At 69.6% G+C, this 175,179-nt stretch carries 183 protein-coding genes, 4 tRNA genes and 2 pseudogenes (1 of these 189 cut by a window edge); 94 read left to right on the top strand and 95 right to left on the bottom strand.

The features are described 5' to 3' along the window. On the top strand, window positions 1-1,428 hold the 3' portion of the coding sequence (gene cydC / locus AC1RTC_RS08340) for a thiol reductant ABC exporter subunit CydC (protein WP_493155052.1). Its footprint begins 1,860 nt before the window's first position; only the last 1,428 of its 3,288 coding nucleotides appear in the window; its start codon lies off the left edge, out of view; the stop codon is at window positions 1,426-1,428. Window positions 1,429-1,677: 249 nt separating this feature from the next. Here the strand turns inward: cydC and AC1RTC_RS08345 are convergent. Further along, window positions 1,678-1,860 (bottom strand): annotated as a pseudogene (locus AC1RTC_RS08345) (helix-turn-helix domain-containing protein); the annotation flags it as partial. Between the two features lie 54 nt (window positions 1,861-1,914). Here AC1RTC_RS08345 and AC1RTC_RS08350 point away from each other — a divergent pair. Further along, window positions 1,915-2,271, top strand: a complete 357-nt coding sequence (locus AC1RTC_RS08350) for a hypothetical protein (RefSeq protein ID WP_493155053.1) — start codon at window positions 1,915-1,917, stop codon at window positions 2,269-2,271. A gap of 7 nt (window positions 2,272-2,278) precedes the next feature. Here the strand turns inward: AC1RTC_RS08350 and AC1RTC_RS08355 are convergent, their stop codons facing one another. The 9 genes from AC1RTC_RS08355 to AC1RTC_RS08395 form a co-directional block, all read right to left on the bottom strand. Then, complete coding sequence (locus AC1RTC_RS08355) at window positions 2,279-3,370, bottom strand: acyl-CoA dehydrogenase family protein (RefSeq protein ID WP_493155054.1); 1,092 nt, start codon at window positions 3,368-3,370, stop codon at window positions 2,279-2,281. Continuing rightward, window positions 3,367-4,539 carry a low temperature requirement protein A gene (locus AC1RTC_RS08360; RefSeq protein ID WP_493155055.1) on the bottom strand — a complete coding sequence of 391 codons (1,173 nt, stop codon included), beginning with the start codon at window positions 4,537-4,539 and terminating at the stop codon, window positions 3,367-3,369. Before AC1RTC_RS08360 ends, AC1RTC_RS08355 begins: the two co-directional genes overlap by 4 nt. Before the next feature lie 85 nt (window positions 4,540-4,624). After that, entirely contained in the window at window positions 4,625-5,812 is a 1,188-nt protein-coding gene (locus AC1RTC_RS08365; protein WP_493155056.1) for a kynureninase, read from the bottom strand. Beyond that, window positions 5,809-6,825 carry a Gfo/Idh/MocA family protein gene (locus tag AC1RTC_RS08370; protein ID WP_493155057.1) on the bottom strand — a complete coding sequence of 339 codons (1,017 nt, stop codon included), beginning with the start codon at window positions 6,823-6,825 and terminating at the stop codon, window positions 5,809-5,811. The genes AC1RTC_RS08365 and AC1RTC_RS08370 overlap by 4 nt, the downstream gene beginning before the upstream one ends. Before the next feature lie 10 nt (window positions 6,826-6,835). After that, complete coding sequence (locus AC1RTC_RS08375) at window positions 6,836-8,554, bottom strand: glycoside hydrolase family 13 protein (protein WP_493155058.1); 1,719 nt, start codon at window positions 8,552-8,554, stop codon at window positions 6,836-6,838. After that, window positions 8,551-10,143, bottom strand: coding sequence for a glycoside hydrolase family 66 protein (locus AC1RTC_RS08380; protein WP_493155059.1), 1,593 nt, complete (start codon window positions 10,141-10,143; stop codon window positions 8,551-8,553). Before AC1RTC_RS08380 ends, AC1RTC_RS08375 begins: the two co-directional genes overlap by 4 nt. Further along, complete coding sequence (locus AC1RTC_RS08385; protein ID WP_493155060.1) at window positions 10,140-10,988, bottom strand: carbohydrate ABC transporter permease; 849 nt, start codon at window positions 10,986-10,988, stop codon at window positions 10,140-10,142. Before AC1RTC_RS08385 ends, AC1RTC_RS08380 begins: the two co-directional genes overlap by 4 nt. Next, window positions 10,985-11,968 (bottom strand): carbohydrate ABC transporter permease, encoded by a 984-nt coding sequence (locus tag AC1RTC_RS08390; RefSeq protein WP_493155062.1) that lies wholly within the window; start codon window positions 11,966-11,968, stop codon window positions 10,985-10,987. Before AC1RTC_RS08390 ends, AC1RTC_RS08385 begins: the two co-directional genes overlap by 4 nt. 4 nt (window positions 11,969-11,972) lie before the next feature. Then, a complete protein-coding gene (locus AC1RTC_RS08395) occupies window positions 11,973-13,250 on the bottom strand; it encodes an extracellular solute-binding protein (RefSeq protein WP_493155063.1) in 1,278 nt (425 codons plus the stop codon). Between the two features lie 178 nt (window positions 13,251-13,428). Between AC1RTC_RS08395 and AC1RTC_RS08400 the strand changes: the two genes are divergently transcribed. Beyond that, entirely contained in the window at window positions 13,429-14,571 is a 1,143-nt protein-coding gene (locus AC1RTC_RS08400) for an ROK family protein (protein ID WP_493155064.1), read from the top strand. Window positions 14,572-14,575: 4 nt separating this feature from the next. Here AC1RTC_RS08400 and rocD read toward each other — a convergent pair whose 3' ends face one another. Both rocD and ddaH read right to left on the bottom strand, forming a co-directional pair. Next, window positions 14,576-15,760, bottom strand: coding sequence for an ornithine--oxo-acid transaminase (rocD, locus tag AC1RTC_RS08405; RefSeq protein ID WP_493155065.1), 1,185 nt, complete (start codon window positions 15,758-15,760; stop codon window positions 14,576-14,578). Continuing rightward, window positions 15,757-16,605 (bottom strand): dimethylargininase, encoded by an 849-nt coding sequence (gene ddaH / locus AC1RTC_RS08410; RefSeq protein ID WP_493155066.1) that lies wholly within the window; start codon window positions 16,603-16,605, stop codon window positions 15,757-15,759. The genes rocD and ddaH overlap by 4 nt, the downstream gene beginning before the upstream one ends. A 103-nt stretch (window positions 16,606-16,708) precedes the next feature. On the opposite strand from ddaH, the gene AC1RTC_RS08415 reads away from it, so the two are divergent. Together AC1RTC_RS08415 and AC1RTC_RS08420 are read left to right on the top strand one after the other, a co-directional pair. Next, window positions 16,709-17,146 carry an Lrp/AsnC family transcriptional regulator gene (locus AC1RTC_RS08415; RefSeq protein WP_493155068.1) on the top strand — a complete coding sequence of 146 codons (438 nt, stop codon included), beginning with the start codon at window positions 16,709-16,711 and terminating at the stop codon, window positions 17,144-17,146. Then, a complete protein-coding gene (locus AC1RTC_RS08420; RefSeq protein WP_493155069.1) occupies window positions 17,146-17,508 on the top strand; it encodes a GntR family transcriptional regulator in 363 nt (120 codons plus the stop codon). The genes AC1RTC_RS08415 and AC1RTC_RS08420 overlap by 1 nt, the downstream gene beginning before the upstream one ends. A 175-nt stretch (window positions 17,509-17,683) precedes the next feature. Here the strand turns inward: AC1RTC_RS08420 and AC1RTC_RS08425 are convergent, their stop codons facing one another. Both AC1RTC_RS08425 and AC1RTC_RS08430 read right to left on the bottom strand, forming a co-directional pair. Beyond that, window positions 17,684-21,124 (bottom strand): proline dehydrogenase family protein, encoded by a 3,441-nt coding sequence (locus AC1RTC_RS08425; RefSeq protein ID WP_493155071.1) that lies wholly within the window; start codon window positions 21,122-21,124, stop codon window positions 17,684-17,686. Window positions 21,125-21,420: 296 nt separating this feature from the next. Continuing rightward, window positions 21,421-21,990 carry an NADPH-dependent FMN reductase gene (locus tag AC1RTC_RS08430; protein ID WP_493155072.1) on the bottom strand — a complete coding sequence of 190 codons (570 nt, stop codon included), beginning with the start codon at window positions 21,988-21,990 and terminating at the stop codon, window positions 21,421-21,423. Window positions 21,991-22,068: 78 nt separating this feature from the next. On the opposite strand from AC1RTC_RS08430, the gene AC1RTC_RS08435 reads away from it, so the two are divergent. From AC1RTC_RS08435 to AC1RTC_RS08450, 4 genes are read left to right on the top strand one after another with little or no spacing between them, the layout of a single operon-like run. Beyond that, window positions 22,069-22,548 carry a MarR family winged helix-turn-helix transcriptional regulator gene (locus AC1RTC_RS08435; RefSeq protein ID WP_493155073.1) on the top strand — a complete coding sequence of 160 codons (480 nt, stop codon included), beginning with the start codon at window positions 22,069-22,071 and terminating at the stop codon, window positions 22,546-22,548. A 13-nt stretch (window positions 22,549-22,561) separates the two neighbouring features. Next, a complete protein-coding gene (locus AC1RTC_RS08440; protein ID WP_493155074.1) occupies window positions 22,562-24,064 on the top strand; it encodes a phytoene desaturase family protein in 1,503 nt (500 codons plus the stop codon). A gap of 43 nt (window positions 24,065-24,107) precedes the next feature. Beyond that, window positions 24,108-25,460 (top strand): FAD-binding oxidoreductase, encoded by a 1,353-nt coding sequence (locus tag AC1RTC_RS08445; protein WP_493155076.1) that lies wholly within the window; start codon window positions 24,108-24,110, stop codon window positions 25,458-25,460. A 9-nt stretch (window positions 25,461-25,469) separates the two neighbouring features. Continuing rightward, a complete protein-coding gene (locus tag AC1RTC_RS08450; RefSeq protein WP_493155078.1) occupies window positions 25,470-25,907 on the top strand; it encodes an SRPBCC family protein in 438 nt (145 codons plus the stop codon). A 28-nt stretch (window positions 25,908-25,935) separates the two neighbouring features. Here AC1RTC_RS08450 and AC1RTC_RS08455 read toward each other — a convergent pair whose 3' ends face one another. Then, window positions 25,936-26,451: an acyl-CoA thioesterase gene (locus tag AC1RTC_RS08455; protein WP_493155079.1), complete on the bottom strand. Its 516-nt coding sequence runs from the start codon at window positions 26,449-26,451 to the stop codon at window positions 25,936-25,938. Window positions 26,452-26,498: 47 nt separating this feature from the next. Here AC1RTC_RS08455 and AC1RTC_RS08460 point away from each other — a divergent pair, with 47 nt between their 5' ends. Further along, entirely contained in the window at window positions 26,499-26,882 is a 384-nt protein-coding gene (locus AC1RTC_RS08460; protein ID WP_493155080.1) for a RidA family protein, read from the top strand. Between the two features lie 164 nt (window positions 26,883-27,046). On the opposite strand, the gene AC1RTC_RS08465 is transcribed toward AC1RTC_RS08460, so the two are convergent. Continuing rightward, window positions 27,047-27,967: a DNA-3-methyladenine glycosylase family protein gene (locus tag AC1RTC_RS08465; protein WP_493155240.1), complete on the bottom strand. Its 921-nt coding sequence runs from the start codon at window positions 27,965-27,967 to the stop codon at window positions 27,047-27,049. 51 nt (window positions 27,968-28,018) lie between these two features. On the opposite strand from AC1RTC_RS08465, the gene trhO reads away from it, so the two are divergent. Further along, window positions 28,019-28,876 carry an oxygen-dependent tRNA uridine(34) hydroxylase TrhO gene (gene trhO, locus AC1RTC_RS08470; protein ID WP_493155081.1) on the top strand — a complete coding sequence of 286 codons (858 nt, stop codon included), beginning with the start codon at window positions 28,019-28,021 and terminating at the stop codon, window positions 28,874-28,876. A 123-nt stretch (window positions 28,877-28,999) separates the two neighbouring features. Here trhO and AC1RTC_RS08475 read toward each other — a convergent pair whose 3' ends face one another. Beyond that, on the bottom strand, window positions 29,000-29,329 hold the full coding sequence (locus AC1RTC_RS08475) for a DUF4190 domain-containing protein (protein WP_493155082.1): 330 nt from the start codon (window positions 29,327-29,329) through the stop codon (window positions 29,000-29,002). Between the two features lie 135 nt (window positions 29,330-29,464). Here AC1RTC_RS08475 and AC1RTC_RS08480 point away from each other — a divergent pair, with 135 nt between their 5' ends. Together AC1RTC_RS08480 and AC1RTC_RS08485 are read left to right on the top strand one after the other, a co-directional pair. Further along, window positions 29,465-30,490 (top strand): 6-phosphofructokinase, encoded by a 1,026-nt coding sequence (locus AC1RTC_RS08480; protein WP_493155083.1) that lies wholly within the window; start codon window positions 29,465-29,467, stop codon window positions 30,488-30,490. Window positions 30,491-30,517: 27 nt separating this feature from the next. Next, window positions 30,518-30,922, top strand: coding sequence for a DUF1304 domain-containing protein (locus AC1RTC_RS08485; protein ID WP_493155084.1), 405 nt, complete (start codon window positions 30,518-30,520; stop codon window positions 30,920-30,922). Window positions 30,923-31,047: 125 nt separating this feature from the next. Here the strand turns inward: AC1RTC_RS08485 and AC1RTC_RS08490 are convergent, their stop codons facing one another. The 11 genes from AC1RTC_RS08490 to hemE form a co-directional block, all read right to left on the bottom strand. Then, window positions 31,048-31,815: a uroporphyrinogen-III synthase gene (locus AC1RTC_RS08490; protein WP_493155085.1), complete on the bottom strand. Its 768-nt coding sequence runs from the start codon at window positions 31,813-31,815 to the stop codon at window positions 31,048-31,050. Between the two features lie 50 nt (window positions 31,816-31,865). Continuing rightward, the gene (locus AC1RTC_RS08495) at window positions 31,866-32,093 is read right to left on the bottom strand and encodes a DUF3618 domain-containing protein (RefSeq protein ID WP_493155086.1); all 228 of its coding nucleotides are present in this window, start codon (window positions 32,091-32,093) and stop codon (window positions 31,866-31,868) included. Beyond that, window positions 32,090-32,506 carry a phage holin family protein gene (locus tag AC1RTC_RS08500; RefSeq protein ID WP_493155087.1) on the bottom strand — a complete coding sequence of 139 codons (417 nt, stop codon included), beginning with the start codon at window positions 32,504-32,506 and terminating at the stop codon, window positions 32,090-32,092. The genes AC1RTC_RS08495 and AC1RTC_RS08500 overlap by 4 nt, the downstream gene beginning before the upstream one ends. 7 nt (window positions 32,507-32,513) lie before the next feature. Next, complete coding sequence (locus AC1RTC_RS08505) at window positions 32,514-32,810, bottom strand: YtxH domain-containing protein (protein ID WP_493155088.1); 297 nt, start codon at window positions 32,808-32,810, stop codon at window positions 32,514-32,516. A 209-nt stretch (window positions 32,811-33,019) separates the two neighbouring features. Further along, window positions 33,020-34,306, bottom strand: coding sequence for a glutamate-1-semialdehyde 2,1-aminomutase (gene hemL, locus AC1RTC_RS08510; protein WP_493155089.1), 1,287 nt, complete (start codon window positions 34,304-34,306; stop codon window positions 33,020-33,022). Window positions 34,307-34,385: 79 nt separating this feature from the next. Next, entirely contained in the window at window positions 34,386-35,348 is a 963-nt protein-coding gene (gene hemB / locus AC1RTC_RS08515; RefSeq protein WP_493155090.1) for a porphobilinogen synthase, read from the bottom strand. Then, the gene (hemC, locus tag AC1RTC_RS08520; RefSeq protein ID WP_493155091.1) at window positions 35,348-36,247 is read right to left on the bottom strand and encodes a hydroxymethylbilane synthase; all 900 of its coding nucleotides are present in this window, start codon (window positions 36,245-36,247) and stop codon (window positions 35,348-35,350) included. The genes hemB and hemC overlap by 1 nt, the downstream gene beginning before the upstream one ends. After that, window positions 36,244-37,380 (bottom strand): ferrochelatase, encoded by a 1,137-nt coding sequence (locus AC1RTC_RS08525; RefSeq protein WP_493155241.1) that lies wholly within the window; start codon window positions 37,378-37,380, stop codon window positions 36,244-36,246. Before AC1RTC_RS08525 ends, hemC begins: the two co-directional genes overlap by 4 nt. A gap of 2 nt (window positions 37,381-37,382) precedes the next feature. Next, entirely contained in the window at window positions 37,383-38,042 is a 660-nt protein-coding gene (gene hemQ, locus AC1RTC_RS08530; protein ID WP_493155092.1) for a hydrogen peroxide-dependent heme synthase, read from the bottom strand. 253 nt (window positions 38,043-38,295) lie between these two features. After that, entirely contained in the window at window positions 38,296-39,483 is a 1,188-nt protein-coding gene (locus tag AC1RTC_RS08535) for a protoporphyrinogen/coproporphyrinogen oxidase (RefSeq protein WP_493155093.1), read from the bottom strand. Further along, window positions 39,473-40,528, bottom strand: a complete 1,056-nt coding sequence (gene hemE / locus AC1RTC_RS08540) for a uroporphyrinogen decarboxylase (protein ID WP_493155094.1) — start codon at window positions 40,526-40,528, stop codon at window positions 39,473-39,475. Before hemE ends, AC1RTC_RS08535 begins: the two co-directional genes overlap by 11 nt. 17 nt (window positions 40,529-40,545) lie before the next feature. On the opposite strand from hemE, the gene AC1RTC_RS08545 reads away from it, so the two are divergent. Beyond that, window positions 40,546-41,757 carry a glutamyl-tRNA reductase gene (locus AC1RTC_RS08545; RefSeq protein ID WP_493155095.1) on the top strand — a complete coding sequence of 404 codons (1,212 nt, stop codon included), beginning with the start codon at window positions 40,546-40,548 and terminating at the stop codon, window positions 41,755-41,757. Further along, window positions 41,754-42,317 carry a GNAT family N-acetyltransferase gene (locus AC1RTC_RS08550; protein ID WP_493155096.1) on the top strand — a complete coding sequence of 188 codons (564 nt, stop codon included), beginning with the start codon at window positions 41,754-41,756 and terminating at the stop codon, window positions 42,315-42,317. The genes AC1RTC_RS08545 and AC1RTC_RS08550 overlap by 4 nt, the downstream gene beginning before the upstream one ends. A gap of 400 nt (window positions 42,318-42,717) precedes the next feature. Here the strand turns inward: AC1RTC_RS08550 and AC1RTC_RS08555 are convergent, their stop codons facing one another. The 9 genes from AC1RTC_RS08555 to AC1RTC_RS08595 form a co-directional block, all read right to left on the bottom strand. Continuing rightward, window positions 42,718-44,937 carry a glycoside hydrolase family 3 C-terminal domain-containing protein gene (locus AC1RTC_RS08555; protein ID WP_493155097.1) on the bottom strand — a complete coding sequence of 740 codons (2,220 nt, stop codon included), beginning with the start codon at window positions 44,935-44,937 and terminating at the stop codon, window positions 42,718-42,720. Between the two features lie 4 nt (window positions 44,938-44,941). Beyond that, window positions 44,942-46,183, bottom strand: a complete 1,242-nt coding sequence (locus AC1RTC_RS08560) for an MFS transporter (protein ID WP_493155098.1) — start codon at window positions 46,181-46,183, stop codon at window positions 44,942-44,944. 85 nt (window positions 46,184-46,268) lie between these two features. After that, window positions 46,269-48,065, bottom strand: coding sequence for a hypothetical protein (locus AC1RTC_RS08565; RefSeq protein WP_493155099.1), 1,797 nt, complete (start codon window positions 48,063-48,065; stop codon window positions 46,269-46,271). 217 nt (window positions 48,066-48,282) lie between these two features. Beyond that, window positions 48,283-49,152: a serine hydrolase gene (locus AC1RTC_RS08570; RefSeq protein WP_493155100.1), complete on the bottom strand. Its 870-nt coding sequence runs from the start codon at window positions 49,150-49,152 to the stop codon at window positions 48,283-48,285. A gap of 32 nt (window positions 49,153-49,184) precedes the next feature. Further along, the gene (locus AC1RTC_RS08575) at window positions 49,185-51,152 is read right to left on the bottom strand and encodes a M13 family metallopeptidase (protein ID WP_493155101.1); all 1,968 of its coding nucleotides are present in this window, start codon (window positions 51,150-51,152) and stop codon (window positions 49,185-49,187) included. Between the two features lie 18 nt (window positions 51,153-51,170). Beyond that, window positions 51,171-51,635, bottom strand: a complete 465-nt coding sequence (locus AC1RTC_RS08580) for a GbsR/MarR family transcriptional regulator (RefSeq protein ID WP_493155102.1) — start codon at window positions 51,633-51,635, stop codon at window positions 51,171-51,173. Beyond that, entirely contained in the window at window positions 51,632-53,236 is a 1,605-nt protein-coding gene (locus AC1RTC_RS08585) for an ABC transporter permease (RefSeq protein ID WP_493155103.1), read from the bottom strand. Before AC1RTC_RS08585 ends, AC1RTC_RS08580 begins: the two co-directional genes overlap by 4 nt. Next, on the bottom strand, window positions 53,236-54,123 hold the full coding sequence (locus tag AC1RTC_RS08590) for an ABC transporter ATP-binding protein (protein ID WP_493155104.1): 888 nt from the start codon (window positions 54,121-54,123) through the stop codon (window positions 53,236-53,238). Before AC1RTC_RS08590 ends, AC1RTC_RS08585 begins: the two co-directional genes overlap by 1 nt. Before the next feature lie 57 nt (window positions 54,124-54,180). Further along, entirely contained in the window at window positions 54,181-55,242 is a 1,062-nt protein-coding gene (locus tag AC1RTC_RS08595; protein WP_493155105.1) for a LacI family DNA-binding transcriptional regulator, read from the bottom strand. A 63-nt stretch (window positions 55,243-55,305) separates the two neighbouring features. On the opposite strand from AC1RTC_RS08595, the gene AC1RTC_RS08600 reads away from it, so the two are divergent. Together AC1RTC_RS08600 and nucS are read left to right on the top strand one after the other, a co-directional pair. Next, on the top strand, window positions 55,306-56,559 hold the full coding sequence (locus AC1RTC_RS08600) for an MFS transporter (RefSeq protein WP_493155106.1): 1,254 nt from the start codon (window positions 55,306-55,308) through the stop codon (window positions 56,557-56,559). Window positions 56,560-56,665: 106 nt separating this feature from the next. Further along, on the top strand, window positions 56,666-57,361 hold the full coding sequence (gene nucS, locus AC1RTC_RS08605) for an endonuclease NucS (RefSeq protein ID WP_493155107.1): 696 nt from the start codon (window positions 56,666-56,668) through the stop codon (window positions 57,359-57,361). Window positions 57,362-57,527: 166 nt separating this feature from the next. On the opposite strand, the gene AC1RTC_RS08610 is transcribed toward nucS, so the two are convergent. After that, on the bottom strand, window positions 57,528-57,917 hold the full coding sequence (locus tag AC1RTC_RS08610) for a hypothetical protein (RefSeq protein ID WP_493155108.1): 390 nt from the start codon (window positions 57,915-57,917) through the stop codon (window positions 57,528-57,530). 46 nt (window positions 57,918-57,963) lie between these two features. On the opposite strand from AC1RTC_RS08610, the gene AC1RTC_RS08615 reads away from it, so the two are divergent. Next, entirely contained in the window at window positions 57,964-58,617 is a 654-nt protein-coding gene (locus tag AC1RTC_RS08615; protein WP_493155109.1) for an HAD hydrolase-like protein, read from the top strand. A gap of 28 nt (window positions 58,618-58,645) precedes the next feature. Here the strand turns inward: AC1RTC_RS08615 and AC1RTC_RS08620 are convergent, their stop codons facing one another. After that, the gene (locus AC1RTC_RS08620; RefSeq protein ID WP_493155110.1) at window positions 58,646-58,849 is read right to left on the bottom strand and encodes an RING finger protein; all 204 of its coding nucleotides are present in this window, start codon (window positions 58,847-58,849) and stop codon (window positions 58,646-58,648) included. Between the two features lie 22 nt (window positions 58,850-58,871). Here AC1RTC_RS08620 and AC1RTC_RS08625 point away from each other — a divergent pair, with 22 nt between their 5' ends. Beyond that, a complete protein-coding gene (locus tag AC1RTC_RS08625; RefSeq protein ID WP_493155111.1) occupies window positions 58,872-59,315 on the top strand; it encodes a MarR family winged helix-turn-helix transcriptional regulator in 444 nt (147 codons plus the stop codon). 27 nt (window positions 59,316-59,342) lie between these two features. After that, window positions 59,343-60,218, top strand: a complete 876-nt coding sequence (locus AC1RTC_RS08630) for a bile acid:sodium symporter family protein (protein ID WP_493155112.1) — start codon at window positions 59,343-59,345, stop codon at window positions 60,216-60,218. Here the strand turns inward: AC1RTC_RS08630 and AC1RTC_RS08635 are convergent. From AC1RTC_RS08635 to AC1RTC_RS08660, 6 genes are all read right to left on the bottom strand, one after another. Next, window positions 60,207-61,226, bottom strand: coding sequence for an NAD(P)/FAD-dependent oxidoreductase (locus tag AC1RTC_RS08635; protein WP_493155113.1), 1,020 nt, complete (start codon window positions 61,224-61,226; stop codon window positions 60,207-60,209). The genes AC1RTC_RS08630 and AC1RTC_RS08635 overlap by 12 nt on opposite strands. Further along, window positions 61,223-61,744 (bottom strand): isoprenylcysteine carboxyl methyltransferase family protein, encoded by a 522-nt coding sequence (locus tag AC1RTC_RS08640; protein WP_493155114.1) that lies wholly within the window; start codon window positions 61,742-61,744, stop codon window positions 61,223-61,225. Before AC1RTC_RS08640 ends, AC1RTC_RS08635 begins: the two co-directional genes overlap by 4 nt. Next, entirely contained in the window at window positions 61,741-62,787 is a 1,047-nt protein-coding gene (locus tag AC1RTC_RS08645) for a type III polyketide synthase (protein ID WP_493155115.1), read from the bottom strand. Before AC1RTC_RS08645 ends, AC1RTC_RS08640 begins: the two co-directional genes overlap by 4 nt. Window positions 62,788-62,830: 43 nt before the next feature. Then, entirely contained in the window at window positions 62,831-63,214 is a 384-nt protein-coding gene (locus tag AC1RTC_RS08650) for a hypothetical protein (protein ID WP_493155116.1), read from the bottom strand. Between the two features lie 158 nt (window positions 63,215-63,372). After that, window positions 63,373-63,456, bottom strand: a tRNA-Leu gene (locus AC1RTC_RS08655). A 38-nt stretch (window positions 63,457-63,494) separates the two neighbouring features. Beyond that, complete coding sequence (locus tag AC1RTC_RS08660; RefSeq protein ID WP_493155117.1) at window positions 63,495-64,202, bottom strand: MOSC domain-containing protein; 708 nt, start codon at window positions 64,200-64,202, stop codon at window positions 63,495-63,497. 76 nt (window positions 64,203-64,278) lie between these two features. Here AC1RTC_RS08660 and AC1RTC_RS08665 point away from each other — a divergent pair, with 76 nt between their 5' ends. Genes AC1RTC_RS08665 through pknB form a run of 7 tightly spaced genes read left to right on the top strand, consistent with a single transcriptional unit; the run spans window position 64,279 to window position 73,016 of the window. Next, the gene (locus tag AC1RTC_RS08665) at window positions 64,279-64,950 is read left to right on the top strand and encodes an FHA domain-containing protein (protein WP_493155118.1); all 672 of its coding nucleotides are present in this window, start codon (window positions 64,279-64,281) and stop codon (window positions 64,948-64,950) included. Then, a complete protein-coding gene (locus AC1RTC_RS08670) occupies window positions 64,951-65,466 on the top strand; it encodes an FHA domain-containing protein FhaB/FipA (RefSeq protein ID WP_493155119.1) in 516 nt (171 codons plus the stop codon). It abuts the gene before it with no gap. 4 nt (window positions 65,467-65,470) lie between these two features. Next, window positions 65,471-66,715 (top strand): PP2C family protein-serine/threonine phosphatase, encoded by a 1,245-nt coding sequence (locus AC1RTC_RS08675; RefSeq protein WP_493155120.1) that lies wholly within the window; start codon window positions 65,471-65,473, stop codon window positions 66,713-66,715. After that, a complete protein-coding gene (locus tag AC1RTC_RS08680) occupies window positions 66,699-68,141 on the top strand; it encodes an FtsW/RodA/SpoVE family cell cycle protein (protein ID WP_493155121.1) in 1,443 nt (480 codons plus the stop codon). Before AC1RTC_RS08675 ends, AC1RTC_RS08680 begins: the two co-directional genes overlap by 17 nt. Next, window positions 68,138-69,592 carry a peptidoglycan D,D-transpeptidase FtsI family protein gene (locus tag AC1RTC_RS08685; RefSeq protein WP_493155122.1) on the top strand — a complete coding sequence of 485 codons (1,455 nt, stop codon included), beginning with the start codon at window positions 68,138-68,140 and terminating at the stop codon, window positions 69,590-69,592. Before AC1RTC_RS08680 ends, AC1RTC_RS08685 begins: the two co-directional genes overlap by 4 nt. Further along, on the top strand, window positions 69,589-71,247 hold the full coding sequence (locus AC1RTC_RS08690) for a protein kinase domain-containing protein (protein WP_493155123.1): 1,659 nt from the start codon (window positions 69,589-69,591) through the stop codon (window positions 71,245-71,247). Before AC1RTC_RS08685 ends, AC1RTC_RS08690 begins: the two co-directional genes overlap by 4 nt. A gap of 59 nt (window positions 71,248-71,306) precedes the next feature. Then, window positions 71,307-73,016: a Stk1 family PASTA domain-containing Ser/Thr kinase gene (gene pknB / locus AC1RTC_RS08695; protein ID WP_493155124.1), complete on the top strand. Its 1,710-nt coding sequence runs from the start codon at window positions 71,307-71,309 to the stop codon at window positions 73,014-73,016. Between the two features lie 27 nt (window positions 73,017-73,043). Here pknB and AC1RTC_RS08700 read toward each other — a convergent pair whose 3' ends face one another. Genes AC1RTC_RS08700 through AC1RTC_RS08710 form a run of 3 tightly spaced genes read right to left on the bottom strand, consistent with a single transcriptional unit; the run spans window position 73,044 to window position 74,601 of the window. Continuing rightward, window positions 73,044-73,679 carry an anthranilate synthase component II gene (locus AC1RTC_RS08700; RefSeq protein WP_493155125.1) on the bottom strand — a complete coding sequence of 212 codons (636 nt, stop codon included), beginning with the start codon at window positions 73,677-73,679 and terminating at the stop codon, window positions 73,044-73,046. Next, the gene (locus AC1RTC_RS08705) at window positions 73,676-73,837 is read right to left on the bottom strand and encodes a hypothetical protein (protein ID WP_493155126.1); all 162 of its coding nucleotides are present in this window, start codon (window positions 73,835-73,837) and stop codon (window positions 73,676-73,678) included. The genes AC1RTC_RS08700 and AC1RTC_RS08705 overlap by 4 nt, the downstream gene beginning before the upstream one ends. Beyond that, window positions 73,837-74,601: a class E sortase gene (locus AC1RTC_RS08710; protein WP_493155127.1), complete on the bottom strand. Its 765-nt coding sequence runs from the start codon at window positions 74,599-74,601 to the stop codon at window positions 73,837-73,839. The genes AC1RTC_RS08705 and AC1RTC_RS08710 overlap by 1 nt, the downstream gene beginning before the upstream one ends. 104 nt (window positions 74,602-74,705) lie before the next feature. Here AC1RTC_RS08710 and AC1RTC_RS08715 point away from each other — a divergent pair, with 104 nt between their 5' ends. Beyond that, on the top strand, window positions 74,706-74,951 hold the full coding sequence (locus AC1RTC_RS08715) for a cell division protein CrgA (protein WP_493155128.1): 246 nt from the start codon (window positions 74,706-74,708) through the stop codon (window positions 74,949-74,951). A 65-nt stretch (window positions 74,952-75,016) separates the two neighbouring features. Here AC1RTC_RS08715 and AC1RTC_RS08720 read toward each other — a convergent pair whose 3' ends face one another. Then, window positions 75,017-75,694, bottom strand: coding sequence for a rhomboid family intramembrane serine protease (locus tag AC1RTC_RS08720; protein ID WP_493155129.1), 678 nt, complete (start codon window positions 75,692-75,694; stop codon window positions 75,017-75,019). A 171-nt stretch (window positions 75,695-75,865) separates the two neighbouring features. Next, complete coding sequence (locus tag AC1RTC_RS08725; RefSeq protein ID WP_493155130.1) at window positions 75,866-76,399, bottom strand: peptidylprolyl isomerase; 534 nt, start codon at window positions 76,397-76,399, stop codon at window positions 75,866-75,868. Between the two features lie 136 nt (window positions 76,400-76,535). Here AC1RTC_RS08725 and AC1RTC_RS08730 point away from each other — a divergent pair, with 136 nt between their 5' ends. Then, on the top strand, window positions 76,536-77,090 hold the full coding sequence (locus AC1RTC_RS08730) for a hypothetical protein (protein ID WP_493155131.1): 555 nt from the start codon (window positions 76,536-76,538) through the stop codon (window positions 77,088-77,090). A 145-nt stretch (window positions 77,091-77,235) separates the two neighbouring features. Here the strand turns inward: AC1RTC_RS08730 and AC1RTC_RS08735 are convergent, their stop codons facing one another. From AC1RTC_RS08735 to dnaA, 11 genes are all read right to left on the bottom strand, one after another. Continuing rightward, the gene (locus AC1RTC_RS08735; protein ID WP_493155132.1) at window positions 77,236-77,445 is read right to left on the bottom strand and encodes a hypothetical protein; all 210 of its coding nucleotides are present in this window, start codon (window positions 77,443-77,445) and stop codon (window positions 77,236-77,238) included. A gap of 106 nt (window positions 77,446-77,551) precedes the next feature. Then, window positions 77,552-77,624: transfer RNA gene (locus tag AC1RTC_RS08740), tRNA-Ala, on the bottom strand. 77 nt (window positions 77,625-77,701) lie between these two features. Further along, window positions 77,702-77,775, bottom strand: a tRNA-Ile gene (locus AC1RTC_RS08745). Window positions 77,776-77,823: 48 nt separating this feature from the next. Continuing rightward, window positions 77,824-78,231, bottom strand: coding sequence for a DUF3566 domain-containing protein (locus tag AC1RTC_RS08750; protein ID WP_493155133.1), 408 nt, complete (start codon window positions 78,229-78,231; stop codon window positions 77,824-77,826). Then, window positions 78,224-80,800, bottom strand: a complete 2,577-nt coding sequence (gene gyrA / locus AC1RTC_RS08755) for a DNA gyrase subunit A (RefSeq protein WP_493155134.1) — start codon at window positions 80,798-80,800, stop codon at window positions 78,224-78,226. The genes AC1RTC_RS08750 and gyrA overlap by 8 nt, the downstream gene beginning before the upstream one ends. Before the next feature lie 63 nt (window positions 80,801-80,863). Beyond that, window positions 80,864-82,903 (bottom strand): DNA topoisomerase (ATP-hydrolyzing) subunit B, encoded by a 2,040-nt coding sequence (gene gyrB / locus AC1RTC_RS08760; RefSeq protein ID WP_493155135.1) that lies wholly within the window; start codon window positions 82,901-82,903, stop codon window positions 80,864-80,866. Window positions 82,904-83,070: 167 nt separating this feature from the next. Then, window positions 83,071-83,589 carry a DciA family protein gene (locus tag AC1RTC_RS08765; RefSeq protein ID WP_493155136.1) on the bottom strand — a complete coding sequence of 173 codons (519 nt, stop codon included), beginning with the start codon at window positions 83,587-83,589 and terminating at the stop codon, window positions 83,071-83,073. Beyond that, window positions 83,582-84,736 (bottom strand): DNA replication/repair protein RecF, encoded by a 1,155-nt coding sequence (gene recF / locus AC1RTC_RS08770; RefSeq protein WP_493155137.1) that lies wholly within the window; start codon window positions 84,734-84,736, stop codon window positions 83,582-83,584. Before recF ends, AC1RTC_RS08765 begins: the two co-directional genes overlap by 8 nt. Window positions 84,737-84,748: 12 nt before the next feature. Next, window positions 84,749-85,633, bottom strand: a complete 885-nt coding sequence (gene gnd, locus AC1RTC_RS08775; protein WP_493155138.1) for a phosphogluconate dehydrogenase (NAD(+)-dependent, decarboxylating) — start codon at window positions 85,631-85,633, stop codon at window positions 84,749-84,751. Window positions 85,634-85,652: 19 nt separating this feature from the next. Next, a complete protein-coding gene (gene dnaN / locus AC1RTC_RS08780; RefSeq protein ID WP_493155242.1) occupies window positions 85,653-86,798 on the bottom strand; it encodes a DNA polymerase III subunit beta in 1,146 nt (381 codons plus the stop codon). 343 nt (window positions 86,799-87,141) lie between these two features. Continuing rightward, complete coding sequence (dnaA, locus tag AC1RTC_RS08785; RefSeq protein ID WP_493155139.1) at window positions 87,142-88,554, bottom strand: chromosomal replication initiator protein DnaA; 1,413 nt, start codon at window positions 88,552-88,554, stop codon at window positions 87,142-87,144. A gap of 273 nt (window positions 88,555-88,827) precedes the next feature. Here dnaA and rpmH point away from each other — a divergent pair, with 273 nt between their 5' ends. The 8 genes from rpmH to AC1RTC_RS08825 are packed head-to-tail and all read left to right on the top strand — an operon-like array spanning window position 88,828 to window position 93,804. After that, window positions 88,828-88,965: a 50S ribosomal protein L34 gene (gene rpmH / locus AC1RTC_RS08790; RefSeq protein ID WP_010204566.1), complete on the top strand. Its 138-nt coding sequence runs from the start codon at window positions 88,828-88,830 to the stop codon at window positions 88,963-88,965. Window positions 88,966-88,974: 9 nt separating this feature from the next. Continuing rightward, a complete protein-coding gene (gene rnpA, locus AC1RTC_RS08795; RefSeq protein WP_493155140.1) occupies window positions 88,975-89,361 on the top strand; it encodes a ribonuclease P protein component in 387 nt (128 codons plus the stop codon). Then, a complete protein-coding gene (gene yidD / locus AC1RTC_RS08800; protein ID WP_493155141.1) occupies window positions 89,358-89,684 on the top strand; it encodes a membrane protein insertion efficiency factor YidD in 327 nt (108 codons plus the stop codon). Before rnpA ends, yidD begins: the two co-directional genes overlap by 4 nt. Window positions 89,685-89,692: 8 nt before the next feature. Continuing rightward, window positions 89,693-90,670: a membrane protein insertase YidC gene (gene yidC / locus AC1RTC_RS08805; RefSeq protein WP_493155142.1), complete on the top strand. Its 978-nt coding sequence runs from the start codon at window positions 89,693-89,695 to the stop codon at window positions 90,668-90,670. Beyond that, window positions 90,667-91,203 carry a Jag family protein gene (locus tag AC1RTC_RS08810; protein WP_493155143.1) on the top strand — a complete coding sequence of 179 codons (537 nt, stop codon included), beginning with the start codon at window positions 90,667-90,669 and terminating at the stop codon, window positions 91,201-91,203. Before yidC ends, AC1RTC_RS08810 begins: the two co-directional genes overlap by 4 nt. A 50-nt stretch (window positions 91,204-91,253) precedes the next feature. Further along, window positions 91,254-91,886 carry a 16S rRNA (guanine(527)-N(7))-methyltransferase RsmG gene (gene rsmG, locus AC1RTC_RS08815; protein WP_493155144.1) on the top strand — a complete coding sequence of 211 codons (633 nt, stop codon included), beginning with the start codon at window positions 91,254-91,256 and terminating at the stop codon, window positions 91,884-91,886. Window positions 91,887-91,936: 50 nt separating this feature from the next. Beyond that, complete coding sequence (locus AC1RTC_RS08820; protein WP_493155145.1) at window positions 91,937-92,854, top strand: ParA family protein; 918 nt, start codon at window positions 91,937-91,939, stop codon at window positions 92,852-92,854. Next, window positions 92,854-93,804, top strand: coding sequence for a ParB/RepB/Spo0J family partition protein (locus tag AC1RTC_RS08825; RefSeq protein WP_493155146.1), 951 nt, complete (start codon window positions 92,854-92,856; stop codon window positions 93,802-93,804). The genes AC1RTC_RS08820 and AC1RTC_RS08825 overlap by 1 nt, the downstream gene beginning before the upstream one ends. Before the next feature lie 234 nt (window positions 93,805-94,038). Here the strand turns inward: AC1RTC_RS08825 and AC1RTC_RS08830 are convergent, their stop codons facing one another. The 6 genes from AC1RTC_RS08830 to AC1RTC_RS08855 form a co-directional block, all read right to left on the bottom strand. After that, the gene (locus AC1RTC_RS08830) at window positions 94,039-94,992 is read right to left on the bottom strand and encodes a D-alanine--D-alanine ligase family protein (RefSeq protein WP_493155147.1); all 954 of its coding nucleotides are present in this window, start codon (window positions 94,990-94,992) and stop codon (window positions 94,039-94,041) included. Then, complete coding sequence (locus tag AC1RTC_RS08835; protein WP_493155148.1) at window positions 94,992-96,293, bottom strand: aminotransferase-like domain-containing protein; 1,302 nt, start codon at window positions 96,291-96,293, stop codon at window positions 94,992-94,994. The genes AC1RTC_RS08830 and AC1RTC_RS08835 overlap by 1 nt, the downstream gene beginning before the upstream one ends. A 97-nt stretch (window positions 96,294-96,390) precedes the next feature. After that, complete coding sequence (gene trxA / locus AC1RTC_RS08840) at window positions 96,391-96,717, bottom strand: thioredoxin (protein ID WP_493155149.1); 327 nt, start codon at window positions 96,715-96,717, stop codon at window positions 96,391-96,393. Between the two features lie 18 nt (window positions 96,718-96,735). Beyond that, window positions 96,736-97,701 carry a thioredoxin-disulfide reductase gene (gene trxB / locus AC1RTC_RS08845; protein ID WP_493155150.1) on the bottom strand — a complete coding sequence of 322 codons (966 nt, stop codon included), beginning with the start codon at window positions 97,699-97,701 and terminating at the stop codon, window positions 96,736-96,738. A 73-nt stretch (window positions 97,702-97,774) separates the two neighbouring features. Further along, window positions 97,775-99,451 (bottom strand): murein biosynthesis integral membrane protein MurJ, encoded by a 1,677-nt coding sequence (gene murJ, locus AC1RTC_RS08850; protein ID WP_493155151.1) that lies wholly within the window; start codon window positions 99,449-99,451, stop codon window positions 97,775-97,777. Then, the gene (locus tag AC1RTC_RS08855; protein WP_493155152.1) at window positions 99,444-101,072 is read right to left on the bottom strand and encodes a DUF6049 family protein; all 1,629 of its coding nucleotides are present in this window, start codon (window positions 101,070-101,072) and stop codon (window positions 99,444-99,446) included. The genes murJ and AC1RTC_RS08855 overlap by 8 nt, the downstream gene beginning before the upstream one ends. Window positions 101,073-101,160: 88 nt before the next feature. Between AC1RTC_RS08855 and AC1RTC_RS08860 the strand changes: the two genes are divergently transcribed. After that, window positions 101,161-102,576 (top strand): CCA tRNA nucleotidyltransferase, encoded by a 1,416-nt coding sequence (locus AC1RTC_RS08860; protein WP_493155153.1) that lies wholly within the window; start codon window positions 101,161-101,163, stop codon window positions 102,574-102,576. An 8-nt stretch (window positions 102,577-102,584) separates the two neighbouring features. Here AC1RTC_RS08860 and AC1RTC_RS08865 read toward each other — a convergent pair whose 3' ends face one another. After that, window positions 102,585-103,658 carry an inositol-3-phosphate synthase gene (locus AC1RTC_RS08865; RefSeq protein WP_493155154.1) on the bottom strand — a complete coding sequence of 358 codons (1,074 nt, stop codon included), beginning with the start codon at window positions 103,656-103,658 and terminating at the stop codon, window positions 102,585-102,587. Window positions 103,659-103,808: 150 nt separating this feature from the next. Between AC1RTC_RS08865 and rpsF the strand changes: the two are divergent. From rpsF to AC1RTC_RS08900, 7 genes and pseudogenes are all read left to right on the top strand, one after another. Further along, window positions 103,809-104,159: pseudogene (gene rpsF, locus AC1RTC_RS08870) on the top strand (30S ribosomal protein S6); the annotation flags it as partial. Between the two features lie 117 nt (window positions 104,160-104,276). After that, on the top strand, window positions 104,277-104,798 hold the full coding sequence (locus AC1RTC_RS08875; protein ID WP_493155155.1) for a single-stranded DNA-binding protein: 522 nt from the start codon (window positions 104,277-104,279) through the stop codon (window positions 104,796-104,798). Window positions 104,799-104,831: 33 nt separating this feature from the next. After that, on the top strand, window positions 104,832-105,095 hold the full coding sequence (rpsR, locus tag AC1RTC_RS08880) for a 30S ribosomal protein S18 (protein ID WP_097061567.1): 264 nt from the start codon (window positions 104,832-104,834) through the stop codon (window positions 105,093-105,095). A gap of 12 nt (window positions 105,096-105,107) precedes the next feature. Beyond that, window positions 105,108-105,560 carry a 50S ribosomal protein L9 gene (gene rplI, locus AC1RTC_RS08885; RefSeq protein ID WP_493155156.1) on the top strand — a complete coding sequence of 151 codons (453 nt, stop codon included), beginning with the start codon at window positions 105,108-105,110 and terminating at the stop codon, window positions 105,558-105,560. Between the two features lie 440 nt (window positions 105,561-106,000). Next, entirely contained in the window at window positions 106,001-107,389 is a 1,389-nt protein-coding gene (dnaB, locus tag AC1RTC_RS08890) for a replicative DNA helicase (protein WP_493155157.1), read from the top strand. A gap of 9 nt (window positions 107,390-107,398) precedes the next feature. Next, on the top strand, window positions 107,399-108,001 hold the full coding sequence (locus AC1RTC_RS08895; RefSeq protein WP_493155158.1) for a DUF308 domain-containing protein: 603 nt from the start codon (window positions 107,399-107,401) through the stop codon (window positions 107,999-108,001). Continuing rightward, window positions 108,001-108,261, top strand: coding sequence for a hypothetical protein (locus AC1RTC_RS08900; RefSeq protein ID WP_493155159.1), 261 nt, complete (start codon window positions 108,001-108,003; stop codon window positions 108,259-108,261). The genes AC1RTC_RS08895 and AC1RTC_RS08900 overlap by 1 nt, the downstream gene beginning before the upstream one ends. 144 nt (window positions 108,262-108,405) lie before the next feature. On the opposite strand, the gene purB is transcribed toward AC1RTC_RS08900, so the two are convergent. Both purB and AC1RTC_RS08910 read right to left on the bottom strand, forming a co-directional pair. Further along, window positions 108,406-109,791: an adenylosuccinate lyase gene (gene purB / locus AC1RTC_RS08905; protein WP_493155160.1), complete on the bottom strand. Its 1,386-nt coding sequence runs from the start codon at window positions 109,789-109,791 to the stop codon at window positions 108,406-108,408. Further along, complete coding sequence (locus tag AC1RTC_RS08910; protein WP_493155161.1) at window positions 109,788-110,312, bottom strand: low molecular weight protein-tyrosine-phosphatase; 525 nt, start codon at window positions 110,310-110,312, stop codon at window positions 109,788-109,790. Before AC1RTC_RS08910 ends, purB begins: the two co-directional genes overlap by 4 nt. A 112-nt stretch (window positions 110,313-110,424) precedes the next feature. On the opposite strand from AC1RTC_RS08910, the gene AC1RTC_RS08915 reads away from it, so the two are divergent. Next, window positions 110,425-110,682, top strand: a complete 258-nt coding sequence (locus tag AC1RTC_RS08915; protein WP_493155162.1) for a hypothetical protein — start codon at window positions 110,425-110,427, stop codon at window positions 110,680-110,682. Beyond that, on the top strand, window positions 110,675-112,093 hold the full coding sequence (locus AC1RTC_RS08920; RefSeq protein ID WP_493155163.1) for a hypothetical protein: 1,419 nt from the start codon (window positions 110,675-110,677) through the stop codon (window positions 112,091-112,093). Before AC1RTC_RS08915 ends, AC1RTC_RS08920 begins: the two co-directional genes overlap by 8 nt. On the opposite strand, the gene AC1RTC_RS08925 is transcribed toward AC1RTC_RS08920, so the two are convergent. Then, a complete protein-coding gene (locus AC1RTC_RS08925) occupies window positions 112,090-112,494 on the bottom strand; it encodes a phage holin family protein (protein WP_493155164.1) in 405 nt (134 codons plus the stop codon). The two genes, AC1RTC_RS08920 and AC1RTC_RS08925, sit on opposite strands and share 4 nt — an antisense overlap. Before the next feature lie 71 nt (window positions 112,495-112,565). On the opposite strand from AC1RTC_RS08925, the gene AC1RTC_RS08930 reads away from it, so the two are divergent. The 13 genes from AC1RTC_RS08930 to AC1RTC_RS08990 all read left to right on the top strand — a co-directional run bounded on the left by AC1RTC_RS08930 (window position 112,566) and on the right by AC1RTC_RS08990 (window position 123,640). Next, entirely contained in the window at window positions 112,566-113,657 is a 1,092-nt protein-coding gene (locus AC1RTC_RS08930; RefSeq protein ID WP_493155165.1) for a histidinol-phosphate transaminase, read from the top strand. 4 nt (window positions 113,658-113,661) lie between these two features. Next, window positions 113,662-114,780 carry a thiamine pyrophosphate-dependent dehydrogenase E1 component subunit alpha gene (locus tag AC1RTC_RS08935; RefSeq protein WP_493155166.1) on the top strand — a complete coding sequence of 373 codons (1,119 nt, stop codon included), beginning with the start codon at window positions 113,662-113,664 and terminating at the stop codon, window positions 114,778-114,780. Further along, window positions 114,777-115,757: an alpha-ketoacid dehydrogenase subunit beta gene (locus AC1RTC_RS08940; RefSeq protein WP_493155167.1), complete on the top strand. Its 981-nt coding sequence runs from the start codon at window positions 114,777-114,779 to the stop codon at window positions 115,755-115,757. Before AC1RTC_RS08935 ends, AC1RTC_RS08940 begins: the two co-directional genes overlap by 4 nt. A 9-nt stretch (window positions 115,758-115,766) precedes the next feature. Continuing rightward, a complete protein-coding gene (locus tag AC1RTC_RS08945) occupies window positions 115,767-117,086 on the top strand; it encodes a dihydrolipoamide acetyltransferase family protein (RefSeq protein WP_493155168.1) in 1,320 nt (439 codons plus the stop codon). Window positions 117,087-117,395: 309 nt separating this feature from the next. Further along, window positions 117,396-118,256, top strand: coding sequence for a metal ABC transporter substrate-binding protein (locus AC1RTC_RS08950; protein WP_493155169.1), 861 nt, complete (start codon window positions 117,396-117,398; stop codon window positions 118,254-118,256). Then, entirely contained in the window at window positions 118,256-119,056 is an 801-nt protein-coding gene (locus tag AC1RTC_RS08955) for a metal ABC transporter ATP-binding protein (RefSeq protein WP_493155243.1), read from the top strand. Before AC1RTC_RS08950 ends, AC1RTC_RS08955 begins: the two co-directional genes overlap by 1 nt. Further along, on the top strand, window positions 119,053-119,931 hold the full coding sequence (locus tag AC1RTC_RS08960; protein ID WP_493155170.1) for a metal ABC transporter permease: 879 nt from the start codon (window positions 119,053-119,055) through the stop codon (window positions 119,929-119,931). The genes AC1RTC_RS08955 and AC1RTC_RS08960 overlap by 4 nt, the downstream gene beginning before the upstream one ends. Next, window positions 119,928-120,311, top strand: coding sequence for a Fur family transcriptional regulator (locus tag AC1RTC_RS08965; protein WP_493155171.1), 384 nt, complete (start codon window positions 119,928-119,930; stop codon window positions 120,309-120,311). Before AC1RTC_RS08960 ends, AC1RTC_RS08965 begins: the two co-directional genes overlap by 4 nt. 127 nt (window positions 120,312-120,438) lie before the next feature. Next, window positions 120,439-120,675 carry a 50S ribosomal protein L28 gene (rpmB, locus tag AC1RTC_RS08970; protein ID WP_493155172.1) on the top strand — a complete coding sequence of 79 codons (237 nt, stop codon included), beginning with the start codon at window positions 120,439-120,441 and terminating at the stop codon, window positions 120,673-120,675. Further along, entirely contained in the window at window positions 120,675-120,842 is a 168-nt protein-coding gene (gene rpmG, locus AC1RTC_RS08975; RefSeq protein ID WP_305003542.1) for a 50S ribosomal protein L33, read from the top strand. Before rpmB ends, rpmG begins: the two co-directional genes overlap by 1 nt. A 2-nt stretch (window positions 120,843-120,844) precedes the next feature. Beyond that, window positions 120,845-121,150, top strand: coding sequence for a 30S ribosomal protein S14 (rpsN, locus tag AC1RTC_RS08980; RefSeq protein ID WP_493155173.1), 306 nt, complete (start codon window positions 120,845-120,847; stop codon window positions 121,148-121,150). Between the two features lie 81 nt (window positions 121,151-121,231). Continuing rightward, window positions 121,232-121,522 carry an HU family DNA-binding protein gene (locus AC1RTC_RS08985; RefSeq protein WP_493155174.1) on the top strand — a complete coding sequence of 97 codons (291 nt, stop codon included), beginning with the start codon at window positions 121,232-121,234 and terminating at the stop codon, window positions 121,520-121,522. Between the two features lie 150 nt (window positions 121,523-121,672). Then, window positions 121,673-123,640, top strand: coding sequence for a bifunctional copper resistance protein CopD/cytochrome c oxidase assembly protein (locus AC1RTC_RS08990; protein ID WP_493155175.1), 1,968 nt, complete (start codon window positions 121,673-121,675; stop codon window positions 123,638-123,640). Here the strand turns inward: AC1RTC_RS08990 and AC1RTC_RS08995 are convergent, their stop codons facing one another. Next, window positions 123,641-124,603, bottom strand: coding sequence for a zinc ribbon domain-containing protein (locus tag AC1RTC_RS08995; RefSeq protein ID WP_493155176.1), 963 nt, complete (start codon window positions 124,601-124,603; stop codon window positions 123,641-123,643). 73 nt (window positions 124,604-124,676) lie between these two features. Between AC1RTC_RS08995 and AC1RTC_RS09000 the strand changes: the two genes are divergently transcribed. Continuing rightward, entirely contained in the window at window positions 124,677-125,972 is a 1,296-nt protein-coding gene (locus tag AC1RTC_RS09000; RefSeq protein ID WP_493155177.1) for an ATP-dependent DNA helicase, read from the top strand. Between the two features lie 42 nt (window positions 125,973-126,014). Here the strand turns inward: AC1RTC_RS09000 and AC1RTC_RS09005 are convergent, their stop codons facing one another. From AC1RTC_RS09005 to AC1RTC_RS09020, 4 genes are all read right to left on the bottom strand, one after another. Beyond that, on the bottom strand, window positions 126,015-126,662 hold the full coding sequence (locus AC1RTC_RS09005) for a biliverdin-producing heme oxygenase (protein WP_493155178.1): 648 nt from the start codon (window positions 126,660-126,662) through the stop codon (window positions 126,015-126,017). A gap of 104 nt (window positions 126,663-126,766) precedes the next feature. After that, a complete protein-coding gene (locus tag AC1RTC_RS09010) occupies window positions 126,767-127,303 on the bottom strand; it encodes a hypothetical protein (RefSeq protein WP_493155179.1) in 537 nt (178 codons plus the stop codon). A 1-nt stretch (window position 127,304) separates the two neighbouring features. Beyond that, complete coding sequence (locus AC1RTC_RS09015) at window positions 127,305-127,712, bottom strand: DUF4383 domain-containing protein (protein ID WP_493155180.1); 408 nt, start codon at window positions 127,710-127,712, stop codon at window positions 127,305-127,307. A gap of 74 nt (window positions 127,713-127,786) precedes the next feature. Next, on the bottom strand, window positions 127,787-128,098 hold the full coding sequence (locus tag AC1RTC_RS09020; protein ID WP_493155181.1) for a DUF2470 domain-containing protein: 312 nt from the start codon (window positions 128,096-128,098) through the stop codon (window positions 127,787-127,789). 44 nt (window positions 128,099-128,142) lie between these two features. On the opposite strand from AC1RTC_RS09020, the gene AC1RTC_RS09025 reads away from it, so the two are divergent. Further along, the gene (locus AC1RTC_RS09025; RefSeq protein ID WP_493155182.1) at window positions 128,143-128,658 is read left to right on the top strand and encodes a DinB family protein; all 516 of its coding nucleotides are present in this window, start codon (window positions 128,143-128,145) and stop codon (window positions 128,656-128,658) included. Here AC1RTC_RS09025 and AC1RTC_RS09030 read toward each other — a convergent pair. Continuing rightward, window positions 128,655-129,302, bottom strand: a complete 648-nt coding sequence (locus AC1RTC_RS09030; protein ID WP_493155183.1) for a dienelactone hydrolase family protein — start codon at window positions 129,300-129,302, stop codon at window positions 128,655-128,657. The two genes, AC1RTC_RS09025 and AC1RTC_RS09030, sit on opposite strands and share 4 nt — an antisense overlap. 35 nt (window positions 129,303-129,337) lie before the next feature. On the opposite strand from AC1RTC_RS09030, the gene AC1RTC_RS09035 reads away from it, so the two are divergent. The 3 genes from AC1RTC_RS09035 to AC1RTC_RS09045 all read left to right on the top strand — a co-directional run bounded on the left by AC1RTC_RS09035 (window position 129,338) and on the right by AC1RTC_RS09045 (window position 131,304). Beyond that, window positions 129,338-129,553 carry a YkvA family protein gene (locus tag AC1RTC_RS09035; RefSeq protein WP_493155184.1) on the top strand — a complete coding sequence of 72 codons (216 nt, stop codon included), beginning with the start codon at window positions 129,338-129,340 and terminating at the stop codon, window positions 129,551-129,553. A gap of 126 nt (window positions 129,554-129,679) precedes the next feature. Beyond that, on the top strand, window positions 129,680-130,009 hold the full coding sequence (locus AC1RTC_RS09040) for a helix-turn-helix transcriptional regulator (RefSeq protein WP_493155185.1): 330 nt from the start codon (window positions 129,680-129,682) through the stop codon (window positions 130,007-130,009). After that, a complete protein-coding gene (locus AC1RTC_RS09045) occupies window positions 130,006-131,304 on the top strand; it encodes a type II toxin-antitoxin system HipA family toxin (RefSeq protein ID WP_493155186.1) in 1,299 nt (432 codons plus the stop codon). Before AC1RTC_RS09040 ends, AC1RTC_RS09045 begins: the two co-directional genes overlap by 4 nt. Window positions 131,305-131,386: 82 nt before the next feature. Here AC1RTC_RS09045 and AC1RTC_RS09050 read toward each other — a convergent pair. Further along, window positions 131,387-131,460, bottom strand: a tRNA-Gly gene (locus tag AC1RTC_RS09050). 86 nt (window positions 131,461-131,546) lie between these two features. On the opposite strand from AC1RTC_RS09050, the gene AC1RTC_RS09055 reads away from it, so the two are divergent. Then, window positions 131,547-132,167: a hypothetical protein gene (locus AC1RTC_RS09055; RefSeq protein ID WP_493155187.1), complete on the top strand. Its 621-nt coding sequence runs from the start codon at window positions 131,547-131,549 to the stop codon at window positions 132,165-132,167. Here AC1RTC_RS09055 and AC1RTC_RS09060 read toward each other — a convergent pair whose 3' ends face one another. Continuing rightward, window positions 132,168-133,559, bottom strand: coding sequence for an HNH endonuclease signature motif containing protein (locus AC1RTC_RS09060; RefSeq protein ID WP_493155188.1), 1,392 nt, complete (start codon window positions 133,557-133,559; stop codon window positions 132,168-132,170). 131 nt (window positions 133,560-133,690) lie between these two features. Here AC1RTC_RS09060 and dcd point away from each other — a divergent pair, with 131 nt between their 5' ends. Continuing rightward, window positions 133,691-134,296 (top strand): dCTP deaminase, encoded by a 606-nt coding sequence (gene dcd, locus AC1RTC_RS09065; RefSeq protein ID WP_493155189.1) that lies wholly within the window; start codon window positions 133,691-133,693, stop codon window positions 134,294-134,296. Here dcd and idi read toward each other — a convergent pair. Further along, window positions 134,293-134,808: an isopentenyl-diphosphate Delta-isomerase gene (gene idi, locus AC1RTC_RS09070; RefSeq protein ID WP_493155190.1), complete on the bottom strand. Its 516-nt coding sequence runs from the start codon at window positions 134,806-134,808 to the stop codon at window positions 134,293-134,295. The genes dcd and idi overlap by 4 nt on opposite strands. A gap of 14 nt (window positions 134,809-134,822) precedes the next feature. Here idi and AC1RTC_RS09075 point away from each other — a divergent pair, with 14 nt between their 5' ends. From AC1RTC_RS09075 to AC1RTC_RS09100, 6 genes are read left to right on the top strand one after another with little or no spacing between them, the layout of a single operon-like run. Beyond that, on the top strand, window positions 134,823-135,893 hold the full coding sequence (locus AC1RTC_RS09075; RefSeq protein ID WP_493155191.1) for a polyprenyl synthetase family protein: 1,071 nt from the start codon (window positions 134,823-134,825) through the stop codon (window positions 135,891-135,893). 13 nt (window positions 135,894-135,906) lie between these two features. Beyond that, the gene (locus tag AC1RTC_RS09080; RefSeq protein ID WP_493155192.1) at window positions 135,907-136,743 is read left to right on the top strand and encodes a phytoene/squalene synthase family protein; all 837 of its coding nucleotides are present in this window, start codon (window positions 135,907-135,909) and stop codon (window positions 136,741-136,743) included. Then, window positions 136,740-138,311: a phytoene desaturase family protein gene (crtI, locus tag AC1RTC_RS09085; RefSeq protein WP_493155193.1), complete on the top strand. Its 1,572-nt coding sequence runs from the start codon at window positions 136,740-136,742 to the stop codon at window positions 138,309-138,311. Before AC1RTC_RS09080 ends, crtI begins: the two co-directional genes overlap by 4 nt. After that, window positions 138,308-138,631, top strand: a complete 324-nt coding sequence (locus tag AC1RTC_RS09090) for a lycopene cyclase domain-containing protein (protein WP_493155194.1) — start codon at window positions 138,308-138,310, stop codon at window positions 138,629-138,631. Before crtI ends, AC1RTC_RS09090 begins: the two co-directional genes overlap by 4 nt. Beyond that, window positions 138,628-138,921: a lycopene cyclase domain-containing protein gene (locus AC1RTC_RS09095; RefSeq protein ID WP_493155195.1), complete on the top strand. Its 294-nt coding sequence runs from the start codon at window positions 138,628-138,630 to the stop codon at window positions 138,919-138,921. Before AC1RTC_RS09090 ends, AC1RTC_RS09095 begins: the two co-directional genes overlap by 4 nt. Beyond that, window positions 138,914-139,774, top strand: a complete 861-nt coding sequence (locus AC1RTC_RS09100) for a prenyltransferase (protein ID WP_493155196.1) — start codon at window positions 138,914-138,916, stop codon at window positions 139,772-139,774. The genes AC1RTC_RS09095 and AC1RTC_RS09100 overlap by 8 nt, the downstream gene beginning before the upstream one ends. Before the next feature lie 39 nt (window positions 139,775-139,813). Here AC1RTC_RS09100 and AC1RTC_RS09105 read toward each other — a convergent pair whose 3' ends face one another. Then, window positions 139,814-140,650 (bottom strand): alpha/beta hydrolase, encoded by an 837-nt coding sequence (locus AC1RTC_RS09105; protein WP_493155197.1) that lies wholly within the window; start codon window positions 140,648-140,650, stop codon window positions 139,814-139,816. Window positions 140,651-140,704: 54 nt separating this feature from the next. Here AC1RTC_RS09105 and AC1RTC_RS09110 point away from each other — a divergent pair, with 54 nt between their 5' ends. Beyond that, window positions 140,705-141,313 (top strand): TetR/AcrR family transcriptional regulator, encoded by a 609-nt coding sequence (locus AC1RTC_RS09110; protein ID WP_493155198.1) that lies wholly within the window; start codon window positions 140,705-140,707, stop codon window positions 141,311-141,313. Here the strand turns inward: AC1RTC_RS09110 and AC1RTC_RS09115 are convergent. Next, the gene (locus tag AC1RTC_RS09115; RefSeq protein ID WP_493155199.1) at window positions 141,310-141,726 is read right to left on the bottom strand and encodes a MarR family winged helix-turn-helix transcriptional regulator; all 417 of its coding nucleotides are present in this window, start codon (window positions 141,724-141,726) and stop codon (window positions 141,310-141,312) included. The genes AC1RTC_RS09110 and AC1RTC_RS09115 overlap by 4 nt on opposite strands. Window positions 141,727-141,732: 6 nt before the next feature. Further along, complete coding sequence (locus AC1RTC_RS09120; protein ID WP_493155200.1) at window positions 141,733-142,065, bottom strand: hypothetical protein; 333 nt, start codon at window positions 142,063-142,065, stop codon at window positions 141,733-141,735. A gap of 60 nt (window positions 142,066-142,125) precedes the next feature. Here AC1RTC_RS09120 and AC1RTC_RS09125 point away from each other — a divergent pair, with 60 nt between their 5' ends. Then, a complete protein-coding gene (locus AC1RTC_RS09125) occupies window positions 142,126-142,686 on the top strand; it encodes a MarR family winged helix-turn-helix transcriptional regulator (RefSeq protein ID WP_493155201.1) in 561 nt (186 codons plus the stop codon). On the opposite strand, the gene AC1RTC_RS09130 is transcribed toward AC1RTC_RS09125, so the two are convergent. The 3 genes from AC1RTC_RS09130 to AC1RTC_RS09140 all read right to left on the bottom strand — a co-directional run bounded on the left by AC1RTC_RS09130 (window position 142,683) and on the right by AC1RTC_RS09140 (window position 146,769). Further along, the gene (locus tag AC1RTC_RS09130) at window positions 142,683-143,528 is read right to left on the bottom strand and encodes an isocitrate lyase/PEP mutase family protein (RefSeq protein WP_493155202.1); all 846 of its coding nucleotides are present in this window, start codon (window positions 143,526-143,528) and stop codon (window positions 142,683-142,685) included. The two genes, AC1RTC_RS09125 and AC1RTC_RS09130, sit on opposite strands and share 4 nt — an antisense overlap. 191 nt (window positions 143,529-143,719) lie before the next feature. Continuing rightward, window positions 143,720-145,165, bottom strand: a complete 1,446-nt coding sequence (locus AC1RTC_RS09135) for an MFS transporter (RefSeq protein ID WP_493155203.1) — start codon at window positions 145,163-145,165, stop codon at window positions 143,720-143,722. Window positions 145,166-145,167: 2 nt separating this feature from the next. Continuing rightward, window positions 145,168-146,769, bottom strand: coding sequence for an ABC-F family ATP-binding cassette domain-containing protein (locus tag AC1RTC_RS09140; protein WP_493155204.1), 1,602 nt, complete (start codon window positions 146,767-146,769; stop codon window positions 145,168-145,170). A gap of 319 nt (window positions 146,770-147,088) precedes the next feature. Here AC1RTC_RS09140 and dnaK point away from each other — a divergent pair, with 319 nt between their 5' ends. The 5 genes from dnaK to AC1RTC_RS09165 are packed head-to-tail and all read left to right on the top strand — an operon-like array spanning window position 147,089 to window position 152,034. Then, a complete protein-coding gene (gene dnaK, locus AC1RTC_RS09145; RefSeq protein ID WP_493155205.1) occupies window positions 147,089-148,948 on the top strand; it encodes a molecular chaperone DnaK in 1,860 nt (619 codons plus the stop codon). After that, window positions 148,948-149,568, top strand: coding sequence for a nucleotide exchange factor GrpE (locus AC1RTC_RS09150; RefSeq protein WP_493155206.1), 621 nt, complete (start codon window positions 148,948-148,950; stop codon window positions 149,566-149,568). Before dnaK ends, AC1RTC_RS09150 begins: the two co-directional genes overlap by 1 nt. Window positions 149,569-149,576: 8 nt before the next feature. After that, a complete protein-coding gene (locus AC1RTC_RS09155; RefSeq protein WP_493155207.1) occupies window positions 149,577-150,551 on the top strand; it encodes a DnaJ C-terminal domain-containing protein in 975 nt (324 codons plus the stop codon). After that, complete coding sequence (locus AC1RTC_RS09160; RefSeq protein ID WP_493155208.1) at window positions 150,551-150,964, top strand: heat shock protein transcriptional repressor HspR; 414 nt, start codon at window positions 150,551-150,553, stop codon at window positions 150,962-150,964. Before AC1RTC_RS09155 ends, AC1RTC_RS09160 begins: the two co-directional genes overlap by 1 nt. After that, the gene (locus AC1RTC_RS09165; RefSeq protein ID WP_493155209.1) at window positions 150,961-152,034 is read left to right on the top strand and encodes a class I SAM-dependent methyltransferase; all 1,074 of its coding nucleotides are present in this window, start codon (window positions 150,961-150,963) and stop codon (window positions 152,032-152,034) included. The genes AC1RTC_RS09160 and AC1RTC_RS09165 overlap by 4 nt, the downstream gene beginning before the upstream one ends. 7 nt (window positions 152,035-152,041) lie before the next feature. Here the strand turns inward: AC1RTC_RS09165 and AC1RTC_RS09170 are convergent, their stop codons facing one another. Further along, window positions 152,042-152,281, bottom strand: coding sequence for a hypothetical protein (locus tag AC1RTC_RS09170; protein WP_493155210.1), 240 nt, complete (start codon window positions 152,279-152,281; stop codon window positions 152,042-152,044). Window positions 152,282-152,463: 182 nt separating this feature from the next. On the opposite strand from AC1RTC_RS09170, the gene AC1RTC_RS09175 reads away from it, so the two are divergent. Beyond that, the gene (locus AC1RTC_RS09175; RefSeq protein ID WP_493155211.1) at window positions 152,464-154,614 is read left to right on the top strand and encodes an ATP-dependent Clp protease ATP-binding subunit; all 2,151 of its coding nucleotides are present in this window, start codon (window positions 152,464-152,466) and stop codon (window positions 154,612-154,614) included. Between the two features lie 43 nt (window positions 154,615-154,657). Beyond that, a complete protein-coding gene (locus AC1RTC_RS09180) occupies window positions 154,658-155,707 on the top strand; it encodes a zinc-dependent alcohol dehydrogenase family protein (RefSeq protein WP_493155212.1) in 1,050 nt (349 codons plus the stop codon). 3 nt (window positions 155,708-155,710) lie between these two features. Here AC1RTC_RS09180 and AC1RTC_RS09185 read toward each other — a convergent pair whose 3' ends face one another. Beyond that, complete coding sequence (locus tag AC1RTC_RS09185; RefSeq protein ID WP_493155213.1) at window positions 155,711-156,076, bottom strand: hypothetical protein; 366 nt, start codon at window positions 156,074-156,076, stop codon at window positions 155,711-155,713. Next, on the bottom strand, window positions 156,073-156,717 hold the full coding sequence (locus tag AC1RTC_RS09190) for a GntR family transcriptional regulator (protein ID WP_493155214.1): 645 nt from the start codon (window positions 156,715-156,717) through the stop codon (window positions 156,073-156,075). Before AC1RTC_RS09190 ends, AC1RTC_RS09185 begins: the two co-directional genes overlap by 4 nt. A gap of 35 nt (window positions 156,718-156,752) precedes the next feature. On the opposite strand from AC1RTC_RS09190, the gene AC1RTC_RS09195 reads away from it, so the two are divergent. Continuing rightward, entirely contained in the window at window positions 156,753-157,676 is a 924-nt protein-coding gene (locus AC1RTC_RS09195; protein WP_493155244.1) for an AEC family transporter, read from the top strand. Window positions 157,677-157,797: 121 nt separating this feature from the next. Here AC1RTC_RS09195 and AC1RTC_RS09200 read toward each other — a convergent pair whose 3' ends face one another. After that, window positions 157,798-158,634, bottom strand: a complete 837-nt coding sequence (locus AC1RTC_RS09200; protein ID WP_493155215.1) for an exodeoxyribonuclease III — start codon at window positions 158,632-158,634, stop codon at window positions 157,798-157,800. A 114-nt stretch (window positions 158,635-158,748) separates the two neighbouring features. On the opposite strand from AC1RTC_RS09200, the gene AC1RTC_RS09205 reads away from it, so the two are divergent. Genes AC1RTC_RS09205 through AC1RTC_RS09215 form a run of 3 tightly spaced genes read left to right on the top strand, consistent with a single transcriptional unit; the run spans window position 158,749 to window position 161,062 of the window. Beyond that, complete coding sequence (locus AC1RTC_RS09205) at window positions 158,749-158,892, top strand: hypothetical protein (RefSeq protein ID WP_493155216.1); 144 nt, start codon at window positions 158,749-158,751, stop codon at window positions 158,890-158,892. 32 nt (window positions 158,893-158,924) lie between these two features. Beyond that, window positions 158,925-159,473, top strand: a complete 549-nt coding sequence (pyrE, locus tag AC1RTC_RS09210) for an orotate phosphoribosyltransferase (protein WP_493155217.1) — start codon at window positions 158,925-158,927, stop codon at window positions 159,471-159,473. Further along, window positions 159,473-161,062 carry a septum formation family protein gene (locus AC1RTC_RS09215; protein ID WP_493155218.1) on the top strand — a complete coding sequence of 530 codons (1,590 nt, stop codon included), beginning with the start codon at window positions 159,473-159,475 and terminating at the stop codon, window positions 161,060-161,062. Before pyrE ends, AC1RTC_RS09215 begins: the two co-directional genes overlap by 1 nt. Here the strand turns inward: AC1RTC_RS09215 and AC1RTC_RS09220 are convergent. Then, entirely contained in the window at window positions 161,059-161,856 is a 798-nt protein-coding gene (locus AC1RTC_RS09220) for an HAD-IIA family hydrolase (protein WP_493155219.1), read from the bottom strand. The two genes, AC1RTC_RS09215 and AC1RTC_RS09220, sit on opposite strands and share 4 nt — an antisense overlap. 217 nt (window positions 161,857-162,073) lie before the next feature. Then, window positions 162,074-162,916 carry a DNA-methyltransferase gene (locus AC1RTC_RS09225; protein ID WP_493155220.1) on the bottom strand — a complete coding sequence of 281 codons (843 nt, stop codon included), beginning with the start codon at window positions 162,914-162,916 and terminating at the stop codon, window positions 162,074-162,076. Window positions 162,917-162,957: 41 nt separating this feature from the next. Between AC1RTC_RS09225 and AC1RTC_RS09230 the strand changes: the two genes are divergently transcribed. Both AC1RTC_RS09230 and AC1RTC_RS09235 read left to right on the top strand, forming a co-directional pair. After that, entirely contained in the window at window positions 162,958-163,290 is a 333-nt protein-coding gene (locus tag AC1RTC_RS09230; protein ID WP_493155221.1) for a hypothetical protein, read from the top strand. Next, window positions 163,287-163,931, top strand: coding sequence for a TrmH family RNA methyltransferase (locus tag AC1RTC_RS09235; protein ID WP_493155222.1), 645 nt, complete (start codon window positions 163,287-163,289; stop codon window positions 163,929-163,931). The genes AC1RTC_RS09230 and AC1RTC_RS09235 overlap by 4 nt, the downstream gene beginning before the upstream one ends. 95 nt (window positions 163,932-164,026) lie before the next feature. Here AC1RTC_RS09235 and AC1RTC_RS09240 read toward each other — a convergent pair whose 3' ends face one another. The 3 genes from AC1RTC_RS09240 to AC1RTC_RS09250 are packed head-to-tail and all read right to left on the bottom strand — an operon-like array spanning window position 164,027 to window position 166,970. Beyond that, window positions 164,027-165,814, bottom strand: a complete 1,788-nt coding sequence (locus AC1RTC_RS09240) for a YhgE/Pip family protein (protein ID WP_493155223.1) — start codon at window positions 165,812-165,814, stop codon at window positions 164,027-164,029. Then, on the bottom strand, window positions 165,811-166,371 hold the full coding sequence (locus AC1RTC_RS09245) for a hypothetical protein (RefSeq protein ID WP_493155224.1): 561 nt from the start codon (window positions 166,369-166,371) through the stop codon (window positions 165,811-165,813). Before AC1RTC_RS09245 ends, AC1RTC_RS09240 begins: the two co-directional genes overlap by 4 nt. Then, window positions 166,371-166,970 (bottom strand): TetR/AcrR family transcriptional regulator, encoded by a 600-nt coding sequence (locus tag AC1RTC_RS09250; protein ID WP_493155225.1) that lies wholly within the window; start codon window positions 166,968-166,970, stop codon window positions 166,371-166,373. The genes AC1RTC_RS09245 and AC1RTC_RS09250 overlap by 1 nt, the downstream gene beginning before the upstream one ends. 87 nt (window positions 166,971-167,057) lie before the next feature. Here AC1RTC_RS09250 and AC1RTC_RS09255 point away from each other — a divergent pair, with 87 nt between their 5' ends. From AC1RTC_RS09255 to AC1RTC_RS09280, 6 genes are all read left to right on the top strand, one after another. Then, entirely contained in the window at window positions 167,058-168,347 is a 1,290-nt protein-coding gene (locus tag AC1RTC_RS09255; RefSeq protein ID WP_493155226.1) for an adenylosuccinate synthase, read from the top strand. Between the two features lie 285 nt (window positions 168,348-168,632). After that, on the top strand, window positions 168,633-170,129 hold the full coding sequence (locus AC1RTC_RS09260) for a sugar transferase (protein WP_493155227.1): 1,497 nt from the start codon (window positions 168,633-168,635) through the stop codon (window positions 170,127-170,129). A gap of 1 nt (window position 170,130) precedes the next feature. Then, entirely contained in the window at window positions 170,131-172,233 is a 2,103-nt protein-coding gene (locus AC1RTC_RS09265; protein WP_493155228.1) for a glycosyltransferase, read from the top strand. Next, the gene (locus AC1RTC_RS09270; protein ID WP_493155229.1) at window positions 172,230-173,372 is read left to right on the top strand and encodes a glycosyltransferase; all 1,143 of its coding nucleotides are present in this window, start codon (window positions 172,230-172,232) and stop codon (window positions 173,370-173,372) included. The genes AC1RTC_RS09265 and AC1RTC_RS09270 overlap by 4 nt, the downstream gene beginning before the upstream one ends. Next, window positions 173,369-173,812, top strand: a complete 444-nt coding sequence (locus tag AC1RTC_RS09275; RefSeq protein WP_493155230.1) for an LbetaH domain-containing protein — start codon at window positions 173,369-173,371, stop codon at window positions 173,810-173,812. Before AC1RTC_RS09270 ends, AC1RTC_RS09275 begins: the two co-directional genes overlap by 4 nt. Beyond that, window positions 173,809-175,167, top strand: coding sequence for a hypothetical protein (locus AC1RTC_RS09280; RefSeq protein WP_493155231.1), 1,359 nt, complete (start codon window positions 173,809-173,811; stop codon window positions 175,165-175,167). Before AC1RTC_RS09275 ends, AC1RTC_RS09280 begins: the two co-directional genes overlap by 4 nt. Window positions 175,168-175,179: the final 12 nt, after the last annotated feature.

A 175,179-nucleotide genomic window follows, 5' to 3' on the forward strand; every position in this document is an offset into this window, starting at 1 on the left:
CTGCGGCTCTGGGCCGGCCTCGCCCAGCGCGGGGTCGCGTCCCGCTCCCTCGCCACGGGGGCGCTCGCGCTCGACTACCTCGTCTCCGCGGCCGATCGGGTGCGCGACCTCGTGCCGCGCGTGGTGATCCCCCCGGTCGCCGCCGCGCTCACCGCCGCCGCCAGCCTCCTCGCGGTCGCCGCGCTGCAGCCGGGCGCGCTGCCCGTCCTCGGGGCGGTTCTCGCGGTCGGGCTCGTCGGCGCACCCGCGGTGGCACTGGTGGCCGACCGCTCGGCGAGCAGGCGCACCGCGGCCGCGCGCTCGCGGCTGCTGCGCGCCTTCGCCTCCGTCGTGGCCGCTGCCGACGACCTCCGGGCCAACGGCATCGGCGACCGGATGCTCGCGCGCCTCGACGCGCTCGACGCCGCCGCGGGTGCCGAATCCCGCCGAGCCGCCGGCGCCCTCGGGCTGGGCCACGCCCTCGTCGTCCTCGCCGGGACCGCCGGCACCGCGCTCATGCTCACCGTCGGCCCGACGCCCGGCCCCGTGCTCGCGATCCTCGTCCTCCTGCCGATCGCGCTCATCGACCCCATGCTCGCCACGGTCGACGCCGTGCAGCAGTGGCCCGCCCTCCGCGCCGCGCTCGCCAAGGTCGGAGCGGTCACTGCTGCACCGGCAGCCGCCCTCCCGCTCGGGCCTCGGGTGACCTCGCTCGCCCTCGACGGCGCGAGCGTGGCGTGGCCGGGCGCTGAGCCGTTCGGGCCGCTCACGGCGTCGGCGCGCCGCGGGGACTGGATCGTGGTGGAGGGGCCCTCCGGCTCCGGCAAGTCGACGCTGCTCGCGACGCTGCTGGGCTTCTTGCCCGTGGCATCCGGGAACCTGCTCGTCAACGGCGTGGCCGGCGGCGGCGACCGCACCCGCATGGCGTGGTGCCCGCAGGAAGGCCACCTCTTCGACTCGACGGTCCGCGGCAACCTGCTGCTCGCCCGCGCGCGGGACGACCGGCCGACCGACGCGGAGCTCCGCCACGCCCTCGACGTGGCCGCGCTGCACCTCGACCTCGACACGAAGGTGGGCCCGGGGGGCGGCTTCCTCTCGGGCGGCGAGCGCCAGCGGCTCGCGGTCGCCCGCACGGTGCTCGCCCGCGCGGACGTCGTGCTGCTCGACGAGCCCACCGCGCACCTCGACGCGGCGAACGCAGAGCTGCTCATGGCGAACCTGCGCGACGAGCTGGCCGACCGGATCGTGGTGCTCGTGACCCACCACCCCTCGGAGCGGCGGGTCGGCGACGCCCGGCTGGCGCTAGGCGGAGCCGACTCCGCGCAGCACGAGCGCGACCGCGGCAGCGGTGACCGCCGCCGGATCGGCACCGGCCTCGATCTGCCGGGTGGCGGAGTCGACGACGCCCTGGACGAGCTGTACCCGCACGCCGGGCTCGTCGAGGCCTAGCTCGTCGACGGCCCGGCTCACCGGACTCAGCAGGGCGACGTGCAGCACGGCGAACTCGGCGCGCTTCGCCTCGGGCAGGGGCGCGCCCGCCCGGGCTCCGGCCAGGGCGTGCTTGCCCTCCGCCACCATGCGCAGGGTGATGCGGATGTAGTCCTCGAGCCGAGCCGCTCCCGGCCCCGACTGCTCGAGGGCGGCCTCGAGCTCGTCCGCCCACTCGTGCAGGGCGGCGACGGCCAGCTCGGCGAGGATCTCCGGCGCCGAGGAGAAGTACTCGTAGACGCTGCTGCGCGCCAGGCCGGCGCGCTTGCCCACCGCCGCGGGGGTGACCGCGGCAGGGCCGTTGAGCAGCAGCTCCTCCCGCGCCGCGGCGATCAGCGCCGAGCGCTGGCGGGAGCGGTGCTCCGCGACCGTCGGTGCGCTGATGCGGGGCATCCTCCGATTATGGTCGACGGATGTTACCGACAGCGTGTCGGTTAGTATGGCCGCATGGAAATTCTCAGGCAGGTTCTCTTCGTCCTCCACCTCGTCGGCCTCGCATCGCTGCTCGGCGGGGTGCTCGTGCAGATCACCGCGATCAGGTCGCAGACAGCCCGCGTCCTCCCCGCGATCATGCACGGAGCGTGGCTGCAGCTCATCAGCGGCATCGCGCTCGTCGGGGTCATCGCGGCCGGAACCGATGACCACGTCAACAACGTCAAGATCGCGGTGAAGCTCGCCGTGCTCATCGCCATCACGGTGATCGCCTTCGTCAACCGCAAGAAGGCCACCGCGCCGGTCTGGGTCGTGCCGACGATCGGCGTGCTCACGCTCGCGAACGTCGTGATCGCGGTGTTCTGGCGCTAGCCCGTACCTATCCGAGCGGCCCGAGGAGGTTCGCAGCGACCGTGCTGTGGATCGACTCGGTGTCGCTCGGGTGGTAGATGCCGGCCAGGACGTCCCGCTGCAGGCGCGCCAGCTCTGAGGCGGAGCGGTACCCGCCGCCGCCCGCGCACCGCATCGCCTGGTCGACGACGTAGCGCGCCGTCTCTGTCGCGCGGTGCTTCGCGCCCGTGAGGTAGCGGAACCAGTTCGCGCCGTGGTCCGCGAGCCCGTCGACGTCCGCCGCGAGCGACTCGAGCTGCGGCGCGAGGGCGTCGAGCGCGAGAGCGGCGTCGGCGATGCGCCAGCGGAAGTCCGGATCCTGGTCGTAGGTCTTCCCCGTCTTGAGCGAGGTCCGGCGGGTGACCGCCTCGACGGCGAGCTCGAGCGCTCGGTCCGCGATGCCGGCGTACACCGAGCCGATGAGCAGCAGGAAGTTTGAGAAGATGCCGAACACGAACGGGTCGGCGCTGGGCCCGACGGGCAGCACGCGCGCGACCCGCTCGGTCTGCACCACGGCCCCCTCGAGCACCGTGGTGTGCGACTGGGTGGCGCGCATCCCGAGGGTGTCCCAGTCGTCGAGCGAGCGCCAGCCGGGGGTGTCGCGGGTGATGAAGCCGTGCACGAGCTTGTCTTCGTGCTTGCCGAAGACCCCGAGGCGCGTCCAGGCCGGTGAGAGCGACGTGAAGATCTTGGTGCCGGTGAACGCCCAGCCCTCGGGCACCGGCTCGGCCGTGGTGAGCGAGTCCCACAGCACGAGGTCGTTGCCCTGCTCGCTGTTGCCGAAGGCGAAGAGCTCGCCCGCGGCTGCCTCCTCGAGGATCCAGTCCAGAGAGGTGTCGCCGCGGTCGTGCAGCACACGCGCCACCCCAACCCAGACCAGGTGCATGTTGACGGCGAGCGCCGTGGCGGGGGCGTGCGCGGCGAGCTGGCGCTGGTCGCGGGCGGTCTCGGCGAGCGAGCGCGGCGCGAGGTGGCCCGCCTCGCGAAGCTCGGCGAGGTCCTCGAACGGGAACGCGTTCTCGCGGTCGTAGCCCGCCGCGCGCGAGCGGATGCGGTCGAGCAGGGCGTGGTCGAGCGTCATGACTGCAGCCTAGGACGGTGCGCCGCAACGAGGGCGACCACGAGCAGCGCGACCGTGATCGCTGTCATGAGGACGGTCGAGCCCAGGAGCCCGATGCCGGCGGCGGTGAGCGGCGCGACGAGGATCGCGACCGCCGCGACGATCGTGGCGACGGGCGGGATCGACACGGGTCCCAGGGGCGCGTGCAGCAGCCAGAGCAGGAGCAGGAAGATCGCCAGCGGCACGGCGAGCGCGTAGCCCGCGGCGACCTCCCCGACCTCCGCGTGGTGCGTGACCACCTTCACCCCCGCCTCGAGGCCAGCGCCGATCGCCGCGAGCGACGCGTACACGGCGTAGTGGCCGTACCCCCAGATGTACGACCGGTCGCGGCGCTTCACGAGGCCCTCCGCCGCGGGCTCGGAGAAGTACAGCCACCAGAGCGTGAACAGGAGCACGAGCCCCGCGACCGCGACGATCACGAGCGGAGCGTTGACGCCGTCGGCGAGGCTCTCCTGCACCGCCACCGTCACGGCCAGCACGCTCTCGCCGAGCAGGATGATCGCGAACAGCCCGTACCGCTCGGCGATGTGGTGCGGGTGCCACTGCAGGTGCCCCGCGCGGTCGGCCCAGGGCGAGACGAGCAGCTCGAGCACGGCGAGCACGATGAACGCCGGGACCACGTACTCGACCGGCACGAAGAACAGGCGCAGCAGCCAGCCCACCTGCACGAGCGAGATGCCGATGACGTAGCGCTGCGCGTTGGGGCGCGACCCGGGGTCGTCGATGAGCGTGCGCAGCAGCATCGCGAGCAGCCCGAGCCGCATGATGAGGTAGCCGATCGTGATGGCGGTGAAGTCCTGCGACGCGAAGGCGCCCGGCACGCCCGCCGCGAGCACGAGCACGCCGCCCATCTGCACCATGGTGAGCACGCGGTACGGCACGTCGTCGTTGTCGTACGCGCTCGCGAGCCAGGTGAACTGGTTCCACGCCCACCAGATCGCGAAGAAGACCATGAGGAACGGGCCGATCGCGGAGGCCGTCTCGCCCTCGGCGATCTTGTGCGCGAGCTGCGCCACGAGCGAGCTGACCGCGACGACGAACGTCAGGTCGAACAGAAGCTCGAGCGGGCTCGACACCCGGTGGTTCTCGGTGATGTCCCGCGCCCTCACGCGCGTGCGGATCGCCTTCATGCGAGCAACGCTAGCGCGGGTTGAGTGGGCCGCTCGGGGCCGGCGGTGTCGATACGGCCGCGGGCGGCCTCCTCAACCCGCCTCCTCAGCCCGCGAGGAGCTCGGCTATCGTCCGTACCGCCAGCTCGACCTCGGCGAACGAGGTGGAGAGCGGCGACATCCCGAGCCTGATGCCGTTGGGCCGGCGGAAGTCCGGGATCACGCCGCGCTCCCACAGCACCGGCATGAGCTCGGCGAAGCGGGGGTGGTCGATCGTCACGTGGCCGCCGCGCCGCGCGGAGTCCCGCGGGCTCGCGAGCCGCGCCTCGGGCAGCAGCTCGTCGCAGAGCGCGATCGCGTAGTCCGTGAGCTCCACCGACTTCGCGCGCACCGCGTCGAGGCCGACCGAGTCGATGAGCGCGATCATGTCCTGCATGGCGAGCATGCCGACGATCGGCGGGGTGCCGCTGAGCATGCCCCGGATGCCCGCCGCCGGCGTGTACCCCTGGCCCATCTCAAAGGGCGCTCGACTGCCCAGCCACCCCTGTATCGGCTGGCGCACGGACTCCTGCAGCTCCCGCCGCACGTACAGGAACGCCGGGGCGCCCGGCCCGCCGTTCAGGTACTTGTACCCGCAGCCCACCGCGAGGTCGACTCCCCAGCCGTCCAGGTCGGTGGGCACCGCCCCGGCGGAGTGCGACAGGTCCCACAGGGCGAGGGCGCCGGCGGCGTGGGCGATACCCGTGATGCGCTCCACGTCGGCGATGAAGCCGGAGCGGTACGCCACCGAGCTGAACAGGGTGAGCGCCGTGCTCGGCCCGACGCGCATGGCGACAAGATCCGGGGTGACACCGGCCGAGGCATCCGTGTCGATCCAGCGGATGCTGAGCCCGCGGTCGGCGGCGATGCCCTCGACGACGTACCGGTCAGTGGGGAAGTTGTCGCGGTCGATGACGATCTCGGTGCGCCCCGGTCGCGCGTCGAGCGCCGCGCGCACGAGCTTGTAGAGCAGCACGGTCGTGGAGTCCCCGATGGCCACCTGCCCGGGGGCGGCGCCGAGGGCGACGCGACCCAGTTCGTCGCCGATGGTGAGCGGGAGGTCGAGCCATCCCTCGTCCCACCCGCGGATGAGGCGGCCGCCCCACTCGTCCCGCAGGAAGGCGCCGACCCGCTCGACCGATGCCGTGAGCGGCCGGCCGAGCGAGTTGCCGTCGAGGTAGGCGCCCACCCCGGGCGCCTCGACGAAGAGCGCCCGGTACTGCGCGAGCGGGTCGGAGGCGTCGCGCGGGTTCACAGGGCCCCGAGCTGCGTCCGCGCCGACTCGAGCACCGCCATGATGTCGAGGGTGTCGTCGAGGGAGTGCAGAGGCGACTCGGTGAGGCCGTCGGCGATGTGCTGCGCCACGGCCACCGCCTGGTAGCAGAGGCCCTGGCCCCAGCGGAAGCCGGTGGGCTCCACCCACTCGGTGCGCTCCTCGCCCACCGTGAGGGTGAACGAGCTCGGGCCGATGAACTCGGTGGGGAACTCGATGCGGCCGAGGGTGCCCGTGATCGTCGCCGCGACCGGCGCCTGCACGATCATGCTCGTCGTGATGACGGACTGCGCCGCGGACGCGTAGTCGAGGATGAGGGCGGACTGGGCGTCCACGCCCGTCATCGCCAGGCTGCCGGTCGCGGTGACCGACCGCGGGGCGCCCAGCACGAAGTGCGCGAACCACACGGGATACACGCCGAGGTCGAGCAGCGCACCACCGCCCAGCGCCGGATCGAACGCGCGGCTCGTGGGGTCGACGTCGAACTTCACGCTGAAGTCGCCCGTCACGCGCAGCACCTCGCCCAGGTCGCCGCGGGCGAGCAGCTGCTCGACGACCGAGGTCTGCGGCAGGAAGCGCGTCCACATCGCCTCCATCGCGAAGACGCCGGCCGCGCGGGCGGCGATCACGATCTCCTCCGCCTCGGCCACGTTCACGGCGATCGGCTTCTCGATGAGCACGTGCTTGCCCGCGGCGATCGCCAGCAGCGCGAGGGCGCGGTGCTCGCTGTGCGGAGCGGCGATGTAGACAGCCTCGACCGCGGGGTCGTCGACGAGCTGCTCGTAGCTGCCGTAGGCGCGCGGGACTCCCTGCGCCGCCGCGAACTCCTCGGCACGGGCGAGCGTGCGGGATGCCACGGCCACGACCCGCTGGTCGGTGTTGGCGTGCAGCGTGCCGACCCACTCCGTCGCGATGCGCCCGGGGGCGAGGACCCCCCAGCGCAGCACGGGCCCGCCGCGGAGGGGGACGTTCATGGGTTCCGGGAGCGTCGTCATGCTTCAGAATCTACTGCCGCCGGAGGACCCGCACCTCCCAGGGCCGCAGCGGCGCGCGGACGTCCACGGGGTCGAGGTTGCCGAGCACGAGGTCGGAGTCGCGCCAGTCGGCGAGGTCGACCTCCTCGGCGACGCCCAGCGCGGAGCCGCCCATGTTCGCGAGCACGAGCATCCGGTCATCGCCGTCGGCCCGCTCGAACGCGAACAGCCGCGGGTGCTCGGGCACGAGCATGACGAACGAGCCCCTCGTGACGAGCGGGTCGCTGTGGCGCAGCTCGATGAGCCGGCGGTAGAAGGCGAGGACGGATGCCCCGTCCCCGGTCTGCGCGGCGACGTTGACGCTCACGTGGTTCGGGTTCACGGGGATCCACGGCGCGCCCGTCGTGAACCCGCCGTGGGGCGTGGCATCCCACTGCATGGGCGTGCGGGCGTTGTCGCGGCTCACGCCGCGCACCGCGGCGAGCACGGCCTCCTCCGTCGTGCCGCCGGCCGAGAGCGCGTCCGCGATGTAGTTGAGCGACTCGATGTCGCGGAGGTCGGAGAGCGCCGCGAACGGCGAGTTCGTCATCCCGATCTCCTCGCCCTGGTAGATGAAGGGCGTGCCGCGCTGCAGGTGCAGGATCGCTCCCAGCAGCATGGCGGAGGCCGCCCAGTGCTCGCCGTCGTCCCCGAACCGGCTCACCGCCCGCGGCTGGTCGTGGTTGTTCCAGTAGAGGCTGTTCCAGCCGACCGCGGCGAGCCCCTCCTGCCAGCGCTGCAGGGACCGCTTGAGCTCGACGACATCGAGCTGCCGGGCATCCCACTTGCCGCCCTCCCCGTGGTCGAGGCCGACGTGCTCGAACTGGAACACCATCGAGACCTCGCGCCGCTCGGGATCGGTGAACCGGCGCGCCTGGTCGACAGTCACGCCCGGCATCTCTCCGACGGTCAGGTAGGTGCCCGTGCGCGGCGCGAACACCACGTCGTTCATCTCGCGCAGGAACTCGTGGATGCGCGGGCCGTAGCTGTAGTGCGGGAAGCCGTTGCCCCAGGCCTTGCCCGGCTCGACAACGCCGTCCGGCAGCGCCGGGTCCTTCGAGATGAGGTTGATGACGTCCATGCGGAAGCCGTCGACCCCGCGGTCGAGCCACCAGCCCATCATCTCGTGCACAGCGGCGCGCACCTCGGGGTTCTCCCAGTTGAGGTCGGGCTGCTTGCGCGAGAAGAGGTGCAGGTAGTACTCGCCGGATGCCTCGTCCCACTGCCAGGCGGAGCCCGAGAAGAACGACTCCCAGTTGTTGGGCTCCGCCCCGTCCCGCGGCGGACGCCACCAGTACCAGTCGCGCTTGGGGCTGGAGGGGGAGGACGCCGCCTCGCGGAACCACTCGTGCTCGTCGGAGGTGTGGTTCACCACGAGGTCCATGACGAGGCGCATGCCGCGCGCGTGCAGCGCGGCGACGAGTTCGTCGAAATCGTCCAAGGTGCCGAAGACCGGGTCGATGGCGCGGTAGTCGCTGATGTCGTACCCGTTGTCGTCGTGCGGCGAGGCGTAGATGGGCGAGAGCCACACGACGTCGACGCCGAGCGACTCGAGGTGGTCGAGCCTGCCGATGATGCCGCGCAGGTCGCCGATGCCGTCACCGTCGGAGTCGGCGAAGCTGCGCGGGTACACCTGGTACACGACGGCGGTGCGCCACCACTCCTCCTCAGCGGTGCCGGCGGGATGCGCCAGCGATTCGACAGACGTCATGTGAGGTCCTTCCCCCGGGGTTCCACGAGCACGAGCTGCCAGACGCCGAGCGGCGGGAGCTGCGCCGTCGCGTAGTCGCCGTCGACGGCCACCTCGACGTCGACGAGCCGGCCGCCCGCATCCGGGTCCGCGACCCGCACGCGCGGAACGGCCGATCCCAGCCTGCGCACGCGCAGGGTGCCTGCGCCCGTGGCTCCCGGCTCGTTGCGCGGGGCGTCCCACAGCGTGTCGTCCTGGCCGACGAGGTTGATGAGGTGAAGAACGGTGCGGCCGGCCGACTCCGTGATGCGGCGCCAGACGGCGCCCGGCGTTGCCGACTCGGTCACGGGGACCGCGTAGGCGACGTCGCAGTCGTCGTTGTACGTGCCCGCGGTCGACGCCGTCACGTCCACGATCGACGGGTCGAGCAGCAGCTCGTCGTGCTCCACGAGGAAGTCGTACCAGCGCCGCAGCAGGTCGGCGGTCGAGGGCTCGACCGCGTGGTTGCGCACGTAGTAGGGGTCGACGAGGATGCGGTCGGCCTCCCCCGCGAGCAGCTGCGTGGCACCGTGCGAGTGCAGGGCGGCCATCGTGAACGCCGTCGCGAGGTCGGACGCGCGCACGGGCGCCGAGTCGTAGACGTGCTGGTACGCCGCCATCACCACGGGCTTGCCGTCCGCGACCGACCGGGCGCGCCCCACGACCTCCGCGAGGCCGCCGAGCGTGAGCGTCGGCGCCCATGGCTCGATGTACACCGCGTCCTGCGGCGAGCGGGCGGTGCGCCAGGTCGGGAAGTCGTTGACGTTGTTGAATACCAGCCGGGCCTCCGGCAGCCGCTCGCGCAGAGCCGCGAGGAGGGTCGCGAACGACTCGGCGACGTCGACGACGACGCCGTCGGGCCTCACGGCGCGCTTCGGGTAGCCGTACTGGTCGAGGTGGAAGCCGTCGAAGCCGACCTGCTCGAGGGCCGCAGCGAGGTCGCCGCCGAAGTGGTCGAGCCAGTCGTCGGCGGCGGGGTCGACGATGAACAGGAAGTCGCCGAGGGAGTACGGCGCGCCGGTCGCGGTGAGCAGGGCGCGGTGCTCCCAGTCCGCCCACTCCGCGGGGCCGGCGGCGTACACCGCGGCGTAGCCCAGCGAGCGGGCCCCCACCGCGCGCAGCCCGGTGACGAGCCGCCGCACCGTCGACAGCGCGACGGGCTGGTCGAGGGCATCCCGGTACTCCTCGCCCCCGCCCAGAAGGTCTGCGTGCCGGTAGGCCCAGTCGTAGAACTGGATGTCGGTGAGGTGAAGCCGGCGTGCGAGATCGGTGACGCCCGAGACGTCGCGGTCGGGCGCGTAGTCCACGACGAAGCCGTACCGCATGCGGGAGCCGTCGCCCACCTCGACCGCGGTGCGCGTGACGGCCGCGCCCCGGGCGAGCTCGACGCCGTAGCCGCCCGCCGGCAGCTCGCCGAGGTCGACGAGCTCGGCGCCGTCGTAGGCGAGGCGGGCGACGAGGTCTCCGAGGTGCCACACGGTGAGCTCGCCCGGCGCGCGGTCGCCGCGCACCTCGAGCTCGATGCGCGAGCCGCTGGCGAAGGTCGAACGGAGGGGCAGTAGTTCGGTCATCCCTTGATCGCTCCTGATGTCAGGCCCTGCACGAAGTACCGCTGGAACACGAGGAACACGATGATCACCGGGACCACGGCGATGACGGATGCCGCGAACACGAGCCCCCACTGCACCGCGTTGTTGCCCGACCCGGCGAAGAGCCTGATCGCTATCGGCAGCGTCTGGTTCTCCGGCGAGTTGGTCAGGGTCAGGGCGAGGGTGAACTCGTCCCAGCAGGCGAGGAAGGTGAAGATGGTGGCGGTCGCGAGCCCCGGCTTCGCGAGCGGGATCGCCAGCCTCCAGTACCGGCGCCAGGGTCCGGCTCCGTCGACCTGCATCGCCTGGTCCAGCTCCGCCGGGATCGACTCGAAGAACCCGCGCAGCAGGAACGTGTTGAGGGAGAGGGAGCCTGCGACGTAGAACAGGATGAGGCCCGCGAGCGAGTCGAGCAGGTGCAGGTTCTTGGCGAGGATGAACTGCGGGATGATCAGCATGATCGCCGGGATCATCAGGCCGAGCAGGAGCACCCGGAAGATGGCCTCCTTGCCGCGGAAGGTGAACCGGGCGAACGCGTACGCCATCATCGAGCTCACCAGCAGCGAGATCGCCGTCGAGATCGTCGCCACGACCAGCGAGTTGAGGAAGTACCGCCCGAAGTCCTGGGTCGAGAACGCCTGCTCGTAGTTCGCGGTGGTCGCCGGGTTCGGGAAGAACTCGGGCGGGCTCGTGAAGACATAGGTGGCCGTCTTGAACGAGGTCGAGACCATGTACAGGAACGGGATGATCATGATGATCGCCCCGACCGACAGCAGCACGATCCTGAGTGCGGCGGGCAGCGCCCCCCAGCGTGATCTGGCCCTCACAGTGCGCCCTCCCCGTTGCGATCGCGGAAGACCCGCAGCTGTACTACCGACAGCACGAACACGATGATCGTGAGCAGCACGGCGATGGCCGAGCCGTAGCCGAAGTCGAGGTTCTCGAACGCCTGGCTGTACATGTACGTGAGCAGCACGTCGGTGCGGCCGGCCGGGCCGCCGCCCGTCATGAGGTAGACGGAGACGAAGACGTTGAAGCCGCCGATGACGAGCATGACCGTCACGAAGAGCAGCGCGGGCCAGATGGCCGGCACGGTGACCGCGCGGAAGCGCTGCCAGCGGTTGGCGCCGTCCATCTCCGCGGCCTCGAGCAGCGCGGTGGGAACGCCCTGGAGTGCGGCGAGGAAGATCATCATCGACCATCCGATGCCCTTCCAGACCCCGAGCGCGCAGATCGCGAGCAGCGCCGTCCAGCGGTCGGCGAGCCACGGCGTCGACCCGTCGGTGAGGTGCAGGAAGTCGCCGAGGGTGAAGTTGATGAGCCCGTTGTCGGAGAACAGGAAGCGGAAGAGCAGGGACACCACTACCCAGCTCGTGACCACGGGCAGGTAGAACAGCACGCGGAAGAGCGGCTGGGTCGGGCTCTTGCGCGCGAGGAGCAGCGCGATGGCGAGCCCGATGACGATCTGCGGCACCACGGTGAGCACCATGTAGATGCCGCTGTTGCTGAGCGCGAGCCAGAAGTGGTCGTCCTGGAATGCCCGGATGTAGTTGTCGAGCCCGATGAACTTGCTCGCACTCGCGATGAGCTTCCAGTCGAAGAAGCTCAGCTGGAACGCCTGAGCGGTCGGGTACAGCACGGTCAGGGCGAAGAGCGCGATGCCCGGCGCGAGGAAGAGGTACGGGACGGCTCCGGCGCGGGTCGCCGACCGGCGGCGGGGGTTCTTCGGCGGGGCCGGCACGGATGCCGCGGGGAGCTGCCCCGCGGCATCCGTGCCCAGGCTCTCGCCCAGTGTGCTGATGCTCACGCGACTACTGCTCCGCCAGGAGCTCGTCGATGCGCTTCGCAGCGTTGCCCAGGGCGTCCTTCACGGACACCGTTCCCTCGAACGCGGGGACCAGCTCCTCGTTCAGGATCGTGTCGACCTCGGAGCCCTGCGGGATCGCCAGGCGGGCCTTGGCGGTCGCGAGCTGGTCGGTGAACACCTTGTAGTACGGAACCAGCTCGACCTGCTTGTCGCCGAGGTCCTTGATGACCGTGAGCTGGCCGGTCGGCACGAGGGCGAGCTGGAACTGCTCGCTCTGCGTGAACCGGATGAACTCCATGGCCGCCTCCTGGTGCTTCGACGACGCGGTGAGGACGATGTCCTCGCCGCCGACGACGCTCACCGAGCCGCCGTCGCCGGCGGGGATGGGCGCGTAGATCGGGGTGAAGTCGGGGAACTGGTCGGCCCAGATCCCGTTCATCCACGGCCCGTCGAAGATCGTCGCGTAGTTGTTGCCCGGCAGGCCCTCCGACGTCGAGATCGCGCCGGCGTTGCCCGTGATGCCGTTGGAGATCTGTCCCTCCTTGTAGAGGTCCACGAGCATCTGCACGGTGGCCACGGTCTTGTCGCCGTCCAGGTAGCCGGTGGCGGTGGTCATCTTGTCGTCGGTGATCGCGCCGCCGCCCGACCAGATCCACGGGGAGATGTTCCACGCGCCGAGGCCGCCATCGGCGAAGAGCGAGATGCCCGTGCCGTTCAGCTTGGCGGCTGCCTTCTCGAGGTCGTCGAACGTCGCCGGCGGGGCGTCGAGGCCCGCTGCATCCAGGGCCGCCTGGCTCGTGATGAGCACACGGGTGTTCGTGTCGAGCGGGAGGCCGTAGTAGTCGCCCTTCCACAGGTTCGTCGAGAGCACGCCGGGGAACGTCGCGTCGGCGAGCTCCTGGAAGTCGGGCATGGCCTGCGAGAGCGGCACGAGCACGCCGAGGTCGGCGAACTTGGGGACCCAGCCGAGGTCGGCCCGCACGAGGTCGGGCAGCTCGTCGCCGGCCGCGCTCGTGGTGAGCTTCTGGAGCAGGTCGTCGTAGGGCACGTCGACGTACTCGACCTTGATGTTCGGGTGCTCGGCCTCGAACGCGGGGATCAGGGTCTCGTTGAGCACGTCCTGCTGGGCGGAGTTGCCGCCGTTGCCGTACGCGCCCCAGAACGTGATGGTGACCGGGTCGTCGGCCGAGCCCTCGTCGCCGCCGGTGGCCGCGCAGCCCGTGGCCATCAGGGCCAGGGATGCCGCCACCGCTGTTGCGGCGATCATGCGTGAACGCTTCATTGCGATTCTCCTCTTCGGTGAGTGTGAGCAGTCTTGCCCAAGTGCGGGCGGGGGTGCTGGGGTTAGTTTTACAGCAAAAGTAATTGCTGTCAATCATGACCTCAAAGGCGACAGATCCCCGGTGTTTGCTTCAGTCACAAAAGGAATAGACTGAGCGGGTTGCGAGGAAGGAGCACGGTTGCGCATCGCCACATCGCCCTGGACCCACGACGGCGGAGCCTCCCTCGCGGTCGCACTCGAGGTGCTCATCCACGGGCCCATCTCGCGCACCGAGATCGCCCGACGGCTCGACCTCTCCGCCGGGTCGCTCACGAGGCTCAGCACTCCCCTCATCGACTCCGGCCTCCTCGTCGAGGTCGGCGAGCGCACCGACGGGCGCGCGGGACGCCCGTCGCGACTCCTCGACGTCGTCCCGGCCTCCCGGCACTTCATCGGGATGAAGCTCACCGCCGACGAGGTGCTGGGAGTCGTCACCGACCTGAGGGCCACCGTGCTCGACTCAGTCGCCGTGCGGCTCGAGTCGCGCGACCCTGCCGCCGTGGTCGAGACCATCGCGGCAGTGGCGCGCACCCTCTCCGCGGGCGTGGACTCGGTCACCGCCCTCGGCGTCGGCATCGGCGGGCTCGTCGGAGCCAACGGCCTCGTGCGCAGCGCCCCCTTCCTCGAGTGGGCGGACGTGCCCCTCGGCGCTCTGCTCGAGGAGAGCACCGGGCTGCCCACGGTGGTCGACAACGACCTCGTCGCGTTCACCGAGTACGAGCACTGGTTCGGCGCGGGCCGCGGTGTCGACGACTTCGCCGTGCTCACGCTCGGCGCCGGGATCGGGTTCGGGCTCGTCATCCACGACGAGATCGTGGTGAGCGACGACTCGGGCATCGGGCTGGTCGGCCACTGGCCGCTCGATCCGTTCGGGCCGGTCTGCCCCTCCGGCCACCGCGGCTGCGCCAAGAGCGTCCTCGAGCAGGGCGCCATCATCACGAACGTCTCAGCGGCGCTGGGGCGCACCGTCGACTACGACGAGGCGATGAGCCTGGCCGCCGAGGGCGAGCCCGCGGCCCGGCGTCTCGTCGACGATGCCGGCCGGGGCCTCGGGGCCCTGCTCGCGGCGATCGCCAACCTGACGACGCCCGAGCTCATCGTGCTCGGCGGTGAGGGGGTCGGGCTCGTCGAGGTGGCGCGCGCGGCGATCGACGACGGAATCGCGCAGCACCGCGATCCTCGCGCCACGCCCCTCACCCTCATCTCGACGCCGGGCGACAACACGGAGTGGTGCCGCGGCGCGGCGGTGCTCGCCATCCAGCGCTACGTGCTGGACCGCTAGCCGCCTACTTCGCGCCGAGCTCCTGCAGCACGGCCTCGAGCTGGTCGACCGCCCAGTCGAGGTCCTCGGGCGCGACCACGATCGGCGGGGCGAAGCGGATGGTGGAGCCGTGGGTGTCCTTCGCGAGCACCCCGCGCTCCGCCAGCAGCTCGCACACCCGCCGACCGGTCGCGAGAGCGGGGTCGATGTCGACGCCCGCCCACAGCCCGGCACCCCGCACGGCCACCACGCCGTGCCCGAGCAGCAGACGAAGGCTCGCCTGCAACCGCTCGCCGAGCATCCGGGCCCGCTCCTGCATCTCGCCGGTGGCGAGCAGCTCCACGACCGCGAGCCCGACCGCGGACGCGAGCGGGTTGCCGCCGAACGTCGAGCCGTGCTCCCCTGGACGGAGCACGCCGAGGATGTCGCTGTTGCCCACGACCGCGCTCACCGGGACGATGCCGCCGCCGAGGGCCTTGCCGAGCAGGTAGAGGTCGGGCACGACGCCCGCGTTGTCGCACTGGAACGTGGCGCCGGTGCGGCCGAGGCCCGACTGGATCTCGTCGGCGATGAAGAGCACGTTGTGCTTGCTCGTCAGCGCCCGCACGGCCGGCAGGTAGTCCTCCGGAGGCACGATGATGCCGGCCTCGCCCTGGATCGGCTCGATCAGCACCGCGACGGTGTTCTCGTCGATCGCGGCCTCGAGGGCCGCCGCGTCGCCGTACGGCACGCTCACGAAGCCGGGCGTGAACGGCCCGAAGTCGGCGCGGGCCTGCTCGTCGTTCGAGAAGCTGATGATGGTCGTCGTGCGGCCGTGGAAGTTGCCGTCGGCGACGATGATCGTGGCCTTGCCGGCCGGCACGCCCTTCACGCGGTAGCCCCACGCGCGGGCGACCTTGATCGCCGACTCCACGGCCTCGGCGCCCGTGTTCATCGGCAGCACCATGTCCTTGCCGGCGAGCTTCGCCAGCGCCTCCGCGAACGGCCCGAGGCGGTCGTTGTGGAACGCGCGGCTGGTGAGGGTGATCTTGTCGAGCTGGCCCTTGGCGGCGGCGATGAGCGCGGGATGCCCGTGGCCGAAGTTCACGGCCGAGTAGGCCGCGAGGCAGTCCAGGTAGCGCCGCCCGGTCACGTCCGTCACCCACGCGCCGTCGCCCGACTCGACAGTGACGTCGAGCGGGTGGTAGTTGTGCGCGAGGTAGTCCGTCACCGGCGAAGCTCCAGCGTGCAGCACTTCACACCCCCTCCGCCGAGCAGCAGCTCGGAGAGGTCGAGACCGTGCGGGGTGAACCCGCGCTCGCGCAGCTGGCGCTCGAAGTCGACGGCGCGCGACGCGATAATGACGTTCTTCCCGTCGGAGAAGCTGTTGAGGCCGAGCACGGCGGCGTCCTCGTCGTTGACGAGCACCGCGTTGGGGAAGCGCTCCTGCAGGATCGCGAGCGACTCGGGGCTGAACGCCTTCGGGAGGTACGCGACGCTGTCGGGCCCGCCGTTGGAGTCGAGCACCGCGAAGGCGGTGTCCAGGTGGTAGAAGCTCGGGTTGGTGAGGTGGAGGGTGACGACCTCGCGCCCGTAGATCTCGCGGAGCTCGTCGTGGCTCGCGACATCCGTGCGGAAGCCGGTGCCGGCGAAGATCGTGTCGCCGACGAGGAGCATGTCGCCCTCGCCCTCGTTGGTCGCGACGGGCACGCGCACGTCGAAGCCGTTGTCGCGGAACCAGTCCATGTACGCGGGGCCCTCGGGCTGGCGCTCCGGGTACTCGAACAGCGCGCCGTAGGCGATGCCGTCGAGCACGTAGCCGCCGTTGGCCGCGTAGACCATGTCGGGCAGGCCGGGCAGGCCCTCGATCAGGTGCACCTCGTACCCGAGCTCGAGGTACTTCGCGTAGAGGGTCTCCCACTGGCGCACGGCGAGCGAGGTGTCGGTCGGGTCCTCCGGGTGCATCCACGGGTTGATGCGGTAGCTCACCGTGAAGTGGTCGGGGCGGCACATGAGCACGGTGCGAGTGGTGGCAATCCGCTCCGGCGCCGGAGAAGTGGGCGAGGTTATCGTCATACGTCCAGTGTCACACGCACCTATCCGCACTGTCAGGGCGTGGAGCGCACCAAACGTGCGCAAAAGCATGGCCCTGCACACGAAATCACCATAGGCTCGCCGGATGGACAATCTCGACTACGGCATCATCGACCTCCTGCGGCTCAACGCGCGGGCGGGCTACGGAGACATCGGCGAGGTGATCGGCCTCTCCGCGTCCGCCGTCAAGCGCCGGGTCGACCGGCTGGTTGCCGACGGCGTGATCCGCGGGTTCACGATCCAGGTCGACCCGAACGTCGACGGCCTCGCGACCGAGGCCTATGTCGAGCTGTTCTGCCGCGGCACCGTCGCGCCGGAGGAGCTCAAGCGGATCCTCTCCGGCGTCCCCGAGGTGGTGGACGCCGGAACTGTCACCGGCTCCGCCGACGCGATAGTGCACATGCGGTCGAGGGACATCGCCTCGCTCGAGGTCGCCCTCGAGAAGGTGCGGCTAGCGCCGAACGTTGATCACACGCGCAGCGCGATCGTGCTCTCGCGGCTCATCCACCGGACGCACGACTGATGGCCCTGTTCACCGTCGACCACGACTCCAAGGTCACCCTCTACGAGCAGCTTCGCACCCAGATCATCGAGCAGGTCGCGAGCGGCGAGCTCATCGTCGGCACGAAGCTCCCCCCGGTGCGGCAGCTCGCTGCCGAGCTCGGCGTCGCACCGTACACGGCCGCGCGGGTCTACCGGCTGCTGGAGCAGGACGGCTTCCTCGAGACGCGCGGCCGCAACGGCACCGTCGTGAGTGCTCGGGAGGACACCGCAGAGTCCACCCTGCAGCTCGCCGCCAGCCAGTATGCGGCGCGGGCGCGGGAGCTGGGCATCCCGGCGGACGCCGCCCTGGAGTTCGTGAGGGCTGCGCTCTCCGCTGGTTGAGTAGAGCGCTCTGGCGCTCGTATCGAAACCGGGTTGCGAAGTGGTTTCGATACGAGCCCTAGCGGGCCCTACTCAACCCGCCGAGTGGTGGGTTGAGTAGAGCGCTCTGGCGCTCGTATCGAAACCCTGTTGAGAAGTGGTTTCGATACGGCCGCGGGCGGCCTACTCAACCCGCCTAGACCGGCAGGCCCGCCATGTCGGAGTCGGGGTTGCCGAAGCGGTGCGCCGTGATGCTGACGGCCTGCTCGTGCAGGAACGGGAGCAGCTCGATGCGCCCCGCGGTCGTGACCGGGCCGGACCAGACCGCGACATCCACGCTGCCCTGGAGCGCCTGCGCGAGGGCGAGCGGGTCGCCTCCGATCAGTCGCACCCGGCTGGTGCGAAGCTCGCCCGCGGCCACCCGCCCGAGCCACGCCGCATCTGACTCGATCTCCACGGAGCGCACGCTCGCGGGCGCCAGCGGGTCGTCGAAGGACTGCACCAGCGCGGTGGGCAGGGGAACGGGCGAGCTGATCGTCACCCGCGACCCGGCGAGCGCGGCCGCCGCGATGAGCCGCACGAGGTGCCCGAGCGACTCCCCCTCCGAGAGGCGGATCGTTACCGGCACGGGCAGATAGCGGAACACGTTGCGCTCGACGCCGAGAGCCGAGACATCCCGGTTCACACCGAACTCCGACTGCCACGCCAGCTCGTCGCTCTGCGCGCCCCTGCGCACCCGGTCGAACTCGGGGAAGTCGAGCCCGCCCTGCGCTTTCTTGATCACGGAGGCGACGCGGTCGGAGATGCCGGGCAGCAGGATGTCGTTGTGCGGCTCGTGCTCGACGGCCTCCCACGAGCCGAGGGTGAGCAGGTAGTTGGGCCCGCCCGCCTTGGCCGAGGTGCCGACCGTGGAGCGCTTCCACCCGCCGAAGGGCTGGCGGCGCACGACCGCGCCCGTGATACCGCGGTTCACGTAGAGGTTGCCCGCCTCGACAGTGTCGATCCAGTGGGCGACCTCCGCGGCATCCAGCGAGTGGATGCCCGCCGTCAGGCCGTACGGAACGGCGTTCTGCAGCGCGATCGCCTCGTCGAGGCTCGACGCCGTCATGACGCCCAGCACGGGGCCGAAGTACTCCGTGAGGTGGAACTCGCTGCCGGGCTGCACTCCCCCGCGCACGCCGGGCGCCCACAGCGCGCCGGACTCGTCGAGCTCACGGGGGCGCACCAGCCAGTGCTCGCCCGGGTCGAGGGTCGTGAGCGCTTTGAGCAGCTTGCCGTGGGCGGGCTCGACGATCGGGCCGACCTGGCTCAGCGGGTCCTGCGGGTAGCCGACGCGCAGGGTCTTCGTGGCGTCGATGAGCTGGCGGCGGAACCGCTCGCTCGTGCCCACCGATCCGACCAGGATCACGAGGGATGCCGCGGAGCACTTCTGCCCCGCGTGGCCGAACGCCGACCGCACGACGTCGCCGACCGCGAGGTCGAGGTCGGCGGACGGGGTCACGATGATGGCGTTCTTGCCGCTCGTCTCCGCGAGCAGTGGCAGGTCGGGCCGCCACGAGCGGAACAGCTCGGCCGTCTCGTACGCCCCGGTGAGGATGACCCGGTCGACGGTCGGGTGCGATACCAGCCGGCGGCCGAGCTCGCCCTCCTCGATGTCGACGAGCGCGAGCACGTCGCGCGGGACGCCGGCCTCCCACAGCGCCTCGACCATCACGGCGCCGCTGCGGCGGGCCTGTGGCGCGGGCTTGATGATGACGGCGCTGCCCGCGGCGAGCGCCGCCAGCACGGAGCCGGCCGGGATCGCCACCGGGAAGTTCCACGGGGGCGTCACCACCGTGAGCCGCGACGGGCGGAACGTGGCGTTCTCAACGCCGTCGAGCTCGAGCGCGCGCTCCGCGTAGTACCGGGCGAAGTCGACAGCCTCGCTGACCTCGACGTCGCCCTCGGCGATCGTCTTGCCGGTCTCGCTCGCCATGACCTCGATGAGGCGCCCGCGGAAGACGCCGAGCACGTCTGCCGCATCGCGCAGGATGCGCGCGCGCTCCGCCGCGGGTCGGGCGCCCCAGCCCTCGCCGGCACGGGCGCCGCCGATGATGCGCTGCATGAGCGTGTTCTCGTCGCCCACGTGGGCGTCGCGGATCGTGTCGCTGCCGATCGCCGAGTCCGCGACGCGCGCGAGGACGGCGTTCGCCCAGACCCGGTTCGCCGCGATGGCGGTGTCGGTGTCGGGCTCGTTGTGGAACGCGGCATCCTCGCGCACGCCGTTCTCATGGCCGCGGTGCTGGACCCGGTGGGACGACGGCACCGTCGTGTCGAGCTGGTCGAGCGAGTCGAGGAAGCGCTCGGCCTCGCGCGCGAACACCGCTGGGTTGTCGGCGAGCTCGAAGACCCCGGACATGAAGTTCTCGCTTGACGCGTTCTCCTCGAGGCGGCGGATGAGGTAGCTGATCGCGGAGTCGAACTCCCCCGGGTGCACGACCGGGGTGTAGAGCAGCAGCCCGCCGACGTCCTTCTTCACGGCCTCGGCCTGCCCGGTGGCCATGCCGAGCAGCATCTCGAACTCGACCCGGTGCTCGACCCGGCGCTGCTTCGCGAGCAGCCAGGCGAACGCGATGTCGAAGAGGTTGTGGCCCGCGACGCCGATCCGCACGGCGTCGGTGCGCTCCGGCGTGAACGCCCAGTCGAGCACGCGCTTGTAGTTGGTGTCGGTCTCGCGCTTGCTGCCCCAGGTCGCGAGCGGCCAGTCGTGCATCGTCGCGTCGACATTCTCCATGGCGAGATTGGCGCCCTTCACCACGCGCACCTTGATGCCCGCGCCGCCCTGCCGTCGCCGCTCGATCGCCCAGTCGGTGAGGCCCTGCAGTGCGGAGAGCGCGTCGGGCAGGTAGGCCTGCAGCACAATCCCGGCCTCGAGATTGCGGAGCCTCGGCTGCTCGAGCAGCTTCTGGAACACCGCGACGGTCAGATCGAGGTCGCGGTACTCCTCCATGTCGAGATTGATGAACTTGGCGGTGGGGGATGCCGCGGCCAGCTCGTAGAGCGGAGTCAGCCGCTCCACCACGCGCTCCACCATGTCGTCGAAGGCCCACATGCTCAGCTGAGCGGCCACCGACGACACCTTGATCGACACGTAGTCGACGTCGTCGCGGGCCAGCAGGTCGCGCGTCCCGGCGAGGCGCTTGTTGGCCTCGTCATCGCCCAGCACCGCCTCGCCGAGCAGGTTCAGGTTGAGCCGGATGCCCCGCTGCCGGAGCTTCACGAGGCTCTTGTCGAGCTTCTCGGGGGTCGCGTCGATCACGAGGTGCCCGACCATGCCGCGCAGCACGCGCCGCGCGATCGGGACGATCGGCCACGGCAGGATCGCGGCGAACCCGCCGCCGACGACGATCGCGGCGCGTAGGTACCACGGCAGGAACGAGGGCACGAGCCGGCTCAGCCGCTCGAGGTTGCGGCCGGCGACGCGCAGGTCCTCGGGGCGCACCACCTTGTCCACGAAGCCGATGGTGAACTCGAGGCCGCGCGGGTCTTTCAGCACGCCCGCGAGTCGGGCAGCGCTGGGGTCGGGCTTCACATCCGCGGATTCGGCCAGCCAGCGGCGGACGGTCGCCAGGGTCTCGTCGGCAAGCTCAGAAGGCATGTATCGAGCTTAGGTGTGGCAGTTGCGGCGAGGAATGGAGTTGTGCGCACGGAACCTGTGTGCGATTGGGCGCCTACGCAGGATCCGTGCGCTGGGGTGGGTTGAGTAGGCGCTCCAGCGCCGTATCGAAACCCGGTGGGTTGAGTAGGCGCTCTAGCGCCGTATCGAAACCCGGTGGGTTGAGTAGGCCCCCTAGGGCCGTATCGAAACCCGGTGGGTTGAGTAGGCCCCCTAGGGCCGTATCGAAACCACGCCCGCGAACAACCGGTTTCGATACAGGCGCCAGAGCGCCTTACTCAACCCGCCTCGCGCACGGTGCGCAGCGCGCCCGCCCACGACTCGACCTGGCCGAGCATCGTGGTGAGGCCGGGCTCGAGGTGCGGCAGGGGCTTGAGGGTCGTGTAGCCCTCGAAGTCGGTGACCAGGGACACGGCGACCTGCTGGCGCACGTCGGCGATCTGGAGCTCGCCGACGATGAGGCGCAGGTGCTCGACCGCGCGCGTGCCGCCCGCGACGCCGTAGCTGACGAAGCCGGCGGCCTTGTTGTTCCACTCGGCGTAGATGAAGTCGATGGCGTTCTTGAGGGCCCCCGAGGTGGAGTGGTTGTACTCCGGCGTCACGAACACGAAGCCGTCGTACTGGGCGATCGCGGCGGCCCAGGCCTTGGTGTGCTCATTCTCGTAGCGGCCCTGCGAGGCGGTGATGGCCTCGTCGAGGTGCGGTAGTGCGAAGTCGGCAAGGTCGACGAGCTCGTACGTGGCCGAGTCGCGCTTCGACGCCTGCTCGAGCACCCACTTCGCCACCTGCTCGCCCCTGCGGCCGGGACGGGTGCTGCCGAGGATGATGCCGATCTTGAGGTCTGACACGGATGCCCTTTCAGTAGTTGACGTGTCACCGTAACTCCATCATGGATGACGTGTCAACTACCGAGTAGGATAGGTGACATGACCACCGAGACCACGCAGCACGAGAAGGAACTATGGCGTTCCTTCTACATCATGCGCCGGCAGCTCGAGCTCACCCTCGAACGTCGCCTGCAGGCTGACGCGGGGATCTCCACCGCGGACTACGAGATCCTCATCGCCCTCTTCAACGACCCCGCGAAGCGCCTCCGCGCCGGCCAGATCGGCGACATCATCGGCTGGGAGAAAAGCCGGGTCTCGCACCAGATCACGCGCATGGAGCAGCGCGACCTCGTCAAGCGCCAGGAGTGCGGCGATGACGCCCGCGGCGTGTGGGTAGTCCTCACGGAGGACGGCGACCGCGCGGTGCTCAACGCCGCGAACGACCGCCAGGAGGCGGTGCGCCAGTACTTCTTCGACGTGCTCGACGACGACGAGAAGGACGCGCTGCTGCGGATCTCGCACAAGGTGCTCGACACGATCAAGCCCCCGATCTGCGACGAAGTGAACGCTCCTGCCTGAGCAGCGCGATGTCGTGATCGTCGGCGGCGGCCACAACGGACTGGTCGCCGCGGCCTACCTCGCCCTCGCGGGCAAGCGCGTGACGGTGCTCGAGCGGCTCGACCACGTCGGCGGTGCCGCCGTCTCCGCGCAGGCATTCGAGGGGGTGGATGCCCGCCTCTCGCGCTACTCGTACCTGGTCTCGCTGCTCCCCGCGAGCATCATCCGCGACCTGCGCCTCGACATCACCCTCGCCCGGCGCCGGTACTCGTCCTACACTCCGGACCCCGGGACCGACCGCGGCCTGCTGGTCGACAACGAGTCCCCCGGCGCACCCGACGGCTGGCACGACTTCTACGCGGGCACCGGCCGCCTCGCGCGGGCGCTGTTCCCCACCGTGACCGAGCCGCTGCTCACCCGCGCCGAGGCACGGCGGGCTGTCGGGGATGACGCGCTCTGGGCATCCCTCATCGAGCGGCCGATCGGCGAGACGATCGCGGAGGCCTTCACCGACGACCTGGTGCGCGGGGTGGTCCTCACGGACGCGCTCATCGGCACCTTCGCCCCCAACATCGACGAGACTCTCGCGGGCAACCGCTGCTTCGTCTACCACGTGATCGGCGGCGGGACCGGAGACTGGGACGTGCCCGTCGGCGGCATGGGCGCCGTGACGGGCGAGCTCGCGCGGGCCGCGCGGCTCGCCGGCGCCGAGATCGTCACGGGCGCGGAGGTCACCGGCATCACTCCCGACGGCGAGGTCGCGTACCGGCACCGCGACGAGGAGCGCGTCCTCGCGGCGGACTGGGTGCTGGCGAACGTGGCGCCCTCCACCCTGGAGCGCCTGGTCTCGACACGGCCGCAGGCTGCCACCTACACCAGCGAGGGTGCCCAGGTGAAGGTCAACCTCCTCGTCTCGCGCCTCCCCCGCCTGCGCGACAGCGCAGTCGACCCGGCCGCGGCGTTCGGCGGCACCTTCCACATCAACGAGACGTGGTCGCAGCTCTCCACGGCCTACGACGCGGCGAGCGCGGGCCGCGTGCCCGATCCGCTCCCGTGCGAGATCTACTGCCACTCGCTCACCGACCCGACGATCCTCTCCCCCGAGCTGCGGGCGAGCGGCGCGCAGACCCTGACGGTCTTCGGCCTGCACACCCCGGCGCGGCTCGTGACCGAGGCGAACAACGAGGAGATGCGGGCATCCCTGCAGGCTGCGGCGATCGCCTCCCTCGACAGCGTGCTCGCCGAGCCCATCGAGGGGCTTCTGCTCGCCGATTCGGCGGGCCGCCCCACGATCGAGACCAAGACGACACTCGACCTGGAGCGGGCCCTCGGGCTGCCCGGCGGCAATATCTTCCACGGCCCGCTGTCGTGGCCGTTCGCCGAGGACGACGCCCCGCTGGAGACCCCCGCCCAGCGGTGGGGAGTCGCGACCGACCACCCCCGGATCCTGCTGTGCGGCGCCGGCGCCCAGCGCGGCGGCGGGGTGAGCGGCCTCGGCGGCCACAACGCGGCGATGGCGGTGCTCGAGGCGGGCTAGATCCACCTGTCGGGCTGTCGCCGGCGGGCGCTAGCGTCGACCCATGACTGACTTCTCCGCCCTGCGCTCGGCCGTGTCCGGCCCCGTCCTCACCCCCTCCGACGAGGGCTTCGCCGCCGAGGCCGCCGGCTTCAACCTCTACTACTCCCACACCCCCGCCGTCGTCGTGGGCGCGACGAGCGTCGCCGACGTGGTCGCGGCCGTCACCTTCGCACGAGACAACGGGATGCCCGTGCGCGTGCTGGCGACCGGCCACGGCTCGCACGCCCTCGTGACCGACGGCGTGCTGGTCACCACCGGCCGGCTCGACGAGCTCACCATCGCCGACGGCGTCGCCACGATCGGCGCGGGCGTCCGCTGGGGCGCCGTCGTCGCGGCTGCTGCCGAGCTGAGTCTCGCACCGATCACCGGCTCCTCCACGAACGTGGGCGTCGTCGGCTACATCCTCGGCGGCGGCCTCGGCCCGCTCGCCCGCAGCCACGGCTTCTCGAGCGACTACCTGCGCGGGGCGACCGTCGTGCTCGCCTCGGGCGAGGTGGTGCACGCGAGCGGCACCGAGAACGCGGACCTGTTCTGGGCGCTGCGCGGCGGCAAGGGCGGCTTCGGCGTCGTCACCTCCGTCGAGGTGCAGCTCGTCGCACTGCCCGGGCTCTACGCCGGCGCGCTCGTCTTCCCGGAGGAGAGCATCGAGCCCGTCCTGCGCGGCTGGGTCGACTGGACGGCCTCGGCCCCGGCCGACGTGACCACGAGCATCGCGATCATCCACTTCCCGCCGGTCGAGCAGGTGCCGGAGGTCTTCCGCGGAAAGACCCTCGCCATGCTGCGCTTCGCGTACCCCGGCGACACCGCCCGCGGCGAGGAGCTCGCCGCCCCGCTGCGCGCGCTGGGCACCCCGATGATCGACGGCGTACGCCCGCTACCGCTGGCCGACGTCGCGCAGATCCACAACGACCCGACGGACCCCTCGCCCGCGTACAGCCGTGGGGCCCTGCTGTCGTCCGTCGACCAGGAGTTCGCGACGGCGCTGCTGCAGTCCGCCGGCCCCGGGGTGCAGTCGCCCGTCATGGTCACCGAGGTACGGCACATCGGCAGTGCCACCGCCCACGATGTGCCCGAGGGGTCGAGTGCGGGCGGGCGGGCATCCGGCTACACGCTGTCCCTCATCGGCGCGCCGAACCCCGCCTTGTTCGAGACCGTGCTGCCGGGCGCCACGGACGCCGTGCTCGGCAGCCTGGTGGCCTGGCTGTCGCCCGAGACGAACATCAACTTCGCGGGCGGCCCGTCGGCGGCCGACTTCCCGAAGGCCTGGCCGGCGGAGACCTTCGCGCGGCTCGCGTCAGTTCGCGCGGCAGTGGACCCGCAGGGAGTCTTCGCGTATGGCCCGAAGGAGGCCTAGGGTCGAAGCATGCTGCAGGCGACGGGACGGGTGGTCAGGGATCGCGACGGGCTCGAGCTGCTCGTCCAGCGCCGACTGCCCGTGCCGTCCGCCACGGCGTGGGAGTGGCTCACCTCCCCCCGGCGCCTCAAGCGCTGGGGCGAGCACGTCACTGTCCTCGACAGCCAGCCGCAGTCCCGCCTCACCGCGAGCTGGGGGCCGGATGCCGCGCCCGTGACGGTCTCGCTCGCCGAGCTCGACGGCTCGACGATGGTGTACGTGTCTCACCGGGTGCCGAGCGCGCGGCAGGCCGGCGTCAGCGGACCAGCGCTCGAGTTCGCCCTCGACCGCCTCGTCGCGGCGCAGTCGGGCGGGGCCATGCCGTCGAAGGAGTCGTACCTCCCGCAGCAGCCCTACTACGAGCGGCTCGCGATGGACGGCGACCCGGACGCCTGGCCCGCGAGCTAGTCGGCCCGCCAGCACGTCGGCGCGAGGCCTAGGCCCACTCGCTGGGCGCCGCGTCCCGGGTGGGCGGCAGCTGGATGCTCGCTGCCCAGTCGGCGACCCAGGCCGGTGGGCGCAGCGCCGTGTCGGTGCCCGTGAGCTCCGCCAGCTCGGCGAGGCTCACGGTTCCGCCGCTCTTCTTGAGGAAGCGCGCCCGGGTCATGGCGCTCATGTAGATCTCGCCGTTCACGACGAAGCGCTGTTCCGCGTACACCGCGCGGTCGTCGTAACCGACTATGCGGGTTTCGAGCACGAACCTGGTGCCGTGGGTGAGGGACTTCCGGAAGGTGGCGGTCTCGTTGGCCATCACCGGGTAATACCCCTTTGCGATGAACTTCTTCCACAGCCCGGCGCGGATCATCAGGTCCATCCGCCCCAGGTCCATGAGCGAGAAGTACACGCCGTTGTTCATGTGGCCGAGCACGTCGAGGTCGGTGGCGACGACGCGCAGGGGAAGCCGGCTCACGTCGTGGATGCCCAGTGGCGGCTTCCTGCGGCTGCGGATCATATGGATGAGTGTCCGGAAGATCAGGTGCACCGCGTTAGGTTATTCGAATGCGCACTCTCTACTCCTCCGGGTCAGCCTGGGAGAACAAAATGGGCTACTCCCGGGCCGTGCAGGTTGGAGATTCCCTCTACATCTCGGCGACTTCTGCGGCTGCCGCAGACGGCTCCGTCTCGGGCGACCTCTACGAGCAGACCCGTTTCGCCCTCGAGAAGCTGGGCCCTGTACTCGCCGAGGCGGGCTTCCACTACGAGGACGTCGTCCAGTCCAAGGTCTACGTGACGAACATCGCCGACTGGGAGTTGGCGGCGAAGGCCCACGGCGAGGTCTTCGGCGACATCCGCCCCGCGCTCTCGCTCCTCCACGTGCTCCCCTTCCTCGACCCGGCAATGCTGGTCGAGGTGGAGCTGGTCGCCCACCGCGTCGCGGGTTGAGTAGCGCCCTCCAGGGCGCGTATCGAAACCCCGGGTGAGGGTCGAGGTGGAGCTGGTCGCCCACCGCGTCGCGGGTTGAGTAGCGCCCTCCAGGGCTCGTATCGAAACCCCGGGTGAGGTTTCGATACAAGCGCCAGCGCGCCCCACTCAACCAGCCTGGAACCTCAGTGCGCTCGATGGTCCTGCACGGTCATGCGGGGGCCGAAGCGGGGCTTGGTGAAGCCGCTCGACTCGATGAGGCGCATGATGCGCTGGCGGTGGCCGGCCCACGGTGACAGCAGTTCGAGCATCCCGTCGTCGTCGACAGGCTTGCCGATGAGGGCCCAGCCGACCAGAGCGGGCAGGTGGTAGTCGCCGACGCTCGGGGCGTCGGGGTCGCCGTGGGCGCGCTGAGTGGTCTCGGCGGCGGTCCACACGCCGACCCCCGGGACGCTGCGCAGTGCCCGCTCGACGACGGACCCGCCGCGGCCGTGGGCCAGGGTGCGCTCGAGGGACTCCGCCACGATCGCCGCGCGCACGGCGGTGGCCGAGCGCTCGGGGCCGACCCCCGCGCGGTGCCACTCCCACGACGGGATGCGGCGCCACGTCTCGGGCGCCGGGAAGACACGCATGGTGGCGGGCGCGGGCCCGGGCGCGGGCGTTCCGTACTTGGCCAACAGCACCCGCCACGACCGCCGTGCCTCGAGCCCGGTCACCTTCTGCTCGACGATCGCGCCGACCATCATCTCGAAGACCTGGCGGGTGCGCAGAAGGCGAAGCCCGGGGTTTCGGCGCAGGGAGTCCGCGAGGAACGGGCTGCCCGAGACATCCAGCCCCGACCAGTCGTCGCCGTCGCCCAGCAGCTCGGGCACGCCCGCGATCGCCCACTCGGCGCCGGGGCCCCACGCGGTGGCCTCGATGCGGTCCGCGCGCTGCGCAAGGTGGAGGGTGGCGGGGCCGTCGGGCGCGCGCAGGGTGCGCCAGACTCCGGATGCGTCGACCTGGTAGGTCGGCTCGACCGGGCCGCGCTGCAGGGGTCGCAGGGTGAGAAGCAGGTTGACCGCGCGGGCGGGGGCATACGTGGTGCGGAGGGGCTGCGCATCCACGATCGTCACGGGTCGAGGATACGTGCACTGGCCGACACGTAGCATTGCCGGGTGGCAGTCCCCAAGGTCCTCCTGTTCTACGCGTTCACGCCGCTCGCCGACCCGGAGGCCCTGCGGCTGTGGCAGCGCGACCTGTGCGAGTCACTGGGGCTGGGCGGCAGGATCATCCTCTCCAAGGACGGCATCAACGGCACGGTCGGCGGCGAGCTCGACGCGGTGAAGAAGTACCGCAAGAAGACCCGGGAGTACGCGCCGTTCCACGACATCGACTTCAAGTGGAGCGACGGCAAGGGCGACGACTTCCCGCGGCTGAGCGTGAGGGTGCGCGACGAGCTCGTGAGCTTCGGAGCCCCCGGCGAGCTCGTCGTCGATGAGGGCGGGGTCGTCGGCGGGGGCATCCGTGTCAGCCCTACCGAACTGCACGACCTGGTCGCCCGCAAGGATGTGACCTTCTTCGACGGGCGCAACGCCTTCGAGGCCGAGATCGGGCGCTTCAGGAACGCGGTGGTGCCGGATGTCGCGAACACCCGCGACTTCGTCGCCGAGCTCGACAGCGGCAAGTACGACCACCTGAAGGACGAGCCGGTCGTCACCTACTGCACCGGCGGGATCCGCTGCGAGGTGCTCTCGGCACTCATGGTCGCGCGGGGTTTCCGGGAGGTCTACCAGCTCGACGGCGGCATCGCGACCTACGGAGAGCAGTACCGGGATGCCGGGCTCTGGGAGGGCTCGCTCTACGTGTTCGACAACCGCATGGCCGTGCAGTTCAGCGACGACGCCGCGGTGATCGGGCGGTGCACAGTGTGCGGGGAGCCGACGAGCCGCATGCAGAACTGCAGCGACCTCGCCTGCCGCGAGCAGCTCGTGGTGTGCGAGAGCTGCGGCCCCGAGGTCTACTGCGCGGGTTGAGTAGAGCGCTCCAGCGCTCGTATCGAAACCCAGCGGGTTGAGTAGAGCGCTCCAGCGCTCGTATCGAAACCCAGCCCAACGACGAAGCGCCCCGGCGAACCGGGGCGCTCCGCTGTGCTGTGACTAGCCGCAGGTGACGGTGACGCCGTTGTCCAGCTCGTGGACACCGCTGCCGAGCTCGGCGCACTGCGCGGCGAGGCCCGCAGCGCCACCGACGACGACCACGACGATGATGATCGTCGCGATGATGCCGAGAATGCCGAGGACGATACCGACGGTGGCCGGGGTGTTCTTGAAACCGGCGCGCTTGGACTGGCCGCGCGCGACGATGCCGAGGATGAGGCCGATGAGCGAGAGGCCCAGCGGGACGGTGAGGAGGATGGAGACGATCCCGAGGACCTTGCCGGGAACGGTGGCGGGGGCGGCGGCGGGAGCCGGGGCAGCTGCAGTCATTAAATTTCTCCAAGAGAGTTTGCGTGCACCACGTTGGAGCACGTCGGCATGACTCTAGCGCTCAGGTGCCTTTCAGGTACATGCCCTATTCGGCGCGTGGAAAGTGGGTTTCCCGGTATGCGCCATGATTGATTCATGGCAATCGGCATCCTCACCAGCGGCGGCGACTGCCCCGGGCTCAACGCTGTCATCCGCGGGGCGGTCCTCAAGGGCACCCAGATCTACAACCAGGAGTTCCTCGGCTTCCGCGACGGCTGGCGCGGCGTGGTCGACGGCGACGTCATCCCGCTCGAGCGCAAGGACATCCAGGGCATCGGCAAGCAGGGCGGAACCATCCTCGGCACCTCCCGCACCAACCCCTTCGAGGGCAACGGCGGCGCCGACGTCGTCAAGGCGAACATGGACCGCCTCGGGGTCGACTCCCTCATCGCCATCGGCGGCGAGGGCACCCTTGCCGCGGCGAAGCGCCTCACCGACGCCGGCATCAAGATCGTCGGCGTCCCGAAGACCGTGGACAACGACCTCTCGGCGACCGACTACACCTTCGGCTTCGACACGGCCACGCAGATCGCCACCGACGCCATGGACCGCCTCCGCACCACGGGCGACTCGCACGGCCGCTGCATGGTCGCCGAGGTCATGGGCCGCCACGTCGGCTGGATCGCCCTGCACTCGGGCATGGCCGCGGGCGCGCACGCGATCCTCATCCCCGAGCAGAAGACGAGCATGGACCAGATCTGCGTCTGGGTGAAGTCGGTGATGGACCGCAAGCGCGCTCCGCTGGTGGTCGTCGCCGAGGGCTTCAAGCTGGACACCATGGATGACGCGCACTCCGAGCGCGGGCTCGACGCGTTCGGCCGCCCCCGTCTCGGCGGCATCGGCGACATCCTCGCCCAGGAGATCGAGGCCCGCCTCGGCATCGAGACCCGCTCGACGACGCTCGGCCACATCCAGCGCGGTGGGACCCCGACGGCCTTCGACCGCGTGCTCGCCACGCGGTACGGGATGGCCGCCGTCGACTCCGTGATCCACGGCCGCTGGGGCCGCATGGTGTCGCTCAGCGGCACCTCCATCACCCACGTGCCGTTCGAGGACGCCCTCGGCAAGCTCAACACGGTGCCACAGTCGCGCTACGACGAGGCCGCTATCCTCTTCGGCTGAGCCCGAATCCGTGCCACACTGGCGGGCATGAGCGCCTTCGTCATCATCGGTTCGGTCTTCGTCCTCATCGCAGCCCTCATCCACCTGCTGATCTTCTTCCTGGAGAGCGTGCTGTGGTCGCGGCCCGCGGTCTGGAGGCGCTTCGGCCTCAAGACGCAGGCTGAGGCCGACACGGTCAAGCCGATGGCGTTCAACCAGGGCTTCTACAACGTGTTCCTCGCGCTCGGCGCGGGCGTCGGGCTCGTCATGCTCGGCTCCACGAACTGGCAGCAGGGCGGCATCGCGCTGAGCATCTTCGCGTCCCTGAGCATGGTGCTCGCCGCCCTGGTGCTGATCACGTCGTCGCCGAAGCTCGCTCGCTCGGCCGCGATCCAGGGTGTGGCGCCGCTCATCGGCGTCGTCTTCCTGGTGCTGGCGCTGACGACGGCCTAGCCCGCCGCGCGTCGTTCGCGCTACAGGTTCTGTTTCGCGCTACTGAAACTGTTGTGGCGCAACTCAAGAGCTGTAGCGCGGCATGCTTCGTCCGCCAGGCTCCGCGCGCTGGCTCAGTGCGGCAGCTAGTCGGCTGCAGCGCCCCGTGCCGCGTGCTCCACGAGCGCCGCGACGAGTGAGTCGGCGGAGCGGTCGTCCGCGATGAGGTCCACCGTCAGACCGGCCGCGCGCGCGTCGAACGCGGTCCGGGGCCCGATGCACGCGACGACAGTGCCCTCCGGCAGCGGCGCGAGCTGAGCGGCGATCTGGCGCGCGACGGAGCCCGAGCTCACCAGCACCGCGCCGATGCGGCCGGATGCGACGTCCGCCGCGACCGTGTCCGACACCGGTACGCCGACCGTCCGGTACGCGGCGATGAACTGCACGTCGAGCCCGAGCTTGCCGAGCCCGGTGACCAGGTTCGGCTCGGCGATGTCGGACTGCGGCACGAGCACGCGGCCCGTGATCTCCGAGTGCGGCCACTCCTTGACGAGCCCGCGCGCCGAGTTGTCGGCCGCCGGCACGAAGTCCACGCGGTAGCCCGCGAGCACGAGGGCGGCGGCGGTCGTCTCCCCCACCGCGGCGATCTTGGTCGTGGGCGGGATCGTCGCGCCCTGACCGACGAACACATCGACGGTCGTGGCGCTCGTGACGACGAGCCAGTCGAACTGGCCGTCCTTCAGTTCGTGCAGCGCGTTGGCGAGCGCGGCGCCGTCGTCAGCGCTCGCGAAATTGATCATCGGCGCGATGACGGGTATCGCGCCGTAGCTCCTGAGGGTTGCCGCAACGCCGTCACCCCACTTGCCGCCTCGGGGAACGAGCACGCGCCAACCGCCGAGCGGTTTGGCTGCCATGTGCCTATCCTCCCCGACTGCGGCGGTGGGCGCGAATCGAGGGGATGCCCCTACTCGTCGTCGTCGCTGAGGACGGCCCACGCGACGAGGCCGACGACGACGATCGCCGCGGCGGTCGCGCCGATGATCCACGGCACCGGGTTCTTCTCGTACGAGGCCTTCGCCTTGTCGGTGATCTCGCCGAACCGCTTGGGAACGTTCAGCTTGTCCTCGATGGCATCGAGGGTTGCCTCGAGGTCGGCCCGGGCGCTGGTGACTCGTGCAGATGCGTCGCTCATGAGTTAGCTCGCTTTCCGATGCCCTTGATCGCGCGGACATCCTTCTTGATGCTCTTGATGGTTTCGGTGGGCGCCGGAGGCACGCCCTTCTTGAGGCTGGAGATTCCGACGAGGGCGAGGATGACCGCGATGAGCAGCACCCCGCCGCCGATGATGAGCGCGGACGCCCAGGCCGGCAGCACGGTCGCGAGCCCGAGGATCGCGGCGGCGATCAGCACGAGGACCGCGAAGAACGCGAACGTCGCCGCGCCGACCAGGAGGCCGATGCCGACGCCCGCGAGCTTGAGCTTGCTGATCAGCTCCTGCTTGAACGAGTCGATCTCGCCGCGGACGAGGTCCATGAGGAGCGTCGGGATATCGGCGATCAGCTTGAACAGGCCGCGCTTGGGAGCGGGACCGGGTACGCCAGTCATGGCCGGGCTACTTCGTCGTGGACGACTTCGATGCCGCGGGCTTGCGCGCCGCCGGCTTGGCCGGGGCCTTCGAGCCCGAGACCTGCGAGACGACCTTCTTCGCGCCGTCGGAGAGGAACTCCGCGACATCCGGCGCCTTGTCCTTCACGAACTCCTCGGCGTTGTTGACCTGCTTCTGCACGCGCGGGTCGTTCCAGAGCTTGAGTGCGCTGGCCTTCATCTGGTCGTACTTCTCGCGGCCGGCGCGCGTGCCGAGCACGTAGCCGATGCCGATTCCGACCACCAGCAGGATCTTGCCTTTCACGGTGTTCTCCGTTTCGTCGTGACGTCTGGTTCCAGAGTAGACCGCGGCCTTCACAGGAACTCTTGGGTTACGCGGCGGCGTCGGAGCGAGTAAGGTTCATCCTCGCGCATTTATACCGGCGGCGGAATACGTCAACGGGAGTGGGTTGAGTAGCCCGCCCGCGGCCGTATCGAAACCCTCTCGGACAACCGCGCCGCAGAGGTCCCTGCTCAACCCGCGAGTGCTGCTGCCCTCGCCGCCGCGGGCAGTGCCTCGAGGATGCGGCCCACCGCCACGTCGTCGTGCGCCGCCGACACGAACCACGCCTCGAACACGCTCGGCGGGAGTGACACCCCGGCGTCGAGCATGGCGTGGAAGAACGGCGGGTAGCGGAACGCATCCTGCGCCTTGACCTGCTCGTAGTCGCGCGGCGGGGTGCCGCGGAACGCCACGGAGAACAGGTTGCCGGCGTGCTGGATCGAGTGGGCGACTCCCTCCGCGGCGAGGGCCTCCCCGAGAGCCGTCGAGATGGTGGCCGCCGTCGCGTCGAGGTGCTCGTAGACAGCGGCATCCGTGAGTCGCAGTGTCGCGAGTCCGGCGGCAACAGCCACCGGGTTCCCGCTCAGCGTGCCCGCCTGGTACACCGGGCCGAGAGGGGCGAGAAGGTCCATGATCTCGGCGCGTCCACCGAGCGCCGCGAGCGGGAGACCGCCGCCGATGACTTTGCCGTACGTCACGAGGTCGGGCAGGTAGGACGTATCGAGGCCCCACCAACCGGCGGGGGAGACGCGGAAGCCGGTGAGCACCTCGTCCAGGATCACGAGCGCACCGTGCTCGTGCGCGAGGCGGGTGAGCTCGGCGTTGAAGCCCGAGTCGGGCGGCACGACGCCCATGTTCGCGGCGGCGGCCTCGACGATCACGGCGGCCACCTCGCGCGTGCTGAGCACCTCGCGCACCGCGTCGAGGTCGTTGTACGGGATGACGATGGTCTGCGCGGCGATCGCCTCCGGAACTCCCGCGGAACCCGGGATCGCGAGCGTCGCGAGGCCCGAGCCGCCCTCGGCGAGCAGCCCGTCGGAGTGCCCGTGGTAGTGGCCGGCGAACTTCACGAGCAGGTCGCGCCCGGTGGCGCCGCGCGCGAGCCGGATCGCGGTCATGGTCGCCTCGGTCCCGGTGGAGACGAGGCGCAGCTTCTCGACGAGCGGTCCCACGCGGTCTCGCACGAGCTCGGCGAGCTCGGCCTCGCCGGGGGTGGAGGCGCCGAATCCGAGACCGCGCGCCGCGGCATCCTGCACCGCCTTGATGACCTCGGGATGCGCGTGCCCCAGTATCGCGGGGCCCCACGCGCTCACGAGATCGACGTACTCGGTGCCCTCCACGTCGGTGACGTACGGGCCGCGCGCGCTCACGATCGAGCGGGGGGAGCCGCCGACCGAGCCGAACGCGCGCACCGGGGAGTTCACCCCGCCGGGCAGCACGGCGCGGGCGCGGGCGAAGGCCGCATCGTTGGTCGTCATCGTGCTCCCGCCTCGCGACTTGCCCCTAAATGCTGCGCCCCGGGCCGCGAGCGAGCATCTTGCGGCAACTCGTCGCCCCTCATCGGAGGGCCCGCGCGATCTCGGCGGCGAAGTAGGTCAGCACGGCAGCGGCGCCCGCCCGTTTGATCGACACCACCGACTCGTGGATGGCGCGCGCGCGGTCGATCCAGCCGTTCGCGGCGGCGGCCTCGATCATCGCGTACTCGCCCGACACCTGGTAGGCCCAGACCGGCACGAGGGAGAGCGCCGCCGCATCGGCGAGCACGTCGAGATAGCTCATCGCGGGCTTGACCATGAGGATGTCGGCGCCCTCCTCGATGTCGAGCAGCAGCTCGCGCGTGCCCTCGCGGCGGTTGGCCGGATCCTGCTGGTATGTGCGGCGGTCGCCGACGAGGGACGACTGCACGGCCTCGCGGAACGGGCCGTAGAAGGCGGAGGCGTACTTCGCGGAGTAGCCGAGCAGGGGGGTGTCAGTGAATCCAGCGCCGTCGAGCGCGTCACGCACCGCGGCGACCTGGCCGTCCATCATGCCGCTGAGGCCCAGCAGCTGGGATCCGGCCTCCGCCTGGGCGAGGCCCATGTCGCGGTAGCGGAGCAGCGAGGCGTCGTTGTCGACGCGGCCCTCCTCGTCGAGCACGCCGCAGTGGCCGTGGTCGGTGAACTCGTCGAGGCACAGGTCGGTCTGCACCACGAGCGCATCGCCGGCCTCCTCGACGGCGACCCGGGTCGCGACGTTGAGGATGCCGTCCGGGTCGGTCGCGCCGCTGCCGATCGCGTCCTTGTGCTCCGGTACCCCGAAGAGCATGACGCCGCCGATGCCGAGCTCCGCGGCCTCCGCGATCGCGGCGCGCAGGGAGTCGAGCGAGTGCTGCACGACCCCGGGCATCGACGAGATCGGGATCGCCTCGGTCGTGCCCTCGCGCACGAACAGCGGCAGGATCAGGTCCGCGGGGTGCAGCCGCGTCTCCGCGACGAGGCGGCGCATCGCGGGGGACTGGCGCAGGCGGCGAGGGCGGTCCATCAGGCCATCAGCTCCCGGGCGCCCAGATCGAACAGCTCGTTCGACACGCGCGCGGCGAGGTCGCCGGCCGGGTCCTTCACGTCGTCGACGTAGAGCGCGTGCGAACTCGTGAGACGGCTCGATCCGTCGGCCGCGTACACCCGCGCCGAGAGGAACAGCATGCCGTCGTCGATGAGCGCGTGCGCCCCGACCGGAGCCGAGCATCCCGCCTCGAGCAGTGCGAGCGTCTGGCGCTCGGCGTCGACGATCACACGCGACGTGCGGTGGTCGAGCGCGGACACGAGCTTCTCCTCGCCCGCGCGCACCTCGACCGCGAGCGCGCCCTGGCCGGGCGCGGTCGGCCAGCCGTCGATACCGAGGAACTCGGTGATCGCGTCGAGCCGCCCGAGGCGCTCGAGCCCCGCAGCGGCGAGCACGACGGCATCCAGCTCGCCCGAGGCGACCTTGCCCAGTCGAGTGTCGACATTGCCCCGGATGCCGACGACCTCAAGATCGGGCCGGCGGGCCTTCAGCTGCGCTACCCGCCGCGGGGAGCCGGTCCCGATGCGGGCGCCGGGCGGCAGGGTGTCGATCGTCAGGGAGTCCCGCGCGCACAGGGCGTCACGGGGGTCAGCCCGCTTGGGGATCGCCCCGATCACGAGGCCCGGGTGCGCCGCCGTCGGCAGGTCCTTGAGCGAGTGCACGACGACGTCGACCTCGCCGGCGAGCAGGGCGTTGCGCAGGGCGGTCGCGAAGACCCCGGTGCCGCCGAGGGTGGCGAGCGGCTCGGTCGAGCGGTCGCCCTCGGTGGAGATCGTGACGATCTCGGTCGCCGCGCCCTTGGCCGCGAGAGCGGAGGCGATCGTGCCGGTCTGGGCCACGGCGAGCGCCGAGCCGCGCGTGCCGATACGGAGCGTCACGGCGCGAGCCCCGCGAGCGCCGGCTTGAACCCGAGCCGCACGTTCTCGCAGCAGCCCGGCCGGCACACGTCGTACCAGGGGCCGAGCTCCGAGAGCGCGGGGCGGTCGGCGGTGGGGATGCCGTCCCGCCGCTCGAGGACGAGGTCGACGAGGCCGCTCACGAAGGCCGCATGGACGCCGGGAGTGGGAACCCGGACCGCGAAGACACCGTGCTCCTCAGCAGTCTCGAGCGCCTCGGTGTCGAGGTCCCACTTCACCTCCATGTGGTCGGAGATGAAGCCGAGCGGCACGATCACGACGGCCTTGGCTCCCTCGCCGGCCAGCTCGGTGATGCGGTCATTGATATCGGGCTCGAGCCACGGCTGCGTCGGCGGGCCGGAGCGCGACTGGTACACGAGGTCCCAGCCGATGCCCGGGTGGTCGAGCATGATCACCTCGGCGACCGCGAGGTGCTGCGCCTGGTACGCGTTCCCCTGCGGGCCGGAGCGCTCGGCATCCGCCGTCGGGATCGAGTGGGTGGCGAAGAGCACGCGGGTGTCTTCGGGGCGGATGCCCTGAGCCGCGGCATCCCGAAGCCCCTGCCTCACGCCCTCGATGAAGGGCTCGACGAAACCGGGGTGGTCGAAGAACTGCCGAACCTTGTCGATCTGGATCGCTCCGCCGAGGCCGGTCTCGTCGAGGGCCATCGCGTAGTCCTCGCGGTACTGACGGCAGCTCGAGTAGGACGAGTAGGCGGAGGTGCCGATCGCGAGCAGCTTCGTGAAGCCGCGCTCGTGCGCCTCGGTGAGCGCCTCGCGCAGGTACGGGCTCCAGTTGCGATTGCCCCACAGGACGGGCAGATCGATGCCGCGCCTCGCGAGCTCGGCCTCGAGGGCCGCCTTGAGCTCGCGGTTCTGGGCGTTGATGGGGGAGATGCCGCCGAACGCGCGGTAGTGGTGCGCGACCTCCTCGAGGCGCTCCTCCGGGATGCCGCGGCCGCGGGTCACGTTGCGCAGGAAGGGGATGACGTCGTCCTGGCCCTCCGGGCCGCCGAAGCTCGCGAGCAGGATCGCGTCGTAGGCGACGGGCTCCTCGACGTGCTCGGGGCCGGACTGGGCGGCGGGGGTGGCTCCGGGGACGAGGCCGTTGGTGATCGTCACTTCAGGATCTCCGCGACCTCGGCGGCGGGAATGCGGCGGCCGGTGTAGAACGGGATCTCCTCGCGCACGTGGCGGCGGGCATCCGTCTGCCGCAGGTGCCGCATGAGGTCGACCAGGTCGACGAGCTCCGGGGCCTCGAGCGCGAGGATCCACTCGTAGTCGCCCAGCGCGAAGCTCGCGACAGTGTTCGCGAGCACCTGCGAGTACTCGGAGCCCTTTCGCCCGTGCTGGCCGAGCATCGCGCGGCGCTCCTCGTCGGGCAGGAGGTACCACTCGTACGAGCGGACGAACGGGTAGACGGTGAGCCACGCCTCCGGTTCCTTGCCGCGCATGAAGGCGGGCAGGTGGTTGGCAGTGAACTCGGCGTCGCGGTGGACGCCCATCGCGTTCCACGTGGGGAGCAGAGCCGGCAGCGCGCGGCGCAGCTCGCGGAGGGCCCACTGCAGGGTCTCCGGGGTGTCGCCGTGCAGCCAGATCATGAGGTCCGCGTCGGCGCGCAGGCCGGAGACGTCGTAGAAGCCGCGGATCGTGACCTCCGCCGCCTCGACCGCCGCGATCGCGGGCTCCAGGTCGATAGTGCCGACCTCGCGGCTCGGGTCTCGGCGCAGCACTGCCCAGAGTGCGTAGCCGAGCGGCGTGGACTCGCTGTCGCTCATACGTCTATCCTCCCCCACGTTCGCTGGGAGCGCGGCGGGGGGGTTGAGTAGGCGGGTTGAGTAGGCGCTCTAGCGCCGTATCGAAACCCGGTGGGTTGAGTAGGCGCTCTAGCGCCGTATCGAAACCCGGTGGGTTGAGTAGGCCGCCCACGGCCGTATCGAAACCACGCACCCGCACACCCGGTTTCGATACAGGCGCCAGAGCGCCTTACTCAACCCACCCGGTTTCGATACAGGCGCCAGAGCGCCTTACTCAACCCGCGAGCAGCTCCTCCGCCTTCGCGCCCGCCTGCGCGATGATGCCCGCGAGGCCCGTGCCCGCGACGCTCTCCCCGACGTCAGCAGCGCCCTCGCGGGAGCGCGTCCACTCGACGCGGGCGAAGCCGACCGGTGCGGGCAGTTCGACGCCGAGCAGCGCCGAGGCGTCCTGCCGGGCGGCCTCCGCCAGGTTCTCGGGCTCGGAGTCGTACGACAGCCGCAGCACCTCGCGCCCACCGGCCCGCTCGCGGAGCCACTCCCACTTCGCGGTCGAGTGCGTGAGGGCACGGGCCCGGATGCCGACGGCCCCCTGCGCCACGAGCACCCCCGTGCCCCGGGGCGCCGTCGCCAGCTCGGGCGCCTCGACGACGAGTGTCGCGAGCACGACAGTTCGGCCGCCGGACGGGTCGAGCGGCGCGGCGAGCACGACGGTGCCGTCGAGGCCGTCGACCGACCGCGCGCGCCGCCCGAGCTGCACGTCAACGCCGTAGGTCTCGAGGTCGGCGGCCAGCTCGGTCACGAGCCGGTGCACCCCGCCGCGGATGCCGGCGACCGCGGAGCCGGCCGGCGCCGCATCCCGGAGCGACCGGACCGCCGCCGCGAGCGAGCCCTCGTGCGCGAACGCGGCGCGCAGGCCTCCCGCCCGGTCGAGGGGCAGCTCGTCCGGGTGCACCGAGTGCACGCCGTGCACGACCGGCGCCACGAGCTTCTCGAGCATGGCGCGCCCCATCCGGCGCCGCACCAGGGTGCCGAGGGTGAGGGATTTGCGCGCCCACAGCGACGGGATGAGGGCGTCGAGCTGGGCCCGGAGCGCCGCCCGCGCACCGACCACGGCGATGACGTCCGCGGCGAGGGGCGTGCCCGGGATCCCGAGGACGCTCGTCGCCGGCAGCGGCACGGCCGGGCCCGTCACGGGCTGCAGCCAGGCGCCCTCGGGCGACGGCACGACCAGCTCGTCGCCGAGCCCGATCTCGCGGGCGAGTGCCGCGACGGTGCCGCCGCGCACGGCGAAGCTCTCCGCACCGCTGTCCAGATCGATGCCTCCGACGAGGTGGCGCGCCACCGTCCCGCCGAGGCGGTCGGAGGCCTCGAGGAGGGTGACCGAGCGGCCCGCCAGGGCGAGCCTCCGCGCGACCACGAGGCCGCCGATCCCGCCGCCGACGACGGTGAAATCAGCGGGCATGGACCAGCTCGACGATGCGGGTGAGCACGTGGGGGTCGGTGTCGGGCGGCACTCCGTGGCCGAGGTTGACGACGTGAGCGGGGGCGGAACGGCCGCGGTCGAGCACGTCCTCCACGTGCGCCTCGAGCACGTGAGCGGGGGCGCCGAGCAGGGCGGGGTCGATGTTGCCCTGCAGGGGAACGCCGCCGCCCAGCCGCTCCGACGCGGTGTCCAGCGGGATGCGCCAGTCCACCCCCATCACGTCGGCGCCGATGCCGTGCATGGCCTTGAGCAGCTCGCCGCTGCCCACGCCGAAGTGCACCTTGGGCACGTCGTAGCCGCGCAGGTGCGACAGCGCGCGCTTCGAGTGCGGGGCCACCCGGCGCACGTACTGCTGCTCGCTGAGCGAGCCCACCCACGAGTCGAAGAGCTGCACCGCGGATGCCCCGGCCTCGACCTGCGCGACGAGGAACTCTCCCGCGATGTCGGCGCACCAGTTGAGCAGGGTCGCCCACACCTGGGGCTCCGTGTACATGAGTGTGCGGGTGCGCAGCTGGTCCTTCGAGGGGCCTCCCTCGACGAGGTAGGAGGCGAGGGTGAACGGTGCTCCGGCGAACCCGATGAGCGGGGTGGTGCCCAGCGCCTCGACGGTCATCGCCACGGCCTCGCGGATGGGCGCCAGCGCCTCGGGGTCGAGCGGGCGGAGGGCCGCGACATCCGCCGCCGTCCTGATCGGGCTCTCGAAGACCGGACCGCGACCGGGCACTATCGACACCTCGACACCGGCGAGCTTGGCCGGGATGACGATGTCGCTGAAGAACACCGCGGCGTCGACCCGGTGGCGCCGCACCGGCTGCAGCGTGATCTCGCTCGCCAGCGCGGGAGTGAGGCAGGCCTCGAGCATCTCGTTGCCCACGCGCAGCTCGCGGTACTCGGGCAGGCTGCGCCCGGCCTGCCGCATGAACCACACGGGCGTGACCTCGGGGCGGTCGCCGCGGTAGGCGCGCACCAGGGGAGAGGAGCCGGTCCGACCGTCGAGGAGGGGATGGTCGGAGGTCAGGGGCACGGGGTTAACATTAGGTCGTGCTCCTGTGCCTCAGCTCGAACCATGGCAATGCGAGCTTCGAGCTACTCGAGAAGCTGTCGTTCGTCGCCCCCGAGGCCACGGCGGCGCTGGTCGACTCCACGGCCTTCGTGACCGGAGCCGTCGTGCTCGCGACGTGCAACCGCTTCGAGGCCTACCTCGACATCGATGAGCCGCTCACCGCCGCGACCGCGGTGGCGGTGGCATCCACCCTCTCGTCGCTCAGCGAGGCGAGCGGCATCCCGACGGCCGAGTTGCGCGCGAGCATCACCGTGCATGAGGGCCAGGATGTCGCGGCGCACCTGTTCGCCGTGACCAGCGGGCTCGAGTCCGTGGTGGTCGGGGAGGACGAGATCGCCGGCCAGGTCGGGCGCGCCCTCGACCGCGCGCGCACGGAGGGCACCACGAGCCGCGACCTCGAGCGGCTCTTCCAGCGCGCCACCCACACCAGCCGCGGCGTGCGCAACCTCACCTCCCTGGGCGGGGCCAGCCGCTCCCTCGTGCGCCTCTCCCTCGAGCTCGCGTCGAGCCGGGTCGGCGACTGGGCGGATGCCCGCGTGCTCATCATCGGGACCGGGCGGTACGCCGCCACCACCGTGGCCGCGCTGCGGGAGAGGGGCGCGCGCGACATCCGGGTGCTCAGCCGCACCGGACGCGGACCGGCCTTCGCCGCCAAGCACGGGCTCGTGCACGACCACTCCTTTGACGTCGACGTCGTGATCGCCTGCACGGCCAACACCGTGATCGGGCCTGAGATGTTCACCGGCACCGACCGCCGCCTCGTGATTGACCTGGGCCTGCCCCGCAACATCGACCCGGCCGTGGCCTCCGTGCCGGGCGTCGAGCTGCTGGACCTCGAGACCGTGCGGCTGCACGCCCCGCTCGAGCAGCTCTCGGAGCAGGCGCACGACCTGGTCCGCACGGCCGCGGCCGAGTTCACCGCGGAGGCCGCCGCCGAGCCCGCCATCGTCGCGCTGCGCACGCACGTGTTCGAGCTGCTCGACGCCGAGATCGCCCGGGCCCGGGGGCGCGGCGCCGGCGACGAGACGGAGGCCGCGCTGCGGCACCTCGCGGGAGTGCTGCTGCACGAGCCATCCGTGCGCGCCCGGTCCCTGGCCGCGGAGGGCCGGCTCGACGAGTTCGTCGCGGGGCTCGACGCACTGCACGGGGTGCGGCCGGCGGAGCCCGAGCGGAAGGCCGACACCGCGTGATCCCCTGGGACTACGAGCCGATCCGCACCGAGCGGCTCCTCCTGCGGCTCATGGTCGACGGCGACCTCGAGGACGTGCACGCCTGGATGTCCGACGAAGAGGTCACGCGCTACCAGCTCTACGACGTGCGCTCCCGCGAGCAGGTGCAGGAGCACCTCGACAAGGTGAAGGACGCGCGCCACATCGAGAAGGACGACGACTTCGTCGAGTTCGCGCTCGACCTCGACGGCCGCGTCATCGGCTGCCTCTACTTCGTGCTCAAGAGCGCGGAGAACGAGACCGTCGAGCTGGGCTGGGCCCTGACCGCGGCCTACCAGGGCAAGGGCTACGCCGCGGAGGCCGCGCGCGCCGCCGGGCTCGAGCTCGCCTTCGACCGCCTGCAGGTGCACCGCGTCACCGCCGAGCTCGACCCTCGCAACACCCCGTCGATCGCCCTGTGCACCCGGCTCGGGATGCGCGAGGAAGCGCACTACATCGAAGACCTCAAGTTCAAGGGCGCCTGGGCCGACACCGGCGTCTACGCAATCCTCGACCGGGAGTGGCGCGCCGCCTCCGCCTGACCCTGGCCGCTGCGGCGCCCGCCCGCTGCCCGCGCCCGTCCCAGCCCCGCCCCGTCCCAGCCCCGCCCTCGCCCAGCCCGTCCCGTCCCGCCCCAGCCCCGCACAGCCCGTCCCGTCCGTGCCGTCCCGTCCCCGCCCGTTCGTTGCGGAGGATGGCGCGCCGCGACCGCGGTCCCGCGGTGCCGCCGCGCGGCGCGGCGTCCTCCGCAACGCGGGGCGCGGCGTCCTCCGCAACACGGGGCGCGGCGTCCTCCGCAACACGCGGCGCGGCGTCCTCCGCAACTCGGGAGGTGGAGCGAGTCGGGGAATTGGACGCCGTACAACACGAGTTGTACTACGTCCAATACATAACGACAGGCGTACTCGAAGGCGCGCCAAAGGAAGGCCTGACCGGCTCTTTTCAGCGGCGGCGGAACAGGCTCGCGACCCCGCGGACCACGGGGTTGTTCGCCAGGGCGATGAGAACGCCCACCTGCTTGAAGGAATCGCCGACGCCGGGGAACCGCATGAGCCGCCGCATCGGCATCGACGAGACCATGTCGAGAAGGTTCGAGCTCTCCCCGTCCCCGGCGCCCGCGGCGGCCCGCGCGAGGATCGGCCCGGTCACCGGGTGGTCGAGGAAATCGGAGACCCGGGAGTCGAGAGTGAGGCGCCCGGCGCGGGGGGCCGCGAGCTGCACGGGCGCGGAGGCAGCGATGTCGTGCGCGGAGCGCCCGATCTCGACCAGGTACCGCCCACCGGCGACCACCCAGGCCTTCGTGACGACGTCCCAGTGGCTGTACGCCCTGGATTCGAGCTCGAACTGCACACGGATCGACTCTCCGGGCTCCAGGGAGACCTTCTCGAAGCCCTTGAGCTCCCGGCGCGGCACCGAGATTCCCCCGGTCGGCGCCGAGACGTACAGCTGCACGACCTCCCGCCCCGCCCGGTCGCCGGTGTTCGTCACGGTGACGCTCGCGGTGCGGCCGTCGCGGGAGACCTCGAGGTCGCCGTACCCGAAGGTCGTGTAGGTGAGACCGTGGCCGAAGGGGTAGCGCACCGGCACGTCGACGGTCTCGTAGTACCGGTACCCGACGAAGATCCCCTCTCCGTAGCGCACGGTGTCGCCGTCGCCCGGGAAGTTCAGGTACGAGGGGTTGTCCTGGAGGCGGATCGGGATGCTCTCCGCGAGGCGCCCCGACGGAGCAACCCGTCCGAACAGCACATCGGCGACTGCCGAGCCGCCGGCCTGGCCCAGCAGCCACGCCTCCACGATCGCGGGCACGGAGTCGTGCCACGGCTCGAGCGACACCACGCCGCCGTTGGTCAGCACGACCACGGTCCGCGGGTTCGCCGCAGCGACCTCGCGGATGAGCCGCACCTGCGCCCCGGGCAGCTCGAGGTCGGTGCGGTCGTAGCCCTCCGACTCGTCCCGCGACGGCAGCCCGACGAACAGCAGCACGACGTCGGAGCGCCCGGCCACCGCCACCGCCTCGGCGATGAGCGGCGCGGGGTCGGCCCGCGCGTCGAAGGCGTAGCCCGGGGCGAACTCCACGGGGGCGACGGCGCTGATCGACTCGAGTGCCGTGTCGACCCGCGTCGCGTTCACCTGCGACGACCCGGCTCCCTGGATGCGCGGACTGCGGGCGAACTCCCCGATGATGCCGATCGCCTGTGCCGTGTCAAGGGGGAGCAGGTCGCTCTCGTTGCGCAGGAGCACCATCGACTCCGCCGCGGCCTCCCGTGCCAGCTGATGATGCGCGCCCGCAGACCCGGCCCCGGCGGCGCTCGTAGAGCCCGCCCGCTCCGCGAGGGCCCGCACCCGGCCCACGGCGGTGTTGAGCACGGAGACGGGCAGCGACCCGTCCCGCACCGCGGCGACCACCGCCTCCGCGCTGTCCCCCTGCGGTCCGGGCATCTCGAGGTCCAGACCCGCGGCGAGCGCGGGCACCCGGTGCTCGACAGCGCCCCAGTCTGAGACGACGAGCCCGCGGAACCCCCACTCCTCCCGCAGCACCTCGGTGAGCAGCCAGTGGTTCTCGGCGGCGGCCACGCCGTTGATCCGGTTGTACGAGCACATCACCGTCCACGGCTGCTCGCCGGTGACCACTCGCTCGAACGCGGGCAGGTAGATCTCGCGCAGCGTGCGCTCGTCGACCTCCGCGCTCACGGTCATCCGGTTGGTCTCCTGGTTGTTGGCCGCGAAGTGCTTGAGCGACGCCCCCACGCCCCGCGACTGCAGCCCCCGCACCCAGGCGGCTCCGAGCTCGCCGCTGAGCAGCGGATCCTCGGAGAAGTACTCGAAGTTGCGCCCGCACAGCGGTGATCGCTTGATGTTGATGCCGGGGCCGAGCAGCACCCCCACGCCCTCCGCGCGGGACTCGTCGCCGAGGGCGACGCCGACGCGCTCGACGAGCTCGGGGTTCCAACTCGACGCGAGGCCGGCCGCGGGCGGGAAGCAGGTCGCCGGAACGCTGTCCCCGATGCCCAGCGCATCACCGCCGCCGCGCTGGAGCCGCACCCCGTGCGGCCCGTCCGTGACGACGACCGGGGGGATGCCCGCACTCTCGATCGCGAGCGTGCTCCAGAAGTTCGCCCCCACCACGAGCGCGGCTTTCTGCTCGAGCGTGAGGTCTGGCATCCAGCTACTTTACGGCGCGAATCGGCGCGATCAGCGCCGCTCCCAGCAACGACAGAGCCGCCCCCGCGATGAACAGCGCGGTGTAGTTCCCCCCGCCGCCGATGGCCAGGAAGAGCGGCGCCATCGCGGGCGCCACCGACTGCGGCAGCGAGTTCGCGATGTTGAAGATGCCCATGTCCTTGGCCGCCGTGTGCTCCTTGTCGGGCAGCACGTCGGTGATGAGGGCGAGGTCGACGGCGAAGTACGCGCCGATGCCGACGCCCATCACGACGGCGGCGAGGTAGAAGGCGGGGAGGGAGTCAGTGAGGGCGAGCATCGCCAGCGCCACGGCGACGATCGCCGCCGCCGCGAACACGAACGGCTTGCGCCGGCCGGAGCGGTCGGACGCGCGCCCGCACAGCACGGCGCTCACGGTGAGCGAGCCCGCGAAGATCAGCAGCGCGATGAGCTGCTGGAGGATGAGGTCGCTCGGGGCCACCCCGAGCCGGTCGGTGATGAAGTAGGGCTGGTAGGTCGTGTACACCGCGAAGCCGAGGATGACGAAGAAGCGGCCGAACCAGGTCCACGCGACGTCGTACCGCTTGCCCTTGGCGATGGCGAAGCTGCGCACGAACCCGCCGACCGAGAACGCACCGACCTCGTCGTGCGGCACGTCCTTGATCATGACGGCGAGCAGGATCATCAGGACGGCGCCGACGATGCCCGGGATGAAGATCATGCTCGCGATGCCGAGGCCGGCGGCCTGCACGCCGTACGCGAGGCCGATGCCGACGACGGGGGAGACCTGCTGGGCGATGCCGAGCACCGCGCTCACCCGGGCGCGCTGCTCGAGCGGCACCTGGTCGGGCAGCAGCGCCTGCAGGGCGGCGAGCACCATGTTGAGCGTGAGCTGCGCGAGTGCCCAGCCGATCGCCACCACTGCCAGGGTGGGGGCGAAGCCCACGATGAACAGCGCAACGACGCCGCCGAGCGCACCGCCGATGATCCACGGACGGCGGCGGCCGAGCCTCGACCGGGTGCGGTCGCTCGCCGCGCCCGTGAGCAGGTTGGCGAAGATCGCGACGAGGGCGCCGAGCGCGGCGATGAGCCCGAGGCTCGTCTCCTTGCCCGCCGGGTCCAGCTCGGCGATCTTGAGAGCGAGGGTCGTCACCACCGGGGTGATGAGCGCCACGTACGAGCCGACGTAGCCGATCGCGTACAGCGCGATGAAGCGCGGGGTGGCCGTCGGTATCGACGTCGTCGTCATGATGTCGAATGTACCGGCCCGAGTGCCGGAAACGCCGAAGGGCCCGGGTACGAATACCCGGGCCCTCCGTCTGCCGTTGCTGTGGCTACTCGGCAGCGACCTTGGCCTCAGTCCACTTCCGGCGGGCGATGAACAGGCCGCCGATGCCGATGAAGACCATGCCGCCCGCGAGACCGAGCTGGCCGATGGAGCCGGAGCCCGTGTAGGCGAGGGTCGTCAGCTCGCAGCCGAGGCTTGCCGAGGGGAACTTCAGGACGGTCGGGTTGACCCAGCTCGGGTCGAGGCCGTTCTTGGGGTCGGTCGGCGTCGCGATGAGCGTGACGTTGCCGGCGGAGGTGACCTTGTACGTGCCGGCGGGGGTGTTCTTCACACCGTTGACCTCCCACGTGATGGTGCCGGCCTTGACCGCGCCGATCGTGTAGGTGGCTGCCGAGGTGCAGGTGGCCGGAGTCTGCGAGACCTTCGGGGTCACCAGGGTCAGCGTGGGGTTCGTGCACTTGCTGGAGTCCTGCACGAAGAAGGTCCACACTCGCGAGGCCGTCGGCTGCAGCTCGTATCCCGCCGCCGCAACCGCGGTGACGATGTACTTGCCGGCATCGACGTTCGTGTACTGCGCCGTCGGGGTGGTCACCACGTGGGTGATCGTGTTCTCGAAGGTGTAGACCACGCGGGCATCCGTGGCGACCTGGATCCAGCTCGTGAGGGCCGTGTTCGGGTCGGTGATGCTGCACTGGGAGACACTCGGATCGGTGCCGATCGTCACGCCGCACTCGCTCGAGACCTCGGCCGGGGTGAGCGGGCGGTGCGAGACAACGGGCGTGCCCTTGACCTCGGCCTGCTCGACCCACTCGAGCTTCGTCGTGTCGAAGGCGTAGTCGGTGGTGAACGTCGTCGTGGTTACGGTGGCGTCGTTGGCGGCGCAGTCGAAGACCGACTTCACCTCGTCGCGCTGCTTGGGGTCGGGCTTGGTGTACGGCGGGCACGGTGCGGCGGTGAGGTCGAAGGCCTGGCCGTCGGCGGTGACCTGGTAGGTGGTGCCGGCGTTCGAGACGTTCGGCAGGTCGACGGTCACGCTCTTGCCGGCGCCGACCGTCGTGTCGTAAGCGGGGCTGCCGACGACCTGGAACAGCACCGGCTTGTTGCTCGCCGTGTTGTCGAAGGTGATCGAGAAGGTGCGGTCGGAGGCGGTGCCGTCGGCGACGTAGACGCACTGGCCCACCACGGCGACCGGCCGCGGCTTCACGTTGCAGTCGTAGGTCGTGCCGACATTGCCCGTGAAGGTGATCACCTGGTCGGCGTCGCCCTTGAAGTAGTAGCCGGAGGCGGGGGTCGCGGTGACGGTGTAGTCGCCGGTCGCCTTGTCGAACACGGTGGCGTAGACGACGCCGGTCGTGGTCTTGGCGGTGACCGAGCCGACGGTGCCGCAGTCGGTGACCTTGACCACGTCGGGGGCGACGGGGGTCGCCTCCTTCGGTCCGCAGCCCGCGGGGAAGGAGTTGAACGTGATGTTCTGGCTGTTGCTGACGCTGCCGCTCTGCTTGTACCAGGTGACGGTGATCGCGAGGCTGACTGCCGCGTTGCTCGTCACGTGCTGCACGTAGGTGGTGGGCTTCGAGAGCGACTTGTCCGAGCCGTAGTAGTTGGGGTTGGCCGGCAGAACGGTGCCGACGGGGACGGCGGCGTTGTTGGACGCCGTCACCTTCCCGTCGAAGTTCTCGGAGTTCATGACGCTCCACGTCACGTCCCAGCCGCCGTCGGTCGTACACACCGCGCTGGCTGCCAGGTCGGTGTGGTGCGCCGACGCGGGGGCGGCCACCGCGACGAGGGCAAGGCCCCCGGCGATGAGCAGCGCGGACGCAACGGCAAGGAACTTCTTGAACACGGTCGATCTCCAGGGGTAGGAGTTCGGGCACAACCGTATGACGCTCGCGGTTTCGGGACGCGGTCGTTTTCTCGGGTACTCGACTGCACCGTTTCGGATACGCGGCGAAATTTTCGGGTTCAGCCGCGTCGGTGCGTGTTCAGGTTAGACGGTCCCCCCAAATGCGGACAAGCCACCATTTCGGGGGGTGTCCTCCTTTTGGGGGACGTACCCCGGTTCAGTGCACGTACTCCAGAAGGTCGTACCCCACTGTTCGCATGGCATCGAGGGCGCGCAGGCGTGCAGCGAGGCCGTCGTCGTTGAACTGGATGGACACCGCGTACGACACCGCGCGCCGGCCGCCGCGCAGTGCGCCCGCCTCCGCGCGTACCCCGATGTCGGTGCCCGTCTTGTTCACGAGCAGGGTCGAATGATCGGTCCCGCGGTGCGAGAGGGGGTCGAGCCCGAAGGCGCTCGAGACCATCGAGAGGTCGCTGTTGAGCGAGAGCCACCCCATTACCCGCTGGCTGGTGAGGGGGTCGACGATCTCGTTGCGGGCGAGGGCGCCGAACAACCAGCTGAGCTCCGCGGTCGATCCCACGGAGAGCTGCGGTGCGTCATCCGGGCCCCTGCTGTCGCGCACGAGATCGAGGAGCGCAGTGCGCATGAGCCCGAGAGACTCCGTGCGGGCGCGGACCGCCGCGAGCCCGACCTGCCGAAGCAGGACGTTGGTCGCGAGGTTGTCGCTCGTGGAGCCGACGAGGGTGGCAAGGTCGGCGACCGGCAGCGACGGCGCCTGCAGGTGCTGCCAGATGCCCGAGTCGCCCACCGCGTCGCGCGGGGTCTTGTCGAGGATGCCGAAGCCGGAGAAGTCGCGACTGGTGAGCCGCGCCGACACCTCGATGAGCAGGAGGATCTTGCCGATGCTCGCCGTGGGAAGCACGATGCGGTCGTCGATCGCGAGCAGCGTGCGGCCCGAGTTCAGGTCGACGGCGCTCGCGGAGACCTGCGCCCCCTCGTACGCGAGCTTTCCGAGCGCGGCAAAGGTGCTGGCGAAGTTCGCGACTTCGCCAGCTCCAGCGTGGCGCGCGACCCTGGGGGCGCGCACCCGCTCGCTGCGTTCACGGGTTCGGGCTGCATCTACCAAATAGTGACGCGTTCTTTCGGGTCGAGCCAGAGTGAGTCAGTTTCGGTTACACCAAATGTCTCATAGAACTCGTCGATGTTGCGCACGATCTGGTTGCAGCGGAACTCGTTGGGCGAGTGCGGGTCGATCGAGATGAGCCGGATGACCTCTTCATCCCGCGCCTTCAGCTGCCAGGCCTGCGCCCAGGAGAGGAAGAACCGCTGCGCACCGGTGAGCCCGTCGATCACGGGCGGCTCGTGCCCGTCCAGGGAGAGCAGGTAGGCCTTCCACGCGATGGAGAGCCCGCCGAGGTCGCCGATGTTCTCGCCGATGGTGAGCGCGCCGTTGACGTGGTGGTCCGGCACCTGCCGCGGCGCCAGGGCGTCGTACTGCGCGATGAGCGACTTGGTGCGCTCCTCGAACGCCTCGCGGTCGGCCGGCGTCCACCAGTCGGTGAGCCGTCCGTCGCCGTCGTACTTCGAGCCCTGGTCGTCGAACCCGTGCCCGATCTCGTGGCCGATGACGGCGCCGATCGCGCCGTAGTTGGCCGCGGCATCCCGGGTCTCGTCGAAGAACGGGAACTGCAGGATGGCCGCCGGGAACACGATCTCGTTGAAGCCGGGGTTGTAGTACGCGTTGATGGTCTGGGGTGTCATGAACCACTCGTCGCGGTCGAGCGGCTTGCCGATCTTGCCGAGCTCGCGCTGGAACTCGAACTCGCTCGTCGCGCGCACGTTGCCGATGAGGTCGGCGGCGTCGATCTCGAGAGACGAGTAGTCGCGCCACTTCACCGGGTAGCCGATCTTGGGGGTGAACTTGTCGAGCTTGTCGAGGGCGCGGGTCTTGGTGTCCGCGGTCATCCAGTCCAGGTCGGTGATCGACTGGCGGTAGGCCTCGACGAGGTTCGCGACGAGCACGTCCATCGCGGTCTTCGCGGCCTCCGGGAAGTGGCGCTCGACGTAGATGCGCCCGACAGCCTCGCCGAGCGATCCCTCGACGAGCGAGACGCCGCGCTTCCAGCGGGCGCGCAGCTCGGGAGTGCCGGTGAGGGTCTTGCCGTAGAAGTCGAAGTTGGCGTCGACGAAGTCCTGCGAGAGGTAGGCGGCGTTCGACCGGATGACCTGCCACGACAGCCAGTCCTTCCAGGCGTCGAGCTTCTCCGCGACGAGCACCGACTCGAGGCCCGACATGAAGCTCGGCTGCCGCACGACGACCTCGTCGAACGACCTGTCGGGCACGCCGAGCGCGTTCAGCCAGATGTCGAGGTCGACGCTGCCCGCGAGGTCGTTGGCGGCGGACCACAGCATCGGGTTGTAGGTCTTCTCGCTGTCGCGGGTGGCGACGTTGTCCCAGTGGTGGCCGGCGAGCTCGGTCTCGAGCGCGACGATGCGGGCGGCGCGGGCGGGTGCGTCGTCGAGGCCGGCGAGGGCGAGCATCCGCTCCAGGTACTCCGCGTACTTGGTCCGGATGTCGGCGAACTTCTCCTCGCGGTAGTAGGACTCGTCGGGCAGGCCGAGGCCGCCCTGCTCGACGAACACGAGGTAGCGCTCGGGCTGGCCGGGGTCGTTGTCCACGAAGAGCTGGAAGAACCCGCTCGACCCGCCGCGCTCGAGGCGGCCCAGGGTGGAGAGGAGGTCGTCGATGGATGCCACGGCCGCCGCCTCCGCGAGCGCGGGCTTGATCGGCTCCGCGCCGAGGGCGTTCACCCTGGCCTCGTCGAGGAAGCTCGCGTACAGGTCGCCGACCTTGCGGCCCTCCGTGCCCGGCGCCGCCGACTGCGACTCGACGATGATGTCGCGCACCGCCTTCTCGGCCTCTTCGGCCAGGAGGTAGAAGGACCCGTAGCGGGCCTTGTCGCTGGGGATCTCCGTGCGCTCGATCCACTTGCCGTTGACGTGCCGGAACAGGTCGTCCTGCGGGCGGATGGCCGAGTCGAGCTCGCCCTGGTCGATTCCTGCCGAAAGTGGGGTGTCGAGACTCATGCGGGAAAGCCTAGTTCGCTAGCCCTTCCGCAGTTCGCTCCACTCCCCGAGCACCTCGGGCAGCCGCTTCTTCAAGAACTCGAAGAACGCGGCCATCTCCTCCATCTGAGCCGCCCCCCGCGGGCCCAGGGCGGGGGCGGCGCGGCGCGCGAGCTCGGCCATCATCACGTACACGTCGTTCTTCTCTATAGAGACGGTGTACCAGGGATGCTCGGGCAGCTCGTACACGTACCTGCGGCTGCCCGGCAGCACGTGGCGGCGGATCATGCCGATCGTCGTGAGGTAGCGCACCGCCCCCGAGATCGCCGCCGGACTGGCCTGCGCCCGCTCCGCGAGGGCCTCGGCGGTGAGCTCCGTCTCCTCGCTGGTCATCAGCGTCATGAGCACCGTGGCGGGGAGGCGGGGGAATCCGTTGGCGGCGAGCGCACTGACGGCCTGGGCGACGGGGTCGTCCCTCAGGCTGCGCTGTGCGTCATCCGTCATGCCGTCAATTGTCTCCTGCGCAGGGCCAGCACCGAGAGCGCCACAAGCGCGACGGAGACGGCGACCACGACGAGGGCAGGGCCCCAGTCCGGGTCGGGCCCGGGCAGCAGCGGGGTGTGGGCATAGGGGCTGATGTCCCGCACCGCATCGGGCAGCTGCACGAGCGCGCCGAACTGGCCGACGAACGCCCCGACGGCGACGAGCGCCCAGCCGGCCGGGATCGTCGCGCGCGGAAGCACCGCGAACACGAGGGCGGTGACCGCGACGAACGCGAACGCCGCGGGGAGCTGTGCGGCGCCCGCACCGAGGCTCGACCAGAACCGGTCCGGCTCGGTGCCGAGGAACGACAGCCCGGCGCCCAGGCCCGCGGCGAGCGCGACCGCCGCCGCCGACACGAGCCCCACGAGCACGTAGCCGAGCAGCCAGGCGCTCCGGTGCAGCGGTGCGGCGAGCAGCAGCTCCGCCCGGCCGTCCGCCTCATCGCCGCGCGCCCGCATGATCGCCTGCGCGCCGGCGGCACCGGCGAGGATGCCCGCGATGCCGACCACCGCCACGACGAGCAGGTCGATGAGCTGCCCCGTGCCGCCGGGGATGAACAGCTCCAGCACGCGCCGCAGCTGGTCGCTCAGGCCCGCCGCACTTGCGAGGCTGCCCGAGAGCGTGCCCGCGAGGGACCCGAGGACGAACCCGCCGACCGCCCACCCGACCACCGCCGGCCACTGCAGCCGCCACGCGAGGCCGAGGCCGGAGCGCAGCAGCGGAGTGCCCGCGGCTCGCCCGTTCCGCTCGCGCAGGACGCTCGCCCCCGCGTCCCGGCGGGACTGCACCGCGAGGGCGACGACCACGCCGATCACGGCGAGCGCCGCGCTGAGCAGGAGGGGCGACAGGTCCGCCCGGGTGAACGCGTAGACATGCTGGCCCCAGCCGATGGGGGAGAGCCAGCTCGGCCAGGCGCTCGTGACCGTGATGGTGTCGAACTCAGGCGTGCCGGTGGCATCCCCGACCGCCCGCAGCAGGAAGGAGACGCCGACGATCGCCGCGGAGATGCCGTTCGCCGCGCGCGAGGTGGGCGCGAGCTGGGCGACCACGGCCGCGATCGCGACGAACACGGCACCGGTCGTCGCGGCCGCGAGCCCGGCCGCCCACGACCCCTGCGCCGGGAGGCCGCCGCCCTGGAGCCCGAGGGCCACGAGCACGCCGAGAGCGAGGTTGGCGACGAGGCCCCACAGCACGGTCGCGGCCAGCGGCGCCGCGCGGCCGACCGGCGTCGCGCCGATGAGCTCGAGCCGGCCGCCCTCCTCGTCGGCGCGAGTGTGGCGCGTGACGAGGAAGGTGCTCATGAGCCCGGCCATGATCGCGATGTAGCAGAACACCTGGAAGTAGACGTAGGCGCCGAGGGTGCCGCCGTCCGGCAGGCCGCGCAGGGCGAGAAGGGACGGCGTCGCGATCGCGACCTTCAGCACGGCCTCCCGGCCGGCGTCGGTGGGGAACTCGGTCTGCACCCCTGCCGCTCCCGCGTAGGCGAGCAGGCCCGTCGCGGCGACCCAGATCGGCACCACTATCCGGTCACGCCGAGCACGGAACAGGAGCAGTCGCAGCATCAGGACTCCGTGCCGTAGTGGCGGAGGAAGAGCTCCTCGAGCGAGGGCGGCGTCACCGTCAGCGAGTGCACGGGGCGCTTGGTCAGTTGCGCCAGGGCGGCAGCCGTGGCATCCGTCTCCACATCGAACAGGAGCGCGTCGCCCTCGCGCCGCACGTGCAGCACCCCCGGGATCGCCTCGAAGTCGGCCGCGGGCGCGTCGGTGACCACCCGCACCGCGTTGCTCGTGAGGTGGCGCATGTCGGCGAGCGTCCCGGTCTCGACAGCGGCCCCGGACCGGATGATCGTGACCCGGTCGCACAGCTCCTCGACCTCGCTGAGGATGTGGCTCGAGAGCAGCACGGTAGCGCCCTCCCCCTTCACGCGCCGCACCTGGGCGGTGAACACGGCCTCCATCACGGGGTCGAGGCCGCTCGTCGGCTCGTCGAGCACGTAGAGGTCCGCGCGGCGGGCGAACGCCGCCACGAGCGCGACCTTCTGCCGGTTGCCCTTGGAGTAGCTGCGGCCCTTCTTGCGCGGGTCGAGCTCGAAGTCGCGGATGAGCTCCGCGCGGAGCTGCGGATCGGCACCGCCGTACAGCCCGGTGAGCAGGTCGATGGTCTCGCCGCCGGAGAGGTTCGGCCACAGGCTCACGTCGCCCGGCACGTACGCGAGCCTCCGGTGGATCTCGACCGCGTGCGTCCACGGATCCTTGCCGAGAACGGCCACGTCGCCGCCGCTCGCGCGCATGAGTCCGAGGAGCACCCGGATGGTGGTGGACTTTCCCGCGCCGTTCGGCCCGAGGAAGCCGTGCACTTCGCCCGCGTCAACGCTGAGGTCCAGCCCGTCGAGGGCGATGACCCGACCGAAGTTCTTCCGCAGGCCCGAGGCCTGGATCACAGCTGTCATGAGCGCGATGCTACGCCTGATTCACGATTTTGTGAATCTTATGAATTTGCCTCGCGGTCAGTCGCGTGCCGGCCCGGTGGTGTTGCCCTCGCGGAACTCGCTCGTGAACCCGCGCGGCGCCGGCGTGCCGCCCGCGAGCAGTTCGACGATCGCGGACCCCGCCGCGCGCCCCTTCTCGACCGCCGGCTGGACGAGCGTCGTGAGCTCATAGGGCGCTGCGCCCTCGATGCGCGCGCCGTCGAAGCCGACCACGCTCAGATCGTCGGGCACCCGGATGCCGAGTTCCTCCGCCGCGCGGATCACCCCCAGTGCCAGCAGGTCGCTCTGCGCGACAACGGCTGTGGGCCGGTCCCGCGCGAGCAGCGCCCGACCGGCGATGAGCCCCTCCTCCACCGAGCTCCCGGCCGCGACTACTCCGCCGATGGACGGGTACACGTCCCTGGCCCCGCGAATGCGCTCCTTCGACGTGAACGCGGTCGACCCCGCGATCCGCGCCTCGGTGAGCTCTCCCCGCGCGTGGGTGGGCTCGAGCGGGAGGGTGACGAGGGCGACGCGGGTGTGGCCGAGCTGCTGCAGGTGGCGCGCGGCGCGGGCCGTGGCATCCCGGTTGTCCAGGTCGATCGCGAGCACGTCGGGCATGTGCTCGGCCTCGATCGCGACGACGGGAATGCCGCGCTGACGCAGCACTACGACCGACTTGTCGAGCTGGGTGCTGCAGCCGACGAGCACCACCGCGTCCATCGGCGCGGTCGACAGCTCCGGATGCCCGTCCTCCTGCGACTCGGTGAGCAGGAGCAGCGCCAGCCCCGCGGAGCCGAGCACGTCCGCCAGGCCGTCGAGCATGGCGATGTTCATCGGGTCGCGGAACGCCTCGCGCAGCCGGTCCTCCATGAAGACGCCGACGATGCCCGAACGGCCGCGGCGCAGCGACTGGGCCCGGGGGTCGGGGCCGCCGTAGTTGAGCTGCTCGGCGGCGGCGAGCACCTTCGCGCGGGTCGCGTCGGAGACGGGGCCGGCGCCGCTGAAGGCGAGCGAGGCCGTGGAGGCGGAGACGCCGGCGAGCGCCGCAACGGCCGCGAGATTGGGTCTCGCCCGCTTGTCGCTTGCTCCGGGCTCCATGGCGTTGTAGCTTAGTCGAATCGAATCGATCGAATCGATTCGAGAACTACTTCGGGAGAGCGCATGACGAACACGACCACCCTCACGCGGCCGCAGGTCGTGGCCTGGCGCAATGCCGTCTTCGCGATCTTCGTACTCCCGGGCCTGGCGATCTCGACCTGGGTGTCCCGGCTCCCCGCGGCACGCGACATCCTCGACGTCAGCCCGGCGCAGGTCGGCTTCCTCCTGTTCGGCATCGCCGCCGGCTCCATCCTCGGCCTGCTCGCCTCGAGCCACGTCGTCGCCCGCTTCGGCGCGCGCAGCACCGTCGTCGTGGGCATGATCACCAACGCGGTCGGCCTCGCCGTCGCCGGGGTCGGCGTGACCGTGGTCTCGAACTTCGCGGTGGCCTTCGTCGGCCTGCTGATCTTCGGGGCGGCGGCAGGCTGCACCGATGTCGCGATGAACGTCTCCGGCGCCGCCAACGAGCGCGCCCTCGGCCGGGCGATCATGCCGGTGTTCCACGCCTTCTTCAGCTTCGGCACCATGCTCGGCGCCGGTCTCGGTGCCCTCGCCGAGGCGGTGGGCGTGCCGATCGTGCTCCACTTCGCGGTCATCGCCGCCGTGATGGTGATCGGCACCCTTGCGACGCGGCCCTTCGTCCAGGACGAGCACGTGATCGGCGACGACGGCGAGCCCGTCCCCGCGGACGACCACGCGAACACCTGGCGCGGCCGCCTCAGCATCTGGAAGGACCCGCGCACGATCCTCATCGGCGTGCTCGTGCTCGCGGCCGCCTTCGCCGAGGGCTCGGCCAACGACTGGCTCGCCATCGCGATGGTCGACGGCCACGGCGTGAGCAACGCGACCGGCGCCCTCGTCTTCGGCATCTTCGTGACCGCCATGACCGTGGGCCGCCTCACGGGCGTCTTCCTCCTCGACAAGTTCGGCCGGGTCCCCGTGCTGCGCGGCTCGTTCCTGCTCGCGTCGATCGGCCTGCTCATCGTCATCGTCGTGCCCAACCCCTACGTCGCCATGGGCGGAGCCGTGCTGTGGGGCCTCGGGGCCGCACTCGGGTTCCCGGTCGGGATGTCGGCGGCCGCCGACGACCCGCGCACCGCCGCCGCCCGCGTGAGCGCGGTCGCGACGATCGGCTACTTCGCGTTCCTCGTCGGCCCGCCCGTCATCGGCCTCATCGGCGAGCACACCGGCGTGCTGCTCGCACTCCTCGTCGTGCTCGTGCTCACCGCGGTGGGGGCCATCGTGGCGGGCGGCGCGCGCGAGCCCCGGGGCGCGGCCGCGGCATCCGTCGACACCTTCGACGACCCGCAGTCGTAGCCCCGCGCTACAGGTTTCGACTCGCGCTACAGCAATTTCAGTGGCGCAGCTCGAAAGCTGTAGCGCCGCCGCGTGCGGGCCACTCTCCGACCCTAGACTCGTCTCCGTGCGCCTCGTCATTGCCCGCTGCTCGGTCGACTACGCCGGCCGGCTCAGCGCGCACCTCCCGCTCGCAACCCGGCTCCTGCTCGTGAAGGCCGACGGCAGCGTGCTCGTGCACTCCGACTCGCTCTCCTACAAACCGCTGAACTGGATGAGCCCGCCCTGCACCCTCACGGTCATGGAGCCGGAGCCCGAGCAGCTCGAGGCCGGTGTCACGCAGCTGTGGCGAGTGGCGCAGGCCAAGACCGCCGACCTGCTCGTCATCTCCATCCACGAGATCCTGCACGACAGCGCGCACGAGCTCGGCGTTGACCCGGGACTGCAGAAGGACGGCGTCGAGGCCCACCTTCAGAAGCTCCTCGCCGAGCAGATCGAGCTCGTCGGAGAGGGCCACCGGCTCGTGCGCCGCGAGTACATGACGGCTATCGGCCCGGTCGACATCCTGGCGACGGATGCCACGGGCGCGAGCGTCGCGATCGAGATCAAGCGGCGCGGCGACATCGACGGGGTCGAACAGCTCACCCGCTACCTCGAGCTGATGAACCGGGATCCGCTGCTCGCCCCCGTGACCGGCGTCTTCGCCGCCCAGGAGATCAAGCCCCAGGCCCGCACGCTGGCCCAGGATCGCGGCATCCGCTGCCTGCTGCTCGACTACGACGCGATGCGCGGTCTCGACGACGCCGACTCGCGGCTGTTCTAGTCCCGGCCGGTTGAGTAGGCCCCCTAGGGCCGTATCGAAACCCGGTGGGTTGAGTAGGCGCTCCAGCGCCGTATCGAAACCCGGTGGGTTGAGTAGGCGCTCCAGCGCCGTATCGAAACCACTCAGTCGAACAACCGGTTTCGATACGCGCGCCAGAGCGCACTACTCAACCCGCGACGCCCAGCGCCGCCACGTACGTGTCGTGCGCGTTGTTCGAGATCGCGGTGAACAGCAGGATCGCGATCCCCGCCACGATCTGCACCACGAGGATCAGCAGCGGGAGCTTGAGCGTGTCGAGCGAGCGCGACTGCCGGTACGCGAGCACGAACAGCACGACGATCACGATGACGATGAGCCCGAGGGATCCGAAACCGAAGCCCAGCAGTTCGCGCAAGTAGGCGAGGCCGTTCGTGATGTCGACCTTCGCGGGGTTGCCCGCGAAGAGCACGGCCTTGACCAGCGAGCTCACCAGCAGCGGGAACGCGATCAGGAGGGAGCTCGCGAGCGTGGCGAGGTCGTGCAGCCGACGGCTCGGAGGGGTGACTGTTTCTGACATCTTTTCACCGTAAGCCCGGGCACCGGCCCGCGGATAGGCTTAGCGGGTGCCCGAGTTCAGCTGTATCCTGTTCGACCTCGATGGCACGATCGTCGACTCTGCTCCCGGGATCACCGCGACCCTCGCCTACACGTTCGAGCAGCTCGGGCTTCCGATCCCCTCGCCCGCCGAGCTCGTCGCCTACGTGGGGCCTCCGATCCTCGACTCCTTCCGCGACCTCGCCGGCTTCACCCCCGAGCAGTCGCAGCGGGCCCTCGACATCTACCGCCCGCAGTATCTGAAGACCGGCGTCTTCAACGCGGAGGTGTACCCGGGCATCCCGGAGCTGTTGCGGAGAATCCACGAGTCCGGCATCCCGCTGTCCCTGGCCACCTCGAAGCCCGAGACCCCGGCGACGCTCATCCTCGAGCACTACGACCTGCTCAAGTACTTCGACATCATCACCGGCGCCTCCGACGACGAGAAGCGCAGCGCGAAGGCGGACGTCGTCGAGGAGGCCCTGAAACGGCTCCGGATGCACGGGGCCGACATCACCCGGCCGGTCATGGTCGGCGACCGCAGCCACGACGTGCACGGCGCCGCCGCCCACGATGTGCCGACGATCTTCGTGCGCTGGGGCTACGGCTCGCCCGCCGAGGAGGTCGGCACGATCGGCGCCGCGTCCGACGCGGCCGAGCTCACCCGCCTGCTCCTCGGCTGAGCGGGGTGAGTAGGGCGCTCTGGCGCTCTCAACCCACCGGGCAGTGCATCCGCGTCGAGTGGTGGTCCTGGCTGCGCTCGAAGGTGTGGCCGCTCATCGGCTTGCCGCACAGCGGGCAGGGCTTCTCCGCCACCGAGGGCAGGGGCGGCTCGTTGAACGGGCCCAGTTGTGCCGGGCCCATGTAGGGGAAGAGCGCCTTGTTGAGGCGCTGCCACCAGGTTAGTTTGCTCACAAATAGATAGTACACTAACTAAATGCCGACTCAGCAGGACCCTGACCCCCTAGCCCTCGACCGCCAGGTCTGCTTCGCCCTCGCCGCGGCATCCCGGAGCGTCATCGGCCTCTACCGGCCCGTGCTCGAACCGCTGGGGCTGACCCACCCGCAGTACCTCGTGATGCTCGCGCTGTGGGAGCAGAGCCCGCGCACCGTCCGCAACATCGGCGAGGCGCTGCACCTCGAGCCCGCCACCCTCTCCCCGCTGCTCAAACGGCTGGAGGCGGCCGGCCTGCTCACGAGAGCACGGAGCGCTGCGGATGAGCGAGCACTCGACGTGGCGCTGACCGCGGCCGGCGCATCCCTGCGCTCCGAAGCCGAGAGGGTGCCCGCGCAGATCGTCGAACGGCTCGGGATGTCGCTGCGAGAGCTCGAGGACATCCGCGACGGACTCACCCGCCTGCTGGCCGCCTCTAGCGCCTGACCCCTCCCAGCCGCCAGTATGGGCGCCATGGGATCAGCGTTGACCACCATCGGATTGCCCGTCGCCCTCGGCATCATCATGTTCGGCCTCGGCCTGAGCCTGACGCTCGGCGACTTCGCCCGCGTCGCCAAGCACCCTAGGGCGGTGATCATCGCCCTCGCCTGCCAGCTCCTGCTCCTGCCGGCGCTGTGCTTCGGGCTCGTCCTGCTCTTCCACCTCCCGCCGGTGCTCGCGGTCGGCATGATGCTGCTCTCCGCGTCGCCCGGCGGCACCACCGCGAACCTCTACAGCCACCTGTTCCGGGGCGATATCGCGCTCAACATCTCCCTGACGGCGATCAACTCCGTGATCTCCGTGGTGACCCTGCCGCTCATCGTCAACTTCTCCCTGGCGTACTTCTACCCGTCGGCGGGCCAGCTCGGCATCGACGTGCTCGAGGCGCTCAAGGTGTTCGCGATCGTGCTGGTGCCGGTCGCGCTCGGGATGCTCGTGCGACGGGCCCGGCCCGCCTTCGCCGACCGGATGGACAAGCCCGTGCGCATCGCGTCGATCGTGATCCTGGTGATCGTCATCGCGGGCGCCGTCGCCTCGAACCTGAAGCCGCTCATGGAGAACATCGGCGCGCTGGCCGGCATCACCGTACTGTTCTGCGTCTTGTCGCTGACGATCGGATTCCTCGTCCCGCGGCTCTTCCGTGTAGAGCGCGCGCAGGCCGTGGCCAGCTCGTTCGAGATCGGCATCCACAACGCGACCCTCGCGATCGTCATCGCCCAGTCGGTGCTCGACAACTTCGAGATGTCGCTGCCCGGCGCCGTCTACGGCGTGCTGATGTTCTTCATCGCGGCCGCGTTCGGCCTCGCGATCTCGCGGGTGCCGGCGCGGCAGCCGGTGTCAGCGGGCTAGCTTCTCCACCACGGAGCCGTAGAGCCCGGGGAGCATCCGCGCCAGCGGCACGATCGCGGGCCGCGCCGGCGAGGTCGCGGCGAGCACGAGCCGGTTGGTGAGCACCCGGAAGTCGCGGGTGGTCCGCCGCCACGCGCGGTCGTACCCCAGCTCGCCCAGCGCATGCCCCACCGCGAGCCGCGCCTGGTCGAACCCGAGCCGCAGCCCCTCGCCCGTGATCGCGTCCACGTAGCCGGACGCGTCGCCGACGAGCAGCACCCGCCCGCGTGACGGCGCCGAGGCCCGCTGCCGGAACGGCCCTGCACCCTTGAGCCCCGACACCGAAGGGAGCCCCGCGACTCGGGCCAGCGCCGGAATCCCGGCAATCGTCTCGTCGAAGTCCGTCCGCGGAGCCCCCAGGATCGTCACTCCGACCAGCTCCGGCGCGAGCGGCGTCACGTACACCTCGGCCCGCGGCGCCCAGTGGATCTCGATCAGGTCCGTCCACGGCTCCACCGCGACGTGCCGCGTCATCCCGAAGCGGCGCCGAGAGCGCGGCGCGGGCAGCTCCAGCCCCGCGAGCCGGCGCACCGTCGAGTGCAGTCCGTCTGCCCCGAAGAGCCAGGAGCCCCGGATGCCCGCGGCCACCACCCCGTCGGCATCCTGTTCCACCGACTCGACGCGCGCGACGACCCGCTCGACCCCGAGCTCCTCGGCGCGGGCACTCAGCGCGGAGTGCAGCACAGTCCGCCGCACTCCCCGCCCGAGCCCCGTGGAGAAGAGGTGGTCCGCCCGGTGCCGCGGCGTGTTGTAGCTGACCCCGCGCAGGGGCATCCCCTCGGGGTCGACGCCGAGGCGGGCGAGCAGGGGCACCGCCCCTGGCATGAGCCCCTCGCCGCAGGCCTTGTCGATCACGCCCTCGCGCGGCTCGACCACCGCCACGGTCAGGCCGGCGAGCCGCGCCTCGATCGCCGACGCGAGGCCGACCGGTCCGCCGCCGACCACGATGACGTCGACGTCGCTGCTCACACCAGTTCCTTCAGCGCCCTGTTCTCGGTGGGGATCCGGAAGCCGAGCAGCAGCACCGCGTTCAGCACGGTGAACGTGATCGCGGTAACCCAGGCGGTGTGCACGAGCGGGAGCGCCACCCCCTCGACCGCGACGATCACGTAGTTGGGGTGCGGCATGAAGCGGTACAGCCCGCGCGCGCGCACCCTGGCCGCACCGGGAATGACGATCACGCGGGTGTTCCACTGCGCGCCGAGCGAGTGGATCACCGAGTAGCGCCCGACCTGGCACAGCAGGGCGATCGCGAGCATGGGCCAGCCCAGCGCCGGGATGAACGGGCGGCCCGCCAGCACGACCTCGGCGATGCACGCGAGCAAGAGGCCGGTGTGCAGCGCGACCATCCAGGGGAAGTGCCGCTGCCCGTACTCCAGCCCGCCCCGCGACAGCGCGAGCGCCGCGTTGCGCTTCGAGACCACGAGCTCGACGATGCGCTCCCCGCCGGTCAGCAGTATGAAGACGATGTAGAGGACGACGCTCACGGCCACTCCAGCAGTACGAACTCGGCGCTGACCCCCGGGCCGAGCGCGAACAGGAGGCCGGTGGACCCGGCCGGCTGCTCCCACATGTCCGTGAGCACGTGCAGCACGGCGGCGGAGGACAGGTTGCCCACCCGCTCCAGCGTCGCCCACGACGCCCGGAAGGCCTCCGCCGGCACGTCGAGCGAGTTCGCGAAGGCGTCAAGCACGCGCGGCCCGCCCGGATGCGCGACCCAGGCCGAGACATCCGCAACCTGCATTCCGTGGTCGCCGAGGAACGCCGCGACCTCCGCGGGGAAGTGCCGCTCGATCACCTCGGCGACCCCCGCCGTCAGTACGATCTCGAAGCCGGTGCCGCCCACGTGCCAGCCGATCACGTCGGCGGTGTCGGGGTAGAAGGAGCTGCGGGTGTCGACGATCCGGATGCCCGGCTCCTGCCGGTCGTCCCCCACGAGCACGACGGCCGCGGCGCCGTCGCCGAACAGCCCGGTCGCGACGAAGTTCGCGATCGTCTCGTCGTCGCGCTGCAGGGTGAGGGAGCAGAGCTCGACGCTCAGCAGCACGCCGACCTGGTCCGGATGCCCGGCCAGATAGTCATTGACCCGTGCGAGTCCGGCGGCGCCGGCGACACAGCCCAAGCCGAACGACGGCATGCGCTTCACGTCCGGCCGCAGCCCGAGCCGGGAGACCAGCAGTGCGTCGATCGACGGCGCCGCGATACCGGTCACGGAGGTGAACATCACGAAGTCGACGTCGGGCGCTTCGAGCCCGGCCTCGGCGAGCGCCGTGCGCAGTGCGCGCTCCGCGAGGTCGGTCGCGACCTCGATGAAGATGTCGTTGGACTCCCGGAACGTGCCCAGGTCGCGGTACCGCTCGAGGGGCAGGGCGGTGTGCCTTGTTCCGATGCCGCTGGCGGCGTGCATCCGCTCGAGCACTGCGCGCTTGCCGGGCAGGGAGGAGATCAGCGGCGCGAGCTCGTGCGTGATCTCCGCCTGGGTGTAGGCGTACGGAGGGAGCACCGGTGCGACCGCCGCGATTCGGGACATTTGCTGACGGTAGCACCGTCAGCGGTCGGATCGGTGGGCTTGACTAACCCGCCGGGACCGGCGTGACTTTGAGCGTGAAGTCGACGTTCTGGATGCCGCCATCCTTGTTGCTCAGCGTCACCTCGGTCTCGCCGACCTTCTTCGGCGTGAGGCCGGGGTTGAACGACGCGGACCCGTCGTCCTTGCCCTGCACGAACTCGGCGATCGAGGGGTCCGCGATCTCCGCGGTGTAGCTGTCGACCGCGAGGTCCCCGGTGTTGATCACGAGAGTGCTGTTGAGCGGCACCTCGACGACGGAGCCCTGGATGTCGCCGGAGTTCACCACGATCGGAGCAACGACGGGCCCGGACGCGGCGGCGCAGCCGGATAGACCCGCGAGAAGGACGGATGCCGCAGCAGCGGCGACAACGAGGCGACGGATGCTCATGCCGCCAGTATGGACCTTCGATGGGCCGCGAGGTAGGCCCCTCAGGCGAACGAACTCCGATCGACCCAGCCCCGCAGCGCGATCGTAGGCCTCCACGATGCCGCGCGTGACTAAAAGAAAGAAGGACGCCCCTCGATGGGACGTCCTTCTTGTCGCGGTGCGCGAGGGGGGACTTGAACCCCCATGCCCTCACGGGCACACGGACCTGAACCGTGCGCGTCTGCCAATTTCGCCACTCGCGCTCACCTGCCGGCATTCAGCCGCCGACTGAGCGAGATTATCACAAGGCGACGAGCTCGTCGCCGACGGAGACGGAACCCTCGACCGCGACTCCGGCGCCGATCGCGAGTTTGCCGCCGCGCTCGCGGTGGATGGTGCGCAGCACGTCGAGGTCCTTGTCGACACCGCCCGGCTGCTGGCGGGTCACCATGACGCAGCGCCCGACCTGCTTCACGATGTCGACCACGGCACCGCCCAGGGCTGCGCGCCGGCCCACGAGGTCGTCCTCGCCCGAGTCCGAGAGCAGGATGTTCGGGCGGAAGCGCCGACGGTCCCACCCGCGCAGCGTCCCCTCGGAGACGAGAGACACGACCGTCGCCTCCGTGTCGCGGAACGATCCGGTCGCGCCCTCGAACGGGTCCCACTCGGCGTCGTTCTCGAAGTCGCCCGGGCTCTCGTACCGGCGTGACACCGCCTCATCGGTGGAGCGGAGCGCGACCGGGCGTCCCAGCCACTCGCTGAGGGCGTCGTCATCCCGGGCCACCGTGCCGTCCGGCAGGACGATCTCCAGCTCTCCGGATGCCGTGTAGCGAGCCGAGCCGAACAGCAGTTCCGGCACGCGACGGCCCGTGAGGCCGAAGCCGGTGGCCGTGTCGAAGATGGCGTACCGGCGGTCTCCGGCGAAGCCCTCGGCACCCAGCGAGACCGACGCGACCAGCTCGCCCTGCAGCGACTTGACGGGATACCGCCAGAGCTCGAGTACGCGCACTGCACAACGGTACCGCCCCTTCCAAGGCCCACCGGCTAACATTCGTTCTACCGACGCGAGCAATCTTGGGAGAGCTGTGGGCCTGCTGGACAACTTCGAGAGGGGACTCGAGCGCGCCGTCAACGGCGCCTTCGCGAAGACCTTCAAGAGTGGCTTGCAGCCGGTCGAGATCACGGCCGCCCTGCGACGCGAGCTCGACACGAAGGCCGCCGTCGTCGCCCGCGACCGCATCCTCGTACCCAACTCGTTCACCGTGCGCCTCTCGAAGAGCGACTACGACCGGATGGTCGCGCTCGGGCCCACGCTCACCGACGAACTCGTGCAGCACGTCCAGCAGCACGCCACCGCGCAGCACTACTCCTTCGCGGGCGGCATCTCGATCTCGCTCTCCGAGGACCCGAGCCTCAGCGCCGGGATGCTCGAGATCAAGTCCGACAACGTGCAGGGCTCGGTCGCCTGGACCCCGGTGCTCGAGATCAACGGCAAGCGCTACCCGATCCAGCACTCCCACACGGTCATCGGCCGGGGCAGCGACGCCGACATCACCGTCGACGACTCGGCGATCTCCCGCCGCCACGTCGAGATCCTCTGGGACGGCACCCGGGCGCAGGTCAACGACCTCGGCTCGTCGAACGGCTCCAAGCTCAACGGCAACCCGGTCGCGAAAGCGCCGCTCCCGCCCGATTCGGTCATCGACATCGGCCGCACGCGTATCGTGTTCCGAGTGCTAGCTCAGGCGGGTGTGTAGATGGGCGAGCTGACTCTCCTCATCCTCCGGGTCGCATTCCTGGTGGTGCTCTGGGCGTTCGTCTTCGCGATCGTCTACGCGCTGCGGTCCGACCTCTTCGGGCAGAAGGTGCGCAGGATGCCCGCCCCGGCCGCCGCGTCGGCCCCGCAGTTCACGGCTCCCGCTGCACCGGTTGCCCCGGCCCCGAAGCCGGCGGTCTCGCGCCCTGACACCGGCTCCTCGCTCGGCGCCCACCGGCTCGTCATCACGTCGGGCGCCAAGGAGGGGCTCGAGATCGACCTCCCCGATGAGCTGCTCACCATCGGCCGGTCGAACGAGTCGGACCTCGTCATCCGCGATGACTACACCTCCACCCACCACGCCCGGCTCCTCCTGTGGAACGACGGCTGGGTGATCCAGGACCTAGACTCGACCAACGGCACCTTCCTCGACGGAATCCGAGTCATCGTCCCCACCCAGGTGCCGTTGAACACGCCGGTCAAGATCGGTACGACAAGTTTCGAACTCCGGCGGTAGGTGAATGGCGACTACGGGCAAGAGCGCCGCCGTCTCCCACGTCGGGAAGATCCGGGCCAACAACCAGGACAGCGGCTACGCCGGCCGGTACCTGTTCGTGGTCGCGGACGGCATGGGCGGCCACGCCGGCGGTGACGTCGCCTCCGCGATCGCGGTGAAGCGCATCGCCGAGACCGACCGCCAGTACGCCTCTCCGAACGACGCCGAGTTCGCGCTCCGCACCGCCCTGCTCGCGGCCAACTCCCTGCTCGCCGAGACCGTGTTCGAGCACGGCGAGCTCACGGGCATGGGAACGACCGTCAGCGGCATCGTCCGCGTGGACGACCACATCGCGATGGCGCACATCGGCGATTCGCGGATCTACCTGTTCCGCGACGGCGTGCTCAAGCAGATCACCGCCGACCACACCTTCGTGCAGCGGCTCGTGGACAGCGGCCGCATAACGCCGGAGGAGGCCGCCGTGCATCCCCGCCGCTCCGTGCTGATGCGCGTGCTCGGCGATGTCGACGCCTCGCCCGAGATCGACACCGCCGTCATGAAGACCCTGCCGGGAGACCGCTGGCTGATCTGCTCTGACGGCCTGAGCAGCTACGTCGCCGAGGACAAGATCCAGGCCGTGCTCGGCTCGATCCCCACCGCCCAGGACGCCGCCGAGCGCCTCGTCAAGGAGAGCCTCGACCAGGGCGCTCCGGACAACGTGACCATCGTGCTCGTCGACGTGGACGCGTCCGGCGACTCCGCGCACGAGCCGCCCCTCACGGTTGGCTCCGCCGCGGCGCCGCTCGTCTTCGAGGCCGACAGCGTGCGCCGCCCCCTGCGCCTGCCGAGCCTGCTGCTGCACCCGCTCAAGGCGACGCAGACCGACGACAGCCACTTCGAGCCCGAGTCCGACGAGTACCTCGCCGCACTGATCCAGGAGGACCGCCGCCGGGCCCGCAAGCGCCGCGTCTCCTGGCTCGCCTTCGTGCTGATCGTGATCGCCGTGATCGTGGCGGCGTGCATCCTCGGCTACCAGTTCACCCAGCGCCACTACTTCGTCGGCGCCGTCGACGGCCGGGTCGCCGTGTTCCAGGGCGTGCAGCAGGACATCGGGCCGATCAAGCTCTCGCACGTCTACAAGACCACCACCATCGACCTCGACGACCTGTCGCCGTACTACCAGCAGCAGGTCGAGTCGACCATGAACGCCAACAGCCTGGCCGAAGCGCTAGGCATAGTGGACCGGCTCTCGGATGCCCGCAAACCCTGAGGCCGCGCCCGCGACCGGCACCCTGTCGACGTTCACGTCGACGATCCGGCTGCGCCTGAGGGTCCCCGCCAAGCTGCGGAACCTCGAGTTCGTGCTGCTCCTCCTCGCCGTCGGGATCGACCTGGGCGCCGTCGCGCTCGTCCAGCTCGGGGTCTTCGGCAGTCTGGGGTTCGGGATGCTCGGCCTGGTCGCGCTCGTCGGCCTGCTGATCTTCGGCATGCACTTCGCCATGCGCGTCACGGCCCCGGACGCCGATCCGCTCATCCTGCCCGTGATCACCGTGCTCAACGGCCTCGGCATCGCCATGATCTACCGCATCGACCTCGCGTACGACCTGTCCGGGTGGGACAACGGCGGCATCCGCCAACTCGCCTGGACCGCCCTCGCCGTCATCATCGCGATCGTGGTGCTGCTCGCGGTGCGCAACCACCGAATCCTGCAGCGGTACCGCTACGTCGCGATGCTCACCGGCATCGTGCTGCTCATCCTGCCCGCGCTCCCCCTGATCGGCAGCGACCTGGGCACGAGCGCCCGGCTCTGGATCGCGGTCGGCCCGTTCTCCTTCCAACCGGGCGAGCTCGGCAAGGTCGCGCTCGCCATCTTCTTCGCGGGCTACCTGGTCACCGCCCGCGACTCGCTCTCGATGGTGGGCAAGCGGATCCTCGGGATGCGGTTCCCGCGCGCCCGCGACCTGGGCCCCATCCTCGTGGTGTTCGCGGCCTCGATGCTCGTCCTCGTCTTCCAGCGGGACCTCGGCACCGCGCTCCTCTACTTCGGACTGTTCCTCGTCATGCTGTACGTGGCGACGGGCCGCTCGAGCTGGATCGTCCTCGGCCTCACGCTCTTCGTCGTGGGAGCCTTCACGGCCAGCCGACTGCTCAGCTACGTCGGCGGGCGGGTCGATGCCTGGCTCGACCCCTTCAACCCCGACATCTACGACGCGACCGGCGGCAGCTACCAGCTCGTGCAGGGCCTGTTCGGACTCGCGGACGGCGGCCTCATCGGCACCGGGCTCGGCCAGGGCAGCCCCGAGATCACCCCGCTCGCGGAGAGCGACTACATCATCTCGGCCCTGGGCGAAGAGCTGGGGCTCGTGGGCCTCTTCGCGATCCTCGGCCTCTACCTCCTGTTCGTCTCGCGCGGCTTCCGCATCGGGTTCGCCGGGCAGGACGACTTCGGCCGCCTCCTCGGCGTCGGCCTCTCCTTCGTTATCGCGCTGCAGGTGTTCGTCGTCATCGGCGGCGTCACCCGGGTCATCCCGCTCACCGGCCTGACGACGCCCTTCCTCGCGGCCGGCGGATCGTCGCTCGTCGCCAACTGGATCATCGCCGCCCTACTGCTGCGCCTGTCGGACACCGTCCGGAACCAGCCGCGGCTCGTCGTCGACGACCTCGCCCCCTCCGACCGACTGGTGGTGGGCCAGTGAACAAGGAGCTCAAGCGGGTCAGCACAGTCGTACTGCTGATGTTCATCAGCCTGTTCCTCTCGACCACGATCATCCAGGTGGTCACTGCCGACAACCTCAAGGCGGACGGCCGCAACGCCCGAACCCTGTACGCGAGCTACTCCGCCGAGCGCGGCCCGATCCTGGTCAACGGCGAGCCGATCGCGTACTCGCAACCGGTCGACGACGACTACAAGTTCCAGCGCGTCTACACGAACGGCCCGCTCTACGCGCCAGTGACCGGATACCTCACGCTCAATCAGGGCAACACCGGGATCGAGAGCGCGCTCAACAGCTACCTCACCGGCACGTCGAACAACCAGTTCTTCGACCAGGTGAACGCGATCCTCACCGGCCAGAACCCGAAGGGCGCCTCGGTCGAGCTGACGATCGACCCTGCCGTGCAGCAGGCCGCCTGGGATGCGCTCGGCGACTACCAGGGCGCGGTCATCGCCATCCGGCCGAAGACCGGCGAGATCATCGCCATGGTGTCCAAGCCCACCTTCGACCCGAACGGGCTCGCGGTTCACGACACCGACCAGGTGATCGCCCTCTACAACCAGCTGCTGGACGACCCGCTCGACCCGCTCATCAACCGCACGCTCGCGGGCGCGCTCGACCCGCCCGGGTCGACGTTCAAGCTCGTCGTCGCCTCGGCGGCGCTCGAGAGCGGCAAGTACACCCCCGACAGCGCGTTCCCCAACCCCGCCACCCTCACGCTTCCGGAGACGTCGTTCGACATCAGCAACTCGGACGAGGGCACCTGCGGCCCGGGCGAGACCGCGACGATCGCCACCGCGATCCGACTGTCGTGCAACATCCCGATGGCCGAGCTCGGTGCTGAGCTCGGCTACCGCGCGATCCTCGACCAGGCCAACAAGTTCGGGTTCAACGAGTCGATCGACGTTCCGCTGACCTCGACGGAGAGCGTCTACCCCCGCGTCCTCGACGCCCCGCAGACGATGCTCTCCGCGTTCGGGCAGTCGAATGTCCGTGCATCCCCGTTGCAGATGGCGATGGTGTCGATGGCGATCGCGAACGGAGGCACCATCATGAAGCCCAACCTCGTGGAGAGCGTGCTCTCCTCGAACCTGACGACCATCGAGGCGTTCCAGCCCGAGGTCTACAAGCAGGCGATCAGCCGCGAGACCGCGGCCGCGATGACCCAGATGATGGTTGATGCAGTAGCCAACGGCGCGGCGAGTAATGCCACAATAGACGGGGTTGATGTCGCCGGAAAAACAGGCACAGCACAGAACGACGGCGACAACCCGTACACGCTCTGGTTCACGGGGTTCGCCCCGGCGAGTGACCCGGATGTCGTCGTAGCTGTAGTTGTGCAAAACGGAGGCGGTCTCGGGCAGAACGGGACCTCGAGCGAGATCTCGGCTCCGATCGGCAGGAAAGTACTTGAGGCGGTGCTAGGCAGATGAGACCCTCCAGTGGCCTCACGTTCGGGGGCAGGTACCAGCTCTCCAGTCGCGTGGCGATTGGCGGTATGGGCGAGGTCTGGCAGGCCACCGACCTCGTCATCGGCCGCACCGTCGCCATCAAGATCCTGAAGGACGAGTACCTCGGCGACCCCGGCTTCCTCGAGCGCTTCCGCGCGGAGGCGCGCCACGCGGCGCTGGTGAACCATGAGGGCATCGCGAACGTCTTCGACTACGGCGAGGAGGACGGCAGCGCCTACCTCGTGATGGAGCTCGTGCCGGGGGAGGCGCTCAGCGCGATTCTCGAGCGCGAGCGCGTGCTGCCCGCCGACCGCGTCCTCGATATCGTCGCCCAGACCTCGATGGCGCTGCAGGCCGCGCACGCCGCCGGCCTCGTGCACCGCGATATCAAGCCCGGGAACCTGCTCATCACGCCCGATGGCCGGGTGAAGATCACCGACTTCGGCATCGCGCGCATCGCCGACCAGGTGCCTCTCACCGCCACTGGCCAGGTCATGGGCACCGTGCAGTACTTGTCTCCCGAGCAGGCGAGCGGGCATCCCGCGTCGCCCACCACCGACATCTACTCGCTGGGCATCGTCGCCTACGAGGCCCTCGCCGGCCGCCGCCCCTTCACGGGCGAGTCGCAGGTGGCCATCGCGATGGCGCAGATCAACGAGACTCCGCCGGAGCTGCCGAGCACGGTGGCCGAGCCGGTCCGCAACCTCGTCTACGCCTGTATCGCCAAGAACCCCGCCGACCGCCCCTCCTCGGCCGCCCACCTCGCTCGCGCCGCCCAGGCCCTTCGCCGGGGCGATGTCGCGGCAGCTGCGGCAGCAGTGCCCGGCATCCTCGGTGGCGGCCACGCTGCCACCATCGGCCCGAACTACGGCCAGAACACCCAGGCCACGCAGCTGCTGCCGGCCAACGGACCGGTGACTACGCCGTCGATGCCGACCGAGACCAAGCGACGCAGCCCGTGGACCTGGCCGCTCGTCGCGCTCGTGTCCCTGCTCGCTGTCGTGCTCATCGGCACGATCATCGCGCTGCTCATCAATCCCACACCGACCCCGACGGACCCGACGAGCGCGCCGCCCTCGAACACCAAGCCGAGCAGCCCCGCGCCGAGCCCCTCCGCGAGCGACCGGGTCAAGCTCGACGACAGCGAGCTGCTCGGGCGCACACAGGATGTCGTCTCCGACCGCCTGACGGAGCTCGGGCTCAAGCTCGACGCCCGTATCGGCACCGTCGCGCCGAGCGAGGACCAGGAGGGCCTCGCCTACAGCGTCAACCCGAAGGGCAACGTGCGGAAGGGCGAGACGATCACCGTCTCGTTCTACGCGGAGATCCCACCGCCCCCCGAGGCGACGAAGCCCTCGGCCATGACCGCCTCGCCCGGCCCCTACACGGTGGGCGGAACGGTCACCTTCAGCTGGACGACCTATGCGGGCTGCCCCTCGGGGCAGAGCCTCAACGGGTTCAGCGTGCAGGTGCAGAACGGCACGTTCGTCACGGGCAACTCCAACCGCCCGCCCGGTGACACGTCCGTCGACATCATCCTCACGGGCCCGGCCGGCACGGCCACGAACGTGACCTACTCGGCGCTGTGCAGCAGTGTGGAGTCGCCGCAGTCCGACGCCACCAGCGTCACACCCTAACCAGTCAGGGTCAGCGGTTACACTGGCTGAGATATTGTCCGCAAGTCAGGGGTGGGTTCGTGGTTGAAGGCGTTGCACAGGGCGTGCGCCAGCTTGCCGGGCGCTACCAGATCGGTGAGCTGATCGGTCGCGGCGGTATGGCCGATGTGCACGTGGGCCAGGACAACCGACTCGGCCGGCGTGTGGCCATCAAGCTGCTCAAGCCGTCCCTCGCGAACGACCCGGCCTTCCGCACCCGCTTCCGCCGCGAGGCCCAGGATGCCGCCAAGATGGCGCACCCCACGATCGTGCGCATCTTCGACGCCGGCGAGGAGACCGTGCACGACGCGCACGGCACCGAGACGCTCGTCCCCTTCATCGTCATGGAGTATGTCGACGGCCGCCTTCTCAAGGACATCGTCGCCGAGGGCCCCCTCGAGCCTGCCGAGGCCTGCCGGATCATCGAGCAGGTGCTGACCGCCCTCGAGTACTCGCATCGCGCCGGAGTGGTGCATCGCGACATCAAGCCCGGCAACATCATGATCGCCAGCAACGGCCAGGTGAAGGTCATGGACTTCGGCATCGCCCGCGCGATCTCCGATACGTCTGCCACCATCGCCGAGACGAGTGCCATCGTCGGCACCGCCTCCTACTTCTCCCCGGAGCAGGCGCGCGGCGAGACCGTTGACGCCCGCACCGACCTGTACTCCACCGGCATCGTCCTGTTCGAGCTGCTCACCGGGCGCGCGCCGTTCCGCGGCGAGAACCCCGTCGCCGTCGCCTACCAGCACGTCAACTCGGACGCCGTGCCCCCGAGCTCCCTCAACCCCAAGGTCTCGCCCGCTCTCGACGCGGTCGTGCTCCGCGCGCTCGCGAAGGACCGCTTCGAGCGCTACCAGAGCGCGAGCGAGTTCCGGGCAGACGTCGAGGCCGCTGCCGCCGGGTCCGTCCCCGCGCGCAAGGAGGTCGCGGTCAACGACTTCAATGCGACCCTCTTCGGCGTGAACCCGAGCTCGGTCGCCGGATCCGAGGCTGCCCTCCGCCAGCTCACCGTGGACGAGGACGACCGCATCGTCCGCACCCAGAGCCGCCCGCCGGTCGCATGGATCTGGGCCGGTATCGCGAGCATGGTCGTCATCATCGTCGCGGTCGTCTTCTGGACCCTCAACCTCTCGGCGCCGCAGCTCGCGCCCGACCTCTCGACGGACGTCCCGAACGTCGTCGGGCAGACCTTCGACGACGCATCCAAGGCGCTCGACGAGAGCAAGCTCACTGCAACGCGCATCGACGAGCCGAGCACGACCGTCGCCGAGGGCCTCGTGATCCGCACGGATCCCGAGGCTGGCACGAACGTCTCCCCCCAGTTCGCAGTGAAGGTCTACGTGTCATCGGGCCAGGCGGCGATCGCCATTCCCGATGTCAGCAGGATGCTCGAGGCCGACGCGATCGCGGCCATCGAGAAGGTCGGACTCAAGTACGGCATCTCGACCACCACGTACTCGCCAGACCTCGCCAAGGGCGTCGTTATCGCATCCGACCCGGCGGCCAACAGCGTCAAGCCGGTGCACGCCGGCGACACCATCAACCTCACGGTCTCCAACGGCCTGGTGAACGTGCCTGATGTCACGGGTCAAGCGATCGCCGCCGCGAACGCCGCGCTCTCGCCGCTGCAGCTCTCCATCAAGGTGAACGTGGACACGGGATGCTCGGGCGGAACGGTCGCGGAGCAGTCCATCGTCGGCGACCAGCCCCAGAAGTCGACCATCACACTCCGCTACTGCGGCGGGTAGCAGGGCCGGCGCGGCCCGACGCGCGGACTACAGCTTGACGAGAGGCGTGAGACCTCGCGCGGTCTCCGCAGCCTCGGGGAGGCCCGCCACCGCGAGCCAGTTGCCGAGCATCCGGTAGCCGCCCTCGGTCAGCACCGACTCCGGGTGGAACTGCACCCCGTAGATCGGCGCGCTCTCGTGCCGCAGGCCCATGATCACGCCGCCCTCGGTACGCGAGGTGACGACGAGCTCCGCGGGGACTGTCGAGTCGACAACGGCGAGCGAGTGGTACCGCGTCGCGCGGAACGGCTGCGGAACACCGTCGTAGAACGCGCTGTCGTCGTGCTCGATGAGCGAGGTCTTGCCGTGCATGAGCTCCTCGGCGTGCGTCACGGTCGCGCCGAGCGCCTCCGCGATGGCCTGGTGTCCGAGGCACACTCCGAGGAGGGGCTGACCTGCGGCGAGCGCCGCGGTGACAATCGGGATGCTCACGCCGGCGTCGGCGGGAGTGCCGGGGCCGGGGGAGAGCAGCACGGCGTCGTAGTCCGCGATGACGGCGGCTGCGGCATCCGGGCCGAAAGCGTCGTTGCGCAGCACGGTGGTCTGCGCGCCGAGCTGGATGAGGTACCCGTTGAGCGTGTAGACGAAGCTGTCGTAGTTGTCGATGACGAGAACGCGGGTCATGGCTGCTCCACCGTCACGTCCTGCGGGGTGACGAACTGGTCGATGAACGGGAACACCCAGATCACGAGCGCCGTCGTAATGGCGGCGATGAGCGCGAGCAGGATCAGGAGCCGAACCCACCACGGGCCCGGAAGTACACGCCACAGTGCCCCGTACATCAGCTCGTCGCCTTCACGAGGGCGGCGATCTCCGCGGGCGGGCCGCCGGCGCGCGGGTACCAGGTGTCGTAGACGCCGTAGATGGCCATCCGCTCGGAGGCGGTGTAGACGGGGTTGCAGCTGGTGAGGGTGATGATGCGGTCGGTGGGCGAGACGCCGGGCATCTGCGGCACCGGGTCGAGCACGCCGACGCCGGTCGGCTGCACGTACTCGAGGCTCCGGACGACGTAGCGGTACCAGCCCGCCTCCGTCTCGACGTAGATGCTGTCGCCGATCTGGAGCTTCTCGATGTCGAAGAACGGCGAGCCGTGACCGGTGCGATGGGCGGCGAAGGCGGCGTTGCCGACCGCGCCGGGCATGGCCGTGCCGGGGTAGTGGCCGACGCCGTAGCGCAGCACGTCGTCGACACCGATGCCCTCGGCAATGGGGCGCGTGTAGTCGGCTCCGAACCTCGGGACGATGAGGTTGGCGAACTGCACGGCATTCTCCGGCGCGGTTCCCACCACCGGGGGGCCGGGATCGGGCCGCTCGTTGCTCGCGGGCTTGACTGCCTCGCCCTTGCTCCAGGTCTGGCTGAGCGCGACCGAGTCGTCCTTCTGCGCGCTGCCGTCGATGAGGTTGCCGAGCCAGACCTGCCAGCCCAGGAACATCAGCACGAGAACGCCTGCCGTGATGAACAGCTCGCCGAGAATCCCGACGACGCTCACCCGCCGGCGCGGTGCCGGGCTGCTCGCCCGCGCCCTGCGCCCCTGCTCGATCGACATAGGCTCGATTCTAAGCGGTGAACCGGCTGAGTACGGCGCTCCGAAGGCGGCTCCGGGGCATTCCGCCCAGCCGCTGCCAAGCCGTTCACGCTAGTATCGTGGCCATGGCCCGTACGTCTGCACGCACCAAGACCGACCGTCCCGTCGAGACCCGTTCGGGTGAACAGGCTCCCAATGCGGTCTGGTTCAAGCCCGTCATGTTCGGCTTCATGCTGCTCGGCCTGGTCTGGATCATCGTCTTCTACGTGAGCGGCAGCACCCTTCCGATCCCCACACTGGGCTCCTGGAACATCCTCGTCGGCTTCGGCATCATGTTCATCGGCTTCCTCATGACCACGCGGTGGCGCTGATTCCTCGTCGAACTACACGGGTGTAGTTATACCCACTGTGGAGAGGCCTGTGGATAACTCGCAGGTCAGGCTAGCTGCGCGAGCACGATCCGCACCGCACTGACCGCCACGAGCACCGCGACGACGAGCGCCACCAGAACGATCTGGGTGATCTGCTGGTCGCGGCGGCGGGTGCGCAAGTAGACGAGAGCGACCGCCGCGCCAGCCAGGAGACCGCCGACGTGCGCCTGCCAGGAGATGTTCGTGCCCGGCAGGAATCCGATCACGAGGTTCGCCCCGATAACGATCATGAGCTGGACGGTGTTGCCGCCCAGCTTGCGCTGGATGACGAAGAACGCACCGAGGAGACCGAAGATGGCGCCGGATGCCCCGAGCACGGAGGTGCCCGGGACGAGCAGCAGCACCGCGACCGCCCCGCCCAGTGCACTGACCAGGTACAGCGCCAAGAACCGCCAGCGACCCACCGACCTCTCGAGCAGGGGGCCGAAGAGGAACAGCGAGAGCATGTTCAGCCCGATGTGCAGCAGACTGCCGGGCGAGTGCACGAAGGCGTAGGTGATCATGCGCCACGGCTCGGTCGCCTCCCACGGCAGTCTGGCCACGAAGAGCAGCGAGACCGTCACGGCGTCGGTGATCATCTGGAGCACGTAGATGATCACGTTGATCGCGATCAGAGTCCACGTGACGATCGGCTGGTCGCGCGAGCGCAGCCGCGCCAGCAGCGGCGACTTCGTGCGCGGCATGCTCGCGTGGCCCTCGCGCACGCATTCCGGGCACTGCACTCCGACGGCCGCCTGGGTCTGGCACTGCGGGCAGATCGTGCGCCCGCAGCGCTGGCAGAGCACATAGCTCTGCCGGTCAGGATGCCGATAGCAGAAGTTGGCCGAGGAGCTCGGCGCGCTCGTCACCGAGGATCAGACCTCGTCGATCGTGATGCCCTGGATCACGACATCCGTGAGGGGCTTGTCGCGAGCATCCGTGTCGACTGCTTCGATGGCGTCGACGACCCGCTTCGACTCCTCGTCGGCGACCACGCCGAAGATGGTGTGCTTGCCCTGAAGCCACGGGGTCGGAACCGTCGTGATGAAGAATTGGGACCCGTTGGTGCCCTTGCCGCCGCGGAGGCCGGCGTTCGCCATGGCGAGGACGTAGGGCTCGTTGAAGTTCAGCTCGCCGTGGATCTCGTCGTCGAACTCGTAGCCGGGGCCGCCGATGCCCTGCCCGAGCGGGTCGCCGCCCTGGAGCATGAAGTCCTTGATGATGCGGTGGAAGATGACGCCGTCGTACAGCGGGTCGGTCGACGCCTTCCCGGTTGCGGGGTGGGTCCACTCCTTGGTGCCCGAGGCGAGCCCGGTGAAGTTGGCAACGGTCTTCGGCGCGTGGTTGCCGTAGAGGTTGAGCTTGATGTCTCCGAGGGTGGTCTTCATGGTCGCGACAGCGGTGTGCATGGGCTCAATTCTTGCATAGCGCTCTCTGCACAAGTCCTGATATCACTCGGCGGCCTCACAGGCAATGCTTTAGTGCGGATGGCAGCACCGTGACAGTATTGGATCACGGCTTTGATTCCCCACTGGAGGTTTCCCCATGGCACTATCGCGCAAGCGCCGGAAAGAACTGAACCGGCTCAAGAGCCAGGCTGAGGATCTCTGGGACGACCAGAAGGAACTCCTCGACCACGCGTCGAAGGTAGTCCGCGATGCAAGCAGGCAGGCCGCCCACTACGCCCGTGAGGAAGTGGCGCCCCGCGTGCGCGACACCTTCGAGGACACGGTCCGCCCCGCGGTGAGCACGGGGCTGCGCAACGCGCGCTCGGCAGCGGAGTCCGGGCGCGAGCGGCTCGTCAGCGACGTGCTGCCCGCCATGACCTCGGCACTCGGCACGGCGCTGGCGGCTATCGAGGTCGCCAAGAACCGCCAGGTTCGGGATGCCATCAGCCGAGCCAGCCGCATCGGCACAGATCTCGGCACCAAGGCAGGCATCATCAAGCCCAAGCCGGCCGGCCCCGGCCGCTACATCCTGATCGGCGTGGGAGTGGTCGCCTTCGCCGCCGTCGCCTACGCAGCCTGGCAGACGCTCCGAGCCGACGACGACCTCTGGATCGACGACGAGCCCGAGACGCCCCTGGCTGACGAGGGCTGATCCACCAGACTGCAACAAGAGCGCCGGCCTTCGGGTCGGCGCTCTTGCCGTTTAACTAGTTCCGCGCTACACCTCTTGCGTCGCGCTACAGAAATACCTGTGGCGCGACAGCAGACCTGTAGCGCGACTGTCGGGACGACCCCGGTCAACGCGAGCGGGCGAAGCCCCAGCCCTTGCCCGCGCCGACCCGCCACACGGCAAGGGTCACGACGGTCCAGAACGTCAGCGTGCCCAGGTCGGCGACCGCCGTCCTGCCCGACATCGTCGGGACGAGAACCATGGCGATCCACTCGATGGCGCACACGGCGAAGAGCAGCATGGCGGTGAAACCGACGATCACGCGGAGCTGACTCACCCGGGCAGTGTGCGCCATGGGGCTGGGAAGAGCCGGAGAGCGTGGGGGAATCGACGCCTGGTTAAACGAAGAACGCCGCCAATAGTTGGCGGCGTCTCTACGTTCGTGGAGCCTAGGGGAATCGAACCCCTGACCTCCTGCTTGCAAAGCAGGCGCTCTACCAATTGAGCTAAGGCCCCTCGAGTGAATCAGCTATCGGCGCCGCAGGAGCGGCAGCGCACTATCAGCACTAAGGAACCTCTTGTGGAGGTTCCAGTGGGGATACGAGGACTTGAACCTCGGACCTCTTCGTTATCAGCGAAGCGCTCTAACCGCCTGAGCTATATCCCCCGGGGACCAGCCAAACTTACCTTATTCGGCAAGCCAAGCTGAAATCGCCTAGTTGTTGGTGAATCCGACCAGCAGTCCGCCGGTGAGGCGGACGCTGAAGTTGTACAGCATGCTCGCGATCGCACCGAGGGCGGTACCGACCACGATGTTGAGCACCGCGATGATGAACGAGAACAGCGCGACGGTCGGGAGCGAGAACGTGTTGGTCACGCTGAACGTCGGGTCGCCGAGGATGTCGACGAGAATGCCGTTGAGGCTGGAGAAGATCCCCGTGGAGTTGAGCACGATCCACACCAGGATCGTCGCGACGATGAGCACGATGCCCAAGGACACCGCCACGAGGAACGACAGCTTGACCGCCGACCAGAAGTCGACGTAGACCAGCTTGAGCCGAACCTGCTTGACCGCTACCTGGCGCTGGGATTTGCGCTGGAGCTTCTCCGCGACACTACTCATCTACTGATTCGTCCTTCCCAGTGGGCTCAAGTTCATCCTGCTCGGCAGGCTCGTCGAGTTCCTGATTCTCCAAATTGCGTTCACTGTTCCTGGCGATCGCGATGATCTTGTCATCCTCGGCGAAGCGAGCGAACACCACACCCATCGTGTCACGGCCCTTGGCCGGAACCTCAGCGACAGACGAGCGTACCACCTTGCCGCTGGAGAGAACCACGAGAACTTCGTCATCCTCGTCGACTATCAGGGCGCCCGCGAGGATTCCGCGGTCGTCGTTCAGCTTGGCGACCTTGATGCCCAGGCCGCCGCGATTCTGCGGGCGGTACTGGTCGACCGAGGTTCGCTTCGCGTACCCGCCCTCGGTCACGACGAACACGAAACCGGAGTCGGTGACGACGCTCGCGGAGAGCAGGGTGTCGTCCTCCCGGAAGTCCATGCCCTTCACACCCGAGGTCGACCGCCCCATCGGGCGCATCGCCGAGTCGGAGGCGAGGAACCGGATCGACTGGCCCTTGCGCGACACGAGAAGCACCTCGGAATCGTTCTCGACGAGCATCGCCGACACCACCTCGTCGTCATCGCGGAGGTTGATCGCGATGATCCCGCCGGTGCGGTTGGTGTCGTACTCGGTGAGCGCCGTCTTCTTCACCAGTCCGCCGCGGGTGGCGAGCACCAGATAGGTGGCGGCCGCGTAGTCGCGGATGTCGAGGATCTGCGCGATCTCCTCGCCCGGCTGCATTGCCAGCAGGTTCGCGACATGCTGGCCCTTCGCGTCGCGGCCGGCCTCCTGCAGCTCGTACGCCTTCGCGCGGTAGACGCGACCGGTGTTCGTGAAGAACAGCAGCCAGTGATGGGTAGTCGTCACGAAGAAGTGGTCGACGACGTCGTCCGCGCGGAGCTGCGCACCCTTCACTCCCTTGCCGCCGCGGTGCTGGCTGCGGTAGTTGTCGCTGCGGGTGCGCTTGATGTAGCCGCCGCGCGTGACCGTCACCACCATCTCCTCTTCGGGGATGAGGTCCTCCACGCTCATGTCGCCGTCGAACCCGAACATGATCTCGGTGCGGCGGTCGTCGCCGTACTTCGCGATCAGCTCGGTGAGCTCCTCGCTCACAATGTCGCGCTGCCGCTGCGGGCTCGCGAGGATCACCTTGTACTCGGCGATCTCGAGCTCGATCTCGGCGAGCTCGTCCATGATCTTCTGGCGCTCGAGGGCCGCGAGGCGGCGGAGCTGCATCTCCAGGATGGCCCGGGCCTGGAGCTCGTCGATAGCGAGCAGGCTCATCAGCCCTTCGCGGGCGTCCTCGACGGTGGCCGAGCGACGGATGAGGGCGATGACCTCGTCAAGAGCATCCAGCGCCTTCACGTAGCCGCGCAGGATGTGGGCGCGCTCCTCCGCCTTCTTCAGGCGGAATTGCGTACGCCGGACGATGACCTCGATCTGGTGCTCTGCCCAGGCAGTGATGAAGCCGTCGAGCGAGAGCGTGCGCGGGATGCCGTCGACGATCGCGAGCATGTTCGCGCCGAAGTTCTCCTGCAGCTGGGTGTGCTTGTAGAGGTTGTTGAGCACGACCTTCGCGACAGCATCGCGCTTGAGCACGATGACGAGGCGCTGGCCGGTGCGGCCGGAGGTCTCGTCCCGGATGTCAGCGATGCCGGCGAGCTTGCCCTCCTTGACCAGGTCGGCGATCTTCAGCGCGAGGTTGTCGGGGTTGACCTGGTACGGCAGCTCCGTGACCACGAGGCACGTGCGGCCCTGCAGCTCCTCGACGTTGACGACTGCGCGCATGGTGATGGACCCGCGGCCGGTGCGATAGGCATCCTGGATGCCCTTCATGCCGAGGATCTGGGCACCGGTCGGGAAGTCGGGCCCCTTCACGCGCTGGATGAGCGCCTCGAGCAGCTCCTCCTGCGACGCATCCGGGTTGGCGAGGTGCCAGAGCGCGGCCTCGCCCACCTCGCGCAGGTTGTGCGGGGGGATGTTCGTCGCCATACCGACGGCGATACCGACGGATCCGTTGACGAGAAGGTTCGGGAACCGACTGGGGAGGACTGTCGGCTCCTGGGTGCGGCCGTCGTAGTTGTCCTGGAAGTCGACGGTCTCTTCCTCGATATCCCGGACCATCTCCATGGCGAGCGGCGCCATCTTGGTCTCGGTGTACCGGTGGGCCGCGGCGCCGTCGTTGCCGGGCGAGCCGAAGTTGCCCTGGCCGAGCGCGAGCGGGTACCGCAGGCTCCACGGCTGGACGAGTCGGACGAGTGCGTCGTACACCGACGAGTCGCCGTGGGGGTGGAACTGGCCCATGACGTCGCCGATGACGCGGGTGCACTTCGAGAATCCCTTGTCGGGACGGTAGCCGCCGTCGTACATCGCGTAGATCACGCGGCGGTGCACGGGCTTCAGGCCGTCGCGCACCTCGGGGAGGGCGCGGCCGACAATGACGCTCATCGCGTAGTCGAGGTACGACCGCTGCATCTCGAGCTGCAGGTCGACCTGCGAGATCTTGTCGTGCGCGGTGTCGACGACCTTGTCGGCGAAGGTGGGCTCTTCTTCTGGTTCTGTTACATCAGCCATTGTTTAGCTCCGTGGTGGGGTCTCGATACGGTCGCTGAGCGACCTACTCGACCGGCGGGAAGATCAGATATCGAGGAATCGAACGTCTTTGGCGTTCTTCTGGATGAAGCTGCGGCGGGATTCGACGTCTTCGCCCATGAGGGTCGAGAAGATCTCGTCCGCGGCGGCGGCGTCATCGAGTGTCACCTGGAGCAGCGTGCGGGTGGCCGGATCCATGGTTGTCTCCCACAGCTCCTTGTAGTCCATCTCGCCGAGGCCCTTGTAGCGCTGGATGCCGTTGTCCTTCGGCATCTTCTTGCCGGACGCGAGGCCCGACTCGACTAGTGCGTCGCGCTCACGGTCGCTGTACACGTACTCGTGCTGTGCGTTGCTCCACTTGAGGCGGTAGAGCGGCGGCTGCGCGAGGTACACGTAGCCGAGGTCGATGAGCGGGCGCATGTAGCGGAAGAGCAGCGTGAGCAGCAGGGTCGTGATGTGCTGGCCGTCGACATCCGCATCGGCCATCAGCACGATCTTGTGGTACCTGGCCTTCTCGGGGTCGAAGTCCTCGCCGACGCCGGCGCCGAAGGCGGTGATCATCGACTGCACCTCGTTGTTGCCGAGCGCGCGGTCGAGCCGGGCCTTCTCGACGTTGAGGATCTTGCCGCGCAACGGGAGGATGGCCTGGAACTCGGGGTTGCGGCCCTGCACCGCCGAGCCGCCGGCCGAGTCGCCCTCGACCATGAAGATCTCCGACAGCGCCGGGTCCTTGCTGGAGCAGTCCCGCAGCTTGCCCGGCATGCCGCTCGACTCGAGCAGCCCCTTGCGGCGGGTCTGCTCGCGCGCCTTGCGCGCGGCGATGCGCGCCTGCGACGCCTGGATCGCCTTGCGGATGATGTCGCGCGCCTGAGTGGGGTTGCGGTCGAACCAGTCGCCGAGCTGCTGACCGGCGATGCGCTGCACGAACGCCTTCGCCTCGGTGTTGCCGAGCTTGGTCTTCGTTTGGCCCTCGAACTGCGGCTCGGCGAGCTTCACGGAGATGACCGCGGTGAGACCCTCGCGCACATCGTCCCCGGAGAGGTTCTCGTCCTTCTCCTTGATGATGTTCTTCTCGCGCGCGTACCGGTTGACGAGCGTGGTGAGCGCCGCCCGGAAGCCCTCTTCGTGCGTGCCGCCCTCGTGGGTGTTGATCGTGTTCGCGTAGGTGTGGACGCTCTCGGTGTAGCCGTTGGTCCACTGCATCGCCACCTCGAGCGAGATCTTCTTCTCGGTGTCCTCGGCCTCGAAGGCGATGACCTCTGGGTGGATGAGGTCGTTCTTCTTCGCCTTGTTGAGGTACTCGACGTAGTCGGTGAGACCGCGCTCGTACATGTAGCTGTCGCTCACCTCCTCCTCACCGCGCTCGTCGGTGAGGGTGATGCGCAGACCCTTGTTGAGGAAGGCCATCTGCTGGAAGCGCGCGCGCAGCGTCTCGTAGTCGAACTCGACGGTCTCAAAGATGTCGGCGTTCGGGTAGAAGGTCTGCTGGGTGCCGGTCTCCTCAGTGGCCTCGCCCTTCGCGAGCGGTGCCTCGGGCACGCCGTTCTGGAAGCTGATGCGCCACACGTGGCCCTGGCGGCGCACCTCGGTGTCGACCTCGCGCGAGAGCGCGTTGACCACGGAGATGCCGACGCCGTGCAGACCGCCCGAGACGGCGTAGCCGCCGCCGCCGAACTTGCCGCCGGCGTGCAGGATCGTCATGACGACCTCGACCGACGACTTGTTCTCCTGGGTGTTGATGTCCACCGGGATGCCACGGCCGTTGTCGCGCACGCGCAGACCGCCGTCCTTCCGGATCCAGATCTCGATGTTGTCGCAGTAGCCGGCCAGCGCTTCGTCGACGGAGTTGTCCACAACCTCGTACACGAGGTGGTGGAGACCGCGCGGGCCGGTCGAGCCGATGTACATGCCGGGGCGCTTGCGCACCGCTTCCAGTCCCTCGAGGATCTGGATCTGGTCGGCACCGTAACTGTCGGGAGCGACGTGCCCGTTCGAGATGTGGCCGTGAGCCGAGCTGTCGTCGGGAGCTTCCTCTTCGGGGGGAGTCGAGCCTTCGGAACTGTTCTCTGGGGGCACCGATGTCATCTGAAGTTAGGCTCCTGCCACTTGGTATCACGGCCATTCGGGGCGAGAATCTCCACAGAGGGAGGGGCACCCGACGGCTCTGTCTATCCTACCAAAAGTGCGGGCCTGAGGCCGGCAAATCCGCGTTCTGGGGAGTTTTCGCGGTTGGGTTGACCTGATTTGCCTCGTCAGCCGTAAGTATCCCGCGGTCCGCGGCCTGGGATCGATCTGGGGCCGCGTTTCCAGGACGGGGCGTTCGGCCCATCGAAGCGCACAGACTCGATGCCGGCGTCGGGGTAGCGCTGCGCGATGGTCGTCGTCACCTGCGACCGCATGAGCCGCAGCTGCGTCGCCCACGCCGTCGAGTCGCAGCGCACCGCGAGCACGCCCTCCTCGATGCCGACCGGCTCGGAGTGCTCCGCCGTCTCATCCCCGACGATCAAGGCCCACGAGGAGAGCAGCTCCGACTTCGCGAGGGAGGACGTCCACCCCATCTTCAGCGCCAGGCCGTCCATCACGTCCCCGAGACCGTGCGGATCGCGGCCCGGTGCGAAGGGGACGCTCGCGCCCTCCTTCTTGGTCTTCCGCTTGCGCGCCGTCGCCGACCGCCCGGTAGCGTCGCCGAACACCTGGCGGAACCGGAGGTACACCGCGACGTGCTCGTCGCGCTCGACCTCGTCGCCGTCGTTGTCGGTGGGGCTAGGCACCGTCGACCACCGCTCCCGCGCGGATGCGCACAACGTGGGAGGCGAGCTCTTCCGGCACATCCCCGAAGACCGCCGCGGTGATGAGCACCTGCTGGAAGTCGACGACTGCCGCCGCAAGGCGGCCTCGCCGAGACTCGTCGAGCTCGGCGAACACGTCGTCGAGGATGAGGACCGGGTCGCCCATGGCCGACTCCCGGCGCAGCACCGCTGCGGAGGCCAGCTTGAGGGCGAGGGCGAAGGACCAGGATTCCCCGTGGCTCGCGTACCCGCGGGCCGGCAGCTCGTTCAGCTCCAGCACCAGGTCGTCACGGTGCGGACCCGCGAGCGTCACCCCGCGATCGAGTTCGGCGCGCCGAAGGCGCGCGAGCGCGGCGCGGAATCCCTCGGTCACGGCCGGGAGCTCGAGCGCGCCCGCACGGGTGGCCGCGGCATCCGGAACGTCGTCGTCGGTCGTGGACGAGAAGACGCTGAGCTGACTGGTGAGCCGCGCGGCGTGGTCCGCGCCCGCGATCGCGCCGTACGCGCGAGCCACCTCGGGATTGAGCTCGTCGACGAGCCAGCTGCGGGCGATGATGATCTCGGCGCCGAGCGAGACAAGCCGGTCATCCCAGATCTCAAGGGTCGAGAGGTCGCCCCGCGCGTTGCGCGCGGTCTTCAATAGGGTGTTCCGCTGGCGCAGGACCCGCTCGTAGTCGGCGACCACCGCACTCATGCGCGGGGTACGGAGAATGAGCAGCTCGTCGAGGAAGCGCCGGCGGCCCGAGGGCTCACCGCGCACGAGCGCCAGATCTTCCGGCGCGAACAGCACGCTCGAGAAGTACCTCGGCAGCTCGCGGGTCTTGATCGCCGAGCGGTTGACCTGCGCGCGGTTGGCACCGGAGCGGTTGATCTGCACCTCGGCGAGCACCTCGCGCTCATCGTGCGAGAGGCGGGCGCGCACGATCGCCGAGTCCTGGCCCTGCCGGATCATCGCGTGGTCGACCGACACGCGGTGCGAGCCGAGGGTGCTCAGGTACCCGAGCGCCTCGACGAGGTTCGTCTTGCCCTGGCCGTTGCTGCCGACGAACAGGTTGGGACCGGGATGCAGGTCGACGTCGAGGTGCTCGTAGTTGCGGAAGTCCGTCAGGTTGAGGTGGGTGACGATCACAGCTTCACGCCATCAACTCTTTCGGACGGCGTGGCCACCAAACTGGTTGCGAAGGGCTGCGACTGCCTTCATCGACGGGGAGTCCTTCTGGCGCGACACGAAGCGCGCGAAGATCGCCGCACTGATCGTGGGCACGGGAACTGCGCGGTCGAGAGCGTCGTGCACAGTCCAGCGGCCCTCGCCCGAATCCTCCACGTAGCCCGAGATGTCCTTGAACTCCGGGTCTTCCTCGAGAGCCTTCACCAAGAGCTCGAGCAGCCAGGAGCGGACCACCGTTCCGCGCTGCCAGGCCTTGAAGGAGCCGGTCACGTCGCTGACAAGGTCCTTGCGGCTATCGAGCAGCTCGTAGCCCTCGGCCCACGCCTGCATGAGCGCGTACTCGATGCCATTGTGAACCATCTTCACGTAATGCCCGGCGCCGACCGGACCGGCGTGCACGAAGCCCTCGTCGCGAGGGCCCTCCGGCCGTAGGCCGTCGAAGATCGGCATTGCGCGCTCGACGTCAGCGGCGTCGCCACCGGCCATCAGGCCGTACCCGTTCTCGAGGCCCCAGATTCCCCCCGAGACCCCGACGTCCATGAACTTGATGTTCTTGGTCGCCAGGAACTCCGAGTGGATGGAGTCCTCGGTGTAGCGCGAGTTGCCGCCGTCGATGACGAGGTCTCCCGGCTCGAGCACGTCCGCGACGTTGTGGATCACGTCGTCGGTGATCTTGCCGGAGGGGACCATCACCCAGACGATCCGCGGGGCGGGCAGGGCCGCGGCGAGCGCCTCGAGGGAGGGAACATCCGTGACGTCGGGATTGGGGTCGTAGCCCGTGACCTCGATGCCGTTCTTCTGGAGACGGGCACGCATGTTGTTGCCCATCTTGCCCAGGCCGATGATGCCGATGTGCATCAGGTGACTTCTTTCTTGATCAGCGCAGGAGAAGGTTCGGCTGCAGCAGGTACTTGTAGTTGTCTGCGCCGGGCTGGTCTTTCGACGACTGGCTCGTGATGAGCACCGGGCCCGGCTTGTTCGGGTTCTCGGTCTTGGTGAACGAGATCCGCACGAACTCTGAGTGCACCGAGCTCAAGCCGTCCAACAGGAACTGCGGCTTGAGCGAGACGACAGTGTCAGTACCGGTGAGGAATGCGTCGATCGACTCCGAGGCCTGGGCCTGCTCTGAGCCGATCGCCTCGAGGGTCACGCCCTCGATCGTGAAGGTGAAGCGCAGTGCGGCCTCGCGCTCGAGCACGAGGGAGACACGGCGGACCGCCTCGATCAGCTCGGCGGTGTTGATCACCGCGTAGTTGTCGACGACCTCGGGGAAGAGACGCTTCACGGGCGGGAAGTTGCCCTTGATCAAGAGCGAGGTGACTGTCTTCTTGTCGGCCTGGAACGCGATGAGCTCCCGGTCGTCGGAGCTGGTGATCGCCACCGAGATCGTGCCGCTGTGGCCGAAGGTCTTGCCGATCTCGATGAGCGTGCGCGACGGCACGAGAGCAGTGGCGGTCTCGACACCGGAGTTGCCGGCATCCCACGCGATCTCACGAACGGCGACACGGTACCGGTCGGTGGCGACGAGCGAGAGGCTGTTCTCGGAGACCTCGAGCTGCACACCGGTGATCACCGGGGTGACGTCGTCGCGGGATGCGGCGACCGCGACCTGCGCGATGGCCGCGGCGAAATCCTCCGCCTGGAGCAGACCTGCCTGGTCGGAGACCTGGGGGAGGGTGGGGTACTCCTCGACCGGCATGCTCAGCAGCGTGAAGTGGCCGGCGCCGCAGGCGACGGTGATGCGGCCCTCATCCGTGGAGAACGTGACGGGCGCGTTCGGAAGGCGGCTCGCGATGTCGGCGAGGAGGCGCCCCGAGACGAGGACGCGCCCCGGCTCTTCCACCTTCGCGGCGATCTCGGTGCGAGCAGAGACTTCGTAGTCGAACGACGACAGCACCAGGCCGTCGTCACCGGCCTCGATGAGCACACCGCTGAGAATCGGGAGCGTCGTGCGCTGGGGCAGCAGCTTGACGGCGAACGAAACGGCCTCGCTGAAGACGTCGCGATTGACCTGGAACTTCACTTCATTCACCCCTGACACGATCGGTGGTCTGGGCGTTAATACTGGCACAGGCCAGTGAGACGCGGACCATGGGTTGTCCAGCTCCCAATCTCTTCTTTAAAGAGACAACATTCTTAACCGTTGTGGGAACTGTGAGTAACTCTGCCGGACCGGTACGACTGCTGGGAACTACAACGGTGTGAGATGTGGGGCGAGGACGAAGAATTCGTGTGAGTCTCGGACGAATCGAGATGAACTGCATTCGCTTTCCACAGAAACGAATTGTCCGTCAACAGCTTGTCCGGTGTGTCGGGGTAGTTATCCACAGGTTCTTCACACTGTGTGAAAACCGTGGACCTGGCAACTAACCCTTGTAGCGGTGGTTCTGCTTGATCCGGCTCGTCAGCTCGGTGACCTGGTTGTAGATCGAGCGGCGCTCCTTCATGAGCTCCGTGATCTTCTTATTCGCGTACATCACGGTGGTGTGGTCGCGGTTTCCGAACAGCTGGCCGATCTTCGGGAGGGAGAGGTTCGTCATCTCACGGCAGAGGTACATCGCGATCTGTCGCGCGGTCGCCACGGCCTGGGAGCGCGAAGACCCGTAGAGGTCGTCGACCGTGAGCTTGAAGTACTCGGCGGTGTGGTTGATGATGTCGACCGGCGCGATGACGTTGTCCTCATCGAGCGTGATGAGGTCCTTCAGCACAGTCTGGACGAGGGCCAGGTCGACGGTCGTCTTGTTGAGGCTCGCGAACGCGGTGACCCGGATGAGCGTTCCCTCGAGCTCGCGGATGTTCGACGAGACCTTGGTGGCCATGTACTCGAGGATGTCGTTGCCGATCTGGAGCTTCTCGCTCTGGGCCTTCTTCCGGAGGATCGCGATGCGCGTCTCCAGGTCCGGTGCCTGAACGTCGGTGATGAGGCCCCACTCGAAGCGCGAGCGCATCCTGTCCTCAAAGCCGGTCAGGTGCTTCGGCGGCAGGTCGCTGGTGATGACCACCTGCTTGTTGTGGTCGTGCAGCGTGTTGAACGTGTGGAAGAAAGCCTCCTGCGTCGAGTCCTTGCCCTGGAGGAACTGGATGTCGTCGATGAGCAGGATGTCGATCTCGCGGTAGCGGGACTGGAACACCGAGGCGCGGTTGTTGGCGATCGAGTTGATGAAGTCGTTGGTGAACTCTTCGGAGCTGACATAGCGAACGCGGATGCCCGGGTAGAGGCTCTCGGCGTAGTGGCCGATCGCGTGCAGGAGGTGGGTCTTGCCGAGCCCGGACTCGCCGTAGATGAAGAGCGGGTTGTACGCCTTGGCCGGCGCTTCCGCCACCGCGACCGCCGCCGCGTGGGCGAACCGGTTGGAGCCGCCGATCACGAAGTTGTCGAAGCTGTACTTGGGGTTCAGGCGGGAGTCGGAGCGGCGGGCCTGGCTGTCTGCCGCGGGAACCACCGTCGGCTCGATGTACGGCTGCTGCTCGCCGGGGTCGGCGCTCTGCTCGAGGACGTCGTGCTGGATCTCCGGGTTCACCACGATCGCGAAGTTGGAGACCTCCTCGTCGTCGCTCAGTCCGGCGATGGCATTGAGGAGGGGCAGCCGGATGCGCTGCTCGAGCATGCCGCGGGTGAGCTCGTTCGGCACTTCCAGATAGAGGGTGCCGGCCATCACGCCCTTGGGCTCCACCAGGTTGATGAAGCCGAGCAGCTGCGGAGTGATGCGGTCATCGGACGTGAGGCGGGACAGTACTGACTGCCAGATACCCTTCGTCGAGTCCGGTGTCTCCGACATTCACGCACATCCTCTTGTTTTGCAGTTCCACAGGCTTATCCACCGGTCGGGCAACGAGGAGTGATCGAATCGCCCCCCGAAACGGCTGGGTTTCACCTTAGTTGTCCACAGGGTGTCGTTACCAACCCCAGTTGCCCACATGTGGATAATGCGATCAGACCGCGTAAAGTTTGACCGGACCGGTTTAACGCCGTACTTTTAATCAGTTGACTTCCAGCCTTCGGGCTTACCCCTTCTTTCCGGCCTTCAGAGCTGGGCTTTGGAGATACCGCTATGAGCAAGAGAACTTTCCAGCCGAACAACCGCCGCCGCGCGAAGGTTCACGGTTTCCGCCTCCGCATGCGCACCCGCGCCGGCCGCGCCATCCTGGGTGCTCGTCGCCGCAAGGGTCGCACCGAACTGTCCGCGTAGTACCTCCGCGTGCTCGCCAGGGCGAACCGGGTCACCCGTCCCGCCGACTTCCGCACTGCGGTTCGTCGCGGGCGGCGGATCGGTACGTCCGCTGTGGTGCTCCATGTCGTGGAGCGGCCCGGTGTTGAGCGGCCCGGTGTCGAACGGCCCAGTGTCGAGCGGCTCGGCTCTGAGCCGAGCCGTTTCGGCTTTATCGTGGCGAAATCGGTGGGGAACGCCGTGACCCGGAATCTCGTGCGCCGTCGGCTGCGATCGGTGAGCCGCGACATCCTTCCCACCATGCCCGCCGGCCGGGACGTGGTGATGCGCGCACTGCCAGGTTCTGACCTCGTGCCGTGGGCTACTCTTCACGCGGAGATCGCACGTGGTCTCGAGAGGAGCGCAGCGAGAGGATGAACCCGACGATGGCGTTCGTGCTGCTCGCTCCCCGCAACGTGTGCGTGGCAATCCTCAAGGTCTACCGCGCCGTGATCTCTCCGCTCTACGGCGATGTCTGCCGGTACTACCCGACGTGCTCGCACTACGCGATGCAGGCCATCCAGCAGCACGGCGTCGTGCGCGGGGTCTGGCTCGGCACGCGCCGCATCGCACGCTGCCACCCGTGGGCGGAAGGCGGCATCGACGATGTCCCCGAGCGCGCCCACGACCGCTACTCGATCACGCGCTTCGGCTTCGTGGTTGCCAACCCCCACTTCGCCCATAGCCACGGAAAGGGCTGACCCGCATCATGGACTTCCTAGGAACAATTCTCTGGCCGATCAAGTGGGTGATCGAGGCGATCCTCGTCGCGTTCCACTCCGGCCTGACCGCCATCGGACTTGACCCGTCGGCCGGCCTGACCTGGGTGCTGTCCATCGTCGGGCTCGTGCTCGTGGTGCGGGCCGCTCTCATCCCGATCTTCGTGCGCCAGATCAAGAGCCAGCGCCGCATGCTCGAGGTGGCGCCCCAGCTCAAGAAGATCCAGGACAAGTACAAGGGCAAGAAGGACCAGTTCTCCCGCGAGGCCATGTCCCGCGAGACCATGGAGATGTACAAGAAGACGGGCACCAACCCGCTGAGCTCGTGCCTCCCGCTGCTCATCCAGATGCCGATCTTCTTCAGCCTGTTCTCGGTGCTGCAGGAGGCCAACAAGGGCGTCCAGGGCGTCGGCCTCCTGTCGAAGGACCTCTCGGAGAATTTCGGCAAGGCGTCGCTGTTCGGCATCGCTCCCCTGCACGAGAGCATCCAGAGCGCGCTCGCTCTCAACCCGGTCAACGTCGTAGTCGTCATCATCGCCGTCGTGATGGTCATCATCATGACCGCCTCGCAGTTCATCACGCAGCTGCAGATCATGTCTCGCAACCAGTCGGCCGAGATGAAGGCCAGCCCGATGTTCCGCCAGCAGCGCATCCTGCTGTACATCCTCCCCCTGGTGTTCGCGTTCTCCGGCTTCGCGTTCCCCATCGGAGTCATGTTCTACTGGCTCACCTCGAACATCTGGACCATGGTCCAGCAGTTCCTCGTCATCCGGAACATGCCCACCCCCGGCAGCGAGGCGGCCCTCGCCCGCGAAGCCCGCCTCGCCAAGCGCGCCCAGCGCAAGGGGATCGTCGAGGAGACGCCCGAGGGCGACACCCTCGTGATCGAGGAACCCCAGAAGCCCCAGCGCCAGCAGCCGGTCGGCAAGAACCGCGCCAAGAAGAAGAGTGGAAACAACAAGCGATGAGCGACGTGACCGAGACCCCCGCCGCCGAGGCCGTTGACCTCGAGGCCCCCGAGACCGACACGGATGCGCCCAGCGCGAGTCAGCTCGAGGAGGAGGGCGACATCGCCGCCGACTACATCGAGGAGCTCCTCGACATCATGGACCTCGATGGCGACATCGAGATCGATGCCCGGGCCGGGCGCGCCTACCTCTCCGTGACCGCGGGCGAGGACGCGAGCCTCCGTGTGCTGTCCCGTCCCGAGACCGTGAACGCCCTGCAGGAGCTGACCCGCATCGCGGTGCAGACCAAGACCGGTTCGTTCTCGCGGCTCATCCTCGACATCGGCGGATCCCGTGAGGCGCGTGTCGCCGAGCTCGGCGTCCTCGTCGGCAAGGCGGTCGAGCGCATCGAGGAGGGCGCGGAGTCCGCTTCACTGCCGGCGATGTCCTCCTACGAGCGCAAGCTCGTCCACGACATCGTCGCGGAGCGCGGCTTCTCCTCTGAGTCAGAGGGCGAAGGGCGCGACCGCCACACGGTCATCCGCCGCGCATAGTTTCACGTGAAACATAGCGCTGCGCCCTCCGAGTTGTTTCACGTGAAACATTGACCGAGTCACCCGAGCTGGAGACTGAGCCGGCGGTTGCCGCATCCCTCTTCGGCGATCGCATCGAGGTGGCCCGCGCCTACACCGCCGATCTTGCGCGCCGCGGCGAGGAGCTCGGGCTCATCGGCCCGCTGGAGCTGCCGAGGCTGTGGACGCGCCACATCATCAACTGCGTGCTCGTCGCTCCCCTGCTGCGGCCGGGGCGGACGGGCGACGTGGGCAGCGGTGCCGGCCTTCCCGGTCTCGTGCTCGCGATAGCCCGGCCCGACGTGCACCTCGTGCTCATCGAGCCCATGGAGCGTCGTGTCGACTGGCTCACGAGCGAGTCGGCGGAGCTCGGCCTCGACAACGTGACCGTCATCCGCGCCCGCGCCGAGGAGGCGCCGCAGGAGTCGCTCGACCAGGTCACCGCGCGTGCCGTCACCGCCCTCTCGAAGTTGATCCCCGTCACAGCACCGCTCCTGCGGCGCGGCGGCGAGATGGTCTTCATGAAGGGCTCACGGGTGGACGAGGAGATCGCGGCCGCCCAGAAGGCCATCAGGAAGTACCGCCTGTCCGGATCGGAGGTGCTCGTCCTCGGTGAGGGGACAGCTCCGGAATCGACCCGGGTGTTTCGGGCTACAGTGGACTGACCACGATCGACCCCCACGGGCAAAGGCCCGAGCCATTCAGAAGGTTTCACGTGAAACATCCAGAAGGCGATCTCGCGAACTCGGCAACGAGCTTCGACGATTCGACGCCACTCGCGCGAGAGCTCGCCGACATCACCCGCAGGAGACAGGCCATCGCCGCTGAGAGGCTTCCGCTTCCCGAAGCGACCCGAGTGTTCACCGTCGCCAACCAGAAGGGCGGCGTGGGCAAGACCACGACCACCGTCAACCTGGCGGCCGCGCTCGCCCGTTCCGGTGCGCGCGTGCTCGTGATCGACCTCGACCCGCAGGGCAACGCCTCGACCGCCCTCGGCGTCGAGCACCGCTCGGAGACCGTGAGCGTCTACGACGTCATCATCAACGACGAGCCCATGTCGGGCGTCGTCCAGCCCAGCCCGGAGTTCGAGGGGCTCTTCTGCCTTCCGGCCACGATCCACCTCGCTGGCGCCGAGATCGAGCTCGTGTCGCTCGTGGCCCGCGAGCAGCGCCTCCGCACAGCCCTCGAGCAGTTCCTCGCTCAGAGCGAGGAGATGTTCCACTACGTGTTCATCGACTGCCCGCCGTCTCTCGGCCTGCTCACGATCAACGCGTTCGTCGCTGCGCGCGAGGTGCTCATTCCAATCCAGTGCGAGTACTACGCGCTGGAGGGCCTGAGCCAGCTGCTCACCAACATCCAGTTGATCGAGCGCCACCTGAACCCGCGGCTGTCGGTCTCGACGATCCTGCTGACGATGTACGACTCGCGCACGAACCTGGCCAACCAGGTGGTGGACGATGTCCGCGAGCACTTCCCCAAGGAGGTTCTCTCCACAGTCATCCCGCGTTCCGTGCGCATCTCCGAGGCTCCCAGCTACGGTCAGAGCGTGATCAGCTACGACGGCAACTCTCCGGGCTCGCTCTCCTACCTGGAGGCGGCATCTGAGATCGCGCACCGCGGAGCGCCGAACTGATGGCGGCCCCGAAGAGAACCGGCCTCGGTCGCGGCATCGGCGCGCTGATCCCTGCCGGAGACGAGAGCTCCCAGCGCCCGGTCGACGTCTTCTTCCCGGCCGGCACCGACAGCCCCCAGGGCCTTCTCGCCGTCCCCGGAGCCCGTCTGGCGAACCTCTCACCGGACGACATCGTCCCGAACGCGAAGCAGCCCCGCACCGAGTTCCGCCAGGAGGAGCTCGACGAGCTCGTGATCTCCATCCGCGAGATCGGCGTACTGCAGCCCATCGTGGTCCGTCCACTCGTGGACGCGGCACCCGGCGGCCCGCAGTACGAGCTCATCATGGGCGAGCGCCGACTGCGGGCGACGAAGCACCTCGGCCTCGCGACGATTCCCGCGGTCATCAAGAGCACGGCCGATGAGGACATGCTGCGGGATGCCCTCCTCGAGAACCTGCACCGGGCGAACCTCAACGCGCTGGAGGAGGCGTCCGCCTACCAGCAGCTGCTCGCCGACTTCGGGATCACCCAGGAGCAGCTGGCCGGGAGGATCGGCCGCTCCCGCCCGCAGATCACGAACACCCTCCGCCTCCTCAAGCTGCCGGCCACCGTGCAGAAGCGCGTAGCCGCGGGTGTTCTCAGCGCGGGTCACGCCCGCGCGATCCTGGCCGCGGGCGATACCGCGTCTATGGAGCGCCTCGCTGACAAGATCGTCAACGAGGACCTCTCGGTCCGCGCCGCCGAGGCCGCTGCCGGGCAGACCTCGACCAGGGTCTCCAAGCCGAAGCCCGCCGCCGGCAAGCGCCAGGGACAGCTCGACGAGGTCGCCGAGCAGCTGGGGGACCGCTTGAACACGCGTGTGAAGGTCACCCTCGGGGCGAGCAAAGGCCAGATCGTGATCGACTTCGCGACGGTGGGGGACCTGAACCGGATCCTGGCCGAGCTGGGGCAGCCCGGGTTCAACCGCTAGGCGACGGATCCTGTCCAGCCTGTGGACAAACGTGTGGGAATCCGGTGGGACACGCGGCTCTGCGTGTGAATAAGCTGTGGATATCGCAGTGGACAGAACAGGGTAAACAACAGATAACTAGTGGCTGACCAGCATTTTCTCGCCGAATAGGATGTGCAGGGCCAGTTTCCCCATACCGGGCTTCGTGCGACCGAGCCCCGGACCTACCCTTGTGCACAAAGCACGGGACAACTTCTAGCTTCGAGACTCCGAGATCGCAGCCTCGGCGAGGGCCGAGTACACCCATCCCAGGTCGTGCCCTGCCGCCTCGAGGGCCTGGGGGAGCACCGAGGTCTCGGTGAGCCCCGGCATGACGTTCGCCTCGAGGAACCACGGCGTACCGGCACCGTCGATGATGATGTCGACGCGGGAGAGGTGGCGCAGTCCCAGGGCGGTGTGCGCGGCGAGGGCGGTCTCGGCGGCACGAGCCGCGGCATCCGGATCGATGCGAGCGGGAACGTAGAAGCGGGTCTCTCCGGCGTTGTACCGCGCCTCGAAGCTGTACACGCCGGAGAGCGGCTCGATCTCGACCGCGGGGAGGGCGACCGGCCCGTCGCCGCTGTCGATGATGCCGACGGCGATCTCGATTCCGGTGATCTTCTGCTCGATCAGGGCGACGTCCCAGTAGGTGTACGCGTCAACCATGGCGCGGGGCAGCAGCGAGCGGTCGTCGACGATCGTCACGCCCTGGGACGAGCCGCCCTGCGCGGGCTTCACCACGAGAGGGCCGGAGAACTCGCCGGAGATCTCCTCGAGGATGCTGTTCGCGCCGAGCTCGCGGAAGGCGTCGCGCGGGAGGGCGATCGACGCGGGGGTCCTCACCCCCGCGCGGGAGACGACCGTCTTGGCCGTGGGCTTGTCCCACGCGAGGCGGGCGGCATCGGCGCGGGAGCCGACGTAGGGCACTCCCATGAAGTCGAGCAGCCCGCGCAGGGCGCCGTCCTCGCCGCTCGCCCCGTGGAGGGCCGGCCACACCACGTCGGGACGGCTCTCGCGGAGGTGCGCGAGGAGCGTGGCATCCGGATCGCGCAGTTCGACCTGGAGGCCGTGCGCCCCCAGGCTGTCGGCGACCCGGCGGCCCGACCGCAGCGAGACGTCTCGCTCGTGCGAGATGCCGCCGGCGAGGACCAGGACTCGTGTGGCCGCCATCAGGAGAGGTTGGCGGGCGGGTTGATGAGCGAGGAGTCGCGCACAACCGGGAGGAGAGCGGTCTGCGAGAAGGTGGTGAGCAGCTCGAGCTCGCCGTTGATCACCGTCGACAGGCGGCGGATGCCCTCGCGGATGAACTCGGGGGTCGGGTAGCAGAACGACAGCCGTATCTTGTTGCGGCCGGAACCGTCGGCGTAGAACGCGGTGCCGGGGGTGTACGCGACGAGCTCCTTGACGGCGCGCGGCAGCATCGACTTGGAGTCGAGGTTCTCGGGCAGGGTGACCCAGACGTAGAAGCCGCCGGCGGGGTTCGTCCACGACAGGTCGGGCAGGTAGTCGTCGAGGGCGTGCAGCATGGCATCCCGCCGCTCGCGGTAGACGCCGCGGAAGGTGTCGATCTGGCCCTTCCAGTCGGCCTGCGAGAGGTACTCGTGGATGACGTACTGGGTGAACGAGCTGGGTGAGAGCACAGCAGCCTCGTTGGCGAGGATGATCTTCTCCCGGATGGCGTGCGGGGCGAGCGCCCAGCCCACCCGGAAGCCCGGCGCGAGCGTCTTGGAGAAGGTGCCGAGGTAGATGACGCCGTCCTCCTCCACCGAGCGCATGGCGTGCGGGGGCTGGCCCTCGAAGTAGAGCAGGCCGTAGGGGTTGTCCTCGAGGACGAGGATTCCGTTGCTGCGGCAGATCTCGAGGATCTCGAGCCGCCGCTCCCACGTGAGGGTGACGCCGGCCGGGTTGCTGAAGGTGGGGATCGTGTAGAGGAACTTGATCGGCTTGCCCTCGGCACGAACGCGCTCGATGGTCTCGCGGAGCGACTGCGGGACGAGCCCGAAGTCGTCCATCGCCACGTGCGCGACCTCGGCCTGGAACGACTTGAAGACGGTGAGTGCCGTCACGTAGCTCGGTGCTTCGGCGAGAACGACGTCGCCGGGGTTGATGAAGAGCTTCGTGATCAGCTCGAGCGCGTGCTGCGAGCCTGTCGTGACCACGAGGTCGTCAACACCTGCCCGGATGCCCTCCAGCGCCATCACCTCGAGAATCTGCTCCCGGAGAGCCGGAAGCCCCTGGCCGGACCCGTACTGCAGCGCCGCGGGGCCACTGTCGCGCATGACCCGCTCCATTGCCCCGCTGACCAGCTCTTTTGGCAGAGCGGAGACGAACGGCATACCACCGGCGAGCGACACCACCTCCGGGCGGGAGGCCACGGCGAAGAGGGCGCGCACCTCGGAGGCCGCGAGGCCGGCGGTGCGGTCGGCGTAGTGGCTGTACCACTGGTCGAGGTTGGTGCCCTGGGTCGTCATGCTGGGTCCTATTCGGTCACGAAGCTTAAAGGATATGGGGCGGTACAGAAAAAGCCCCGCCCCTAGTGCAGGGGCGGGGCCAGATCCACGAGATTGGCTACGCCAGGAACTCGGCCAGGTCGGCCTCGATCGCGGGCTTCGGCTTGGCGCCGATCACGGTCTTGACGACCTCGCCGCCGCGGAAGACCTTCATCGCCGGAATGGAGGTGATCTGGTACTTCATGGCCATCTGGGGGTTGTCGTCCACGTTGAGCTTGACGATCTTGATCTTGTCCGAGTGCTCAGACGCGATGGCGTCGAGGATGGGGGAGACTGCGCGACACGGGCCGCACCACTCGGCCCAGAAGTCCACCATGATGGTGTCGCTCGAGTTGAGCACCTCGTCGGCGAAAGTGGCGTCGGTGACGTCCTTGGCTGATGACATTGTTGTTTCCTTCTCTCGTTAGACGGTGGCCGGCTGCGCCTCTGCGCGAGCCAGGAGTTCCTTGGGGAGTGCTGCGAGGTAGTGCTCCGCGTCGAGGGCGGCGACTGTTCCCGAACCGGCAGCCGTCACGGCCTGGCGGTAGGTGGGGTCGATGACGTCACCGGCGGCGAAGACGCCCGCGATGTTCGTGCGGGACGAACGGCCGTCGACGGCGATGGTGCCGAAGGAGGTCAGGTCGAGCTGCCCGTGCACGAGGTGGGTGCGGGGGTCCGCGCCGATCGCGATGAACAGTCCGCTCAGGTCGATGGTCGTCTCCGTGCCATCCTGCGTGTCGACCACGCCGATGCCGGTGACGAGCTCGTCGCCGTAGATGTGAGCGACCTCCTTGTTCCAGAGGAACTCGATCTTGGGGTTCGAGAAGGCGCGGTCCTGCATGGTCTTGGAGGCCCGCAGAGTGTCCTTGCGGTGGATCACGTAGACCTTGTCGGCGAACTTGGTGAGGAAGTTGGCCTCCTCCATGGCGGAGTCGCCGCCGCCGACGACCGCGATCGTCTTCTGGCGGAAGAAGAACCCGTCGCAGGTGGCGCACCACGAGACGCCGTGGCCGCTCATCTGGTCTTCCTCGGGGAGGCCGAGCTTGCGGTAGGCGGAGCCCGTCGCGAAGATCACGGCGAGAGCCTCGTGCACGTCGCCGTTGCCCAGGGTGACTCGCTTGACCTCGCCCTCCAGCTCGAGCTTCACGACGTCGTCGAGCACGATCTCCGTGCCGAACCGCTCGGCCTGGGCCTGCATGGCCAGCATGAGCTCGGGGCCTTGGATGCCCTCCGCGAAACCGGGGTAGTTCTCGACCTCTGTGGTCTTCATGAGCTCGCCGCCCGCCTCGACCGAACTCGCGATGAGCAGGGGGGAGAGGTTCGCACGCGCCGCGTAGATGGCGGCGGTGTATCCGGCGGGGCCGGAACCGATGATGATGATCTGGCGCACTCTGTCGCGTCTCCTCAGGTGTTTACTGCCCTGTACAACACATCCTATGCACGAGCTATTCCGTGCACGGGGGCTAGCGCGCGCGGCGCAGGCGGCGCAGAAGGGGCTCGCCGAAGGCGCGGAGCTCGGGGTTGCGCGTGACCCAGAGCAGCACGGCGTAGACGATGGCCATGGCTCCGCCCGCGATGACCATGGTGGTGATGGCCCCCGGCCTCCCGTCCACGGGGAACGCGCCCTGGCCGACCCCTCCGAGAAGGGTCAGGATGCCCCATCCCACCGCCCCCGCAGGCACGGCGGCCGCGGCGAACCAGAGCGTCCGCCGCAGCACCCGCCACGTGTCGAGATGCCCGAGCGCGCGGCGGAGGTAGACCGCGGAGAGCAGCCCCTGCAGCGCGACGGCGGCCGAGAGCACGACCGCGAGTGCGACGGCTACCCACTCCCGCGGGACGAGCACCCCGACGAGGAGTGCGCAGACCACGTAGAACGCGGTCTGCACGACCTGGATGACGAAGGCCGCGCGCGTGCGGTCGAGCGCGTAGAACACCCTGAGCAGGACGAAGAAGATCGTGAACGGCACCAGGCCGAGCAGATAGCCCAGGTAGACGGGCGCCAGGGAGGAGACCTCGGAGTAGTCCTGGCCGAAGATCGCGCTGAACGGGAAGGCGAGGACGGCGAGCCCGACCGCCGAGAAGATGATGATGAGCAGGCTCGACCGCAGGGCGGACGAGAGGTCGTCGCCCAGGTCGCCCAGCCGGCCGTCGCGCACGTGCGAGCTCATCCGGGTGTAGTACGCCGTGACGATCGAGACCGTGGCGATCGAGTGCGGGAGCATGAACATCAGCCAGCCGTACTTCATGGCGTTGATCGAGGCCTCGCCGGTCGCGCTCGATGCCACGTTCGCCTCGACGACCCCGGAGACCTGGGTCACGAGGAACATCGCGAACACCCAGGACGCCGCGCGACCGGTGCTCGCGAGGCCCACGCCGCGCCACTGGAAGTTGGGGCGGTAGGAGAGGCCCGCGCGCTTCAGGAAGAAGAACAGGGCGAAGGCCTGCACAGCGATGCCGAGGGTGGCGCCGCCGCCGACGACCGCGATCTGCACCGGCGTCCAACTGGTCGCCTCGCGGTGCTCGCTGGCCCCGCCGAAGAGCGCGATGAACAGGATGAGGCTGCCGATGACCACGATGTTGTTGAGCACCGGTGCCCAGGTGAACGGGCCGAACACTCCGCGGGCGTTGAGCGTCTCGCCGATGAGGCTGTAGAGCGCGTAGAAGAAGATCTGCGGGAGGCACCAGTAGGCGAACCCGGTAGCAAGGGACAGCTCCGCGGCGCTGAACCCGCTGCCGTAGAGGCGCACGAGCAGCGGCGCGCAGAGCGTGGCGATCACGGTCACGACGACGAAGACCACGAGGCCGATGGTGATGATGCGGTTGATGAACGCCGCGCCGCCGTCGCTGTGCAGGTTCGCCTTGACGATCTGCGGGACGATCACCGCGCTGAGCAGGCCGCCCGCGATCAGCGAGTAGATGTTGTTGGGCAGCTGGTTGGCGAGCGCGAAGGTGTCGCCGGCGCCGCCGTTGACGGAGATCGCCGTCGCGAGCACGATCGCGCTGACGAACCCGAGCAGGCGCGAGACGAGGGTGCCCGAGGCGAGGAACGCGCTGGCCCGTCCGATCGTCGTCGGTGCCGCGGCGGCCGGGACGTCGGCCACGGATGCCGCGTCGGTGCCCTCTCGCCCGGGGTCAGTCATCCGCGCTGCCCCTGCGCCGCCTCAGCACGGTGCGCACGACGCCCACGCCGAACACCACGACGACGAGGACCGCGATGGCGACCACGATCGGCGTCTCCCAGCCCGCCTGCACGTTGACTTCGGAGGAGATCGGGGCGCCGATCGACACGCCCGCCCTGCTGGCGAGCGAGACATCCACCTGCACCACCCCGTTGGAGAGGGAGTGGACCGGCACGTCGACCTTGCCCTGAGTGTTCGGTTTGAGCTCCAGTGTCGTGAGGGTCTTGTCGATGGCCAGCAGTGACGACCGCGAGCGCACCGTGATGTACACGGTGACCGGCTGGTCGAGCCCGTTGCTCACGGTGACGGGGAGGTACTGCCCGCTGTCCGCGATGAGGAGGAAGTTGTTGCTCTCGACGAGGTGCACGGAGTTGCGCAGCGCGATCGAGTCGCTCGTGAAGGCGTCGGCCGCCTCGGGCCACCCGGTCGGGTCGGCGGTCCACTCCGCGGAGAGGAGGGCGAGCAGTTCGAGCCGTCGCGCGGACGTGATCGCGGCCGGGTCGGCCGCGACAGTGGCGAACTGGCGCTCGGCGTTCTCGCCCTGGATCATCTGGCCGACGCGGGAGATGCGGTCGGCGAGCTGCGGCTGGTCGACGACCGTCGCGTCGGTCGGCGAGGTGGCCATCGCCTGGGAGAACGGCACGAGCTCGACGCCGGAGCTCGCGCGGAGCGCATCGATCGTGTCGGCCAGGCGGCTGACGTCCATGCCCCGGTCGAGTGTGGCGAAGAGGGTCGGGGTGCCGGGCTGCACCCGGGCGCCCGCGGCGAGAGCGGCGGTGAGCTGGGCGAGGGCCGTGCTCCAGTCCGTGTCGAGGTCTGCTCCGGATGCCGCGCGCAGCGCTGCCGAGACCGCGGCGTCGGAGACCACCACGCCGGCACCGCCCACCTGCGAGGCCGGGCCGGAGGTGGCATCCCGCGAGATATTGCCTGTCGACACGATGGTGGTCGTGTACCCGCTCGCGGCGATCTTGGGCAGGTCGGCGGTGATCACCGTGTCGTCGAGCGGCCAGGCGATGCCGGTGAGCGAGTAGGGCCAGTCCGTGATGTCGGCACTCGTCGGCAGGGCGGGAAGAGCCGTCTCAGCCGGGTCGGCGGTGGGCTCGGGGGTGGCCGTGCCCGGCGCCGGGGCGAACCGCGACGGGTCGATCGCGAAGTCGAAGGACTCCGCCGGGAGGACGGTCGCGCTGCCCCCCTGCGTCTGGAGCGTGACATCGGCATCGGCGTACCCGAGCGAGAAGGTCTCGTTGGTCGCGGCCTGTAGGCGGTCGAGCCAGGAGAGTGCCGAGGCGGGGGCCGAGCTGCCGAGGAGGCGGATCGACGCGATGATGCGGGGGTCGATGCCGATGGCGACCGGCCGGTCGAGCACGGCATCCAGCTGCTGCGTCAGGATGCCGCGGGCCGACGTGTACTGCTCGAGAGTTGCTGCGTCCAGAAACTCGTCGGCGCTCGCGGGCACGACGATCGGCACGGCGATCGCGAGCTTCACGACGGCGGGATCATCGGCGGCCTGCACCGTGCCGACGGCGACGGTGGCCAGCCCGAGTCCGAGGACGAGGGCAGCAGCCAGGGCTCTCACGGACATGGGCTGACCCGGGTCTTCCGCACGGCCAGCATGACCACGAGTCTATTCACTTGGCGCTGAGAGCCTCGTGAGATGCAAAGCTAGACGAATGAGCGTCGCCGGGGCCATCGCCCGACTCGAGCAGCTGGCCGGGTCCGCGCCGGTGGCGAAGCTGTCGGCCGCCTTCGCGACCGCGGGCTACGAACTCGCCCTGGTCGGCGGCCCGGTGCGCGACGCGTTCCTCGACCGCGCGGTGTCGGACCTGGACTTCGCGACGAACGCCGACCCCGACCAGATCCTCGCCGTGGTCACTCCGATCTCCGAGGCGCAGTGGGATGTCGGGCGCGACTTCGGCACCATCGCCGCGCGCATCGGCGGCCACACCGTCGAGATCACCACCTACCGCGCCGACTCCTACGACGGCGCTACCCGCAAGCCCGTCGTCGCGTTCGGCGACACCCTCGAGGGCGACCTGGTGCGCCGCGACTTCACCGTGAACGCCATGGCGCTGCGGCTGCCCGAGCGCGTGCTCGTCGACCCGTGGGGAGGCCTCGAGCACCTGCTCGAGCGGAGGCTCACCACACCGGGCCCGCCCGAGGTGTCGTTCGGGGACGACCCGCTCCGGATGCTGCGCGCGGCCCGGTTCACGTCGCAGCTCGAGTTCACCGTGGACGAGGCGACGGTGCGCGCGATGCACGACCTCGCCCCGCGGCTCGAGATCGTGAGCGTGGAGCGCATCGCCGACGAGCTGCGCAAGCTGCTGCTCACGAAGGACCCGGTGCCGGGCATCCGGCTGCTCGTCGACACCGGCATCGCGCAGCTCGTGCTGCCCGAGGTGCCGGCACTCCGGCTCGAGATCGACGAGCACGCGCACCACAAGGACGTCTACGAGCACAGCCTCACCGTGCTGCAGCAGGCCATCGAGCTCGAGCGCAGCCCGGAGCCCGACCTCGTGCTGCGCATCGCCGCCCTGCTGCACGACATCGGCAAGCCCGCCACTCGAAAGATCGAGGCCGGCGGAGTCGTGACCTTCCACCACCACGACCTCGTGGGGTCGAAGCTCGCGGCCAAGCGCCTGCGCGCGCTCAAGTTCGACAACGACACGATCGCGGCCGTGGCCCGGCTCATCGAGCTCCACCTGCGCTTCTTCGGCTACACCGACGGCGCCTGGACCGACTCTGCAGTGCGGCGCTACGTGCGCGACGCCGGCCCGCTGCTCGAGCGGCTGCACGTCCTCACCCGTGCCGACGTCACGACGCGCAACCGCAGGAAGGCCGACCGGCTGTCGTTCGCCTACGACGACCTCGAGGAGCGCATCGCCGCGATCGCCGAGGCCGAGGGCATCGCCGCGGTCCGGCCCGACCTCGACGGCGAGCAGATCATGGCGATCCTGGGGCTGAAGCCCGGCCGCGAGGTCGGCGAGGCCTACCGGTTCCTGCTCGACCTCCGGCTGGACGAAGGTCCGCTCGGCGCCGAGGAGGCGGAGGCGCGGCTGCGCGCCTGGTGGGCGGGCCGCTCGTCGTGAGGCGCGCCTCAGCGCGCGTTCGCGCTGATCCACTCCTCGAGCTGCTGGCGCGCGACGGGGTCGGGCAACTGCTGCGGCGGTGACTTCATAAGGTACGCGCTCGCCGCGACGAGCGGGCCGCCGAGCCCGGCGTCCAGCGCGACCTTCGCGGCCCGAACCGCGTCGATCACCACGCCCGCGGAGTTCGGCGAGTCCCACACCTCGAGCTTGTACTCGAGGCTCGTCGGGGCGTTGCCGAAGCCGTGCCCCTCGAGGCGCACGAACGCGAGCTTCTTGTCGTCGAGCCACGGGATGTGGTCGCTCGGCCCGATGTGCACGTCGCGAGCGTTGATCTCGGCGTCGATGTTGCTCGTGACAGCCTGCGTCTTGGAGACCTTCTTCGACTGCAGCCGCGAGCGCTCGAGCATGTTCCTGAAGTCCATGTTGCCGCCGACGTTGAGCTGGTACGTGCGGTCGAGCACGAGGCCGCGCTCCTCGAACAGGCGGGCGAGGACTCGGTGCGTGATCGTGGCGCCCAGCTGGCTCTTGATGTCGTCGCCGACGATCGGGATGCCCGCGCTCGTGAATTTGGCGGCCCACTCCGGGTCGCTGGCGATGAACACGGGAAGTGCGTTCACGAACGCGACGCCCGCGTCGAGGGCGGCCTGGGCGTAGTGCTTCGCGGCCTGCTCGGACCCCACGGGCACGTAGCACACGAGCACGTCCGCGCCGCTGTCGCGCAGCGCCTGCGCCACGTCGACGGCCGGGGCATCCGACTCGTCCACAACCTCGCGGTAGTACTCGCCGAGCCCGTCGAGCGTGGGCCCGCGCTGCACGGTCACACCGGTCGGCGCGACCTCGGCGAAGCGGTACGTGCTGTTCTGGCTCGCCCAGATCGCCTCGGCGAGATCAACGCCCACCTTCAGCGCGTCCACGTCGAAGGCCGCGACGAACTCGAGGTCGCCGACGGCGTAGCTGCCGAACCGGTTGTGCATGAGGCCCGGGATGCTCGCGCCCTCCTCCGCGCCGGCATAGAAGGCCACGCCCTGCACGAGCGAGTTAGCGCAGTTGCCGACCCCGGCGATGGCGACCTTCACGGCCATGGATGGTGCTCCTCGAGAGAAATGCGTACACTGGGCAGGTTGTCCGGCTTCACCTGAAGCGGCGACAACCGTCAACACCCTCCTGCTGCAGATCGTCTGCAGCCGTTCTAGTCCGAAGGAGGTGGGTTTGTGACGCACCAGTACGAACTCATGGTGATCCTCGATCCAGAGATCGATGAGCGCACCGTGGCACCCAGCCTAGACAAGTTCCTCAATGTCATCCGCAATGACGGTGGCAGCATCGACAACGTCGATGTGTGGGGCCGTCGTCGTCTGGCCTACGAGATCAACAAGAAGACCGAGGGCATCTACGCCGTCGTCAACTTCACGGCGAACTCGTCCGCAACCGTCGAGCTCGACCGCCAGCTGAAGCTCAGCGAGGCCGTCATGCGCACGAAGGTGCTCCGCGCCGAGCAGGGCTTCGCCCAGGTCGCCGCCGCCAAGCAGCTCGCCGACGAGAAGGCCGCCCGCAAGGCAGCCAACCCGAAGGCCGCCGCCGCAGCTCCGGCCGCCGCTGTTGCCGCTGCTGCGCCTGCTGCCGACGCCGCCGAGGAGCCGGCCTCCAAGCCTGCTGCAGCCAAGCCGGCCGCCAAGGCCGACAAGGACGCGGAGTAGGCCATGGCCGGCGAGACCGTCATCACCGTCGTGGGAAACCTCACGAGTGACCCCGAGCTGCGCTACACGCAGAACGGGCTCGCGGTAGCCAACTTCACCATCGCCTCCACGCCGCGCAACTTCGACCGCGCGAGCAACGACTGGAAAGACGGTGAGGCACTGTTCCTGCGCGCAAGCGTGTGGCGCGAGTTCGCCGAGCACGTCGCCGGTTCGCTCACGAAGGGCTCGCGGGTTATCGCGACCGGTCGGCTGAAGCAGCGCTCCTACGAGACGAAGGAAGGCGAGAAGCGAACGAGCATCGAGCTCGAGGTCGACGAGATCGGCCCTTCGCTGCGCTACGCGACTGCACAGGTCACCCGTGCTGCCTCGTCCCGCGACTCCTCGGGCGGCGGCGCACCTCGCGGCGGCCAGGTCGGTGCCGGTTCAGGCGCTGAAGAGCCGTGGGCGGCATCCGCTCCCGACAACGCCGGCGGCGATGTCTGGAACACGCCCGGCAGCAACTACTCGGACGAGACGCCGTTCTAAACGGCCGTCCCACTACTTAAGGAATAACAACTCATGGCAGGAAAGAGCAGCGGCGATCGCCGCAAGCCCATCCGCAAGGGCAAGGACGGCAAGAACGCCGCCCCGGCCAAGGCGATCCGCGTGGGCGTCATCGACTACAAGGATGTCGCGACGCTTCGCAAGTTCATCTCGGAGCGCGGAAAGATCCGCGCCCGTCGTATCACCGGTGTCTCCGTGCAGGAGCAGCGCCTCATCGCCACGGCCGTCAAGAACGCCCGTGAGATGGCACTGCTGCCCTACGCCGGCTCGGGCCGTTAAGGAGTATCGACAATGTCAAAGCTGATCCTCACGCACGAGGTCACCGGTCTCGGTGCCCCCGGCGACGTCGTCGACGTCAAGAACGGTTTCGCTCGCAACTACCTCATCCCCCAGGGCTTCGCCGTGGCGTGGACGCGCGGTGGCGAGAAGCAGATCGAGTCCATCAAGGCAGCGCGCACCGCTCGCGAGCACGCCACCCTCGAAGAGGCACAGGACCTGAAGGCGCGCCTTCAGGCCACGACCGTCAAGCTCACCGTCAAGGCGGGCGAGGGCGGTCGCCTGTTCGGGTCGGTCAAGACGTCGGACGTGGCGGACGCCGTCGCTGCCGCCGGTCTTGGCGCGGTCGACAAGCGCAAGATCGAGATCACCTCGCCCATCAAGGCGACCGGTGAGCACGAGGCCACCGTGCGCCTGCGCGACGACCTCGTCGCCACGATCACTCTCCAGGTGGTTGCAGCGAAGTAGTAGTACCCCCCTTATTGGGGCAGACAACGGCGGGGAGAAATCCCCGCCGTTGTTGCTTTTAAGGCCGGTTACCCCCACCTTTGTGCACAGGAGCCGGTATATGGGCACAACCCTCAACCCTCACTTCAAACATGTTTCTGCACACACGGGTGTATAACTAAAAAAGCAGGTCAAACGTGCTTTTGCAATCAAAACAACCTTCAAGTGCACAGATGATTCCACAGGTTGCTCACACGAGCCCCGGCGTTTCTCTCTGTTTCCCCACAGGGTCATCCACAGGCGTTGTTGTGAGCTGAACCCGGCCCTCCCTATCGTGGGGCAGTCCCGGTCGACAGAGGCGGGCTGTGCCACTGATGTGGGCCCGGTGTGTCGGCGGCCGGGCCTACAAATGGGCCGTACCGTCAACTGAGGCGTACCGTCGTCCACGGGGAAGGGAACGAATGTCCATCGCGCATCTGGGGCTCGCTGGCGACCAGCGGCAGTCAGGCGAGGGCAGGCCGGACTCCCGCGGCGATCGTGTACCCCCGCACGACCTCCTCGCCGAGCAGAGCGCCATCGGCGGCATGCTCCTGAGCAAGGATGCGGTTGCCGACGTCATCGAGACCGTGCGCGGTGTCGACTTCTACATCCCGAAGCACGAGACGATCTTCGACGCGGTGATGACGCTGTACTCCCACGGGGAGCCCACCGACGTCATCGCGGTCACCGACGAGCTCACCAAGACCGGCGAGCTCACCCGCGCCGGCGGCGCCGAGTACCTGCACACCCTCACCGCCCTGGTCCCGACAGCGGCCAACGCCGGCTTCTACTCGACCATCGTCGCGGAGAAGGCGGTCCTGCGCCGTCTCGTCGAGGCCGGCACCCGCATCGTCCAGATGGGCTACGCGAGCGAGGGCGAGGTCGTCGACCTCGTGAACAACGCGCAGGCCGAGATCTACGCTGTCACGGGCGGCGTCGAGAGCGAGGACTACGTCCCCCTCACCGAGGCCGTCACCACGGCCATTGACGAGATCGAGGCCGCCCGCGGCCGCGACGGCCAGATGGTCGGCGTCCCCACCGGCTTCGCGGAGCTCGACGAGCTCACCAACGGCCTCCACCCCGGCCAGCTCATCATCATCGCCGCACGCCCCGCCATCGGTAAGTCGACACTCGGCCTCGACATTGCGCGCGCGGCCGCGATCAAGCACGACCTGCCGACCATCGTGTTCTCCCTCGAGATGGGCCGCAGCGAGATCGCGATGCGCCTCCTGTCGGCCGAGGCATCCGTGCCCCTGCAGCACATGCGCAAGGGCACCGTGCACGCCAACGACTGGACGACGATCGCCCAGACCCGCGGCCGCATCAACGATGCGCCCCTCTACATCGACGACAGCCCCAACATGACCCTCGTCGAGATCCGCGCCAAGTGCCGCCGGCTCAAGCAGAAGGTCGGCCTGAAAATGGTGATCATCGACTACCTGCAGCTCATGACGAGCGGCAAGAAGGTCGAGTCGCGCCAGCAGGAGGTCAGCGAGTTCTCGCGGGCGCTCAAGCTTCTCGCCAAGGAGCTTCAGGTTCCGGTCATCGCGATCTCCCAGCTGAACCGTGGTCCCGAGCAGCGCGCGGACAAGAAGCCCGCCCTTTCCGACCTCCGTGAGTCCGGTTCTATCGAGCAGGACGCCGACATGGTGATCCTCCTGCACCGCGAGAGTGCCTACGAGGCCGACAACGCCCGGGCCGGCGAGGCCGACCTGATCGTCGCCAAGCACCGCAACGGACCGACCCGCACGGTGACCGTCGGGTTCCACGGCCACTTCTCGCGGTTCGTCGACCTCCCGCCCGGCTCGTAGACTGATCCGGTGGAAGCCGCAACGCCCTGGTACGTCCCTCTCGCGCGAGCGGTCCCCGCTCTCGTGCTCGCGGCGGTCATCACCTTCTCGTCCGACCACTCGGCGCCGCTCGGCCTCGTGACCTTCGGCATCTACGCCGTGGTCGTCGGTGCCGTGCTCACGGCCTCCGCCCTCCGCCTCGGCGCGAAGGGCGTTGTGCGTTCGGTCACCTTCGCGCAGGGCATCCTCTCGGTCGTCGCCGGCATTGTCTCGCTCGCCATCCCGGGCGCCGGGCTCCCGTTCTTCGTCTTCCTGCTGACGGCCTTCGCCGCGATCACCGGATTCCTCGAGCTCTACCTGGGGCTGCGGAGCCGGGGCCGGAGCAGCTCGTCCCGCGACTGGGTGTTCGTCGGCGCTCTCACCGCCCTGCTCGCGATCGTCGTGCTGCTCGTCCCGCCGGGCTTCGCACAGTCGTTCACCGGTCCCGATAACGTGCAGCGCGTGCTGACCGCCTCCGTCATCGTGGTCGGCGCGCTCGGCGCCTACTGGGCGATCCTCGGCGTCTACCTCGTGATCGCCGGCCTCTCGCTGCGCTGGGCGACTGCGTCATCACTCACCAGGAGCGAGGCCTGATGGCCGCCCCCAGCCGCCGCGACCGCACCCGCCCCGCCGAGCTCCTCGGCCTGTCGGCGGTCTTCGCGGTGTTCGTCGGCCTCGTCGTGCTGATGTCGACCCGCGAGCTCGTGCTTGCGCTCATCTTCCTGGGGCTCGCATTCATTGTCTCGCTCGTGGGCCTCGCGATGCTGTCGCTCGCCGTACGGCCCGACAAGGACGAGAAGCTCGACCTGCTCTCTCAAGACGCCGATGAGCAGGATCGCGGCAAGGGGCACTAGCTGCTGCGGTGGGGTTATCCCTCGTGGCCCGGCTCGAACGGGACTGCCTCCCTCGCCGGCGAGAACTTTCTCGCGGCCGGGCCGTGGGGGCGCACGGCTTCGGCTAGGGCACGCCGGCAGTCACACTAGCACCGGCCGCGCTGCCTATGCGTCGAGGTAGTCCACGAGCCGTGACGCGAGCCCGGCGTAGCCCGCGGGTGTCATGACCCGCAGCCGGTCCTTGGCGTCCTGGCCGATGTCGAGGCCGTCGATGAACGCGACCAGGTCGGCCTGCCCGATGCGCTTGCCGCGGGTGAGCTCCTTGAGCACCGCGTAGGGGTCGGCGATCGAGCTGCGCCCGGCCGTTACCTCGGCGCGGATGACGGTCTGGATGGCCTCGCCGAGCACCTCCCAGTTGGAGTCGAGGTCGGCGGCGAGCCGGTCGAGGTCGAGGTCGATCTCCTTCAGCCCGCGCACGACGTTCTCAAAGGCGAGCACCGAGTGGCCGAACGCGACTCCGATGTTGCGCTGCGTCGTCGAGTCGGTGAGGTCGCGCTGCAGCCGCGAGGTGACGAGGGTCTGTGCGAGCGACTCGAGCAGGGCGCTCGAGAGCTCGAGGTTGGCCTCCGCGTTCTCGAAGCGGATCGGGTTGATCTTGTGAGGCATGGTCGACGAGCCGGTGGCGCCCGCCTGCGGGATCTGCCGGAAGTAACCGGACGAGATGTACGACCAGATATCGGTGCACAGGTTGTGCAGGATGCGGCACGCGTGGCTCATTGACTGGTACAGGTCCACCTGCCAGTCGTGCGACTCGATCTGGGTGGTGAGCGGGTTCCACTCGAGGCCGAGGCTCGTGACGAACTCGCGGGAGATCGTCGGCCAGTCCTGCGCCGGGTCGGCGGCGAGGTGCGCGGAGTACGTGCCGGTCGCGCCGTTGAACTTGCCCAGCACGTCGACGGACTCGATCCGGGCCGCGACGCGCTCGAGGCGGTGGACGAAGACGGCGAACTCCTTGCCCATGGTGGTGGGGGTCGCGGGCTGGCCGTGCGTGCGCGCGAGCATGGCGGCATCCCGGTGCTCAATGGCCAGGGCGCGCAGGGCATCGATCACCGAGCGGAACTTCGGCATCCAGACCTCGCGAAGTGCCGCGCTGATGGTGATCGCGTACGAGAGGTTGTTGATGTCCTCGCTCGTCGCCGCGAAGTGGGTGAGCTCGGCGATGCCCGTGAGGCCGAGCTCGGCCAGCTTCGCGCGCACGAGGTACTCGACGGCCTTCACGTCGTGGCGGGTCGTCGCCTCCAGCCGGGCCAGCTCGTCGATCTCGGGCTGGCCGAAGCCGGCGGCGAACTCGCGCAGCAGGCGCGCCTGCTCGTGGTCGAGCCGGGTCGAGCCGAACAGCTCGTGGTCGGTGAGGTACAGCAGCCACTCGACCTCCACGCGGACGCGCGCGCGGTTGAGGCCGGCCTCCGAGAGGTGGTCGCCGAGCGCTGTGACGAGCGGTCTGTAGCGCCCGTCGAGCGGGCTGAGTGGCTGTTCGGGCAGTGGGCTCATGAGACTCCCTGTCGGATTCCCGGCGTGATCTGCCGGAAGAGTGCTGCGCACGCGCGCTCGATCATGGTGAGTACCTGGTCGAACATCGCGGCATCGGAATAGTACGGGTCGGGCACGTCGCTCAGCGGAGCCTGCTCGCTGTCGAACGAGAGCAGCAGCTGGACCTTGGAGCGATCCTGCTCGGTGGTGGCCCACGTGCTGAGGATGCGCTCCTGGCTGCGGTCGAACACCACGACGAGGTCGAGGTTGCCGAACCACTCGGGGTCGAACTGGCGCCCGCGGTGGCCCGAGCCGTTGTAGCCGCGGGAGCTGAGCGCCGCCAGGGTGCGCTCGTCGGAGGGCTCGCCCACGTGCCAGTCGCCGGTGCCGGCGGAGAGCACCGCGACACTGCCTTCGAGGCCCGCCTTCTTCACCAGGCTTTTGAAGACGGTCTCGGCCATCGGCGACCTGCAGATGTTGCCCGTGCAGACGAAGCAGATCCTGAAGAGCGCAGACTCGTCGAAGGTGCGCTCGAAGCTCATTGCATCATTGTCCCGCAGTTTCCCCTCCTCACCACGACCGGATCTGGCGAACTCTCCCCAACCCGGGCCTTCGGCCGTCACGTGGTCCGGGGTCTCGGCCACTCTCGTGAGCATGATCGCTCCGGATGCCACGGCAGCAGCCGCCCTAGAAGCCCAGCTCCGCCAGCTCTACGCCATCCTCGAACGCCTCTCGTCGGTGCGGAGCGAGCTCGTGCCCGCGAAGGCCACGTTCTGGAAGGGCGAGGCACGGCGCATCTACGACCGGGCGGTCGCCGACCTCGACCGCGACATCTCCTCCGCCCTCGAGGTGCTGCACTTCGCCCAGCAGAACACGATCATCGCCCTCGCTCACCTGGCCGGCCGTGCCTGACGACCTGGATATCGTCGGCGGCACCTCCTCCGTCTCCACGGAGGATCTCGCCGTCGCCTCCGCCCAGCTGGGCCGACTCAGTCGGGAGACTCGAGCGATGTGCACCGCGCTCGGGCAGATCCCCTCCGAGCCGACGCCGGGGATCTACAACACCGGTCAGGCCCGGCTGGATATCGACCACGCGCAACGCGTGCTCGACACCGTCTCCCAACGGGCCTGGATGTTGGAGGGGATCATCCGAGTGGTGGCACAGGGCTACATCGTGTCGGAGCGGCTCGTCGAGAGGGAGATGCGCGAACTGCAGTCCGGTGCTGCGCAGTGGCTCGGCTCGCAGGTGAACCTGCTCCCGATCATCGCCGGCCCGCTCGGGGGCATGGTGCTCGCGGTGAGCCAGAGTCTCAGGGTGACGAAGGGCCTGGACCCCGTCCTCGGCAAGATCTTCGCGGAGACGGGCATCCCGAAGGCGAGTCCCTTCGCCCGCGAGAACAACCACCTCTGGAACAACGCGGGTGCCGTCGCCGCGATGCGGAGGGGTACGCACCTCTGGGGGTCGTTCGCGATGGGCGCGTGCGGCGTGCCCGTCGGGTTCCCCGTTCCCGAGCGGAGGCAGTACCTCTTCGGCGCCACGGCACTGCTCGGCGCCGGGCGGGGCATCGGCCTCCTGAACGAGACGCCGGTGAGGCTCGTCGAGATCCAGCAGCTGCCGCTCGGCGCGGCACCGCACGACTACCACGGCCGGCTGGAGCGTGTTCCGCACGACGAGCCGGGGGAGCCCGGGCCGCAGGTGATGATCGAGAGGTACTCCGTGCCGGGCGAGCCCGACCGGTTCTCCGTGTACGTCGGCGGCACCGTCACGTTCAACCCGGGAACGACGACGGAGCCGTGGGACATGACGAGCAACATGGTCAACGCGGTGGGAGAGGAGAGCGGGTCGGCCGCTTCGGTCCGTGCCGCGATGAAGGCCGCCGGCGTCGACGAGAACAGCCCTGTGCAGTTCACCGGGTTCTCGCAGGGCGGCGGCACCGTCGCGGCTGTGGTGGCGTCCGAGAACTACAACACCCAGGGCGTCGTCACCTTCGGCGGGCCCACCGGCCAGGTCGATCTGCCGGACGGAATACCGACGGTGCTCGTCGAGCACTCGGACGACCCGGTGCCCGCCCTGGGCGGGGAGCAGGACAACGGCCACGCCGTGCTCGTGCGCCGCGACGTGTTCGGCGGCGAGAACATCGACAAGACCTGGGCGGTGCCGTCGCACCACATCGAGTACTACCTCAGGACGGCCCAGCTCATGGACGAGTCGCGCTCGCCGCAGCTGGACGCGACGATGCGCAAGCTCGACTCATTCACGGCGGGCGCGACCCTGGAATCCAGTACGTCGTACCGCTTCGAGCGCGTGACCGGAAAGGACTAGCGGGACTTGGGCTTGCCGATGATCGGGCGGAGCAGGATGCCGATGAGCCAGCTGATGATGCCGAGCACGAGGGCGCCGAGCACGCCCCACCAGAAGGTCTCGATGGTGAGACCGAAGCCGATGAGGCCCGAGATCCAGCTCACGATGAGCAGCAGCAGGCCGTTCACGATGAGCGCGATGAGCCCCAGCGTGAGGATGTACAGCGGGAAGGCGACGATCCTGATCAGGTTGCCGATGATGCCGTTGACCACGCCGAAGATCACGGCGAGGAGCAGGTAGGTGAGGACGGTCTCGAGGGTCCCGCCCGGGGCGAACGGAAGAACCGCGACGTGAGGGCTGAGGATGAGCGTGGTGAGCCACAGGGCGACGGCGTTGATCAGCAGGCGTACGACGAGTCTCATGTGCCCAACTATGCCGTGAGGCGCAAGGGGACCGCAACGGATCGCAGCCCTCCGGTCATAGGCTTGTGGGCGTGACTGCCCCGAGAGTACGACTGCGCCCCGAGATCGAGTCGATGGTTCCGTACCGCCAGGGCCGCACCGCCGCCGAGGACGCGTTCAAGCTGTCATCGAACGAGAACCCGTACGAGCCGCTTCCCGCGGTGCTCGAGGCGATCGCGGAGAGCGCGATCAACCGGTACCCGGAGGGGTCCGCCGTGCGCTTGCGCGAGCTGCTCGGCGAGCGGTACGGGGTCTCGCCCGAGCGTCTGCAGGTCGGCGCCGGCTCGGTATCGGTGCTGGCGCAGCTCGTGACGGCGGCCGCGGCATCCGGCGACGAGGTCGTCTTCTCGTGGCGGAGCTTCGAGGCGTACCCCCTGCTCGTGGGCACCGCCGGCGCGACGCCGATCATGGTGCCGAACACCCCCGACCACCGCCACGACCTCCCTGCCATGCTCGCGGCGATCACCGACCGCACCCGTCTCGTGATCGTGTGCAGCCCCAACAACCCGACGAGCACGGTGGTGACGAACGACGAGTTCGTCGCGTTCATGGCCGAGGTGCCGCCGACGGTGCTCGTGGTGCTGGACGAGGCGTACACCGAGTTCATGACGGACCCGGATGCCGTGCGCGGCGCCGCGCTCCTCAACGACTACCCCAACCTCGTCGTGCTCCGCACCTTCTCGAAGGCGTACGGCCTCGCCGGTCTGCGCATCGGCTACGCGGTGGGCGCGGAGTACGTGATGGACGCGGCGCGGGCCGTGGCGATCCCGCTCTCCGTCACCGAGCCCGCCCAGCGCGCGGCCATCGCCTCGATCGAGCACGAGTCGGAGCTGCTGGAGCGGGTCGTGAAGCTCAACGCCGTGCGCGAGCAGATCTGGAACGGAGTGGTCGCGCAGGGCTGGGACGTGCCTCAGCCGCAGGGCAACTTCCTGTGGTTCCCGACCGGCGGCCTGACCGCCGAGGCGGCCGAGGTGTTCGCGAAGCACGGCATCGTCGCGCGGGCCCTGATCGACGGCGTGCGGGTGAGCGTCGGCGAGACCGAGTCTGTGGAGAAACTCCTAAGTGCTTCGGCGGAGGTTGTCGAGATGCGACGAACGGCCGCCCCGACGGCCACGTTAGATTAGACCAATGTCCTACACCGCCGCGACGGTACAGCTCCTCTCCACGGAGGGCACGCTCGTCACCAGCGATGCAACGGCCGAGTACCTCCCGTACATCGAGAAGCTGACCGACGACCAACTCCGCGACTTCCACCGCCAGATGGTCGTCATCCGCAAGTTCGACATCGACGCGGCGAACCTGCAGCGCCAGGGCCAGTTGGCGATGTGGATCCCGAGCCTGGGCCAGGAGGCCGCGCAGGTCGGATCCGGATACGCGGCCAAGCCGCAGGACCACATCTTCCCGTCCTACCGCGAGCACGTGATCGCGCGGATCCGCGGGGTCGACCTCATGCGGATCATCGAGATGCTCCGCGGACTCAGCCACGGTGGCTGGGACCCGAAGGAGCACAACAACTTCCACCTCTACACGCTTGTGCTCGGCTCGCAGACCCTGCACGCGACGGGCTACGCCATGGGCGTGCTCTTCGACGGCACGACCGGCACGGGCAATCCTGACACCGACGAGGCCGTGATCGTCTACTTCGGCGACGGGGCCACGAGCCAGGGCGATGCGAACGAGGCGCTCGTCTTCGCGGCGAGCTACCAGACGCCCCAGGTCTTCTTCCTGCAGAACAACCACTGGGCGATCTCGGTGCCGGTCACCCGCCAGTCGCGCACACCGCTCTATCTGCGACCGAGCGGCTTCGGCATCCCGGGCGTGCAGATCGACGGCAACGACGTGCTCGCCAGCTACGCCGTGACGACCGCGAACCTGGATGCCGCGCGCAGCGGCGGAGGCCCCCGCTTCATCGAGGCCTTGACCTACCGCATGGGCGCTCACACCACGAGCGACGACCCCACGAAGTACCGCGATATCGACGAGCTCGAGTTCTGGACCAGGGCCGACCCGATCACGCGCATGGAGAAGTTCCTGCGTGCGCGGGGCGAGGGCGACGCGTTCTTCGCGGACGTCGAGGCCGAGGCCGACGACCTCGCCGCCGACATCCGCCACCGCACCCTCGAGCTCGGTGTTCCGGATGCCTCGAAGATGTTCAGCCACGTCTACTCGGAGCCGCACCCGCTGATGGTGTCGGAGCAGGACTGGCTCGACAACTACGAGGCATCGTTCGAGGGGGGCCAGGCATGACCGTCGAGAACCTCAGCATGGCAAAGGCGCTCAACCAGGGCCTGCGGCAGGCGATGCTCGACGACCCCAAGGTGCTCCTCATGGGCGAGGACATCGGCCCGCTCGGCGGGGTCTTCCGCGTCACGGAGGGTCTGCACGCCGAGTTCGGCGACAAGCGCGTGCTCGACACGCCCCTTGCGGAGTCCGGCATCGTCGGTACCGCGATCGGCCTCGCGATGCGGGGCTACCGCCCCGTGTGCGAGATCCAGTTCGACGGATTCATCTTCCCGGCGTTCGACCAGATCACCACCCAGCTCGCGAAGCTCACGAGCCGGCACGAGGGCTCGCTGTCGATGCCGGTCGTCATCCGGGTGCCGTTCGGCGGCCACATCGGCGCGGTCGAGCACCACCAGGAGAGCCCGGAGGCCTACTTCGCGCACACCCCGGGCCTGCGCGTCGTGAGCCCCTCGAACGCGCACGACGGCTACTGGATGATCCAGGAGGCCATCAAGAGCAACGACCCGGTCATCTTCTTCGAGCCGAAGAGCCGCTACTGGCCGAAGGGCGACGTCGACACCTCCGCGAGCGGCTTCCCGCTGCACGCGACCCGTGTCGTGCGCGAGGGCACCGAGGTCACGCTCGTCGGCTACGGGCCGATGGTCGCGATGCTGCTGCAGGCGGCCGACATCGCCGCGGCCGAGGGCACCAGCGTCGAGGTCATCGACCTGCGCTCCATCTCGCCGATCGACTACGAGCCGATCATCGCGTCTGTGCAGAAGACCGGGCGCCTGGTTGTCGCGCAGGAGGCGCCCGGCTTCGTGTCGGTCGGCTCCGAGATCGCGGCGACCGTCACCGAGCGCTGCTTCTACTCGCTCGAAGCGCCCGTCCTGCGGGTGGCCGGGTTCGACACGCCCTTCCCTCCCGCCAAACTCGAAACCGTCTATCTCCCCGACGCCGACCGCATCCTCGAAGCGGTCGACCGGGCGATGGCGTACTAGGAGGCACTCGTGGCCAGCTCAGATTTCACCCTTCCCGATGTCGGGGAGGGCCTCACCGAGGCCGAGATCGTCTCGTGGAAGGTCAAGGCCGGCGACACCGTCGAGATGAACCAGGTGCTCGTCGAGATCGAGACCGCCAAGTCTCTCGTCGAGCTCCCGTCGCCGTTCGCAGGCACCGTCTCCGCCCTGCTCGTCGAGGAGGGCCAGACCGTCGAGGTGGGAACACCGATCATCACGGTCAGCTCCGACGGCGAGGTGCCCGCGAGCGCGGTCGAAGAGGTCACCGAGATCGCCGACACGGCGGCAACTGTCGCCGCTGTGGAGGAGAAGTCCGGAGCGGTGCTCGTGGGCTACGGGAGCGCCGGCCACGGCGGCTCCCGCCGGCGCGGAGCGGCCGCAGCGGCAGTCCCTGCCCCCGCGGCCCCGGCGGCCAAAGCGCGGCCCGCGAGTGTGCCGGCGGCTGCGGCATCCGCCATCATCGCGAAGCCGCCGATCCGCAAGCTCGCCAAGGACCTGGGCGTCGACCTCGCCGAGGTGAGCCCCACCGGCCTGGCCGGCGAGATCACCCGTGACGACGTCGTGCGGCAGGCGTCGCAGGCGAGCGTGTTCCGCAACATCCAGACTCCCGAGTGGGGCGACCAGCGCGAGGAGCGCATCCCGGTCAAGGGCGTGCGCAAGGCCATCGCGACCGCAATGGTGACGAGCGCGTTCACCGCACCGCACGTGAGCGTGTTCGTGGACATCGACGCGACCCGCACGATGGAGTTCGTCAAGCGCCTCAAGAACTCGACGGACTTCGCGGGCGTGCGCGTGAGCCCGCTGCTGATCATGGCGAAGGCCGTGATCTGGGCGGTGCGGCGCAACCCCACCGTCAACTCGACGTGGACGGACAAGGAGATCATCGTCCGCCACTACGTGAACCTCGGTATCGCGGCCGCGACCCCCCGCGGTCTCATCGTTCCGAACGTGAAGGACGCGCAGGAGCTCTCCCTCCTCGACCTCGCGAAGAGCCTCGAGCAGCTCACCCTCACCGCCCGCGACGGCAAGACGCAGCCCGCCGAGATGTCGGGCGGCACGATCACGATCACGAACATCGGCTCGTACGGCATGGACACCGGTACGCCGATCATCAACCCCGGCGAGGCCGCGATCGTGGCGCTCGGGTCGATCCGGCAGAAGCCGTGGGTGGTCGACGGCCAGGTGCTGCCGCGCTTCGTGACCACGGTCGGCGCGAGCTTCGACCACCGGATCGTGGACGGCGACGTCGCGAGCCGCTTCGTGGCCGACCTCGCGAGCGTGCTCGAGGAGCCCGCGCTCCTGCTCGACTAGCTGCGCCGGCCGCGGCCCGCCCGCGGGCCACCCGCGGCCCACCCGCGCTCCTCACCGCTCATGCTGACCATTCGGCGCCATGCTGCCCCCACGGCGACCGCATGGCGCCGAAAGATCAGCATGGGCATCCACGTGCTCGATGGGCCGGCGGCTCGAGTGGACCGCGTGCTCGAGTGGCCCGCGTGCTCGAGTGGCCCGCGTGCTCGCGTGGCCGGCGTGCTCGATTTGGCCCGCGCCGCCGAGCCGTGCCAGACTATTGATAACGAATCTCATTACAGTTATCCGGCTTGAGCCTTAGAAAGCTTCATCATGAACAAGCTCCTCCCCGTCCTCGCCCTCTCGACCCTCGCGCTGGCGGGCTGCTCGGCGCCCGCACAGGACGACGGGCTCGTCCACATCGTCGCCTCCACGAGCGTGTGGGGCGACATCGCCTCCCAGGTCGCGGGCGACCACGCCTCCGTCACGAGTTTCATCGACGGCGCCGGTGTCGACCCGCACAGCTTCGAGGCCTCCGCCCGCGACCAGCTCGCGATCGCCGGCGCCGACCTGATCATCGAGAACGGCGGCGGCTACGACCCGTTCATGGACTCGCTCGTCGAGGCCGCTGACGCTCAGGGCGCTCTGCTCAACGCCTTCGACGCGTCCGGCCTCCCGGGCCCGAACGAGCACGTCTGGTACTCCTTCCTCGGCACCTCGAAGGTCGTGACGGCGATCGTCGACGAGCTCAGCACGATCGACCCCGCCAACGCCGCCGACTACGCCGCCAACGGCGAGGCGCTCGCCGGCACGATCGACGGGCTCGAGACGCGGGCGAACAACCTCGCCTCCGAGGGCGATGTCGCGGTGACCGAGCCGGTTCCGGTGTACCTGCTGCAGGCCGCGGGCCTCACCAACGTCACGCCCGAGGACTTCACCGAGGCGATCGAGGAGGGCAACGACGTGCCCCCGCTCGCACTCCAGGAGACGCTCGCCCTGCTGAGCGGCAAGAAGGTGCGGCTCCTCGCCTACAACTCGCAGACCGCGAGCCCCGAGACGGAGCGGGTGCGCCAGGCCGCGGAAGACGCGGGCGTGCCCGTCGTCGAGTTCACCGAGACCCTCCCGGCTGGGGCAGACTACGTGTCGTGGATGACCGCGAACCTCGACTCCGTGGCGACGGCGCTGGGCCAGTGATCCCCGCTGCGATCCCCCCGCTGCAGATCACGGATGCTGCGCTGACCCTCGGCGGCCGCATCCTGTGGAGCGGCCTCAACCTCACGGTGAAGCCCGGCGAGTTCGTGGCGGTGCTGGGGGCCAACGGGTCCGGGAAGACCTCCCTCTTGCGCGCGATCCTCGGCCAGCTGCCGATCGACTCCGGCGAGATCCGCGTGCACGGCAGACCCGTCACCCGCGGTGACCGGTCGATCGGGTACATCCCGCAGCAGCGCATCATGCCCGCCGGCACCGCGCTGCGAGGGCGCGACCTGGTCGGCCTCGGTGTCGACGGCCACCGCTGGGGTCCGCCGTGGCCGTCGAAGGCGAAGCGCGACCGGATCGACGAGCTCGTGAGCGCGGTCGGCGCCGAAGCGTACGCGAACCTGCCCGTCGGCGTGCTGTCGGGCGGCGAGCAGCAGCGGCTGCGCGTCGGGCAGGCGCTCGCGAGCGACCCCTCGCTGCTGCTGTGCGACGAGCCGCTCTCGAGCCTCGACCTGCACCACCAGCGCGGGGTGGCCGAGCTGATCGACCGCGGCCTGCACGAGCGCGGCACGGGGGTGGTGTTCGTGACGCACGACATCAACCCGGTGCTCGATATGACGGACACCGTGCTCTACCTGGCCAACGGCCGGTTCACCTCGGGGCCGCCCGAGGAGGTCCTCACCTCCGAGGTCCTGAGCGACCTGTACGGCACGCCCGTCGAGGTCATCCGCAGCGGTGCGCGGGTGTTCGTCGCGGGCATCCCGGAATTCCCACTGCACGAGGACGCAGTCTCATGAACCACTTCGGTGCTGATGACTTCTGGGGCTCGATCTTCAACTTCAGCGATTACGGGCAGCTGCTCGGGCTGGTGGGCAACTCGATCATCGCGGGCGCCGTGCTCGGTATCGTCGGCGGGCTCATCGGGGTGTTCGTCATGCAGCGCGACATGGCGTTCGCGGTGCACGGCATCAGCGAGCTCTCGTTCGCGGGGGCTGCGGCCGCACTGCTCTTCGGTGCCAATGTGGTCGCGGGATCCCTCGTGGGATCCCTCGTGGCGGCGACGCTGATCGGCGTGCTCGGGTCACGGGCGCGGGATCGCAACTCGATCATCGGCGTGCTCATGCCGTTCGGCCTGGGTCTGGGCATCCTGTTCCTCGCCCTCTACCCGGGGCGCAGCGGAAACCGCTTCGGCCTGCTCACCGGGCAGATCCTGTCGGTGGATGTCCCGCAGCTGGGCGCTCTCATCGCCATCAGCCTCGTGGTGCTCGTCGCCCTGCTGCTGATCTGGAGGCCGCTGGTCTTCGACAGCATCGACCCCGACGTCGCGATGGCGCGCGGAGTGCCGGCGCGCACGCTGTCCATCGTGTTCATGGTGCTGCTCGGCCTGATGGTCGCGGTCTCGGTGCAGATCATCGGCGCTCTGCTGGTGCTCGCGCTGCTCGTCACCCCCGCCGCCGCGGCGCTCCGGGTGTCGTCGTCGCCGGTCGTGGTGCCGGTTCTCGCGATGCTGTTCGGCTTCGTCGCCGCGGTCGGCGGCATCCTCCTCGCGATCGGCGGGTCGCTGCCGATCAGCCCCTACGTGACGACGATCTCGTTCCTGATCTACCTGGGCTGCCGCGTCGTCGGGCGCATCAACGGCAGACGGCTGCGCAGAACGGCGGTGCCCGCGTGAAGCGCCACACCTGGCAGCGGGATGCCGTCCGCAACGCCCTCGACACGAGCGAGACGTTCGTGAGCGCGCAGGAGCTGCACGCCGCGCTGCGCGAGTCCGGGACATCCATCGGCCTCGCCACCGTGTACCGGGCGCTGGCCGACCTCGCCGAGGAGGGCGAGGCGGACTCGCTGCAGCAGGAGGGCGAGAGCCTGTACCGCGCGTGCACCCCTGGCAGCCACCACCATCACCTGATCTGCCGCAATTGCGGGCTGACGGTCGAGATCGAGGCGGACGAGGTGGAGCAGTGGGCGGCCGCGGTCGCGACGAAGCACGGCTTCAGCGACCCGCAGCACATCGTGGACGTGTTCGGGTTGTGTGCGGACTGCGCCAGAGCGTAAGATCTTCAGGTTGGCCATTTCCGGCCACGCTGTGAACCTCCCAAGCACGTCCGGGACAAAGGTTCGCCGACAAGTGATCTTGGGTGATTCCTTCGGGAGTCACGGTAACCAGAACAGGAGTACGTCCATGGCAGCAGTTTGCCAAGTGACCGGAGCCGTCCCCGGCTTTGGGCACAGCATCTCTTTCTCGCACCGACGCAACAAGCGCCGGTTCGACCCGAACATCCAGTCCAAGAAGTACTACGTGCCGTCGCTGCGCCGTAACGTGACGCTGACCCTGTCCGCCAAGGGCATCAAGGTCATCGACGCTCGCGGTATCGACGCCGTGGTCCGGGACCTCCTCGCCCGCGGGGAGAAGATCTAATGGCCAAGCAGCAGGACATCCGTCCGATCATCAAGCTTCGTTCGACCGCTGGAACGGGCTACACCTACGTGACGAAGAAGAACCGTCGCAACAACCCCGACCGCCTCGTGCTCAAGAAGTACGACCCGGTGATCCGCCAGCACGTCGAATTCCGCGAGGAGCGCTAACCATGGCCAAGAAGAGCAAGATTGCCAAGAACGAGCAGCGCAAGGTCATCGTCGCGCGCTACGCCGCGAAGCGCCTCGAGCTGAAGAAGGCCCTCGTCGACCCGGCCGGCACGGACGAGTCCCGCGAGGCCGCCCGCATCGGTCTCCAGAAGCTGCCTCGCAACGCCTCGCCGGTCCGCGTGCGCGGCCGCGACTCCATCGACGGACGCCCCCGCGGTTTCCTCAGCAACTTCGGCGTTTCCCGTGTGCGCTTCCGCGATATGGCTCACCGGGGCGAATTGCCCGGAATTACCAAGTCAAGCTGGTAGATTTCAGGGCGTTTACAACGCTTTGCCTAATCTTTACCAAAGCTCCACACATAACTGCATGACGTCCGAGGAGGACATCCCATGGCTGACAAGTCACTAAACCGTACCGAGTTCGTCGCGGCAGTCGCCGCTGAGTCTGGCCAGAGCCAGGCCGCCGTCAGCACCGTCGTCGACGCTCTCTTCGCCGTCGTGGCCAAGTCGCTCGGCGAGGGCACCAAGGTGTCCATTCCGGGATGGCTCGCAGTCGAGCGCACCCACCGCGCAGCGCGCACGGGCCGCAACCCGCAGACCGGCGAGAGCATCGAGATCAAGGCGAGCAACGGCGTGAAGATCAGCGCCGGCAGCAAGCTCAAGGCCGCGGCCAAGGGCTAGTCTCCGCTTCCACGAAAGGGCGGCAACCTCAGGGTTGCCGCCCTTTCGCCGTCTCACGGCGCGGGCCGTCTCACGGGGCGGGCCGTCTCACGGGGCGTGCCGTCTCCCGCGAAGACAGACTCCCAGCGGGCAGCGAATACGATGGAGCGCGTGCCACGACTCGTACGGATCGCCGGCCCGGCGCTCCTCCTCCTCACGGCACTCGCCGCGCTCCTCGTCTCCCTCGCCTACGGCGGCGGCGCGGATGCCCCGCTCCTGGTCGACCCCGGAGTCGTAGTCCGGTACGGGCTCCCGATCTCGAAGCTCTTCGTCAACCTCGGCGGGGCTGGTGCCGTCGGCGCGCTCGTCCTCGCCTGCTTCGCCCTCGACTCGGCCAAGCCGGAGTTCAACCGCGCGCTCGACGTAGCGGCGGGGTCGGCCGCGGTGTGGACCGTGGCATCCGCCGCCACCGGCTTCTACACGTTCCTCACGGTGCTGCAGCAGCCGATCCGCTTCGACGACGCGTTCGGTGACGTGCTCGCGGGCTTCCTCACCGGCACGGAGCTCGGGCAGGCCTGGCTCGCGACGACCCTCGTTGCCGCCGGTGTGACCGTCCTCTGCTTCGCCGTGCGCAACCAGACCGTGCTCCTCGTCGTCACGGCCTTCGCCGTGGTCGGCCTGCTCCCCATGACCCTCCAGGGCCACCGCGGCGGCACGGCCCAGCACGACTCGGCCACCAGCGCCCTCTTCCTTCATGTGCTGTTCGCCGGCATCTGGCTCGGCGGGCTCCTCACGCTCGCGATCTGCAAGCCGCTCCTCGACAAGGGCCGTCTCGGCATCGTGCTCGCGCGCTACTCGACCCTCGCGCTCGTGTGCTTCATCGTGGTGGCGGCGTCGGGCTACCTGAGCGCCGAGATCCGGGTCGAGAGCCTCGAGAACCTCCTCACGCCGTACGGCATCCTGGTGCTCGTCAAGACGGCCGCGCTGCTGACGCTCGGCCTGTTCGGCGCGATGCAGCGCCGGTACTTCATCGCCCGGATGCAGCGGCCGAAGTCCTCGGGGCGGGGAGTCTTCTGGTGGGTCGTCGCCGCCGAGCTCGGGTTCATGGGCATCGCGGCGGGAGTGGCCGCGGCGCTCGCCAAGACCGCGACGCCGGTGCCGGAGGTCGCGGCATCCGACCTCACCGACCCGACACCCGCCGAGCTGCTCACCGGGAGCCCGCTGCCGCCCCCGGTCAGTGTCGAGCGGCTGTTCACGCTGTGGAACTTCGACCTGATCTGGATCCTCGTCTGCGCGTTCGGCATCTTCTTCTACCTCGCTGGGGTGTGGCGGCTCCGCAAGCGCGGCGACTCCTGGCCGGTCTACCGCACCGTGCTGTTCGTGGCGGGCATGCTGCTGCTGTTCTACATCACCAACGGCGGCGTGAACGTCTACGAGCGCTTCCTGTTCTCGCAGCACATGCTCGCGCACATGGTGCTCGGCATGGCCGTCCCGGTGCTGCTCGTGCCCGGCGCCCCCGTGACCCTCGCCCTCCGCGCGATCGCCAAGCGCACCGACGGCAGCCGCGGCGCCCGGGAGTGGATCCTCCTGCTGGTGCACTCGCGGCTGTTCGCGGTGCTCGCCCACCCGATCGTCGCGAGCCTCCTCTTCGCCACCTCGCTGTGGGCGTTCTACTACACGCCGCTGTTCAGCTGGGCGACGACGAACCACATCGGCCACGAGTGGATGATCGTCCACTTCCTCCTCACGGGCTACCTGTTCGTCTCGGTGCTCATCGGCGTCGACCCGTCGCCCAGCCGCCCGCCGTACCCGGTGCGGTTCCTCATCCTGCTCGCCACCATGGTGTTCCACGCTTTCTTCGGCCTCGCGCTGCTCTCGGGCAGCGGCCTCCTCCTCGCCGACTGGTACGGCGCGATGGGCAACGGCGTCGACGCCCTCGCCGACCAGCAGGCCGGCGGCGGCATCGCCTGGAGCGTGGGCGAGATCCCGACCGTTGCCCTCGCCATCGTGGTCGCGATCATGTGGTCGCGCAGCGACGACCGCGAGTCGAAGCGCTACGACCGCAAGGCGGAGCGGGACGGCGACGCGGAGCTCGAGGCGTACAACGCCATGCTCGCGGACCGTGCGCGGCGCGGCTGACTACTGCGCGCTGATCAGCAGCTTGTCGTCGGGCAGGAACGTGACCACGTAGCTCGAGGTGAACGGCACGTCCTGGTCGAACGTCGAGACGCTGCCGTCGAAGAGCGACCTGATGTCGACGACGAGGTGGGCAGCGGCATCCGTGGCGGGCATCAGCCAGCTCCCGGGCGCCGCACCGGGTTTGAGCGTGACCTTCGGGTAGTGCGCGATCGACCAGGCGGGGGTGCTCACGATGCGGTTGGCGATCTCCTCGCCGAAGGGGCAGCCGGTCGGCAGCAGCACCTGCTGTGTCGCACAGTCATCGAGGTAGTTGTTCAGCTCCTTCTGCACCTGCGCCACGAACGCCGTGGTCGGCAGCAGCTTGACCGACGCGATCACGGCGGCGCCGGGCTGGCTCGCGGTCACCTGTGTCGGGGCCGCCTCCAAGTAGAGGGACTTGCTGGCGAGCTCGTAGGTGCCGGGGGCGAACACGAGGTAGGGCGACGGCTGGTCGGGCTGGGCGGCGTTCACCGCCACCCCGTTGACCGTGAAGCTCGTGCCGTGCTGCGGGGTGACCTGCAGAACGCCGAGCGGGCTCGACTCGAAGCTCCACGTCGGGAACAGGCCCAGCAGCGTGCCCTGCGGCCGTACTGAGAACGTCGACTCCCCGCTCGTCCCGCCGGACGTGAAAGCGAAGACGACGCGGTGGATGCCCTGGGCATCCGTGTCGTCGCTGACCAGCCTGATATCGCTCAGGTCGCCGAGGGCGCCGGCGACGAGCAGCTCGTCACTCGCGTCGCCAGCCGCGACCGTGCCGGCCAGTTCGAGCGCCCCGTCGACGTCGTGCCGCGCGAGGGAGTCGAGGTAGCTGCGCACGAAACCGGCCGCGCTGTACAGGGTGGCGTTGAGGATGAGCACGGTGCCGCCGAAGAGCGCGACGATGATCGCCGCGACGACGGTCCAGGTGATGATCTCGCGGCGCATGGACCCTATCCTAAATCGCACAACTCCAGCAGGGCCGAGCGGGTCGCGCTCCGGTCGCGGGTACAGTGAAGCGGTGAGCGAGGTTGTCCTGGCGCCTGAGCAGCAGGCCGTGTTCGATGCGATCGAGACGACGCTCGAGAATCTCTTCGTCACGGGCCGTGCCGGCACCGGCAAGTCGACCCTCCTGAACTACCTCTCCGAGAACACCTCGAAGCAGATCGTCATCTGCGCGCCCACCGGTGTGGCCGCGCTCAACGTGGGCGGCCAGACGATCCACTCCCTGTTCCGCCTGCCGATCGGTGTCATCGCCGACAACGACATCGAGCAGTCCGCGGAGCTGCGGAAGCTGCTCAGCACCATCGACACTCTGGTGATCGACGAGGTGTCGATGGTGAACGCCGACCTCCTCGACGCGATCGACCGCTCCCTGCGCCAGGCCCGCGGCAGGCGCAACGAGGCGTTCGGCGGCGTTCAGGTCGTGCTGTTCGGCGACCCGTACCAGCTCGCACCCGTTCCGGGCGAGGGCGACGAGCGGGCGTACTTCGGCGACCACTACCGGTCGATGTGGTTCTTCGATGCGAAGGTGTGGGACGACACCGACCTGACGATCTACGAGCTCACGAGCATCCACCGCCAGCACGAGGCCGAGTTCAAGTACATGCTGAACGCGGTGCGCCACGGCGGCGTGACGGCAGAGATCGCGGCCCGCCTCAACGAGGTGGGCGCGCGGCCCAAGCCGACGGATGGCGCGATCACCCTGGCCTCGACGAACGGCATCGTGACCCGCATCAACGCCACAGAGCTCGCGCGGCTCCCCGGCCGAGTGCTCACCGCCAAGGCCGAGGTCAGCGGAGACTTCGGCGGCCGCGCCTTCCCCGCCGACGAGGCGCTCGAGCTCAAGCTCGGTGCGCGCGTGATGTTCCTGCGCAACGACACCGGGCAGGACGGCGGCCGCTGGGTCAATGGCAGCGTCGGCACTGTCACGAAGATCGACTCCACGGTCTGGGTGGACATCGACGGTGAGCGGCACGAGGTGCGCCCGGCCATCTGGGAGAAGTTCAAGTACAGCTACTCGCCGCTCACCAAGTCGCTCCGGAAGGACGTGGTTGCCGAGTTCACGCAGTTCCCGCTGCGGCTCGCGTGGGCGGTCACCATCCACAAGTCGCAGGGCAAGACCTACGACCGCGCGATCGTCGACCTCGGCCCGCGGTCGTTCGCCCCCGGGCAGACGTACGTGGCGCTGAGTCGCATCAGCTCCCTCGACGGGCTTTACATGACGCGCGACCTTCGCCCGAGCGACATCATCGTGGACGAGAACGTGGTGCGGTTCATGTCGCGCGTAACGGCGATCCCGGCGATCCGCGCGTAGCGCCCCGACCGCGCGGCCCGCCCCGACCGGCCCGACCGACGACTAGGCGGCGGCCTTTGCGTCGGCCAGGTCGACGAAGAGCTCCGTGTTGAACTTGTACGCCGTGACGACCTCGTCGATCACGCGCTCGCGCTCGTCGGCGTCCCAGGCGACCGCGTCGAGCTGGTCGCGGTACGTCTCCTTGAACTCCTTGGGCTTGGCGATCTGGTCGAAGAGGTAGAAGCCGACGCCGTTCGTCTCGAACCCGAACTGGCGCTGCATGAGGGTGCGGATGACCTGCCCGCCGGACAGGTCACCGAGGTAGCGCGTGTAGTGGTGGGCGATGAAGCCGCCGGCCCAGCCCTCCGCCGCGATCTCGCGGACGCGGGCCGCGTAGCGCGCGGTGGTCGGGAGCGGGGCGATGGCGGCGCGCCAGTCCGGGCCGATGAGGAACTCGAGGTCGTCCTCGATGGCGGGGAGCCGCGTGAGCTGCGGGGTGATGAAGGGGGCGGCCGTGGCGTCCCCGGCGAACTGCTCGGCAGCCGCCTCGATGGCCTCGTAGATGAAGAAGTGCTGCGCGACGAGCGCGATGTAGTCCTCGCGGGTGCCCTTGCCCGTCATGAGGTCCTTCATGAAGTCGGCGCCCTCGCTGTCGCCGTGGTTGGCCCACGTGCGCTCGCGAAGGGCCTGGGAGAAGGGGATGACGCTCAAGGGTGCTCCTGACGAGGGGCCCCGCCGGGCAGTCGCCGTGCTGTGAGGCACCGTGGATGCGCTCAGCGGGGGAAGGTTAGGTGACCCTAAGTGTAGCGGGAGCGCTAGTGCCCGTGGTCCGGGAGATTGAAGTCGTGGTTGCCCGGCTCGCCGTGCGGTGAGCTGAACAGGCCGGCCTCGGTCGCCGCGAGCGCCGGCGTCGTGAGCGCTGCGACGACGAGGGCGCCCGCGGCCAGCCCGAGCAGGTACCGGCCCACGCTCGGGAACGGGGGTGCGGCATCCGGAGCGCGTCGACGACGGAGGTGGACGCCGAGCACCGCCACCGCGAACAGCTCGAAGAGGCTCGCGACGGCGAGCGGCAGGAACCGGAGGGATGCCGCGAGCTCCGGCGACTCGGAGACGGACGAGGTCACGAGCAGCAGCGTCCACCCGGCCACGGGGACAATCGCCACGACGAGTGCGACGCGCGGGGCCACGAGGGTCTCGCGCGCGAACGTCAGGACGCCCCAGCCGAACTCGGCGAGGCCGAGTACAGCCAGGGCGAGCCCGAGCGCGAGCGGGGAGCCCAGAACGAGCGCGAAATGGATCAGGCCAGTACCGATGGCCGCGAAGGCCAACCAGGTCCTGGTGATCGTGGGCATATCAGGCCGTGGCGAGGCTGGACCGCTTGTCGGCACCGAGGCCGACAGCCAGCAGGATCGCTGCGCTCGCGAAGTGGAGCACGTTGTCTGCCACGTTCAGCGCCAGGACGTTCAGCGCGGTGCCGACGAGGAAGAGCCCCGCGAGGCCGAGCACCAGGTAGGCAGCCCCGACGACGGAGTTGACGGTCTTGGCCGCGCGCACGGTGGAGAGGCCCGCGATCAGGAGGGCCGCACCGATGAGGATGTGCGCGACGTTGTGGAAGATGTTGACCTCGAAGATGCCCAGCAGCAGGCCGCCCTCGGTCGCGAAGAAGCTGACTCCCGAGGTGACGGTGAAGCCGAGGACGCCGATCAGGACGTAGACGGCGCCGAAGATGACACCCAGCAGGCGGTTCGGTGACTTGCTCATGGTCTTGCCTCCTTGTCACGAGCCCTGTGCCCGCGTACAGGTAGGTATTCGTCAGCCGCGCGACTCGCGCTTGGTCAGTGCGGTCGCGGGGTGACTCCCAGTTTCTCGCACGCGACGTCGTAGAGGTGCACGATCTCGCGGCGGATCTCCGGGCGCTCCGAGATCGTGGTGCTCCACGGCACGGTCAGCTGCTCTTGGCGGCGGGGGGTGTCGAACAGCCAGGTTCCGCCGGACTCGTCGAGCGTGATCATGGTCGCGGACGTGGCATCCGGATCGCCGAAAGCCCGCGCGATGAGCAGGTTGTCGTCGTTGTGGTCTGAGTTCATGTGGGCCAGCACGGCGTCGATCGTCTCGGTGCTGAACACTGGCGTGGGAGAGGTTGGCACGAAAACTACGGTAGCCGGTCGTACCCGTGCGCCACGATGGGAGCATGCCCATCACCCCCGATACCAAGAACTGGACCTGGGTCCTCGAGAAGCCCTGCCCCGAGTGCGGCTTCGACGCGAGCACCTTCGAGGCGACGGATGTCCCGGCCCTCCTCCGCGCGAACGCCGCCGCCTGGCCGGCGGTCCTCGAGAGCGCCGAGGTGCGCGTGCGGCCGGACGATGCAACGTGGTCTCCCCTCGAGTACGCGGCCCACGTCCGCGACGTGTTCCGTATCTACGACTACCGGCTGGGACTCATGCAGGAGCAGGATGACCCGCTCTTCCCGAACTGGGACCAGGATGCGACTGCTGTGGAGGAGAAGTACAACGAGCAGGTGCCGACCGTGGTCGCCGACGAGCTGGTCGCGGCCGGGGCATCCCTCGCCGCCGCGTTCGACGCCGTGACCGACTGGTCACGCCCGGGCCGCCGCAGCGACGGCGTCTCGTTCACGATAGAGACGTTCGCGAAGTACTTCATCCACGACCCGGTCCACCACCTGTACGACGTGACGAAGCCCTAGTCGAGGAGGTTCGACTCCAGGAAGACGGCGGTGCGCGCGAAGGCGAGTGCCGCGGCCTGCTGGTCGACGTGCGCCGGGACGCTCGCATTCGCGAACCCGTGGCCGGTGGCGAGGTACCCGAACTGCGTGACCGGTGTGCCGTGGTCCTTCAGGCGGGCGACGAAGGACTCGGGATCCTCGCCCTCCTGCCACTCGTCGGACTCCGCCCACTGCAGCAGCACCGGGCACGGGATCACGCCGTGGTCCTGCGGGCCGAGGCTCGCGTAGTAGGCGACGACGGCGTCCGCGGCGCCGGCCTGCGCGTGCAGGAGCGCGAGCCATCCGCCGAGTGAGAAACCGACGAGGCCGACCCGCTCGGTGCCGGTCAGCTGGGCCTCGACTATCGCATCGTCGATCTCGGCGAGCGCGGTGCCGATATCGAGGTCGCCCATGAGCCCCTGCGCCGAGGCGTCGTCGATCGTGCAGACTCCCTCGTAGAGATCCGGCACGGCGACCCGGAAGCCGCGGCTCGCGATCGCCTCCGCGAACGGCTCGAGCCAGGGCAGTCGGCCGTACATGTCGTGCAGTACGACGATCACGGGATTGCCGCGCTCGCCGTAGAACAGCGACTCCCCGGGGAACGGGATCGGCACGAGCTGGCTCATGCCCGAAAGCCTAAGCCGGAAGGTAGCCTGAAAGCATGAGCAACGGCCGTCGCATCCTCGCAGCAGTACTCGTCGGCGTCGGCGCCCTGGTCTACGGCATCTCGCCGGTGGACATCATCCCCGAGCTGATCGCCGGCCCGTTCGGCTTCATCGACGACCTCGGAGTGCTCGCGGCAGCCGGGTTCGCGATCTACAAGCTGCTCACCGGTCGCAGCCCGGGCAAGGGCGGGGCAACGCCGCCCACGGGTTGACCACGTTCACAATAGTGTGCATTGAGCGTGTTTATGGACTCAGTGTGCAATAATTCGGTCATTAGGGCGCGGATCAATCGTGCCTATTGAGCGGAAATGTGTACCTTGACGGCCAAGGGGTGGCTAATGTTCGGAAATGTGAGCGCGCCGCGACGAACGACCGACGAGTGGCTTGTGCGTATCGGAGCCCAGGTTCGGGCGGTGCGTATCGGCCTGGGTCTCGATCAGGACGAGCTGGCACGGCGAGCATCGGTGAGCCGCGGCTCCGTTAGCGCGCTCGAGAACGGCGGCGGCTCGTCACTCAGCACCTTGGTCAAGATCGCCAGAGTGCTGAACCTGGACGACTGGATGGACGGCATCGCCCCCGATGAGTCGGTCGCCAGCCCACTGCAGCAGTTGGCCGCACAGCGCCGGGAGCGGAAGCCGCCGCGGCGCGTCGCGCGGAAGCCCCGATGAGCGCGTTCGAGCGGACGACGGTCATAGAGGTCCGCGCGTTCGGCGTGACCGTCGGTGCGCTGGCGGCCGGCGCGGCACGCGGGGCCTATGCCTTCGAGTACTCGCCGTCGTGGCGGAGGCGGGGTATCGAGCTCGCCCCGCTGCTCATGCCGCTCGACAGTCGCACGGGCATCTTCACCTTCCCGGGTCTGCCCGCCGAGACGTTCAAGGAACTGCCGCCGCCGATCGCCGACTCCCTCCCCGACCGCTTCGGCAACGCCCTCGTCGACGCCCGGCTCGCACAGGAGGGAATCCCGGCGTCCGCGATCACTCCCCTCGACCGGCTGGCGTACCTCGGCGAACGGGGTCTCGGTGCGCTCGAGTTCGCACCCGCCACCAGCGAGGACGGTCCGCGGCCCACAGCCCTAGACCTCAGCGAGCTGGTCATCGCCGCGCGCAACGTCGTGAGAGGCAACCTGGCAGCGGATGACGACGAGGCCAAGCGAGCGCTCACCCAGATCATCAACGTCGGCACGAGTGCGGGCGGAGCCCGTGCCAAGGCGGTGATCAACCTCGACAGGCTGACCGGCGAGATCCGGGCCGGGCACACCGTGCCCGCTCCCGGCTACGAGGCGTGGCTGTTGAAGTTCGACGGCATCGGCCCCGATCAGGAACTCGGAGCGGCGCAGAGCTACGGTCGGATCGAGCGCGCCTACGCGCTCATGGCCGCGTCCGCCGGCATCGCGGTACCCGACACCGGCCTCATCGAGGAGAACGGCCGCGCGCATTTCATCAGCAAGCGCTTCGACCGGGTCGGTGCAGAGAAGCTGCACATGCAGTCTCTCTGCGGCCTCGCGGGCCTTGACTACAACGCGCGCGCCGTTCACGACTACTCCCAGCTCTTCCTCGCCGCCGAGAGGCTCGGCCTCGGTGCGGACACCAGGGGCGAGGTATTCCGGCGCATGGTGTTCAACGTCGCCGCAGCCAACAACGACGACCACACCAAGAACCACTCGTTCCTCATGGACCGGTCTGGGGCCTGGTCGCTCGCACCCGCCTACGACGTCACGCACGCGCACAACCCGAAGAGCATCTGGACCTCCCAGCACCTGATGAGCGTCAACGGCAAGTTCGCCGGGGCCGGCTACAAGGACTTCATCGCGGTCGCGGAGCGGTTCGACGTCGAGGGGGCGCGCGCGATCATCGGGGACGTGAACGATGCGATCGGCTCGTGGCCCGAGTTTGCCGCGGCGGCCGGTGTCCCGGCGTCGGCCACGGCCGAAGTCGCCGCCGACCTGCTGCCCGTGAAGAGATAAGCCCGGTGACGAGATGAGCCCGGTGAAGAGATGAGCCCTGTAACGAGATGAGCCCTGTAACGAGATGAGCCCTGTAACGAGATGGAGCGGATGACGGGAATCGAACCCGCGCTATCAGCTTGGGAAGCTGAAGTTCTGCCATTGAACTACATCCGCGTGCGACGGTCGCCCGCCAGATAGAGAGCATACCGTGACCACCTGAGGCTTTCGAGGTCGGGATGCCCGGAGCTACCCTCAAGCGTATGAAGCGCATTCACCTACTGGGCGCACTAGCTCTCGTCGTCGCGCTCGCCGGTTGCACCCCGGTCTCGCCGGAACCCACTCCCACGCCGCCGCCGACCGCCACCGGGGTGAAGCCCACTCCGAAGCCGACGCCGACCGTGACCGTCCCGCCGCTCGCGATCCCGGAGTGCGAGACGATGCTCCCTCTCGGCACGGCCCAGGACCTGTTCAGCGAGAACACCGCGTTCCTCGGCGAGCAGCCGGCGGGCGAGTTCGTGGGGCGTCTCACTGTCCCGTCCATTCCGGTGGTGCTGTCAACGGCGAGCCCGGCGCGGGCGTGCCTGTGGGGCATCCCGCAGTCCGACGGGCTGTTCCAGCTGGTCGTCGCCGGCATCACGGACGCCGAGCGCGCGACGCTGCAGGGCGAGCTCACCTCGGCGGGATACGCGGAGACGACGATGGGCACGGTGACGGCGTTCGAGCTCGAGGGCGAGAACGAGATCGGCTCGGTCGGGACCACGCACCTGTTCACCGGGGGTGTCTGGATCGTGTGCGACGGGTCGTCGCTGCACCTCTCCGGCGCGGTGGTCGGCGCGGCGCTCGACGCTCTCCGCGCGGCGAATCCCGCACTCGGACTGTGACTAGGCGGCGTACGCCAACGGTGACAGCGGGCGCGTCCACTCCGGGATGCCCGGCCCCCGCACCTCCGGAAGCCCGTAGGTCATCCGGTACCTCCACGGTCCGTTGTCGACCAGCTGGTGGTGCCAGTAGCAGAGCAGTATGCCGTTGCCGGTGTTCGTCGGGCCGCCGTCGCGCCAGGGAATGACATGGTGCACTTGCAGCGCGGTGTGGGGGGTCGTGCATCCCGGGGTGAAACAGCGTTCTCCGTCCCTGGCCGCGATGGAGAGCGCCTGGGTGGCGGTGAAGCAGCGCTCGGGCGAGCCGATGCCGAGCACGGCGCCCGTCGGTGCAAGAGTGACGGTGCGGTAGCCACCGGCGTCGATGTACCGGTCGACCGTGCGCCGGGACACGGGGGAGTCTGAACCGCTCATGGTGCCGATCGGGTCGGAGTCTCGCCCGTCGGGGCGGTGAAGGCTCTCGGCGGTGACCGTGACGAGCACGGAGGCGGTGCGACCGTTCATCACCGGTGCGCCACTCTCGGCGATCGCCGCGAGGAGGATCTCGCCGAAGATGTCGTGGCGCCGCTGCCCCGGGGTGCGCGGGTCGCGGCCTTCTGCGACGTCATCGAATGAGTCGGGGCCAGTGCCGGGGGTGGAACCGACGTCGGGCTTGGCGGCAAACCGGGGCGACCGGCGCGCGGCCTCGAACCTGCGCAGCAGAGGTATCGCCAGCTCCGGCTTGAGGCGCCCGCCGAAGGGAAAGAGCCCGTCCTCGTCCTCCCTGCCGACCCACACGTCCCGCAAGAGCGCCGCGTGCTCCTCCCGTGGCCGCGCGCCGTCGGGATCAATGGCCGCGCCAACGGTGCGGATGTGGCGGGCGAGGTAGTCCACGGAGACCGGCGGCAGGTGCCCGCCCGAGGGGTCGACCCCGCAGGCCAGCCCGACCATGAGGGACTCCGCGGCGGCCCGGGCTTCGCCCGGTACGCGCGAGGCGGACTTCTGCAGCTCGCGGTCGATCAGCACGGCGGCCTCGAACCCGAGGCGACCGGCGGTCAGTGCCTGCGCGAGCTCAGGGCGCTGCGGCCCGAGGGGTGCTCCCGTCACCGACAGTCGAGGCCTGACGTTCTCCGCGAGCGCGAGTCGAGCCCGGGCCGTTCGCTCGGAGACCTGGGCCAGGGTGGCGACGGCGGCAATCGATGACGCGAACCCGAGTTTTTCGGCCTCCTGGCTGTCGCGCGCAAGTGACGCCACCGCGAGCACCCGCGCGGCATCCATCAACCGGCCCACGGCCTCGACCGCGGCGATGGTGTCGGCGACCGCAGACGCCGGGTGCGCGGCCAGAGCCGCGACGAGGCTCTCGAGCTCGGCGGTGACCCGCTCGACGGCGGCTTCCACTGAGGGCTCAAGAACCATACATAGATTATACCGCACATTCGAAACTATGTTCGAACAGAGTGCGAACCTGTGGAAAGCGCCGCCATCGGGATGAACGTGCGGTCAGTGCGCCGCCCCCTGCACGACCACGAGTAGCTAGTGTGGGGCGCATGCTTCTCAGTGATCGCGACATCCGTGCAGAACTGTCAGCGGGGCGCATCGCCCTCGAGCCGCTCGATCTGGAGATGGTGCAGCCGTCGAGCATCGACGTGCGGCTCGACAGGTTCTTCCGGCTTTTCGACAACCACAAGTACCCGTTCATCGATCCCGCCGAAGACCAGCCCGACCTGACGCACCTGGTCGAGGTCGACGCCGACCAGCCGTTCATCCTGCACCCCGGCGAGTTCGTGCTCGGCAGTACGTTCGAGCTCGTGACGCTCCCGGACGACGTCGCCGCGCGCCTCGAGGGCAAGAGCTCCCTCGGCCGCCTCGGGCTGCTGACGCACTCGACCGCGGGTTTCGTCGACCCGGGATTCTCGGGCCACGTCACTCTCGAGCTGAGCAACGTCGCCACCCTCCCGATCAAGCTCTGGCCCGGCATGAAGATCGGGCAGCTGTGCTTCATCCGCACCAGCTCCCCCGTGGACAACCCCTACGGCTCGGGCCAGTACCTCAACCGGTACCAGGGCCAGCGCGGACCGACGGCGTCGCGCAGCCACCTCAACTTCCACCGCACCGACGTGCGCTCGACCGATGCGGGCGCGAAGGGCAACTAGCGCAACTGCTCCAGCTGCCAGCCGAGCCACGGGCTGAACGCGTACGGCGCCGCGACCGCTGCGGCGTGCAGGGACTCCGGCGACACCCACGAGAACTCGGCGGCCTCGTCGGGGTTGGGCGCGACCTGATCGTGGGTCACCGCCCGGAACACCGGGCACACCTCGTTCTCGACGATCCCGGAGGCGTCGACGGCGCGGTAGCGGAAGTCGGGGAGCACGACCTCGATGTCGCGGAGGGTGATGCCGAGCTCGAAGAGGCCGCGGCGGACTATCGCATCCGGCAGCGCCTCGCCGGGCGCCGGATGCCCGCAGAACGAGTTGGTCCACACGCCGGGCCACGTCAGCTTTCCGAGAGCGCGCCGCGTCACCAAGACGAGTCCGTCGGCGTTGTAGACGTGGCACGAGAACGCCAGGTGGAGGGCGGTGTCGGTGGTGTGGACGGCGACCTTGTCCGCGACCCCGATCGGTTCGCCCGCGGCATCCACCAGCACGACCTGCTCAGTTGCTGCCACGGTAGTCTGCCTAAATGGATGGTTCTGGACTGCTCGGTCTCTCAGAGGAGAGGCAGGTGCAGGTCGACGCCGTGCTGGCGCGCTTCTTCACCCTATCCAAGAACCGCGCGGCAGCCTTCGGGCCGCAGTACGTCCAGCTCTGGGAGACCCTCGAGCAGAACACCACGGGCGGCAAGCGGTTCCGCCCGAAGATGGTGCTCTGCGCGTACCAGGCCCTCGGCGGCACAGATCTGGAGGCGGCGGCCTACATCGGCGCCGCGTTCGAGCTCCTCCACACGGCCCTGATCGTGCACGACGACGTCATCGACCACGACTTCGTGCGCCGTGGCGTCCCGAACATCTCCGGCAGCTACCGGGATGCCGCGACCGCGGCCGGCTCGACCGAGCGCGTTGCCGAGCACAGCGGCATCTCCGCGGCGGTCATCGCCGGCGATCTCGCGCTCTTCAACTCCTACCGGCTCATCGACCGGAGCGGCGTCGCGGATGTCACGCGCGCGCGCCTGCTCGAGGTGATGGACGACGCGCTCTTCGCCTCCGCGGCGGGGGAGCTGATCGACGTCGACTTCCAGATCGCGCTCGAGGTCCCGCGGGTGGACGACATCCTCACCATGGAGCGGCTGAAGACCGCGGTGTACTCCTTCGAGTGCCCGCTGCAGGCGGGGGCGATCCTCGCGGGCGCCTCCGAGCAGGTGGTCGCGACCCTCGGCGAGTTCGGCCGCGAGATCGGCATCGCCTACCAGCTCGTGGACGACCTCCTCGGGGTCTTCGGCGTGGAGGCCGAGACCGGGAAGACCACGATCGGCGACCTGCGCGAGGGCAAGCGCACTGTCCTGATCGCGTACGCGACGAGCACGCGCGAGTGGGCCGACGTCGAGCGCCACATCGGCAACCCCGACCTCACGGAGGAGGATGCGGCCCGGGTGCGGGAGCTGCTGGTCTCCTGCGGGGCCAAGTCGTTCGCCGAGGGCCTTGCCCGCTACTACGCGAACCGCGCGCTCGCCCGGCTGGCCGAGGGGCACATCCCGGCCGCGCTGCGTGCGGAGCTGCATCCCGTCGCCGACGCCGTGCTCGGGCGCGTCAAGTGAGCGGAGGCACGTTGTGAGAGAGGCACTCTACGACCGGGTTGCGGAGGAGACGGCGAGCATCGTCATCCACCGGTACTCGACGTCGTTCGGACTCGCATCCCGGCTGCTCGGCGCCGGCGTGCGCCAGCACGTGGAGAACATCTACGCGCTCGTGCGTGTTGCGGATGAGATCGTCGACGGCGGCGCGAGCATCGACACCCTGCAGGCCGCCCGCGCGCTCAACGACCTCGAGGCCGAGACCGGCGAGGCCCTGCGCATCGGGTTCAGCTCGAACCTCGTCGTGCACGCCTTCGCCCTCACGGCCCGCGACGTCGACTTCGGCGAGGAGCTGACGGCCCCCTTCTTCGAGTCGATGCGCATGGACCTCAGCCAGAAGCAGCACGACCAGGCCAGCTTCGACACCTACGTGTACGGCTCGGCCGAGGTGGTGGGCCTCATGTGCCTGCGCGCGTTCCTGCACGGTGAGGCCGTGACCGATCTGCCCCGATTCGAGACCGGTGCCCGCGCGCTCGGCGCCGCCTTCCAGAAGGTCAACTTCCTGAGGGACCTCGCGGCCGACTTCGAGACGCTGGGCCGCAGCTACTTCCCGGATGTCGACGTGCACTCGTTCGACGAGGCGACCAAGACCCGGCTGCTCGACGACATCGACGCCGATCTCGCCGTGTCGGCCGCGGTCGTGCCCGACCTGCCCCGGAGCTCGCGCCGCGCGGTCGCGCTCGCGCAGTCCCTGTTCGCCGAGCTCTCGACCCGCCTGCGGGCGACCCCGGCGAGCGAGCTCGTGCGCGCCCGCGTGCGGGTGCCCAACCCCGTGAAGGCCAGGCTCGCGCTCGCCGCGGCGGTGGGCCGATGAGCGCCGTCGTCGTGATCGGCGGCGGGATCGCAGGCCTGGCGAGCGCCGCCCTGCTCGCCCGGGAGGGCCACACGGTCACGCTTCTCGAGGGCCGCGCCGAGGTCGGCGGCCGGGCCGGATCCTGGGAGCACGACGGCTTCCGCTTCGACACGGGCCCGTCGTGGTACCTCATGCCCGAGGTCTTCGACCACTTCTACAAGCTGCTCGGCACGAGCGCGGAGGAGCAGCTCACGCTCATCACGCTCGACCCCGGCTACCGCGTGTTCTTCGAGGGGGTCGCCGAGCCGCTCGACATCTCGGCGGAGGTCGAGGACAACGTCGCGCTCTTCGAGGGCATCGAGAAGGGCGCAGGCGCCCGGCTCACCGCGTACCTCGAGTCCGCGCGCGAGGTGTACGAGCTCGCGAAGGCCCGCTTCCTCTACACGACGTTCGCCGACTTCCGGCCGCTGCTGAAGAAGGACGTGCTCGGCCAGGCGGGCCGTTTCCTCAAGCTGCTCCTGCAGCCGCTCTCGACGTTCGTGAAGCGGCGGTTCAAGGACAGCCGACTGCGCCAGGTGCTCGGGTACCCCGCGGTGTTCCTGGGGTCGTCGCCCTACCTGACGCCCAGCATGTACCACCTCATGAGCCACCTCGATTTGCAGGACGGCGTGCTGTACCCGATGGGCGGCTTCACCCGCGTCATCGAGTCGATCGCCGACCTGGCGCGTGCCGAGGGCGTCACCATAGTCACGCGTGCTGAAGTAACGCGCATCGTGGTCGAGAACGGTGCGACGACCGGCGTCACCTACCTCGACGCCGACCGCCACGTGCAGTTCGCGGACGCCGAGATCGTCGTCTCCGCCGCCGACCTGCACCACACCGAGACGAAGCTGCTCATCGAGGGCGAGCGCACCTACCCCCAGGAGTACTGGGACTCGAAGACCCCGGGGCCGAGCGCTCTGCTGCTCTACCTGGGCGTCGAGGGCGAGCTGCCCGAGCTCGAGCACCACAATCTGCTCTTCACGCGCGACTGGAAGAAGGGCTTCGACGCGATCTTCGGCGACGTGTCGTCCATCCCCGAGCCCGCGTCGCTCTACGTGTGCAAGCCGAGCGGCGTCGATCCGGATGTCGCGCCCGAGGGTTACGAGAACCTCTTCGTGCTCGTGCCGATCCCCGCGGACCCGACGATCGGGCGCGGCGATGTGGACGGCGACGGCGACACCCGCATCGAGGTGCTGGGCGACAGGGTCATTGCGCAGATCGCCGACTGGACGGGCATCCCGGACCTGGCTTCTCGTGTCACGGTGCGGCGCACCGTGGGGCCGGGCAACTTCGTCGAGGACCTCAACGCCTGGCGCGGTACTGCCCTCGGGCCCGCGCACACGCTGGGGCAGAGCGCCTTCTTCCGCGCGGGCAACGTGTCGAAGAAGGTCAAGGGCCTGTACTACGCGGGGGGCTCCACGATCCCGGGCATCGGGCTGCCGATGTGCCTCATCAGCGCGGAGCTGCTCGTGAAGCGGCTGCGCGGGGATGTCTCGACCGGCCCGCTGCCGGAGCCGCTGGGCCGTGCTGGGGCTCTCGACGCATGATCCTGCTCTATCTGCTCGCTCTGCTCGTCGCCCTCACCGGCATGGTCGTGCTCGACCGCCGCTTCCGCCTGTTCTTCTGGCGGGACGCGCGCCGCGCGGCGATCGTGCTCGCCGTCGGGCTCGCGTTCTTCCTCGCCTGGGACCTCGCGGGCGTCGGCGGCGGAATCTTCTTCCGCGGCGAGACGGCCTTCATGACCGGGCTGCAGATCGCGCCGGAGGTGCCGCTCGAGGAGGTCTTCTTCCTCGCACTGCTCTGCTACCTGACGATGAACGTGTACGGCTGGTGCTCGCTGAGGCTGTCGAAACCGGACGCGTCATGACCTACTGGGCGCTCAACGCGATCTTCCTCGCGGTCATCGTGGCCGTGGCGGTCCTTGCTCGACGCCGTCTCCGCTGGCCCGCCGTCGGCATCACCCTCGCGATCCTGCTCGTCATGACCGCGGTCTTCGACAACATCATGATCTCGGTGGGGCTCGTCGCGTACAACGAGTCGCTCATCAGCGGCGCGTTCATCGGCGTCGCGCCCCTCGAGGACTTCGCGTACACGCTCGCCGCGGTGATCGGGCTGCCGTCGCTGTGGGTGCTGTTGGAGCGGAGGCCCCGTGCTTAGGGCGCTCTTCGTCTCCTCCCGCCCGTTGAGCTGGGTGAACACGGCATTCCCGTTCGCGGCCGCATACCTGCTCACCGCGCGCGAGGTCGACGTAACCCTCATAGTCGGTGCCCTCTACTTCCTCATCCCGTACAACCTCGCGATGTACGGCATCAACGACGTCTTCGACTACGAGTCCGACCTGCGGAATCCCCGCAAGGGCGGCGTCGAGGGCGCGCTCCTGGACCGCGGGATGCACCGGCCGACGATCATCGCCGCGATCGCCACCAACGTCCCCTTCCTCGTGTACCTCGTGCTCGTCGGCTCACCCCTCAGCTGGCTCGTGCTGGCCGTGAGCGTGTTCGCGGTGGTCGCCTACTCCGCCCCCGTGCTGCGCTTCAAGGAGCGCCCCTTCCTCGACTCGGTCACGTCGAGCACGCACTTCGTCTCGCCCGCGGTCTACGGCCTGGTGCTCGCGGGCGCGGCGTTCACCCCGCAGCTGTGGGCGGTACTCGGCGCGTTCTTCCTGTGGGGGGCGGCGTCGCACGCCTTCGGGGCGGTGCAGGACGTCATTGCTGACCGCGAGGGCGGCATCGCGTCGATCGCGACGGTGATCGGCGCGCGCGCGACAGTGCGGCTCTCGGTCGTCGCCTATCTGCTCGGCGGGGTGCTGCTGCTGCTCTCGAGCTGGCCGGGCCCGCTCGCGGCCGTGCTCGTGCTGCCCTACGCGATCAGCTGCGCCCAGTTCTGGAACGTCTCCGACGCGGAGAGCGAGCGCGCGAACCGCGGGTGGAAGCGGTTCCTCTGGCTGAACTTCGCCACGGGCTTCCTCGTCACGATGCTCATGATCTGGTTCGCCTGGCTGGTGCGCTAGCCCGCCGCGCCACACCTTTCTCGTTGCGCTCCAGCAGTTTCAGTAGCGCGACGCGAAATCTGTAGCGCGATGCGGGAGGACGAACCCCGCGACGGCGTCGAGCACGGCGGGGTCGCTCAGGATCCGCGAGTGCCCCAGCCCGGTCGTGCGCATCAGGTCGACGTGACCGGGGTGGTCGGCGGCGATCAGGTCGAGCTCGCCGGAGGGGACCACCCGGTCGCCCTCGTCGTGCACGAGCAGCAGCGGGATGCCCGGGTCGTCGACGCGCGAGACGAAGCGCGCCCACGGCTCGTCGACCACGGTGAAGGTGCGGCGCTCGATCTTGTCCCGCAGCCGGCGCACCACGGCGGCGGACAGCCCGAGCTGCCGGGAGAACTCCGTGACGATGCCGTCGGCGTCGTGCATCCCGGAGATGCCCACGATCCGCCGCGCCGCGGTGCCCTCGCGCACGGCGAGGAACGTCGCGAGCACGCCGAACGAGTGGCCGACGACGGCCTGGAACGGGCCGTACTGCTCGCCGAGCTGGTGGACGGCCTCCGCGTAGTCGAGGACGGTGGTGCGGCGGCCCGGGGAGGCGCCGTTGCCGGGGGCGTCGAAGGAGAGCACCGTGGCATCCGGGGCCTCGAGCGCCCGGACGAGCGCGCTCAACCGCGAGGCGCGGCTGCGCCAGCCGTGGACGAGCAGGATGACGCGGCGCCCGCTGCCCCACCGGTAGGTGACGACGCGCTTGCCGTGCACCTCGAGGGCCCCGGTGACGGCCCGCTCGTGCACAGCCCGGTCACGGTCGTGGACCGACTCGGGCCTGCCGAGGCTGCCCCAGAGGCCGTAGGCGATCTCGGCCGCCACCGGCGCGGGCAGTGCGTCGAGCACCCTCATGCGAACTCCAAACTATAAGTACGATCGTTCGTATAGTAGGGTGGAGGGAGCACAATGGCAACCATGACCACGATCGACGGGCGCAGGGCGCGGGGCGACAGCTCGCGCCGCGCCGTGATGCGCGTTGCCGTCGATATCGCCTCCGTCGAGGGGCTCGAGGGCCTCTCCATCGGCGGGCTGGCGGCCGAGACGTCGATGAGCAAGGGCGGCGTGGTCGCCCTGTTCGGCACCAAGGAGCAGCTGCAGCTCGCCACGGTCGCGGCGGCGTCCGAGATCTTCGTCGGGAACGTGGTGACGCCGGCGCTGGAGGTGAAGGGCGGTCGCGAGCGGCTCACGGTGCTGGTCGACGCCTGGCTGCGCTACAGCGAGACGCGAGTGTTCACGGGCGGCTGCTTCTTCGCGGCGGCGTCGGCGGAGCTCGGGTCGCAGAGGGGCCCGGTGCGGGATGCCGTGGCCGACGCGATGCGGCAATGGCAGCAGTTCGTCTGCCGCACCGTAGAACGCGCCGTTGCGCGCGGCGAGCTGGACCAGGCGACGGACGCCGCCCAGCTGGCCTTCGAGATCACCGCGCTGCTCGACAGCGCGAACGACATGTCGCTGCTCTTCGACAGCGCGGAGCCGTACGCGCGGGCGCGTACCGCTCTCGCGAGGCTGTTGGGCTAGTCGCTCCAGCCCAGGTTGCGGGCCATGCGTTCGAGCACCTGGACGGTCTGCTCGTACTGGTCGGGCGTGACGCCCTCGGCGGCGATCGTTCGCTGGGCGGCGACAACCGCCTCGAGCTTGTCGAACGCCGTGCGGCCGCGCTCGGTGATGTCGTACTGCGCGCCCGCGGAGACCCATCCGCTGTCGACGAGCTCGGCGAGGTGCTCGGCGGAGGTGTCGTCACCCTCGCCAGACAGGAACGGCGCCACCGCGGCATCCAGCTGCTCCGCCGTCGCGGGCTCGTGGGAGAGCACGTTCAGGAGTTGCCATTGGCGCCGGGTGACGCCGTGTTCCTCGAGGGTCGAGGCGAACTGCTCGTCGATCATGCGATCGACCAGCTTGAGCCAGAATCCAATCGGTCGAGGAGAGGCCATGGTCCGTTAGCTCTCGGGAGTCTCGGCCGGAGCCTGGTCGGCGAACGGATGACGCGGACCGCGCCCGCGCATCATGCCCGGGTGGCCGTGGCGGTGGCCGCCGAAGCCGCGACCGCGGCCGAAGGGGCGCTCGTGCTGCTGGGTCTCATCCCAGCCGAGGTTGCGGGCCATCTTCTCGAGCGTGGCCATGGTGGTGGCGTAGTCCTCGTCGGAGATGCCCTCGCGGGCGGTGGCGCCGAGCGTCTTGCGGTACTCGCGGGTCAGCTCGTGCTTGCGAACCTCGATGGCGCGGAGCCAGAAGTTCGGACGGGTGGTTCGTGATTCAGTGGGGGTAGTCATGGGGTATTTCCTTTGATCGATAGATGCATGTCATATGACAACAGTTGTAAGATTACATACATGGATCAGCAAAGTCAAGACCCGGTCGCCGCGATCGAAGCGGCGGTGATCGCGCTGCGCCACTCCCGGCCGCGCGGGCCGGGCCGGGCCGGGCACGACGGACCGCCGTGGATGCGCGGCGGACCGCACCGGGGCGCGGAGCAGAACCACGGCGATGCCCGCACGCCCGGCGACCTCGAGCACATGCCGCGCGTGCGCGGCTACCGCGGACCGCACGACCGCACGATGGGCGGCGCCGCCAGGTTCCGGATGCTCGCTGCACTCCGTGAGCGCGACGGCCTGAGCGTCTCGGAGATCGCCGACCTCATCGGCGTCGACCAGCCGCGCGCGAGCCGACTGGTCAACGAGTCCGCCGAGCGGGGCCTCGTCACCAGGCGGGCTGATGAGCGGGATGCCCGGCGCAGCGTCGTCGAACTGACCGAGCAGGGGCGCAGCATCCTGTCGAAGACCAACGAGTCTCGCCGGACCGCCGTGGCCGACGCGGTGGCCGGGTTCACCGCGGAGGAGACGGCCACCTTCGCCGCCCTCCTCACCCGGTTCGTGGAGGGGTGGACCCGCTAGACCTCTTCGTAGTGGTCTTCCACCGGCAGGGTCATGCGGCGCGGGTCCTCGAGGGAGTACTCGAACCCGAGCTCCTGCGGGTAGTCCCCGAGCGCGGTGAGCTGCGCGGCCGCGGCCTGGAGGTGGGCTAGCACGAGGCCGAGCGTGTACGGCCCGAAGCTCACGCGCGAGATGCCGAGCTCGGCGAGCCGAGTGAGGGGGACCGAGTTCGGGCCGGAGATCGTGGAGACGCGCCCGTTCACTCCCGCGACCGCCTTCTCCACGGCCGCCTCGTCGCCGAGGCCGAGCATGAAGATGACGCTCGCGCCCGCGTCAAGGTAGGCGTTCGCGCGCGTGAGTGCGTCATCCCAGTCGCTGCCCCGCACGAGCGCGTCGACCCGCGCGTTGATGACGAGGGGAACGCCCGCGGCGTCAGCTGCCGCGCGAACCGTGCGGATGCGGTCGAGCTGCTCCGCCAGCGGGAAGAGGGGCTGGGCCTCGTTGCCGGTGCTGTCCTCGAAGTTGAGACCGGCCGCCCCCGCGTCGATCAGGCGGGTGATGTTCTGGTGCAGCTTCGCGAGGTTGCGGGTGTAGCCGCGCTCGAAGTCGATCGACACCGGCAGGTCGACGGCCGAGGTGATGGCCCGAGCGGACTCCACGGCGAGATCGACGTTCATGCCCTCGCCGTCCTCGAAGCCGCGGGTGTTGCTCACCGAGTGCGAGGCGCTCGCGAGGGCCTTCACTCCCGGGGCGGCGGCCACCGCGCGGGCGCTCAGGGCGTCCCACACGTTGGTGACGATGAGCGGTGTTCCGGGCACGTGGAGCGAGTCGAGGAGGGCGGCCTTGTCGGCGGTTGTGGTCATGGGTTAAGCCTGTCTGCCGCGGCCGACTTTCGCCAGCGAAAACTGTCACCGGACGTCGAAGGAGCCCGCGAGTTGCCCCAATCTGCGGTCGTTGACCTTTCAGCAGAGCACTTTGCGGCAACTCGTCGCGGCCTGGGCCGCCGAGCCGGGCTGGGCCGCCGAGCCGGGGTGGGCCGCCGAGCCGGGCTGGCCTACGAGAGCGACCCCGGGACGAGGCTCGGCGACTCCGCGCGCACGTACTTCGGGAGCTTCACGAACAGCAGCAGGACCGCGCCGACCAGCAGCACCAGGGCGATGCCGAGAACGCCGTAGATGGTCGCACCGAACACCGCGATGGAGATTGTCCACAGCGCGGGCGAGATGAAGCTCGCCACGCGGCCGGTGGTCGCGTAGAGGCCGAAGATCTCGCCCTGCAGGCCCTCCGGAGTCACGCGCGCGAGCAGCGAGCGGCTTGCCGCCTGTGCGGGCCCCACGAAGGCGGAGAGCGTGAGCCCGCCCGCCCAGAACACCGCGGTGCCGAGGTCGTGCAGCGCGAACAGCAGGACGGCCATCAGCACGAGCCCGAACAGGGTGAACAGGATGACCGCCTTCGGCCCCACGACGTCGTCGATGCGCCCGGCGATGATCGTGGAGATGCCCGCCACGACGTTCGCCGCGATGCCGAAGATGAGCACCTCGTTCGTGGTGAAGTGGAAGGCCACCGCGGCGAGCACGCCGCCGAAGGCGAACACGCCCGCGAGGCCGTCGCGGTAGATCGCGCTCGCGAACAGGAACCAGAACGTCGGGCGGTTCTCGCGGTACAGGCGCGCGATGTCCTTGACCAGCACGACATAGCTGCGGAAGAAGCCGACGCGCTCCCGGCCGGGAGCCGGGAGCGACTCCGGCACGTTGAACAGCAGGGGGAGGGAGAAGACGACGGTCCAGACCGCGCAGCCCACGGCGATGAGCCGGTAGGCGAGGCCGCCCGAGGTGTCGAGGCCGAACCAGTCGGCGAAGGTCAGCACGACGACGATGACGAGGGCGACGATGCCGCCGAGGTAGCCGAGGCCCCAGCCGAGCCCGCTCACCTTGCCGATCGTCGACCGGGTGGAGACCTGGACGAGCATCGCGTTGTAGTTGACTCCGGCGATCTCGGAGACGACCGCGCCGAGGGCGAGCACTCCCGCGCCGTACCAGAAGTACTCGGGGCTCGCGTAGACGAAGAAGAGGGCGAACTGCAGCAGCGCGAGCACGCCGGTGAAGAGGAGGAGGACGCGCTTCTTGTTGCCGCTGGCGTCGGCGCGCTGGCCGAGCACCGGGGCGAGCAGGAAGATCAGCACGCCGGCGATCGTGGTCGCGAGCCCGTAGCCGCTGGTGAGGTCGGCCAGCGCGCGGTCCTTGACCGGGTCGCCGTCGGCGAGGGCCGCGACATCCGCGGGCAGGAAGGTGTCGGAGATCAGGTACAGCGAGGCGAAGACGAAGGTCAGGATCACCGAGTTGAACGGCTGCGTGGCCCAGTCCCACAGGGCCCAAGAGGCGACCTGCTTGCGCGGCACGACGCGGTCGTCGGAGAGCTGCTGGCCCATGACGCCGATGGCCAGGGTGTTTGCGGCGGCGGGCACTTTGGGGACGGCGTTGTCGGGTGCTTCGTCAGTCATGGTCACACGCTAGTGGCTGGCGGTGAACTGCGGGTGACTGGATTTGCCGCCTCCTCCAGCCCCGATTCCCGCCGGATCGTGAGCCAGCGGGCGATCCCGAGCCGATCGAGGAACTCGTGGTCGTGGCTCACCACCAGCAGAGCGCCCTCGTAGGCGCCAAGGGCGTCGACAAGCTGGGCGACGCTCTGGCGGTCGAGGCTGTTCGTCGGCTCGTCGAGCAGCAGCAGCTGGGGCGCGGGGTCGGCGAGCAGGATGCGGGCCAGGGCGACCCGGAAGCGCTCGCCCCCCGACAGCTGGCCCACCGGGCGCTCGGCCTGCGCGCCGCGGAAGAGGAACCGCGCGAGCTGGGCCCGCACCTCGTTCGCTGTGCGGTCGGGCGCGGCGGCGCGCACCGTCTCGACGACCGTGCCCTCGCCCAGGTCGTCGATCCGCTGCCGGAGGTACCCGAGCTGCGGGATGCGGAAGGTAACGTCGCCCGCCGCGATCCGGTCGAGCAGGGTCGTCTTGCCGGCACCGTTCGCGCCCGTGAGCGCCACCCGCTCCGGGCCGCGCAGCACGAGCGGGCGCGGGTCGGCGTCGAGCTCGAGCACCGTGCGGCCGGTGGGCACCGCGGTGTCGGGGAGGGCGACGCGGATGTGGGCATCCGGCCGCAGTCTCGACTCGGCGGTCTCGAGGGCGCTCTCCGCAGCGCCCACCTTCTCCGCCATCATGCCGCGGTGCTTGCCGGCGCTGACCTGCGCGTTCGACTTGCGCTGACTCATGATGATCTTCGGCATCCGCTTGTTCTCGAAGTCTGTCTGGCCGTAGCGGGCGCGGCGCGCGAGCTTCACCTCGGCCTCCGCGCGCTGCCGCTTCTCGACGCGGACGTCCTGCTCCGCGGCGCGCACGAGGCGCTCGGCTGTCTCCTGCTCGGCGTCGAGTTGCTCGAGGTAGGCGCTGAAGTTGCCTCCGAACATCCGGATGCCGCCCTCGTACAGCTCGGCCGTCTCGTCCATGAGGTCGAGCAGCTCGCGGTCGTGGCTCACGACGATCAGGGTTCCCGACCATGTGCGCACGGCCGAGTAGAGCAGCTCGCGCGCCCGTCGGTCGAGGTTGTTCGTGGGCTCGTCGAGAAGCGTGATGCCGGATGCCCCGAGCCGGAGCCGCGCGAGGCCGGCGAGCACCACCTCCCCGCCGGAGAGCGTCCGTACCTCGCGGTCGAGCTCTCCCGCCCCGGTGAACCCGAGCCCGGAGAGCACGGCGACCGCCCTCTCCTCGATATCCCAGTCGTCGCCGATGAGCTCGAAGTTCTCTCGGGAGGCGTCTCCGGCGATGATCGCCCCCAGCGCCGCGCGGGTCGCCGAGATGCCGAGCACGTCGGCGAGGGTCCGGTCGCCGTTGAGCGCGAGGTCCTGGCGCAGGTAGCCCACGCCGCCCGTCGTCGTGACGGTGCCCGACGTCGGGGAGAGCTCGCCGGCGATCAGCCGCAGGAGCGTGGACTTGCCGGCGCCGTTCGACCCGGTGAGGCCGGTGCGCCCGCGGCCGAACGCCGCGGTGATGTCGTGCAGTGCCACCGTGCCGTCGGGCCAGGTGAGCGAGAGAGCGTGCAGAAGTACAGATGACATGGGGTCTCCGAATCAGGGCGAATGCGCTGACGGAGCCCGGCCGCTGTGAGGGGCCTAGAGGGGTCAGGTCAGCGCGTGGGCGCGGAACCGGTGACTGTCTTCACTGTCTCAATCCTTGTTCGGTGAGCTGCCAGCCTACGTCTTCTCGAAGGCGGGGGTCACCTTGAGCCGCTCACACTCAACTTTCAGCGAGCGAGCTTGACACGAGTTATCCACAGGGGCCAAACTTGATATCGCACGGCTCAGGTTTCGATACGGCCCGAAAGGGCCCACTCAACCCACCGGTGCACCTGGACCACAAAACAAGGAGTAAGAGCACATGGCTCGAGCAGTAGGAATCGACCTCGGAACCACGAACTCCGTGGTTGCCGTCCTCGAGGGTGGAGAACCCACCGTCATCGCCAACGCTGAAGGCTTCCGGACGACCCCGTCGGTCGTCGCCTTCACCAAGGACGGGGAGGTGCTCGTCGGTGAGACCGCGAAGCGCCAGGCCGTCACCAACGTCGACCGCACCATCGCCTCCGTCAAGCGCCACATGGGCACCACGTGGACCACCGAGATCGACGGCAAGAAGTACACGGCGCAGGAGATCTCCGCGCGCATCCTCGCGAAGCTCAAGCGCGACGCCGAGCAGTACCTGGGCGAGCCCGTCACCGACGCGGTCATCACCGTTCCCGCGTACTTCAACGATGCCGAGCGCCAGGCCACCAAGGAGGCCGGCGAGATCTCCGGCCTCAACGTCCTCCGCATCATCAACGAGCCCACGGCCGCCGCGCTGGCGTACGGCCTCGACAAGGGCAAGGAGGACGAGCTCATCCTCGTCTTCGACCTCGGTGGCGGTACCTTCGACGTCTCGCTGCTCGAAGTGGGCAAGGACGACGACTTCTCCACCATCCAGGTGAAGGCGACCTCAGGTGACAACCGCCTCGGCGGCGACGACTGGGACCAGCGCGTCGTGGACTACCTCATCGGCAAGTTCAAGGACACCACGGGTGTGGATGTCTCGAACGACAAGATCGCCAAGCAGCGCCTCAAGGAGGCCGCCGAGCAGGCCAAGAAGGAGCTGTCGAGCCAGACCTCGACGACCATCCAGCTGCCGTACCTCTCCCTCACGGAGAACGGCCCGGCCAACCTCGATGAGACGCTCACCCGCGCCAAGTTCGAGGAGCTTACGCAGGATCTGCTCGAGCGCACCAAGAAGCCGTTCAACGACGTCATCAAGGAAGCGGGCGTCAAGCTCGAGGACGTCGCGCACGTGGTCCTGGTCGGCGGTTCGACCCGTATGCCCGCCGTTGTCGAGCTCGTGAAGAAGCTCACCGGCGGCAAGGAGCCCAACAAGGGCGTCAACCCGGACGAGGTGGTCGCCGTCGGCGCCGCCCTCCAGGCCGGCGTGCTGAAGGGCGAGCGCAAGGACGTGCTCCTCATCGACGTCACCCCCCTGAGCCTCGGTATCGAGACCAAGGGCGGCATCATGACGAAGCTCATCGAGCGCAACACCGCGATCCCGACCAAGCGGAGCGAGACCTTCACGACCGCGGACGACAACCAGCCGTCCGTCGCGATCCAGGTCTTCCAGGGCGAGCGCGAGTTCACGAGGGACAACAAGAACCTCGGGACGTTCGAGCTCACCGGCATCGCGCCGGCGCCCCGCGGCATCCCGCAGGTCGAGGTCACCTTCGACATCGACGCCAACGGCATCGTGCACGTGTCCGCCAAGGACAAGGGCACCGGCAAGGAGCAGTCGATGACGATCACCGGCGGCAGCTCGCTGTCGAAGGAGGACATCGAGCGCATGGTGCGCGAGGGCGAGGAGCACGCTGCGGAGGACAAGGCCCGCCGCGAGGCAGCCGAGGTCCGCAACACCGCCGAGCAGCTCGCGTACTCGACCGACAAGCTGATCAAGGACAACGAGGACAAGCTCCCCGAGGACGTGAAGACCGACGTGCAGGCCGACGTCGACGCGCTCAAGACGGCGCTCGCCGGCGACGACGAGGCCGCGGTCAAGACCGCGTTCGACAAGCTGAGCGAGAGCCAGCAGAAGCTCGGTCAGGCGATCTACTCCGCCTCGCAGGAGCCCGCGGCTCCCGCCGAGGGCGAGGCCCCCGCTGAGGAGCAGGCGAGCGACGAGGACATCGTCGACGCCGAGGTCGTCGACGATGAGGAAGAGCCCAAGAAGTAGTGGCTGACAAGGACATGGCTGACAAAGAGAACGATTCGGAGAAGGACGAGCCGATCATCCGCGACAAGCGGCGGATCGACCCGGAGACCGGTGACGTTCGCGAGCCCTCCGAGGGGGCGGACGACGAGTCCGCCCCCGAGGGGGACGTCGTGGAGGATCTGAGCGAGGCCGACCAGGCCCTGCTCGACCAGGCCGCGACCGACCTCGTCGCCGAGATGCGCACCGACATGCTGCGCGCGCAGGCCGAGCTCGTGAACTTCCGCCAGCGCGTGGAGCGGGACCGGCAGGCGAACCGCGAGGCGGTCATCTCCGAGGTCATCCGCTCGCTGCTGCCGGCGCTCGACGACCTCGCCCGCGCCGAGGCGCACGGCGACCTGGTCGAGGGCGCTCCGCTGACGATCGTCGCGCAGAAGCTCCGCGGCGCTTTCGAGAAGTACGGCCTCAAGCAGGTCGGGTCGAAGGGCGAGCCCTTCGACCCGGCCTTCCACGAGGCCGTCGTGCAGCTGCCCAATCCGGATGTCACGGTCAACACGATCGCCGACGTGATCGAGCCCGGCTACATTCTCGGGGACCGCCTCGTGCGCCCCGCGAAGGTGGCTGTCTTCGTCCCGGCCGAGTAGGGGCGAGCATGGCCAGCCAGGACTGGTTCGACAAGGACTTCTACGCGGTGCTCGGCGTCGCGAAGAACGTCTCCGAAGCCGACCTCAAGAAGACGTACCGCAAGCTCGCGCGTCAGTACCACCCGGACTCCAACCCGGGTGATGCCAAGGCCGAGGCGAAGTTCAAGGAGATCAGCGAGGCGCACTCGGTGCTCTCCGACCCCGAACTGCGCAAGGAGTACGACCAGATCCGCGCCATGGGCTCGGGCGCGCGCTTCCAGGCGGGCGGCCCCCAGGGCGGCGGGTTCGAGGACGTGTTCGGCGGCCTGTTCAACCAGGGCGGCCGCACGCAGTCGAGCGCGAGCTTCGAGGACCTCCTGGGCGGCATGTTCGGCGGCGGCGGTTTCGGCCAGACCTCCGGCGGGTTCCGCGGCGCGGGCGGCCCGACGAAGGGTCGGGATGTCTCGGCCAACACCACCCTCGACTTCGTGACCGCGATCCGCGGCGAGACGATCAAGCTGCAGCCGCAGGGCGGCAAGGCGATCAACGTGAAGATCCCCGAGGGCGTCACCGACGGCCAGAAGATCCGCCTGAAGGGGAAGGGCGAGCCCAGCCCGGACGGCGGCGTCGCGGGCGACCTCGTGCTCACGGTCTCGGTGCGCAAGCACCCGGTGTTCGAGCGCGACGGGCAGAACCTGCGCGTGGTCATTCCGGTCACCTTCACGGAGGCGACGCTCGGCGCGACCATCGAGGTGCCCACCCTTGGCGGCGAGCCCGTGAAACTGCGGGTCGCGGCGGGGACGCCGAGCGGCCGCATCCTGCGCGTCAAGGGCCGCGGTGTCACCTCCGCCAAGGGCGAGGGCGACCTGCTCGCCGAGGTGCAGGTGGCTGTTCCTGGCCACCTCACCGCCGACGCGCTCAAGCACCTCGAGGCGTTCGCGAAGGCGATGCCCAACGAGAACCCCCGTGAAGACCTGCTCGAGAGGGCGAAGGCGGACCGCTGATGGACGAGTACTCGCCCGTGTTCGCGATCGCGGCTGCGGCCGAGCTCGCGGGCATGCACCCGCAGACTCTCCGGCAGTACGACCGGCTGGGGCTCGTGAGCCCCGACCGCACTCCCGGGCAGTCGCGCCGGTACTCCCTCCGCGATGTCGCCCAGTTGCGCGAGATCGCGGCGCTGAGCGCCGAGGGGCTCAACCTCGAGGGCATCAAGCGCATCCTCTCGCTCGAGAATCAGGTCGCGGCACTGTCCGAGCGGGTGCGCGAGCTCGAGCACGCCCTCGCCGACGAGCTGCTCGCGCGCCCCGGCCGGCGTGTGTTCGCCGCGGGCACGGAGGGCGACGTCGTCTCCCTCCGGGCCGGTGAGCGCGTGCGCCGCAACAACGCGGTCGTCGTCTGGCGTCAGCTGGGTCGATGATCTTCGAGACGCTTCGCCGGTGGCCCGACGTCGAGGCGCCGGAACTGCGGGCGTGGGATGCCGCGGACGCCCTCATCCTCGACGAGGCCGCCGCGCTGCTGCCCGGCTCCGAGCCGACGGTCATCGCCGACGAGTACGGCGCCCTCACGCTCGGCGCGCTGGACCGTGGGGCGACCCGCGTGCGCGTGCACCAGGACTCCCTCGCGGGCGAGCTCGCCCTCGCCGCGAACGGCGCGGGCGACTACACCTCCCTGCCGCTCGACCCCTCGCTCGTGTCAGGGGCCCGGCTCGTGCTGCTCAGGCTGCCGCGCTCACTCGACGCGCTCGAGCAGAGTGCGGCGCTGATCGCGGCCCACGCGCATCCCGAGGTCGTCGTCGTGGCCGGCGGACGGCTCAAGCACATGACGGTCTCGATGAACGAGGTGCTGCTCAGGCACTTCGGCAGGCTCGACGTCTCGCACGCTCGGCAGAAGTCCCGCGTGCTGATCGCGCGATCGCCGCTCGCGGGCGCGGAGGCCGAGCCCCGCCGGCAGTTCCACGAGGACCTCGGCCTGTGGGCCGTGGCCACCGGCGGCGTGTTCGCCGGGACGTCGGTCGACATCGGCACGCGCGCGCTGCTGTCGGTGCTCGACCGGGTGCCGCCCTACGAGTCCGCGGTCGACCTCGGCTGCGGCACGGGAATCCTCGCGGCGGAACTCGCCCGCCGCGCGCCCGGCGCGAGAGTGCTCGCGTCGGACAGGTCGGCCGCGGCGGTGGCGTCCGCGCGGCTGACGATGGCGGCCAACGGACTCCCGGTGCGAGTGACTCGCGATGAGGCGCTCGCCGACGAGCCCGCCGGCAGTGCCGACCTCGTGGTGCTCAACCCTCCGTTCCACAGCGGGGCTGCCGTGCATCCCGGGGTCTCGACCGCTCTGTTCGAAGGAGCAGCCCGCGTGCTGCGGCCGGGCGGCGAGCTCTGGGCGGTCTGGAACTCGCACCTCGCCTACCGCCCGGCGCTCGAGCGGATCGTCGGGCCCACCCGGCAGATCCTGCGCACCCCGAAGTTCACTGTTACTGCATCAACGCGCTGATGTGGGACTAGGGCGAATGCTCGCTCAGGTCTAGGTCGGCGGGGATCCGCAGGGATTCGAGGCGGTGATCGCGTACCACAGCCTCGATACAGGCAGGGCTTCCCGCAACGATCGTGGAGTCGTAGTCGATCTCCGTGACGACGAACCAGGCCCTATCGGCGGGCCACCACAGGTTGGCAATGCGCTCGCCGGGGGCCGGTTGGAAAGACTGCGACGCCTCCGCGACGGTTCCCTCCCACAGCGCCATCACCCGCGTCCGGGTGGGATGCAGCGAGACTACGTGGGGGCGCTCGAACCCGCGCGCTTATGTACACGGCGAAGGTTCGAAGCGTTCGCCGTGGGCAAACGGCGGAGGATAGCGGTCGCGGTCGATAACGCCGTAAACTTGAGTCAGACCAACTCAAGTTTTAGGAAGAGAGGCTCCGCCTGATGGCAAACATGCAGGGAGCTCCCGCCACTGACGAGGAGCAGAAGACCGCGCTCCAGCGCTACGGCGTCAACCTGACCGACATCGCGCGCTCGGGCAAGCTCGACCCGGTGATCGGGCGCGACGCCGAGATCCGTCGAGTCAGCCAGGTGCTCACGCGCCGCACCAAGAACAACCCGGTGCTCATCGGGGAGCCCGGCGTCGGCAAGACCGCCGTCGTCGAGGGCCTCGCCCAGCGCATCGTCGCGGGCGACGTCGCGGACTCCCTCAAGGACAAGCAGCTCGTGTCGCTCGACCTCGCTGCGCTCGTCGCGGGCGCGAAGTACCGCGGCGAGTTCGAGGAGCGCCTGAAGGAGGTGCTCAAGGAGATCAACGACTCCGACGGCCAGATCATCACGTTCATCGACGAGCTGCACACGCTCATGGGAGCGGGCGGCGGCGAAGGCTCGGTGGCTGCGGCGAACATGCTCAAGCCCATGCTCGCGCGGGGGGAGCTCCGCCTGATCGGTGCGACGACGCTCGACGAGTACCGCCAGTACATCGAGAAGGATGCCGCGCTCGAGCGCCGCTTCCAGCAGGTGTTCGTCGGGGAGCCCTCGGTGGAGGACACCGTTGCCATCCTGCGCGGACTCAAGGAGCGCTACGAGGCCCACCACAAGGTGGCGATCACGGATGCCGCGCTCGTCGCGGCGGCGACCCTCAGCAACCGCTACATCACCGGGCGCAAGCTGCCCGACAAGGCGATCGACCTGATCGACGAGGCAGCGTCGCGGCTCAAGATGGAGATCGACTCCTCGCCGGTCGAGATCGACCAGCTCAAGCGCGCCGTCGACCGGCTGCGCATCGAGGAGCTCGCGCTCAAGAAGGAGAAGGACGACGCCTCGAAGGCGCGGCTCGAGAAGCTGCGCTCCGACCTGGCCGAGCGCTCCGAGGAGCTCGAGCGGCTCGAGGCCCGGTGGAAGGCCGAGAAGGCCTCGCTCACCGGAGTCGGCGATCTCAAGATGCAGCTCAACGACGCCCGCATCGAGCTCGACAAGGCGATGCGGACGGGCGACTACCAGAAGGCGTCGCAGCTCAACTACGAGACGATCCCCGGCATCGAGGCGGCGCTCAAGGCCGCAGAGTCCGCCGACCCCGTCGAGAACCGCATGGTCAACGACTCCGTCACGGAGGACGACATCGCCTCCGTGGTCGCGCAGTGGACGGGCATCCCGATCGACCGCCTGACGCAGGGGGAGACCGAGAAACTGCTGCACCTCGAGACCGAGCTGGGCAAGCGGCTCATCGGGCAGAAGGACGCGGTCCGCTCCGTCTCGGAGGCGGTGCGCCGCACGCGCGCCGGCATCTCCGACCCCGACCGGCCGACGGGGTCGTTCCTGTTCCTCGGCCCGACGGGCGTCGGCAAGACCGAGCTCGCGAAGGCGCTCGCCGAGTACCTGTTCGACGACGAGAAGGCCCTCGTGCGCATCGACATGAGCGAGTACGGCGAGAAGCACTCGGTCTCGCGGCTCGTGGGCGCTCCCCCCGGGTACGTCGGCTACGAGCAGGGGGGCCAGCTGACGGAGGCGGTGCGCCGCCGGCCGTACAGCGTGATCCTGCTCGACGAGGTGGAGAAGGCGCATCCCGAGGTCTTCGACATCCTGCTGCAGGTGCTCGACGACGGCCGCCTCACCGACGGCCAGGGCCGCACTGTCGACTTCCGCAACGTGATCCTGATCCTCACGTCGAACCTGGGCAGCCAGTACATCACCGACCAGGCAATCCCGTGGGAGGAGCGCAAGATCGCGGTCAACGAGCTCGTCCGCCAGGCGTTCAAGCCCGAGTTCGTCAACCGACTCGACGACATCGTGGTGTTCGCGCCGCTCTCGACCGACGACCTCGGCTTCATTGTCGAGCTCTACATCGAGCGCCTCGCGAAGCGGCTGGCCGGCCGCCGTCTCGAGCTGGCGGTGACCCCGGATGCCCGTGCCTGGCTCGCCGAGCGCGGCTACGACCCGGTGTACGGCGCCCGCCCCCTCCGCCGGCTCATGCAGCACGAGATCGACGACAAGCTCGCGCGGTCGCTGCTCTCGGGCCAGATCCGCGACGGCGACACCGTGCTGGTGGAGATCGACCCGGATGCCGACGGCCTCGCCGTGCGGCGGATGGAGTAGCGGGGCAGCGGGACATACGGGCGGCGAGCGTAGGCTCGGAGTCATGCGCGCAACCCTCCTCTACGGCGACCACGACATCCGGCTCGAAGAGGTGCCCGACCCGGTGCTCTCGACGGGCGGCGACGCGATTGTGCGGGTCGTCGCGGCCTGCGTGTGCGGCTCGGACCTGTGGGGCTACCGCGGTGTCGTCCCGACGCCCGAGCCGACGCGCATCGGCCACGAGTTCGTGGGGATCGTCGAGTCCGTGGGGCCGGATGTCGCCACCATCAAGCCGGGCGACTTCGTGATCGCGCCGTTCTACGACTGCGACATGACGTGCATCAACTGCCGCAACGGCGTGAGCACGTCGTGCCTGCACGGCGGCTGGTGGGGCTCGAACGACCGCAGCGGGGCCTTCGCGGACGGCGGCCAGGGCGAGTACGTGCGCGTGCCGCACGCCGACGGCTCGCTCGTGGCCACGCCCGGTATTCCCGACGACGATCAGATCCCTGGGCTGCTGACCCTCGCCGATGTGATGGGCACGGGACACCACGCGGCGGTCTCCGCGGGGGTGACGGCGGGCAGCACGGTCGCGGTGGTGGGTGACGGGGCGGTGGGCCTCTGCGCGATACTCGCCGCGAAGCGGCTCGGGGCATCCCGGATCGTCGCCATGTCGCGGCACGCCGACCGCCAGGCCGTCGCCCTCGAGTTCGGTGCGACGGACATCGTCGAGGAGCGCGGGGCGGAGGGCGTTGCGCGCATCAAGGAGCTGTTCGACGGCATCGGCCCGGACTGCGTGCTGGAGTGCGTCGGGACCAAGGAGTCCATGGACCAGGCGCTGCGCAGCGCGAGGCCCGGCGGCACCGTCGGATATGTGGGCGCGCCGAACGGCGGCTCCGAGCTGCCGATCCGCCGGATGTTCGGCACCAACGTCGGCGCCAGGGGCGGTGTCGCGCCCGTGCGCAACTACATCGAGGAGCTGCTGCCCGAAGTGCTCGACGGAACTATCAACCCGGGCCGGGTCTTCGACCTGCAGCTTCCGCTCACGGACGTCGCCGAGGCGTACGCCGCGATGGACGAGCGCCGCGCCATCAAAGTGCTGCTGCGCCCGTAGCGGTTAGAAGACTCCGCCCCGCACCAGCCACGACCCGAGGGTGAAGAGCCCGACCACGGCGAGGCACGCCACGAGCGGTACGACGAACGACAGCCGTCGGCGGGCGATGAACACGATCGACGTGACGAAGCCCGCGAGGGCGACGACGACCGGTCCGACCGTCGCGATGATCGTGCCGGCGCTGATCGCCACGCCGTTGCACGACCCGGACGAGTCGGCGCACGCGATGGTGATGATGCTCAGGCCGAACCCGAGCCCCAGGAAGATGGCGGTCAGCACGAGCAGGACGAAGAGCAGGAACACGGTGAGGAAGAAGTCCCAGGTGCGCGGGGGCGTGCGGCCCTCGCCCTCGATGATGATCTCGTTCATTCCTGCGGCACCTGGATCTGGGCCAGTAGCTTCATCGAGTCGCGCGCGAACTGCACGTCCCGCAGCCGCACGGCCTCGAGCAGCAGCCCCTGGGCGCGGCCCAGTGCCTCGAGGTCGATGTACTCCGGCAGGTGGAGGCTCCCGAGCCGCACGATGTGGACCACCGACACGATGGCGCGCTGCAGCACCGGGTTCGTCGACTCCGCGGGCAGGCGGCTGAAGAACATGAAGTTTGCCGTGGCGATCTGCTGCACGTCGAGCCGGGTGAGGGCGACGAGGAACTGCGCGTGGTCCTCCTCCAGCATCTCGAAGACGCCCTCCGCCACCCGCGGGACGACCTCCTCGACGAGGGTCCGGTAGAGCGCGAGCCAGACGATGTAGGCCTGCGCCGTCTGCTCAGGCGTCACGAGCGCGACGCGCGTGAAACGGCTGGGGGATGCCTCGATGATCCCGATCTCGCGGAGCCTCTGGAGCGCCTCCCGCACCGGCGTGCGCGAGACGCCGAACTGCGTGGCGAGGGCTGCGTCGCTGATGCGCTCGCCCGGCAGGAGTGTGCCCTCGTGCACCGCCGCGAGGATCTGCTCGAACACGGTCGTCACGACCTTGCTCGTCGCGAGCTTGTCCTCGTCCTCGTCACCCACGCCTCGATCCTAGAGGGATGCGCCAGACTGGTGTGATGGTCGGCGTTCTCACGGGGTTCGGGATCATCGGCGCGATCATCCTCGCCGGCTACCTCGTGGGCCGCTCGGGGGTGCTCGGCGAGCACGGCCGATTCGTCCTCGGCCGGGCCGCGTTCTACGTGCTCGCCCCGGCGCTCCTGTTCACGGTGCTCGCCGATGCCGACGTGCACGTGCTGTTCTCGTCTCTGCTGCCGGTGTCGCTCATCGCCGCCGCCGTGGTCGGCCTCGCGTTCGCCGTGGTCGCGCGGGCGGTCTGGAGGCGGCCGGTCTCGGAGACCGTCGTCGGCACCCTCGCCTCCGGCTACGTCAACGCGAACAACATCGGGATCCCGGTCGCGGTGTACGTGCTGGGCGACCCGGCGTACTCGGCTCCGGTCGTGCTGCTGCAACTGCTCGTCTTCGCGCCGGTCGCGCTCACCATCCTCGACATCCAGGACCGCGGCACGGTCTCGGTGCGGCGGATCCTCGTGCAGCCCTTCACCAACCCGATCATCATCGCGTCGGCGCTGGGCCTGCTGCTGGCGGTGCTCGGGGTGCACCTGCCTGACCCGGTGATGGAGCCCTTCCGCCTCGTCGGTGCTGCCATGGTGCCCGTCGTGCTCATGACGTTCGGGATGTCGCTGCACGGGCAGCGCCCGCTGGCCCCCGGCACGGCCCGCCGGGACGTGCTGCTCGCGTCGGCGCTCAAGCTCGTCGCGATGCCGCTCGTGGCGTGGAGTGCCGGCCGCTTCCTGTTCGGGCTCACGGGGAAGCCGCTGTTCGTCGTGACGGTACTCGCCGCGCTGCCGGCGGCCCAGAACGTGTTCAACTACGCGCAGCGGTACGAGCGCGGTGAGGTTCTTGCGCGGGATGTGGTGCTGATCACGACCGTGCTGTCCGTGCCGGTCCTGTTCGTGATCGCGGCGCTGCTGGCGGGTTGAGTAGGCCGCCCGCGGCCGTATCGAAACCGGGGCGCTGCTGGCGGGTTGAGTAGGCCGCCCGCGGCCGTATCGAAACCGGGACGGACAGGGTGTCGATACGGGCGCCCCGCTCAACCCGCGATCAGAGGAACATCGGGCGGTCGTCGTCGTCCTCGTCGTCGACGGCGAGGTCTACCGTGACCGGCACATGGTCGCTCGGGGCATCCCCCTTGCGCTCCTCGCGGTGGATCTTCGCACCGGTGACGAGATCGTCGAACGACTTGGAGCCGAGGATGAAGTCGATGCGCATGCCCTCGTTGCGCGGGAAGCGCAGCTGCTGGTAGTCCCAGTAGGTGTAGCCCTCGATGCCCCGGGTGCGCAGGGCGTCGATGAGGCCGGCCGCCTCGAAGGCCGCGAACGCGTCGCGCTCGGGCTGGCTCACGTGCGTCTTGCCGGCGAAGAGCGAGATGTCCCACACGTCGATGTCGAGCGGCGCGATGTTGAAGTCGCCCATGAGCGCGATCGGCTGGCCGGGGTGGGCGGCGATCCACGCCTTCGTCTCTGTCGCGAGGTTCGCGAGCCACTCGAGCTTGTACGGATAGTGCGGGTTCTCCAGCTCGCGCCCGTTGGGCACGTACAGGCTCCACAGCCGGGTGCCCGCGACGGTCACGCCGAGGGCTCGCGCCTCCTGGGGCAGCGTGCCGTCCTCGAGCGGCTTGCCGAAGCCGGGGGCGGACTCGAAGCCGACTGCGACGTCCTCGATCGGGAGGCGGCTCGCAAAGGCGACCCCGTTCCACTGGTTGAGCCCGTGGAGCACGACGTCGTAGCCCGCCTCGGAGAAGGCGTCGAAGGGGAACTGCGCCTCCGTGCACTTGATCTCCTGCATCGCGAGCACATCCATGTCCTCGCGGACGAGCCAGTCCACGACCCTGCCGACACGGGTTCGGATCGAGTTCACATTCCAGGTGCCGACGCGCATGGTTTAAGGCTAACGGGTCCCTCCGACGCCCCCGCACCGAGGGCGGAACCACGCCCGTCCCATCCCCCTAAAGGGGCGGGGACAACCCAAGCCCGGCGGCCCTAGGGTGCAGTTGTGGCCGAACCGGACGACTTCCTCGACGACGACACGGCGGCCAACCGCAACGACACGCGCAGCGCGGTGATCATCACGGTCGTCGCTCTCGCCGCCGTTCTCGCGGCCAGCACTCTCGTCGTCTTCGGCGGCATCGCGCCCTGATCCGGCCGCCCTCGAATCAGTAGTCTTTACTGGTGACCGACGCCAAGCAGCAGCTGATCGACTTCATCTCCTCCGACGCGGTGTTCCACGGCGACTTCACGCTCACGAGCGGCAAGAAGGCCAGCTACTACGTCGACCTCCGCAAGGTGTCGCTCGACCACCGCGTCGCGCCGCTCATCGGCCAGGTCATGCTCGACGTCATCGCCGACGTCGCCGACGTCAGCGCGGTCGGCGGCATGACGATGGGCGCCGACCCGATCGCGACGGCCATCCTGCACCAGGGCGCCGCGCGCGGCCTCTCCTACGACGCGTTCGTCGTCCGCAAGGAGCCCAAGGACCACGGCCGCGGCCGCCAGGTCGAAGGCCCCGACCTCGCGGGCAAGCGCGTGATCGTCCTCGAGGACACGTCGACGACCGGCGGCTCCCCGCTCGCCGCGATCGAGGCGCTGCTCAAGGTCGGCGCGGAGATCGCCGCCGTTGCCGTCGTCGTCGACCGCAGCACCGGCGCGCGGGAGCGCATCGAGGCCGCCGGGTACCCCTACCTCGCCGCTATCGGACTCGACGACCTGGGCCTGTCCTGATGGCTGACGACGATCTCGATCCCGCGGACTGGCTCGCGAGCCAGTTCGGGGAGGAGGAGCCCGAGAAGCAACCGCGTCGTCGGGGGATGCCCGCAGCCCAGCAGCCCGCAGCGGCCCCGCCCGCCGCACCGCAGCAGCCTCCGGCCGCCCCCTTCTTCGCGGCGGAGCCGTACACCCCGCCTGCCGCGGCAGCGCCGCCCGCCGCAGCGCCCCCCGCCGCGACGACCCCGTACACACCGCCCGCCGCGACTCCCGCGGCCGGCCCTCCCGCGGCGAGCGGCGGCGGGTTCACCTGGGGCCTCACCCCCGGCGGCTCGACGCCCGCGCCCGTCCAGCCCGCGACCGCGGCCCCGTCGCCGGCGCCTGCCGCTCCAGCGGCAGCTGCGGCTCCTGCCGAGCCCGCCGCGCCGTTGTTCCCGGCGGAGCCGCCGCCGCTCGTGGCGCCGCCCGCCGCCCCGTCACCCGAGGTCGACCACTTCGCCGCTCTGTTCGGCGCCCAGCCCGCTGCCCCGGCAGACCCGGCCCCGGCAGACCCGGCCGCCGCCCCGGCCCCGGCCGCGCCGGCCTGGGACACGCCCACCCAGCTCACGCCCACGGCCCCCGCCGACCCCGCGGCGGCGCCCGTCCCCGCGGCGGCGCCCGTCCCCGCGTCGCCCGACTGGGACGTCCCGACCCAGGCCACTCCTGTTTTCCGCAACCAGGACGCCTACCCGCCCGCCGAGACCGTCGCGTTCACCGGCGCGGAGGTCGCGCGGCAGGAGTTCCCCGGGTTCGGGGCTCCCGTCGACCGCGCCCTCGAGGGTGTCACCGAGGTGTTCGGTGCGCAGCCGATCGGGCTCGGCGCCCCCGAGGACGAGGGCATCGAGGTGAACGCGCTCGACTCGCTGTTCGGCGAGAGCAAGTTCGTCGAGTACGAGGACGCGATGATCCCCTCGCTTCCGGCACGGGCATCCGGCGGCGAGCTCGTCGTCGTGGACCGGCCGCTCGCGCCCGGCGCGCGCGCGCCGATCCCGCGCACGCAGAAGATCCTCATGTCGGTCGCCGGGGGACTGGTCGCGGTGCTCGCGCTCATCGCACTCTTCCTCGCGGGCTCGCGCATCGCCCAGAACGCGCCCGCACCCGCCGTCGTCGCCGACCCCACGCCCACGGCCTCGGCCGGGCCGGTTGTCGGTCCCGTCGCGCCCGGGGAGTACTACTGGGACAAGCTGCTCGGCGGCGAGTGCATCTCGCCCTTCACGTCGCCGTGGGAGGACACGTTCACCGTCGTGGACTGCGCGCAGCCGCATCCCGCGCAGCTCGTGCTCAAGGGCGAGTTCCCCGCCACTGACGACCCTGCCTACCCCGGCGTGGATGCCCTCCAGAAGCTCGCGGCGTCGCTGTGCGCCGTGCCGACCGTGATCGACTATGCGGCGGCGGCCTCCGCCAACGACATCCAGGTGCTGAGCAGCTTCGCCGCGGACGAGGCCGACTGGACCGCGGGCAACCGCACCTTCTACTGCTTCGTCAACCGCACCGGCGGGGCCGAGTTCACCACGTCGATCGCGAAGCCGCAGGTGCTGCCGACCGCGACGGCGACTCCCGCGCCCTAGATGTCGGACTCGACCGGCTCCGGGGAGAGCAGGTCGGCGACGCTGTTCAGGATCTCGTCCGGGCGGAACGGGTAGCGCTCGATCTCGGCCTGGTCGCTGATGCCGGTGAGCACGAGGATCGTGTGCAGGCCGGCCTCGATGCCGGCCACGATGTCGGTGTCCATGCGGTCGCCGATCATGCCGGTGTTCTCGCTGTGGGCGCCGATCTTGTTCATCGCCGAGCGGAACATCATGGGGTTGGGCTTGCCGACGACGTACGGCTCCTTGCCGGTGGCCTTGGTGATGAGTGCGGCGACCGCCCCCGTGGCGGGGAGGGGTCCGTCGGCGCTCGGGCCCGTGGCATCCGGATTCGTCACAATGAAGCGCGAGCCGGAGCCGATCAGCCGGATGGCCTTCGTGATGGCCTCGAACGAGTAGTTGCGGGTCTCGCCGACGACCACGTAGTCGGGGTCGCTCTCGGTCATGATGAAGCCGACCTCGTGCAGGGCCGTGGTGATGCCGGCCTCGCCGATGACGAAGGCGCTGCCGCCGGGCATCTGGGACTGGAGGAAGTCGGCGGTCGCGAGCGCGCTCGTCCAGATCGACTCCTCGGGCACGTGCAGTCCGGACGCCTTGAGGCGCGCGCTCAGGTCGCGCGGGGTGAAGATCGAGTTGTTCGTGAGCACCAGGTAGGGCTTGCCCTCGTCGCGCCACTGCTGCAGCAGCTCGGATGCCCCGGGCACGGGGTGGTTCTCATGGACGAGCACACCGTCCATGTCGGTGAGCCAGCACTCGATTTCGCGTCGGTCGCTCATGTCGACAATCGTACTGTCGGCACCGGTTCAACCGTCCCCGCGATGCCCGCCGCCGTTGCGGAGGATGACGCGCCGAATGTGCCGGCACGACAGCCCACCCTGCGGCGCGCCATCCTCCGCAACCGCTGGGGCGGGGGGGGGGGGCAACCGCTGGGTGCGGGGCGCAACGGCTGGGTGTGGGGCGCAACGGCTGGAGTGCGGCGGACGGAGGGCCGCGCTACTCGAACGCGGTGGTCCCGGGGAGCCGCGAGCGCATGACCGCGATCGCGTCGGGATTCTGGTCGACGAGCACGAACCGGCGTCCGAGAGCCGCCGCGACGGCGCCCGTCGTGCCGCTGCCGGCGAAGAAGTCGAGCACCCAGTCGCCGGGCGCGCTGGAGGCCTGGATGATGCGGCGCAGGATCCCCTCCGGCTTCTGCGTGGCGTACCCCGTCTTCTCCCGCCCGGTCGGGGACACGATCGTGTGCCACCAGACGTCGGTGGGCAGTTTGCCCCGCTCCGCCTTCTCGGGCGTGACGAGCCCCGGCGCCATGTACGGCTCGCGGTCGACGGCCTCGTTGTCGAAGTAGTACGACTTCGGGTTCTTCACGTAGACGAGGATCGTGTCGTGCTTGCTCGGCCACTTCCGGGTGGCGCGGGCGCCGTAGTCGTAGGCCCAGATGATCTCGTTGAGGAAGTTGTCGCGGCCGAAGAGCGCGTCGAGCACGACCTTCGCGTAGTGCGACTCCCGGTAGTCGAGGTGGAGGTACAGCGTGCCGCGGTCGTCGAGCAGCCGCCAGGCCTCGATGAGGCGCGGCTCGAGGAACTCCCAGTAGTCGGCGAACGTGTCGTCGTACCGGGTCAGCGTGCCCTTGATCGTCTCGTAGCTGCGGCCCTGGAAGCCGGTGCGGCTGCCCTCGGAGCTGCGCTTGGTCGTGATCGTCTGCCGCTGCTGGGCGCGGCCGGTGTTGAACGGCGGGTCGAGGTAGACGAGTCGGAACGCGGCATCCGGCAGCGCTTCGATCGCGGCGAGGTTGTCGCCGTGGATCACGAGGTCGGGGCCGTCGCTCGTGAAGGGCATGTGCCGAGATTAACAGAGGGCCCGGGGAGTAGCGTTCCCGCATGACTCCTGCGAACCCCTTCCGAACGGCGCTCAAGCTCATCGGCATCCTCGGCCTGGTGGTCGGTGCCGTGCTCCTGCTCATCGGAGCCGCCGCGTACAGCACCGCTCTCACCGAACTGGAGCAGTTCGGCAGCCCGCTGGACCCGGCGCGATGGGCGGGTCTCGTGAGCGCCGGCAGCTGGCTCGGCGGCATCGGAGTCGCCGCACTCCTGCTCTGGCTCGCGGTGTCGTCGATCGGGTGGGACTCCTCGATCGAGCGCCCCGACCGCGGGCAGGCCCTCACGCCCGAGGAGATCAGCGCCCTGCTCCAGCGCAAGGCGGACCGCGGTTGACCGACGAGGGCGAGAACCCGAGTGTCGAGCTCAGCACCAACGGGGTGGGGCCGTGGCGCGGCGAGTGGCCCGACGACCCGCGGTACGACCCCGAGCTTCTGGCGCGCGGCGACTCGCGCAATGTGATCGACCGGTTCCGCTACTGGACCATCGAGGCGATCAAGGCCGAGCTGGATGCCACCCGCCACCCGTTCCACGTGGCCATCGAGAACTGGCAGCACGACATGAACATCGGGTCGATCGTGCGCAGTGCCAACGCCTTCGGGGCGAGGACGGTGCACATCATCGGCCGGCGGCGGTGGAACAAGCGCGGTGCGATGGTGACCGACCGCTACCAGCACGTGCTGCACCACCCGGATGTCGCCGACTTCGTCGCCTGGTGCCGCGCGCAGTCGCTGACCATCGTCGCGGTCGACAACGTGCCCGGGAGCGTGCCGATCGAGACGCACCCGCTGCCCGAGGCGTGCGTGCTGCTGTTCGGGCAGGAGGGCCCCGGGCTCTCGGCCGAGGCGCTCGCCGCTGCCGACCTCGCGGTCGAGATCACGCAGTTCGGCTCGACGCGGAGCCTCAACGCGTCAGCGGCGGCGGCCGTCGTGATGCACGCGTGGGTTACCCAACACGTCACCTTCACCGCGGGTTGAGTAGGCCGCCCGCGGCCGTATCGAAACCTGACGTCGAGCAACCGGTTTCGATACAGGCGCTAGAGCGCCTTACTCAACCCGCCAGAGCGCCTTACTCAACCGGCCAGAGGGGAGGGGCGCAGCTCGCGGAGGGTGCGGAATCGGCTCTGCTTGCGGGCACCCAGCACCGTGATCCCGAGCGCGACGACGAGCCACACGAGCAGCGGCCAGACCGCCGACCAGAGGCTGTCGCCGCCGTACATGAGCTGCCGGACTCCCTCGACGGCGTGGCTCATCGGCAGGGCCTGGTGGAGGAACGCGAGCGGCGCCGGCAGGGTCTGCCAGGGGAAGGTGCCGCCCGCGGTGACGAGCTGCACGATCATGAGGAGCAGCCCGAGGAACTGTCCGATGCTGCCGAGCCAGACGTTGAGCGCGAGCACTATCGCCGCGAACGTCACCGAGACGAGGACCATGAAGGCGAGCATCCCGCCCGCGTTCGCCGGCTGCAGGCCGAGCACGCCCGTGACGATCGCGAACAGCGCGACCATCTGGACGGCCCCGAGCGCGGCCGGGGTGATCCAGCCCGCGAGCGCGGTCGAGACCGGGCGGCGCACGGCCGTGAGCGCGCGGCGCGAGAGCGGGCGCACCAGCAGGAACAGCGCGTAGATGCCGATCCAGGCGGCCAGGCTGATGAAGAACGGGGCGAGGCCGGCCCCGTAGTTCTGCGCCTCGGTGATGGCGTGCTGGTCGACCTTCACGGGTGACGCGATCGCGGCGGCCGTGGTGCCGCGGGAGGCGTCGGTGGTTGCGGGCACCTTGTCGACTCCGTCGGCGAGCGAGCGGTCGAGCTGGGTGGCGCCGGAGGAGAGCCGCGAGAGGCCGGAGCTGAGGTCCACGGCCCCGCTCGAGGCGGTCGAGGCGCCGTCGGCGAGTTCGGAGGCTCCGCCGGCGGCCGAGTGGACGGCTCCGGCGAGGGCGGGCGCGGCGGCGTTGAGCGACTGGGCCCCTGCGGAGACCTGGGCGGCGCCGGTCGAGAGCGCGCCGAGCCCTCCCGACAGCGCGTCGAGCTCGCCGAGGATCGTCGCCTGATCGGTCGGCGAGACGTTCGAGCCCGCGAACGCGGCGGCAAGCTGCGACCGGATGCTCGGGCTCAGGCCCGCGGCCTGCGCCGCCTTCCGGGCGACGGTCGAGGCGCCGGCCGCGAGCGCCGAGGCGGAGCCGGGGAGCGCGGCGGCCTGCGAGTCCAGCTCGCCGAGGCCGCTGCTGAGGGACGCGGCCCCCGAGGCGAGAGTCGCGCTGCCCGAGGCGAGCGACTGGGCGCCCGCGGTCGCGGTGGCCGCGGCATCCGCGAGCGTCGCAGCACCGTCGCGCGCGTCGACCAGCCCGGTGCGGATCGAGTCGACCGCGTCGAGGAGCGTCCGTGCAGCGTGCTCGCCGACCTGCTGGGTGATCACGACCTGCACGGCGGCCGCGGCCTGCTTCGCGAGGGTCGTGCTCAGGTAGCTGTTGGTGTCGTTCGTCGTGAGCACGAGCGAGGCCCGGGTGGGATGCGCGTCGCCGGAGGACTCGAGGTCGTCGGAGAACGACCTCGGGAAGGTGAGGCTGAAGTCGTAGGTGCCGTCGGTGACGCCCTGCTCCGCCGCCGCGTCGGAGGAGACGACCACCCAGCCGAAGCGCTGGTCCTTCACGAGCTCGTCCGCCGCATCCCGTCCGTAGGTGCCGGTGTCGTCCACGACGATCGCCGCGGGCACTCTGTCGAGCTGGTTGTACGGGTCGGCGTTGCCGTAGAGGTACAGGCCGCCGTAGACGACCGGCACGATCATCAGCGCGACGAGGGCGAGCAGCCCCATGCGGCTGGAGACGAGCCGGTCGAGCTCGGAGCGGACAAGGGTGACGATTCTCATGAGAGCAGCTCCGCGGTGGGGAGGTCGGTGACGACGATGACGGTGATACCGCGCTCGCCGATGGCAGTGAGGGCCCCGAACCAGTCGGCGGGGTTGCCGCCGTGCCGCTCGGGGGAGGTGACGACGAGCGCCTCGACGCCGTCGCGCAGGAGGGCGAGCTCGCTGAACAGGCGCACCCGGTCGGCGGGCGGCAGGGCGCGCACGGGTACCTTCGCGTAGCCGAGCAGCTCGTGCTGCTCGAGGAAGGCGCGCACCGCCCCCCGCGATACCGGGCGGCCGGCGAAGCTGAACTCCTCCGCGACCACCGACATGAGCGAGACACCGGGCACCGGCTCGGCCACGACCGGGGTGTCGACGAGGGCGACCCGGGCGCTGTCGGTGGCCACGGTGCCGGAGTCGGCGCGCAGGCGGCCGCCGAGCAGCATGGAGACGAGCAGCGGCCGTTCTGCGGTCTCGACGGCGAGCACCGTGACACCGGGGCCCGCGTCGAGGGTGAGCGGCGGCACGGGGGCGCCGAGGCCCGAGCCGAGAGCGGCGTCGGTGAGGGTGATGCGCATCAGGAGTCCAGTTCGGGATGGGTGTCGATGAGTGCCGCAGCCTGCTCGGCCGAGAGGCCCGCGGTCGAGAGGACCAGCAGCACGACGAGACGGTGGGCCGCGGAGCCCGGCATGGAGTCGGACGAGGCTTCGGCGAGGGCGGTGAGCGCGGCATCCTCGACCAGGCGTGCAAGACGGGGCACCGGGATGTCGCGGCGCACGCTCCCGGCCGCCACGCCTTCGGCGATCGACTCGGCGACGCGCAACCGCAGTGGCGCGAGGGCCTCCGCGGTGTGGCCCTTGAGCGGGCCGCGGACCGCGAACACCGCCATCACCCGGATGTCTTCGACCTCGTGCCACAGGCGGGAGGCGATGAGGGCGAGGCGCACGAGGGGATCCTCGTGGTCGACGGTCGCGACGGAGGCCGCGACCCGGGCGGCGCCGAGGGTGATGAGCTCGCGCAGCAGCTCGTCCCGCGTGGCGAAGTGCCCGTAGACAGAGCGGCGGGAGAGGCCGGCGCGGGCCGCGATGGCCTCCAGCGAGGCATCCGGATCGAGGTTGAGCTCGACCCGCGCGGCGGCCAGCAGGGCCTCGCGGTTCGCTACTGCATCACTTCTCATTGCCTCATTATATTGCACACCGCTGTGCAAGTTACAACCTCATCTATAATGAATTGCAAGACCCCACCACTTCGAAGGGATCCCACCATGCCCGCAATCGTGATCATCGGCGCCCAGTGGGGCGACGAGGGCAAGGGCAAGGCGACCGACCTGCTGAGCGGCCGCATCGACTACGTGGTCAAGTTCAACGGCGGCAACAACGCCGGCCACACCGTCGTCGTCGGCGACCAGAAGTACGCGCTGCACCTCCTCCCCTCGGGCATCCTGACCCCCGGCGTCATCCCGGTGATCGGCAACGGCGTCGTCGTCGACATCGAGGTGCTGTTCGACGAGCTCACCGCGCTCTCCAGCCGCGGCGTCGACGTCTCGCGGCTGCTCGTGAGCGCGAACGCGCACGTGATCACGCAGTACCACCGCACGCTCGACAAGGTGACGGAGCGCTTCCTCGGCAAGCGCCAGATCGGCACGACCGGCCGCGGGATCGGGCCGGCCTATGCGGACAAGATCAACCGCGTCGGCATCCGGATCCAGGACCTGTTCGACGAGAACATCCTCCGCCAGAAAGTGGAGGGCGCCCTGCACCAGAAGAACCACCTGCTGGTGAAGATCTACAACCGCCGCGCGATCGCCGTGGACGAGGTCGTCGAAGACCTGCTGTCGTACGCCGACCGCCTGCGCCCCATGGTCGCCGACACCGGATTGCTGCTCAACCAGGCTCTCGACGCGGGCAAGACGATCGTGTTCGAGGGCGGCCAGGCCACCATGCTCGACGTCGACCACGGCACCTACCCGTTCGTCACCTCGTCGAACTCGACGAGCGGCGGCGCGGCCACCGGCTCGGGCGTCGCGCCCGCGCGGCTCAGTCGCGTGATCGGCATCGTCAAGGCGTACACCACCCGCGTCGGCGCGGGCCCGTTCCCGACCGAGCTCGAGGACGAGTCGGGCGAGTGGCTGCGGGCGAAGGGCTTCGAGTTCGGCACCACCACGGGCCGCCCCCGCCGCACCGGCTGGTACGACGCCCCCATCGCGCGGTACTCCGCCCGCATCAACGGCGTCACCGACTACGTCATGACCAAGCTCGACGTGCTCACCGGCCTCGAGACCATCCCGGTGTGCGTCGCCTACGAGGTCGACGGCGTGCGGGTGGACGAGGTGCCGGTGTCGCAGTCCGACTTCCACCACGCGGTGCCGATCTACGAGGAGTTCCCGGGCTGGTCCGAGGACATCACGGGCGCCCGCACCTTCGAGGACCTGCCGAAGAACGCCCGGGACTACGTGCTCGCGATCGAGGCGATGAGCGGCTCGCGCATCTCCGCGATCGGCGTCGGGCCCGACCGCGAGGCGATCATCGTGCGGCACGACCTGATCGACGGCTAGCGGTCGAGCAGGCCGTATCGAAACCCAAGGTTTCGATACGGCGCTAGAGCGCCTACTCAACCCGCTTAACCCGTGGCTTAACCCCGGCGGGACCGCAGCGTTTACTCCCCGTTCGCGCCCCCTCGACCGGGGGTCCCCCCTTCTGGGGACCTCTAGCGTGAACTCTGCCGAACCCGCCGGCAGCGCTTACCCCCCTCTGAGCTACCGGTCGGCATACCCGAAAATCCCGACGACCCGACCGGCAGTCTTCCCGAGTGCCGGTCGGGACGAGGAATGTGACCCGACATGACTCACACAGTCGACCGCGGATACCCGTGGCAACTGGCAGGATCCCCCGACCTGCAGCTCCACCGCGCCCGCTCGCGCCCCACCGAGTGGGCGGTGACCTTCCTGCGCCTCGTGACCGTCACGGACATCGTCCTGATCATCGTCGCGACGGCCAGCACGCACCTCCTGTGGTTCGGATTCCAGCACGTGCTGGTCGCGGCGCCGGTCGAGCTCGGCATCGACTATCTGTTCTTCTCCGGCGGACTGGTGATCGCCTGGATGATCGCGCTCAGCGCCTCCGGATCGCGCGACACCCGCATCCTCGGCACCGACTCGACCGAGTACCGCCGCGTGATCAACTCGACCGCGCTGCTGTTCGGCGGCATCGGAGTGTTCGCGGCCATGACCCAGACCGACCTCGCCCGCGGCTACCTGGTCACGGCGTTCCCGCTCGGGCTCGCGCTGCTCCTCGCGTCGCGCTGGTCGTGGCGGCGCTGGCTGCACGTGCGCCGCCGCCGTGGCGAGTTCTCGTTCCGGGTGGTCATCATCGGCAGCACGGAGCGGGTGCGCGAGCTCGCGGCATCCCTCGCGATCCGTCCGGATGCCGGCTACCGGGTGGTCGGCGCGCTGCTGACCGACGGCGGCTCGGGCTCCATCGAGGGTGTGCCGGCGACCCGGGTCACCCGCGCGACGCTGTTCGACCGGCTCGCCGAGACCACCCAGGACACGGTGATCGTCGTGGGCTCGGAGGAGCTCGATGCCGACGCGATCAACGAGCTCAGCTGGAGGCTCGACGCCGGCCAGCAGCTGGTGGTCGCACCCCAGCTCGTCGGGGTCGCCGGCTCGCGCATCCATACCCGCCCGGTGGCGGGGCTGCCCCTGATCCACGTCGAGACCCCGTCCTACGACGGCCCGAAGCGCTTCGCGAAGCGCGCGTTCGACATCGCGGGCTCGGCGCTGCTGCTCCTCCTGCTGGCGCCGCTGTTCCTCGTGACGGCCCTGCTGATCAAGGCCACCGCGCCCGGCCCGGTGTTCTACCGCCAGGAGCGCATCGGCCTGAGCGGCGAGCCGTTCTACATCCTCAAGTTCCGCAGCATGGTCACCAACGCGGACGCGCACCTCGCCGCACTCCTCGAGGCCCAGGGGAACGGGGGCACCCCGCTCTTCAAGGTGAAGCACGACCCCCGCATCACGCCCGTCGGCCGCGTCATCCGCCGCTACTCGATCGACGAGCTGCCCCAGCTGTTCAACGTGCTGCTCGGCGACATGAGCCTCGTCGGCCCCCGCCCGCAGGTCGACGGCGAGGTGCGGCTCTACGACTCGAAGGCCAGCCGACGCCTCGCGGTGAAGCCCGGCATGAGCGGGCTGTGGCAGGTCAGCGGCAGGTCGAACCTGTCGTGGGAGGACAGCATCCGGCTCGACCTGTACTACGTGGAGAACTGGTCTGTTACGAGCGACCTCGTCATCCTCATGCGCACCGCCAAGGCGGTCTTCGCCCACGACGGGGCCTATTGACGTGACCGCCCTCGACTCGCTCGCGACCCTCGCCCCGGCACCGTCGGGGCGACTCGTCGTGCTGCACGTGGTCGAGAGCTGGGGCGCGGGCGTGCGCGCGGCAGTGATCCGGTACGCGACAGCGACCCCCGAGTACGAGCACCACGTGCTGCGCGGCACGGGCCGCAGCGAGTTCGCCTCCGACGGGGAGCAGGTGTTCGCGAGCGTGCTCGACCTGCCCTCCGGCGCGCTCGCCGCGCGTCGGGCCATCGGCGCGGCGGCGCGCGGCCTGCGGCCCGACATCGTGCACGCGCACTCCTCCTACGCCGGCCTCTTCGTGCGCACCGCCCTGCGCAGCACCCCCGCCCGGCGGATCATCTACAGCCCCCACTGCTTCGCGTTCGAGCGCCTCGACCTGCCGCCGGCGGTGCGCGCCGCCGTGCGGGGGGTCGAGCTCGTGCTTGCCGGCAACACCGACACGATCGCGGCCGTCTCCCGCGCCGAGCTCGCGACAGCGTCGCGACTGGGCGCGAGCGCGGTCTATGTGCCGAACGTGCCGAGCACCGGGAGTCCGGCGGCGGTGACCTCGACCGAGGGGGTCGTCGCCGTCGGACGCATCGGCGCGCAGAAGGGGCCGGGCTTCTTCCGCGACGTCGTCGAGCTCCTGCAGAAGCGCCGGCCCGCGGTGACCGCCACGTGGGTCGGCGACGGCGACGACCGGGATGCCCGCGCCGATCTCGAGCGCAGCGGCATCCGGGTCACGGGCTGGCTGTCCTCCGGTGCCGCCCACTTCACGGTGGCGGGCGCGGCGGCCTACGTCCACACGGCGGAGTGGGAGGGCTTCCCGATCGCCATCCTCGAGGCCGTCGAGCTCGGCGTGCCCGTGGTCGCGCGCGAGGTACCGACCCTGGCCGGCGCGATCGCCACCCCCGGCCTCACCACGGCGGCGCAGGTCGCCGCCGCGGTCGACGAGCTGCTCTCGGGCGGGCCCGCGGCCCGCGAGCAGAACCTCTCCGCGTGGCGCGAGCTGCTGGCCGGCAACACCGCGGCCGACCAGGCGGCTGCGCTGCGGTCGCTGTACGGTCCGCGCCTCACGGTGAACGGCAAGTGGCTCGGGTCGCGGCAGAGCGGCATGCAGCGCTACGCGGGGGAGGTCGCCCGCCGCATCCTGTCGCTGTCGCCGGATGCCCGTGTCATCGCCCCCGCGAACGCCGTGCTCCCCGACTGGCTGCCCGCCGACCGGGTCACGCGCTCCCGCCTGAGCGGGGTGCCGTTCGAGCAGCTGGAGCTCCCGCTGCGCACACGCGGCACCACGCTCCTCAACCTCGCCGGCGCCGCACCCCTCGTGAAGCGCGACCAGCTCGTCGTGATGCACGACGCCGCCCCCGCGCGCTTCCCGGCGACGTTCTCCCGCCGGTTCGTCGCGTGGTACTCGGTGATGAACCGCGTGCTCTCCCGCCGCGCCCGCCACCTCGCGACCGTGTCGGAGTTCAGCCGCCGCGAGCTCGCCGACGTGCTCGGCGTCGACAGGTTCACGGTCGCGCCGAACGGGCACGAGCACCTGCTGGCCGCGCCCGCGGCGCCCGCCTCGCCCGCCGACGAGCGCGGCGCGTACGTCCTCTGCGTCGGCAACCTCACGCCGAACAAGAACCTCGTGCCGGTTGTGACCGCTCTCGCGGCAGGGGGCATCCGCGTCGTCGTGGTCGGCGCGGGCGGCGCGAGCAGCGTGTACGCGCAGGAGGCGGGCCTCGACATCCCGGGCGTCGAGCTTGCGGGCCGCGTGAGCGACCACGAGCTCGCGGAGCTGCTGCGCGGGGCGACGGCTCTCGTGTTCCCGTCACTGTACGAGGGCTTCGGCCTCCCGATCGTCGAGGCGCAGGCCCTCGGCTGCCCGGTGATCGCCTCGGACCGGGCATCCATCCCCGAGGTCGCGGGCGACGGCGCGCTGTACTTCGACGCCCTCGACCCCGCGCAGGCGGTCGCGCTCGTGCGGTCGCTCGACGCGGGCACCCGCGAGCGCCTGGTGCAGCGCGGGCACTCCAACGTCGCGCGCTACACGTGGGACGCTACTGCCATGACCCTGCTCTCGCTCGTGGCCCGCGGAACGGCGGTGGGCGCGCGATGAGGATCGCCCAGTTCGTCGGATCCCTCCTCGAGCCGCTCGGCGGCGCCGAGCAGTACTGCCTCGAGCTCGCGCGCTGGCAGCGCGACCAGGGCCACGACGTCACGATCGTCACCGGGTGGGTCTCGCCCGGTATCGAGAAGTCCCTTGCGGCCGAGGGCCTGGCGGTGCGCGTCGTGCGCAGCCGCCGGCCGTACCCGCCCGACCGCAAGGGATCCAAGCCCGCCGCCGTGCTCTTCCACGGCCTCGACCTGCTCGGCTCGGTGCGCCTCGCCGCGCCGGTGCGGCGGCTGCTCGCCGAGCCGTGGGACGTGGTGCACGTGCACCGCTTCGCCGGCTTCGGCGCGGCCGTGCTGCGCTCGGGCCGCCCGACGGTCATGACCGTCCACGACTACGGCCTGGTCGACACCACCACGACGCTCCTCCGGCACGGCCGCGAGGTCGAGGCGCCGCCGCTCGTGCAGCGGCTGCGCACCCGCCTCACGAACCGGTCGGTCCGCTCCGCGCGGCTCGTGTTCCCGACCGAGCGGCTTCGCGACAAGCACGTGCAGTGGGGGCTCGAGCTCCCGGCTGTCACCGAGGTGATCCCGCACGGCTGGCGCGGTGCCCGTCCCCCCGCCTCCGCTCCCACCGGCCCGGTCGTGTTCCTCTTCCTCGGCAAGCTGATCGCGACGAAGGGCGTCGAGCTGCTCCTCGAGGCCTGGGGCAGCGGGATGCCCGGGGCCGAGCTCTGGGTCGCCGGCGCCGGGCCGCTCGAGCAGGCCGTGCAGTCCGCGCCGAACGTGCGCCCGCTCGGCTGGCTCGACGACACCGGACGCCGCGCGGCGCTCGCCGCGGCATCCGTGCTCGTGCTGCCCTCGACCTGGCCCGAGAACTTCCCGCTCGCGGCCGCGGAGGGCGTGCTCGCCGGCCTCCCCCTGGTCTCCACGACGATCGCCGCCCCGCCCGTGCTGCACGACGGCGTCAACGGGCTTCTCGCGGCACCGGATGCCGACTCCCTCCGCGCTGCGATGGAGCAGCTGCTCGACCCGGCCCGGCGCGCGTCGTTCGCTGCGGGGTCCCGCGAGCTCGCGCTGGAGCTCGACTTCGACACCCACGGTCGGCGCATCGAGGCCCTGTACGCGGCGGTGGTGCCGGCATGAGCCTCCAGGACCGCCTGCTGCGGGCATCCCGGGGCCGTGTTCTCGGCCGCCTCGCGTACCTCGCGCTCAAGTCGCTGGGCGTGGAGTTCCCGCGCTCGGTGAGGTGGGCAGCGCCCCTCGAGCTCGCGCACGGGGCCGTGGGGCTCGTGGTGCACGCGCGCACCGTGATCGGGTCGGGCGTGACGCTCATGCCCGGCGTGGTGCTCGGCCGGTCGGACTCGTGGATCCCGGAGACGGCGGCCAGTGCATCCGGCCGCATCGTCGTGGGCGACCGCGTGACTGTCGGCGCCGGCGCGAAGGTGCTGTTCAAGTCCGGGCAGGAGCTCGTCATCGCCCCGGGCACTATCGTCGGCGCCAACGCGGTGCTGCTCGAGTCGACGGGGGCCGACGAGATCTGGGCGGGGAACCCGGCGCGCAAGGTGGGGTCGAGGAGCGCGTGAGCGTCACAGTTCTCGGCATCGTGACCCTGCTCGCGATCGTCGGCGTCTGGTTCGTGCGGCGGGAGTGGACCCAGTACGTCGTCGGCGCGACCGTCGCGTTCCCGCAGACGGCGGGCGTGATCGTCGCGGGCAACGGCTTCCCGCTCTTCTACCTCGCCGTCGTGGTGCTCGTGGTGCTCGCCTTCCCGCACGCGCTACTGGGGCTCTCCCGCCTCGGTCGAGCGCGGCCGGGCAAGCGCGAGCGGATGCTGCCCGACCTGATCGGCGCTGCCCTCGTGGTGTGGGCCGCCGTCATCACGATCGCCGGCCCGCGCATCTTCGCCGGCATGCGCGTCTTCGCGCCCGAGCTCGGCGTCGACGCGCAGGTGGGCAACATGGCCACGCTCGCGCCGTCGCTCGGCAACATCGCGCAGCTCGGCTACGTCGCGATGGGCGTCGTGCTCCTGCTGGTCGCCGGCAGGCTCTTCCCGGTGGATGCCCGGCTCCTGGGCTCGGCGCTGTGGGTCGCGATCGTCCTCGCCGCCGTGCGCATCGTTGCCGAGCCGGTGTGGCCGCACGAGCTGCTGCAGAACATGCCGTCGTTCCACTACGCGACCCCCGAGCGGCTCTCCGGCACCTTCTACGAGCCGTCTGTGCTCGGCCTGTACCTCACCGCCGCCGCCGGCTACTTCGGCGCGCGGCTGCTGTGGTCGTCGGGGGCCGGCCGCGCGGCGGCGCTCGTCGCGCTCGCGCTCGTGGCCGTGGACTTCGTGCGCAACGGCTCGGGCACGGCACTGCTCGGGCTCGCGATACTGTTCGCGCTGGCCGGGGCGGTGGCGCTCGTGCGGCAGCTGCGGTCCGGCCGGTTCGGGGTGCGGCCCCTCGCCGTCGTCGGGGCGGTCGTGGTGGTGGGTGCTGCGCTCACGCAGATCCCGGTCATCCTGCAATTCACCGTCGGCTCGGCCGCGAGCAAGGCGGACTCGGACAGCTTCGTGGCCCGCACCGCCTCCAACGTGCGGTCGTGGCAGATCTTCCTCGAGAGCGGCGGCCTCGGCATCGGGCTGGGCGGCAACCGCCCGTCGAGCCTCTTCATGCTCGTGATCAGCTGCCTGGGGGTGATCGGGCTCCTGCTCGTGGCGGCTCTCGTGGTGCTCGCCCTGCGGCGCGCCCTGGTGAACCGCGCCATCGAGCCCGCCGGCTGGGGACTCGCGGGCGTGCTGGTCGCGGCGATCGTGGCGGTGCCCGACCTCTCGACCCCCGCGATCTGGATCGGCCTCGCGGCCTGCCTGTACTCGGCCCTCCCGCCCGTGCGAAATGCAGGAGATCCGGCGCTCAGCAGCGCAGAAGTGCCCGATCTCGCGGCCCGCCCGAGCTGATCTCCTGCATTT

The sequence above is a fragment of the Rhodoglobus sp. GW821-FHT12B09 genome, assembly GCF_058809925.1.

Excerpts from the sequence above, each read along its gene's own strand:
- AC1RTC_RS09060 (WP_493155188.1), bottom strand. The coding sequence starts at position 133,559 with ATGGTTCTTGAGCCCTCAGTGGAAGCCGCCGTCGAGCGGGTCACCGCC.
- AC1RTC_RS09165 (WP_493155209.1), top strand. The coding sequence starts at position 150,961 with ATGATCTTCGAGACGCTTCGCCGGTGGCCCGACGTCGAGGCGCCGGAA.
- hemB (WP_493155090.1), bottom strand. The coding sequence starts at position 35,348 with ATGGACCGCCCTCGCCGCCTGCGCCAGTCCCCCGCGATGCGCCGCCTC.
- crtI (WP_493155193.1), top strand. The coding sequence starts at position 136,740 with ATGAGCGCCGTCGTCGTGATCGGCGGCGGGATCGCAGGCCTGGCGAGC.
- AC1RTC_RS09135 (WP_493155203.1), bottom strand. The coding sequence starts at position 145,165 with ATGACTGACGAAGCACCCGACAACGCCGTCCCCAAAGTGCCCGCCGCC.
- AC1RTC_RS08950 (WP_493155169.1), top strand. The coding sequence starts at position 117,396 with ATGAACAAGCTCCTCCCCGTCCTCGCCCTCTCGACCCTCGCGCTGGCG.
- AC1RTC_RS08710 (WP_493155127.1), bottom strand. The coding sequence starts at position 74,601 with ATGTCGATCGAGCAGGGGCGCAGGGCGCGGGCGAGCAGCCCGGCACCG.
- AC1RTC_RS08810 (WP_493155143.1), top strand. The coding sequence starts at position 90,667 with ATGAGCGACGTGACCGAGACCCCCGCCGCCGAGGCCGTTGACCTCGAG.
- AC1RTC_RS08535 (WP_493155093.1), bottom strand. The coding sequence starts at position 39,483 with ATGCCCGCTGATTTCACCGTCGTCGGCGGCGGGATCGGCGGCCTCGTG.
- AC1RTC_RS08460 (WP_493155080.1), top strand. The coding sequence starts at position 26,499 with ATGCGCACTCTCTACTCCTCCGGGTCAGCCTGGGAGAACAAAATGGGC.
- rplI (WP_493155156.1), top strand. The coding sequence starts at position 105,108 with ATGTCAAAGCTGATCCTCACGCACGAGGTCACCGGTCTCGGTGCCCCC.
- AC1RTC_RS08495 (WP_493155086.1), bottom strand. The coding sequence starts at position 32,093 with ATGAGCGACGCATCTGCACGAGTCACCAGCGCCCGGGCCGACCTCGAG.
- AC1RTC_RS08960 (WP_493155170.1), top strand. The coding sequence starts at position 119,053 with ATGAACCACTTCGGTGCTGATGACTTCTGGGGCTCGATCTTCAACTTC.
- hemL (WP_493155089.1), bottom strand. The coding sequence starts at position 34,306 with ATGACGACCAACGATGCGGCCTTCGCCCGCGCCCGCGCCGTGCTGCCC.
- AC1RTC_RS08690 (WP_493155123.1), top strand. The coding sequence starts at position 69,589 with ATGAGACCCTCCAGTGGCCTCACGTTCGGGGGCAGGTACCAGCTCTCC.
- rpsR (WP_097061567.1), top strand. The coding sequence starts at position 104,832 with ATGGCAGGAAAGAGCAGCGGCGATCGCCGCAAGCCCATCCGCAAGGGC.
- AC1RTC_RS08700 (WP_493155125.1), bottom strand. The coding sequence starts at position 73,679 with ATGACCCGCGTTCTCGTCATCGACAACTACGACAGCTTCGTCTACACG.
- AC1RTC_RS09010 (WP_493155179.1), bottom strand. The coding sequence starts at position 127,303 with ATGCCCACGATCACCAGGACCTGGTTGGCCTTCGCGGCCATCGGTACT.
- murJ (WP_493155151.1), bottom strand. The coding sequence starts at position 99,451 with ATGACTGACCCCGGGCGAGAGGGCACCGACGCGGCATCCGTGGCCGAC.
- AC1RTC_RS08420 (WP_493155069.1), top strand. The coding sequence starts at position 17,146 with ATGGCCCTGTTCACCGTCGACCACGACTCCAAGGTCACCCTCTACGAG.
- AC1RTC_RS09160 (WP_493155208.1), top strand. The coding sequence starts at position 150,551 with ATGGACGAGTACTCGCCCGTGTTCGCGATCGCGGCTGCGGCCGAGCTC.
- gnd (WP_493155138.1), bottom strand. The coding sequence starts at position 85,633 with ATGCACATCGGCATCATCGGCCTGGGCAAGATGGGCAACAACATGCGT.
- AC1RTC_RS08725 (WP_493155130.1), bottom strand. The coding sequence starts at position 76,399 with ATGCACACCGCTGTCGCGACCATGAAGACCACCCTCGGAGACATCAAG.
- AC1RTC_RS09105 (WP_493155197.1), bottom strand. The coding sequence starts at position 140,650 with ATGAGGGTGCTCGACGCACTGCCCGCGCCGGTGGCGGCCGAGATCGCC.
- AC1RTC_RS09240 (WP_493155223.1), bottom strand. The coding sequence starts at position 165,814 with ATGAGAATCGTCACCCTTGTCCGCTCCGAGCTCGACCGGCTCGTCTCC.
- AC1RTC_RS08995 (WP_493155176.1), bottom strand. The coding sequence starts at position 124,603 with ATGCGCCGCGAGATCATCACCTGGACCGTCGTCGCGGCGATCATCGTC.
- AC1RTC_RS09180 (WP_493155212.1), top strand. The coding sequence starts at position 154,658 with ATGCGCGCAACCCTCCTCTACGGCGACCACGACATCCGGCTCGAAGAG.
- AC1RTC_RS08380 (WP_493155059.1), bottom strand. The coding sequence starts at position 10,143 with ATGACCGAACTACTGCCCCTCCGTTCGACCTTCGCCAGCGGCTCGCGC.
- AC1RTC_RS08670 (WP_493155119.1), top strand. The coding sequence starts at position 64,951 with ATGGGCGAGCTGACTCTCCTCATCCTCCGGGTCGCATTCCTGGTGGTG.
- AC1RTC_RS09030 (WP_493155183.1), bottom strand. The coding sequence starts at position 129,302 with ATGAGCCAGCTCGTGCCGATCCCGTTCCCCGGGGAGTCGCTGTTCTAC.
- hemQ (WP_493155092.1), bottom strand. The coding sequence starts at position 38,042 with ATGAGCGACAGCGAGTCCACGCCGCTCGGCTACGCACTCTGGGCAGTG.
- AC1RTC_RS08475 (WP_493155082.1), bottom strand. The coding sequence starts at position 29,329 with ATGACTGCAGCTGCCCCGGCTCCCGCCGCCGCCCCCGCCACCGTTCCC.
- AC1RTC_RS09275 (WP_493155230.1), top strand. The coding sequence starts at position 173,369 with ATGAGCCTCCAGGACCGCCTGCTGCGGGCATCCCGGGGCCGTGTTCTC.
- ddaH (WP_493155066.1), bottom strand. The coding sequence starts at position 16,605 with ATGACGATAACCTCGCCCACTTCTCCGGCGCCGGAGCGGATTGCCACC.
- AC1RTC_RS08935 (WP_493155166.1), top strand. The coding sequence starts at position 113,662 with ATGTCCTACACCGCCGCGACGGTACAGCTCCTCTCCACGGAGGGCACG.
- AC1RTC_RS08715 (WP_493155128.1), top strand. The coding sequence starts at position 74,706 with ATGGCCCGTACGTCTGCACGCACCAAGACCGACCGTCCCGTCGAGACC.
- AC1RTC_RS08360 (WP_493155055.1), bottom strand. The coding sequence starts at position 4,539 with ATGAAGGCGATCCGCACGCGCGTGAGGGCGCGGGACATCACCGAGAAC.
- rpmG (WP_305003542.1), top strand. The coding sequence starts at position 120,675 with ATGGCCAAGCAGCAGGACATCCGTCCGATCATCAAGCTTCGTTCGACC.
- AC1RTC_RS08590 (WP_493155104.1), bottom strand. The coding sequence starts at position 54,123 with ATGACAGCTGTGATCCAGGCCTCGGGCCTGCGGAAGAACTTCGGTCGG.
- AC1RTC_RS08830 (WP_493155147.1), bottom strand. The coding sequence starts at position 94,992 with ATGGCGGCCACACGAGTCCTGGTCCTCGCCGGCGGCATCTCGCACGAG.
- AC1RTC_RS09155 (WP_493155207.1), top strand. The coding sequence starts at position 149,577 with ATGGCCAGCCAGGACTGGTTCGACAAGGACTTCTACGCGGTGCTCGGC.
- AC1RTC_RS09015 (WP_493155180.1), bottom strand. The coding sequence starts at position 127,712 with ATGAGCAAGTCACCGAACCGCCTGCTGGGTGTCATCTTCGGCGCCGTC.
- AC1RTC_RS08730 (WP_493155131.1), top strand. The coding sequence starts at position 76,536 with ATGGCACTATCGCGCAAGCGCCGGAAAGAACTGAACCGGCTCAAGAGC.
- AC1RTC_RS08650 (WP_493155116.1), bottom strand. The coding sequence starts at position 63,214 with ATGAGCATCCGTCGCCTCGTTGTCGCCGCTGCTGCGGCATCCGTCCTT.
- AC1RTC_RS09245 (WP_493155224.1), bottom strand. The coding sequence starts at position 166,371 with ATGCGCATCACCCTCACCGACGCCGCTCTCGGCTCGGGCCTCGGCGCC.
- AC1RTC_RS08585 (WP_493155103.1), bottom strand. The coding sequence starts at position 53,236 with ATGCTGCGACTGCTCCTGTTCCGTGCTCGGCGTGACCGGATAGTGGTG.
- AC1RTC_RS08560 (WP_493155098.1), bottom strand. The coding sequence starts at position 46,183 with ATGACGACGACGTCGATACCGACGGCCACCCCGCGCTTCATCGCGCTG.
- AC1RTC_RS09175 (WP_493155211.1), top strand. The coding sequence starts at position 152,464 with ATGGCAAACATGCAGGGAGCTCCCGCCACTGACGAGGAGCAGAAGACC.
- AC1RTC_RS09250 (WP_493155225.1), bottom strand. The coding sequence starts at position 166,970 with ATGAGAAGTGATGCAGTAGCGAACCGCGAGGCCCTGCTGGCCGCCGCG.
- AC1RTC_RS09270 (WP_493155229.1), top strand. The coding sequence starts at position 172,230 with ATGAGGATCGCCCAGTTCGTCGGATCCCTCCTCGAGCCGCTCGGCGGC.
- AC1RTC_RS08855 (WP_493155152.1), bottom strand. The coding sequence starts at position 101,072 with ATGTCCGTGAGAGCCCTGGCTGCTGCCCTCGTCCTCGGACTCGGGCTG.
- AC1RTC_RS09090 (WP_493155194.1), top strand. The coding sequence starts at position 138,308 with ATGATCCTGCTCTATCTGCTCGCTCTGCTCGTCGCCCTCACCGGCATG.
- AC1RTC_RS08860 (WP_493155153.1), top strand. The coding sequence starts at position 101,161 with ATGAGCGTCGCCGGGGCCATCGCCCGACTCGAGCAGCTGGCCGGGTCC.
- AC1RTC_RS09025 (WP_493155182.1), top strand. The coding sequence starts at position 128,143 with ATGCCCATCACCCCCGATACCAAGAACTGGACCTGGGTCCTCGAGAAG.
- yidD (WP_493155141.1), top strand. The coding sequence starts at position 89,358 with ATGAACCCGACGATGGCGTTCGTGCTGCTCGCTCCCCGCAACGTGTGC.
- AC1RTC_RS08910 (WP_493155161.1), bottom strand. The coding sequence starts at position 110,312 with ATGAGCTTCGAGCGCACCTTCGACGAGTCTGCGCTCTTCAGGATCTGC.
- AC1RTC_RS09095 (WP_493155195.1), top strand. The coding sequence starts at position 138,628 with ATGACCTACTGGGCGCTCAACGCGATCTTCCTCGCGGTCATCGTGGCC.
- AC1RTC_RS08925 (WP_493155164.1), bottom strand. The coding sequence starts at position 112,494 with ATGAGACTCGTCGTACGCCTGCTGATCAACGCCGTCGCCCTGTGGCTC.
- AC1RTC_RS09230 (WP_493155221.1), top strand. The coding sequence starts at position 162,958 with ATGACTCCTGCGAACCCCTTCCGAACGGCGCTCAAGCTCATCGGCATC.
- AC1RTC_RS09040 (WP_493155185.1), top strand. The coding sequence starts at position 129,680 with ATGTTCGGAAATGTGAGCGCGCCGCGACGAACGACCGACGAGTGGCTT.
- AC1RTC_RS09220 (WP_493155219.1), bottom strand. The coding sequence starts at position 161,856 with ATGAGCGACCGACGCGAAATCGAGTGCTGGCTCACCGACATGGACGGT.
- AC1RTC_RS09115 (WP_493155199.1), bottom strand. The coding sequence starts at position 141,726 with ATGGCCTCTCCTCGACCGATTGGATTCTGGCTCAAGCTGGTCGATCGC.
- AC1RTC_RS08450 (WP_493155078.1), top strand. The coding sequence starts at position 25,470 with ATGCTGCAGGCGACGGGACGGGTGGTCAGGGATCGCGACGGGCTCGAG.
- AC1RTC_RS08485 (WP_493155084.1), top strand. The coding sequence starts at position 30,518 with ATGAGCGCCTTCGTCATCATCGGTTCGGTCTTCGTCCTCATCGCAGCC.
- AC1RTC_RS08500 (WP_493155087.1), bottom strand. The coding sequence starts at position 32,506 with ATGACTGGCGTACCCGGTCCCGCTCCCAAGCGCGGCCTGTTCAAGCTG.
- AC1RTC_RS09035 (WP_493155184.1), top strand. The coding sequence starts at position 129,338 with ATGAGCAACGGCCGTCGCATCCTCGCAGCAGTACTCGTCGGCGTCGGC.
- AC1RTC_RS09075 (WP_493155191.1), top strand. The coding sequence starts at position 134,823 with ATGGATGGTTCTGGACTGCTCGGTCTCTCAGAGGAGAGGCAGGTGCAG.
- AC1RTC_RS08425 (WP_493155071.1), bottom strand. The coding sequence starts at position 21,124 with ATGCCTTCTGAGCTTGCCGACGAGACCCTGGCGACCGTCCGCCGCTGG.
- AC1RTC_RS09225 (WP_493155220.1), bottom strand. The coding sequence starts at position 162,916 with ATGCCCTTCACGAGCGACGGCCCCGACCTCGTGATCCACGGCGACAAC.
- AC1RTC_RS08875 (WP_493155155.1), top strand. The coding sequence starts at position 104,277 with ATGGCCGGCGAGACCGTCATCACCGTCGTGGGAAACCTCACGAGTGAC.
- dnaK (WP_493155205.1), top strand. The coding sequence starts at position 147,089 with ATGGCTCGAGCAGTAGGAATCGACCTCGGAACCACGAACTCCGTGGTT.
- trxA (WP_493155149.1), bottom strand. The coding sequence starts at position 96,717 with ATGTCATCAGCCAAGGACGTCACCGACGCCACTTTCGCCGACGAGGTG.
- AC1RTC_RS08835 (WP_493155148.1), bottom strand. The coding sequence starts at position 96,293 with ATGACGACCCAGGGCACCAACCTCGACCAGTGGTACAGCCACTACGCC.
- purB (WP_493155160.1), bottom strand. The coding sequence starts at position 109,791 with ATGAGCCCACTGCCCGAACAGCCACTCAGCCCGCTCGACGGGCGCTAC.
- AC1RTC_RS08455 (WP_493155079.1), bottom strand. The coding sequence starts at position 26,451 with ATGATCCGCAGCCGCAGGAAGCCGCCACTGGGCATCCACGACGTGAGC.
- dnaA (WP_493155139.1), bottom strand. The coding sequence starts at position 88,554 with ATGTCGGAGACACCGGACTCGACGAAGGGTATCTGGCAGTCAGTACTG.
- AC1RTC_RS08490 (WP_493155085.1), bottom strand. The coding sequence starts at position 31,815 with ATGGCAGCCAAACCGCTCGGCGGTTGGCGCGTGCTCGTTCCCCGAGGC.
- AC1RTC_RS08915 (WP_493155162.1), top strand. The coding sequence starts at position 110,425 with ATGATCGCTCCGGATGCCACGGCAGCAGCCGCCCTAGAAGCCCAGCTC.
- AC1RTC_RS09215 (WP_493155218.1), top strand. The coding sequence starts at position 159,473 with ATGGCTGACGACGATCTCGATCCCGCGGACTGGCTCGCGAGCCAGTTC.
- AC1RTC_RS08645 (WP_493155115.1), bottom strand. The coding sequence starts at position 62,787 with ATGTCCCGAATCGCGGCGGTCGCACCGGTGCTCCCTCCGTACGCCTAC.
- AC1RTC_RS09200 (WP_493155215.1), bottom strand. The coding sequence starts at position 158,634 with ATGCGCGTCGGCACCTGGAATGTGAACTCGATCCGAACCCGTGTCGGC.
- AC1RTC_RS08705 (WP_493155126.1), bottom strand. The coding sequence starts at position 73,837 with ATGTACGGGGCACTGTGGCGTGTACTTCCGGGCCCGTGGTGGGTTCGG.
- AC1RTC_RS08355 (WP_493155054.1), bottom strand. The coding sequence starts at position 3,370 with ATGACGCTCGACCACGCCCTGCTCGACCGCATCCGCTCGCGCGCGGCG.
- AC1RTC_RS09255 (WP_493155226.1), top strand. The coding sequence starts at position 167,058 with ATGCCCGCAATCGTGATCATCGGCGCCCAGTGGGGCGACGAGGGCAAG.
- AC1RTC_RS09055 (WP_493155187.1), top strand. The coding sequence starts at position 131,547 with ATGAAGCGCATTCACCTACTGGGCGCACTAGCTCTCGTCGTCGCGCTC.
- AC1RTC_RS08375 (WP_493155058.1), bottom strand. The coding sequence starts at position 8,554 with ATGACGTCTGTCGAATCGCTGGCGCATCCCGCCGGCACCGCTGAGGAG.
- AC1RTC_RS08600 (WP_493155106.1), top strand. The coding sequence starts at position 55,306 with ATGACGAACACGACCACCCTCACGCGGCCGCAGGTCGTGGCCTGGCGC.
- AC1RTC_RS08350 (WP_493155053.1), top strand. The coding sequence starts at position 1,915 with ATGGAAATTCTCAGGCAGGTTCTCTTCGTCCTCCACCTCGTCGGCCTC.
- AC1RTC_RS09195 (WP_493155244.1), top strand. The coding sequence starts at position 156,753 with ATGGTCGGCGTTCTCACGGGGTTCGGGATCATCGGCGCGATCATCCTC.
- AC1RTC_RS09170 (WP_493155210.1), bottom strand. The coding sequence starts at position 152,281 with ATGGCGCTGTGGGAGGGAACCGTCGCGGAGGCGTCGCAGTCTTTCCAA.
- AC1RTC_RS08825 (WP_493155146.1), top strand. The coding sequence starts at position 92,854 with ATGGCGGCCCCGAAGAGAACCGGCCTCGGTCGCGGCATCGGCGCGCTG.
- AC1RTC_RS08575 (WP_493155101.1), bottom strand. The coding sequence starts at position 51,152 with ATGAGTCTCGACACCCCACTTTCGGCAGGAATCGACCAGGGCGAGCTC.
- gyrB (WP_493155135.1), bottom strand. The coding sequence starts at position 82,903 with ATGACATCGGTGCCCCCAGAGAACAGTTCCGAAGGCTCGACTCCCCCC.
- AC1RTC_RS08625 (WP_493155111.1), top strand. The coding sequence starts at position 58,872 with ATGCCGACTCAGCAGGACCCTGACCCCCTAGCCCTCGACCGCCAGGTC.
- rpmB (WP_493155172.1), top strand. The coding sequence starts at position 120,439 with ATGGCAGCAGTTTGCCAAGTGACCGGAGCCGTCCCCGGCTTTGGGCAC.
- AC1RTC_RS08900 (WP_493155159.1), top strand. The coding sequence starts at position 108,001 with ATGGCCGCCCCCAGCCGCCGCGACCGCACCCGCCCCGCCGAGCTCCTC.
- AC1RTC_RS09130 (WP_493155202.1), bottom strand. The coding sequence starts at position 143,528 with ATGACCACAACCGCCGACAAGGCCGCCCTCCTCGACTCGCTCCACGTG.
- AC1RTC_RS08680 (WP_493155121.1), top strand. The coding sequence starts at position 66,699 with ATGCCCGCAAACCCTGAGGCCGCGCCCGCGACCGGCACCCTGTCGACG.
- AC1RTC_RS08630 (WP_493155112.1), top strand. The coding sequence starts at position 59,343 with ATGGGATCAGCGTTGACCACCATCGGATTGCCCGTCGCCCTCGGCATC.
- AC1RTC_RS08940 (WP_493155167.1), top strand. The coding sequence starts at position 114,777 with ATGACCGTCGAGAACCTCAGCATGGCAAAGGCGCTCAACCAGGGCCTG.
- rpmH (WP_010204566.1), top strand. The coding sequence starts at position 88,828 with ATGAGCAAGAGAACTTTCCAGCCGAACAACCGCCGCCGCGCGAAGGTT.
- AC1RTC_RS08435 (WP_493155073.1), top strand. The coding sequence starts at position 22,069 with ATGACCACCGAGACCACGCAGCACGAGAAGGAACTATGGCGTTCCTTC.
- AC1RTC_RS09120 (WP_493155200.1), bottom strand. The coding sequence starts at position 142,065 with ATGACTACCCCCACTGAATCACGAACCACCCGTCCGAACTTCTGGCTC.
- AC1RTC_RS08595 (WP_493155105.1), bottom strand. The coding sequence starts at position 55,242 with ATGGAGCCCGGAGCAAGCGACAAGCGGGCGAGACCCAATCTCGCGGCC.
- AC1RTC_RS08555 (WP_493155097.1), bottom strand. The coding sequence starts at position 44,937 with ATGCCAGACCTCACGCTCGAGCAGAAAGCCGCGCTCGTGGTGGGGGCG.
- AC1RTC_RS08865 (WP_493155154.1), bottom strand. The coding sequence starts at position 103,658 with ATGGCCGTGAAGGTCGCCATCGCCGGGGTCGGCAACTGCGCTAACTCG.
- AC1RTC_RS09110 (WP_493155198.1), top strand. The coding sequence starts at position 140,705 with ATGGCAACCATGACCACGATCGACGGGCGCAGGGCGCGGGGCGACAGC.
- AC1RTC_RS09140 (WP_493155204.1), bottom strand. The coding sequence starts at position 146,769 with ATGTCATCTGTACTTCTGCACGCTCTCTCGCTCACCTGGCCCGACGGC.
- AC1RTC_RS08480 (WP_493155083.1), top strand. The coding sequence starts at position 29,465 with ATGGCAATCGGCATCCTCACCAGCGGCGGCGACTGCCCCGGGCTCAAC.
- yidC (WP_493155142.1), top strand. The coding sequence starts at position 89,693 with ATGGACTTCCTAGGAACAATTCTCTGGCCGATCAAGTGGGTGATCGAG.
- dcd (WP_493155189.1), top strand. The coding sequence starts at position 133,691 with ATGCTTCTCAGTGATCGCGACATCCGTGCAGAACTGTCAGCGGGGCGC.
- AC1RTC_RS08675 (WP_493155120.1), top strand. The coding sequence starts at position 65,471 with ATGGCGACTACGGGCAAGAGCGCCGCCGTCTCCCACGTCGGGAAGATC.
- AC1RTC_RS08720 (WP_493155129.1), bottom strand. The coding sequence starts at position 75,694 with ATGCCGCGCACGAAGTCGCCGCTGCTGGCGCGGCTGCGCTCGCGCGAC.
- gyrA (WP_493155134.1), bottom strand. The coding sequence starts at position 80,800 with ATGGCTGATGTAACAGAACCAGAAGAAGAGCCCACCTTCGCCGACAAG.
- AC1RTC_RS08985 (WP_493155174.1), top strand. The coding sequence starts at position 121,232 with ATGGCTGACAAGTCACTAAACCGTACCGAGTTCGTCGCGGCAGTCGCC.
- AC1RTC_RS09260 (WP_493155227.1), top strand. The coding sequence starts at position 168,633 with ATGACTCACACAGTCGACCGCGGATACCCGTGGCAACTGGCAGGATCC.
- rpsN (WP_493155173.1), top strand. The coding sequence starts at position 120,845 with ATGGCCAAGAAGAGCAAGATTGCCAAGAACGAGCAGCGCAAGGTCATC.
- AC1RTC_RS08415 (WP_493155068.1), top strand. The coding sequence starts at position 16,709 with ATGGACAATCTCGACTACGGCATCATCGACCTCCTGCGGCTCAACGCG.
- AC1RTC_RS09045 (WP_493155186.1), top strand. The coding sequence starts at position 130,006 with ATGAGCGCGTTCGAGCGGACGACGGTCATAGAGGTCCGCGCGTTCGGC.
- AC1RTC_RS08750 (WP_493155133.1), bottom strand. The coding sequence starts at position 78,231 with ATGAGTAGTGTCGCGGAGAAGCTCCAGCGCAAATCCCAGCGCCAGGTA.
- AC1RTC_RS09185 (WP_493155213.1), bottom strand. The coding sequence starts at position 156,076 with ATGAACGAGATCATCATCGAGGGCGAGGGCCGCACGCCCCCGCGCACC.
- AC1RTC_RS08370 (WP_493155057.1), bottom strand. The coding sequence starts at position 6,825 with ATGACGACGCTCCCGGAACCCATGAACGTCCCCCTCCGCGGCGGGCCC.
- AC1RTC_RS08610 (WP_493155108.1), bottom strand. The coding sequence starts at position 57,917 with ATGTCAGAAACAGTCACCCCTCCGAGCCGTCGGCTGCACGACCTCGCC.
- AC1RTC_RS08395 (WP_493155063.1), bottom strand. The coding sequence starts at position 13,250 with ATGAAGCGTTCACGCATGATCGCCGCAACAGCGGTGGCGGCATCCCTG.
- dnaB (WP_493155157.1), top strand. The coding sequence starts at position 106,001 with ATGTCCATCGCGCATCTGGGGCTCGCTGGCGACCAGCGGCAGTCAGGC.
- AC1RTC_RS09125 (WP_493155201.1), top strand. The coding sequence starts at position 142,126 with ATGGATCAGCAAAGTCAAGACCCGGTCGCCGCGATCGAAGCGGCGGTG.
- AC1RTC_RS08445 (WP_493155076.1), top strand. The coding sequence starts at position 24,108 with ATGACTGACTTCTCCGCCCTGCGCTCGGCCGTGTCCGGCCCCGTCCTC.
- AC1RTC_RS08580 (WP_493155102.1), bottom strand. The coding sequence starts at position 51,635 with ATGACGGATGACGCACAGCGCAGCCTGAGGGACGACCCCGTCGCCCAG.